Annotated in this window: 229 protein-coding genes, 7 other RNA genes, 2 pseudogenes and 1 riboswitch (2 of these 239 cut by a window edge); of the genes and pseudogenes, 128 read left to right on the forward strand and 110 right to left on the reverse strand. The window is 70.5% G+C overall.

Annotated features, from left to right (window positions below):
• The 3 genes from ACZ7L6_RS05935 to ACZ7L6_RS05945 all read left to right on the forward strand — a co-directional run.
• Positions 1-138, forward strand: partial view of a hypothetical protein gene (locus tag ACZ7L6_RS05935; RefSeq protein WP_471920750.1) — the final stretch only. It extends 618 nt beyond the left edge of the window; the window shows 138 of its 756 coding nt (coding positions 619-756); its start codon lies beyond the left edge, outside the window; it ends in the stop codon at positions 136-138.
• 50 nt (positions 139-188) lie between these two features.
• Positions 189-1,817 carry a peptide-N4-asparagine amidase gene (locus ACZ7L6_RS05940; RefSeq protein ID WP_471920751.1) on the forward strand — a complete coding sequence of 543 codons (1,629 nt, stop codon included), beginning with the start codon at positions 189-191 and terminating at the stop codon, positions 1,815-1,817.
• A 187-nt stretch (positions 1,818-2,004) separates the two neighbouring features.
• Positions 2,005-3,408: a cation:dicarboxylate symporter family transporter gene (locus ACZ7L6_RS05945; RefSeq protein WP_471920752.1), complete on the forward strand. Its 1,404-nt coding sequence runs from the start codon at positions 2,005-2,007 to the stop codon at positions 3,406-3,408.
• Positions 3,409-3,482: 74 nt separating this feature from the next.
• On the opposite strand, the gene ACZ7L6_RS05950 is transcribed toward ACZ7L6_RS05945, so the two are convergent.
• A complete protein-coding gene (locus tag ACZ7L6_RS05950; RefSeq protein ID WP_471920753.1) occupies positions 3,483-3,932 on the reverse strand; it encodes a MarR family winged helix-turn-helix transcriptional regulator in 450 nt (149 codons plus the stop codon).
• Positions 3,933-4,026: 94 nt separating this feature from the next.
• Between ACZ7L6_RS05950 and ACZ7L6_RS05955 the strand changes: the two genes are divergently transcribed.
• Both ACZ7L6_RS05955 and mltG read left to right on the forward strand, forming a co-directional pair.
• Complete coding sequence (locus tag ACZ7L6_RS05955) at positions 4,027-5,829, forward strand: ABC transporter ATP-binding protein (protein WP_471920754.1); 1,803 nt, start codon at positions 4,027-4,029, stop codon at positions 5,827-5,829.
• A 43-nt stretch (positions 5,830-5,872) separates the two neighbouring features.
• Complete coding sequence (mltG, locus tag ACZ7L6_RS05960) at positions 5,873-6,721, forward strand: endolytic transglycosylase MltG (RefSeq protein ID WP_471920755.1); 849 nt, start codon at positions 5,873-5,875, stop codon at positions 6,719-6,721.
• Positions 6,722-6,765: 44 nt separating this feature from the next.
• Here the strand turns inward: mltG and ACZ7L6_RS05965 are convergent, their stop codons facing one another.
• The 6 genes from ACZ7L6_RS05965 to ACZ7L6_RS05990 form a co-directional block, all read right to left on the reverse strand.
• On the reverse strand, positions 6,766-7,836 hold the full coding sequence (locus ACZ7L6_RS05965; RefSeq protein ID WP_471920756.1) for an NAD(P)-binding domain-containing protein: 1,071 nt from the start codon (positions 7,834-7,836) through the stop codon (positions 6,766-6,768).
• A gap of 77 nt (positions 7,837-7,913) precedes the next feature.
• Entirely contained in the window at positions 7,914-9,068 is a 1,155-nt protein-coding gene (locus tag ACZ7L6_RS05970; RefSeq protein ID WP_471920757.1) for an LLM class flavin-dependent oxidoreductase, read from the reverse strand.
• A gap of 1 nt (position 9,069) precedes the next feature.
• Entirely contained in the window at positions 9,070-10,095 is a 1,026-nt protein-coding gene (locus ACZ7L6_RS05975) for an ABC transporter substrate-binding protein (RefSeq protein ID WP_471920758.1), read from the reverse strand.
• Between the two features lie 50 nt (positions 10,096-10,145).
• Positions 10,146-10,937: an ABC transporter ATP-binding protein gene (locus ACZ7L6_RS05980; RefSeq protein ID WP_471920759.1), complete on the reverse strand. Its 792-nt coding sequence runs from the start codon at positions 10,935-10,937 to the stop codon at positions 10,146-10,148.
• Positions 10,910-11,803, reverse strand: a complete 894-nt coding sequence (locus ACZ7L6_RS05985) for an ABC transporter permease (RefSeq protein ID WP_471920760.1) — start codon at positions 11,801-11,803, stop codon at positions 10,910-10,912. Before ACZ7L6_RS05985 ends, ACZ7L6_RS05980 begins: the two co-directional genes overlap by 28 nt.
• Positions 11,804-11,938: 135 nt before the next feature.
• Complete coding sequence (locus ACZ7L6_RS05990; protein ID WP_313884353.1) at positions 11,939-12,022, reverse strand: putative leader peptide; 84 nt, start codon at positions 12,020-12,022, stop codon at positions 11,939-11,941.
• A 135-nt stretch (positions 12,023-12,157) separates the two neighbouring features.
• On the opposite strand from ACZ7L6_RS05990, the gene ACZ7L6_RS05995 reads away from it, so the two are divergent.
• Together ACZ7L6_RS05995 and ACZ7L6_RS06000 are read left to right on the forward strand one after the other, a co-directional pair.
• Positions 12,158-12,580 (forward strand): secondary thiamine-phosphate synthase enzyme YjbQ, encoded by a 423-nt coding sequence (locus ACZ7L6_RS05995; RefSeq protein WP_471920761.1) that lies wholly within the window; start codon positions 12,158-12,160, stop codon positions 12,578-12,580.
• Between the two features lie 458 nt (positions 12,581-13,038).
• Positions 13,039-13,190: pseudogene (locus tag ACZ7L6_RS06000) on the forward strand (substrate-binding domain-containing protein); the annotation flags it as partial.
• An 82-nt stretch (positions 13,191-13,272) separates the two neighbouring features.
• Here the strand turns inward: ACZ7L6_RS06000 and ACZ7L6_RS06005 are convergent.
• The 4 genes from ACZ7L6_RS06005 to ACZ7L6_RS06020 form a co-directional block, all read right to left on the reverse strand.
• Positions 13,273-15,780 carry a SpoIIE family protein phosphatase gene (locus ACZ7L6_RS06005; RefSeq protein WP_471920762.1) on the reverse strand — a complete coding sequence of 836 codons (2,508 nt, stop codon included), beginning with the start codon at positions 15,778-15,780 and terminating at the stop codon, positions 13,273-13,275.
• 222 nt (positions 15,781-16,002) lie between these two features.
• Entirely contained in the window at positions 16,003-16,578 is a 576-nt protein-coding gene (locus tag ACZ7L6_RS06010) for a hypothetical protein (RefSeq protein ID WP_471920763.1), read from the reverse strand.
• A 534-nt stretch (positions 16,579-17,112) separates the two neighbouring features.
• A complete protein-coding gene (locus tag ACZ7L6_RS06015) occupies positions 17,113-17,367 on the reverse strand; it encodes a hypothetical protein (RefSeq protein WP_471920764.1) in 255 nt (84 codons plus the stop codon).
• An 18-nt stretch (positions 17,368-17,385) separates the two neighbouring features.
• Positions 17,386-17,643 carry a hypothetical protein gene (locus tag ACZ7L6_RS06020; RefSeq protein ID WP_471920765.1) on the reverse strand — a complete coding sequence of 86 codons (258 nt, stop codon included), beginning with the start codon at positions 17,641-17,643 and terminating at the stop codon, positions 17,386-17,388.
• 63 nt (positions 17,644-17,706) lie between these two features.
• Here ACZ7L6_RS06020 and ACZ7L6_RS06025 point away from each other — a divergent pair, with 63 nt between their 5' ends.
• Positions 17,707-18,108: a hypothetical protein gene (locus ACZ7L6_RS06025; protein ID WP_471920766.1), complete on the forward strand. Its 402-nt coding sequence runs from the start codon at positions 17,707-17,709 to the stop codon at positions 18,106-18,108.
• Here ACZ7L6_RS06025 and ACZ7L6_RS06030 read toward each other — a convergent pair.
• Entirely contained in the window at positions 18,077-18,565 is a 489-nt protein-coding gene (locus ACZ7L6_RS06030; RefSeq protein ID WP_471920767.1) for a bifunctional DNA primase/polymerase, read from the reverse strand. The genes ACZ7L6_RS06025 and ACZ7L6_RS06030 overlap by 32 nt on opposite strands.
• Positions 18,566-18,826: 261 nt before the next feature.
• Between ACZ7L6_RS06030 and ACZ7L6_RS06035 the strand changes: the two genes are divergently transcribed.
• From ACZ7L6_RS06035 to ACZ7L6_RS06100, 14 genes are all read left to right on the forward strand, one after another.
• Positions 18,827-19,429: a DUF998 domain-containing protein gene (locus tag ACZ7L6_RS06035; protein ID WP_471920768.1), complete on the forward strand. Its 603-nt coding sequence runs from the start codon at positions 18,827-18,829 to the stop codon at positions 19,427-19,429.
• 55 nt (positions 19,430-19,484) lie between these two features.
• On the forward strand, positions 19,485-20,222 hold the full coding sequence (locus ACZ7L6_RS06040; protein WP_471920769.1) for a DUF1775 domain-containing protein: 738 nt from the start codon (positions 19,485-19,487) through the stop codon (positions 20,220-20,222).
• A gap of 70 nt (positions 20,223-20,292) precedes the next feature.
• Positions 20,293-20,508, forward strand: a complete 216-nt coding sequence (locus ACZ7L6_RS06045; RefSeq protein WP_471920770.1) for a hypothetical protein — start codon at positions 20,293-20,295, stop codon at positions 20,506-20,508.
• Positions 20,508-22,844: a heavy metal translocating P-type ATPase gene (locus ACZ7L6_RS06050; RefSeq protein WP_471920771.1), complete on the forward strand. Its 2,337-nt coding sequence runs from the start codon at positions 20,508-20,510 to the stop codon at positions 22,842-22,844. The genes ACZ7L6_RS06045 and ACZ7L6_RS06050 overlap by 1 nt, the downstream gene beginning before the upstream one ends.
• Before the next feature lie 5 nt (positions 22,845-22,849).
• A complete protein-coding gene (locus ACZ7L6_RS06055) occupies positions 22,850-23,389 on the forward strand; it encodes a copper chaperone PCu(A)C (protein ID WP_471921771.1) in 540 nt (179 codons plus the stop codon).
• A 158-nt stretch (positions 23,390-23,547) separates the two neighbouring features.
• Positions 23,548-24,282 (forward strand): hypothetical protein, encoded by a 735-nt coding sequence (locus ACZ7L6_RS06060; protein ID WP_471920772.1) that lies wholly within the window; start codon positions 23,548-23,550, stop codon positions 24,280-24,282.
• A gap of 262 nt (positions 24,283-24,544) precedes the next feature.
• On the forward strand, positions 24,545-25,234 hold the full coding sequence (locus ACZ7L6_RS06065; RefSeq protein WP_471920773.1) for a sigma-70 family RNA polymerase sigma factor: 690 nt from the start codon (positions 24,545-24,547) through the stop codon (positions 25,232-25,234).
• 113 nt (positions 25,235-25,347) lie between these two features.
• The gene (locus ACZ7L6_RS06070) at positions 25,348-26,412 is read left to right on the forward strand and encodes an ABC transporter substrate-binding protein (protein ID WP_471920774.1); all 1,065 of its coding nucleotides are present in this window, start codon (positions 25,348-25,350) and stop codon (positions 26,410-26,412) included.
• Positions 26,413-26,414: 2 nt separating this feature from the next.
• Positions 26,415-27,482 (forward strand): FecCD family ABC transporter permease, encoded by a 1,068-nt coding sequence (locus ACZ7L6_RS06075; RefSeq protein ID WP_471920775.1) that lies wholly within the window; start codon positions 26,415-26,417, stop codon positions 27,480-27,482.
• Between the two features lie 19 nt (positions 27,483-27,501).
• On the forward strand, positions 27,502-28,344 hold the full coding sequence (locus ACZ7L6_RS06080) for an ABC transporter ATP-binding protein (RefSeq protein WP_471920776.1): 843 nt from the start codon (positions 27,502-27,504) through the stop codon (positions 28,342-28,344).
• Between the two features lie 29 nt (positions 28,345-28,373).
• A complete protein-coding gene (locus tag ACZ7L6_RS06085) occupies positions 28,374-28,598 on the forward strand; it encodes a hypothetical protein (protein WP_471920777.1) in 225 nt (74 codons plus the stop codon).
• A gap of 25 nt (positions 28,599-28,623) precedes the next feature.
• Positions 28,624-30,450, forward strand: a complete 1,827-nt coding sequence (asnB, locus tag ACZ7L6_RS06090; protein ID WP_471920778.1) for an asparagine synthase (glutamine-hydrolyzing) — start codon at positions 28,624-28,626, stop codon at positions 30,448-30,450.
• 11 nt (positions 30,451-30,461) lie between these two features.
• The gene (locus ACZ7L6_RS06095) at positions 30,462-31,724 is read left to right on the forward strand and encodes a cytochrome P450 family protein (RefSeq protein ID WP_471920779.1); all 1,263 of its coding nucleotides are present in this window, start codon (positions 30,462-30,464) and stop codon (positions 31,722-31,724) included.
• A gap of 335 nt (positions 31,725-32,059) precedes the next feature.
• Positions 32,060-33,031 (forward strand): L-tyrosine/L-tryptophan isonitrile synthase family protein, encoded by a 972-nt coding sequence (locus tag ACZ7L6_RS06100; RefSeq protein ID WP_471920780.1) that lies wholly within the window; start codon positions 32,060-32,062, stop codon positions 33,029-33,031.
• On the opposite strand, the gene ACZ7L6_RS06105 is transcribed toward ACZ7L6_RS06100, so the two are convergent.
• Genes ACZ7L6_RS06105 through ACZ7L6_RS06115 form a run of 3 tightly spaced genes read right to left on the reverse strand, consistent with a single transcriptional unit; the run spans position 33,001 to position 35,796 of the window.
• Complete coding sequence (locus ACZ7L6_RS06105) at positions 33,001-34,005, reverse strand: ABC transporter substrate-binding protein (protein ID WP_471920781.1); 1,005 nt, start codon at positions 34,003-34,005, stop codon at positions 33,001-33,003. The two genes, ACZ7L6_RS06100 and ACZ7L6_RS06105, sit on opposite strands and share 31 nt — an antisense overlap.
• Entirely contained in the window at positions 33,990-34,772 is a 783-nt protein-coding gene (locus tag ACZ7L6_RS06110) for an ABC transporter ATP-binding protein (protein ID WP_471920782.1), read from the reverse strand. The genes ACZ7L6_RS06105 and ACZ7L6_RS06110 overlap by 16 nt, the downstream gene beginning before the upstream one ends.
• A 1-nt stretch (position 34,773) precedes the next feature.
• Positions 34,774-35,796: a FecCD family ABC transporter permease gene (locus ACZ7L6_RS06115; RefSeq protein WP_471921773.1), complete on the reverse strand. Its 1,023-nt coding sequence runs from the start codon at positions 35,794-35,796 to the stop codon at positions 34,774-34,776.
• A 375-nt stretch (positions 35,797-36,171) separates the two neighbouring features.
• Between ACZ7L6_RS06115 and ACZ7L6_RS06120 the strand changes: the two genes are divergently transcribed.
• The 3 genes from ACZ7L6_RS06120 to ACZ7L6_RS06130 all read left to right on the forward strand — a co-directional run bounded on the left by ACZ7L6_RS06120 (position 36,172) and on the right by ACZ7L6_RS06130 (position 39,934).
• Positions 36,172-36,654: a DUF1877 family protein gene (locus tag ACZ7L6_RS06120; RefSeq protein ID WP_471920783.1), complete on the forward strand. Its 483-nt coding sequence runs from the start codon at positions 36,172-36,174 to the stop codon at positions 36,652-36,654.
• A gap of 156 nt (positions 36,655-36,810) precedes the next feature.
• Positions 36,811-38,268: a cytochrome P450 family protein gene (locus ACZ7L6_RS06125; RefSeq protein ID WP_471920784.1), complete on the forward strand. Its 1,458-nt coding sequence runs from the start codon at positions 36,811-36,813 to the stop codon at positions 38,266-38,268.
• A 187-nt stretch (positions 38,269-38,455) separates the two neighbouring features.
• Complete coding sequence (locus ACZ7L6_RS06130; protein ID WP_471921775.1) at positions 38,456-39,934, forward strand: MFS transporter; 1,479 nt, start codon at positions 38,456-38,458, stop codon at positions 39,932-39,934.
• Positions 39,935-39,983: 49 nt separating this feature from the next.
• Here the strand turns inward: ACZ7L6_RS06130 and ACZ7L6_RS06135 are convergent, their stop codons facing one another.
• Complete coding sequence (locus ACZ7L6_RS06135) at positions 39,984-40,214, reverse strand: SGNH/GDSL hydrolase family protein (RefSeq protein ID WP_471920785.1); 231 nt, start codon at positions 40,212-40,214, stop codon at positions 39,984-39,986.
• Between the two features lie 296 nt (positions 40,215-40,510).
• On the opposite strand from ACZ7L6_RS06135, the gene tgmA reads away from it, so the two are divergent.
• Positions 40,511-40,702 (forward strand): putative ATP-grasp-modified RiPP, encoded by a 192-nt coding sequence (gene tgmA / locus ACZ7L6_RS06140; RefSeq protein WP_471920786.1) that lies wholly within the window; start codon positions 40,511-40,513, stop codon positions 40,700-40,702.
• A 14-nt stretch (positions 40,703-40,716) separates the two neighbouring features.
• On the forward strand, positions 40,717-41,670 hold the full coding sequence (gene tgmB, locus ACZ7L6_RS06145; protein WP_471920787.1) for an ATP-grasp ribosomal peptide maturase: 954 nt from the start codon (positions 40,717-40,719) through the stop codon (positions 41,668-41,670).
• 6 nt (positions 41,671-41,676) lie between these two features.
• Here tgmB and ACZ7L6_RS06150 read toward each other — a convergent pair whose 3' ends face one another.
• From ACZ7L6_RS06150 to ACZ7L6_RS06165, 4 genes are read right to left on the reverse strand one after another with little or no spacing between them, the layout of a single operon-like run.
• Positions 41,677-42,546 (reverse strand): sugar phosphate isomerase/epimerase family protein, encoded by an 870-nt coding sequence (locus tag ACZ7L6_RS06150; RefSeq protein ID WP_471920788.1) that lies wholly within the window; start codon positions 42,544-42,546, stop codon positions 41,677-41,679.
• On the reverse strand, positions 42,543-43,559 hold the full coding sequence (locus ACZ7L6_RS06155; RefSeq protein WP_471920789.1) for a Gfo/Idh/MocA family oxidoreductase: 1,017 nt from the start codon (positions 43,557-43,559) through the stop codon (positions 42,543-42,545). Before ACZ7L6_RS06155 ends, ACZ7L6_RS06150 begins: the two co-directional genes overlap by 4 nt.
• Before the next feature lie 30 nt (positions 43,560-43,589).
• A complete protein-coding gene (locus ACZ7L6_RS06160; RefSeq protein ID WP_471920790.1) occupies positions 43,590-45,014 on the reverse strand; it encodes a sugar porter family MFS transporter in 1,425 nt (474 codons plus the stop codon).
• 11 nt (positions 45,015-45,025) lie between these two features.
• Complete coding sequence (locus tag ACZ7L6_RS06165) at positions 45,026-45,985, reverse strand: TIM barrel protein (protein WP_471920791.1); 960 nt, start codon at positions 45,983-45,985, stop codon at positions 45,026-45,028.
• A 215-nt stretch (positions 45,986-46,200) separates the two neighbouring features.
• On the opposite strand from ACZ7L6_RS06165, the gene ACZ7L6_RS06170 reads away from it, so the two are divergent.
• Positions 46,201-47,193 carry a LacI family DNA-binding transcriptional regulator gene (locus ACZ7L6_RS06170; protein ID WP_471921779.1) on the forward strand — a complete coding sequence of 331 codons (993 nt, stop codon included), beginning with the start codon at positions 46,201-46,203 and terminating at the stop codon, positions 47,191-47,193.
• Between the two features lie 126 nt (positions 47,194-47,319).
• On the opposite strand, the gene ACZ7L6_RS06175 is transcribed toward ACZ7L6_RS06170, so the two are convergent.
• The 4 genes from ACZ7L6_RS06175 to ACZ7L6_RS06190 form a co-directional block, all read right to left on the reverse strand.
• Positions 47,320-48,324, reverse strand: a complete 1,005-nt coding sequence (locus tag ACZ7L6_RS06175) for a sugar ABC transporter substrate-binding protein (RefSeq protein WP_471920792.1) — start codon at positions 48,322-48,324, stop codon at positions 47,320-47,322.
• 269 nt (positions 48,325-48,593) lie between these two features.
• Complete coding sequence (locus tag ACZ7L6_RS06180; protein ID WP_471920793.1) at positions 48,594-50,219, reverse strand: C40 family peptidase; 1,626 nt, start codon at positions 50,217-50,219, stop codon at positions 48,594-48,596.
• A 56-nt stretch (positions 50,220-50,275) separates the two neighbouring features.
• Positions 50,276-50,441, reverse strand: a riboswitch (cyclic di-AMP (ydaO/yuaA leader).
• Positions 50,442-50,582: 141 nt separating this feature from the next.
• The gene (locus tag ACZ7L6_RS06185; protein ID WP_471920794.1) at positions 50,583-51,641 is read right to left on the reverse strand and encodes an NAD-dependent epimerase/dehydratase family protein; all 1,059 of its coding nucleotides are present in this window, start codon (positions 51,639-51,641) and stop codon (positions 50,583-50,585) included.
• A 142-nt stretch (positions 51,642-51,783) separates the two neighbouring features.
• Positions 51,784-55,788: a choice-of-anchor D domain-containing protein gene (locus ACZ7L6_RS06190; RefSeq protein WP_471920795.1), complete on the reverse strand. Its 4,005-nt coding sequence runs from the start codon at positions 55,786-55,788 to the stop codon at positions 51,784-51,786.
• Positions 55,789-56,424: 636 nt separating this feature from the next.
• Here ACZ7L6_RS06190 and ACZ7L6_RS06195 point away from each other — a divergent pair.
• From ACZ7L6_RS06195 to paaE, 25 genes are all read left to right on the forward strand, one after another.
• Positions 56,425-58,290 (forward strand): phage tail sheath subtilisin-like domain-containing protein, encoded by a 1,866-nt coding sequence (locus ACZ7L6_RS06195; protein WP_471920796.1) that lies wholly within the window; start codon positions 56,425-56,427, stop codon positions 58,288-58,290.
• 33 nt (positions 58,291-58,323) lie between these two features.
• Positions 58,324-58,848, forward strand: coding sequence for a phage tail protein (locus ACZ7L6_RS06200; protein ID WP_004003113.1), 525 nt, complete (start codon positions 58,324-58,326; stop codon positions 58,846-58,848).
• A gap of 26 nt (positions 58,849-58,874) precedes the next feature.
• A complete protein-coding gene (locus ACZ7L6_RS06205) occupies positions 58,875-59,654 on the forward strand; it encodes a T4 family baseplate hub assembly chaperone (RefSeq protein ID WP_471920797.1) in 780 nt (259 codons plus the stop codon).
• The gene (locus ACZ7L6_RS06210; RefSeq protein WP_471920798.1) at positions 59,647-60,393 is read left to right on the forward strand and encodes a hypothetical protein; all 747 of its coding nucleotides are present in this window, start codon (positions 59,647-59,649) and stop codon (positions 60,391-60,393) included. The genes ACZ7L6_RS06205 and ACZ7L6_RS06210 overlap by 8 nt, the downstream gene beginning before the upstream one ends.
• A 57-nt stretch (positions 60,394-60,450) precedes the next feature.
• Positions 60,451-61,395, forward strand: coding sequence for a Pvc16 family protein (locus ACZ7L6_RS06215; RefSeq protein ID WP_471920799.1), 945 nt, complete (start codon positions 60,451-60,453; stop codon positions 61,393-61,395).
• A 33-nt stretch (positions 61,396-61,428) separates the two neighbouring features.
• Positions 61,429-63,438, forward strand: a complete 2,010-nt coding sequence (locus ACZ7L6_RS06220; RefSeq protein WP_471920800.1) for an ATP-binding protein — start codon at positions 61,429-61,431, stop codon at positions 63,436-63,438.
• Positions 63,429-63,761, forward strand: a complete 333-nt coding sequence (locus ACZ7L6_RS06225; RefSeq protein WP_471920801.1) for a hypothetical protein — start codon at positions 63,429-63,431, stop codon at positions 63,759-63,761. Before ACZ7L6_RS06220 ends, ACZ7L6_RS06225 begins: the two co-directional genes overlap by 10 nt.
• Entirely contained in the window at positions 63,758-70,630 is a 6,873-nt protein-coding gene (locus ACZ7L6_RS06230) for an eCIS core domain-containing protein (RefSeq protein ID WP_471920802.1), read from the forward strand. Before ACZ7L6_RS06225 ends, ACZ7L6_RS06230 begins: the two co-directional genes overlap by 4 nt.
• On the forward strand, positions 70,627-71,253 hold the full coding sequence (locus tag ACZ7L6_RS06235) for a hypothetical protein (protein WP_471920803.1): 627 nt from the start codon (positions 70,627-70,629) through the stop codon (positions 71,251-71,253). The genes ACZ7L6_RS06230 and ACZ7L6_RS06235 overlap by 4 nt, the downstream gene beginning before the upstream one ends.
• On the forward strand, positions 71,250-71,963 hold the full coding sequence (locus ACZ7L6_RS06240; RefSeq protein WP_471920804.1) for a hypothetical protein: 714 nt from the start codon (positions 71,250-71,252) through the stop codon (positions 71,961-71,963). Before ACZ7L6_RS06235 ends, ACZ7L6_RS06240 begins: the two co-directional genes overlap by 4 nt.
• Positions 71,964-71,973: 10 nt before the next feature.
• Positions 71,974-72,360 (forward strand): LysM peptidoglycan-binding domain-containing protein, encoded by a 387-nt coding sequence (locus ACZ7L6_RS06245; protein ID WP_471920805.1) that lies wholly within the window; start codon positions 71,974-71,976, stop codon positions 72,358-72,360.
• Positions 72,353-73,492, forward strand: a complete 1,140-nt coding sequence (locus ACZ7L6_RS06250; RefSeq protein WP_471920806.1) for a hypothetical protein — start codon at positions 72,353-72,355, stop codon at positions 73,490-73,492. Before ACZ7L6_RS06245 ends, ACZ7L6_RS06250 begins: the two co-directional genes overlap by 8 nt.
• A 43-nt stretch (positions 73,493-73,535) precedes the next feature.
• Positions 73,536-74,072, forward strand: a complete 537-nt coding sequence (locus ACZ7L6_RS06255; RefSeq protein ID WP_398823864.1) for a phage baseplate assembly protein V — start codon at positions 73,536-73,538, stop codon at positions 74,070-74,072.
• Between the two features lie 22 nt (positions 74,073-74,094).
• Positions 74,095-74,430: a hypothetical protein gene (locus ACZ7L6_RS06260; protein ID WP_471920807.1), complete on the forward strand. Its 336-nt coding sequence runs from the start codon at positions 74,095-74,097 to the stop codon at positions 74,428-74,430.
• A complete protein-coding gene (locus ACZ7L6_RS06265) occupies positions 74,427-74,819 on the forward strand; it encodes a GPW/gp25 family protein (RefSeq protein WP_471920808.1) in 393 nt (130 codons plus the stop codon). Before ACZ7L6_RS06260 ends, ACZ7L6_RS06265 begins: the two co-directional genes overlap by 4 nt.
• On the forward strand, positions 74,816-77,920 hold the full coding sequence (locus tag ACZ7L6_RS06270; RefSeq protein WP_471920809.1) for a putative baseplate assembly protein: 3,105 nt from the start codon (positions 74,816-74,818) through the stop codon (positions 77,918-77,920). Before ACZ7L6_RS06265 ends, ACZ7L6_RS06270 begins: the two co-directional genes overlap by 4 nt.
• Complete coding sequence (locus tag ACZ7L6_RS06275; RefSeq protein ID WP_471920810.1) at positions 77,917-81,750, forward strand: putative baseplate assembly protein; 3,834 nt, start codon at positions 77,917-77,919, stop codon at positions 81,748-81,750. The genes ACZ7L6_RS06270 and ACZ7L6_RS06275 overlap by 4 nt, the downstream gene beginning before the upstream one ends.
• Entirely contained in the window at positions 81,750-83,936 is a 2,187-nt protein-coding gene (locus ACZ7L6_RS06280; protein ID WP_471920811.1) for a hypothetical protein, read from the forward strand. Before ACZ7L6_RS06275 ends, ACZ7L6_RS06280 begins: the two co-directional genes overlap by 1 nt.
• A 56-nt stretch (positions 83,937-83,992) precedes the next feature.
• Positions 83,993-85,549 carry a DUF6519 domain-containing protein gene (locus tag ACZ7L6_RS06285; RefSeq protein WP_471920812.1) on the forward strand — a complete coding sequence of 519 codons (1,557 nt, stop codon included), beginning with the start codon at positions 83,993-83,995 and terminating at the stop codon, positions 85,547-85,549.
• Positions 85,549-86,436 (forward strand): peptidoglycan-binding protein, encoded by an 888-nt coding sequence (locus tag ACZ7L6_RS06290; protein WP_471920813.1) that lies wholly within the window; start codon positions 85,549-85,551, stop codon positions 86,434-86,436. The genes ACZ7L6_RS06285 and ACZ7L6_RS06290 overlap by 1 nt, the downstream gene beginning before the upstream one ends.
• Before the next feature lie 162 nt (positions 86,437-86,598).
• The gene (paaA, locus tag ACZ7L6_RS06295) at positions 86,599-87,576 is read left to right on the forward strand and encodes a 1,2-phenylacetyl-CoA epoxidase subunit PaaA (RefSeq protein WP_471920814.1); all 978 of its coding nucleotides are present in this window, start codon (positions 86,599-86,601) and stop codon (positions 87,574-87,576) included.
• Entirely contained in the window at positions 87,573-87,866 is a 294-nt protein-coding gene (paaB, locus tag ACZ7L6_RS06300) for a 1,2-phenylacetyl-CoA epoxidase subunit PaaB (RefSeq protein WP_094051976.1), read from the forward strand. Before paaA ends, paaB begins: the two co-directional genes overlap by 4 nt.
• 10 nt (positions 87,867-87,876) lie before the next feature.
• On the forward strand, positions 87,877-88,704 hold the full coding sequence (gene paaC, locus ACZ7L6_RS06305) for a 1,2-phenylacetyl-CoA epoxidase subunit PaaC (protein ID WP_471920815.1): 828 nt from the start codon (positions 87,877-87,879) through the stop codon (positions 88,702-88,704).
• Positions 88,705-88,706: 2 nt separating this feature from the next.
• Positions 88,707-89,216 (forward strand): 1,2-phenylacetyl-CoA epoxidase subunit PaaD, encoded by a 510-nt coding sequence (paaD, locus tag ACZ7L6_RS06310; protein WP_471921781.1) that lies wholly within the window; start codon positions 88,707-88,709, stop codon positions 89,214-89,216.
• Complete coding sequence (paaE, locus tag ACZ7L6_RS06315) at positions 89,217-90,332, forward strand: 1,2-phenylacetyl-CoA epoxidase subunit PaaE (protein WP_471920816.1); 1,116 nt, start codon at positions 89,217-89,219, stop codon at positions 90,330-90,332.
• 103 nt (positions 90,333-90,435) lie between these two features.
• On the opposite strand, the gene ACZ7L6_RS06320 is transcribed toward paaE, so the two are convergent.
• Positions 90,436-92,607, reverse strand: a complete 2,172-nt coding sequence (locus ACZ7L6_RS06320; RefSeq protein WP_471920817.1) for a TerD family protein — start codon at positions 92,605-92,607, stop codon at positions 90,436-90,438.
• Between the two features lie 169 nt (positions 92,608-92,776).
• A complete protein-coding gene (locus ACZ7L6_RS06325) occupies positions 92,777-93,169 on the reverse strand; it encodes a DUF5997 family protein (protein WP_471920818.1) in 393 nt (130 codons plus the stop codon).
• Between the two features lie 58 nt (positions 93,170-93,227).
• On the opposite strand from ACZ7L6_RS06325, the gene ACZ7L6_RS06330 reads away from it, so the two are divergent.
• Positions 93,228-94,073 carry a LysR family substrate-binding domain-containing protein gene (locus ACZ7L6_RS06330; RefSeq protein ID WP_471920819.1) on the forward strand — a complete coding sequence of 282 codons (846 nt, stop codon included), beginning with the start codon at positions 93,228-93,230 and terminating at the stop codon, positions 94,071-94,073.
• Between the two features lie 38 nt (positions 94,074-94,111).
• Here ACZ7L6_RS06330 and ACZ7L6_RS06335 read toward each other — a convergent pair whose 3' ends face one another.
• From ACZ7L6_RS06335 to ACZ7L6_RS06355, 5 genes are all read right to left on the reverse strand, one after another.
• On the reverse strand, positions 94,112-94,441 hold the full coding sequence (locus ACZ7L6_RS06335) for a TfoX/Sxy family protein (RefSeq protein WP_471920820.1): 330 nt from the start codon (positions 94,439-94,441) through the stop codon (positions 94,112-94,114).
• 9 nt (positions 94,442-94,450) lie between these two features.
• Positions 94,451-94,903 (reverse strand): SRPBCC family protein, encoded by a 453-nt coding sequence (locus ACZ7L6_RS06340; RefSeq protein ID WP_471920821.1) that lies wholly within the window; start codon positions 94,901-94,903, stop codon positions 94,451-94,453.
• 91 nt (positions 94,904-94,994) lie between these two features.
• The gene (locus ACZ7L6_RS06345; RefSeq protein ID WP_471920822.1) at positions 94,995-97,811 is read right to left on the reverse strand and encodes a beta-L-arabinofuranosidase domain-containing protein; all 2,817 of its coding nucleotides are present in this window, start codon (positions 97,809-97,811) and stop codon (positions 94,995-94,997) included.
• Positions 97,812-97,971: 160 nt separating this feature from the next.
• Positions 97,972-98,658: an HAD family hydrolase gene (locus ACZ7L6_RS06350; protein WP_471920823.1), complete on the reverse strand. Its 687-nt coding sequence runs from the start codon at positions 98,656-98,658 to the stop codon at positions 97,972-97,974.
• A gap of 19 nt (positions 98,659-98,677) precedes the next feature.
• Positions 98,678-99,157 (reverse strand): Lrp/AsnC family transcriptional regulator, encoded by a 480-nt coding sequence (locus tag ACZ7L6_RS06355; RefSeq protein ID WP_471920824.1) that lies wholly within the window; start codon positions 99,155-99,157, stop codon positions 98,678-98,680.
• Positions 99,158-99,374: 217 nt separating this feature from the next.
• Between ACZ7L6_RS06355 and ACZ7L6_RS06360 the strand changes: the two genes are divergently transcribed.
• From ACZ7L6_RS06360 to ACZ7L6_RS06370, 3 genes and pseudogenes are all read left to right on the forward strand, one after another.
• Complete coding sequence (locus ACZ7L6_RS06360) at positions 99,375-100,871, forward strand: FUSC family protein (protein ID WP_471920825.1); 1,497 nt, start codon at positions 99,375-99,377, stop codon at positions 100,869-100,871.
• 10 nt (positions 100,872-100,881) lie between these two features.
• Positions 100,882-101,319: pseudogene (locus ACZ7L6_RS06365) on the forward strand (LysR family transcriptional regulator); the annotation flags it as partial.
• Between the two features lie 237 nt (positions 101,320-101,556).
• The gene (locus ACZ7L6_RS06370; RefSeq protein ID WP_471920826.1) at positions 101,557-102,609 is read left to right on the forward strand and encodes a lactonase family protein; all 1,053 of its coding nucleotides are present in this window, start codon (positions 101,557-101,559) and stop codon (positions 102,607-102,609) included.
• Between the two features lie 68 nt (positions 102,610-102,677).
• Here ACZ7L6_RS06370 and ACZ7L6_RS06375 read toward each other — a convergent pair whose 3' ends face one another.
• From ACZ7L6_RS06375 to ACZ7L6_RS06390, 4 genes are all read right to left on the reverse strand, one after another.
• A complete protein-coding gene (locus tag ACZ7L6_RS06375; protein ID WP_471920827.1) occupies positions 102,678-103,601 on the reverse strand; it encodes a sirohydrochlorin chelatase in 924 nt (307 codons plus the stop codon).
• Positions 103,602-103,720: 119 nt separating this feature from the next.
• Positions 103,721-104,698 (reverse strand): N-acetylglucosamine kinase, encoded by a 978-nt coding sequence (locus ACZ7L6_RS06380; protein ID WP_471920828.1) that lies wholly within the window; start codon positions 104,696-104,698, stop codon positions 103,721-103,723.
• On the reverse strand, positions 104,695-105,372 hold the full coding sequence (locus tag ACZ7L6_RS06385) for a uracil-DNA glycosylase (RefSeq protein ID WP_471920829.1): 678 nt from the start codon (positions 105,370-105,372) through the stop codon (positions 104,695-104,697). The genes ACZ7L6_RS06380 and ACZ7L6_RS06385 overlap by 4 nt, the downstream gene beginning before the upstream one ends.
• A gap of 73 nt (positions 105,373-105,445) precedes the next feature.
• Complete coding sequence (locus tag ACZ7L6_RS06390; RefSeq protein WP_471920830.1) at positions 105,446-106,531, reverse strand: WD40/YVTN/BNR-like repeat-containing protein; 1,086 nt, start codon at positions 106,529-106,531, stop codon at positions 105,446-105,448.
• A 276-nt stretch (positions 106,532-106,807) separates the two neighbouring features.
• On the opposite strand from ACZ7L6_RS06390, the gene ACZ7L6_RS06395 reads away from it, so the two are divergent.
• Both ACZ7L6_RS06395 and ACZ7L6_RS06400 read left to right on the forward strand, forming a co-directional pair.
• Complete coding sequence (locus ACZ7L6_RS06395; RefSeq protein WP_471920831.1) at positions 106,808-107,395, forward strand: Rv1733c family protein; 588 nt, start codon at positions 106,808-106,810, stop codon at positions 107,393-107,395.
• 19 nt (positions 107,396-107,414) lie between these two features.
• On the forward strand, positions 107,415-107,894 hold the full coding sequence (locus ACZ7L6_RS06400) for an HIT family protein (protein ID WP_471920832.1): 480 nt from the start codon (positions 107,415-107,417) through the stop codon (positions 107,892-107,894).
• Positions 107,895-107,990: 96 nt separating this feature from the next.
• Here ACZ7L6_RS06400 and ACZ7L6_RS06405 read toward each other — a convergent pair whose 3' ends face one another.
• Entirely contained in the window at positions 107,991-109,706 is a 1,716-nt protein-coding gene (locus ACZ7L6_RS06405; protein ID WP_471920833.1) for an acyl-CoA dehydrogenase family protein, read from the reverse strand.
• Between the two features lie 80 nt (positions 109,707-109,786).
• Here ACZ7L6_RS06405 and ACZ7L6_RS06410 point away from each other — a divergent pair, with 80 nt between their 5' ends.
• Entirely contained in the window at positions 109,787-110,554 is a 768-nt protein-coding gene (locus tag ACZ7L6_RS06410; RefSeq protein WP_471920834.1) for a PaaX family transcriptional regulator C-terminal domain-containing protein, read from the forward strand.
• A gap of 192 nt (positions 110,555-110,746) precedes the next feature.
• On the opposite strand, the gene ACZ7L6_RS06415 is transcribed toward ACZ7L6_RS06410, so the two are convergent.
• Positions 110,747-111,529, reverse strand: coding sequence for a pectate lyase (locus tag ACZ7L6_RS06415; protein ID WP_471920835.1), 783 nt, complete (start codon positions 111,527-111,529; stop codon positions 110,747-110,749).
• Positions 111,530-111,577: 48 nt separating this feature from the next.
• Positions 111,578-112,561 carry a pectate lyase family protein gene (locus ACZ7L6_RS06420; RefSeq protein ID WP_471920836.1) on the reverse strand — a complete coding sequence of 328 codons (984 nt, stop codon included), beginning with the start codon at positions 112,559-112,561 and terminating at the stop codon, positions 111,578-111,580.
• Between the two features lie 360 nt (positions 112,562-112,921).
• On the opposite strand from ACZ7L6_RS06420, the gene ACZ7L6_RS06425 reads away from it, so the two are divergent.
• Together ACZ7L6_RS06425 and ACZ7L6_RS06430 are read left to right on the forward strand one after the other, a co-directional pair.
• Positions 112,922-114,244 carry an extracellular catalytic domain type 1 short-chain-length polyhydroxyalkanoate depolymerase gene (locus ACZ7L6_RS06425; protein ID WP_471920837.1) on the forward strand — a complete coding sequence of 441 codons (1,323 nt, stop codon included), beginning with the start codon at positions 112,922-112,924 and terminating at the stop codon, positions 114,242-114,244.
• Between the two features lie 158 nt (positions 114,245-114,402).
• Entirely contained in the window at positions 114,403-118,770 is a 4,368-nt protein-coding gene (locus tag ACZ7L6_RS06430) for an HAD-IC family P-type ATPase (protein ID WP_471920838.1), read from the forward strand.
• 133 nt (positions 118,771-118,903) lie between these two features.
• Here ACZ7L6_RS06430 and ACZ7L6_RS06435 read toward each other — a convergent pair whose 3' ends face one another.
• Positions 118,904-119,983: an NADH:flavin oxidoreductase/NADH oxidase gene (locus ACZ7L6_RS06435; protein ID WP_471920839.1), complete on the reverse strand. Its 1,080-nt coding sequence runs from the start codon at positions 119,981-119,983 to the stop codon at positions 118,904-118,906.
• A 145-nt stretch (positions 119,984-120,128) separates the two neighbouring features.
• Here ACZ7L6_RS06435 and ACZ7L6_RS06440 point away from each other — a divergent pair, with 145 nt between their 5' ends.
• Entirely contained in the window at positions 120,129-120,482 is a 354-nt protein-coding gene (locus ACZ7L6_RS06440; RefSeq protein ID WP_471920840.1) for an ArsR/SmtB family transcription factor, read from the forward strand.
• A 79-nt stretch (positions 120,483-120,561) separates the two neighbouring features.
• On the opposite strand, the gene ACZ7L6_RS06445 is transcribed toward ACZ7L6_RS06440, so the two are convergent.
• Entirely contained in the window at positions 120,562-121,905 is a 1,344-nt protein-coding gene (locus ACZ7L6_RS06445; RefSeq protein WP_471920841.1) for an FAD-dependent oxidoreductase, read from the reverse strand.
• A gap of 156 nt (positions 121,906-122,061) precedes the next feature.
• Here ACZ7L6_RS06445 and ACZ7L6_RS06450 point away from each other — a divergent pair, with 156 nt between their 5' ends.
• Complete coding sequence (locus ACZ7L6_RS06450) at positions 122,062-122,610, forward strand: DUF6214 family protein (protein WP_471920842.1); 549 nt, start codon at positions 122,062-122,064, stop codon at positions 122,608-122,610.
• A gap of 84 nt (positions 122,611-122,694) precedes the next feature.
• Here the strand turns inward: ACZ7L6_RS06450 and ACZ7L6_RS06455 are convergent, their stop codons facing one another.
• Positions 122,695-123,372, reverse strand: coding sequence for a DUF305 domain-containing protein (locus ACZ7L6_RS06455; RefSeq protein ID WP_471920843.1), 678 nt, complete (start codon positions 123,370-123,372; stop codon positions 122,695-122,697).
• Positions 123,373-123,396: 24 nt separating this feature from the next.
• Between ACZ7L6_RS06455 and ACZ7L6_RS06460 the strand changes: the two genes are divergently transcribed.
• A complete protein-coding gene (locus tag ACZ7L6_RS06460) occupies positions 123,397-124,938 on the forward strand; it encodes an LVIVD repeat-containing protein (protein ID WP_471920844.1) in 1,542 nt (513 codons plus the stop codon).
• On the opposite strand, the gene ACZ7L6_RS06465 is transcribed toward ACZ7L6_RS06460, so the two are convergent.
• The 5 genes from ACZ7L6_RS06465 to ACZ7L6_RS06485 form a co-directional block, all read right to left on the reverse strand.
• A complete protein-coding gene (locus ACZ7L6_RS06465; RefSeq protein WP_471920845.1) occupies positions 124,926-125,612 on the reverse strand; it encodes a TetR/AcrR family transcriptional regulator in 687 nt (228 codons plus the stop codon). The genes ACZ7L6_RS06460 and ACZ7L6_RS06465 overlap by 13 nt on opposite strands.
• A 151-nt stretch (positions 125,613-125,763) precedes the next feature.
• Positions 125,764-126,495 carry an HAD family hydrolase gene (locus ACZ7L6_RS06470; protein ID WP_471920846.1) on the reverse strand — a complete coding sequence of 244 codons (732 nt, stop codon included), beginning with the start codon at positions 126,493-126,495 and terminating at the stop codon, positions 125,764-125,766.
• Positions 126,496-126,505: 10 nt separating this feature from the next.
• Positions 126,506-127,021, reverse strand: coding sequence for a hypothetical protein (locus tag ACZ7L6_RS06475; RefSeq protein WP_471921783.1), 516 nt, complete (start codon positions 127,019-127,021; stop codon positions 126,506-126,508).
• A complete protein-coding gene (locus ACZ7L6_RS06480) occupies positions 127,018-127,689 on the reverse strand; it encodes a phosphatase PAP2 family protein (protein ID WP_471920847.1) in 672 nt (223 codons plus the stop codon). Before ACZ7L6_RS06480 ends, ACZ7L6_RS06475 begins: the two co-directional genes overlap by 4 nt.
• A gap of 176 nt (positions 127,690-127,865) precedes the next feature.
• Positions 127,866-128,405 carry a DUF5134 domain-containing protein gene (locus ACZ7L6_RS06485; protein ID WP_471920848.1) on the reverse strand — a complete coding sequence of 180 codons (540 nt, stop codon included), beginning with the start codon at positions 128,403-128,405 and terminating at the stop codon, positions 127,866-127,868.
• A gap of 168 nt (positions 128,406-128,573) precedes the next feature.
• On the opposite strand from ACZ7L6_RS06485, the gene ACZ7L6_RS06490 reads away from it, so the two are divergent.
• Both ACZ7L6_RS06490 and ACZ7L6_RS06495 read left to right on the forward strand, forming a co-directional pair.
• On the forward strand, positions 128,574-130,082 hold the full coding sequence (locus tag ACZ7L6_RS06490) for an FUSC family protein (protein ID WP_471920849.1): 1,509 nt from the start codon (positions 128,574-128,576) through the stop codon (positions 130,080-130,082).
• Positions 130,079-130,615 carry a MarR family winged helix-turn-helix transcriptional regulator gene (locus ACZ7L6_RS06495; protein WP_471920850.1) on the forward strand — a complete coding sequence of 179 codons (537 nt, stop codon included), beginning with the start codon at positions 130,079-130,081 and terminating at the stop codon, positions 130,613-130,615. Before ACZ7L6_RS06490 ends, ACZ7L6_RS06495 begins: the two co-directional genes overlap by 4 nt.
• Before the next feature lie 26 nt (positions 130,616-130,641).
• Here the strand turns inward: ACZ7L6_RS06495 and ACZ7L6_RS06500 are convergent, their stop codons facing one another.
• On the reverse strand, positions 130,642-131,406 hold the full coding sequence (locus ACZ7L6_RS06500) for a VOC family protein (protein WP_471920851.1): 765 nt from the start codon (positions 131,404-131,406) through the stop codon (positions 130,642-130,644).
• 168 nt (positions 131,407-131,574) lie between these two features.
• On the opposite strand from ACZ7L6_RS06500, the gene ACZ7L6_RS06505 reads away from it, so the two are divergent.
• Positions 131,575-132,489 (forward strand): N-acetyltransferase, encoded by a 915-nt coding sequence (locus ACZ7L6_RS06505; RefSeq protein ID WP_471920852.1) that lies wholly within the window; start codon positions 131,575-131,577, stop codon positions 132,487-132,489.
• A gap of 1 nt (position 132,490) precedes the next feature.
• Here the strand turns inward: ACZ7L6_RS06505 and ACZ7L6_RS06510 are convergent, their stop codons facing one another.
• Positions 132,491-132,883 carry a VOC family protein gene (locus ACZ7L6_RS06510; protein ID WP_471920853.1) on the reverse strand — a complete coding sequence of 131 codons (393 nt, stop codon included), beginning with the start codon at positions 132,881-132,883 and terminating at the stop codon, positions 132,491-132,493.
• Between the two features lie 83 nt (positions 132,884-132,966).
• Here ACZ7L6_RS06510 and ACZ7L6_RS06515 point away from each other — a divergent pair, with 83 nt between their 5' ends.
• Positions 132,967-133,518, forward strand: coding sequence for a GNAT family N-acetyltransferase (locus ACZ7L6_RS06515; RefSeq protein WP_471920854.1), 552 nt, complete (start codon positions 132,967-132,969; stop codon positions 133,516-133,518).
• A 27-nt stretch (positions 133,519-133,545) separates the two neighbouring features.
• On the opposite strand, the gene ACZ7L6_RS06520 is transcribed toward ACZ7L6_RS06515, so the two are convergent.
• Positions 133,546-134,229 (reverse strand): glycerophosphodiester phosphodiesterase, encoded by a 684-nt coding sequence (locus ACZ7L6_RS06520; RefSeq protein ID WP_471920855.1) that lies wholly within the window; start codon positions 134,227-134,229, stop codon positions 133,546-133,548.
• 398 nt (positions 134,230-134,627) lie between these two features.
• Here ACZ7L6_RS06520 and ACZ7L6_RS06525 point away from each other — a divergent pair, with 398 nt between their 5' ends.
• The 6 genes from ACZ7L6_RS06525 (at position 134,628) to ACZ7L6_RS06550 (ending at position 139,337) form a co-directional block, all read left to right on the forward strand.
• Complete coding sequence (locus tag ACZ7L6_RS06525; protein WP_471920856.1) at positions 134,628-136,046, forward strand: DUF6421 family protein; 1,419 nt, start codon at positions 134,628-134,630, stop codon at positions 136,044-136,046.
• Positions 136,047-136,202: 156 nt separating this feature from the next.
• Positions 136,203-137,432: a helix-turn-helix domain-containing protein gene (locus ACZ7L6_RS06530; RefSeq protein WP_471920857.1), complete on the forward strand. Its 1,230-nt coding sequence runs from the start codon at positions 136,203-136,205 to the stop codon at positions 137,430-137,432.
• A 94-nt stretch (positions 137,433-137,526) separates the two neighbouring features.
• Positions 137,527-137,778 (forward strand): hypothetical protein, encoded by a 252-nt coding sequence (locus ACZ7L6_RS06535; RefSeq protein WP_471920858.1) that lies wholly within the window; start codon positions 137,527-137,529, stop codon positions 137,776-137,778.
• On the forward strand, positions 137,775-137,912 hold the full coding sequence (locus ACZ7L6_RS06540; RefSeq protein ID WP_471920859.1) for a hypothetical protein: 138 nt from the start codon (positions 137,775-137,777) through the stop codon (positions 137,910-137,912). The genes ACZ7L6_RS06535 and ACZ7L6_RS06540 overlap by 4 nt, the downstream gene beginning before the upstream one ends.
• An 81-nt stretch (positions 137,913-137,993) precedes the next feature.
• On the forward strand, positions 137,994-138,428 hold the full coding sequence (locus ACZ7L6_RS06545; RefSeq protein ID WP_471920860.1) for a glycine-rich domain-containing protein: 435 nt from the start codon (positions 137,994-137,996) through the stop codon (positions 138,426-138,428).
• A gap of 69 nt (positions 138,429-138,497) precedes the next feature.
• Positions 138,498-139,337, forward strand: a complete 840-nt coding sequence (locus tag ACZ7L6_RS06550; protein ID WP_471920861.1) for a protein kinase family protein — start codon at positions 138,498-138,500, stop codon at positions 139,335-139,337.
• 56 nt (positions 139,338-139,393) lie between these two features.
• On the opposite strand, the gene nrdJ is transcribed toward ACZ7L6_RS06550, so the two are convergent.
• The 20 genes from nrdJ to ACZ7L6_RS06650 form a co-directional block, all read right to left on the reverse strand.
• Complete coding sequence (nrdJ, locus tag ACZ7L6_RS06555; protein WP_471920862.1) at positions 139,394-141,484, reverse strand: ribonucleoside-triphosphate reductase, adenosylcobalamin-dependent; 2,091 nt, start codon at positions 141,482-141,484, stop codon at positions 139,394-139,396.
• Positions 141,485-141,564: 80 nt separating this feature from the next.
• On the reverse strand, positions 141,565-141,930 hold the full coding sequence (locus tag ACZ7L6_RS06560; RefSeq protein ID WP_471920863.1) for a hypothetical protein: 366 nt from the start codon (positions 141,928-141,930) through the stop codon (positions 141,565-141,567).
• Entirely contained in the window at positions 141,927-142,319 is a 393-nt protein-coding gene (locus tag ACZ7L6_RS06565; protein ID WP_471920864.1) for a hypothetical protein, read from the reverse strand. Before ACZ7L6_RS06565 ends, ACZ7L6_RS06560 begins: the two co-directional genes overlap by 4 nt.
• Positions 142,320-142,598: a hypothetical protein gene (locus tag ACZ7L6_RS06570; protein ID WP_471920865.1), complete on the reverse strand. Its 279-nt coding sequence runs from the start codon at positions 142,596-142,598 to the stop codon at positions 142,320-142,322.
• 62 nt (positions 142,599-142,660) lie between these two features.
• Positions 142,661-143,845 carry a hypothetical protein gene (locus ACZ7L6_RS06575; RefSeq protein ID WP_471920866.1) on the reverse strand — a complete coding sequence of 395 codons (1,185 nt, stop codon included), beginning with the start codon at positions 143,843-143,845 and terminating at the stop codon, positions 142,661-142,663.
• Entirely contained in the window at positions 143,829-144,056 is a 228-nt protein-coding gene (locus ACZ7L6_RS06580) for a hypothetical protein (RefSeq protein WP_471920867.1), read from the reverse strand. The genes ACZ7L6_RS06575 and ACZ7L6_RS06580 overlap by 17 nt, the downstream gene beginning before the upstream one ends.
• On the reverse strand, positions 144,049-144,267 hold the full coding sequence (locus ACZ7L6_RS06585; RefSeq protein WP_471920868.1) for a DUF7187 family protein: 219 nt from the start codon (positions 144,265-144,267) through the stop codon (positions 144,049-144,051). Before ACZ7L6_RS06585 ends, ACZ7L6_RS06580 begins: the two co-directional genes overlap by 8 nt.
• A complete protein-coding gene (locus ACZ7L6_RS06590; protein ID WP_471920869.1) occupies positions 144,264-144,587 on the reverse strand; it encodes a hypothetical protein in 324 nt (107 codons plus the stop codon). Before ACZ7L6_RS06590 ends, ACZ7L6_RS06585 begins: the two co-directional genes overlap by 4 nt.
• Positions 144,584-145,252 (reverse strand): toprim domain-containing protein, encoded by a 669-nt coding sequence (locus ACZ7L6_RS06595; protein WP_471920870.1) that lies wholly within the window; start codon positions 145,250-145,252, stop codon positions 144,584-144,586. Before ACZ7L6_RS06595 ends, ACZ7L6_RS06590 begins: the two co-directional genes overlap by 4 nt.
• Before the next feature lie 13 nt (positions 145,253-145,265).
• On the reverse strand, positions 145,266-145,700 hold the full coding sequence (locus tag ACZ7L6_RS06600; protein ID WP_471920871.1) for a CHC2 zinc finger domain-containing protein: 435 nt from the start codon (positions 145,698-145,700) through the stop codon (positions 145,266-145,268).
• Positions 145,697-145,846: a DUF7215 family protein gene (locus ACZ7L6_RS06605; RefSeq protein ID WP_471920872.1), complete on the reverse strand. Its 150-nt coding sequence runs from the start codon at positions 145,844-145,846 to the stop codon at positions 145,697-145,699. Before ACZ7L6_RS06605 ends, ACZ7L6_RS06600 begins: the two co-directional genes overlap by 4 nt.
• Positions 145,843-146,220, reverse strand: a complete 378-nt coding sequence (locus tag ACZ7L6_RS06610; RefSeq protein WP_471920873.1) for a hypothetical protein — start codon at positions 146,218-146,220, stop codon at positions 145,843-145,845. The genes ACZ7L6_RS06605 and ACZ7L6_RS06610 overlap by 4 nt, the downstream gene beginning before the upstream one ends.
• 62 nt (positions 146,221-146,282) lie before the next feature.
• On the reverse strand, positions 146,283-147,080 hold the full coding sequence (locus ACZ7L6_RS06615; protein ID WP_471920874.1) for an AAA family ATPase: 798 nt from the start codon (positions 147,078-147,080) through the stop codon (positions 146,283-146,285).
• Between the two features lie 23 nt (positions 147,081-147,103).
• Positions 147,104-147,565, reverse strand: a complete 462-nt coding sequence (locus ACZ7L6_RS06620) for a deoxycytidylate deaminase (protein ID WP_471920875.1) — start codon at positions 147,563-147,565, stop codon at positions 147,104-147,106.
• 75 nt (positions 147,566-147,640) lie between these two features.
• Entirely contained in the window at positions 147,641-148,084 is a 444-nt protein-coding gene (locus ACZ7L6_RS06625) for a hypothetical protein (protein ID WP_471920876.1), read from the reverse strand.
• Between the two features lie 24 nt (positions 148,085-148,108).
• Positions 148,109-148,267, reverse strand: coding sequence for a hypothetical protein (locus ACZ7L6_RS06630; RefSeq protein ID WP_471920877.1), 159 nt, complete (start codon positions 148,265-148,267; stop codon positions 148,109-148,111).
• Positions 148,267-148,467, reverse strand: a complete 201-nt coding sequence (locus ACZ7L6_RS06635; protein ID WP_471920878.1) for a hypothetical protein — start codon at positions 148,465-148,467, stop codon at positions 148,267-148,269. The genes ACZ7L6_RS06630 and ACZ7L6_RS06635 overlap by 1 nt, the downstream gene beginning before the upstream one ends.
• The gene (locus ACZ7L6_RS06640) at positions 148,464-148,940 is read right to left on the reverse strand and encodes a hypothetical protein (RefSeq protein ID WP_471920879.1); all 477 of its coding nucleotides are present in this window, start codon (positions 148,938-148,940) and stop codon (positions 148,464-148,466) included. The genes ACZ7L6_RS06635 and ACZ7L6_RS06640 overlap by 4 nt, the downstream gene beginning before the upstream one ends.
• A gap of 111 nt (positions 148,941-149,051) precedes the next feature.
• Positions 149,052-150,026, reverse strand: a complete 975-nt coding sequence (locus ACZ7L6_RS06645) for a hypothetical protein (RefSeq protein WP_471920880.1) — start codon at positions 150,024-150,026, stop codon at positions 149,052-149,054.
• Between the two features lie 893 nt (positions 150,027-150,919).
• Positions 150,920-151,381 carry a hypothetical protein gene (locus tag ACZ7L6_RS06650; protein WP_471920881.1) on the reverse strand — a complete coding sequence of 154 codons (462 nt, stop codon included), beginning with the start codon at positions 151,379-151,381 and terminating at the stop codon, positions 150,920-150,922.
• A 118-nt stretch (positions 151,382-151,499) separates the two neighbouring features.
• On the opposite strand from ACZ7L6_RS06650, the gene ACZ7L6_RS06655 reads away from it, so the two are divergent.
• Positions 151,500-151,910, forward strand: a complete 411-nt coding sequence (locus ACZ7L6_RS06655; protein WP_471920882.1) for a hypothetical protein — start codon at positions 151,500-151,502, stop codon at positions 151,908-151,910.
• Between the two features lie 49 nt (positions 151,911-151,959).
• On the opposite strand, the gene ACZ7L6_RS06660 is transcribed toward ACZ7L6_RS06655, so the two are convergent.
• From ACZ7L6_RS06660 to ACZ7L6_RS06790, 27 genes are all read right to left on the reverse strand, one after another.
• Positions 151,960-152,169: a DUF7439 family protein gene (locus ACZ7L6_RS06660; RefSeq protein ID WP_471920883.1), complete on the reverse strand. Its 210-nt coding sequence runs from the start codon at positions 152,167-152,169 to the stop codon at positions 151,960-151,962.
• A complete protein-coding gene (locus ACZ7L6_RS06665; protein ID WP_471920884.1) occupies positions 152,166-152,987 on the reverse strand; it encodes a C40 family peptidase in 822 nt (273 codons plus the stop codon). The genes ACZ7L6_RS06660 and ACZ7L6_RS06665 overlap by 4 nt, the downstream gene beginning before the upstream one ends.
• A gap of 16 nt (positions 152,988-153,003) precedes the next feature.
• Positions 153,004-153,357 carry a DUF2746 domain-containing protein gene (locus tag ACZ7L6_RS06670; protein ID WP_471920885.1) on the reverse strand — a complete coding sequence of 118 codons (354 nt, stop codon included), beginning with the start codon at positions 153,355-153,357 and terminating at the stop codon, positions 153,004-153,006.
• Positions 153,354-154,628, reverse strand: coding sequence for a tail fiber domain-containing protein (locus tag ACZ7L6_RS06675; protein WP_471920886.1), 1,275 nt, complete (start codon positions 154,626-154,628; stop codon positions 153,354-153,356). Before ACZ7L6_RS06675 ends, ACZ7L6_RS06670 begins: the two co-directional genes overlap by 4 nt.
• 74 nt (positions 154,629-154,702) lie before the next feature.
• Entirely contained in the window at positions 154,703-155,086 is a 384-nt protein-coding gene (locus tag ACZ7L6_RS06680) for a hypothetical protein (RefSeq protein WP_471920887.1), read from the reverse strand.
• Between the two features lie 12 nt (positions 155,087-155,098).
• Positions 155,099-156,808: a hypothetical protein gene (locus ACZ7L6_RS06685; protein ID WP_471920888.1), complete on the reverse strand. Its 1,710-nt coding sequence runs from the start codon at positions 156,806-156,808 to the stop codon at positions 155,099-155,101.
• On the reverse strand, positions 156,808-157,113 hold the full coding sequence (locus tag ACZ7L6_RS06690) for a hypothetical protein (protein WP_471920889.1): 306 nt from the start codon (positions 157,111-157,113) through the stop codon (positions 156,808-156,810). The genes ACZ7L6_RS06685 and ACZ7L6_RS06690 overlap by 1 nt, the downstream gene beginning before the upstream one ends.
• 3 nt (positions 157,114-157,116) lie before the next feature.
• A complete protein-coding gene (locus tag ACZ7L6_RS06695; protein WP_471920890.1) occupies positions 157,117-158,331 on the reverse strand; it encodes a siphovirus ReqiPepy6 Gp37-like family protein in 1,215 nt (404 codons plus the stop codon).
• Positions 158,332-159,171: a phage distal tail protein gene (locus tag ACZ7L6_RS06700; RefSeq protein WP_471920891.1), complete on the reverse strand. Its 840-nt coding sequence runs from the start codon at positions 159,169-159,171 to the stop codon at positions 158,332-158,334.
• A 25-nt stretch (positions 159,172-159,196) separates the two neighbouring features.
• Complete coding sequence (locus ACZ7L6_RS06705) at positions 159,197-163,195, reverse strand: phage tail protein (protein ID WP_471920892.1); 3,999 nt, start codon at positions 163,193-163,195, stop codon at positions 159,197-159,199.
• Positions 163,196-163,199: 4 nt separating this feature from the next.
• Positions 163,200-163,520, reverse strand: coding sequence for a hypothetical protein (locus tag ACZ7L6_RS06710; protein WP_471920893.1), 321 nt, complete (start codon positions 163,518-163,520; stop codon positions 163,200-163,202).
• A gap of 65 nt (positions 163,521-163,585) precedes the next feature.
• The gene (locus tag ACZ7L6_RS06715) at positions 163,586-163,927 is read right to left on the reverse strand and encodes a phage tail assembly protein (protein ID WP_471920894.1); all 342 of its coding nucleotides are present in this window, start codon (positions 163,925-163,927) and stop codon (positions 163,586-163,588) included.
• Between the two features lie 150 nt (positions 163,928-164,077).
• Positions 164,078-164,818, reverse strand: coding sequence for a phage tail tube protein (locus tag ACZ7L6_RS06720; protein WP_471920895.1), 741 nt, complete (start codon positions 164,816-164,818; stop codon positions 164,078-164,080).
• A gap of 12 nt (positions 164,819-164,830) precedes the next feature.
• Complete coding sequence (locus ACZ7L6_RS06725; RefSeq protein ID WP_471920896.1) at positions 164,831-165,328, reverse strand: hypothetical protein; 498 nt, start codon at positions 165,326-165,328, stop codon at positions 164,831-164,833.
• Positions 165,328-165,780: a DUF5403 family protein gene (locus ACZ7L6_RS06730; protein WP_471920897.1), complete on the reverse strand. Its 453-nt coding sequence runs from the start codon at positions 165,778-165,780 to the stop codon at positions 165,328-165,330. Before ACZ7L6_RS06730 ends, ACZ7L6_RS06725 begins: the two co-directional genes overlap by 1 nt.
• Positions 165,780-166,112 (reverse strand): phage head-tail adapter protein, encoded by a 333-nt coding sequence (locus ACZ7L6_RS06735; protein ID WP_471921785.1) that lies wholly within the window; start codon positions 166,110-166,112, stop codon positions 165,780-165,782. The genes ACZ7L6_RS06730 and ACZ7L6_RS06735 overlap by 1 nt, the downstream gene beginning before the upstream one ends.
• A gap of 5 nt (positions 166,113-166,117) precedes the next feature.
• Positions 166,118-166,582 carry a hypothetical protein gene (locus tag ACZ7L6_RS06740; RefSeq protein ID WP_471920898.1) on the reverse strand — a complete coding sequence of 155 codons (465 nt, stop codon included), beginning with the start codon at positions 166,580-166,582 and terminating at the stop codon, positions 166,118-166,120.
• Positions 166,583-166,655: 73 nt separating this feature from the next.
• Complete coding sequence (locus ACZ7L6_RS06745) at positions 166,656-167,714, reverse strand: hypothetical protein (RefSeq protein WP_471920899.1); 1,059 nt, start codon at positions 167,712-167,714, stop codon at positions 166,656-166,658.
• A 68-nt stretch (positions 167,715-167,782) separates the two neighbouring features.
• The gene (locus ACZ7L6_RS06750) at positions 167,783-168,295 is read right to left on the reverse strand and encodes a hypothetical protein (RefSeq protein WP_471920900.1); all 513 of its coding nucleotides are present in this window, start codon (positions 168,293-168,295) and stop codon (positions 167,783-167,785) included.
• A gap of 2 nt (positions 168,296-168,297) precedes the next feature.
• Complete coding sequence (locus tag ACZ7L6_RS06755; RefSeq protein WP_471920901.1) at positions 168,298-169,404, reverse strand: VG15 protein; 1,107 nt, start codon at positions 169,402-169,404, stop codon at positions 168,298-168,300.
• Positions 169,401-170,879 (reverse strand): phage portal protein, encoded by a 1,479-nt coding sequence (locus ACZ7L6_RS06760; RefSeq protein ID WP_471920902.1) that lies wholly within the window; start codon positions 170,877-170,879, stop codon positions 169,401-169,403. Before ACZ7L6_RS06760 ends, ACZ7L6_RS06755 begins: the two co-directional genes overlap by 4 nt.
• 34 nt (positions 170,880-170,913) lie before the next feature.
• Complete coding sequence (locus ACZ7L6_RS06765) at positions 170,914-172,560, reverse strand: terminase (RefSeq protein WP_471920903.1); 1,647 nt, start codon at positions 172,558-172,560, stop codon at positions 170,914-170,916.
• Between the two features lie 17 nt (positions 172,561-172,577).
• Positions 172,578-173,009, reverse strand: a complete 432-nt coding sequence (locus ACZ7L6_RS06770) for a phage terminase small subunit (RefSeq protein ID WP_471920904.1) — start codon at positions 173,007-173,009, stop codon at positions 172,578-172,580.
• 13 nt (positions 173,010-173,022) lie between these two features.
• Positions 173,023-173,217, reverse strand: a complete 195-nt coding sequence (locus tag ACZ7L6_RS06775) for a thioredoxin domain-containing protein (RefSeq protein ID WP_471920905.1) — start codon at positions 173,215-173,217, stop codon at positions 173,023-173,025.
• A gap of 62 nt (positions 173,218-173,279) precedes the next feature.
• On the reverse strand, positions 173,280-173,660 hold the full coding sequence (locus ACZ7L6_RS06780; protein WP_471920906.1) for a hypothetical protein: 381 nt from the start codon (positions 173,658-173,660) through the stop codon (positions 173,280-173,282).
• Positions 173,660-173,905, reverse strand: coding sequence for a hypothetical protein (locus ACZ7L6_RS06785; protein WP_471920907.1), 246 nt, complete (start codon positions 173,903-173,905; stop codon positions 173,660-173,662). The genes ACZ7L6_RS06780 and ACZ7L6_RS06785 overlap by 1 nt, the downstream gene beginning before the upstream one ends.
• 131 nt (positions 173,906-174,036) lie before the next feature.
• Positions 174,037-174,174, reverse strand: coding sequence for a hypothetical protein (locus ACZ7L6_RS06790; RefSeq protein ID WP_471920908.1), 138 nt, complete (start codon positions 174,172-174,174; stop codon positions 174,037-174,039).
• A gap of 619 nt (positions 174,175-174,793) precedes the next feature.
• On the opposite strand from ACZ7L6_RS06790, the gene ACZ7L6_RS06795 reads away from it, so the two are divergent.
• The 33 genes from ACZ7L6_RS06795 to ACZ7L6_RS06955 all read left to right on the forward strand — a co-directional run bounded on the left by ACZ7L6_RS06795 (position 174,794) and on the right by ACZ7L6_RS06955 (position 188,973).
• Positions 174,794-174,976: a hypothetical protein gene (locus tag ACZ7L6_RS06795; protein WP_471920909.1), complete on the forward strand. Its 183-nt coding sequence runs from the start codon at positions 174,794-174,796 to the stop codon at positions 174,974-174,976.
• Between the two features lie 1,116 nt (positions 174,977-176,092).
• Positions 176,093-176,473, forward strand: a complete 381-nt coding sequence (locus ACZ7L6_RS06800; protein ID WP_471920910.1) for a hypothetical protein — start codon at positions 176,093-176,095, stop codon at positions 176,471-176,473.
• 20 nt (positions 176,474-176,493) lie between these two features.
• An RNA gene (locus tag ACZ7L6_RS06805) (hammerhead ribozyme type II) lies at positions 176,494-176,557 on the forward strand.
• Between the two features lie 19 nt (positions 176,558-176,576).
• Positions 176,577-176,759: a hypothetical protein gene (locus ACZ7L6_RS06810; protein WP_471920911.1), complete on the forward strand. Its 183-nt coding sequence runs from the start codon at positions 176,577-176,579 to the stop codon at positions 176,757-176,759.
• Positions 176,760-176,761: 2 nt separating this feature from the next.
• On the forward strand, positions 176,762-176,902 hold the full coding sequence (locus ACZ7L6_RS06815) for a hypothetical protein (RefSeq protein ID WP_471920912.1): 141 nt from the start codon (positions 176,762-176,764) through the stop codon (positions 176,900-176,902).
• An 8-nt stretch (positions 176,903-176,910) separates the two neighbouring features.
• Entirely contained in the window at positions 176,911-177,051 is a 141-nt protein-coding gene (locus ACZ7L6_RS06820) for a hypothetical protein (protein ID WP_471920913.1), read from the forward strand.
• A gap of 3 nt (positions 177,052-177,054) precedes the next feature.
• Positions 177,055-177,118, forward strand: an RNA gene (locus tag ACZ7L6_RS06825) — hammerhead ribozyme type II.
• A gap of 15 nt (positions 177,119-177,133) precedes the next feature.
• Positions 177,134-177,352 carry a hypothetical protein gene (locus ACZ7L6_RS06830; RefSeq protein WP_471920914.1) on the forward strand — a complete coding sequence of 73 codons (219 nt, stop codon included), beginning with the start codon at positions 177,134-177,136 and terminating at the stop codon, positions 177,350-177,352.
• Between the two features lie 6 nt (positions 177,353-177,358).
• Positions 177,359-177,421: hammerhead ribozyme type II (locus ACZ7L6_RS06835), an RNA gene on the forward strand.
• A gap of 18 nt (positions 177,422-177,439) precedes the next feature.
• The gene (locus ACZ7L6_RS06840; RefSeq protein WP_471920915.1) at positions 177,440-177,793 is read left to right on the forward strand and encodes a hypothetical protein; all 354 of its coding nucleotides are present in this window, start codon (positions 177,440-177,442) and stop codon (positions 177,791-177,793) included.
• The gene (locus ACZ7L6_RS06845) at positions 177,790-178,065 is read left to right on the forward strand and encodes a hypothetical protein (protein ID WP_471920916.1); all 276 of its coding nucleotides are present in this window, start codon (positions 177,790-177,792) and stop codon (positions 178,063-178,065) included. The genes ACZ7L6_RS06840 and ACZ7L6_RS06845 overlap by 4 nt, the downstream gene beginning before the upstream one ends.
• 6 nt (positions 178,066-178,071) lie before the next feature.
• Positions 178,072-178,137, forward strand: an RNA gene (locus tag ACZ7L6_RS06850) — hammerhead ribozyme type II.
• A gap of 21 nt (positions 178,138-178,158) precedes the next feature.
• Positions 178,159-178,299, forward strand: coding sequence for a hypothetical protein (locus ACZ7L6_RS06855; protein WP_471920917.1), 141 nt, complete (start codon positions 178,159-178,161; stop codon positions 178,297-178,299).
• A 21-nt stretch (positions 178,300-178,320) separates the two neighbouring features.
• Positions 178,321-178,740, forward strand: coding sequence for a hypothetical protein (locus tag ACZ7L6_RS06860; RefSeq protein ID WP_471920918.1), 420 nt, complete (start codon positions 178,321-178,323; stop codon positions 178,738-178,740).
• A gap of 39 nt (positions 178,741-178,779) precedes the next feature.
• An RNA gene (locus ACZ7L6_RS06865) (hammerhead ribozyme type II) lies at positions 178,780-178,846 on the forward strand.
• Positions 178,847-178,862: 16 nt separating this feature from the next.
• Positions 178,863-179,429 (forward strand): hypothetical protein, encoded by a 567-nt coding sequence (locus ACZ7L6_RS06870; RefSeq protein ID WP_471920919.1) that lies wholly within the window; start codon positions 178,863-178,865, stop codon positions 179,427-179,429.
• 81 nt (positions 179,430-179,510) lie between these two features.
• Entirely contained in the window at positions 179,511-179,735 is a 225-nt protein-coding gene (locus ACZ7L6_RS06875) for a DUF7417 domain-containing protein (RefSeq protein WP_471920920.1), read from the forward strand.
• Positions 179,732-180,019 (forward strand): hypothetical protein, encoded by a 288-nt coding sequence (locus tag ACZ7L6_RS06880; RefSeq protein ID WP_471920921.1) that lies wholly within the window; start codon positions 179,732-179,734, stop codon positions 180,017-180,019. Before ACZ7L6_RS06875 ends, ACZ7L6_RS06880 begins: the two co-directional genes overlap by 4 nt.
• 1 nt (position 180,020) lies before the next feature.
• The gene (locus ACZ7L6_RS06885; protein WP_471920922.1) at positions 180,021-180,434 is read left to right on the forward strand and encodes a hypothetical protein; all 414 of its coding nucleotides are present in this window, start codon (positions 180,021-180,023) and stop codon (positions 180,432-180,434) included.
• 28 nt (positions 180,435-180,462) lie between these two features.
• Positions 180,463-180,528, forward strand: an RNA gene (locus tag ACZ7L6_RS06890) — hammerhead ribozyme type II.
• A gap of 16 nt (positions 180,529-180,544) precedes the next feature.
• Positions 180,545-181,279, forward strand: a complete 735-nt coding sequence (locus ACZ7L6_RS06895; protein WP_471920923.1) for a DUF2786 domain-containing protein — start codon at positions 180,545-180,547, stop codon at positions 181,277-181,279.
• A 20-nt stretch (positions 181,280-181,299) separates the two neighbouring features.
• Positions 181,300-181,364, forward strand: an RNA gene (locus tag ACZ7L6_RS06900) — hammerhead ribozyme type II.
• A gap of 16 nt (positions 181,365-181,380) precedes the next feature.
• Entirely contained in the window at positions 181,381-181,707 is a 327-nt protein-coding gene (locus tag ACZ7L6_RS06905) for a hypothetical protein (protein ID WP_471920924.1), read from the forward strand.
• Between the two features lies 1 nt (position 181,708).
• Positions 181,709-182,299, forward strand: coding sequence for a nucleoside/nucleotide kinase family protein (locus tag ACZ7L6_RS06910; protein WP_471920925.1), 591 nt, complete (start codon positions 181,709-181,711; stop codon positions 182,297-182,299).
• Positions 182,300-182,518, forward strand: a complete 219-nt coding sequence (locus ACZ7L6_RS06915) for a hypothetical protein (protein ID WP_471920926.1) — start codon at positions 182,300-182,302, stop codon at positions 182,516-182,518.
• Positions 182,515-182,751: a hypothetical protein gene (locus ACZ7L6_RS06920; RefSeq protein WP_471920927.1), complete on the forward strand. Its 237-nt coding sequence runs from the start codon at positions 182,515-182,517 to the stop codon at positions 182,749-182,751. Before ACZ7L6_RS06915 ends, ACZ7L6_RS06920 begins: the two co-directional genes overlap by 4 nt.
• On the forward strand, positions 182,748-183,251 hold the full coding sequence (locus ACZ7L6_RS06925) for a hypothetical protein (protein WP_471920928.1): 504 nt from the start codon (positions 182,748-182,750) through the stop codon (positions 183,249-183,251). The genes ACZ7L6_RS06920 and ACZ7L6_RS06925 overlap by 4 nt, the downstream gene beginning before the upstream one ends.
• A gap of 14 nt (positions 183,252-183,265) precedes the next feature.
• Complete coding sequence (locus ACZ7L6_RS06930; protein ID WP_471920929.1) at positions 183,266-183,520, forward strand: hypothetical protein; 255 nt, start codon at positions 183,266-183,268, stop codon at positions 183,518-183,520.
• Positions 183,521-183,560: 40 nt separating this feature from the next.
• Entirely contained in the window at positions 183,561-184,013 is a 453-nt protein-coding gene (locus ACZ7L6_RS06935) for a hypothetical protein (protein WP_471920930.1), read from the forward strand.
• A gap of 103 nt (positions 184,014-184,116) precedes the next feature.
• Complete coding sequence (gene thyX, locus ACZ7L6_RS06940; protein ID WP_471920931.1) at positions 184,117-184,866, forward strand: FAD-dependent thymidylate synthase; 750 nt, start codon at positions 184,117-184,119, stop codon at positions 184,864-184,866.
• Positions 184,867-185,120: 254 nt separating this feature from the next.
• Positions 185,121-187,109, forward strand: a complete 1,989-nt coding sequence (locus ACZ7L6_RS06945; RefSeq protein WP_471920932.1) for a recombinase family protein — start codon at positions 185,121-185,123, stop codon at positions 187,107-187,109.
• Between the two features lie 50 nt (positions 187,110-187,159).
• Entirely contained in the window at positions 187,160-187,906 is a 747-nt protein-coding gene (locus ACZ7L6_RS06950; RefSeq protein WP_471920933.1) for an SDR family NAD(P)-dependent oxidoreductase, read from the forward strand.
• Positions 187,903-188,973 (forward strand): threonine aldolase family protein, encoded by a 1,071-nt coding sequence (locus ACZ7L6_RS06955; RefSeq protein WP_471920934.1) that lies wholly within the window; start codon positions 187,903-187,905, stop codon positions 188,971-188,973. Before ACZ7L6_RS06950 ends, ACZ7L6_RS06955 begins: the two co-directional genes overlap by 4 nt.
• Here the strand turns inward: ACZ7L6_RS06955 and ACZ7L6_RS06960 are convergent.
• Entirely contained in the window at positions 188,970-190,340 is a 1,371-nt protein-coding gene (locus ACZ7L6_RS06960) for a hypothetical protein (protein ID WP_471920935.1), read from the reverse strand. The genes ACZ7L6_RS06955 and ACZ7L6_RS06960 overlap by 4 nt on opposite strands.
• Positions 190,341-190,538: 198 nt before the next feature.
• Between ACZ7L6_RS06960 and ACZ7L6_RS06965 the strand changes: the two genes are divergently transcribed.
• The gene (locus ACZ7L6_RS06965) at positions 190,539-191,111 is read left to right on the forward strand and encodes a transglutaminase domain-containing protein (RefSeq protein WP_471920936.1); all 573 of its coding nucleotides are present in this window, start codon (positions 190,539-190,541) and stop codon (positions 191,109-191,111) included.
• 8 nt (positions 191,112-191,119) lie between these two features.
• The gene (locus tag ACZ7L6_RS06970; RefSeq protein WP_471920937.1) at positions 191,120-191,815 is read left to right on the forward strand and encodes a B3/B4 domain-containing protein; all 696 of its coding nucleotides are present in this window, start codon (positions 191,120-191,122) and stop codon (positions 191,813-191,815) included.
• On the opposite strand, the gene ACZ7L6_RS06975 is transcribed toward ACZ7L6_RS06970, so the two are convergent.
• Positions 191,790-192,725 (reverse strand): LysR family transcriptional regulator, encoded by a 936-nt coding sequence (locus ACZ7L6_RS06975; protein ID WP_471920938.1) that lies wholly within the window; start codon positions 192,723-192,725, stop codon positions 191,790-191,792. The genes ACZ7L6_RS06970 and ACZ7L6_RS06975 overlap by 26 nt on opposite strands.
• 169 nt (positions 192,726-192,894) lie before the next feature.
• Between ACZ7L6_RS06975 and ACZ7L6_RS06980 the strand changes: the two genes are divergently transcribed.
• Positions 192,895-193,785, forward strand: coding sequence for an SDR family oxidoreductase (locus ACZ7L6_RS06980; protein ID WP_471920939.1), 891 nt, complete (start codon positions 192,895-192,897; stop codon positions 193,783-193,785).
• Positions 193,786-193,830: 45 nt separating this feature from the next.
• On the opposite strand, the gene ACZ7L6_RS06985 is transcribed toward ACZ7L6_RS06980, so the two are convergent.
• Positions 193,831-194,559 carry a lysophospholipid acyltransferase family protein gene (locus ACZ7L6_RS06985; RefSeq protein WP_471920940.1) on the reverse strand — a complete coding sequence of 243 codons (729 nt, stop codon included), beginning with the start codon at positions 194,557-194,559 and terminating at the stop codon, positions 193,831-193,833.
• 188 nt (positions 194,560-194,747) lie between these two features.
• Positions 194,748-195,164, reverse strand: coding sequence for a DUF4395 domain-containing protein (locus tag ACZ7L6_RS06990; protein ID WP_471920941.1), 417 nt, complete (start codon positions 195,162-195,164; stop codon positions 194,748-194,750).
• A 76-nt stretch (positions 195,165-195,240) separates the two neighbouring features.
• On the opposite strand from ACZ7L6_RS06990, the gene ACZ7L6_RS06995 reads away from it, so the two are divergent.
• The 4 genes from ACZ7L6_RS06995 to ACZ7L6_RS07010 all read left to right on the forward strand — a co-directional run bounded on the left by ACZ7L6_RS06995 (position 195,241) and on the right by ACZ7L6_RS07010 (position 198,440).
• Positions 195,241-195,654, forward strand: a complete 414-nt coding sequence (locus ACZ7L6_RS06995; protein ID WP_471921787.1) for a TlpA family protein disulfide reductase — start codon at positions 195,241-195,243, stop codon at positions 195,652-195,654.
• Between the two features lie 208 nt (positions 195,655-195,862).
• Entirely contained in the window at positions 195,863-196,372 is a 510-nt protein-coding gene (locus tag ACZ7L6_RS07000) for a flavin reductase family protein (protein ID WP_471920942.1), read from the forward strand.
• Positions 196,373-196,614: 242 nt separating this feature from the next.
• On the forward strand, positions 196,615-197,403 hold the full coding sequence (locus ACZ7L6_RS07005; protein ID WP_398829115.1) for an electron transfer flavoprotein subunit beta/FixA family protein: 789 nt from the start codon (positions 196,615-196,617) through the stop codon (positions 197,401-197,403).
• 74 nt (positions 197,404-197,477) lie between these two features.
• On the forward strand, positions 197,478-198,440 hold the full coding sequence (locus ACZ7L6_RS07010) for an electron transfer flavoprotein subunit alpha/FixB family protein (RefSeq protein WP_471920943.1): 963 nt from the start codon (positions 197,478-197,480) through the stop codon (positions 198,438-198,440).
• Between the two features lie 72 nt (positions 198,441-198,512).
• Here ACZ7L6_RS07010 and ACZ7L6_RS07015 read toward each other — a convergent pair whose 3' ends face one another.
• Positions 198,513-199,421: an endonuclease/exonuclease/phosphatase family protein gene (locus tag ACZ7L6_RS07015; protein ID WP_471920944.1), complete on the reverse strand. Its 909-nt coding sequence runs from the start codon at positions 199,419-199,421 to the stop codon at positions 198,513-198,515.
• A 204-nt stretch (positions 199,422-199,625) separates the two neighbouring features.
• Here ACZ7L6_RS07015 and ACZ7L6_RS07020 point away from each other — a divergent pair, with 204 nt between their 5' ends.
• Both ACZ7L6_RS07020 and ACZ7L6_RS07025 read left to right on the forward strand, forming a co-directional pair.
• Positions 199,626-200,930: a DUF6986 family protein gene (locus tag ACZ7L6_RS07020; RefSeq protein WP_471920945.1), complete on the forward strand. Its 1,305-nt coding sequence runs from the start codon at positions 199,626-199,628 to the stop codon at positions 200,928-200,930.
• A gap of 95 nt (positions 200,931-201,025) precedes the next feature.
• On the forward strand, positions 201,026-203,131 hold the full coding sequence (locus tag ACZ7L6_RS07025) for a serine/threonine-protein kinase (RefSeq protein WP_471920946.1): 2,106 nt from the start codon (positions 201,026-201,028) through the stop codon (positions 203,129-203,131).
• Here ACZ7L6_RS07025 and ACZ7L6_RS07030 read toward each other — a convergent pair.
• Both ACZ7L6_RS07030 and ACZ7L6_RS07035 read right to left on the reverse strand, forming a co-directional pair.
• Positions 203,077-203,871, reverse strand: a complete 795-nt coding sequence (locus ACZ7L6_RS07030; RefSeq protein WP_471920947.1) for a hypothetical protein — start codon at positions 203,869-203,871, stop codon at positions 203,077-203,079. The two genes, ACZ7L6_RS07025 and ACZ7L6_RS07030, sit on opposite strands and share 55 nt — an antisense overlap.
• A gap of 7 nt (positions 203,872-203,878) precedes the next feature.
• Positions 203,879-204,973: a LacI family DNA-binding transcriptional regulator gene (locus ACZ7L6_RS07035; RefSeq protein WP_471920948.1), complete on the reverse strand. Its 1,095-nt coding sequence runs from the start codon at positions 204,971-204,973 to the stop codon at positions 203,879-203,881.
• A 169-nt stretch (positions 204,974-205,142) separates the two neighbouring features.
• Here ACZ7L6_RS07035 and ACZ7L6_RS07040 point away from each other — a divergent pair, with 169 nt between their 5' ends.
• Positions 205,143-206,090, forward strand: coding sequence for an ROK family protein (locus ACZ7L6_RS07040; RefSeq protein ID WP_471920949.1), 948 nt, complete (start codon positions 205,143-205,145; stop codon positions 206,088-206,090).
• 180 nt (positions 206,091-206,270) lie between these two features.
• Here the strand turns inward: ACZ7L6_RS07040 and ACZ7L6_RS07045 are convergent, their stop codons facing one another.
• Complete coding sequence (locus ACZ7L6_RS07045) at positions 206,271-208,154, reverse strand: NPCBM/NEW2 domain-containing protein (protein WP_471920950.1); 1,884 nt, start codon at positions 208,152-208,154, stop codon at positions 206,271-206,273.
• A gap of 123 nt (positions 208,155-208,277) precedes the next feature.
• Between ACZ7L6_RS07045 and ACZ7L6_RS07050 the strand changes: the two genes are divergently transcribed.
• From ACZ7L6_RS07050 to ACZ7L6_RS07060, 3 genes are all read left to right on the forward strand, one after another.
• Positions 208,278-209,285 carry a TIGR01777 family oxidoreductase gene (locus ACZ7L6_RS07050; protein WP_471920951.1) on the forward strand — a complete coding sequence of 336 codons (1,008 nt, stop codon included), beginning with the start codon at positions 208,278-208,280 and terminating at the stop codon, positions 209,283-209,285.
• A gap of 31 nt (positions 209,286-209,316) precedes the next feature.
• Positions 209,317-209,583: a hypothetical protein gene (locus ACZ7L6_RS07055; protein ID WP_471920952.1), complete on the forward strand. Its 267-nt coding sequence runs from the start codon at positions 209,317-209,319 to the stop codon at positions 209,581-209,583.
• Positions 209,584-209,737: 154 nt separating this feature from the next.
• Positions 209,738-210,778, forward strand: coding sequence for an NUDIX hydrolase (locus ACZ7L6_RS07060; protein ID WP_471920953.1), 1,041 nt, complete (start codon positions 209,738-209,740; stop codon positions 210,776-210,778).
• Positions 210,779-210,838: 60 nt separating this feature from the next.
• Here ACZ7L6_RS07060 and ACZ7L6_RS07065 read toward each other — a convergent pair whose 3' ends face one another.
• On the reverse strand, positions 210,839-212,194 hold the full coding sequence (locus ACZ7L6_RS07065) for a M20/M25/M40 family metallo-hydrolase (RefSeq protein WP_471920954.1): 1,356 nt from the start codon (positions 212,192-212,194) through the stop codon (positions 210,839-210,841).
• Positions 212,195-212,327: 133 nt separating this feature from the next.
• Between ACZ7L6_RS07065 and ACZ7L6_RS07070 the strand changes: the two genes are divergently transcribed.
• Complete coding sequence (locus tag ACZ7L6_RS07070) at positions 212,328-213,566, forward strand: geranylgeranyl reductase family protein (protein ID WP_471920955.1); 1,239 nt, start codon at positions 212,328-212,330, stop codon at positions 213,564-213,566.
• Between the two features lie 12 nt (positions 213,567-213,578).
• Here the strand turns inward: ACZ7L6_RS07070 and ACZ7L6_RS07075 are convergent, their stop codons facing one another.
• Positions 213,579-214,028 (reverse strand): nitroreductase family deazaflavin-dependent oxidoreductase, encoded by a 450-nt coding sequence (locus ACZ7L6_RS07075; protein ID WP_471920956.1) that lies wholly within the window; start codon positions 214,026-214,028, stop codon positions 213,579-213,581.
• Between the two features lie 148 nt (positions 214,029-214,176).
• Between ACZ7L6_RS07075 and ACZ7L6_RS07080 the strand changes: the two genes are divergently transcribed.
• The 3 genes from ACZ7L6_RS07080 to ACZ7L6_RS07090 all read left to right on the forward strand — a co-directional run bounded on the left by ACZ7L6_RS07080 (position 214,177) and on the right by ACZ7L6_RS07090 (position 216,972).
• Positions 214,177-214,878: a TetR/AcrR family transcriptional regulator gene (locus tag ACZ7L6_RS07080; protein WP_471920957.1), complete on the forward strand. Its 702-nt coding sequence runs from the start codon at positions 214,177-214,179 to the stop codon at positions 214,876-214,878.
• Between the two features lie 187 nt (positions 214,879-215,065).
• Positions 215,066-216,310 carry a sensor histidine kinase gene (locus tag ACZ7L6_RS07085; protein ID WP_471920958.1) on the forward strand — a complete coding sequence of 415 codons (1,245 nt, stop codon included), beginning with the start codon at positions 215,066-215,068 and terminating at the stop codon, positions 216,308-216,310.
• Positions 216,307-216,972, forward strand: a complete 666-nt coding sequence (locus tag ACZ7L6_RS07090) for a response regulator (protein WP_471920959.1) — start codon at positions 216,307-216,309, stop codon at positions 216,970-216,972. Before ACZ7L6_RS07085 ends, ACZ7L6_RS07090 begins: the two co-directional genes overlap by 4 nt.
• On the opposite strand, the gene ACZ7L6_RS07095 is transcribed toward ACZ7L6_RS07090, so the two are convergent.
• Both ACZ7L6_RS07095 and ACZ7L6_RS07100 read right to left on the reverse strand, forming a co-directional pair.
• Positions 216,933-217,217, reverse strand: a complete 285-nt coding sequence (locus ACZ7L6_RS07095) for a DUF6332 family protein (RefSeq protein WP_471920960.1) — start codon at positions 217,215-217,217, stop codon at positions 216,933-216,935. The genes ACZ7L6_RS07090 and ACZ7L6_RS07095 overlap by 40 nt on opposite strands.
• A gap of 74 nt (positions 217,218-217,291) precedes the next feature.
• Positions 217,292-218,773 (reverse strand): MFS transporter, encoded by a 1,482-nt coding sequence (locus tag ACZ7L6_RS07100; protein ID WP_471920961.1) that lies wholly within the window; start codon positions 218,771-218,773, stop codon positions 217,292-217,294.
• 86 nt (positions 218,774-218,859) lie between these two features.
• On the opposite strand from ACZ7L6_RS07100, the gene ACZ7L6_RS07105 reads away from it, so the two are divergent.
• Positions 218,860-219,237 carry a MarR family winged helix-turn-helix transcriptional regulator gene (locus ACZ7L6_RS07105; RefSeq protein WP_471920962.1) on the forward strand — a complete coding sequence of 126 codons (378 nt, stop codon included), beginning with the start codon at positions 218,860-218,862 and terminating at the stop codon, positions 219,235-219,237.
• A gap of 18 nt (positions 219,238-219,255) precedes the next feature.
• Here the strand turns inward: ACZ7L6_RS07105 and ACZ7L6_RS07110 are convergent, their stop codons facing one another.
• Both ACZ7L6_RS07110 and ACZ7L6_RS07115 read right to left on the reverse strand, forming a co-directional pair.
• Positions 219,256-219,996, reverse strand: coding sequence for a maleylpyruvate isomerase family mycothiol-dependent enzyme (locus tag ACZ7L6_RS07110; RefSeq protein WP_471920963.1), 741 nt, complete (start codon positions 219,994-219,996; stop codon positions 219,256-219,258).
• 56 nt (positions 219,997-220,052) lie between these two features.
• Positions 220,053-221,222: an MFS transporter gene (locus ACZ7L6_RS07115; protein WP_471921789.1), complete on the reverse strand. Its 1,170-nt coding sequence runs from the start codon at positions 221,220-221,222 to the stop codon at positions 220,053-220,055.
• A gap of 243 nt (positions 221,223-221,465) precedes the next feature.
• Between ACZ7L6_RS07115 and ACZ7L6_RS07120 the strand changes: the two genes are divergently transcribed.
• A protein-coding gene (locus tag ACZ7L6_RS07120; protein WP_471920964.1) for a glutamate-cysteine ligase family protein crosses the window boundary here: on the forward strand, positions 221,466-222,712 show its 5' portion. It continues 232 nt past the right edge of the window; the window shows 1,247 of its 1,479 coding nt (coding positions 1-1,247); it begins with the start codon at positions 221,466-221,468; its stop codon lies beyond the right edge, outside the window.

A 222,712-nucleotide genomic window follows, 5' to 3' on the forward strand; every position in this document is an offset into this window, starting at 1 on the left:
ATGGACCACGGGAGCGGTACGTCGGCCTGCGTCAGTCTGTCCGGATCCGCGATGGAGTACCTGCTGCGCACGCTCGATCCGGACCGGCATCCTGTGGTGGTGATGGGAGACAGGGCGGAGTTGGAAAGCCCGCACTGACGGCGGAGGCGTCATTGCGAGGGGTGCCCAACTCCCCGTAGAACACGGCCATGAAGAGACGGATGGTCATGTCCATGCTCGCAGGAGCGACCCTCCTGGCGAGCACCCTCCTCGGAGCCACCCCCGCCCAATCCGCCGACGTACCTGCTGAGTTCGGCACCGACTGGCACGACCCCATCACCGCCGCCCCGCCCGTCCCCAAGCCCTCCGGCAAGTCCTGCCAAGTCACCGTCGCAGAAGCGCAGTTCCGCGACTTCACCCCCTACAAGGGCAGTTACACACCGCCCGACGGCTGCGGTGACCGCTGGAGCAAGGTCGTACTGCGCATGGACGGCAAGGTCAAGGGACGTCAGTACGACCGGCTCGGCTATCTGCATGTCGGCGGCGTCGAGATCTTCCGTACGTCGACTCCGGAGCCGTCACCGGACGGCATCGAGTGGTCCGTGGAGAAGGACGTCACGCGCTACAGCGACACCCTCCGCCGCAGCCAGGACGTCGAGATGCTCATCGGGAACGTCGTCGACGACACGTACACCGGCGTCATCGACGTCAAGGTCACGCTGACGTTCTACGCCGCCCGCCCCGCCACGGCCTCCGACCGTGCCACGGCTCCCGACCACCCCGCCACCACCCCCGACCGCGTCCTCACCCTCCACGACGGCACGCTCACCACCCCGCGCAACAGCGAACGCATAGTCGCCGAGGTCTACGCCACCGGCTCCGGCGGCGGCTGCGAGGAGTACTGGTACCTGTCGGTGCCCGACCCCGCGCCCTACTCCTGCAAAGCCGCCGGCGGCCCCTACCGCGAGGTGCAGATCGAGGTCGACGGCCGGCTCGCCGGAATCGCCGCGCCGTTCCCGCACGTGTGGACGGGCGGCTGGTCCAACCCCTTCCTCTGGTACGTCGTCCCGGGGCCGCGCGCCTTCGACGTCAAGCCGATCGAATACGACCTGACACCGTTCGCCGGCATCCTCAACGACGGCCGCCCGCATCGCGTCGAGGTCTCCGTCGCCGGCGTCCCCGAGGGGCAGAGCGGCTGGAGCGCGCCGGTGAACGTCTTCGTCTGGCAGGACGCGAAGAACACACTCGTCACCGGGAAGCTGACCGTGCACAGGGCCGCCGACCTCGCCAACTCCTCGACCTACACGCCCGGTTCGGAGCACCGGGTGGACACGGAGGGTGGTCACCGGCTGACCGTCGCCGGCTACGTCGACACCTCGCACGGCCGGGTGACGACGACCGTCCGACGCGCGCTGACCAACACCTCCGTGCACCGCTGGACCGACGGCGAGAACCTCGACGCGCTCGACGCCACTTGGACGGACGACGAGTTCCTCACCGTCGACGGACCCGGACCGGCCCGCACGACGCGCACGCAGCGGACCTACACGATGGACGGCACGACCACGCTCGGCGCGGACGACCGGCTGCGTACCGTGCTGACCCTCGGTGACCGTGCCGCGGCCGTCACGGCGTACGGCGGCCGGCGCACGGCCTGGTCCCGGCTCGACGACACCTACACGGGCGACGCCACCTGGACGGTGAACGTACCGCGCGACCAGCGCCACGCGGTCGGCACGACGAGCGAGCGCTATCGCCTGTACGGCTCGGGCAGTTGCTACGACCGCTCCCTCACCAGCGTCCAAGGCGTGCTCACCGAGGACCGCGGCGGCTGCTGAAACCAGTGGTGTGCGACGCGTTGTGTGAGGCGTGATTTACACGGATGCAACACGGCGCTCTTGTGCGGGACCAACATCACCCGCAAAGTGATCGGCACGGAATGCGCTTTCCGTATTGCAGAAGTCTTGCAGAAGTCCCCCCGTCGCCCCATGGGCTTCTGTGTGCCGCCGTCCCCAAGGAGTGCCCGTGCCGCCGTCCGTACCGTCCCTGCCGCGACGCGTCGCACGCATGCTGCGTACCTCTCTCTTCGCGCAGGTCGCCTGCGCGCTCGTACTCGGAATCGCCGTCGGGAAGCTGTGGCCCGGCTTCGCCGCGGATCTCCAGCCGCTCGGCGACGGTTTCATCCGGCTCATCAAGACGATCATCTCGCCGCTCGTGTTCTGCGTGGTCGTGGTCGGCATCGCCAAGGCCGGAGACCTGAAGGCGTTCGGCCGGATCGGGCTGAAGGCCCTGATCTGGTTCGAGGTCGCGAGCACCCTCGCCCTGCTGATCGGGCTCCTCGCCGCCAACGTGGTCCAGCCCGGGTCCGGGATGAACGTCGACCCGTCCACGCTCAACGCGTCCGCGGTCGACGCGAAGACGAACGGCGGATCGCTGCCGTCGACGACCGAGTTCGTGCTGAACGCGATCCCCACCTCTTTCCTCGGCGCCTTCGCCGAGAACTCCCTGCTCCAAGTGCTCATCCTGGCCTGTCTGGTCGGTGCCGCGCTGCTGCACCTCGGGCACACCAAGGTGCCGCAGGTGCTGCCCGCCATCGAGCAGGCCCAGGAGATCATCTTCGCGATCGTCGGCTTCGTCATGCGGCTCGCCCCGATCGCGGTGTTCGGCGCCATGGCCGTCCTGATCGGCAACTACGGGCTCGGCGTGATCGAGACGTACGGCAAGCTGATCGTCCTGTGCTACGCGGCGGCGGCTCTTTTCATCGCGCTGCTCGCCGTCGCCCTGAAGGTGGTCACCGGGCTCAGCCTCTGGAAGTTCCTGCGCTACATCCGTGAGGAGATGCTGCTCGCGCTCGGCACCGCGTCCACCGAGTCCGTCCTGCCGCGCGTGATGCAGAAGCTGCGCAAGGCCGGCGCCCGCGACGACGCCGTGGGTCTCGTGCTGCCCACCGGCTACTCCTTCAACCTCGACGGCGCCTCGCTGTACCTGTCCATCGGCACGCTTTTCATCGCCCAGGCCGTGGGCGTGGACCTCAGCTTCAGCCAGCAGATCACCGTGGTCCTGGTGCTGATGCTGACCAGCAAGGGCATGGCGGGCATCCCCGGTTCGGCGTTCCTCGCCCTGTCCGCGACCGCGTCCTCCCTGGGCGCCATCCCCGCCGGAGCCGTCGCTCTCCTGCTCGGCGTGGACCGCATCATGGACTCGATGCGCGTCGTCACCAACCTGCTCGGCAACTGCGTCGCCGTCTTCGCGGTCTCCCGCTGGGAGGGCGCCCTGGACAAGGAGCGGGCGAAGAAGGTCCTGGACGGCGAGAGCGTGGCCGAGGTGGAGGACGCGGAGTCCGAGGGGCCGGTCGTCGCTGTCCCCACCCAGCCGACCAAGGAGACGGCCTCCGAGGCGACCAAGGAGACCGCCACCGAGGCGAGTTGACGCCGAACGCCGCCAACACGGTCGCGGCCACCGCACCGGCACTACGGAGTGGTGGCCGTGACCGTTTCAAGCGTTCAGCACTGCCGGGCGCCGGTCCCGTCGATCAGCGTGTCCAGCAATCCGCCCAGCACCTCGCGCTGTTCGTCCGTCAGCGGCGCCAGGATCTCCTCCGCCGCCGACCGCCGCGCACCATGCAGCTCCCGCAGGGCCCCCCGCCCGTCGTCGGTGAGCTCGATCCGGATCACCCGCCGGTTCGTGGGATCCGGCACCCGTCGCACCTTCCCGCTCGCCTCCAGCCCGTCGACCAGCGACGTCACCGCGCGCGGGACCACCTCCAGGCGCTCGGCGAGGTCGGCCATCCGGGGCGGCGATCCGTAGTGCGCGAGCGTGCGCAGCAGGCGGGACTGGGCCGGGGTGATGCCCAGTCCGCACTCCTGCAGGTGGCGTTTCTGGATGCGGTGGACCCGGCGGGTGAAGCGCAGGAGCTGCTCGGCGAGCGGGCCGTCGGGATCGGGGGTGGTCATGCGGGAACAATATCAGGACGACATTCATTGTGAGCATAGGTAACAATGAGCTAAGGTCCGACAGTCAGCATCACCACACCTCCCGTAGGAGCCCATGCATCCCGACCACGAACCCACCTGGACGCCACCCGCCGCACAGCAGGACCAACCCCGGCAGGTGCGCCGCATCCTGAGACTCTTCCGTCCGTACCGCGGACGCTTGGCCGTCGTCGGCCTCCTGGTCGGCGCCTCGTCACTGGTAGGCGTCGCCACACCCTTCCTCCTGAAGGCGATCCTCGACGTCGCGATCCCCGAGGGCCGCACCGGCCTGCTCAGTCTGCTCGCGCTCGGCATGATCCTCAGTGCCGTCCTCACCAGCGTCTTCGGCGTGCTGCAGACCCTGATCTCCACGACGGTCGGCCAGCGCGTCATGCACGACCTGCGCACCGCCGTCTACGGCCGCCTCCAGCGCATGTCGCTCGCCTTCTTCACCCGCACCCGCACCGGCGAGGTCCAGTCCCGCATCGCCAACGACATCGGCGGGATGCAGGCCACCGTCACCTCCACCGCGACCTCCCTGGTCTCCAACGTGACCAGCGTCGTGGCCACGATCGTCGCGATGATCGCCCTCGACTGGCGCCTGACCGTCGTCTCGCTGCTCCTGCTGCCGGTGTTCGTGTGGATCAGCCGCCGCGTCGGCAACGAACGCAAGAAGATCACCACCCAGCGCCAGAAGCAGATGGCCGCGATGGCCGCCACGGTCACCGAGTCGCTCTCGGTCAGCGGCATCCTGCTCGGCCGCACGATGGGCCGCTCCGACTCGCTCACCAAGGCCTTCGCCGAGGAGTCCGAGCAACTGGTCGACCTCGAAGTGAGGTCGAACATGGCCGGCCGCTGGCGCATGGCCGTCATCACCATCGTCATGGCCGCCATGCCCGCCGTCATCTACTGGACCGCGGGAATCGCCCTCCAACTCGGCGGCCCACAGGTCTCGATCGGTACGATCGTCGCCTTCGTCTCGCTCCAGCAGGGCCTGTTCCGCCCGGCCGTCAGCCTGCTGTCCACCGGCGTCCAGATCCAGGCCTCGCTCGCGCTCTTCCAGCGCATCTTCGAGTACCTGGACCTGCCCATCGACATCACCGAGCGGGAGAACCCCGTCCACCTCGACCACATCAAGGGCGAGGTCCGCTTCGAGAACGTCGAGTTCCGGTACGACGGCAAGGGCAGCCCGATCCTCGACGGCATCGACCTCACCGTCCCGGCCGGCGGGAGCCTCGCGGTCGTCGGCCCGACCGGCGCCGGAAAGTCGACGCTCGGCCATCTCGTGCCGCGGCTGTACGACGTGACCGGCGGCCGCGTCACCCTCGACGGCGTCGACGTGCGCGACCTCGACTTCGACACCCTCGCCCGCGCGGTCGGCGTCGTCTCGCAGGAGACGTACCTCTTCCACGCATCCGTCGCCGACAACCTGCGCTTCGCCAAGCCGGACGCCACCGACGAGGAACTGCACGCGGCGGCGAAGGCGGCCCAGATACACGACCACATCGCCGCCCTGCCCGACGGCTACGACACCGTCGTCGGCGAACGCGGCCACCGCTTCTCCGGCGGCGAGAAGCAGCGCCTCGCCATCGCCCGCACCATCCTGCGCGATCCGCCCGTCCTCATCCTCGACGAGGCGACCAGCGCCCTGGACACCCGCACCGAACACGCCGTCCAGGAGGCCATCGACGCGCTGTCCGCCAACCGCACCACGGTCACCATCGCGCACCGGCTGTCCACCGTCCGGGGCGCCGACCAGATCGTCGTCCTCGACGCGGGGCGCGTGGCCGAACGGGGCACGCACGAGGAGCTGCTGGAGCGGGAGGGGCGGTATGCGGGGCTGGTCCGCCGGGACGCCCAACTGGAGCCGACGGGGTGATGTTATGCCGGGTTTGTGAGCATGTGCGGGTTACCGTTCCCGCATGTACTTCAACACTCCGTCACGGAGCACGATTCGACTGACGCGCCGGGGCCGTATCGCTCTCATCGCCGCCGGCGCCGTCGTGGCCGGCACCGCCGTGGCGGTGCCGCTGCTGAGCACGGGCGAGGAGGAGGCGAAGCCCACCTCGCTGGTGATCCCGGAGGGCTGGCGTGCGAACCAGGTCTACGGCGCCGTCGACAAGGCCCTCGCCCTCCCGCCCGGCAGCACCAAGAAGTCCCTGAACAAGCTCGACCTCAAGCTGCCGAACGAGGCCGAGGGCAACCCCGAGGGCTACCTCTTCCCGGCGACGTATCCACTGGAGCGGGACGGCAAGAGGGCGACGCCGGAAACCCTGCTGTCGGCCATGGTCGACACCGCCAACAAGAGGTTCAGCGCGGCCCCGATCGCCGCCGGCGCGCAGCGCAACGCGCTGAACGTCTATCAGGCGGTCACCATCGCGAGCATCGTCCAGGCCGAGGCCGCCACCAAGGCCGACATGGGCAAGGTGGCGCGGGTCGTCTTCAACCGGCTGGAACGCGGGATGCCGTTGCAGATGGACTCGACCATCAACTACGCCCTCGGCCGCTCCACGATCAGGACGACCGAGGCCGACACCCGGATCGAGAGCCCCTACAACTCGTACCAGCGCATGGGCCTGCCGCCCACCCCGATCGCCAACCCCGGCGAGGAGGCGATGCGTGCCGCGATCAGCCCGCCCGCGGGCGACTGGCTGTACTTCGTCACGGTCAAGCCGGGCGACACCCGCTTCACGGCCGACTACGCGGAACACCAGCGCAATGTGGCCGAGTTCAACGCCCGGCAGAAGGCGAGCCCGAAGCCCACGAAGTGAGCCGACGGGATGTCATACGGTTCCTGACCCTCGAGCTCGGCGCGTCACACAGCCACCCGCTCCTCGGACAGCAAGCGCCTGATGTCCCGTACGGCCGCGCGTCCGGCCCGGTTGGCGCCGATCGTGCTGGCGGACGGGCCGTAGCCGACGAGGTGGACGCGGGGATCGGCGACCGCACGCGTGCCCTCCACCCGGATTCCGCCGCCCGGCTCGCGCAGGCGCAGCGGGGCCAAGTGGTCGATGGCGGCCCGGAAACCGGTCGCCCACAGGATGACGTCGGCGGTCACATGTCGCCCGTCCTGCCACTCCACTCCGTCCGGCGTGATCCGGTCGAACATGGGCTGCCGGTCCAGGACCCCTTCCGCGAGGCCCTGCCGGACGGCGTCGTTCAGGGGTAGCCCCGTGACGGAGACGACGCTCTTCGGCGGCAGGCCCTGCCGGACGCGCTCCTCGACGAGCGCGACGGCCGCCCGGCCCGCGCCCTCGTCGAAGGGCCCCTCGCGGAAGACGGGCGGCCGCCGGGTGACCCACGTCGTCGCGGCCGCGTACCGGGCGATCTCCAGCAGATGCTGGACGCCCGAGATGCCACCGCCCACGACGACGACCCGCTGCCCGGCGAACTCCTCGGGCCCGGCGTACTGGGCGGTGTGCAACTGCCGCCCCCGGAACGTCTCCTGGCCGGGGTAGCGCGGCCAGAACGGCCGGTTCCAGGTGCCGGTGGCGTTGATCAGCGCCCGCGTCGACCAGCTGCCGGACGAGCTCTCGACGAGCAGCCGCCCGTCCGGGCCCTCGCGTACGGCGCGCACGTCGACGGGGCGCCGGACACGCAGGTCGAAGGTCCGCTCGTAGCGGTCGAAGTACTCGGTGATGACCTCGGACGACGGCCGCTCCGGATCGGCGCCGGTCAGCTCCATACCGGGCAGCGAGTGCATCCCGTTCACCTTGCCGTACGTCAACGACGGCCACCGGAACTGCCACGCGCCGCCGGGGCCGGGGGAGTGGTCGAGCACCACGAAGTCGCGGTCCGGCTCGAAACCGGTGCGCCGCAGGTGATAGGCGCTGGACAGACCGGCCTGACCAGCGCCTATGACGACCACGTCGGCTTCCTCGGGCACCTCGATATTGTTCACACTTCTACTAACTGCGCCGAAGTCGCGGATCTTCCCGACGCCCCGGAGCCGAGGCCCGAAGATCAGCGCCCGCCCGCCACGAGCAGCGGAACGCCGGTCTCCGCCTCCGTGGCCGTACCGCCGCCGAGCAGCCCGCGCGCCGCCAGCTCGGGAATCACCCCCTCCCCGAACCAGTACGCCTCCTCCAGATGCGGATACCCGGACAGCACGAAGTGCTCGACGCCCAGCGCGTGGTACTCCTCGATCCGCTCGGCGACCTCGGCATGGCTCCCGACCAGCGCGGTCCCCGCGCCACCCCGGACCAGACCGACGCCCGCCCAGAGGTTCGGATAGATCTCCAGATCGGCGCGGGAGCCGCCGTGCAGGGCGAGCATGCGCTGCTGCCCCACCGACTCGCTGCGCCCGAGCGCCGCCTGCGCGGCCGCGACCGTGTCCGCGTCGAGGTCGTCGAGCAGCCGGTGGGCGGTCGACCAGGCATCGGCGGACGAGTCACGGGAGATGGTGTGCAGCCGGATCCCGAAGCGGACCGTACGGCCCTCCCGCTCGGCCAGCGAGCGGATCCAGTCGATCTTCTCCTTGACCTGCGCGGGAGGTTCGCCCCAGGCCAGATACACGTCCGCGTGCCGCGCCGCGACCGGCCCGGCCGCCGGTGAGGAGCCGCCGAAGAAGAGCCGCGGTACAGGGTCCGGCGGCAGCGCGGTCAGTCCGCCGTCGACCTGGTAGTGGGTGCCGTGGAAGTCGTACGGCTCACCGCGCCACACCCCGCGTACCACGGACAGGAACTCGTCCGTCCGGGCATAGCGCCGATCGTGGTCGAGGCGGTCGCCGAAGCGCCGCTGCTCGGCCGAGTCGCCGCCGGTGACGACGTTGAGCAGCAGCCGCCCGCGCGCGACGCGCTGGTACGTCGCCGCCATCTGCGCGGCGAGCGTCGGCGAGATCAGGCCCGGCCGGAAGGCGACCAGGAACTTGAGACGCTCGGTGTGCTGGGCCAGGGCCACCGTGGTCAGCCAGGCGTCCTCGCACCAGGTGCCGGTCGGGGTGAGGACCGCCTCGAAGCCCAACTGCTCTGCGGCCTTGGCGATCTGGGCGAGGTAGTCGATGTCGGGGGCGCGCACGCCGCTCGGCTTTCCGGTCTGGTTGGACGCGTAGGCGTGCCGGTCCACCAGGGTGCGGCCGTCGCCGCCGGTCGGCAGGAACCAGTGGAGATGGACGGTCATGTCACGAACCCTCCGAAGCGGGGCCCTCAGTGGTCGACGGCGGCAGGTCGCCGTTGTACCGCGTGTCCACGAATTCGCCGAAGTCCACCTCCTTCGGGATGAGCTTCAGCGCGGTGAAGGTGTCGGCGATCTCCTGCTCGGAGGCGACGAGCGGCTTGTCGACCGCGACCGAGATCCGCGTGGCGTTGGTGCGCTTCACCGAGGCCAGCGCGACGTCGTACGGCAGTCCGGTGTCCTTCGCCCACACCTTGGCCCACTCCTCCTGGTGGTCGTGCACCCACGCCGTGGCGCGCCGCAGCCGCTCCAGGTAGTCCTTGATGGCGGCGGCCTTCTTCTTGTCCTGCAGCGCGGAGGGCGCCGCCACCTGGAAGGTGAGGCCGTTGGTGATCCCGTCGCCGGTCGTCAGAACCCGGCCCTGCTTGGACAGGAGTACCTGGGAGGTGTACGGGTCCCACACGGCCCACGCGTCGACCTTGCCGGAGGTGAACGCGGCCAGAGCGTCGGCCGGTTGCAGGTACTTCACGTCGACGTCGCTCAGGCTCAGCCCGGCCGCCTTGAGGGACGCGACGAGCTGGTAGTTGGCGGAGGATCCCTGCGCGACGGCGATGGACCTGCCCTTGAGCTGCTCGGGCTTCGTCAGCTTCGAGTCGTTCGGCACGAGGATCGCGTCGCCCTTGGAGGTGCCGTGGAAGGCGGCAACCACCGTGATCTTCGAGCCCGCGCCCGCCGCGAAGACCGGCGGGGTGTTGCCGACGCCGCCGATGTCGACGGCCTTCGCGTTGACGGCCTCCAGGAGCGGTGGGCCGGAGGTGAAGGTGGACCACTTGATCTTGTAGTCGAGGTTCTTGAGCTCTCCGGCGGCGCGCAGGATGGCCTCCGAACCGCCCTTCTGGTCACCGACGTTCAGGGTGAGGGAGCCCTGGCCGTCGGTGTCCGTCGAGGTCTGGGCGGCCGAGTTCCCGCCGCAGGCGGTGAGCAGGAGCGCGAAGGGGAGGAGGAGAGCGGCGGGGACGAGGCGTCGTCGCATGGGGGATCCGTTCGGTGGTCGTGGCTCGGGGATGGTGCCGGGGGGCGGGTTCAGGCGGCTTCGGCGGCGGTGTCGACGCCGAGGCGCTCCAGGAGGCCGGCGCGCAGTTCCGCGAACCGGGGGTCGGTGATGTCGCGGGGGCGGTCGAGGTCGATGTGCTGCTCGTGCGCGATGACCCCGTCGTCCATCACGAGGACGCGGTCGGCGAGCAGCACCGCCTCCTCGACGTCGTGCGTGACCAGCAGGACCGCGCAGCCGCGCCGCTGCCACAACTCGCCCACCAGGCGCTGGGCCTTGATCCGGGTGAGCGCGTCGAGCGCGCCGAACGGCTCGTCGAGCAGCAGCAGATCGGGCTCACGCACCAACGCCCGTGCGAGTGAGGCGCGTTGAGCCTCGCCGCCGGAGAGGGTCTTGGGCCAGGCGTCCGTACGGTGGTCCAGGCCGACCTCCTTGAGCGCCTGCTCGGCGACGGCGCGGCCGGGTTTGCCCGGCAGGCCGAGCAGCACGTTGCGCCACACCTTCTTCCACGGCATCAGCCGCGGCGCCTGGAAGGCGACGGCCTTGCGGCGCGGGACCAGGACGGTGCCCTCGATGTCGCGGTCGAGACCGGCGAGGATGCGCAGCAGGGTGGACTTGCCGCAGCCGCTGCGGCCGAGGAGGGCCACGAACTCGCCGGGCCGGACGTCGAGTTGGAGCCGGTCGATGACGGCACGTCCGTCGAAGGAGCGGGTCAGCCCCGCCACGTGCACGGCCCGGGTGGCCTGGGCGGTCGGGGAAGCCTGTGCGGCCGGGGAAGCCGGTACCGCTTGGGGGCTCACCGGCCGGTGAACGTCGGTCGCCATTGCAGCAGCAGCCTTTCGAGGGAGCGGACGATGAAGTCGGCGAGCAGGCCGAGGAAGGCGTAGACGATCAGGCAGACCACGATCACGTCGGTCCGCAGGAAGTCCCGCGCCTGCACCATGAGGAACCCGATGCCGGAGTCGGCGTTGACCTGCTCGGCGAAGACGAGGGCCAGCCAGGCGATGCCGAGCGAGTAGCGCAGGCCGGTCAGGGCGCCCGGCAGCGCACCGGGCAGCACGACGTGCCGCACGAGCCCCCACCTGGACAGCCCGAGCGACTCCCCGGCCTCGATCAACTGGGCGTCCACGCCGCGGATACCGGCGTAGACATTCAGGTACAGCGGGAAGGTCACGCCGAGCGTGATGATGGCGACCTTGGGGGCCTCGCCGATGCCGAACCAGATGATGAACAGCGGGATGAGCCCCACGAAGGGCACGGTCCGCAGCATCTGCACAGGCGCGTCCACCAGGTCCTCACCGATCCGGAACAGCCCCGAGAGGAGCGCGAGTCCGGTCCCGACGACGGTGCCCAGCGCCAGCCCGGCGGCGACGCGCTGAAGGGACGTCCCCATCGCCGAGGGCAGCGAGCCGTCGGCGATCAGATCGCCCGCGACCTGGGCGATCCGGCCGGGTGAGGCGAGGACGTCGGACGTCAACACACCTGTGACGCTGAGCAGTTGCCACAGGGCGAGGAGCAGGACGGGGCCGGTGGTGCGGCGCAGCCAGCGGGGGACGCGGGTGCGGCGGGAGGAGGTGGGGACGAGGCGTTCGAGGTCGGGTCGGGGCTGGTCGTCCGCAGTGTCCTTGAGAGCGGATATAAGCGAAATATCGGGTCCGGAGGACTCGGGTGGGGCATGGCTGATGCTCATGGGTGCTCCACGGGAAGGAGAGCGGCCGGTGAAAAGGGGACGGCTGCACGCCGTCACGTCGATCACACGCGAATCAGACGTGCGGGTACGGCGGAGCGCAGGCGAAGGAGGGGAGGGAGAGGAGGGAGAAGGGCGTCAGCGGCCGCGGCGACACGCGGCGGAGGCCACCCGCAGCAGGTCGATGTGACCGCGCGTGGTGAGCAGGGCTGAACGCAACATGCCGCTGAAAGTAGCCAGATGGCGCGGTGACGGTCAACGGCGTCTCGCGAAGTGGACCTTGCGTATCACCGCTCGACCGTCACCCGGACGTGCCCTCGCATGTGGACCCCGGGTGCATGGGCGAGGATGGAGGGCATGTCAGACGCCTTCACCACCCGAGTCCTGAACGTCGCCTCAGGCTCCGCCGAGCGGGTCGTGGACCTCACCCGCGAATGCGAGGCCTTCCTGCGGGAGGCGGCGGGAGACCGCGACGGCCTCCTGAACGTCTTCGTGCCGCACGCCACGGCCGGCATCGCGATCATCGAGACGGGCGCCGGCAGCGACGACGACCTCCTGGCCGCCCTCCACACCCTCCTCCCCGCCGACGACCGCTGGCAGCACCGCCACGGCAGCCCCGGCCACGGCCGCGACCACGTCCTGCCGGCCTTCGTCCCGCCCCACGCCACGCTGCCGGTGCTGGGCGGGCGCCTGGAACTCGGGACGTGGCAGTCGGTGTGCCTCGTCGACACGAACAAGGACAATCCTCGTCGCCAGGTGCGGTTGTCGTTCCTTGCGTGACGAGGGCGCCGACTGCAGGTCTGAAGTCCGGCCGTACCCAACGAGTCCGGCTCGCCAGCCGCTGCCGTTGGCCGCCGGGCCAAAAGCGGATTGTCGATGCCGTCCGTGTCGTTCGGCCGCGTCGGCGCCCCCCGCCGGGGCCGGCCGACAGCGCGGTGGCGGGTCCGGCCACGGCCACGGCTCAGGCGGCGTCTGGGTGGCGCGAGCGGGCTCGGCGCAGATGTGGGGCGGTGTTGCTGGTGGCGGTCGCCGAGAACATCGCCCTGGGCACCGGATAGCCGCGCCGTGCCGGACTGGTCTCCTGGCGGCGCCACCTCGCCAGCCAAGGCTCGTCGACGGACCACCCCGGCCCGCCTGGGGCACGTCAACGGCGAGGAACTGGCTGACCCCGCCCCACCACGGCCCCGGTCGGCAGCCAAGCCGTCCTGGCCCTCGGCGGCGTCCAGTGAGCAGCACCGGCGGCCCCCGTGCCCGAGCCGCTGTCTCTGCAGGGCCGGCAGACCGTCGACGAGTTCAACCGAGCCTTCTCCGGCCGTCTGCCAGCGGATATGTGGCCCCCTTCCACATCGCTACGGCCGCCAACAGCGACAGTGCCAGGACCTGGGTGCCGGAAGATCTGGGGCAGGGGACAGCGGCGTCGGAGAGCTGCTGCCTCACGGTGACGGGCCGGAGCCGGCGTGTGCGGATGCCGGCTATGTCGCCGTCTGCGGTGGCGGGGCGTACTCGGTGAGCAGGAGGGCGATGTCGTCCGCCCTGTCGGTGGACCGGCGGGCGTCCCGCAGCAGCGCGTCGGCCAGATCCTCCAGACGGCACCCGCCCATGCGGGCCAGTGACGCCCGGAGCCGGTCGACGTCGGAATCGATGTCCGAGTCACGCTTCTCGATCAGTCCGTCCGTGTACAGGGCCAGGATCGACCCGGGTACGAGGCGCAGCTCGGACTCCGGAAAGTGTGCCGCTGCGTCGATGCCGAGCAGAGGGCCGCCGGGCACATCCAGGACTTCGGCCTGCCCGTCGGGCAGGCGCAGCAAGGGCGGGGCGTGGCCGGCACGGACGATGCGCAAGACCCCCGAGCGAGGATGGAGCCGGGCGTAGCAGCAGCTTGCGAGGAGCGCCGGGTCGAGGTCCATGTGGAGCCGGTTGGTGTTGGCGACGACGTCGCTCGGCCGGTGGCCGGCAGTGGCGAAGGCCCGCACCGCGCTGCGCAGCTGGCCCATGGCGGCCGCGGCGGCGACGTTGTGCCCCTCGACGTCCCCGACGATCAGCGCGACCTCGTCGCCGGTGGGGATGACGTCGTACCAGTCGCCGCCGATGTCCATCCCTCTGGTGCCCGGAAGATAGCGCCCGGTGACACCGAGGCCCGGCAGTGTGGGCAGCCGGTGCGGCAGCAGCGCGTTCTGCAGGCCGCGGGCGAGGGCGAATTCGGCGTCGTAGAGCCTGGCGCGTTCCAGGGCCTGGGCGATCAGGCCGCCCAGTGCGGTGAGGACTCCGCGCTCCTCGTCGGGAAATCGGTGGACGTCGTCGAAGCCGAGCAGGCAGACGCCGACCGGGCGGTTCGAGGCGATCAAGGGCAGGAACGCCCAGGAGTTGGCCTGACTGACCATGATCCCGGGGTAGGTCTCGAGAAGCTCCTCACGGGACTCGACGAACAGCGGAGCCCCGGAGGTCAGCGCGTCCGTCACGGGCAGCCGGGCATGCAGCGGAGTGCCTTCGAACCGGGCGAGAAAGCGCTTCGAGTAACCGCGCTGATCGAGCAGGCGCAGGCGCCGCTCCTCCACCACGGCGATCGCCAGCTTCTGGCCGCCGAAAGCGGGCAGCAGCTGCTCGGCGACGGCCTCGAACACCTCGTGCGCGGTGACCGCCTCGGTGAGCGCGCTGCCCAGCGTGAGCACCCGGTACAGGGAACCCACGCGGGGGGCCGCGGGCGGAGGCGACCAGGAGACGGGCGGCCTCCCTGCCGTGAGGGTCGCATCGGGTCCGGTGTCGGCCGGGACGGGCTGTCGCGCCGGTGCCACCCACCCCGTCATGCCCTGAGCGCCCGGGTGGAGGGAGAAGACCAGCCATGTGTCCGGTGGGCGGCGGACCAGGAAGGAGACCGGTTGCTGGGAGACCACGGCGGCCCGGTAGCGGTCCTCGTACACGGGATCTGCCAGCCAGGGCAGGACGTCCCAGGGGCGTCGGCCGAGCAGTTCGCCCTGGCGGACCCCCAGCAGGGTCTCCAGGCTGTGGTTGGCGTAGGCGACGCGTCCGTCGGGCGAGAGCGCGAAGAAGCCGTCCGCGAGCCGCTCGATCGCCGCCACGGCGGCCATGCGGCTCCCGGAGTCGAGTACGGCGCCGACCAGATGGGCCGAGGTCTCCACGTCGTCAGGGCTCTCGGGCACCCGGCCCCACAGCTCGACGGTGTGGTGGCCGCCGCGGCCGTCCCGGATGCGCAGGCAGTACGCCAGTACGTGGCGTTCCTGGACGGCGGCACGGGCGGCGGACCGGAAGCCGGGGAGATCCGCGGGCTCGATCATGGCCGCCAGGGTGGCCGCCCGTCCGTCGAACTCGCGGGGCGGCATTCCGAAGATCGCGCACAGATCGTCGTCGGCCGTGAGGGCTCCGGTGTCGAGATTCCAGTCGAACAGGCCCACCCGGATCACCGGGGCGGATGGCAGCGGGACCACTACCGGAGCCATCCGTTCGTCGTACTCACCGAGCGCGCCGCGGGCCCGCAGCCCGGCGAGGGTGGTGCCCAGCCGGTCGGCGGCGGAGCGCAGCTTCCGGCGCTGCGCCCTCGACAGTCCTGTCCCGTCCGGCCTGGCCGTCCACACCACGGCCATGGTGCCGAAGGTCCGCTCGCCCGCCCGTACGGGGACCGATGCAGAGCCGAACGGGTAGGGCAGGGCGACCGAGAGCTGCGGGAAGCGCCGCATCGTCTCCTCCGCGCCGGCCAGATGGACCATCCGCCCGGAGCGGTACGCCTCCGCCACTGGCAGACCGCTGTTCACCGGGATCCGACGCCACCCGCTGAGCAGGGAGAGCGGCGACCCGCACGACGCGGCCACTACGAGCGAGCGGCGGTCGCCGGAGAGCAGAAACACGCTTCCGGTATGCGCTCCGGCCAGCTCCACGGCACCGACGATGGCACTGACCAGCGCGTCGTCGCGCTCGGACGCTTCGCCGACACCTGCGGCGCCGAACGGGTACAAGTTCGATGCCACACCGTTGGCCGACACGTTGCCCTCGATCGTCGGTGGATAATTTGTTCCAGTTTAAGACGGTCTTCAGCTCCCGGGGATCAGGTGCCGGGCCGGGAAGACCGTCCAGCACCCACGGACCGAGCGGCGAGCGCCTACGTTGCCGCTGAAGCAACTCGCCACGGCTCGCGCGATGCAGGCGGATTCTGAGGGCCTGGGCACCCGCCCGAAAGGACCGCGAAAGGCTTACCCCGGTACGGCGCACTGGCGGACCACCTGCGGGCCGTTGGCCTGCTCGCCGACCTGCCCGTCGTACGGTGCCGGGTGGCTGTGCGCGGCGGGTGCCGGGTGGCTGGGCGCCGGGTCGCCCTGGAGGCGGGACAGTTCGCTCGCGCAGCGCTGCAGGGCCACTTCCAGGACCTCGGGCATGGTCAGGGTGCCGCTGCCGTCCGGCGGGACGAGCCAGCGCAGCGCGCCCCAGCGGCAGTGCGGGGCGGGCGCGGTGATCCACGTACCGGCGCCGAGCAGGCGTACGCCGGTGCCGATCCATACGGTCTGCGGCTCCGGCGGCAGTAAGAACCCCACGTGGCGGCGCCGGGCATCCAGCAGACAGGGGCCCGGCTCGAGCAACGGCAGCTCGTCCAGGAGGTCGGCGACGCGCAGCCCGAGCTGTTCCGGCACGATCAGCACGTCCCAGAACCGTCCGGCCGCCAGGAGCGCGACCCCGGTGATGCCGTTCTGCCACTCCTCCTTGCAGGCGCCGGGGTCCTCCGACGCCGCGGCCAGCCACTCCATGGACTTCGTCCACTCCATGAGCGCCATGAAAAGCCTCCCGATGACCGGTGGAGCCTTGGTGCATTGACCGGTGGAGCCTTAGTGCACCCGGTGCCGGGTGATGCGGCCATACGTCCGGAGCCCAATTCCCCGTATGGGGCGAGCGCCCGCGCACCAAACAGGCAGAGAGCAGGACGCGCGCCCCTGAGTCGGCGGAGTACGCCGGGGCGCCCTCCGCGGTCTGGGCAACCCGAGTGGCGGCTGTGAAGGCTGGCACCCGTTTTGGGGTGCTGGCGTGGTGCGCCGGTTTCAGCCGTTTCATGGGCACTGCGCGGAGCTGGTTCGGGAGGCGGTCCGCCAGGTGGACGGTACGGCGGCGGCGCTGCGGGTCGGGAGCGAGGCCGGGGGCGGATTACGACGCCGTCCACGGCGACCCGGCGCTGCTGCCTGGCGCTCAGTGGGCCATAGCCGCCGCGGCACGGCAGACGAGCACCGTCGGGGAGGCCGCCGTACCCATCCCCTCGCCGTCATGCGACAGCGCCCGACCGGCGCTCGGCGTACCACGGCCCTCGCCGGCCGCGGCTACGAGCCGGCCACCTGCCGGCTGGACCCGGCCCAGACGCTGGTGCTGTTCACCGACGGGCGCGTCGAGCACCGCGGCGAGGGCATCGACCAGTCCGTGAACCCTTGGCCGGCGTCGGCTTCGAGGCCGTCGCGGGAGTCGAGCACGTCATCGACACGGTGCCGGCCCGCCTCGATGCCCAGCACGCCGAGGACGACGTCGCCGTGCTCGCCGCCCGGCTGCACCAGCGCGCGCCGCACGGCGACGACGCTCACGCCTGAGCTGTCCCCGCCTCACCAGTCGTCGTACTCGGCGCCTGAGACGTACGGGTCATGCCGGCGCCCCGGCGACGCGGACGGCCGTGCGGTCGGCGGGAGGCTCGCCTCGCGCAGTGCGGCGCACCACGGGCAGTCGGGGGTGTCGTCGGCGTCGTCGCGGATGCCGGAGAAGAAGGGGACGTGCTGTGGTCCGTCGATGGAAGCGGCTCCTGTCTCGATCGTGGGCGGACCGGGAGGCGCAGTCCCACGGCTCCATCCGGGGGATGCGCTCACCCGACTGGGTGGTAGCAACGGCGGTCGGCGTACCACCGGCGCACACCTCCGCGTTGCCCGGGCATGGACAGCTCTGAGACTGCGCGGCGCGTCCTGGGAGGCGATGCCGCACCCGTGACGTACGTCGTACCGGTCACCGGTGTGAGGGGCCAGCCGTCGATCTACGCGGCGCTGGTCGCGGAGTGGCGGGCCCACGGCCGTGCCGTGCCACGGCGCCGCGACACATGGTGGGACTCGGTCACCGCGGCCGACGGCCCCGGGCGGGCCGTCACGTCCTGGGCCGTCGGCCGCTGGACGGGCCTGGCCGCGGCTCTGGAGGCCGCCTCGGCGGACGAGGGGCACGAGGCCACCGAGCGCGTACCGGCCGTCGTCGTCCCCCGGGGCCTTCCCGGGCCGGTGAGTCTGTGGGAGTGGAGCGTCAGCAGCGGGCGCGTCAGCGTCTCCGCTCCGCCGACGACCGACTGACACGCGCCGGGGCGGCAGTGGTGCCGCCCGCCTCGCGCAGCGCCAGCTCCACGACGTCCGGGTTGTACAGCGCGCCGGTACCGTCGGGCGGCAGCAGCCACTCCAGGCGCCATCCGGTGGACCGGTGCGGTGGCGGTACGGCGACCCAGGACCCCCTGCCGACATGGCGTACGCCGGGCCCGACCCACTTGGCGGCCGGATCGGGCGGCAGGAAGAAGCCGACTCTGCGCGCCCCGCAGTTCACCAGGACGGGTCCGGTCGCCCGCAGCCGGGCACGTCTCAGGAGATCCACGGCGCTCAATCCGAGGTGCTCGGGAACACTGAGCACGTCCCAGAGCCGTCCGGCCTCCAGCAGCACCGCGTCCGCGCCCTGATCCCACTGCTGTTTGCACGTCCGAGGATCCACGGCAGCCGCGGCGAGCCACTCGACGGCCTGCTTCCCCATGGTGCGCTGCATGTCCTACCCCCAGCACTCTCGGCCCCGTCCCGTTCGCGGCCATTCATGCTGGTGGATATTTCTATGTCCCGGAAGGGGTGGCGCAGTCTGGCGCGGGCTGGCGATTTCGGCCGAGATGTTCGAAGGTCGCATGGCCGTTCCCGGCTGCCACGCACCGTCATCTCCCTGACACCCAACGGACGTTGTGGCGCCGTGGACACCGTGCCGACGGTGCGGCGTGTGCGTGGCGACCGGACTGGGTGATCGTTTTACGGTGGTCTGATGCGACCTGTCCCAAGATGGGCCTTGCTTTCGTCGGCCTGTGCGCCTGTCGTGCTGATCGGTGGCTGGATGATCGCGGCGCTTCTCGAAGGGCCCGCCTACGACCCCGCCACGCAGACGATCAGCACGCTGGCAGCCAATGGCGCCGCGGGGTCCTGGGTGATGACCGCGGCGCTGGCCGGGCTGGGGATCTGCCACATGGTCACCGCCCTGGGGTTGCGCCCGGCCGCGCTTCCGGGACGTGTCGCGCTGGGGGCGGGGGGAGCGGCCGCGGTGGTGGTGGCTCTGGTTCCGCCGCCGAGCAGCGGAGGTTCGCTGCGCCACGGGTCGGCGGCCGCGGTCGGCTTCGCTCTGCTGGCGGTGTGGCCGGTGCTGGCCGCCGATCGTCGGGGCGCCGCACCCTGGGGACTGAGGCCCGGGCCCTCCCTCGCCGTGACCACCCTGATGGTCGTCAGCGCGGTCTGGTTCGTGCTCGAAATGCAGTACGACGGTGCCGACGGAGCCGCCGAGCGTCTTGTGACGGCCCTTCAGTCCCTCTGGCCCTTCGTCGTCGTCGCCTCCTGCCTCCGCCACCCCGGCCGGCCCGAGGGCCCCTCGCCCTGAGGACGCCCCTGCGCTTGAATGCAGCGACCACATCACCGGTACGAGGGAGTCGCACGTGCCCCGCCCCACCCTGACCCGCAGCCTGCGCCGCACCGGCGCCCTCACCGCGGTCGCGTTCACGGCCGCCGTAGCCTTCGCGGGACCGGCCGCAGCGCACACCGAGGTAGAGGCGGAGGGCGCCCGGGCGCTCGACCGGAACGTCCCGCTGACCTTCACCGCGGAGTCGGAGTCCGGCTCCGCCGGGATCAGCAAGCTGGAGGTGATCCTGCCCGACGGCATCACCCCGGACGACATCACCTACAAGGAAGGCCCCGAGGGCTGGAAGCTCACCCCCACCGGTCGCGGCTACACCGTCTCCGGGCCGACGCTCGCGGTCGGTGAGGACGCCGAGTACGTCGTCACCGTACGGCAGTTGCCCGACGCGAGGACGCTCGTGTTCAAGACCCTGCAGACGTACAGCGACGGGACGGTCGACCGCTGGATCGAGCTGGACGAGGAGGACAAGGGCGACGGCCACGGGCACGGCCACCCCGCGCCGCGGCTGGAGCTGAAGGCAGCCGCACCCGGCGCGAAGGCCGTGAGCCCCACCCCCACCGAGGAGCCGACGACGGCGTCGCCCTCGGACGAGCCGACGACCGGCGCACCGTCGACCCCGCCGGCGCAGGCCACGGCGGACGACACGGAAGGGGACGACGGCATGCCGGTGGCCGTGCCGCTCGGCATCGGCGCGGCCGTCGTCGTCCTCGGTGCCGGCGCCTGGTGGTTGAGGAGCCGTCGAGGCGCGGCTTCCTGAGACGGCGGCCGGGAACTCCCCGCCCTGCGCACCCGACTCCTGAAGCGGTACGTGCGTCAGGAGGCCGTCGATGAAAAGAACCCAACCGGTGCCGCCCGCCCTCTGCGGGTTTCTGGTGCTGCTCGCCCTGATCTTCACGGTGTCGTACGCCGTCGGAGCCGCCACCGGCCCCGTCGCGCCCGGCATGCACCGCTCCGGAACGGGCGGTCACGGTGACGGAGGCGGGGGCGGCATGGACACGGGCGACACCGGGGACATGCCGATGCGGCACGGGAGCGGCGGCTGATGGCCACCGAACCGGCACCCCCGATGACCGTCACCGACCTGATCGTCGGCGGGATGACCTGCGCCGCTTGCGTGCGGCGGGTGGAGAAGAAGCTCGCCAAGCTGGAGGGCGTGACCGCGACGGTCAATCTGGCCACCGGACGCGCCCGGGTGAGCCATCCGCCCGACATCCGCCCCGAAGAACTCGTGGCGACGGTCGAACAGGCCGGATACACCGCCGCGTTGCCCGAGCCACCGAAGGAACGGGGCCACCCCGACGAGGGGAAACGCCGCGGCGAAGGAGCGTCCGAGGACGTCCGCCAGGAGCGCGTCCGGCTGCTCGTCACCGCGCTGCTCGCGCTGCCGGTGCTCGTGCTGTCGATGGTGCCCGCCTGGCAGTTCCGCAACTGGCAGTGGCTGTGCTTCGTGCTGGCCGCGCCGGTCGCCGTCTGGAGTGCCTGGCCGTTCCACGTACGGGCCCTGCGCGGCCTGCGCCACTCGACGGCGACCATGGACACGCTGGTCTCCCTGGGCGTGGTGGCGTCCTTCTCCTGGTCGGCGTACGCCCTGTTCCTCGGCGGCGCGGGCACGCCCGGCATGCGGATGCCGTTCAGTCTGCTGACCTCCGCCTCCGGAGCCCGCGGCGGAGCCGCTGATGGAGGCAGTGCGCACCTGTACCTCGAAGCGGCCGTCGGCGTCCCGCTGTTCGTGCTGGCCGGCCGCTTCCTGGAGGCACGGGCGCGCCACGGCACCGGTGCGGCCCTGCGCTCACTCGCCCGACTCGCCGCCAAGGAGGTGTCGGTACGCGAGGACGACGGCACCGAACGCCTCGTACCGATCGAGGAGTTGGCGGTCGGGCAGCTCTTCGCCGTACGGCCCGGCGAGCGCGTGGCCACCGACGGCACGGTGGCGGAGGGCAACTCCGCGGTGGATCTGTCGCTCGTCACCGGGGAGAGCGAACCGGTCGAGGTCGGGCCGGGCTCGGCGGTCGTGGGCGGCGCCGTCAACGCGGGCGGGCTGCTGCTCGTGCGGGCCACGGCCGTGGGCGCGGACACCCAACTCGCCCGGATCACCCGGCTCGTGACCGAGGCCCAGGCCGGGAAGGCCCGGGCGCAGCGGCTGGCCGACGCAGTGGCAGGTGTGTTCGTGCCCGTGGTGCTGGCGCTGGCCGTCACCGTGCTCGGGTTCTGGCTCGGGGCCGGGGCCGATCCACAGGCGGCGATCACCGCGTGCGTGGCCGTCCTGGTCGTGGCGTGCCCCTGCGCGCTGGGCCTGGCGACCCCGACCGCGCTGATGGCCGCCACCGGACGCGGCGCCCAGCTCGGCGTCCTGGTCCGGGGCCCGCAGGCCCTGGAGGGGCTCCAGCACATCGACACCGTCGTCCTCGACAAGACCGGCACCCTCACCTCCGGGCACATGAGCGTCACCCGGGTCACGGCCGTGCCCGGCGGGCTCGGCAGGGGAGCGGTGCTGCGGCTGGCCGGGGCGGTCGAGCAGGGCTCCGAACACCCGCTGGGCCGCGCGGTCGTCGCGCACGCCCGCCGCATCCTGTCCGAGCAGGGGCAGTTGCCCGAGGTGCGTGACTTCCGCGCCGAAGCGGGCCGGGGTGTGCGCGGCCGGGTCGAGGGCCGACTGGTCGAAGTCCTCGCGCCGGGCGACGAGTTGCCTGCGGCACTGGCGGACGCGCTGCCGGCGGCGGAGGCGGCCGCGCGCACGCCGGTCATCGTCCGCGTCGACGGGGTGACGGAGGCGCTGATCGAGATCGGGGACGTCGTGCGCCCCGGCGCCTACCGGGCCGTGGACCGGTTGCGGCGCCTCGGTGTGCACCCCGTGCTCGCCACCGGCGACCGGGAGGCACCGGCCCGGGCGGTCGCCGCCGCACTCGGCATCGAGGAGGTCCACGCCCGCTGCTCACCGCAGGACAAGGCGGACCTCGTACGGGAGTTGCTCAAGCGCGGCCGTCGGGTCGCGGTCGTCGGCGACGGCGTCAACGACGCGGCGGCGCTGGCCGGTGCCGACCTCGGCATCGCCATGGGCACGGGGACGGACGTCGCGATCGGGGCCGCCGATGTGACCCTCGTGCGCGGCGACATCGAGGCGCTCGGGGACGCGGTACGGCTCGCCCGCCGCACCCTGGGCACGATCCGCGCCAACCTGCTGTGGGCCTTCGGCTACAACGCGGTCACCGTGCCGCTCGCCATGGTCGGCCTGCTCAACCCGATGGTCGCCGCCGTGGCCATGTCGGCGAGCTCACTGCTCGTGGTGGGCAACAGCCTGCGGCTGCGGGCCTGGCAGCCGGCGCCGGCTCGGGGGCGTAGACGCGTCGCCGAGGTGGACCAGGGAGGCCGTACGCGATGACCGCGATGACCACACCTCCTGCCGAGCAGACGGCCGATCGCCGAGCCCGGCGCACGGCCCGCCGCCGGATCGCCGACGGCCTGCTCGCCGCGCTCGCCCCGGTCGCCGCGTGCAGCGTCGCCCTGGGTGGCCTGACCACCTGGGTGAACTCCGGGGCGGCGGGCAGCCCGGCGCGGACCGCGGTCACCGGCGGCCGGGTCTTCCTGCCGTACGGCGACGCCCGCGACACCGCCGCGTTCTTCCGGATCACCAACACCGGGGGCGCGGACGACCGGCTGTTGAAGGTGACGTCCTCCGCCGTCGGCGACGGGACGCTCAGCCGGCATCGCATGACCAGTGGCCGCATGGCGTACGCGCAGACGGTCGACTCGGCCCGGGTGCCGGCCGGCGCCGGCCTCGCGATGTCCCCGTACGGCCTGGACGTGACGCTGCGGGCGAAGCCGGGATGGCGGACGGGCGACCTCGTGCCGTTCACGCTGCACTTCGAGCACGGCGGAAGGATCGACGTGTCGGCGGTGGTGGTCCGCCCCGGCGAGGGCGAGTGAAGGGACAGGCCTCACCTCCAGTTGTCGGTCGGGCCGCGTGCCCGGTTCCCTCGCTTCGGTGTGTCCTGTATCACTCTTCTGGGCTTGAGTGCGGGACGGGGGTGTAGTGCGTACCCACCGGTGACGAGCGGGCCCAGGATGCGAGGATGAGGGCCGTCATGACTGCTGGGTGGTGTGTGCGCACGATACGGGCCGCGGTGTTCGCCGCTGTCTGTGTGCTGCTCGCCGCCCTCGGCCACGTGCTGATGTCGGGCGCGACGGTCCCGTGGTGGACGCTGGCGGTCGGTGTCGTCCTCACGGGCGGCGCGGGCTGGTGCCTGGCGGGCCGGGAGCGTGGGCTCCCGCTGGTCGTGTCCGTCGTGGTCGTCGCCCAGGGCGCGCTGCACGCGGCCTTCGAGTTCGCGCAGTCCTCAGCCGGTGCCGGGCAGGGCATGGGTTCCGTGTCCACGGACACGGGCTCCACGGACGTCATGGGCTCTATGGACGTCATGCGCTCTGTGGGGTCGATGGGCTCCATGGACATGGGGCAGAACATGGCCGTGAGCCACATGGGCATGGGTCACATGGGTGGGGACCACATGGGTGCCGGCCATATGGACATGGCCCACGACATGGCCGGCATGTCCTCCCTCGGTATGTTCGCCGCCCACACCCTCGCCGCTCTGCTGTGCGGCCTGTGGCTGGCCCACGGTGAGCGTGCCGCGTTCCGCATCCTGCGGGCCGTAGCCGGATGGCTGGCGGCCCCGCTGCGGCTGTCGCTCGCCCTGCCCGCACCGCCGCACCGCCCGCGTCTGCGTCCGCGGCGCGGCCGTTCCGACCGGGCGCCGCGGCTGCGGCCGCTCGTTCACACCATCACCTCTCGGGGGCCTCCGACGGGGATCGCTGTCGTCTGAGACAGCTGGTTCCCCGAGGCAGCGCGGACACGGGCGTCGAGTCGTCGACGGCCGCACGGGCGTCGAGTCGTGAGTCGCCGACGCCGACCGTGCCTCGGGCCCGGCCGTACCTGCGGTACGGCCGTATCCCGCATCCCCGGACATTCCGGTACGGCGCGCACCGTACGTCTCGCGTGCCCCGGCACCCTGCGGCGACGCCGTCGTGCCCGCCGCACCGTGCCTCCTGCCGTGCCGGAGTCCGGACTACCCGAGAAGGACTCAGGTGATCACTCCTGCCCTGCCTTCCTCACGCCCGACAGGCGTGAGAGACACGAAGGCGGACACGACCTCCCGTACGGCCCGTACGGCCTCCTGCGACGAGTCGACGACCGCGTGGGCGCTCGCCGCCCGCGGCGGTGACCCGGAGGCCGCCGACCGTTTCGTGCGCTCCCTGCACCGCGACGTCGTGCGGTACGTGGCGCATCTCTCCGCCGATCCACAGGCCGCCGACGACCTGGCGCAGGACACGTTCCTACGGGCGCTCGGCAGCCTGCACCGGTTCGAGGGCCGCTCCTCGGCACGCGCGTGGCTGCTGTCCATCGCGCGCCGCGCGGTGATCGACAGCCACCGGTACGCCGCCGCCCGGCCACGGCTGTCCGACACCGACGACTGGACGCTGCTGGCGGAACGCGCCCAGCCGACCGGGCTGCCCGGCTTCGACGACGGCATCGCCCTGCTCGACCTGCTGGACGCGCTGCCCGACGAGCGTCGCGAGGCGTTCGTCCTGACCCAGCTGGTGGGCCTGCCCTATGCGGAGGCGGCCGAGATGAGCGACTGCCCCGTCGGTACGGTCCGCTCGCGCGTCGCCCGTGCCCGGGCGACCCTCGTCGAGTTGCTGACGCAGGCCGATGCCGAGGCCGGTGGCGTGACCGACGCCACGGCCGTGGCGGAACCGGTCGCTGTGGCGGCCTGACCCGGAACCCGGTGTCGGTTCACCCTGCGGGGAACTGACACCGGGTCCGCCCCGACTACTGGATCGGGCGGCGGCGATCCGTCCGTCCATCCAGTGGATCAAGGGGAGTTCTGATGCTTTCTCGTGTGTGGCGGGCCACGACGGCCGTGGTGCTCGGCGGCCTGTGTGCGGCGGGCTGCGGCAGCGGGAACAGCGACGCGGCGGGCGCCGCCGCCGGGAAGGGCGACTCCGCCGGCCACCCCGTCACCGTCACCGACTGCACGGGTGCGAAGAGCACCTTCACCTCGGCCCCGCAGCGCATCGTCACCAGCAACGCCTCCAGCCTGGAACTCCTGCTGCGGCTGGGCGCGGGGGACAGGGTGATCGGCACCGGTTTCCCGCCCGGCAAGGGCACCCTGCCGGGCGAACTCGACGCGCGGGCGCAGCAGGTGAAGGTGCTCGGCGACACCGTCATCCCCAAGGAGAAGCTCCTCGGCTCCGGCGCCGACCTCTACATCGACACCTTCGCCTCGATGAACATGGGCGGAGGGATGGGGGATGCCCCGACCGAGGAGGAGTTCGAGGCGGCCGGCATCAAGCACACCTACCTGAAGTCGACGGCCTGCGCCGCCCTGGGCAAGACCCCGGTCACCGACCTGTCCGCCGTCGAGGACGACATCCTCTCGCTCGGCGCCGTCACGGGCACGCGTGCGAAGGCGAGGGAACTCGTCGACGGCATGAAGGAGAAGGTCGGCGCCGTCCAGCGGGCCGTGGGTGGCATGCCGGAGGACGAGCGGCCTTCGTACTTCTTCTTCGACTACGACGCCGGCAGCAAGCAACCCACCGCCGTCTGCAACCGGCAGATCGCCAACGCGGTCATCACCCTCGCCGGGGCCCGCAACGTCTTCGCCGGCTGTGACGGCGACTTCAAGCAGGTCGGCTGGGAGGACGTGATCGCCGAGAACCCGGACTGGATCCAGCTCGCCGTACGTGACCGGGGCAGCGAGGCCGCGAACCGGAAGGCGTTCGACGAGGCGGAGAAGTGGCTGAGGTCCAACTCGGCGACCAAGGGCCTGAAGGCGGTCGAGCAGCGACACTTCCTGCGCATCGGCTCCGAGCGGACGACCATCGCCGGGGTCGAGAACGCCGACACGGTCGAGCAGATCGCCAGGACCCTCCACCCCGGCAAGGTCCGCTGACCGTGACCTCCTTGCTGTCGCGGCGCGAGACGCCTCCGCAGCCACGCACGTTGCCCGCCGGACCGCCGGCGTTGGTCCTGGCCGTCGTTCTCCTGGCCGCGCTGACGGCCGCCGTGGCCTGGGGCTCGACGTCCGTGCCACCCGGCGAGGTGTGGAGCGTGGTCTGGCGGCGGCTGTCCGGCGAGCCGCCGCGTCCCGGCACGAACGACCTGATCGTGTGGCAACTGCGCGTCCCACGCGCTCTGTTGGCCGCACTCGTCGGCGCCGGGCTCGGCCTCGTCGGTACGGCGGTGCAGGCATTGGTGCGCAACCCGCTGGCCGACCCGTACCTCCTGGGCATCTCCAACGGCGCCTCCCTGGGCGCGGTCGCCGCGATCGTGCTCGGGCTGGGGGCCGGCGGGGCGCTGGGACTCGGGCTGTCCGGGGCGGCCTTCGCCGGAGCCCTGGCCACCTTCGCGCTCGTGTGGGCCGTGGCCCGGCGGGGCGGCGGATTCGCGCCGCTGCGGCTGGTGCTGGCCGGGGTGGGGATCGGGCAGTTCCTGTCCGGGTTCACCAGCTACCTCGTCCTCCGGGCCGGGGACGAACAGCAGACCCACAGCGTGCTGTTCTGGCTCATGGGCAGCCTCAGCGGCGCGAGCTGGGACCTGCTGGCCGTACCGGCGGTCGCGGTACCAGCCGGGTGGCTGTGCCTTCAGGCACGCGCCCGAGGTCTGAACGCCCTGCTGATGGGCGACGAGACCGCGGCCGGTCTCGGCATCGACGTCACCCGGCTGCGGCGGGAACTGTTCACGGTGACCAGCGTGCTGACCGGTGTCCTGGTGGCCGTCTCGGGTGCGATCGCCTTCGTCGCGCTGATGGTGCCGCACGTCTGCCGACTGGTGGTCGGCGGTGACCACCGGCGTCTGCTGACGGTCTCCGCGTTGTTCGGGGCGCTGCTGCTGGTGGTCGTCGACATCGTCTGCCGCAGCGCGATGGACACCCAGGAACTCCCGGTCGGCGTGGTCACCGCGCTCATCGGGGCTCCGGCGCTGCTGTATCTGCTGGACCGGCGCCTGGGGAGCGGCAGTTGAGTACTTGGGGGAGTGACCGGTGAGGATCGACATCGAGGACCTGCACATCGCGTACGCCGGCCGTACGGTCGTCGCCGACGCCCGGCTGATCGCGGCCGAGGGCGAGATCACCGGCCTCGTCGGTCCGAACGGCAGCGGCAAGTCCACGCTCCTGCGCACCGTCTACCGGCACCTGAAGCCGACCGCCGGCCGCGTTCTGCTGTCCGGCACCGATCTGCGCCGACTGAGCCCCGCCGAGGCGGCCCGGCATGTCGCGGCACTCCCGCAGGAGCGGGGCGGCGACTTCGAGCTGACCGTCCGCGAGGTCGTCGCCATGGGCCGTACGCCCTACAAGCGGGCCTTCGCCGGTGAGGACGCCACCGACCGTGACGTCGTCGCCCGTGCCCTCGCGGACGTAGGCATGGAGCAGCACGCCGGGCGCCGCTTCACCGAACTGTCCGGCGGCGAACGCCAACGCGTCCTGCTGGCCCGGGCCTTCGCCCAGCAGCCGGACGTCCTGGTGCTGGACGAGCCCACCAACCACCTCGACATCCGCCACCAGGTCGAACTGCTCGCCCTGCTCCGGACCCGGCGCCGCACCACCCTGGTGTCGCTGCACGATCTCAACGCCGCCGCCTCCGTCTGCGACCGGCTGCACGTCCTGCACGACGGCCATGTGGTCGCCTCCGGCCCGCCCCGCGAGGTACTGCGACCCGCCTTGCTGGCCCAGGTGTTCGGCGTACGGGCGACGGTGGTGGGCCATCCGCTGACCGGCGACCCGCTGATCGCCTTCGACCACCGTGCCCCTGCGGAGGGGCCGCACATCCCCAATGTCGTCTCCGAGCAGCGCTCGGGGGCTCGTTCCGGGCGGTCACACCAGTGAACGCCCGTGATCACGAAAGGTTCTGAACCATGAGCGACTACAAGGCCCTTGACGGCCTGGACCCGGTGGCGACCTTCTGCGGCAACTGCGACTGCGGCTGTCCGCAACTGTTCGTCGACCCCGCCGCACCGGCCGAGCGCCGGGTGATCCTCACTGATGACTTCGGGCAGCGGGTGCAGATGAGCGCCGACCAGTTCTCGTCGCTGGTCGCGGATGCCAAGTCCGGCAAGTTGGACGGCACCGTCACGGCCTGACCACCGACCGAGGAGTAGTTCCCGCATGTGCGGAATCACCGGCTGGGCGTCCTTCCGTCAGGACGCCCGCACCCGGGCCCCGGTCATCGAGGCCATGACCGCCACCCTCGCCCCCCGCGGCCCCGACGCGGGTGGTGTGTGGCTCGGCGAGCGCGCCGCGGTCGGCCACCGCCGCCTTGCCGTCATCGACCTCGCGGGCGGCGCCCAGCCGATGACCGACCGGCCCGACACACCGACGGCGGTGCTCGGCTACAGCGGGGAGGTCTACAACCACCACGAGCTGCGCGCCGAACTCCGGGGCCGCGGGCACGAGTTCCGCACCCGCAGCGACACCGAGGTCGTGCTGCGCGCCTACGCCGAGTGGGGTGACGGTCTCGCCGAACGCCTGGACGGCATGTTCGCCTTCGCCGTCTGGGACGAGCGCGCCGAGCGGCTGCTCCTCGTCCGCGACCGGCTCGGCGTCAAACCGCTGTTCTGGGCGGCCGTCGACGGAGGCCTCGCCTTCGCCTCCGAGCCCAAGGCACTCTTCCGGCACCCGGAGATACGGCCCCGCGTGGACGCGGACGGCCTCCGGGAGGCGTACGGCCTGCTGTTCAACACCGGGCCGACGATGTGGTCCGGCGTACGGGAGGTGGAGCCGGGCGGCCTGCTCGTCCTGGACCGGGACGGCATCCGCGAGCGCCGCTACTGGCAGCTCGAGGCCGGTGCGCACACGGACGACCGGGACGCCACCGTGGACCGGATCCACAGCCTGGTCAGCACGGCCGCCCGCAGCCGGCTGGAGGCTGACGTCCCCTTGTGCAGCCTGCTCTCCGGCGGCATCGACTCCACCGTCCTGACCGCCCTGCTCGCCGACGAACTCCGCCTGCGTGAGGGCCCGGACGCCCGGATCCGCTCGTACGCCGTCGACTACAGCGACCAGGCCGAGCAGTTCACCGGCGACGTCCTGCGCACCGGCCACGACACCCCGTACGCCACCGAGGCCGGTACCTTCATCGGCACCGACCACAGCACCGTCGTACTGGACCCGCGGACGCTGCTCGACCCCGAGCACCGCAGGGCCGTCGTCGTGGCCCGCGACTCGCCGATCGGCGTCGGCGACATGGACACCTCGCTGTACCTGTTGTTCGGGGAGATACGGCGGCACTCCACCGTCGCCCTGTCGGGGGAGGCCGCCGACGAGGTCTTCGGCGGCTACCCCTGGTTCCACAACCCCAGGGCGCTCGCCGCCGACACCTTCCCCTGGCTGCTGGTCACCGGCGACGAGGCCGCCATGCCCCTCAACCCCGAACTGGACCTGCGCATCGGTGAGTTCCGCGCCGACACCTACCGCAGCGCCCTGGCCGCCGTACCCCACCTCGACGGCGAGACCCCGACCGAACACCGGCAACGCGAGATGCAGCACCTGTCCCTGACCCGCTGGCTGCGCCAACTCCTGCACCGCAAGGACCGGTTGAGCATGGCCCAGGGACTGGAGGTCCGCGTCCCCTACTGCGACCACCGGCTCGTCCAGTACGCCTTCGACACGCCCTGGGCACTGAAGAGCTTCGACGGCCGGGAGAAGAGCCTCCTGCGCGCCGCCGGAACGGGGCTCGCCCCCGACTCGGTCCTGCACCGCCCCAAGAACCACTACCCGGCCACCCACCACCCCGACTACAACCGCGGCCTGCAGGACCTGGCCCGTGACGCGCTGTCCGTCGAGCAGGTCCGGGCGCTGGCCGACGAGACCCGGATCAAGCCCTGCCTCGACACCCCGCCCGAGCGGCTGGAGTGGGGCCACCGGCTGCGGCTCGAGCGCGTCGTCGACCTCGCCCTGTGGCTGGACCACCACCGCCCCGAACTCGCCCTCTAGGAGACCCGCGCATGACCCTCCAGCAACCCCTCCCGCCAGTGGTCCGGGAGACACTCCCGGACCCGGTCCCGCTGATGGGCTGCCCCTACAAGGCTGATCCGTACCCGTTGTACGAGCGGATGCGGGAGGCCGGCCCGGTGCACCGTGTCCTGTTCCCCAGCGGCGTGCAGGCCTGGCTCGTCACCGGCTACGAGGCCGCGCACTCCGCCCTCAACGACGACCGTCTCGGCAAGCACCATGACCGGGGCAACGACCGCTGGCGGGCCCGCGCCTCGATCATGCCCGAGCCGCAGCACTCCCAGCTCCAGGTCCATCTCCTCCACCAGGACCCGCCGCGGCACACCCGCATGCGGAGCCTCGTGACGGATTCCTTCGGCCCTCGCCGAGTCGAACGACTGCTGCCCCGATTCCAGGAGCTGGCCGACTCGCTCGTCGACGCCCTGCCGGCGGCCGGACCCGCCGACCTCGTCTCCGGCTTCGCCGCTCGCTTTCCCTTCCAGGTCCTCGCCGAAGTCATCGGGCTGCCGGGTGAGTTGGCCACGCGCTTCGACCGGGACTGGGGCAAGGTCGTCCAGCCGGTCGGGCCGACGGATCCGGGGCGGCCGCTGTACGAAGTCCGGCTGCACGGGCTGCAGAGCTACATCGCCGAGGTCGTCGCCCACAAGCGGGAGTACGGGGACGACGACCTGCTCGGCCGTCTCGTCGCTGCCCGGGACCGGCGCGAACTGTCCCAGGAGGAGCTGGACTCCATGATCTTCCAGCTGCTGGTCGCGGGCCAGGAACCGGTCACGAACCAGATCACGACGGCCCTGATCGCCCTGCTCCGCCACCCCGACCAGCTCGCCCGGCTGCGCGACGACCCCCGCCTGCTGCCCCGCGCGGTCGAGGAACTCCTGCGCTACGACAGCGCCTTCGAGCTGACCACCTGGCGCTTCTTCGCCCAGGACAGCGACCTGCACGGCACCGAGGTCCCGGCCGGCGACTCCGTGATCGTCTCCCTGTGCGCGGCCAACCGGGACCCGCGCCGCTTCCCCGAGCCCGACACCCTCGACCTCGACCGCAGTCCCAACCCCCATCTCGCCTTCGGCCACGGCATCCACTTCTGCCCCGGCGCCGCGCTCGCCCGCGCCGAACTCCGAATCGCCCTCGGCACCCTGCTCACGCGCCTGCCGGGCCTGCGCCTCGCCATCAGGGACGAGGACATCGAGTGGATCCCGGCCGTCCTGGGCCGCGGCACGAACCAACTGCCCGTCGGCTACGACAGACGACTGTGAGGCAGCGCCTCGACCGGCCCGGGCCTGGGCCTTGTCTGACCCCGGCCCGGTCTTGGTTGGCCCCGGCCCGGTCTCGGTTGATCCCCTCGCTCGGCCTCGTCTGACCCCGGCCTGGGCCCCGGCTGACCCCGGCCCAGTCTTGGTTGACCCCGGCCCGGTCTCGGCTGACCCCGGCTGGTCTCGGTTGACCCCCTCGCCCGGCCGCGGCCGACCCCCGCCCAGCCCCGGCCGACCCTTGCCCCGGCCGCTCAGGCTGATTCCTCCCACCTGACCGACAGCGACTGGCCCCCCAAGGCGCCACGCCGTCCTGCCCACACGCCCCCGGAGAAACCCACATGCTGCTGACCACCGCACCGGACACCCTCCCCGAGACCACCGGCGCGGAGATCCTGAACCTGCTCCTGCCGCACCACCGCACGACCGACCAGGCCCGCGCATCGGCCGAGGCCTTCCCGCATCAGCTGCGCCGGATCAGCGACTTCGTCCGCGAGGGCGCGCCCGTCGTCTTCACCCTGCCCGGCTTCCCCTGCAAGTCACCCAACCCGGCCAAGACCCTGGGCCACCTTCCCGACATGGGCGAACGTCTCTCCCTCGCCTTCCTCGACACGCTGTGCACGCGGATCGAGCGGATCCACCCGCCCGGCGCCCGCGTCGTCATCTGCTCCGACGGCCATGTCTTCGGTGACCTGATCCGCGTCCCCGACCACCACATCGACGCCTACGCGGACGAACTGCGCGCACTGATAGCGGAGTCGGGCAGTGACCGGCTCTCCGTCTTCGACCTGCGTGACGTCCTCGGTGACCTTCCCCACGACACCAAACGCGCCCACGTCCACGACCGCTACGCCCCCACCCTGGACGCCCTGCGCGCCGAGGTCCGCGCCGACGCCCCCGCCCTCGCGCTGTACCGGGGCATCACCCGCTTCCTCGTCGAGGACACCGCCGACTTCCGCGGCACCCGCTCCGCCCTGCAACGCGAGTGCCGCAGACGGGCGTACGGCGTCATCCAGCGCAGCCGGGCCTGGGGCGCCCTGATCGCCGATCACCATCCGCGCGCCGTACGCCTGTCGATCCATCCCCAGTCGGCAGGCGCCCCCAAGTTCGGCATCCGGCTGCTCGACGCCCCGGACGTCTGGACCACCCCCTGGCACTCCGCCGCCCTGCGCGAACCCGACGGCACCTGGACCCTCATGCCCCGCGCCAGGGCGCAGCGGCTCGGCCGCCTGGTCCACCGCGACGGCCGGCCGAGCCACTTCGAGCGCTCACGCGCGGACGGTCACCGCTCCTCGGCCACGGTCCGCAGATAGGCGCCGAGCCGGGTGATCGCGGAAGGGTTGCGGGGGCTCTCGACCAGGTCGACGTAGTCGAGGACGAAGATCCGCCGGTGCTTGACGGCGGAGACGTTCCGCAGGGGCGCGTAGGACAGCAGGAACTTCTTCTTCTGCTCGGCGCTCACGTCGCCGTAGTCGCAGATCACGATGACGTCCGGGTCCCGCTGTACGACGCTTTCCCAGCCCACGGTGGTCCAGGAGTCCTGGACGTCGTGCATGACGTTGATGCCGCCGGCCTCGCTGATGATCTGCTCGGGGGCGGCGTAGCGGCCGGAGGTGAAGGGCTGGTCCTGGCCGCTGTCGTAGAGGAAAACCTTCGGCCGGTCGGAGTCGGTGGGGGCCTTCGCCCGCACGTCGGCGATCTCCTTCTTGAAGCCGGCGATCAGCTCGGCGGCCCGCTGCTCGACCCCGAACAGTTTGCCGAGGTTGGTGAGGTCGGTGTACAGGGCGTCCAGGGGCGGCATGATGCCGCGTGAGGATTCGGTACGGCCGTTGTGGCAGGACTCGGTGAGGACGTACGAGGGGATGCCGAGTTTCTTCAGGGTGTCGGGGGTGAAGCCGCTGTCCTCGCGGAAGCCGTAGTTCCAGCCGGCGAAGACGAGGTCGGCGCGGGCGTCGAGGACGTTCTCCTTGGTGAGCTGGTCCTTCGACAGCCACTTCACCCTGTCGTAGCCGTCCTTCCACGGCACTCCGGTCAGATCGCCCTTGTCGTCGGGCATGGCGAACCCGGCCATGCGGTCCTGCAGACCGAGGGCGAACATCAGCTCGGTGATACCGACGTCGTTGGTGACGACGCGTTCGGGGACCTTGGCGTAGGTGACCTCGCGGCCGCAGTTGGTGAGGGTGACCGCGGTGGACTCGGTGTCCGTCGGCTTCTCCACCGTGGCTCCGCAGCCGGTCGCGGTGACGGTCGCGGCGAGGCAGAGGGCCGTGGCTATGAGCTTGCGCATATGCGTCCTTGGGGGAGGAGGTCGAACAGGAGCTGGACCGCGCCGGTCTCCGGGTGCCGTACCGGATGGGCACGGACTCCGAACACCTCGGCGAGCAGGGCGGGTTGAAGGACCTCGTGCGGGACGCCGGAGGCGACGATCCGGCCGCCCTCGATGACGTACAGGACGTCGCAGTGCGCGGCGGCCAGGTTGAGGTCGTGCAGGGCGGCCAGCACGGTGAGGCCGCTGGCCCGTACCAGGGACAGCACGTCCAACTGGTGGGCGATGTCGAGGTGGTTGGTGGGCTCGTCCAGGACGAGGACCTTCGGCTGCTGGGCGAGCGCGCGGGCGATGAGCACCCGCTGCTTCTCGCCGCCGGACAGGGCGAGGAACCCGCGGTCGGCGAGATGGGCCACGCCGGTGCGGTCCATGGCCGCGGCGCAGATCTCCCGGTCGGAGGCGGCCGTACGGTCCCGGTGCGGCAGCCGCCCCATCGCCACGACCTCGGCGACCGTGAAGTCGAACTCGGCCGACGACTCCTGCGGCAGCGCGGCCAGCACCCGGGCGGCGGCCCGCGGCGCCATGGCGTGCACGTCGTCGCCGTCGAGGCGCACCACGCCACCGGACGGACGCAGCGCCCGGTACACGCAGCGCAGCAGCGTGGACTTGCCGCTGCCGTTCGGGCCGACCAGCCCGACGAACGCTCCGCTTTCCGCCGTGAGTCGGATGTCGTCGACGAGCCGCGCCCCGGCAGCCTCGACCGCGACACCTTCGATGTCGAGCCGCATGTCACCGCCCTCCGAACGCATAGCCGCCGCGCCGCATCAGCAACAGGAACGCGGGCACCCCGACAACGGCGGTGATCACGCCGACCGGCAGTTCGGCGGGGGCCAGGAGGAGCCGGGAGAGCAGGTCCGCCCACACCAGCAGCACGGCCCCGGCGAGCGGAGCCACGGCCAGCACCCGCCGGTGATCGGCACCGATCAGCATCCGTACGACATGCGGAACCATCAGCCCGACGAACCCGATGGCCCCGCTGACGGCGACCACGGTCCCGGTCACGGCGGCGGTGACGAGGAACAACTCCCTGCGCAGCCGGGCGGGTTGGACCCCAAGGGCGGCGGAGGTCTCGTCCCCCATGGCGAGGGCGTTCAGCGCCTCCGCCCGCCACCGCAGCCAGACCCACCCCGCCGCCACGGTCACCGCGGCGAGCGGCACCTGCGCCCAGGTCGCGCCGCCCAGGCTGCCCAGCAGCCACATCATCGCCGACCGGGCCGCCTCGCCGCGGGCCGCGCCGAACACCATGACGGTGGTGACCGCCTCGAAGCCGTACGCCAGTGCCGTCCCGGTCAGGATCAGTCGCAGCGGGGTGAGTCCGTGCGGCGACCGTGCCACGGCGTACACCAGGGCCATGGCCGCGAGCGCCGACCCGAAGGCCGACAGCGACAGCGCCCAGACGCCCAGCCCGGCGAACGCGCCCAGCAGGATCACGGCGTTGGCGCCCACCGCGGCGCCCGAGGAGATGCCCAGCACGAACGGATCGGCGAGCGCGTTGCGCACCATCGCCTGTACGGCCACCCCGACGCTCGCGAGCCCGGCGCCGACGACCGCGCCGAGCACGACGCGCGGCAGCCGGATCTCCCAGACGATGGTGTACGCGGCGACGTCCCGCTCATCGATGGTCCCGCCGGTCAGCCCCGCCCCGAGCAGCCGGAGGACCTCGCCCCACCCGATCCCGGCGGCTCCGAGCCCGACGCCGCACACGAGGGAGACGAGCAGGAGCAGCCCCAGGCCCAGGGCGAGCGGCCGCACGGACAAGCGGGATCGAGGTGTCCGGGTCGGACTTCGGTGCACGGGCGGGCGGTCCTTCGCCTGGGGCCGCCTGTGAACGTAGAGCAGGGAGACAGCCCGTACGACCGTGCCGGCCGCGCGGTCCCCTCTCGCAGTCCACGGCGAGCAGTCAACGGGTCGCACCCTCCACGGGCGATCGGGCTCGCGCGACGGACGATCGGGTCGCCGCGCACACCGTTGCGGGTCAGCGCCGGACTCTCACCGGACTTCCCCCGCGGGAGGCCCGGCGAGCGTAACAGAGGCGACCGAGCCCGATTGTCAGTGCCCTGTGGAACACTCGCCGTCGTTCATCGGCCAGGAGCCGAACAAGCGCTGTGCCAAGGGGGATTGGCTGTCATGGGTGTGAGTGTTTCGTTCATCGGCGCGACGACGGAGGAACTCGACAGGGCGGAGAAGGAGCCGGACTGGGCCGAGGAATACATCGACGAGCTCTACGGCGACGACTTTCCCTCGCCGGACCGGCCCTTCGGCGGCCCGGACAAGGCCTTCGCCGGTCTGCAGTTCCTGTTCGACGAGACCGATGTGCAACTCGAGTTCCTGATGGACGGGTTCCTGATCCAGGAGGACGGCACGCTGTTCGGGTGGACCGCGGAGCAGATCGAGAGCGTGGCACGGCAGCTGCGGGTGACGCCGTGGGAGCGGCTGGCGGCCCACTACGACCCCGAGCGGATGACGAAGGAGGAGGTGTATCCCAACGCCTGGAGGTTCGACCCCGAAGGCGAGCTGGACTGGCTCGAGAACGCCTACCGGAATCTCGTCGAGTTCTTCGGCGACACGGCCGATCGGGGCCTCGGTGCGTTCATGAATTTCAGCTTCTAGGGAGGGAGCTTCCGGAGCGGACGCGGGGCCGGACTCTCCGATCACCTTCACCACCCGTCGTTCACCTCTCAAACACCCCTGGGGTAGGGTCACCGGCATTGTCGGCTACTGACTGGTAGTGCGCCGGTGCGGGGAGTGGCGGAGGGCGGCGGACAGATGGAGTCCCAGCTGGGCGGGAGCGGAAGCGGATCCGTTGGCGTCGACGGCACGAGGCTGGAGGAGCTGGCTCCGCAGCCGCTGCTGACCCGCGACTACGAGACGCGTCCCTCGCTCGTCTACGAGCGGCTGAGGCAGCAGCACGGATCCGTCGCACCGGTCGACCTGCTCGGGGTGCCCGCCTGGCTGGTCCTCGGCTACCGCGAGGCGCTGCAGGTGCTCCAGGACGACGACGGCTGGCCGAAGGGGCTGGAGAACTGGCGGGCCCGCACGGACGGCGAAGTACCCGCCGACTGGCCGCTCGGGCCGTCCCTGGAGGTCAACCACGTACTGATCCAGGGCGGTCCCGGATACGGGCAGCTGCGGACGGCGTGGGACGTGGCGCTCAAGCCGTTCCAGGACCCTGCCCACCCCCAGGCGAAGCGGCTGAAGGCCGCCGTCACCGCCTACGCCGACGAACTGATCACCCTGGTGGGGCAGGGCGGCGGCACCGGTGTGGCGGACCTGTCCGCGCAGTTCTCCCGCCCGCTGCCGCTGATGGTGGCCAGTCATCTGCTCGGCTTCCCCGGCTCCCAGGGCGACGACGCCCTGATGGACATGTGGCGGGTGCTGGACGCGGGTCCGGACGCCGAGCCCGCCCTGGAGCGGCTGCTGGCGACCCTGGCGGAACTGGCGGCCGTCAAGCTCAAAGAGCCGGGGGACGACTTTCCCTCCCATCTGCTGGCCGCGCATCCCGGACTCTCCCTCGACGAGCTGGCCCGTGAGCTGTTCATGCTGCTCGGCATGACCTCCGATCACGTCGGCATCCTCATGTCCAACACCGTGGTCGAGGTCATCTCCGGTGACGGCGACGGCAGCGTCCGCGCCAGCCTGTCCGCCGGGATGATCAGGGAGACCATGAACCGGGTGGTCATGCGCAAGCCCCCGCTGGTCAACTTCGTGCCGCGCTTCGCCGCCAAGGACACTCCGCTCGGCAACTACACGATCCGGGCGGGCGACCCGGTGTGGGTCTCCTCCGCCGCCGCGCACGCCGACCCGCTCTTCGCCGGCCGCGTCGCGGCGGGCAGCACGATCAGCACCCGGGCGCACCTGTCCTGGGGTGCCGGGCGCCGCCAGTGCCCGGCGCGTGAGCTCGCGTCCACGGTCGCGGCGGTCGGCGTGGGCCGGCTCTTCGAGCGGTTCTCCCATCTGGACCTCGCGCTGCCGGCCGATCAACTTCCGTGGCGCTCCTCACCGTTCATGCGTGGCCTGCGTTCACTGCCCGTACGGTACGAACTCGCGCCCGTGACCGTCCGGCCCCCGGCGTCCGCGGGCCCACCGGCACCGCAGTGGGAGTCGGCACCCCGGACGGCCCCCGACACGCCGGAGGCGACCGAGTCCGTGCTGCCGGACCAGGCCGCCCGGCAGCGTTCGTCACTGTGGCGATATCTCACGGGACTGATCCGCTCCGGCCGCTGACCGGGCGACGCAGAACGGCTCCCTGATCGACTGGAGGGCCGCCCGGCTGCGGCGTACGGTCGAATGGTGGCGGGAACCAGCACCGACCCCCCGCCCACGGCACGATGCCATGAGCAATCCGGAGCCGACACCCGAAGCACGGACCACCCCGCAGGATACGGAGCGGGGCGATGGCCGCGGCAGCGGTATGGCGCTGCTGGTCATCGCGTCCTGTCAGCTGATGGTGGTGCTCGACATCACCATCGTGAACATCGCCCTGCCGCACATCCAGCGTGCCCTGGACTTCTCCACGACCAGCCTGTCCTGGGTCGTCAACGCCTACACGCTCACCTTCGGCGGTCTGCTGCTGCTCGGCGGCCGGACCGGCGACATCCTGGGCAGACGGCGCGTCTTCATCTTCGGGGTGCTGCTCTTCGCGCTCGCCTCGCTGCTCGGCGGATTCGCCCAGAACGAGTGGCAGCTTCTCGCCGCGCGCGCCCTGCAGGGCGTCGGCGGCGCCATCGCGTCCCCGACCGCCCTGTCCCTGGTCAGTACGACCTTCCGCGAAGGGCCCGAACGCAACCGGGCGTTCGGGGTGTTCGCCGCGGTCTCGGCGGGGGGCGGCGCGATCGGGCTGCTCGCGGGCGGGGTCATCGTCGAGTGGCTCACCTGGCGCTGGGTGCTGTTCGTCAACGTGCCCATCGGGCTGCTCATCGCGCTCGCCACCCCGCGCTGGATCCGGGAGTCCGAGCGCCACCCCGGGCACTTCGACATCGCCGGCGCGCTGACCTCCACCCTCGGCATGGTGCTGCTGGTGTACGGGTTCATCCGGGCCGCGCAGGACGGTTGGCGGGACCCGCTCACGCTGGCCGCGTTCGGGGCGGCCGTCGTCGTCCTGCTGGTGTTCGTGCTGATCGAGCGGCGCTCCCGGCAGCCGATCACGCCCCTGCACATGTTCGCGGACCGCAACCGTGCGGGCACCTACGGCATGATGCTGAGCCTCGCCGCCGCGATCTTCGGCATGTTCTTCTTCCTGACCCTCTTCGTACAGAACGTCCTGGACTTCAGCCCGCTGCAGGCCGGGCTGGCCTTCCTGCCGGTGAGCGCGGTCATCGCGGTGGGTGCGGGGCTCGCGTCCCAGCTCCTGCCGAAGTTCGGGCCCAAACCCTTCATGGTGACGGGCGCGATCCTGGCCGCCGCGGGCCTTGCCTGGCTGACCCTGACCGACGTCCACTCCACCTACGCGGGCAGCATTCTCGGCCCGCTCCTCGTCTTCAGTCTCGGCATGGGCATGGAGTTCGTGTCCCTGACCCTGATGGCGCTGTCCAACGTGGCCACCCATGAGACAGGCGCCGCCTCCGGCCTGCTCAACGCCACCCAACAGGTGGGCGGCTCCCTCGGACTGTCCATCCTGGTGACGATGTTCGGCACGGCCAGCAACAACGAGGCCGACGAACAGATCCCCGCGTTCATGGCCCAGGCGACCCCCGCCGAGCGGCTGCTCTTCGAACGCACGGGGCAGCTCCCGCCGCCCTACGCCGACGAGATCCTCACCGCGGGAGTCTCCGCCGCCTTCGTCGTCGCCGCGATCTTCACCGCCGTCGCCGCGGTGATCGCCCTCCTCGTCATCCAGGTCCGCCCCTCCGACCTGGAACGGCTGCAGGGCGGCGGGATGCCGACGCCGTGAGGTGGCCGGGCCCTGTCGGCGCACCCACGACCGAAGCGCGCAGCGCCTGTCAGCCACCGATCCTCGCAGCGATGATCGGTGCCAGCCGGTCGGCGATGACGCGGTGGCCCTGGTCGTTGGGGTGGACGGAGTCCGTCAGGTCGCCGGAGCCGAAGATCCACGCGCGGGGGTGAGCGGCACGGACCTTGCGCAGCAGGCTGGTGTACGCCGACTGGAACTGCGTGGAGCTCACCCCGTGACCCACGTCGTTGGTGCTCAGGTTGATGACGACGGCGTCCACCCGGTAGCGGGAGAAGTCCCAGTCGGGCGTGGGGAGTTGGGGTTGAGCCTGCCGAACTGCTGCTCAAGGCCCACGCACCCGTCGGGTGGGAGCGCTCCTTGTGAGGTTGCAGTTACCTTCTGTGGCTCATGTGACAGATGTGACGACACATCCGATGGATGTCCCGTGGGGAAGGTGCATGCAACTCGTGCAGTTGATGTGACGACCTTCACCCCGATGTGGCTCAAAGTGATGAATTCCTTACGCAAGACGCGCGTAAGGGACGGTAATGCAGACAACGTCCGTGGAGGTTTCGAGTGCGACCGTTCACCCTCAACTACACCGTTCCCCGAGGGCTTCCGAGCGCCGTGACGCCCTATCACTTCGACCCGGCCCGTCAGCTGAACATGCTTCCCGACGGTCGCCCCGCGGTCAGTGACCCGGATCTTCTGCTCGCCGCCGGAACGACGACGTCCACCGCCGGTTCCGCGACCCACTTCGACGACTGACGAACCGTGAGCGAATGACCGTACTGATCCTCACGTCCGAGGAGGACGTGACCGCCGACATGGTGGTGGCCCGCCTGCACCGGACGGGGACTCCCGTGATGCGGCTCGACCCCGCCGATCTGCCCGGCAAGGCCGTGCTGTCCGCCGACTTCGCCCATGGCGACTTCGACGGCCACCTGTCGGTCAACGGGCATGTGCTCAGCATGGGAGGCCTGCGCTCCGTATGGGTGCGCAGGCCCGGTGAGCCGGCCGCGCACGCGGCACACCCCTCGCCCTGGCTGACCGCGGAGACCCGTCAGGCGCTGTACGGGATGCTCTACTCCGCCGCCACCCGGTGGATGAACCATCCGCGCAACGCCGACCAGGCCCGGCTCAAGCCCTGGCAGCTGCGGGTCGCCCACCTGAGCGGGTTCGCCGTACCGCCGACGGTCTTCACCACCGCGCCCCGGCTGGCGCAGCAGTTCGCCGAGGAGCACGGGGACGTGGTGGTGAAGTCGGCCTCGGGGCCGCCGCCCGGAGACCCCGGGCTGGCCCTGCCCACCACCCTGATCGGGCCCGACACGGACTTCTCCGCCGTCGCGGCCGGGCCCGCCCTGCTGCAGCGGTACATACCCAAGCGGGCGGACATCCGTCTGACCTGCGTCGGCACCCGGTTGTTCGCCGCACGCAAGACCGCCGAGCCCGGTCAGATCGACGGACGCTACGGCGAGACCGGGCACGCCTGGGAGCCGGTCGAGGTCCCCGACCGCATCGGCAAGTCGGTGCACGAGTACGTCACTCTGGCCGGACTGGCGTACGCCGCCTTCGACTTCGCCGAGGACGAGGACGGCATCTGGTGGTTCCTGGAGTGCAACCAGGGCGGCCAGTTCGGCTTCGTCGAACTGGAGACCGGGCAGCCGATCTCGGAGGCGGTCGCCCTGTGGCTGGCACAGTCGCCGCGCAGGGCGGACCGCCGCCGGTCCGGCTGAACCTCCTTACCCGGCCAGCTCCTTGCGGATGCGGTCCAGCATGAACGCCGAGGACTCCTCGGCCCGCTCCTCCCAGGCGAAGACGCAGGCCGTGGCGACGCCGTCGAAGTTCAGCTCGCGCAGGGTGCCGAAGAAGGCGTCCCAGTCGACCTCGCCCTGCCCGATGTCCAGGTGCTGGTGGATACGGGCCGGGGTGCCGGGCGGGTTGAGGATGTAGCGCAGTCCGGACGAACCCTTGTGGTTGAAGGAGTCCGCGATGTGCACGTGCTGGAGCTTGTCACCGGCGTAGCGCATCATCGCCGCGATGTCCGCACCGACCTGCGCGGGCCCCGAGAGGTGGAAGGAGTGCGGGGCGCAGTAGAGGTAGTTCACCCACGGCTTGTTGATCGCGCGGACCAGGTCGACGGCGGGGGTGTTCTCCTCGCAGAAGTCGTCCGGGTGCGCCTCCAGGTTCAAGGCGATGCCTTCGCGCTCGAAGACCGGGAGGAGCTCCTCCATCGACCGCCAGAAGGCCGCTTCACTCTCGGCGGCACGCTCGGGACGGCCGTTGAACTCCGAGTTCATCAGCGGACATTCCAGGTCTACGGTGATCTCGATCATCCGCTTCCAGTAGCGGACGGCCGCCTGCCGCTCCGTCTCGTCCGGCGATGACCACTTGTACAGCGGCAGCGCGGAGGACAGCTGGACGCCGTGTGTGCGCAGGGCGTTCTTCAGCTCGGCGATCCGCTCGTCGTCGGCGCGCGGGTGCAGGAAGAACGGCATGAAGTCGTCGCGGGGCGACAACTCGATGTACTCGTAGCCGAGTTCGGCGACCGTGCGCACCATCTCGTCGATGGGCAGCGCGCGGAACATGTACGGGTCGAGGGCGATCTTCATGCGGTCCCTCCGTAGAGAGCGGGTCGGGGCTTGAGGTCGGTGGCGACGACACGGCCCGACTCCAGGGCCTCGACGGTCGCGCTGGTGATGACGGTGGCGGCGTAGCCGTCCCACGCCGAGGGGCCGGTGTGCTCGGCGCCGGCGGCGACGCCCGCGATCCACTCGCGGAACTCGGTGTCGAAGGCGTCCACGAAACGGCCCACCCAGTCCGTGAGCACCTCCGTGCTGTGCTGACCGGCGGTGCGCACGCCCACCGCGGCCGGGTCGGGCAGCCGGACCAGGCCCTCCTCGCCGACCGCCTCGCACTGGATGTCGTAGCCGTACTGGCAGTTGACGAAGACCTCCAGGTCGATCCGGACGCCCCTGGCGGTCTCGAAGAGCATGATCTGCGGGTCCTGCAGGTGCGCGAACCGCTTGCTCGTGGCGCGCGGGGTGACCACCTGGGTGGAGACGATCTCGTCGTCGAGCAGCCAGCGCAGTGCGTCCACCTCGTGCACCGCCGTGTCCAGGGCGGCCATGGAGGAGGTGTACGACTCCGGGACGGTCGGGTTGCGGTGGGCGCAGTGCACGATCAGCGGCTCGCCGATCCGGCCGGAGTCGATGACCTGCTTCATCTGCCGGTAGCCGACGTCGTAGCGGCGCATGAAGCCGACCTGGACCAGGCGGCGGCCGAGCGCCGTCTCCGCCTCGACGATCTTCAGGCAGTCCTCGGCGGTCGTGGCCAGCGGCTTCTCGCAGAAGACCGGCTTCCCGGCGGCTATCGCGTTCAGCACGTGCTCGGTGTGGGTCGGGCCCCAGGACGTCACGAGGACGGCGTCGACGTCGTCCGCCGCGATCAGGGCCGCCCCGTCGGGCAGCACCCGGGCCCCGACCGGCGCCGCCGCCTCATCGGCGCGGGCGGCGTCGATGTCGGTCACCGCGGTGACGCGGGCGCCCGTGACGGTCTCGGTGAGGCGCCGGATGTGTTCCTTGCCGATCCAGCCGGCGCCGATGACGCCTACACGTACGGTCATTTTCTTTCCTTATGACGGTGTTTCAGATGGTCAGGAGTAGCGCGCCCGGAGCTCGGCCTCGAGGGTTTCGAGCGAACGGCCCTTCGTCTCGGGGACGTAGAGCTTCACGAAGGTGAGCGAGAAGACTCCCGCCACCACGAAGAGGAAGAAGGTGCTGGAGATCCCGATGCCGGAGACCAGCGACGGGAAGACCAGCCCGATCACGAAGTTGGTCAGCCACAGCACCACGGCCGCGACGCCCATGCCGAAGCCGCGCATCCGCATCGGGAAGATCTCCGACAGCATCAGCCACGTCACCGGCGAGATCGCGCCCTGCTGGAAGGCGAGGAAGGTGACGGTCATGGCGAGCACCGCGTAGGCGCGGCCGTCACCGGACGGCAGGACGAGGGAGAAGATGCCGATCAGCAACAGGGCTGCGGTGGTGCCGATCTGACCGGTCATCAGCATCGGGCGGCGGTTGACGCGGCCCAGCAGCCAGATGCCGACGAAGGTGGCCAGCACGGAGATCACGCCGTTGGCGATGTTGGCCGTGAGAGCGCTGTCGGAGGCGAAGCCGGCGTCGGTGAGGATCTCGGTGCCGTAGTACATGATCGTGTTGACGCCGGTGATCTGCTGCACGATGGCGATGCCGAAGCCGACGAACATCAGCTTGCGGACCCAGGGCGTGGCCTTCATGTCCTGCCAGCCGCCGAGTTTCTCCTGCTCCTCCTTGACGGCGAGCGCGGACACCTCCGCCAGCTCGGCCTCGGCCCGCTGCCGGGACCTGACCTGCCTCAGCACCTCCAGGGCCTCGGCGAAGCGGGTCTGTGAGGCGAGCCAGCGCGGGCTCTCCGGCATCACCAGCATGCCGAACCAGAGCACGACGGCCGGGACGGTGGCGATCACCAGCATCCAGCGCCATACGCCGCCGGACTCGCCGCCTACCTGGGCGATGATCGCGTTGGAGGTGAAAGCGAGCAACTGGCCGCTGACGATCATCAGTTCGTTACGGGTGACCAGCGCGCCGCGCCGCTCGGCGGGCGACACCTCCGCGAGGTAGACCGGCACCGTCACCGAGGCGCCGCCCACCGCGAGACCCAGCACGAACCGGGCGACGACCATGACGGCGGTCGTCGGCGCGAGCGTGCAGCCGAGCGCGCCGATGAAGAACAGCACCGCGAGCGCGAGGATCGTACGGCGCCGCCCGCGCGCGTCCGACAGCCGGCCGCCGGTCACCGCGCCCAGCGCGGCACCGAGCAGGAGCGAGCTGGTGACCATGCCCTCGGTGACCGGGGTGAGACCGAGGTCGTCGGTCATGTAGGGCAGGGCGCCGTTGATGACGCCGGTGTCGTAGCCGAAGAGCAGTCCGCCGAAGGTGGCGATGACCGTGATCAGCCGCAGCCTGCGGGACACCGCCGGGGGCGCGTCGTCCGTGACGGTGGTGGGGGCCTGTGTCGTGTCGTCCCTGACGTCCATGGGCCGCCTCCTTACCGGTGCTCGGTCGTCAGGGTGGGGCGTCGGGTGCCGGTCAGGCCGCAGCCGGCCAGGTGTTCGCGGGTGCTGACCGCGATGGGGAGCGGCACCTCGGGTGCGCAGGGGTACAGGTCCTGCTCGACGATGACGAACAACTCGGCGTCCAGCGTGGCGAGTTCGGCGATGACGTCGGCGGGCCGGGGCACGCCGGCCGGCGGGGAGACGCACACGCCGCGCTTGACGGCCTCGCCGAAGGAGAGGTCCTCGGCGGCGACCTGGGCGAGGATCTCGGGGTCCATCTGCTTGATGTGCACGTACCCGACGCGCTCGCCGAAGCGGCGGATCAGGTCGAGGTTGTCACCGCCGCCGTAGGCGACATGGCCGGTGTCCAGGCACAGGTTGGTGTAGCGGGAGTCGGACTCGTCGAGGAGCCGTTCGATCTCCGGCTGGGTCTGGATGTGGCTGTCGGCGTGCGGGTGGACGACCAGGCGTACGTCGTACTCGTCGAGGAGCAGCCTGCCGAGCCGGTCGGCGGCCTTGCCGAAGCCCGCCCACTGCTCGGCGGTCAGCTCGGGGGACTCGGTGAAGGCGCCGGTCTTCTCGTCCCGGTACATCGGCGGGATGAGCACGAGGTGGTGGGCGCCCGCGGCGGCGGTCAGCGTGGCCACCTGACGGACGTGGGCGAGCATGTCGTCCCAGGCCTCGGGGCGGTGCAGGGCGCCGAAGGCGGTGCCGCCGGAGACCTTGAGGCCGCGCACGGCGAGTTCCTCGGCGAGGACGGCGGGGTCGGTGGGGAGGTAGCCGTACGGGCCGAGCTCCAGCCACTCGTACCCCGCCCGGGCCAGCTCGTCGAGGAAGCGGGTGTACGGGACCTGCTGGTCGTCCTCGGGGAACCAGACGCCCCATGAGTCGGGGGCCGAGCCCAGGCACAGGTTGCCCACGGTGGTGCGGAGAGGGGTTGGCGCCGTTGCCATGGCATGTCCTTCGGGGAGGGGACGGGCGTCGGTGGACGTCTCTTCCGTCGCAAGTGCTGTCGCGCTCTACTAGCGCGCTCTAGTGCGAGTACGATGGCCCTGGTCCAAATGTCATGTCAATAGCTTGTTGCTGGGAGATTTCGCGACCTCGCTAAGGTGAGCGGCGTCGAAGGGTGGGTTCACAGGTGGATGCATCAGGCCGGCAGCGGCCCACGATGGCGGACGTCGCCGAGAAGGCGGGCGTATCCCGAGCGCTCGTCTCGATCGTCTTCCGGGACCTGCCGGGTGCGGGCCGGGAGACCCGTGAGCGGGTGCTGCGCGTCGCCGACGAGCTGGGCTACCGGCCGGACAACGCGGCCCGGCTGCTGGCCCGTGGTCGCAGCCGCACCCTCGGTGTGATGTTCACTGTCCACCAGACCTTCCAGGCCGACCTGGTGGAGGGTATCTACCCCGAGGCCGAACGGCTCGGCTACGAGGTCCTGCTGTCCGCCACCGGCCAGGGCCGCTCCGAGGGCAAGGCCGTCGAGGCGCTGCTCAGCCATCGCTGCGAGGCGGTGATCCTGCTCGGCCCGGATGCGGCGGCCGCGGACCTCGACGCCCTCGGGCGCCGCACGGTCGCCGTCTCGGTCGGCCGCCGGGTGCCCCAGGCCCGCGTCGACAGCGTGCACACCGCCGAGGGCAAGGGCATACGGCAGGCCATGGACCACCTCGTCGAACTGGGCCACCGCCGGATCGTGCACATCGACGGCGGCCGTGGTCCCGGCTCGGCCGAGCGGCGGCGTGCCTACCGGGCCGCGATGCGCCGCCACGGCCTGGAGGCCGAACTGCGGGTCATCCCCGGCGAGCACACCGAGCAGTCCGGCATCGAGACCGGCCGCCTGCTGCTGGCCGAGCGCGACAGCGGACGCCCCCTGCCCACGGCGGTTCTCGCGGGCAACGACCGTTGCGCGATGGGCCTGTTGATGGCCCTGACGCGAGCGGGCGTCGATGTCCCGCGCGACCTGTCCGTGGTCGGCTACGACGACAGCCATCTCTCCCACCTGATGCCGATCGGCCTGACGACCGTGCGCCAGGACGCGGTCCTCATGGCCGAGCACGCGGTCCGCTTCGCCGTGGACCGGCTGGAGGACCAGGACCTGGAGCCGCGCGAGGCGGTTCTCGATCCCAAGCTCGTCGTACGAGGCACGAGCGGGCCGGCCCCGTCGTAGGAGCCCGCCCGAGAGCCGTACGCATCGTGAGGGGGCCGACCCCGCAGGGCCGGCCCCGGAGTTGAGCGGCGGGGTCGGCCGCGCCCCGTCGCGGTCACGGCCGACCCCGCCTGTCCATGTGCGCGCTCAGCGCGTTCCCTTCGCGGCGAACTCGGCGACGGCGTCGACGTTGTCCTTGGTGATGAAGGCGGGGCCGGTGAGGACGGGGGCGGTGCCGCCGCCGCTGAAGTTGCCGTTGGTCTTGTACAGCCACAGGGAGTCGACCGCGAGGTAGCCCTGGAGGTAGGGCTGCTGGTCGACGGCGAATTCGACCTTGCCGTCCTGGACGGCGGTGACGAGTTCCTTGTTGAGGTCGAAGGTGGCGACCTTGGCCTTGCTGCTCGCGTCGGCGGTGGACTGGACGGCGGTGAGGGCGAAGGGGGCGCCGAGGGTGACGACCTGGTCGATGGTGGGGTCCTGCTGGAGTTTGGCGGTGATGGTGGACTTCACCGAGGGCATGTCGGTGCCGTTGACGTAGAGGTTGTCGGTGGTGCCCTTGAAGCCCTTCTTCAGGCCGGCGCAGCGGGCTTCGAGGGCGACGTGGCCTTGTTCCTGGATGACGCACAGGGCGTGCTTGGCGCCGGTGTTGTTGAGTTTTTCGCCGAAGGCCTGGCCGGCGATGTTCTCGTCCTGGCCGAAGTATTCGAGCATGCCGAGGTCTTTCCAGTCGTCGAGGCCGGCGTTGAAGCCGACGACGGGGATGCCTGCGGTCTTGGCCTTGGCGATGACGGCTTTCATGGCGGAGGGCTTGGCGGCGGTCAGGGCGATGCCGTCGACTTTCTGGTCGATGGCGTTCTGGACGAGGTTGGCCTGGTTTCCGGCGCTGGGGTCGGCGGAGTAGACGAGTTTGATGTTGTCCTTGGCGGCGGCGGCTTCGGCGCCCTTGCGGATCAGGTCCCAGAAGGTGTCGCCGGGGGCGGCGTGGGTGATCATGGCCACGGTCATGCGGGGGGTGGTGGCCTTGCCGGCCGCGGCGCCGGTGGTGTCCTCCTCGGACTTCTTGCCGCCGGAGCTGCTGGAGCAGCCGGTGGCGAACAGGGCGCCGGCCAGCACCGTGGCGGTCAGAGCGGCGGCTCGCTGGTGTCTGCGCATGTCCCATGCACCTCACTGTGCTGATCAGGGCGGGTTCTCAGGTGGGGGGAGGTTCACGGGTTACCGCCCGCTGGATACGACTGGAGCGCTCCACTAGCGCGCTCTAGTGGCAGGTACTATGCGGGCCTCGGCAGGTGATGTCAATGGGCTTGTCAGGACGTACCGACAAAGCCGAGGTGGCGGGGTGTCACCGATGGGTGGGCAGCGAAAGCCACCCCGCCTCGTGGAGGCAGGGTGGCGGCGGTGGCGTCTGTGGTGGGGGCGCCGGATCAGGCGGGGCGTATCACGCTGTGGATCGCCGCCTCACCGGCGTAGTGGATCGTCTCCTCGCGTATGGACGCGCCCGGGCCGGGGGCGTGGATCATCATGCCGTTCCCGGAGTAGATGCCGACGTGGCCGGCGTGGAAGAGGACCAGGTCGCCGGGCTCGACGTAGGGGAGGGCGATTCCGCGGCCGGCGGTGGCCTGCTCCTGCGGGGTGCGCGGGAGCGTGATTCCGGCGGCCTTCCAGGCGGCCTGGGTGAGGCCTGCGCCGTCGAACGCGTCCGGGCCCGTCGTGCCCCAGACGCAGGGTTTGCCGAGCTGGGCGCGGGCGAACTCGAGGGCTCGCACGGCTCGGGTTTCCTGGGGCGCGGTGGGCGTCGTGGGGGCGGTGGGTGCGGCGACGGCGCTCGTGCCCAGAGCCGGGCTCGTGTCCAGAGCCGGGGTTGTGCCTGGAGCCGGGCTCGTGCCGAGGGTCGGGCTCGTGTCAGGGGCCTGGGGGTAGAGGGTCTGGCCCGTGCCGAGGGTTTGGCTTGTGGTGGCGGCCGTGGGCGGGTCGGCAGACCAGACTGCGGTGCCTGCCCAGGCCGTTGTGTCGGCCGGGACCGGCGTAAGGTCGGCCGCGCCCAGCTCCTGCAGCGCCTGCCACTGTGTCTCGGCCGCGGGCTGGACCGGGGCCGGTGTGGTGCTCCAGGTGTCGGTGGGCTGGACCGGGGCCGGTGTGGAGCTCCACGTGTCATCGGGCTGGAGCGCGGTCGGCGTGGAACTCCAGGTGTCGGCGGCCGGGGCCTGGCTCGGCGTGGTTTCGATCGGTGTGAGCGCGGTGCCCTGTTGTGCGGTGTAGGCGGACAGCAACTGGCGGGCCCGGTCGAGCTTGAGTCGGCTCTGTTCCTTGGTCGTCCGCAATGAGGACCGCTGTTGCGGATCGGCCGTCGACTCGGCCGCAGGCGCGGTGGTCGGAGCGGGCAGGGCCAGGGCGGTCTGGGTGCCGTGTGTGCTCTGCGTGATCTGGTTGTTCTGTGTGTCCTGGATGGCCCAGGTTGCCGTCTGCGATGCGTCCGGAGCGGCCGGCAGGGCGGCGACGGGGCCGGCAGTCAGCTCGGCCAAGGGAGTCGTTCCGGCGGCCGGACCGGACGTCAGCTCCGCGACCGGGGCGGCGGGCAGCTCCAGTGAGGCACGGCCGGTTGCCTCACGCCCCCGGTCGGTCAGCCCCTCGACCGCACGCTCCGCCGGGCGAGCCGGCCGTGTCCCGGTGGGACGGTCCGGCACCCTGTCGCTCGGCAGCCTCGCCGGGACGGTCGGACCCAGCTTCGAGCGGGCCGCGTCGAACCACTGCCGGGCGACGCTGTCGAGGGCCGGGTCGCTGCGCCTGCTCTCGTCACGCCGGACAGCCGAGGCGGACCCGCGTCCGGCGTCCGTCGGCCGGTCGGCGCGCCCCCGCGGTCCCGTCGCCGCGGCGCGAGTGGCGTTGAAGGTCCCCGTGTCGGACTCGGCCTGGTTGTAGAGGGAGCTGACCCGTCGGCTCACCTCCTCGCGGCTCGGCGTCTCGTCCCCGACGGACGGGGCGGCGTTGGCCGTCTGGCCGAGCAGGGCCACAGAGGTGAGGGCCGCCGACGCGAGTGCGGAATTGCGCATGCCGGGGAGGCTCAAAGCCCCCGGACGCGCGGTGCGTTCCGGCGCCATGGGCGACGTACTCCTTCCGTACTCCGCCTACCGAGTTAGCTGACGGGTTCGGGTTCCGGAAGGTGTGCCCTACGGCCCTTGCCCCGAAGGGCAGTTGGCCGATTCACCCCAAGTTCGGTTGGGTCCCCGGCTCCAGTGGCCGCGTGGGCGCACCGGACTCGGCGGAGGCCGCACGTCCCGGCGGGTTCGCCGGAGGTCGTCGTGCGGCCTGAGGCGTAACCTAACCAACTTGTGTGTCTCGCGTGAAGATTGACGTGTGAAATGTCCGATACGTTTTTGTGACCTTCGACGCTCGGGGCAGGTCGAGGGCCGAATTCACTTCGCGGCGCGCTGGCTCCGCCACGCCGAGTAATGATCGAGGATCGTCTCCTCGATCGGGCGGTAGGTGATGCCCAGTTCGCTCACGCTCCGGCTGTTGTTCACTTCGAAGCGGATGCCGAGGTGCTTGCGGATGTAGTCCTGGGTCAGCCCGAAGGCCGGGCCGAGGAGGCGTACGGGCCAGTGCGGGAGCGCGGTGCGCGGGAGGCGGAGGTCGCGTGGGTGCCGGGTCCGCAGGATGCGGGCCATCTCGTGGAAGGACGTCATGGTCCGGGCGGCGAGGATGTATCGGCCCTTCGCGTCCGGGTTCTCCGCCGCCGCGATGTGCGCGTCGGCCACCTCGCGCACGTCCACCGTGGTGAAGCTGAAGTCCGGTGCGCCGTAGAAGAAGTAGCCCTTGAAGAGCTCCTCCAGCAGGAACAGGCTCCCGGACTCCGAGGCGGGTGTGAGGGAGGGGCCCAGGATCAGGCCGGGGTTGACCGACACCATCCGCCAGCGGTCCTGGGCGGCCTCCGCGTCCCATGCCGCGCGCTCCGCGACGGTCTTGGCGTAGTGGTAGGGGTTGTTCTCCACCGTGCTGGTGGTGTTGAAGTACCGTTCCGAGAGGACCGCGTCGTCCATGTCCAGGACGTCCGCGTAGTCGCCGAAGATCGCGCCCACGGTGGAGGTGAGGACGAGCCGGTCGACCGTGGGCGTCCGTTCGACGGCCGCCAGCACGTTGCGCGTGCCCAGCAGGGCCGGGTCGACCATGTCCCGGCGGCCGTCCTTGATCTTCTCCGGCATGCGGAACGGCGACGCCACATGGAACACCACCCGGCAGCCGCTCATCGCCTCGTCGAAGGCGCCCTCGGTGAGCAAGTCGGCCTCGAACAGCGACAGTCGGCCCGGATGCGCGTCCTGCATCTCCCGCAGCGGCCGTACCTTCGCCGTGTCGGCCGTGCTGCGCACGGTGGCGTGGACCTCGTAGCCGCGCTCCAGGAGCCGGTTGACCAGATGGCTGCCGACGAACCCGCTGCCACCGGTGACCAACACGGCCGCCGACCCGTCTGCGCCCACCCTCACCCCTTCTCCCGCACGGAAGCCGGTCGATCACGGTAGCGGCGATCCCTGTGCACGGCCATGCGTTCGAGGGCACGGGGGACAGCTTCCCCAAGGGTGCAGCCGGGTACCGAACGGACCGTCTTCGGCCCGGCTGCGGTCATGCTCCGTTGCCGCGGAGGCGGATGACGTGCGGGCTGTCCTGGGCGTTGGTGGTGATCCTGAGGGCGCCGAGGAGTTCCCCTCCAGCAGGCGGGGTGAACGTGACGGCGATCGAGCGGGAGTCGCCGCCCCGCAGGACGGCACCGGTACACGTGTCCGCCGTCTTGACGAAGCCGGCTGTACCGTCGGCGATGTCGACACGTTCGACGGTCAGCGCTCCGGAGCCGGTGTTGGTCAGGTGGACCGTCCGGGGGGCGGAGGGGGAGGCGACCGCCTGGTCGCCGAAGTCGAGGGCGGCGGTGCTCAGTGCCGCGTGAGGAGCCACCCCCGTTCCGAGCAGGGCAGCGGTGTGGGTCCGGCCGAGACTGTCGGTGACGCGTACCTCGCCGGCGCGGGCGCCCTCCGCTGTCGGGAGGAAGATCACCCTGATCCGGCAGTAACCGTTCGGCCGCAGCACGCTGCAGGAGTGGTCGTGGCGGAAGTCGCCGCTGACCGCGAGGCTCTGGATGGTCAGCTCGGTGTTCCCGGTGTTGGCCAGCAGCAGGTCCTGTCGTGCGCTGAACGTGCCGACCGGCTGCGCCTCGAAGGTCAGCCCCGGCGGATCGAACGTCACCACCGTGCCCAGACCGGTGCCGGTCAGCGGCACCGAGAGGCCGGGCACGGGAGCCGCGCACCGCACGACGAGGTCGGCGTCCCGCATACCGATCGCCGTCGGCCGGAAGGTCACCCCGACCGCACAGGACCCTCCGGGGGCCAAGGGGCCGCCGCCGCAGCCCTGTTGGATCGCGTAGTCGCCCGCCGCGGCTCCCGTCACCGTCACCGAGGTCACGGTGATCGGATCGGCTCCGTTGTTGGTCAGGGTCACGTGTTGCGGCGTGGCCGTACTGCCCACGCGCTGCGGCGGGAAGCCGACCGCGGTCGGGTCGGCGCCGCACAGAGGCGCGGGGACGCCCGTGCCGGTGAGCGCGACGGTGCGGGGACTGCCGGAAGCGTTGTCGGTGATCCGCAGCTCCGCCCTGCGGGCTCCGAGTGCGCTCGGCGTGAACAGGACGGCGACCGTGCACGACCGCTCGGGCGTGATGGTCTCCCGTCGGCAGCGGTCCTCGGCGACCTGGAAGTCACCCGCGTCGGGTCCCACGAGATCGACGGCGCCGATCTCCAGATCGAGCACCCCCTCGTTGCTCACCGTCACCGTCCTGGGAAGCCCGTGGGTGGTGAGAGGCTGGTCGCCGAAGGCGAGTGCGGCGGGATTCAGCAGCGCGATCGGGGCGGCCACCCCGGTGCCCTCCAGCGCGACGGCGACGGGTCCGTCCAGCGTGTCGCCGTCGAGCGTGACAGTGCCGGCCAGCGGGCCGGCGTGTCCGGGGATGAAGACCACGTCCAGAGTGAGGCTTCCGCCGGGTGGCAGGGCGGTGTCCGGCAGCGGCGTGAGGACACGCCACTCCCGGCTGATCGCGAGGCGAATCCGTGCAGCCGGGCGGGACCCGGTGTTGGTGACCGTGATCTGCTGCGCCGTACTGGCCGTCCGGATCTCCTGCGGGCCGAAGACCAGCCGGGCGGGCGCCGCTTCGAGGCGTGGGCCCACCCCCATGGCGCTGATCGTGAGGGTGCGGCGGTCGGTGAACCTGGCAGGGGCCGACGTATCACTCGTCTCCAGGACCAGCGCCGCCTCCACCGGGCCGACGGTGCGCGGCGAGAACCACACGGGGAAGGAGCGCGACGCGCCCACCGGGACCCGGCGGTCCGACAGCACCATGGGCGCGCCGAAGCCTTTCGCGGCACCGTCGCCGTCGATGAACAGCTCGTCGATGACGGCGTCGATCGAACCCTCGTTGCGAACGAGCACGGTCCGGGGCACCGTGGCTCCCGCCTCGACCTCCCCGAACGGTACGTCCGGCCCGGCCACCGCCGGTACGAGCGCCACGGAGAAACCGCGCACGTTCGCGCTCAGCTTCACATGGAAGCCGCCCAGGTCCGGGGTGTTCGTGTGGACCAGCAGCGTCCCGGCGTGGGGGCCCGTTTCGGTGGGGGTGAACTTCACCTCCAGCACCGCGAAGTCGCCCCGGGGAGCGGGCGAGCCGGTGAGAGTCACGTCCAGGTTCTTCTTCCTGCCACGTGTGCCCCACAGTGGCGAGTCGGGTTCGTCCTCGGTGCGGAAGTCCCCGGAGAATCCCTGCGGGGAGATACGCAGCCCTCCTGTGCCGACGTTCTTGCAGAAGATCCGGGCCGTCCTTGTCCTGCCGATGTCGACGGTCCCGAGGTCCCAGACGGGTTGCGGCACTTCCAGGACCTTGGTGCCCACCGGCAGGTCGGGCAGGTCGGGGGCGGTCACGGGGCGCCCGATGTAGATCTCGGCGAGGGGGTACTCGTCCTGCAGCTGTACGAACCGGCCCACGGACGGGGTGCCCGCCAGGTCGACGAGGAACAACAGGTAGTAACCGGGCGGCGCCACCCGGCCGTTCGGCGGCATCAGGACGGTGATCGCGTCGTCCTCCCGTCGCGTGATGTGCAGGGCGACGAGCCGCTGGTCGGGATTGAAGGCATGGGTGGCCGAGCCGCAGCGGATCAGGTGCACCCGCCGGATCCTGCGTGCCTCGGGCGTCGGGACCCGGAACTCCTGGCCGTGTCCGGCCCCGATCAGCAGCCTGCCGACAGCGGGGCGCCCGGCGGGCACGATCGCCCCCGCCTCGTCGCGAGTGAAGAGGTACGGCGGCGAGTAGATCTCGATCCTCAGCTCCCGCGCATCTCCTTTCGACGGGTCGTCCTTGCGGACTCCGCCCTGGTTGCGGTCGCTGTCGTGGTTGGAGCCCGCGATCCAGACCCGGCCGTCGGGCAGGAGCAGCGCCACCGAGTGATAGACCCGCGCGATCCGGTTCGGCGACTCGGCCAGCTTCTCCCAGGTGTCGGACTCGGGGGTGTAGCGCTCCGCCCAGTGCACCGCGTTCTCGTCCCTGCCGCCGCCGTAGACGGGAAGGCGTTCCGAGGTCGCTCCGCCGACCACCAGGACAGACGCGTCGGGCAGCAGGACGGCGTTCGCGTACGCCCGGTACGGATCGGGCCGTCGCTCCCCTGTGGGGCGCCAGCCGAGATGGGCGTTGTGAGGTTCGAAGAACTGGGGCCGGCGCTGTCCGCAGACGAGGATCCGGGCACCGTAGTGCGGCGGGACCAGAGGGAGCAGTACGGAGGGGAACGCAGCCCGGGCGTAGATGTTGAACGGCCAGAACGGGTCACCGGCCTCCCCCGGGGACTGTCCTGCCGGAGGCGGCGGGCCGAGGTCGGCGGTGGTCAGGCGCGCCGGGTCGATGTTCCTGGTCCGGCGGTGACCGCCGACGCGCAGGGCCGTGGACGAGAAGATCCGCCCGTCGGGCAGCTGGTGCAGCCGTGGGTAGTACACCATGGGGCGGATCTCCTTCCCGAAGTAGTGGGTGACGCCGCCCGTCTCCTCCAGAGGCGGGGCAGTGAGCACGGGGGCCGACCAGGTGCAGTCCGCCGGGTCGAAGATCTCGATGCGCGTGTTCTCGTGCGGCCCCCGGTCGCCGCCGTGGCCGCCGAGGACGAGGGCACGGCCGTCCGCGAGGGTGATGCACGTCGGGTACCAGCGGCCTCCTGCCATGGAGTCGACCGAGCGCCAGCGCTCGCTGCGCCAGTCGAAGATGAGGGCCGTATCGGTCCCGGTGAAGTGGTCGACCTTCGCATGGTCCGGGTGGGCCTTGTCCTCGTAATGCTCGGTTCCGCCCACGACGAGCAGGTTGCCGCTGGGCAGCAGGCAGTGACCGGCGCAGAAGAGGTCGTCCGTCAGGGGCCCGCCGGCCAGGCGCACCTCGTTGGTCACCGGATCCCACAGTCGGGTCGCGTTGATGACGCTCGCCGGGTCCGGTGGGGCCTCGTCGTGCTCGGAACCGCTGAAGTAGAGCACTTTGCCCGACGGCAGTAGCGCGGCATGCACGGCGAGGATCTGCGCATTCGCCGTGACCAGTTCCCAACTTCCCTGTCCGGCAGGCATCTCGGCGCCTCACCCTCCCCCTGGCGGCCCGTCCCCCTGGGCCCTTGTCGACACGCTAGCCGTGGCCTCGGCGCGCCAACCAGGTCCGGCCGGGCGTAAAGCCCCTACGCGCGGGGGGAGTTCCGGTGTCGACCGCACGTACGGGTGCGTTCGCGTCACCCCTGGAAAACCAGCCATGGCACGTTGTGTACGACTCGGGGAGGTCGTATGGGCGTGCGACCTGTCGAACGGCGTGGATCATGGACCTCCGGCGGGACTTGAGGGCCGCACGGGGCCGGAGGGTGGCACCCCCTGTGCAGAATCCGTGAACCAGCTGGCCGGGGCGCGCCGGTGTGATGTGAGGATGCCGCGAGAGGGCCTTCACCAAATCCCCTCCTCGGGTGGCCTGAAGGCGCCTTGCTCGGTCAACTTCGAACAAAGCAAGGTGGGTTGAGCACTTGAGCATCAGGAGTCACAAGCGCGCTGCTTGAGCCGTGCGGCCGACCGCCCACGGTGATGACGGGGGAAAACTGTTGCGGTGCACGTGAGTGGCGTCGCCCGTGTGGGTGGCGTTTTCGTGCCCCGAGTCGGGAATGCCTCCCTCTGCCATCTCTTGGTGCCTTTGTCCGGTACCCGAGACAGGGAGTAGGAGGGGGAATGCCGATGAGCGCGGTCAGCGCCGCCAAGCCGACGTATCCCGGCGTCTACGTCGAAGAACTTCCCAGCAGCACCCGCACGATCTCGACCCTGACCACGTCCGTGACGGCCTTTGTGGGCCACACCCGACGGGGTCCGCTCAACGAGCCGGTACGCGTCACCAGCTTCGCGGAGTTCGAGCGCCGCTTCGGCGGCCTGAGCGCGCAGAGCGCCGTCGGCTACGCGGTCCACCAGTTCTTCGGTAACGGCGGCACCGTCGCGGTGATCGTCCGTGTCGCCAAGGCCGGCAGCGGCAAGGCCGCCTGCGTCACCCTCAAGTCCACCGAGGGCCACAGCGAGGGCCCGGTCCTCGAAGTGCACGCCAAGGAGCCCGGCGTCTGGGGCAACGGCCTGCGCGTCGCCGTCGACCACGACACGCCCTGCCCCGACGAAACCTTCAACCTGCGTGTCTACGACGCCAAGGGCGACGCCCGCGAGAGCTTCACGGGTCTGTCCATGGACCCGGCGAACGGCCGCTACGCGCAGACCGTGATCAATGCGGGCTCCAAGCTGATCCGCGTCGAGGTCGTCGGCGAGGGCCGCCCCGACCCCTCCGGCACCGTCTCCAAGCCCTTCGGCGACGAACTGCCGAACCTGGAAGTCGACCTGACCGTCAAGATCGGCGAGGTGGAGCGCGAGTTCAAGCTCTACGACCCCGACTGCGACGGCGAAGCCCCCTGCTCCGTGGCCGAGTTGGCGCTGTTGCTGGAACGCAAGCTGCGCGCCCTGCCCGACGCGCCCGGCAAGCACGCCTTCGCGGGCGCCGAGGTCACCGCCTTCGGCCGCCGCATCCAGGTCGTCGCCGGCTCCACCGACCCCGAGGACGTCGTCCGCTTCCTCGGCGAGTGCGCCAACGACCTCGGCCTGGAGGCCTCCGTCAACCCGCCGGTCTTCCCGCTGGAAGGCGGCGAGGACGGCGAGGCGCCCGGCCCGCGTGACCTCATCGGCTCCGAGGGCGACAAGACCGGCATCCAGGCGCTGCGCGGCGTCGCCGACGTCAACCTGCTGGCGCTGCCCGAGCTCGCGGCGTACGAGAAGACCGAGGACGCGCTCACGGTGATCTCGGCCGCCCAGCGGCTGTGCGCCGAACGCCGGATCTTCCTCCTCGTCGACGCGCCGAGCACCTGGGTCAGCGTCGACACCGCACGCGCCGGGCTCGCCGCCTTCGACGCCGTGCGCGGCAACCACGCGGGCCTGTACTTCCCGCACCTGCAGCTCACCGACCCGCTCACGGGCCGGCTGCGCTCCTTCCCGCCGTCCGGCGCGGTCGCGGGCGTCATCGCCCGCACCGACTCCGAGCGCGGCGTGTGGAAGGCCCCGGCCGGCACCGAGGCGCGGCTCGCGGGCGTGCACTCGCTCACCGTCAACCTCACCGACCGCGAGACCGGTCTGCTGAACCCGCTCGGCGTCAACGTCCTGCGGACCTTCCCGCTGACCGGCCCGGTGGTCTGGGGCGCACGCACGCTGGAGGGCTCGGACGCGCTCGACAGCGAGTGGAAGTACGTGCCCGTACGGCGGCTCGCCCTCCACGTGGAGGAGAGCCTGCAGCGCGGCCTGCAGTGGGTGGTGTTCGAGCCCAACGACGAGAACCTGTGGCAGCAGATCCGGCTCGCCGCCTCCTCGTACCTGCACACGCTCTTCCGCCAGGGCGCCTTCAAGGGCGGCACCCCGCGCGAGGCGTACTTCGTCAAGTGCGACAGCGACACGACGACCGCCGAGGACATCGAGAACGGCATCGTCAACGTCCTCGTCGGCATCGCACCGGTGCGGCCGGCGGAGTTCGTGATCGTCAAGATCCAGCAGACGTCCGGGCAGTTCGCGCTCTAGGCGCGGGGAATCGTGGAGAACTGAAGGAATCCGATGGCTGAGTTCACGGTCAACGCGCATCGCTTCGACCCCTACAAGAACTTCAAGTTCCTGGTCCTGTGGGACGGTCGTACGGTCGCCGGCATCAGCAAGATCAGTCCGCTGAAGCGGACGACGGAGGTCGTCAAGCACCGGCACGGCGGCGACCCGTCGTCGCCCCGCAAGTCGCCGGGCCGCTCCGAGTTCGAGGGCATCACCCTGGAGCGCGGCGTCACCCACGACCCCGAGTTCGACCGCTGGGCCAACAAGGTCTGGCAGGTCGGCGCGGGGCTCGGCTCCGAGGTGTCCCTCGCCGACTTCCGCAAGGACATAGTGATCCAGGTCCTCAACGAGGCCGGCCAGGTCGCCGTCTCCCACAAGCTCTACCGGACCTGGCCGAGCGAGTACCAGGTCCTCGGTGAGCTGGACGCCAACGCCAACGCGGTGGCCATCCAGTCGCTGAAGCTCGAGTGCGAGGGCTGGGAGCGGGACTACGAGGTGCCCGAGCCGGAGGAGCCCTCCTTCCTCAACCCAGCTTGAGCAGTGGGTAGTCGAGGGGGGACGAGATGGCGATCACGGGGGCGGCCGAGCTGCTGGCCACCTGGGAGGCGGGCCTCGCCGAGGCACCGACGGGCCGCGCCCTGCTCCTGCACCGCACGGCGCGCCCGGACGTCGACGCCGCGAGCCTGCCGGTGCTGCCGGTGGGGGAGCGCGAGGCCGACCTGTTCGCGCTGCGCCGGGCCCTGTTCGGCGAGCGGATGCAGGTGCGGCTGGCGTGCGCCGCGTGCGGGGAGGACATGGAGTTCGACCTGGACGCAGGAGAGTTCGCGCGGTCGCTGGGCGGGAGGGGCGGTTCAGCGGCCGGGCGGCGCGGCGCGGTGGACGGGGGTGACCCGTCCGCCGGGCCCGTCGTGCGGGTCCAGCAGGACGGCTGGGACGTCGAGTTCCGGCTGCCCGGGGTCGCCGACCTGACGGCGGCGGCCCGGGCGGCGGACCCGCGCGCCGCCCTGCTCGCCCGGTGCCTCGTCTCGGCGGTGCGCGACGGCACGGCCGTGGGCGCCGGCGACCTGCCCGTCCCGGTCCAGCGGCGGATCGCCGAGGCCGTCGAGGCCGCCGACCCGGCAGCCGACGTGACGCTCAACGTCGCCTGCCCCGAGTGCGGCGCGAGCACCCGGGCCGAGCTCGACATCGCCTCCTACCTCTGGACCGAACTGGACGCCTGGGCACGGGACCTGCTGCTCGACGTCCATCTGCTCGCCACCTCCTACGGCTGGAGCGAGCCGGAGATCCTGGCGCTCAGCCCGCTGCGGCGCCGTTACTACCTGGAGCTGTGTGCGGATGTCTGACGCCGAAGGGGCGCCGGTTCCCGACTTCCTCGACCGGCTGATCGCCCGGCACGCCCCGGCCGCCGCCGGGCCGCGCCCGGGTGTGGTGCGGGTACGTCCCCGGCTGCCCGGCCCGTTCGAACGGGTGGAGGCGGTACGGGCCACGGCACCGGAACCCGACGACGCAAGCGACCTGCTGTGGCCGTCCAGCACGCCGTCGGACGTACGGCAGGACGCGGCGCCGCGTCCGGTGACGCCCGCCGCCCGGCTGCACACGGAACGCGAGCGGACGGTCGTACGCACCGAACACGCCCCGGCGGACCCGGCGCCGCAGCCCGCACCGAGGGCTCTGCCCGAGGCGCCGCTGCTGCGCCCCGTCGCGCCGGTCACCACGGGCCCGCGCCCGGCGCCCGACGCCGCGCACCGGGCGGCGGGCCGGAGCCGTGCGGACCACGGCTCCGCCCAGAACGTGGCGTCCGTGCCCATCCCCCCGGGCACGGACGCCACCACCCACGCCGCCGTGTCCACCCCACTGCGGCCGAGCGCCGCGGACACGGCGGCGGCCCGGGACGCCGTACGGCAGGCCGCGGCCAGGCGGCCCGGGAAGGCGCCCGAGCAGGTGGTTCAGGTGCAGATCGGGCGGCTGGAGGTGACGGCCGGACCGGCACCGTCCGGCGGCGGCCGGCAGCGCACGCCCGAAAGGAGCCGTACGGGGGCGACCTTGAGCCTCGCGGAGTACCTGGCGCGAGGGCGGGAGTGACATGGAGCTGCTTCGGCAGGACGACGAGACAGACCGAGGAACCGAGGAACTGACTTCATGAGCAACGCACTCGCCATCGCCCATGTCACCCAGGCCCTCGCCCTGCTGCTCGAGAACAACGTGGGTCCGGAGTTCGGCGAGGCCGTCAAGGTCGAACCGCGCAAGCCGCCGGCGGAACCGCCGGACCAGCCCACCATCAACGTGTTCCTGTACCAGGTCACCCCCAACACGTCGATGCGCAACAACGACCTGCCGACCCGGGCCTCCGACGGCACGCTGGTCAAGCGGCCGGCCGCCGCGCTGGACCTGCACTACCTGATCAGCGCGTACGGCGACGACACGGAACTGGTCGGGCAGCGGCTGATCGGCGCCGTCGTGCGCACCCTGCACGAGATCCCGATCCTGCCGAAGGACGTCATCGAGCAGGCCGGCGAACGGCCGTACCTGTCGGGCAGCGACCTCGTGGAGGCGGCGCAGCGCGTGCGGTTCTCGCCGACGGTGATGGACATCGACGAGACGTCGAAGCTGTGGGGGATGCTCTACCAGACGCCGTACTCGCTGTCGGTGGTCTACCAGGCGTCCCTGATCTTCATCGACGGGCGTGAGACACCGGTACCGGCGAAGCCCGTGGAGCGGCCAGAGGTACGGGTGCTGCCGTTCGGGACGCCCGGGGCTCCGGTGCCGCCGATGATCGGTGACGGCACGTCAACTCGCGCTTCGAGCAGTGACGTTGAGGTCGCCGACGGCCCAGAGAAGGCCGAGGCACCTCAGAAGTCCGCCGCCAGGACAACGGCGAAGGCTCCGGCCAAGGTGCCGGCGGAGGCCCCGGCCGAGGTGCCGGTGAAGGCAGCTGCCAAGACGGCGGCGAAAACGCCCGCGAAGGCGCCCGCCAAGGCTCCGGCACGAGCCCGCAAGGCGGCGCAGCCGAGCAAGTCGACACGGCAGGGCGGGACCGCGCGCGGCACGCAGACGGACGGCGGGGCCGAAGGCACCGAGAACTGAGACGGCATGGGAACGACGGGGGCAGGTGAGGACATGGGGACGAACGAGCCGGGCACACCCGGTACGCCGGGTACTTCGGCGACGGCGGACGGACACGACGCCGGCGCGACGCTGACCGCGGAGATCCGGCGTGTCCTGACCCGCATCGATGCCCACGCGGCAGGCGCCGGACAGCCCGACGCCGAGCCCGGCGCCCCGAACGCCACCGGCTCCGCGACTCCGGCTCCCCTGGCCGCCCCGGGCACCGCCCCCCTCGACGCCCTCGTCGGCTGCTTCGGCCTCACCCCCTTCGAACGCGACCTGATCCTCCTCACCGCCGCCGACGAACTCGACCCCACGACAGCGGCCCGGTGCGCTGCCGCCAGCGGTGATCCGCAGCGGGCGTACCCGACCTTCTCCCTCGCCCTGGCCGCCCTCGCCGAACCGCACTGGAGCGCGCTCACCCCCGTGGCCCCGCTGCGGCGCTGGCGGATCGTCGAGCTCGACGACGAGTCCCGGCTCACCACCTCCCGGCTGCGCCTGGACGAGCGCATCCTGCACTTCCTGCTGGGCTCCCCCTACCTGGACGCCCGCCTGCACGGCCGCCTGCGCCGCACCCCGGTGCCGGAGCAGCTGCCGCCGTCGTACGACGTGGCCGCGAGCCGTGCCGCCGAGGGCTGGACGACGGGGGCGAGCCCGGGCGCGCCGCTGCTCGTCGAGGTGACCGGCGGCGACCTGCGCAGCCGCGCCGACATCGCCGCCGCGGCGGCCGCGCGGTCCGGACTGGGGCTGTACGCCATGGGCGCCGAGGACATCCCCACCGACCCCGCCGAGCGCGACCGGCTGGCCCGGCTGTGGCAGCGCGAGGCGATCCTGCTGCCCGCCGCCCTGCTCGTCGAGGTCGGCGAACTGGACCGCGACCAGCGGGCGGCCACGGAGGCGTTCCTGGCCGGGGCCGCCGTGCCCGTCGTCGTGTCCAGCGAGGATCCGCTGCGTACGGACCGGCCGCACGGCGCGCGGGTGGCCGTGCCGCGTCTCGACGACGAGGAGCAGGTCGAGCTGTGGGCGCAGGCCTTCCACCCCGTCGCCGACCTCGACGACGGTGAACTGCGCTCCCTGGTCGCCCAGTTCCAGCTGCCCCCGCACGTCGTACGGTCCGCCGCAGCCACCGTGCGCCGACGGCTGCCGTACGAGGACGAGCTGGACGCCGCCCAACTCGCCTGGCGCGCCGGTCTCGAGGAGGCCCGCGTCGGCATGGACGAGCTGGGCCGCCGTATCGAGCCGGAGGCCGGCTGGGACGATCTGGTGCTGCACGAGCGGCAGTTGAGCGTCCTGCGTGAGATCGTCGCGCATGTACGGCAGCGGGCCACCGTCCACCAGGAGTGGGGCTTCGCCGGCACCCTGCGCCGCGGCCTCGGCGTCACCGCGATGTTCGCGGGCGGCTCCGGCACCGGCAAGACGCTGGCCGCCGAGGTGATGGCGAAGGAGCTCGGCCTCGACCTGTTCGTCATCGACCTCTCCCAGGTCGTCAGCAAGTACATCGGAGAGACGGAGAAGAACCTCCGCAGGGTCTTCGACGCGGCCGAAAGGGGCGGCGCGCTCCTGCTCTTCGACGAGGCCGACGCCCTGTTCGGCAAGCGCAGCGAGGTCAAGGACAGCCACGACCGGTACGCCAACCTCGAGGTCAGCTACCTGCTGATGCGGATGGAGGCATACCGCGGCCTCGCCATCCTCACCACCAACATGAAGAAGGCCCTCGACACCGCCTTCATGCGGCGCATCCGCTTCGTCGTCGACTTCCCCTTCCCGGCCGAGCACGAGCGCGCCGAGATCTGGCGCCGAGTGCTGCCGTCGCGGGCCCCGCTGAAGGACATCGATCCGGACCTCCTCGCCCAGCTCACCGTCGCGGGCGGCTCGATCCGCAACATCGCCCTGTCCGGCGCCTTCCTCGCCGCCGAGGAGGGCGACCGGCTGCAGATGCGGCACATGCTCGCGGCCGCGCGCACGGAGTACCTGAAGCTGGAGCGCTCCTTGACGCCGACGGAGGTCCGCGGATGGGTGTGAACAGGGAACCGGCCGGGACGACCCCGAGCCGGGCGGTGGCGTCCGCTCCGTCGGAGCCCCGCGAGATCCGCGTGGAGATCGGCGAACTCGCCCTTGAGGGTTTCCGCGTGGACCCCGAGCGGGTCACCGCCGCGTTCGAACAGGAGCTGACCCGCCTGGTCCGCGTGCACGGCGTTCCGCTGGCCGCCGACGGCGCCCTGACCGTTGACGCGCTCACCGGCCTCCCGCCCCTGCCCGCCGGACTGTCCGCCCGCCGCCTCGGCCAGGAGCTGGCCCGCGCAGTGCACGAGGGGCTCAGCGGCCACGGGGAGGTGACGCGGTGAGCAACTCGCAGTCCCAGGACTCCCGTTCGGAGCAGTCGGCCGAACAACGCCGCCGCAAGCGCAAGGAACGCGCCGCCAAGTCCCGTACCCCGGAACCCAAGGACATCGTCAGCGGCGCCGGTCAGCCCCTCGACCCCGGCGTTCGCCGCGAACTGGAGGAGCAGCTCGGGCACGACCTCAGCCGCGTCCGCCTGCACACCGACCGCGACGCCGGGCAGCTGACCGAGCTGCTCGGCGCCGACGCGGTCGCCGTCGGCCAGGACATCTTCTTCCGCGAGGGCACCTTCAAGCCCGGCACCGACGAGGGCCGCCGCCTGCTCGCCCACGAGCTCCTGCACACCGTGCAGAACCCGCACGGCCTCGGCACCCTGCGCGCCGGGCGTGAGCTGGGCGCGGTGAGCCTGCCGCAACAGGCGATCGAGCGGCAGGCGGAGTCGGCGGTGCAGGATCTCGTACGTCCGGAGACGGCGCGTACGGAGGACTCCGCCCCGGACGTCGAGGAGGGGCAGGCCACGCCCGGCTGGCTGCGGTACGCCACCGTCGACGCCGACCGCAACCGGGCCGAGGCGATCGACCCGGCGACCCTCGTCGACCGCCTCGCGAACTCCGTCGTACGTTCCCTGCGCGGCGACCCCGAGGACCTCTCCCAGCGCACCCGCAAGCAACTCGCCCGACTGCCCGAGGAGTTGCTCGACGGCGTCCTCGTCCGCCTGGAGAACCGTCTCCTCGCTCCCGAGCACGACCGGGTTCTCGACCTGGTCGACGAGATCGAGGCGTACGACGACTACGCCGAGGACGGCCTCGAGCGGGGCGCGCACGACGCCCCCGAGATCGAGCCGGACACGGCGCAGGAGGTGCGGACCGAGCGCGAGAACGCCCTGCGGACGGTCGAGGAGCGGCGCACCGAGGAGGAGCGGCCGGGCCTGGCGCCCGGGCCGGAGAAGGAGCAGGCCGTCGAGGAGGGCGCGGCCGGCAGCACTCCGCAGAACGGCGGCACTCGCGAGCACGGGACCACTCCGCAGGGCGGGGGTGCGCCGGGCGGGTCGCGGCAGGAGCCGTCGGCGGGGCGGGGTTCCGGGGCCGGGTCGGGGGCGACCGCCGGCTCGAGGTCCGGTACCGGCTCTGCGTCCGGAGGGGGCGACGCGCGCGAGGGGCAGTCCTCGTCCGCCTCGTCGGGGTCGGCCGGCGGCCGGCAGCAGGGGGAGAAGCAGTCGGCCGAAACGGCGTCGGGCAAGGGCTCGGCGGAGGGCGGTAAGGACAAGTCCGGGGCCGCGGACGGCAAGGAGAAGGACAAGGGCGGTCAGGAGCAGACCGCACGTCAGGACGCGGCCGCCGCGAGCAAGGAGGAGTCCGCGGCGAAGAACCGCCCGGGTGCCGCCGAGGCCGCCGTGGCCGGACGGCAGCTGAAGCAGCAGGACAAGCGGGGACAGCAGAAGCCGACCGGTTCGCCGACGGCGGCGGGCAAGGACACGCAGCTGCCCGGCAAGCTCAGCACGCTCGACGGCAAGCGCAACCAGGATCTCGCCGGCCTGGAGGAGGAGGCCGACGAGGACCCGTTCGGTTCCGGCAGTGAGTCGGAGGTCGAGGTCGGGGGAGGGGAGCCGAGCGCCTGGGACGTCAAGCTCCAGCCGGAGGACTTCGTACCGCAGCAGGACCTCGACGTGTCCGCCGTACCCACCGCGGACAAGCTGGACCCGTCCACGCCCGCCACCACGCAGGCGGCCCCGTCGTTCCCCGCTCCGCCGCCGACCAGGGCCGAGCAGGTGCAGGCCGAACGGGAGGCGGAGGACGCCGAGGACGAGGCGGCCGAACCCGAGGAGGAGACGGCCGACGCGGCCGTGGAGCCGGAGTCGTCGGCCCCCGAGACGGAGGGCGGGCCCGACAGCGGTCTCGGAACGGGCGGCTTGGCACTGGAGCGGGCCACCACCGCCCCGCCCGCGCCCGGCACCCGCGACCCCAAGAGCGGCGACGACCCGAAGGCGGGGCCGGTGGCGGCCCAGACCACGGTGCAGGAGGCGCCGGGCAAGCAGGAGGGCAAGTCCGAGGGCGGCACGGCGGCCAAGGAGTCGGCCGACAAGGAGGAGAAGGGCACGGCCGCGGCGGGCGACAAGGGTGGCGCCGCGCCGGAGAAGGAGTCTCAGCAGGCCAAGGGCGGCCAGTCGGCGCAGGGTGACGCCGGGGCCAAGGAAACTGCCGGGGGCAGCGGCGCCGGTGGTGGCTCGGCCGAGGCCGGTGGGCAGGGCGCACAGAGCGAGCAGAGTGCGGGGTCCGCGCAGGACGCCTCCGCTGTCGGGGCCGGAAGCACGGCGCCGGGCGCGTCCGGCGGCGGTACGGCGAACTCGTCGGGGCCGGCCGGGACTTCCGGGGGAGCTGGTGACGAGTCGGCGACCGAGGCGCCGGCGCAGGAGAGCCGTACGCAAGCGCCTGCTCGTACGGAGCCGTCGGCGGCGCCCGCGCGACCCGCATCCGCGCCCGCCGCCAGTGCGAAGTCGGAGCCCGCGTCGGCCAAGGCGGCCCCGGAACCGAAGGCCGAGCCGGAGAGCGCACCGGCGCCGAAGGCGGCGTCGTCCGGTGCTGCGCGTGGCGGTGGCGGCGGCGCGGGTGGCGGCGGTGGCGGCGCGGGCGGCGGTGGGGCCGCACCGGCTCGCGGCAAGGGAAAGAAGGACTCCGCGCCGGTGCCGAACCTCGCCGGGGTGTCCCCGGAGGCGGGGCTGGCGACGGCCTCGAAACTCAAGCCGCACAAGGCACTTCAGGCGATGGGCGGGGTCGGCGGCGCGGTGGACCGTTCCGTCGGTGACGAGCACAAGGAGCTGGCCTCCGCACCGCCCTCGATGCAGCGTCCGGCGGGCGCGCCGCAGACCCTGCAGGGCAAGCCGAGGACGGACGCCCCGGCCGAGTACTCGCAGGACAAGCCGCAGGAAGCCCAGGCACCGGAGCAGGAGAACGCCGAGGTCACGGGCGCCAAGGAGCCCGAGGGCCAGATCGAGGCGGAGAAGGCCGAGGAGCCCGGCGGCTGGGACACCTTCAAGATGGCCCTCGGCTTCGGCATCGGCAAGGTCGCGAGCTGGCTCGGCTTCGAGGTGGACCCGCAGGAACTGGCCGCCAAGTTCGCCGGGTTGCCCACGAAGGACGAGGCGCTCAAGCAGGCACAGGCCGGCAACGCGCCGGGCGTGGAGATGAAGGGCGCGGCCGAGCAGACGGCCGGTGAGCAGGACGGCCATGTCGACGCCAAGGGCCAGGAGACCGTGGCCACGGCCCGCGACGACTCCGGCCGGGCGATGGGCGAGGACCAGGTCTACCCCAACGCCCCCAAGGAGGAGCTGAGCGCTCAGATCCCGGGGGCGCAGGGCGGCGAGGGTGTGGCGGTCGAGGGCGGCGGCGCGACGGGTGCCGTACCGCCGGAGGCGGCCTCGGAGGTGGCCGAGCACGAGCAGGGGCCGCAGTTCCAGGCGGCGTTCAGCGACGGTCAGAAGTCCATGTCCGAGGGCCGGCAGGCCAAGGACCGGGACTTCCGTGACTCGCAGGCCAAGCACAAGCGGCAGGTCGACGCCGAGATCGCGCAGAACACCGAGACGCAGGCCGGTGAGCGCGAGAAGGCGATGGGTGAGGTCACCGCCCAGCGGGAGGACTGGCGCAAGGAGCAGGACGCGGAGCTCAAGAGCCTCGGCGACAAGAAGACCGAACGGCACGACAAGGTCCGCAAGGACGTCGAGGACAAGGAAAAGCAGACCGACGACAACGTCGAGAAGGAGAAGGAGGGCAGCGACAAGAAGATCCAGGACGAGAGCGACAAGGCGGAGCGCGACGCGGAGAAGCAACGCGACGGTGCCGTCCAGGACTCGGGCAACTGGATCACCAAGGCCTTCGACTGGATCAAGCAGAAGGTCATCGAGATCAAGAACGCGATCGTCCGCGTCATCCGGGCGGCGCGGGACGCGGTCGTCGGTTTCATCAAGAACTTCAAGGACACGGTCGAGCGCTGGATCAACGAGGCACGCAAGGGCATCGTCGAGGCGATCAAGAACCTCATCAAGGACCTGATCGAGTTCGCGGTGGCGATGGTGCGGGCGGTGATCGAACTGGCGGCCCGCATCCGCAAGTTCATCACGGACCTGATCGCGGCGGCCATCGCCCTCGTCAACCGCCTGGCCGAGGCGCTGAAGAAGGCGATCAGTGACCTCCTGAACGCCATCGGAAAACTCCTGAGCAGCATCCTGGACGTCCTGAAGAAGGCGCTCCTCGATGTGGTCAAGGCGATCGTCGACGCGGTGAAGGCGGTCCTGCAGTTCGCCTCGCGGATGCTGAGCGCGCTCGGCGAGTTCATGCTCATCGCGGTCGACTTCCTCTCCGACCCCGGTGGCTGGCTGAGCGGTGCCAAGAACTCCGCGGTGGACGGCGCGAAGAACCACCTGTTCCGCGAGGTCAAGGCGGCCGTCAAGGAATGGTTCCAGTCCAAGATCCAGGAGATCATCGGCATCCCGAAGGCCATCCTCGACAAGCTGATCAAGGGCGGCATCGCCCTGGACCAGATCGTCAAGGAGACCTGGGACGCCATCGTCCCCCAACTCCCCCTGATCATCGGCGAGATCGTCATCACCAAGGTCATCGCCAAGCTGATCCCGGGCGCGGGCTGGGTCATGGCGGTCATCGACGCCATCCGCACGGCCATCGGCGCCCTCGGCGAGATCCTGCGCGCGATGGGGGCGGTCCTCGACTGGCTGAAGGCGGTGCGCAGGGGTGGAGCCGGCGTCCTCTTCGCGAAGGCGGTGGCGGCGGGCATCGTGGCTTTGCTCGAACTCGCCTACGAGGCGTTGCTGAGCGGCATCGGCAAGTACGTGGCGAAGGTGGGGCGCCGCTTCAAGGACGTCGCCGCGAAGCTGGGCGGCAAGGGCAAGGGGGACAAGCCGCGCGGGGGCAAGGGGGCGGGGGCCGACGGGGCGGACGACAAGGGTGGGGACAGGAAGCCTCAGGCCGACCCGACGAAGAAGCCCGGGCCCGACGGGAAGACGGCTACGGCTACAACGCCGAAGCCGGGGCAGGGCAAGGACGGCGCGCCTGGGAAGCCCAGGACGCAGGGAGCCGACGCCAAGAAGCCCACACCTCCCACCACGAGCAAGGACAAGAACGGCAAGCCGAAGGACAACGACGAGAAGCCGGACACCAAGCCGACCCCGACGCCGAAGCCGAAGCCGAAGGCAGAACCCCCGGCCCGGCCGAAGCCCGAGCCGGACACGAAGCCGAAGCGCACCGACACCAAGGGCCCGGACAAGCTGAGGGACGACAGGGACGCAAGTACGCCCAAGTCCCAGGACGACAGGGGTACCAGGGGCAAGCCCAAGGACGCCGACGGCAAGTCGCCGGACAAGCCGAAGGACCAGGACCCGACCAAGCCGAGGTCCGAGGACAAGGGCACTCCGGGCAAGCGCAAGCCCGACGCGGATCACGACAAGGGCAAGGACGGAGACAAGTCCGGCAAGCCGAAGAAGAAGGAAGAGGACGGCAAGCAGCCGAAGCCCAAGCACGATGCCAAGGGCACGGAGAAGACGAAGCGTGACGGGCGTGACGGGCGGAGGCCGAAGGACAAGGACCCGGAGAAGGAAAAGCAGGAGCGGAAGGAGAAGAAGGAGCAGCGGAAGAAGAAGGAGGAGTCGACGGAATCGAAGGAGGAACGGCTCCGGAAGATCGTCGCCAAGACGAAACCACGTGCCGACGCCAAACTGCGCAAGGGAGCCGGGTCGCTTCCTCTCAAGGCCATGCTGGCGGCGCAGCGCCTCTGGTACCGATTGACCTCCCACACTGTGGAGGGTGGGGACACCGAGGTCGTCAAGGCGCGGCTGAATCCAGAGAAGGAGGGAAGCGAGAAGCACAGACTGGCCAAGCAGTTCCAACTGGTGCAAAAGGCCCAGGAATTCGCCCGCAAACAGTCTGAAAAGGCGATACCCGCATCCTCGGAGACGCCGGCCCCCAGGGAGGGCACCAACACCTTTACTGCTCAACTCACTGAGCAGCCGCTTCTGCGGCAGTTCCCTGCCATCGATCAGGCCATGACCGCCGCGAAGGTCAATGAAGGCGGCGGAAGCGTTGAAGTGAAGGTGCCCAGCGCTGAACTTCTCCTGCGTTGGAACCGAGGGTTCAAGAATGACCCCGGTGGATTCCTGGCCACGTCGCACGGCTCAGGGCGCTATCAGGACCTGAGGCTGACCGCCAAGAAGCTCAAGAACTACAGGAAGTTCATCGAGGGCGTTGACGCCATTCAGCGTGGAGATTTCGCGGCAGCGGCCAAGACCGGTCACGACATGCAATTGATGATGGAGTTCGCGTTCCTTCGGACCATGGTGGAGTCTCGGAGGGAGCCGTTCATGAAGGTGATGGGTCAATCGGAGATCGGTTGGGCCAAGCGCGCCGACTCGGAGAGCCAGGCCCGCGCTCGCGTGGACGAGATTCTCAGCAGGGGGTTGATGACCCACAACAGGAACGTCGCGCTGGCCCGGGATCTGCGCGCTGCCGCGGAAATTGTGGCCCCCGGAGGTGAGGTCAACATGGACAAGCTCGACGACAAGGCTGTGCGAAAAGTCCTCAAGGACCCCATCCCGAGTGTGACGCGGAGTGTGCACAAGGGAGAGGTGAAGTGGGCCACGAAGCAGGAGCAGCGGGTTCCTGAGAAATCCGAGACCAAGACATCCGCGGAGTCCGGTAAGCAGCTCCTCGACAGAACTACTCTCTGGGTCGCGCGGATGACACCCGATGACGTACATGTCACGTTCGATGGATACGAGGACATGCTCGAGAGGATGCAGAAGATCGTCCGCGAGATAATGGAGCTCGATCCACAAGCCCTCGACCGGGCACCTAGGCTGTGGACTCCATGATCCTGCGCGTAAGGAGAAACACCGTCATGCAGTGGGGTGCGCACCGCGGACGCCGCATCATCCTCGCCGACGGCCTCGATGAGACCGACGTGGACGAGGCTGCGTCGCTCATGAACGCCGAAAAAGTGCGAGAAACGGTTGCTTCGGTGGAGATCGGCCTGTCACGAGAGGTGACGTGGCGAGTCGTCAACGACTATTACCTGCACTACGGCAGGGAGCATCCGTTCGGCGTCCACCTCGTCTTCGCTTCCGGGGCGGAGGAATCACAGGTGGCTGAACTGACGGAGATGCTGTCGGAGTACTTTGAACCGCCGAGCGATGAAGAGATTCTTGCCGCCGTCGACGCCAGCGATTCGGTCGAGCAGAAGCGGAGGTCTCTGGTTCGCCTCGGTATCGGGGCTCCCGCCGAGGAAGACCCGCGGTTCCTTGAGAAAATCATCGAGGCCATGCACTTCGATGACGAGCAGGTACGCGAGGGCGGACTGTGGGCGGCAGCGCACGCGCTGTGGCCAAGACTTCTCCCGGAGATCGAATCAATGAGTCAGGGCGAAGTGAATCCGATTCTTCGGGACCAGGCGAGCGCTCTTGCCGGGTACATGCGACAGGAGGGCATCACGCCGTGACCCGCTACGCCGACATCCCCAAACCCATCCGCTCCGGAATAGTCGTCGTCAACCCCGACACCGGCACCCCCCAGCGGATCATCGTCCTGCAGTTCAACCCGGACACCCTGGAACGCAGTGTCGCCCCCCAGTCCGCCGGCGACAGTGGTGACGCCGGAGGTGGTGGCACAGGTAGCGGGGACCGCAACGAAGCTCTCCGCCTCAAGGGCCCCGCCCAGGAGACCTGGAAGTTCACCGCCGAGATCGACGCCACCGACCAGTTCGAGATCGCCGCGCCCGACGGCATCCACCCGCAGCTCGCGACCCTCGAGATGCTGGTGCAGCCGACCGTCGCTCAGCTCCGCGCCGCGAGCAAGCTGTCGCAGAAGGGCGCCATCGAGATCAGCCCGATCGAGATGCCGCTCACCCTGTTCACCTGGGGGAGCAAGCGGGTCATGCCCGTGCGGCTCACCGAGCTCTCCGTCAACGAGTCCGCCTTCGACGTGAACCTCAACCCGATCCGCGCCTCCCTCAGCATCGGCATGAAGATCCTCACCGTCAGCGATCTCCCGGCAGGGCACCGCGGCGCCGACCTCTACATGGCGCACCTCGCCCAGAAGGAACGCCTCGCCGCGGCCGCACGCGGCGGCGGCCTCGGCTCGCTCGGGCTCGGCGGAGGCGGAGGCATAGGCGGCGGAACCGGAACCAACGTCGTGATCGGAAGGGGCTGAGCAGAGCACCATGGCCGACATCGAGCCGTACGAGAACGCCCTGGACGCCATCCCGGGCGCCCACCCCTACCCGCGCACCAGCCGGTACCACGATGCCGAGATCGGGATCCACCGACAGCCCGACGGCACCGAAGTCCGGTACACCAAGCGCCGCTTGCTCCCCCCGCTCGACGAGACCGCCCCGGACAGCGACGTCACTCAGCCCCACACCGTCGGCGCCGGCGACCGCCCCGATCTCCTCGCCCAGAGCTACTTCGGCGACCCCGGCCAGTGGTGGCAGATCGCCGACGCCAACCCCGTACTCGATCCACGCGAGTTGACCGACGAGGCCGGGCGCGTCATCGACATCCCGCTCGCCGGCGGGTTCCCCGGCGGCAGGGGAGACCGGCGTGTTTGATCTGCCCGTGGGGCAGGGCCCCGTCCACATCACGCTCCACATGGGGCCCAAGCTCGCCCGGCCCGTCCCGGCCGAGGTGACCGAGGCCCTGCTGTCCGCCCAGATCACCGCGACCGCGGGGGAGCGCAGCGGCTTCCAGCTGGCCTTCGACCTCACCAAGAACGGGATCATCAGCCGACGGCTCCTGCCCGAGGGGTTCTTCGACCCCAAGACCCGGATCATCGTCACGGTGACCGTGCGGGGCACCTCGGACGTGCTCTTCGACGGGCTGATCGTCCGCCACGAGGTCGGCGCGAGCAACCAGCCCGGCCACTCCACCCTCACCGTCACCGGGGAGGACCTGACGCTGCTCATGGACCTGGAGGAGCGCACCGCCCGGTATCCCAACCTGCCGCCGTCCGAACGGGTGCTCGCCATCCTGCGCCGGTACTCCGACTACGGCATCCGGCCCGACGTCTACACCGAGAAGGTCGCCCAGCCTCCGCACCAGGACCTGCGGGTGCACTACCAGACGCAGACCGACCTGCAGTACGTCACCGAGCTCGCCCGCGCCAACGGCTACACCTTCTATCTGGAACCCGGCCCCAACCCCGGCCAGTCCTCGGCCCGTTGGGGACCGGAGGTCCGCCTCGGCATCCGCCAGCACGCCCTCAACGTCAACATGGACGCCAACTCGACGGTCGACCAGCTGACGTTCGCGTACGACGGCACCGCGCGAGAAGAGCCGCAGGCCCGCTGGCAGAACCCCGAGACCCGGCAGTCGGCCCTGCTCCCGCAGCCGTCGATCAGCCCGCTGCGCCCGCCCCTCGGCAAGCGGCCCACCCCGGCCCTCAAGCGCAGGACCCTCTCCGGCACGGCCAAGCAGCAACGCGAGCAGGCCGAGGCGGAGTTGCTGGCCCGTGCCGCCGTCTCCGCCGACGTCGTCTCCGGCTCCGGTTCGCTCGACGTGATCCGGCACGGCTACATCCTCCAGCCGCGCCAGCTCGTCGGCGTACGCGGCTCGGGACGGGCGTACGACGGCGACTACTTCGTCAAGTCCGTCACGCACAACCTGCGCCCTGGCTCGTACCAGCAGAACTTCACCCTCTCCAGAGAGGGCTTGGAAGCGCGCAGCGACTACGTCCGGCCCTGACGCCCACGCACCTCACGACCCACCAACCAGGAGCACCTCCACCATGGCGGCACCCAGCAATCGCTACCTCGGCAAGTTCCGCGGCCGGGTCGTCAGCAACGACGACCCGCTGCGCATCGGGCGTATCACCGTCGAGGTCCCGGACGTCCTCGGCGACGAGCCGTCCACCTGGGCGCTGCCCTGCCTGCCGTTCACCGGGCCCGAGTCGGGCCAGTTCGTGGTGCCGCCGCCCGGCGCGGGCGTGTGGGTGGAGTTCGAGCAGGGGGACCCGAGCTTCCCCGTGTGGACCGGCTGCTGGTACGGCGCCGCGGAGGAACTGCCTCCCGACGCGCGGCGGGAGCTGGCGGCCGACGCGCCGAACAAGCCGGTCGTCGTGCAGACGCCGCAGGCGCACAAGCTCGTCATGAACGACACGCCCGGTGCCGAGCAGGGGATCCTCCTGCAGGCCCAGGGCGGCGCGTACATCCGTATCACCAAGGAGGCCGTGGTCATCGCGACCGGCGCGGGAGCGGAGGTCATTCTGCGCGGCCGTGAAGTGACCATCAACGAGGGCCAGTTGACCGTGCTCTCGAAGCGATGAGGAAGACGGGGGAACCAGGAACATGCCCGGGAGTCTGCTCGACGCCGACGCCGTGATCGGCTGCCCGCACGGCGGTCGCGTCACCGCCGCCGGCACACCCTCCGGCGGCGTACGAGCCGGTGGCGCCGCCGTCGCAACGGCCGCCCACGGCTACGTCGTCACCGGCTGCCCGCACACCGTCGACCGGGTGCCCTCGCCGTGCGTGTCGGTCCGCTGGACCGCCGACGGCACCGGCATCACCGTCGACGGCGCGCCCGTGCTGCTGGACACCTCCGCGGCCGAGTGCTTCAGCGCGGCCTTCGTGCCGCAGGGACCGCCTGTCGTCCAGGCCGCGCAGCGAAAGGTCACCGTCCGATGAGCCGTAACGTCAGCCGGCGTCCGCGCAGCGACATCGCCTTCCCCTTCCGCGCCGACCGCCGGGGCCGCACCGCGCACGCCACCCACGGCGAGCACGTCCACGACCTCATCGAGCAGTTGCTGTTCACCAGCCCCGGCGAGCGCGTGATGCGCCCCGACTTCGGCTGCGGGCTCCTGGACCTGGTCTTCGCCCCGACCAGTCCCGAACTCATCAGCACCCTCGAACTCTCGGTCCAGGCCTCGCTGCAGCGCTGGCTCGGCGATCTCATCGACGTGGAGGCCCTCGACGTGGTCAGCGAGGACAACGTCGTCCGCGTGTACCTGTCGTACGTCGTACGCGCCGACGGCGCCCGGCGCGACGACGTCTTCGAAGGGAGGGCCACGGCATGACCGGTACGGCCACCACCTCGCGCCGGGCGAAGGTCCGCGCCGCCCAGCTCAACGGCATCGACGCTGTCGAGGTCAGCGACGACGGGCTGCTGCTCACCGTCACCTTCCTCGGCAAGGCCCCGCACGGCCTGGTCCCCGAGAACGTCCGCATCGACGGCGGCCGCCGCATCACCGGCATCACCGCCGTCGACGTCAGCGTCGAGAGGGAGGAGGACGCCGAGCTCGACGACCGGCTCTACGTCACCCTCGACAAGGCCGGCGACACCTCCCGCTACCGGCTCTCCCTCGTCGAGACCGACCCGTACGGCCGCCCCGGCAGCGAGCCCTTCCGCGGCTTCGACCAGCGCTACCACAGCGCCACCTTCGCCTTCCGGCCCGACTGCCCGACCCCCTTCGACTGCAAGGAAGACGAGCAGGAGCCCGAAGGCTTCCCGTCGGCGCCGGTCATCGACTACACCGCCCGCGACTACGACACCATCCGCAAGCTGCTCCTCGACCGGCTCGCGCTCACCACGCCCGACTGGGTCGAGCGCAACCCCGCCGACCTGGGCATGACCCTTGTCGAGCTGCTCGCGTACACCGGCGACCAGATCAGCTACCAGCAGGACGCGGTCGCCACGGAGGCGTACCTCGACACCGCGCGTCGCCGCGTGTCCGTACGGCGTCATGTCCGGCTCATCGACTACGCGATGCACGACGGCTGCACGGCCCGCGCCTACGTCGCCGTCGAGACCGCCGGCGACCACACCCTCGCCCCGGGCACCTACCGCTTCGCCTCCGTCGACGTCCGCACCCTCGACCCGCACGACCGCCCCGAACCAGGCACCGTCATCGACGAGTCCGACCTCGGCGACCTGGACGAGCGCGGCTCGGTGGAGGTCTTCGAACCCGTCGTCACCGCCGACCCGCTCCAACTGCGCGTCGCGCACAACGCCATCCGCCTGTGGACGTGGGGCGGCGAGGTCTGCACCCTGCCGAAGGGCGCCACCTCCGCCACCCTGCGCGACGAGTGGGTCGACCCGGAGACCTGCCGCGAGCGCCGACTCGACCTGAATCCGGGCGACTTGCTCGTCCTGGAGGAGATCAAGGGCCCGCGCACCGGTACCCCGGGCGACGCCGACCCCAGCCACCGCCAAGCCGTCCGACTGACCTCCGTCACCCCCGCCGTCGACCGCATCGAGGACCAGCCGGTCCTGGAGGTCACCTGGGCCATCGAGGACGCCCTGCGCTTCCCGCTGTGCCTCTCCACCCGCGGCGGCCGCGACTGCCTGCCCGTCGAAGACGTGAGCCTCGCCCGCGGCAACGTCGTCCTCGTCGACCACGGCCGTACGCTGCACGGGCTGCCCGAGACGTTCACCGTCCCGCAGGTACCCGCTGTGGTCGCCCCCTGCGACCCCCCGGCCTTCGGCTGCTACGACCGCGACGAGGGCAACGCGCCCGCACGGCTCATCAACTCCCTCACGGACCAGGCGGAATCCGGCGAGGCGCTGACGCCGGACGACGTCCGTGAGCTGTTCCAGGTGGTCGGCGAGGAGGCGACCGTAAGGGCAGGCATCGGCTTGGAGCGCGCCGGGCAGCGCCACGAGCGCGTCGTCCCCGGCACCGCGTACGCCCAGGCCGGCGCCCTGCGCACGCTGCTCGCCCAGTCCGTCTACCCCGGCATCCAGCCCCGGTTCCGACCCGTCCTCGGCCGTGCGCCCGTGGCGCAGGCGGTGCCGTTCCCGCACGCCGGCACCGTCGCCGCCGGGCAGGCCGAGCGGATCGCCGCGATCCCGGGGCGGGTGCGGCAGCGGCTCGTCGAACTGTGGCGCAGCGCCCGCGACCGGGACGGCCTCGCGGATGCCGAGATCGCCGAACTCACCGTGATCTACGGCCTGAAGATCCTGGAACGCATCGAGCTGCGCCGCCACCCCGTCCGTGCGCTGCGTGAACTCCTGCACCGCAGCGACCAGTTGCTCGACGCGAAGCTGCGCCGCATCGAGGTCCTCACGGCACGCGCCCGCGCGGGTACCGTCCTCGACGGCAACATCGCCTGGGAGATCGCCCACAGCTGGGGCCCGGCGTATGCGGCAGGTCTGCACCCCGAGGAGCCGGTGCTGCGCGGCTCCGCCACCGCCGCGCTCGACCAGGACCCGCGCCGCGCCCTGCCCGCCGTACGTCTCCACGAGGCGGACGACGACACGGCGTGGGAGCCGCGCCGCGACCTGCTCGACAGCGGACCCCGCGACCGGCACTTCGTCGGCGAGCTCGAGGACGACGGCCGCCTCGCCCTGCGCTTCGGCGACGGGCGCCACGGCGCCAAGCCGACCCCGGGATCCCGGCTCGCCCTGCATTACCGGCTCGGCGGCGGCACCGCGGGCAACGTCGGCGCGGAGGCCATCAACCACCTCGTCGTCCAGTCCGACTGCGAGACCCCGCCCGCCGCCGTGGTACGCAACCCGCTGCCCGCCACCGGCGGCACCGAGCCCGAACCCGTCGAGCAGGTACGCCAGCTGGCCCCGCTCGGCCTGCGCCGCACCCGCCTGCGCGCCGTCACCGCCGACGACTACGCGGCCCTCGCCACCGCCCTGCCCGGCGTCCAGCGGGCGGCGGCGGAGCTGCGCTGGACCGGCAGCGTCCAGGAGGCGCACATCGCCGTCGACGCGTACGGCACCGGCGCCCCGTCGGCCGAGCTGCTCGCGTCGGTCGCCCAGGCACTGGAGCCGTACCGGCGCATCGGCCACGACGTCGTCGTCGGCGCCGCGCGTCTCGTACCGCTGGACATCGCGCTCACCGTGTGCGCCAAGCCCGGCCACCAGCACGGTCAGATCCTGGCCGAGCTGTACCGCGTACTCGGCAGCAGTGTGCGGGGCTTCTTCCACCCGGACGCGCTGACCTTCGGCGAACCGGTACGGCTCAGCCGTCTGGTCGCCGTCGCGGCAGCGGTGCCCGGCGTGGAGAGCGTCCAAGTCACACGGCTGCAGCGGCTGTTCGAGCCGGATCGAGGAGAGAGGGAGGACGGCGTGCTGCGGCTCGGACCGCTGGAGATCGCCACCTGTGACAACGACCCGGACCGGCCGGAGAACGGCCGGCTGGCGATTTCCCTGGGAGGTGCCCGATGACGACCGACCCGACGATCGAGGAGTGCACCTGCGGTGGCGCCTGCCGCGCCGGCCACGACGAGCGGCTCGCCCCGGCCCCCGTGCACAACCCGCCCGGCCGCACGGCCCTCGACTACCGCGTCGGGGAGTACGGCTCCTTCCGGGCCGCCCTCCTCGACCGCCTCGCCTCACCGGCGTACCCGGCGCTGGGCGGCCTCACCGTGCGCACCCCGGACGACCCGGCCATCGGCCTGCTCGACGCCACCGCCGTCCTCGGTGACCTGCTCACCTTCCATTCCGAGCGCATCGCCGACGAGGCCTACGTCCGCACGGCCAACGAGCACCGCTCCCTGGTGCTGCTCGGCCGCCTCGTCGGCCACCGCCCGCGCCCCGGCGTCGCCGCCGCCACGCACCTGGCGTACACGCTGGAGCGCGATCCGCGCGCGGAGGCTCTGCCGGTCACCATTCCGCGCGGCGCCCGCAGCCACAGCGTGCCGGCTTCCGCCGACGAGCAGTCCCTCACGTTCGAGACCAGCCGCGACCTTACGGCTCGCTGGGACTGGAACGAGCTGAAGGTTCGTCGTCGGCGGCCCTCTCTTGTCACGCCGGAGGATCTGGAGCGGCGGTCGGAGATCTTCGTCGAGGGCACGGCGAACTCGCTCCAGACCGGGGACCAGTTGCTCTTCGTCTTCGGTGAAAAGGCGGGCGGCGAGCGCAAGCTGTTGCCGGTCGCCAAGGCGCGCGTCGACCGGGACGACGAGATCACGGCGATTTCGCTGCCGAAGTCGGCTCCGCCGACGCTGAAGGAGCTCGTCGACGAGGTACGGCGCTGGACTGCGGCGCCCGCCGTGCCGGGTGAACCCGGCGATGAGCCGCCTACGCCCGAGGTGCCCAACCCGCGGCCGGTCAGCCGGCTGATCGAGGACTTCGAGGACCAGGTGCTCGCGCCTCTGCGGGAGGATCTGGACGGGATCAAGACGCCCGAGCGGCTCGCGGCGCGGCTTGCCGAGCCGGTCGCGCGGCTCGGGGAGGCGCAGGTGCTGGCCGAGCCGTATGAGGATGTGGCGGCTTGGTTCGAGCAGTTGGAGGCGGTGCTGGCGGAACTGGCTGAGCGTGCATTGGAGTTGGCGCCTGCGCAGACAGACAGTGCCACGGAGGGTCGTCGGGCGTCTGCGGCGCCGTCTGGGCTGGTCGCGCCCACGCGGCGGAGCCGCATCTCGACACGGCCCGCGCCCCTGAAGGACGACTCGCGCACCGCGGCCCTTCAAGCCCTGGGCGCTGTCCTCCCCGCCCTGCGCGCCTCCACCCCCGCCCCGCATGGCGGCACCGGTCACCAGCGGCCCGGCGGTGACACCGCGCGCCTGCTCTCCGCCCTGAACCCCGGTCTGGGCACGCTCTACCCGGCATGGCGGACAGCCGCCGCCCCCGGCACCCCCCAGCTCCTGCGCGAACTGCTCGCCATGCGGGTCACCGCCGCCCCCTTCGGCGCCACGGCCCCGCTCAAGCCCGTCCAGGACGACCGCGGCCGGGTCATCCGCACCGCGGACTGGCCGCTCACGGGTGCGGTGCTGGCGAGCATGCGGGTCGTGTACGACACGGCGGGCCGGACGCCGGTCCGGGCCGAGTTCCAGTACGTCGAGGGCAGCAGCTCCGACCAGCGCGCCGAGAACCTGCCGGTCACCCAGCCGGTGAGGTTCCCGCTCGGCACGGGGCAGGTCGAGCTGTCCGTGCGCTCCGGCCAGGACCGCGACCTCAGCTGGCTCAACCGCCGCCCCGCCGACTCCCAGGAGCCCGGTGTCACGGCCCGCTTCGAGTCGGGCCTGCCCGAGCGCACGCTGTTCGTGTCCCGCCCGGACGACGAGGGCCTGGTCCACGTCGGCGTCCACAACGGCACGTCCGAGCAGATCGCGCTGCGGCCGAACACGAGCGAGCAGTTCACGCACGGCGAGTACGAGGTCAGCCTCAAGTACACGGTGGGCACCACCGAGCCCAACGTCGAGGTCGTGATCGCCAGCAAGCCCGAGCCCCTCAACCGCCGCGTCCTCCAGCTGGACACGGTGCACACCGGCATCACGGTCGGCAGCTGGGTCGCGATCCAGCGCCCCGCCAAGGGCGCCCAGGACGGCGTCCCCGGCGATCCCAAGCTCGCGTTCGTCACCACCCAGGTCGTCGCTGCGCGTACGGCGGCGTACACCAACTACGGGATCACCGGCCGCGGCACCGAACTCACCCTGGCCGACCCGTGGCTGGACGAGTTCGACGTGCTGCTCTCGCACATCCGCGACACCACCGTCCACGCGGCCGGCGAACCGCTCCGCCTCGCCGACGAACCGCTCGGCGAGGACGTCCACGGCAACGAGATCGAACTGGCCCAGCTGTACGACGGGTTGCGGCCCGGCCGGACGCTCATCGTCAGCGGCGAGCGCAGTGACATACCGGGGACCGCGGGCGTGCGGGCCACGGAGGTCGTCACGCTCGCCGCCGCTGACCCGGCCGTCGACCGGCAGCTCCCCGGCGATCACATCCACACCCGCCTGACCCTGACCGCCGACCTCGCCCACCGCTACCGCCGCGAGACCGTGAAGATCCTCGGCAACGTCGTCGAGGCCACCCACGGCGAGAGCCGCGAGGAGGCCATCGGCAGCGGTGACTCGGACCGCGTGAACCAGACGTTCGCGCTGTGGCAGTCCCCGCTCACCTGGCTCGCCGACGACAACCCCCTCGGCGCCACACCCGTGCTGGAGATCCGCGTCGACGGAGTGCTCTGGCACGAGGTCGACAGCCTTGCCGGACGCGGTCCGGGCGAACGGATCTACATCACCGGGTCCACCGCGGACGGCCGTACGACGGTGACGTTCGGCGACGGCATCAACGGCGCCCGGCTGCCGAGCGGTCACGAGAACGTCCGCGCCCGCTACCGCTTCGGCACGGGCAAGGCCGCCAACGTCGCCGCGGACCGCGTCACCCAGCCCCTCACCCGCCCCCTCGGCGTCACGCAGGTCACCAACCCGCGTCCGGCCAAGGGCGGCGCCGACGCGGACGGGCCCGGCCTGACCCGCCGTACCATCCCGCTCGCCGTGTCGGCCCTGGACCGCCTGGTCTCCGCGTCCGACTACGAGGACTTCGCCCGCTCCCGCGCCGGCATCGGCCGGGCCGCCGCGCAGGAACTCTTCGACGGGCGGCGGCGCGTGCTGCACGTGACGGTCGCGGGCACGGACGACGTGCCGATCGACGGCGACTCGGACACGCTGAAGGCTCTGCGCGGGGCGCTGACCGAGTACGGGGACATGAACCTCCCCGTCCAGGTGGACGTGCGCGAGCTGGTCCTGTTGCTCGTGGCCGCCAAGGTGAAGGTCGCTCCCGACCACGCCTGGGAGATCGTGGAGCCTCGCCTGCGCCAGGCGCTGCTGCGCCGACTCGGCTACGAGGGACGGGAGTTGGGCCGCCCGGCCCGTCTCTCGGACGTCCTGGCCACGGCCCACTCCGTGCCCGGCGTCGACTACGTGGACGTGGACGTCTTCACCGGTGTCCCCGCGTCCGCCACGCCCGAGGAGCTCACCGGGATCCTCACCGACCCCGGCCCGCCCAAGGCGTCGGTCCCGGCGCATCCGGCGGCGTACGACGAGAAGATCCACACGGTCCGCGCCGCGAACGGCGAAACCCTGTCGGAGATCTGCGCCGAGTACGGCGTCCCGCTCGCCGAACTCCTGCGCCTCAACCCCGACATCACCGACACCCGGCGCCTGGCGAAGGGCCGTTCGGTGTTCGTCTTCCGCGGTATCCGCCCGGCCCAGCTCGCGCTGCTGTCGCCGAAGGCCGCGGACACCCTGATTCTGACGGAGGTCAAGTGATGTCCCCGGACGTCAAGTTGGAGACTTCGGCCCCGGCGACATCGTCCAGGGAACCCGACGGGCTCGCCGCGTTGCTGCCGCGCTGGCACCTGCTGCGCGACGCCGAGGAGGGCGAGCCGCTGCGCGCCCTGCTCGCGGTGATCGCCGAGCAGCTCGACCGGGTCCGTGACGGCGTCCGGCAGGGCTACGAGGACCTGTTCGTGGAGACGGCCGCGCCGTGGGTGCTGCCGTACCTCGGCGACCTGGTCGGCTACCGCACCCTGCCCGGTTACGAGCGCGTCCTCACCACCGGCCTGCACGAGGGTGGCCGTGCGGCCCTGGCCGAGGCCGTCGCCCCGCGCGCCGACGTCGCGGCCACCGTCGCCAACCGCCGCCGCAAGGGCACCCTCCACCTCCTGGAGGAACTCTCCGACCAGGTCACCGGCTGGCCCGCGCGCGCCGTCGAGCTGTCCCGGCAGGTCTCCCACACCCAGCCCGTGAAGCTGTACGGCGACACGGGCGTCCACCGCGGCACGCGCGGCCGGCTCGTCGACCTGCGCGACAACTCCGCGCTCGACCTCGCGGGCGGCCCCTTCGGCGCGACGGCCCGTACGGTCGACGTCCGCCGCGCCGACTCCCGCCACCGGCAGGGCGGTCTGACCCCGGCCGGGGTCGCGCTCTTCGTCTGGCGGCTGAGGGCGCACTCGCTCACGCAGTCCCCGGCGTACTGCATCGACCGCGCCCGCAACCTCTACACCTTCTCGATCCTGGGCAACGACACCCCGCTGGTGACGAAACCGTTCCCGGAGCCGTCGCCCACGCACATCGCGACCATCGACAACGTCCCGGCCTTCATCACCCGCCGCCGGCTGCACGACCGGCTCACCGACTACTACGGCCCCGGCAAGAGCCTCGTCATCCGGCGCGACGGCGAGGACCAGCCCGTACCGCCGTCCGACATCGTGGTCGCCGACCTGTCCGACTGGCGCTACCGGCCCAAGCGCGGTCAGGTCGCGGTGGACCCGGAGCTGGGGCGGATCGCGTTCGGGTCTCGGTCGGCGCCCCGGCAGGGCGTGTGGGTGGACTACCACTACGCGTTCGCGGCCGACATGGGCGGCGGCGAGTACGACCGCCTCGACCGCGAGCCGCGCCCCGACGCCGAGGTCTACCGCGTCGGTCCCGGGCAGCCGTACCGCCAGATCATGGACGCCTACCGGGCCTGGCAGCATGACCGCCGCGCCGACCGGACCGGCCCCGCCGGCATCATCGAGATCACACACAGCGGCGCCTACCAGGAGCAGCTGGACTTCGACCTCGACCCCGGCGACCGCCTCGAAGTCCGGGCCGCCGAGGGCACCCGCCCGGTGATACGCCTGCTCGACTGGTACAGCAACCGCCCCGACGCCCTCAACGTCCGCGCGGTGTCGGAGGACTGCGCCCCGCACGAGCGTCCCCGCATCGTCCTCGACGGCCTGCTGGTCGCCGGACGCGGCATCAACGTCACCGGCCCCGTGGGCGCCGTCGTCGTACGGCACTCCACGCTCGTGCCCGGCTGGTCGCTGGAGCCCGAGTGCGAGCCGCACTCGCCCGAGGAGCCCAGCATCGTCCTGGAGCGCACCACCGCATGCCTCCAGGTCGAGCACAGCATCCTCGGCACCATCGAGGTCATCGGCGACGAGGTGAGCGAGGAACCGCTCGACATCCACCTGCGCGACAGCATCCTCGACGCGACGGGCAGCGACCGCGAGGCCCTGTCCGCGCCGGACTGCCGCCACGCCCACGCGGTGCTGCACCTGCACCGCACCACCGTCATCGGCGAGATCCACACCCACGCCGTGCAGATCGCCGAGAACTCGGTCTTCACCGGCCGGCTCCACGTGGCCCGGCGCGGCATCGGCTGCCTGCGGTATTCGTATGTGCCGGCCGGGTCGCGCACCCCACGCCGGTTCCGCTGCCAGCCCGACCTGGCCGGGCCCGAACAGGCCGGGCGCGTACGGCCGTTGTTCACCTCCGAGCGGTACGGCACGCCCTGGTACGGGCTGCTCGCCGACCGGTGCGCCGAGGAGATCCGGCGCGGCTCGGACGACGGCGCCGAGATGGGCGCCTTCCACGACCTGTACCGGCCGCAGCGCGAGGACGGCCTCCGGGCACGGCTCGCGGAGTACACCCCGGCGGGCACGGACGCCGGGATCTTCTTCGTGACGTGAGCCGCACCCACCGACTTCGCGAACCCGCACTTTCCTGAACCAGGGGGACCCCCTTCATGCACGCTGACCTCTCCCGCCTCACGTTCCGCCCGCAGCGGCGCTACTCGGCGGTCATCGCCCAGCAGGGGCGCGTCCAGCTCGACGCGGACATCAACGAGCAGACCGCGATCCAGCTCCACCAGGCCCGCACCCTCGCCGCCGATCTGATCGGCCGGTACGGCGGCCCCGTGCGGGACGCGGGCTTCAAGATCGACTACGTGGGCGGCAAGCACGACATCGACACGCTCTTCATCCACGGTGGCCGCTACTACGTCGACGGCATCCTGTGCGACGCGACCCGCCCGGCGCCCGGCGTGCCGGTCCCGGACGAGGACGCCGAGGACTCCGCGGAGCAGGACGCCGCCGCCCCGCCCGCGTACTGGACCTACTGGGACCAGCCCGACGGCTTCCGCGACCCGGAGAAGCCCGGCGACCGGCTGCCCTCGCCCGCCCAGTCGCCGTTCGTCGTCTACCTGCAGGTCTGGGAGCGTGCCGTCTCCGCCGCCGAGGACCCGGCGCTGCGCGAGGTCGCGCTCGGCGCGGCGATGCCGGACACCGCGGCCCGGGTGAAGGTCGTCTGGCAGGTGCTGCCGCTCTCCCTGGCCGCGCTGGAGATCGAGGAGAGTAACCCCTCCAAGGAGGTCGTCCGGGCCGCCTTCGACAAGTGGGCGCAGAAGCAGGCCACGCCCACCGCCCGCCTCGCCGCCCGCAGCGAACGGCCTGATCACGCCGACGAGGACCCCTGCCTGGTCAAGCCGGACGCCCGCTACCGGGGCCAGGAGAACCAGCTGTACCGGGTCGAGGTGCACGCGGGGGGCGAGGCGAAGGACGCCACCTTCAAGTGGTCCCGGGAGAACGGCTCGGTGGTGTTCCCCGTCGACGAACTCGACGGCACCTGGGTGCAGTTGGCGTCCCTCGGGCACGACGACAAGCTGGACCTCGACGTCGGCGACCACGTGGAGTTCGTCGACACCGCGTACGCCTCCCGCCTCGAACCCCTGCCCCTGCTGCGGGTCGAGGAACTGGACCTGCCGGGCCGCCGGGTGCGCCTGTCCGCCGAGCCCGCCCCGGGCGTCGGACGGCTGCCCCACCTCAACCCGTACCTGCGCCGCTGGGACCACCACGAGGGACCGAGGCGCAAGGGCCGTACGACCGCGCTGAAGGGCGGCGCGATCCCGGTCGCGGAGGGGGAGTGGCTGCCGCTGGAGGACGGCGTCGAGGTGTACTTCGCCAAGGGCGCCGACTACCGCACCGGCGACCACTGGATCATCCCCGCCCGCACCGCCACCGGCAGCGTCGAGTGGCCCACGGACGCCGCCCGCCGCCCGCTGCTGCAGGGGCCCTCCGGCATCGTGCGCGGCTTCGCGCCGCTGGCCCTGGTCAAGGGCGAGGGCGGCACCGTCGACCTGCGCCTCGCCTTCAACCCGCTGGCCAACAGCATCCCGGCCGCCGACGAGGCGACGCTCGCGGCGGAGGAACAGGCGCGCCGCGAGGAGCAGTTGGCGGAGGACCCGTCGGGCGGGAGGTCGCAGACCACCGCGGAGGCGGAGGCCGCGGCGGAGGGAGACGAGTAATGGCCAAGCCCCTTAGCGCGTCCAAGCTGCTGGAGATCCTCCGCGCGGAGGGCCTGACGGTCCACGAGGTCCGCAGCTGGCGCACCCACAACCGCAACAGCAAGGGCCCCTGGGGCCCGGTGAACGGCGTGATGATCCACCACACCGTCACCAAGGGCACCGAGGCCTCGGTCGACATCTGCTACAACGGCTACTCCGGTCTGCCGGGCCCGCTGTGCCACGGCGTCATCGACAAGAAGGGCCACGTCCACCTCGTCGGCAACGGCCGCGCCAACCACGCCGGCCTCGGCGACAGCGACGTCCTGCGCGCCGTGATCAACGAGTCGAAGCTGCCGCCGGACAACGAGGCCGACACCGACGGCAACGCCCACTTCTACGGCTTCGAGTGCATCAACCTCGGCGACGGGAAGGACCCCTGGCCCGAGGCGCAGAAGGAGGCCATCGAGAAGGTCTCGGCCGCGATCTGCCGCCACCACGGCTGGAGCGAGCGCTCGGTCATCGGCCACAAGGAGTGGCAGCCGGGCAAGCAGGACCCGCGCGGCTTCACCATGGACGGTATGCGGGGGCGCATCGCGCAGCGGCTGAAGGGCGGCGGTGGAGGCGAGCCCACCCCCGACCCCAAGCCCGCGCCCAAGCCGACGTACGAGCCCTTCCCGGGCAGTGGCTTCTTCCACGTCGGCCAGAGGTCGCCGGTCATCACCGCCATGGGCCGCCGCCTGGTCGCCGAGGGCTGCGGACGCTACGAGGAGGGCCCGAGCCCCGAGTGGACCGAGGCCGACCGCCGCTCCTACGCCGCCTGGCAGCACAAGCTCGGCTTCAAGGGCAAGGACGCGGACGGCATTCCCGGCAAGGTCAGCTGGGACAAGCTGAAGGTGCCCAACGTGTGACGCCTTCCGCGAGGCCATGAATTCCGTGAGGCCATGAGGACGGTCCAGGTACCCCGAGGGGGTGTCCTGGGCCGTTTTCGCGTGCGGGAAGGGTCTTGCTCCACCCCGGGAAACACGTCACACTGGTACCGAACGAATGGTCGGTTGGGGAAGCTGGTATCGATGACGACATCACACGCCGCCGAGGCACCCCCCGAGGGGCAGCTCCAGGAGCACTTCGACGCGACGATCTCGCGCGACCAGCGCATCGAGCCGCGCGACTGGATGCCGGACGGCTACCGCAGGACGCTGATCCGGCAGATCGCGCAGCACGCCCACTCGGAGATCATCGGCATGCAGCCCGAGGGGGAGTGGATCACCCGCGCCCCGTCGCTGCGCCGCAAGGCGATCCTCTTCGCGAAGGTGCAGGACGAGGCCGGACACGGGCTCTACCTGTACTCGGCGGCGGAGACACTCGGCGCCGACCGCGCGGACCTGACCGACCGGCTGATCGAGGGCCGCCAGAAGTACTCGTCGATCTTCAACTACCCGACCCTGAGCTTCGCCGACGTCGGCGTGATCGGCTGGTTCGTGGACGGCGCGGCGATCTGCAACCAGGTGCCGCTGTGCCGGTCGTCTTACGGGCCGTACGCGCGCGCCATGGTGCGGATCTGCAAGGAGGAGTCCTTCCACCAGCGCCAGGGCTACGAGCTGCTGATGACGATGATGCGCGGCACCGAGGCCCAGCGCGAGATGGTGCAGGACGCCGTGAACCGCTGGTGGTGGCCGTCGCTGATGATGTTCGGTCCGCCCGACGACGCCTCACCCAACTCCGCCCAGTCGATGGCCTGGAAGATCAAGCGGCACAGCAACGACGAGCTGCGTCAGCGGTTCGTCGACATGACCGTCCCGCAGGCCGAGAAGCTCGGCGTCACCCTGCCCGACCCCGAGCTGCGCTGGAACGCCGAGCGAGGCCACCACGACTTCGGCACCCCCGACTGGGACGAGCTGATGCGGGTCATCAAGGGCGACGGCCCGTGCAACGCCCAGCGGATGGAGCGGCGCAGGAGCGCCCACGAGGAAGGCGCCTGGGTGCGGGAGGCGGCCACCGCCCACGCGGCCAAGCAGGCCGCCCGCACGGAGAAGGGAGCGGTGGCATGACCGCCGGGAAGCAGGACTGGCCGCTGTACGAGGTGTTCGTGCGCGGCAAGCGCGGGCTCAACCACGTCCACGTGGGCTCGCTGCACGCCGCCGACGACCGGATGGCGCTCACCCACGCGCGCGACCTGTACACGCGGCGCAACGAGGGCGTGTCGATCTGGGTGGTGCGCTCCGAGCACATCGCCGCCTCGACCCGCGACGAGAAGGACCCGTTCTTCGAGCCCAGCGCCGACAAGGTCTACCGCCACCCGACCTTCTACGACATCCCCGACGACGTCCCGCACATCTGAAGGAGAGGGCATGAGTGACGACCACGTCTACATGACCCTCGCCGAGGGACACGAGGACGACACCCGCTGGGCCTACGGCACCGGCTTCGAGGACCCCCTGCACGGCGTCGACACCACCGTGCCCGAGGGCATCGACACCGGCGAACTGGCCGCCCTCTGCGTCGCGCTGGCCGACGACGCCCTGATCTCGGCGCAGCGCCTGGCGGAGTGGATCACCCGCGCCCCCGAGCTGGAGGAGGAGGTGGCGCTGGCCAACATCGGCCTCGACCTCCTCGGCCAGGCCCGCCTGCTCTACTCCCGCGCCGGCCAGGCCGACGGCACCGGACGGGACGAGGACGCCTACGCCTACTTCCGGGACGCCGGCGACTTCCGCAACGTACGCCTGGCGGAACTCCCGGGCGGGGACTTCGCGTTCTCGATCGTGCGGCTGCTGGTGCTGTCCAGCTGGCGCCTCGCGCACTTCCAACAACTGACGTCGCACCGGGACCCCGTGCTGGCGGCGATCGCTGCGAAGGGCGTCAAGGAGCTGGCCTACCACCGGCAGTACGCGGCGGAGTGGGCGGTGCGCCTGGGCGACGGCACGGACGAGTCGCACCGCCGGATGCGCCGGGCCCAGGAGCAAGTGGCCCCCTACCTGGGCGAGTTGTTCACGGCGTACGACGTACGGGACGAGGTCGTCGCGGTGCTGAAGCAGGTCACCGAGGCGGCCGGCCTGCCCATGCCCGTCTACCGGCCGCTGCCCGGCACCGGCCGCACGGGCGAGCACACCGAGCATCTCGCGCCCCTGCTGGCCGAGTTGCAGGGCATCGCCCGCGCCCACCCGGAAGCCGCGTGGTGATCATGCCGGCCACCCTGCTCGACGCACGACGCGCCCGGCACATCGCCGCACAGGTGCCGGACCCCGAGCTGCCCATGCTCACGCTGGCCGACCTGGGCGTCCTGCGCGGCGTCGAGCTGACCGAGGACGGCACCGTCGTCGCCAGCCTGACGCCGACCTACTCCGGCTGCCCGGCCATGGCCGAGATGCGCGCGGACGTCGCGGCGCGGCTGCGTGAGGCGGGGTACGCGCGCGTGGAGATCCGCACCGTGCTCGACCCGCCGTGGACCAGTGACTGGATCACCCCGGCCGGCCGCCGCAAGCTCGCCGAACACGGCATCGCCCCGCCCGGACCGGCCCCGCGCGGCGGCCCCGTCCCGCTCGTGCTGTCCCCCACCCGGCGCGCGGTGACCTGCCCACGCTGCGGCTCGGCGGACACCGAGGAGACCTCCCGCTTCGCCGCCACGTCCTGCAAGGCGCTGTGGCGCTGCCGCGCCTGCCACGAGCCGTTCGAGTACGTCAAGGAGATCTGAATGGAAGGCCTGAAGGAAGCACAGACGGCTGCCGCGGCGCGCCCGCGCACCCGCCGCCGTCCGGCCTTCCACCCCCTGACCGTCGCCGCCGTACAGCCCCTGTGCGCGGACGCGGTCGCCGTCAGCTTCGACATCCCGGCCGAGCTGGCCGAGGAGTTCGCCTTCGCGCCCGGTCAGTCGCTGACGCTGCGGCGCGAGATCGACGGGCGGGACGAGCGGCGGTCGTACTCGATCTGCTCGCCGGTCGGGGCGAGCCCGCGCATCGGCGTACGGGTCGTGCCCGGCGGGATCTTCTCGTCCTGGCTCGTGAGCGACGTACGCCCCGGCGACACCGTCGAGGTCATGGCCCCCACCGGCGCCTTCACCCCCGACCTGACGACCCCCGGCCATCACGTGCTGATCGCGGCGGGCTCCGGCATCACGCCCATGATGTCCATCGCCGAGTCAGTCCTGGCCGCCGACTCCCGCTCGACGGTCACCCTCTTCTACGGCAACCGGCGCACCGACACCGTGATGTTCGCCGACGAGCTGGCGGACCTGAAGGACCTGTACCCGACCCGGTTCCAGCTCGCCCATGTCCTGTCCCGCGAGCCCCGCGAGGCGGAGGTGCTCTCCGGCCGGATCGACGCCGACCGGCTGGCCACGCTGATCGACGCGCTGGTCGACGTCACGACCGCCGACCACTGGTGGCTGTGCGGCCCGCACGGGATGGTCCGGGACGCGCAGCGGGTGCTGGCGGACCTCGGCGTCCCGGCGGAGCGTGTGCACCAGGAGCTGTTCTACGCCGACGACGAGCCCGTGCGGGAGGTGCACCACGAGGAGGGCGGCCCGCAGGGGCCCGTCAGCCAGGTCACCATCACCCTCGACGGGCGGTCCACCACCGCGGCCCTGCCGAGGGAGCGGACCATCCTGGACGGCGCCCAACGCACCCGCCCCGACCTGCCGTTCGCCTGCAAGGGCGGCGTCTGCGGCACCTGCCGGGCCCTGGTCACCGACGGCAAGGCGGACATGCGGCGCAACTTCGCGCTGGAACCGGCGGAGGTCGAGGCGGGGTATGTGCTGACCTGCCAGTCGTACGCCGTCTCCGAGAAGCTGACGGTGGACTACGACAGCTGAGCCGGCTGTATGCAGAGGTGGCGAGGAAAGCGAAGGGACTAACTTTAGGAGAGTTTGTGAGAAGGAAGCCCCTTCATGGCCTCGCCACGGCCGACTCTAACAGTCATGCGGGGATCAGGTCGCGCAGATTTTCGAGGGTGAGGATCCGCGACTCCGGATGCAGCCCGTCGGGCCGCTGCAGGCCGATGTAGGTCACGGGACCCGTCGGGACCGTCTCCCCGTCCCACACGGTGACGGCCGTCGCGCTGTCGGCCATCAGGTCGGTGAGGTAGCGGACCGTGAGCTGCTCGCGCTCGACGATGCCGCGCAGCAGCGTCGCGACCGACACCTGGTTGCCCTCGACCCGGTTGGACGTCGGAGTCCCCTTCAGATACAGGTGCAGCCACTTGGCTCGCCACCGACCGTCGGCCCCACGCCGGAACGCCAGCGGCAGCGCCACCCGGCCGGGCCCGCGCAGCTCCGACTTCAAGCGCACCGTGCGTGCCTCGAACGGACGGCCCTTCTGTTCGCCCTCGCGCAGCATGAACCCGAAGAACGACTCCTCGACCTCCTCGAACCCCTCCCCCGAGTACAGGTTGACCTGCGGCACGATGAACGTGCCGCGCACGGCGCCCAGCCGCAGGTCGATGAACTCCGAGGCACCGTCGGGCGCTTCGGTGATGTCACCGGAGTGCTTGCCGTCGACATCGGTGAGGTTGGTGTACGACAGCCACGACACGGTCTGGTAGCCGGCGTCCAGCATCAGTGCCGACAGGTCGTAGTCGGTGTCGTGGCTCTTCTGCTTCCAGTACACGAAGAAGCGCAGCAGCTCGCCGTCGACCGGAGACACCGAGCCGCGCGGCAGCACACCGAGGCCGGAGGAGATCGCCTTGCCGCTGAGCGGCAGCGCGACGTCCATGATGTCCGGGTCGACCAGCAGATGACCCGGCGCCGGGAGACGGCGCCGCAGCTCCGCGTCGCAAGCGGCGATCAGGCGCTGCTGATCGGCGGACGGCACGGGCGGGCGTGTGTCCTCGGTGACCCAGGCCCGGCCGAGGCGATTGACGAAGACCCGGCGCTCGCTGCTGTCCTCCATCCGGTTGTGCAGGTGCTCGCGCACCGACAGCACGACCCGCCCGGCGACCTGCGGAGCGACCTCCTCCGCGGCCGCCACGACCGCCTCCCGCTCCTCCTGCGTGCGGGCCATGCGCAGCAGCCGGTCCAGCGACCGGAACAGCTTTCCGGGCGCGGACTTCAGCAGCTTCGCGGCGCCGATGACGTCGTGCACAGCGAGCAGCTCCTCGACCTGGCTGTCGAAGGAACGCGCCTTCTTCTCACCCCGGGCGACCGCGAACACGTCGGCGGCGTGCGGCCACTGCGGGTACTCGTGCGGGTGCAGCCGCTCGCCCAGCCGCTTGAAGTCCTCGCGGTACGCGTGGACGTCCGCGAGCTTGGCGGGCGAGGCGGCGACCACCGAGTCGAGGCCTGCCAGCAGCGCGCGGCGCACCGGCCGGGAGAGCCCGCGGAAGCGGGTCGGCGCCACAAGGGTCACGTCACCGTCGGACACCGCGCAGGCCAGCCGCAGCACATCGGTGACCGTGTCCAGCAGGAGCTCCGAACCGGCTTGCAGGCGAGCCCGGTTGATCACCGCACGGTTCTCCCGGACCGGGATCTCCGCGGGCTGCGGCCCGTCGGCGCACGCCTCGGCGAGCACCTCGAGATCACGCAGGGCGTCCTCACCGAGGGGCGTGCTGCTGCCCGCCAGCGCCAGGTACAGGGCGGTGACCTCGGCGTCCGCGTCGCCGCCGAGGTGCAGCACCGTCACACGGTCGCCCGCCGCCGCGATCAACTCCTCGTGGTGGCCGAGCATCTCGGCGTACGTGTGCTGGTAGCGGCCGTACGACGGCAGGGTGAGCAGGTTGACGACACCGTCGCTCAACTGCTCCAGAACACTCGCGCGCGTCGAGTCGTCCGCGAGTGCCTCGGCGATGCAGCGCATCCAGAAGTCGTACGTGTCCGGAACGTTGGCCGGGAAGTCGATGAAGTACACGTTGTGCCGCACATGGTCGCCGGCCATCTCACGGACGGTGCGCAGCGTCCGCTCCGCGGTGTCGACGACCGTGCTCTCGGACAGTCCCGACAGTCGGGTCAGCAGCTCCGCCGAGAGCTTGAATCCCACGGACATCAACGCGGCGTCGAACTGCCGTGCCGCGACGGCGCCTTCCCCGGCGGGTCCCATGGGGGAGGGGAGGCGGTGGGTGTGCCGGATGACCAGGGGTTCGAGACGGTGGACCATTCCGGGATGGTCCCAGACCCACACGCGTGTTCGCATGCGGGTTTTCGCGCCTGATGACCTTCCTCACCGAGGCCCACGAAGGCGGCGTCCCTACGCCAAGCAGGCACCGTCCACCAGGTCCGGCACGCACGCCTGCGGGAGCGGCTCGTCTCGACCGGTGAGGGCGAGGTCAGGACTGCCGCGTCGCCCGCTCCGCGTCGCGCTGCTTGATCCGGGCCGTCTCCTTGCGGACCTCGGCCTGGGTGGCGCGCTCCTTCTGCAGCCACTCGGGCTGCTCCTGCTTCAGCGCCTCGATCTGCTCGGTGGTGAGGGGGTCCGTGACGCCGCCGCGGGCCAGACCCGCGATGGACACGCCGAGCTTCTGGGCGACGACCTGGCGGGGGTGCGGGCCGTTGCGCCGCAGGTCCTGAAGCCACTGGGGCGGGTCCGCCTGGAGCGCGTTCAGCTCGGCGCGCGAGACGACACCCTCACGGAATTCGGCGGGGGTGGCCTCGAGGTACACACCCAGCTTCTTCGCCGCGGTGGCGGGCTTCATCGTCTGGGTGTTCTGGTGCGACGTCATGGTGTCCAGGGTATCGACTGGGTGAACCCGCGCCGACCACGGCCGGTAACCTGGCCAGGTGACAGGCTCGGAAGTACCCCCGTCGTCCCCGGAAGCACCTCCTTCCGCCCCGGCAGCAGCGCCGTCCTTCCGGCTCGCGTACGTCCCGGGGGTGACCCCCGCGAAGTGGGTGCGGATCTGGGAGGAGCGCTTCCCCGACATCCCCCTCACCCTGCACGCGGTGCCCGCCGCCGAGGCGCAGGACGTGCTCCGTGCGGGGGACGCCGACGCCGGTTTCGTGCGGCTGCCGGTCGACCGTACGGTCTTCAGCGCCATCCCGCTCTACACCGAGACCACGGTCGTCGTGGTCCCCAAGGACCACCTCGTCGCGGCCGTCGACGAGGTGACCGCCGAGGACCTGGCCGAAGAGGTCGTCTTCCACCCCCTCGACGACGTCCTGGACTGGGACCGGCCCCCGGGACAGCCCGCCTTCGAGCGCCCCGCGACCACCGCGGACGCCGTCGAACTCGTCGCTGCGGGCGTCGGCCTGCTCGTCGTGCCCCAGTCGCTGGCCCGCCTGCACCACCGCAGGGACCTCACCTACCGCACCCTCGTGGACGCCCCCCAGTCGAGCGTCGCCCTGTCCTGGCCGGAGGACGCGACCACCGACCAGGTCGAGGACTTCATCGGCGTCGTCCGCGGCCGCACGGTCAACAGCACCCGCGGCCGTACGACGTCCCAGACACCGCCCGCCACGCAACAGGAACAGCCGAAGCGCAAGCGGGCCGAAGCCGGCGGCGGCACCCGGCGGCAGCCCACAGCCGGCGGCCGCAGCCGACGCGGCGGCTCGGGTGGCTCCGGCGGCGCCAAGGGCGCGAAGGGTGCAAAGAGTCCCGGGCGCGGTAAGCCCCGCCGCCGGTCGTAGCGGCCCGGACTCACTCGCCGGTCGCGACGGACTCGGACTCACTTGGGCGGAAGGCTCGCCGCGAAGGCGCACCCCTCGTCGGTCCACGCCCCGAGCACCTCGTCGTCATCGAGCGCGTTCCCGGCGACCAGGATCCAGCCCCGCATCGGCCGCCCGGTCATGTCGAAGATCCGTGTGCCCGGCCTGGCCAGGGCCGCGTCGGTGCCGTCCGGGCCGACGCGAACCATGAGGTCGTCGCCGCTCACGCCGACGGCCATGTTGCCGTGTACCAGGAAGGCGATGCCGCCGAACATACGCTTCTCGCTGACGCCCGCCTCACCGCCGAGCCGCTCTCTGACCCGCTGAGCGAGCCCTTCGTCGTAGGCCATGAAGACACCTCATTCACCGCGTCCCGCGAGCCTGCGCTCCAGGTCGCGCAGGTCCTTGCCGATGTTCGAGCGGACCTGGCGGGCCATGAGCGGGGCCGCCAGGCGGAAGAAGCCGCCGTTGCCGCCGCGGACTCGGATGCGGGCCAGCGTGCCGTCCGGGTGCGGGTCGAAGGCGTAGGTGACGTGCATCAGCATCGGTCCGGCCACGGACACCATGTCGAGCAGCCGGGGGAAGTCGTACGACGCCACGCGCAGCACGTAGTCGATGCGACGGCCCAGGAAGTACGCGGTCCGCGTCACCTCGGCGCCGACCCCGAACCCGCCCGCGTCGGCCTCGCGGGTCTGCTCCGCGGTACGGATGCCCTGGGTCCACTCGGCGTCGTGGCGCCAGTCCATGGCGTATTCGGCCACCTGCTCGGGAGGGAGCGGGATCACCCGCTCCGCCGACACGTCGATCGCCATGGCCCCACCTCCTCGCGAAGGCATCCGCTGCTGACTCCAGGATCCCCGCCCCGGGCGCCGAGCGCGCGGCGCGGGGATGCCGGTCGGCGGGTCATGGGGCGTACGTGGCCTGCTCCGCCGTACGCACGACCCTCTGCCCCTCGGCCTGGCCGAGCAGACCCGCGGTCACCCAGACGTTCACGGTGGACCGCACGCGGGAGACCAGCGCGCCCTTGCCGCTGAAGGGAGCCCCGGCCCAGATCTCGTCCAGGAGCGTGGTGCCGTCGGACTTCGCCGGATTGGCGACGCCGGAGTCGGTGTTGCCGAAGATCACCCGGGGCTCGGAGCGCCGGAAGCAGGCGTGGGTCGGGTCCTCGGTGCCCTCGAAGAACGGGGCGAACTCGGTGCCGTCCAGGGTGTAGTGGAGGGGCTTGCCGGTCGCCGGGGTGAGCGAGGGCAGCAGATTGCCGGAGAGTCCGGCGTTGCGGTACAGGCCCACCTGAAGGTAGCTCGTCGAGGAGTTGCGGCCGACGAGATTGACCGGGCCGTAGAACAGGGTCTGCAGTGCGGGGTCGTCGATCGCCTTCTCCACCCGGAGCCGGAAGGGCATCGAGATCCGCACCGTGTCCCCACTGCGCCACGTCCGCGACACGGTGAAGTAGCTGCCCGGCGTCGGAGTACCGCTCACCGCACTGCCGTTGACCGTCACCTGGAAACCGGCGGTGGCCCACGACGGCACGCGCAGCCGCAGGGCGAAGGCCGCGCTGCCGCCGCCGACGGTGAGGGTGGTGCCCTGCTCCCGCGGGAAGGCGGTGGACTGAGTTACCGTCACTCCCTTCTCGGCCCATGTCAGTTGGGACGGGCTGTACAGGTTGACGTACAGGGCGCTGCCGTCGGCGGCCTTGAAGTACACCGAGTCCTGGTACTTGGTGGCGCTCTCCATGCCGGTGCCCTCGCAGCAGGTCGTTCCCTGCTTGGGCGTGTAGTCGCGCACATGACCGGGCGTCAGCCCGATGAAGTAGGTGACGAGCGGCTTCTCGGCGTCCGCCTTGTCCTGCTTGGAGCCGAGGACCTGGTTGTAGAGGGCCCGCTCGTAGTAGTCCATGTACTTCGGCTGCTGCTCGTGGAAGAACAGTGTCCGGCTCAGCTTCAGCATGTTGTACGCACAGCACGTCTCGGCGGTGGTGGCACTGATCGTGCCCGCGATGACGTCCCGCGCCTTCCAGAACTCGCCGGTGCTGGTGCCGCCGATGCCGTACATGCGGTGCGGCACGACCATGCCCCAGAAGTTCCGGGCGGCGTCGAGATAGCGGGCCTTGCCGGTCGCGTCGTACAGCCGCAGGTAACCGGTGAAGATCGGTATGTGCTGGTTGGCGTGCAGCCCGTCGAGGATGTCGGTGTTCGCGGCGCAGTTGTCGATGAGCCGGTCGAGGTCGAACAGCTGGGCCAGCGCGAGGTGTTCGGCCTTGCCGCTGATCGTGTGCAGCTCGCAGACCGCCTCGACGATGCCGCCGAACTCACCGCTGGAGAACAGCCCCCACATGCGCTGCAGGGTGGCCTCGGGCAGCTTGGACAGCCTTGAGTACATCCAGTCGCACATGCCGGACGCGAGGTCGAGGGCCCGGGCGTCGTCCGTGGCGAGGTAGGCGTCGAGCAGGCCCTTGAGGATCTTGTGGGCGGTGTAGTACGGCGCCCAGACCTTCGTGTAGTCGCTGGTGGTCCTCGACTCCAGGTCGATGAACTGCGTCTCCGGATACGCCGCCAGGAAGCCGGGGTGGCTGGGCCCGCCCCAGGTGCGGCGCAGGGTGGCGGTGAGGCCGCGGCCGGAGGCGTCGGCGAGCGTCCCGCCGGAGGTCTCGTCGAAGGCGTACGACGCCAGATCGCCGCGGCCGGCGGAGGCGTCGGCCGCGCGGCGGCTCTGCAACTCCGTGATCTCGGCGGCGGTCAGGGCGCGCGACCAGACGTTGAACTCGTCGAAGGCGCCCGCGAAGACGGGGTCGGTGGAGAAGTTGGAGCGGCCGAGCCAGTTGTTGGCGAGGGTGCCGAGCGCGGCAGGGGTGAGGGACATCGCCGGGTTCCGGGCCACCGCGGTGCCGTTGACGTACAGCGTCCCGGTGCCGCCCGCGATGGTGACCGCGAGGTGGCTCCACTGGTTCAGCGCAAGCGCGGCGGTGCCGTCGAGGCCCTGCTCGCCGCCCGGTCCGCCGGTGGTGATGGCGAAGCGCGGCACACCGTTGGCATTCCGGGCGGCCAGATACATGTACCGGGTGGTGTTGTCGCCGAAGTCGAAGACGCGCGCCCAGTTGCCGTCGTGGGTGGGCTTCACCCAGGCCGACAGGGTGATCGCGGAGGCGCCCCCGAGGACGGCGGCGGGCAGGTCGACGTACTGATACGAGCCGCGGACGTTCTCGACGGCGGTGCCGAACCTCCCGCCGACGCTCAGCACGGCCGGATCCTTGCGCAGCGCCTCGCGCACCTCGGTCAGCGCCCCGACCATGGTGCGGATCTTGTCGATGAACACCTGCTCGCCGGTGCCGGCGTAGGCCTGGGACAGCATGGTCAGGAAGTGCCCGGTGTAGTGACCGCGCAGGTTCCCGTTGGCCTCCCCGTCCAGCCCCTCCCAACCACCGGGCGCGACCGCGCCGCCGGTGGCGAGGCCGGCGTTGGCGCGGAAGACCTGCAGCAGCCGGTTGACGTCGTAGCCACGGGCGTGGTCGAGCATCAACTGCCGCTTGTCGGCGAAGAGTCCGGGCCTGAGGGCCACGTCGTCCAGGGCGAAGGGCTGGACGGTCCAGGCAGTCGGGGTCACAGCCTGCGCCTCCTGAACGGCGGCCGCTGCCGGGCCGGTTGCCGTGTAGCTGATCGCGGGGGCCGCCGTGGCGAGGGCGGCGGCCTGGAGAAGGGATCGTCTGGAGAGGGGCGGTGCCATGTGTGCTCCTCCGTGTGTGGGGGGGGGTCGCCTTCGATGTTCGGTATCGCTGTTCGGTATTACGGACGGCGTACGAATGATCGATCAGACGATAGGGAGGGGACGGGTGAGGGTCAACGGGTCTCGAGCGTTTTGGTTCGAGTGGAAGGCTGGCTCGTCCCTACCTCGCCCGGCACAGCCAGTCATACGCCGACCGCGCCGTGAACTCCCCCTGTCCCCCTCGCAGTAGCAGACCGGCCGTCGCGAACTCCGGGGCGTCCGCCTGGGCGGCCACGTACGGGACCGCGATGCACCGCATGCCGGCCGCGTGTGCGGCGGCGGCACCGGGGGCGGCGTCCTCCACGACCACGCAGTCGGCCGGCGCGGCGCCCAGTCGGCGGGCCGCCTCCAGGAAGACGTCGGGGGCGGGCTTGCCCTGCTCGACCTCGTCGGCCGAGACGACGGTGCGCAGGTGGGCGTTCAGGCCCGTGCCGGCCAGGATCGCCGTGATGGCCTCGGGCGACGAACCCGACGCCACGGCCATCGGGACGCCGTCGGTGGCCAGCAGTTCCACGAACTTGCGCATCTCGGGGTACGCGCGCGTGGCGGTGCGGGCGAGGTCCAGATAGCGGCGGTTCTTGGCGGCGAGCAGCTCCTCGACCGAGGCCCGCAGGCCGTACTCGCGCTTCCAGAGCGTGACCGTCTCCAGCGTGCTGATCCCCACGTACCGCTCGTGATCCGCCCAGGTGAAGTCGGGGACGCTGTGCTCGGCGAGAACCTGTCGGCCCGCCTCGTAGTAGTTGGGCTCGCTGTCCACGAGCGTGCCGTCGAGATCGAAGATGACCGAAAGGCCGCTGAGACCGCTCATGGCCCCAGGATGTCAAAGGTCATTTCCGGACCGCCGCCCGCCCGACCGACTCCACCAGCGGCAGCAGCCGGTGCGGGACGCGCTCGCGCAGGGCCACCTCGGTGCGGGTGCGGACGACGCCGGGCAGACTGATCAGCTTCTGGATCACGTCCTCCAGATGGGCGTTGTCGCGGGCCACCACCCGGGTCAGCAGGTCCCCGCCGCCCGTGATCGAGAAGGCCTCGACGATCTCCGGCACGGCCGCGAGGGCGTCGCCCACGTCGTCGAGGTGGCCCTGGGTGACCTCGATGTGTACGAAGGCCAGCACCGGATGGCCGAGGGCGGCGGGGGAGAGGGTCGGCCCGGTGCCGGTGACCACGCCGTCCCGTTCCAGCCGGTCGAGCCGTGCCTGCAAGGTGCCGCGCGCGACGCCGAGGATGCGGGCGTACTCGCGCACGCTCGTGCGGGGCTGCTCCAGCAGCAGTCGCAGGATGCGGGTGTCCAGCTCGTCCACGGCCATGGTGCCCGGCCTCCTCCACGATGGTTCATCGATGGTCCGTTGGCTCGCCGGTGGACGTCCCAGGACCGTTATGTCTGTGCCAATGGCTCAGCATCCTAGGTGACACTTGAGCCAGGCAGCTCATTGGTGCTGCAATGAGTGCGTCGATGGCGCTGCGGACCCCGCGGCGCCTTTTTCATGCCGTGTCGTATGTACGTGTCGAAGGGGGCCGAAAGCAGTGCTGAAGAGGGTGTTCGTGGCGCCGGACCCGGGGCGGGCGCGGCTGCGCTCCGCCGTGCGGGCCGTCCTCGGCATCGGGCTCGCGGTCGTGGTCTGCTCACTGGCCGGACACTCCCTCGTCGGTGCCGTCACCGGCGGGCTCGCCGCGCTGCTCGCCCTGTTCACCGTCACCGACTCCACCGTCCGCGGGCAGGCGGTCACCACCGCGCTGCTGCCGGTCGTCGGCCTGCCCGTCCTCGCCGCGGCGGCCGAGCTGCACGACCACCCGGTCGCCCGCGACTTCACGTTCCTCGCCGTCGTCGGCGCCGGCGTCTATGCCCGCCGCTGGGGGCCGCGCGGGCACAGCCTCGGTGTGTTCGCGTTCATGACCTTCTTCGTGGCGCAGTTCCTGCAGGCGACCCCGCGACAGTTGCCCGAGCTCTACGCCGCCGTCCTGCTGTCCCTGCTCACCGCGGCCGTGGTGCGCTTCGGGCTGTGGTGCTACGAACGCCGTACGCCCCCGGCGCCCGTGCCCGCACCGCCGGGCGGCAGCGGACTGGCCCGGGTGACCACGCGCCAGGCGATCCAGGCCACCGCCGGCGCGGGCTTCGCCCTCGTGGTGGGCCAGTTGGTGTCCGGGCAGCGCTGGTACTGGGCCGTCGGCGCCACCTGGTGGATCTTCGTCAACACCGCCTCGCGCGGCGAGACCCTGGTCCGCGGCTTCCGCCGAGTACTCGGCACGGTGATCGGCATCGGCCTCGGCCTGCTCGTCGCCGTCCCGCTGCAGGGCGCGGCCGTCCCGACGGCCGTGCTCCTCGCCGTCTGCGTCTTCGGCATCTTCTACACGGCCGCCGTCTCCTACACCTGGATGATGCTCTGCGTCACGGTGCTCGCCGAGCTCCTCTACGGCCTCCTGGGCGTCCTCGACCCCGCCCTGCTGGCGCTGCGGCTGGCCGAGACCGGCGTGGGCGCGCTCGGTGCGGTGCTGGCCGTGCTGTTCGTCCTGCCCGTCACCACCCACACCGTCACCGACGCCTGGATCCAGCGGGCCCTGCGCTGCGTCCACGCGGCCACCGCCGAAGCCGCCGCACGCCTCGCCGGTGACGAGAGCGCCGACCCGGCCTCGCGGGTGGCCGAACTGGAGCAGCTGCTCGCCCGGGTCCGGCTCTCGGTCGCCCCCCTCGTGCACCCGCTGAACCCGATGCCGGCCCGCAAGCGGCGTGCCCGGCGCGTGCTGGCCCTGCTCGACGACTGCGCCCGCGAGATCCGCGGCCTGGTCGCCGTTGCCGCCGACCCGGAGGCCTCGCACGACGCCCGCCTGGCCGCCGCGTGCTGGCGCGTCGAGGCCGCGGTCGAGGCGCTCACCGGCGGCACGGACGTCACCGCCCCCACCGCACAGCCGGCGGCGTCACATCCCGCGCTGGCCCATCTCCACGGCCTGGAGCGGGCCCTGGCCGAGCTGGCCCAGCCCCTGCGCGCGCCGTCCGATGCGCGGCTCGTGGCGCAGCAGTCGTAGCTCTGCATGGTTGGACCAGGTGCCTGAGCTGGACTACTACCGGGCCAAGGCGCTGCAGGAGAGCATCCTGGCGGCCGGGCCGATCCCGTACTCGATCGTCCGGGCGACGCAGTTCATGGAGTTCATGGACGCGGTCATGTCCTGGACCGCCGACGGCGACACCGTACGGCTGCCCGCCACGCCGATCCAGCCGATCGCGGCCAAGGACGTGGCCGACGCGGTGGCGAAGGTCGCCGTGGGCAGCCCGCTGAACGGCATCCGCGACATCGGCGGCCCCGAGGTCTTCACCCTGGACGAGCTGGGCCGGATCACCCTGTCCCACAAGAGCGACAAGCGTACGGTCGTCACCGACCCCACCGCCGGAATGTTCGCCGTGATCAAGGGTGACGTCCTCACCGACAAGAACGCCCACCTCGCCCCCACGCGCTACAGCGACTGGCTCTCCTGACCCACCCGCGTGGTCAAATCGCTTTGTCGACCGCCCAGAGGGTGGATCAGCCCGTCCGCCGGGTAACTCCGCACCGTCGGACGCACGGCACCCGCGAGCCGTGCGGGAGCGGCCCGCGGGTGAACCTCCTGTGTGTGCCGTGCGGAACCTCCGTCCCCGCACGGAGTTTTGGTCTAGACCGATAGTCATCCGCTGCTACCGTCGCCCTGGACGGCACCCGACCGGAAGGGGACAACGGTGGCAGACGTCGGCAGACGGGGAGGACGGGCCTACATCGGGTCGTTCACGGCGGCCGGTGGCCAGGGCATCACCGTGGCCGCCGTGGCCGCGGGCACCGGCGCGCTGACCGCGCTGAGCCGGGTGAACGACATGCCCGACCCCGCGTACCTGGCCCTGTCGCCCGGCGGCGACACCCTCTACGCGGTCAGCGAGACGGCCGAGGGCGCGGTGGCCGCGTACCGCGTGACCGGGGATGCTCCGGAGCCGCTCGGACCGCCGGTGCCGGTGGGCGCCAGCGGCCCCGTGCATCTCAGCCTGTTCGCCGGCCACGTCCTGACCGCCAACTACGGCACCGGCAGCGTCACCGCCGTCCCCGTCCGCGCCGACGGCACCCTCGCGGACGCCCCGTCCGGCGCCCTCCGCCACACCGGCTCCGGCCCGCACACGCCCCGCCAGCAGGGCCCGCACGCCCACCAGGTACAGCCCGATCCGAGCGGCCGCTGGGCGGTCAGCGTCGACCTGGGCACGGACTCGGTACGGGTGTGCACCCTGGCCGACGGGACGCCCGACCTGCACCGGGAGATCGCCCTGCGGCCCGGCTCGGGCCCCCGCCACCTGGCCTTCCACCCGCACGGCGGCTACGCGTACGTCCTCAACGAACTCACCCCCACCGTCACCGTCTGCCACTGGGACGCCGAAGACGGCACGCTGAAGCCACTGGCGGAGACACCGGTGCTGCCCGGCGCGCCGGCCGGGGACGCCTATCCCTCGGGGATCGTCGCCTCGCCCGACGGCCGCTTCGTGTGGACCGCCACCCGCGGAGAGGACGTGCTCTCCACGTTCGCCGTCGAGGGCGAGGAACTGCGCCTGGTCGCGACGGTGACCTGCGCCGGGCACTGGCCGCGTGCGATCACCGAGGCGGGCGGCTTCCTGTACGTCGCGAACGAGCGCTCCGGGGACGTGTCCTGGTTCACCGTGGACCCGGACCTGGGGCTCCCGCGCTACGAGGGCTCGATCCAGGTGCCCGCGGCGTCCTGCGTGGTCATCGGCCCGGACCCGGGCAGGGCATGACCGTATGCCGAAGGGCCCGCTCCCCGATGTGGAGCGGGCCCTTCGGCGTTACGGCTGTGTCGCGCGCGTCAGCGGACCGGCGCGCCCTGCGGCTGCGGCGGGACGATGCCCAGCGCCGTCGTGTACTTCGACAGGGCGAGCTTGCCGATCGCCGGGTAGGGGCCGAGCGCCTCGGCGGCGGAGCAGCCCGCCTCGTGCGCGGCCTGAGCGATCAGGCTCGGGTCGATCTCCGGCCCTATCAGGTACGGCGCCAGCGCCAGCTGCTGCGAGCCCGAGGACCGCAGCTGCTCGGCGACGGCCGAGATCGAGCCGTCCTGGTCCAGGGCCGCGGCCATCACCGGCACGGCCAGGCGCGCGGCGAGCAGCATGCCGGTGATCCCGGCCGCCTGCACGGCCTCCTCGCCGCCGACGGAGGCCAGGATGATGCCGTCCGCGGCGGTCGCCACGGTGAACAGGCGGGCACGGTCGGCGCGGGCCAGACCGGCCTCCGACAGACGCACGTGCAGCGCCTCGGCGAGCAGCGGGTGCGGTCCCAGCACGTCGGTGAGGTCGGCCGCGACCCGGCTGTCCATCACGGCCTGGCGGATGACGCGCAGCAGCGCGCTGTCCGGGCCGGCCAGCAGCGGCACGACCACGGCGACGGGGCCATCCGGCTCCTTGACCTCCACACCCGCGGCGAGCGCCTGCTCATAGCGGGCGGTGCGCTCCTCGGCGGCGCGCACGAGCACCGACTGGAGCGTGGGGAACTCCACGTCGTCGCCGTCGACGTACCCGATCCGGGCGTCGAGGCCGGGAAGCTCGGAGCGGGCGATGCTCACGACCTCCTCGGCGAGGCCGCGGGTGGCGGCGCTCGGCGTGCCCGGCACCGCGAGCACGAGCGCGGGCGCGCCCTCGGGAGCCGCCAGGGGCTCGGGTCGGCGGTGCCGCCCGGGCTGACGAGGTCGCGGCATTCGTACTGGCAGGCCGGACGCGGGCCCAGTGGGGGAGCTCATGGCGACGCATGTTACTGGCTTCCTGGGCTCCCCTGTTCGGGGAGGGTGCAGGTGAGCGGTATCCGTCCGCTTTTGTCTGATTGAGTTACCTGCAGAGCGGAACCGAACGGCCCGGGGGATCAGTCCCCCTTTCGGGTCACCACGCAGAGCAGCGCCTCGTCACCCGGCAGAGCGAGCTCTCCCGGGGCCAGATCGGTCGCGATGCGCACGGAGCCCAGCAACGGATCCCCGGCGGCCGGCACGTGCCGTGCGTGCGGCAGTCGCGTCGACAACTCCTCTTCCAGCGGTACGACAAGAGGGTCGCCCATCTTGAGCAGCCCGCCGGTGAGCGCGACTTGGGGCTCGCCGGTCGTGGGGCAGACGGCGGCCGCGGACTCGGCCATGTGCCGTGCGGCGGCCCGCAGGATGTCCGCCGCCACGGGGTCGGAGTCGGCGCAGGCGGCCACCTGGGGAGCGAAGGAGGCGAGGACGGCGGGGCGGTCCGGGCGCGGATACAGCTTGCCGGGCAGCCCGGGCATCGGGCCGAAGGTCTCCTCCGCGCCGGCGAGCAACGCGGCCGACCCGCCGGGCCGCCCGTCGTACGAGCGCAGGGCCGCCTCCAGCCCGGCCCGCCCGATCCACGCACCGCTGCCGCAGTCGCCGAGCAGATGCCCCCAGCCGTCCGCACGGCGCCAGCGCGTCAGATCCGTGCCCATCGCGATCAGCCCGGTACCGGCGGCGACCACGGCACCGGGCCGCTGCCCGAGAGCACCGACATACGCGGTGACGGCATCGGCGGCGAGAGCGAGGCGCCCGATGCCGAACTCCCGCTCCAGCGCCGCCGGCAACTCGGCGCGCAGGGCATCGCCCAGGCCGGCGAGCCCGGCGGCCCCGATCACGGCCGTACCCAGCCGTTCGACTCCGCTCTCGGCGACCAACGCCCGCCCCATGGGCACCAGTTGCTCCATCAGGTGCGCGGGGTCGATGCCCCGGTCCCCGACACGGACCGGCTCGCGGGACTCCCGCCGAGCCAGGACCCCCCGCTCGACGGTGCCGACGACGACTCGCAGGCCCGAGCCTCCGGAGTCGACGGCGAGGAACCCGGAGGGCTCGCTCACGGCAGGCGCCAGTCCACGGGCTGTCCTCCCTGACGGATCAGCAGGTCGTTGGCCCGGCTGAAGGGGCGGGAGCCGAAGAAGCCGCGGTCGGCGGACATGGGGGAGGGGTGGGCCGACTCCACCGAGGGGAGGTTGCCGAGCAGGGGGCGGGCGTTGCGGGCGTCGCGGCCCCACAGGATGGACACCAGCGGCTTGCCGCGCCCGGCCAGCGCACGGATGGCCTGCTCGGTGACCTCCTCCCAGCCCTTGCCGCGATGGGCGCCCGGTTTGCGCGGAGCCGTCGTGAGCGCCCTGTTGAGCAGCAGCACGCCCTGCTGGGTCCACGGTGTCAGATCACCGTTGGACGGCTGCGGCAGCCCCAGGTCCGTGTTCAGCTCCCGGAAGATGTTGATGAGACTGCCGGGCAGCGGACGTACCTCAGGCGCTACCGAGAACGACAGCCCCACGGCATGGCCCGGGGTGGGGTAGGGGTCCTGTCCGACGATCAGGACCCTTACCTCGTCGAAGGGCTGCTGGAAGGCCCGCAGGACGTTCTCTCCGGCCGGCAGATAGGTGCGTCCCGCGGCGATCTCCGCGCGCAGGAAGTCGCCCATCGAGGCGATCCGTTCGGCAACGGGTTCCAGGGCCTTCGCCCAGCCCGGTTCGACGATTTCATGCAAGGGTCGTGGTGCCACGGGCGTCACCCTACTGCCGTAGCGGCAGCGGCGATCAACCAGTGGCCAAGACCGGCCCGTAAGCTCTGACGGCTCATCCGATCACCGCGGCCCGTACACACAGCACGTCCGGCAGATGCGATGCCAGTTGCTTCCAGCTGTCGCCGTCGTCGGCCGACGCGAACACCTCGCCGTTGCGGTTGCCGAAGTACACGCCCGCCGGGTCCGCGTCGTCCGTGCACATCGCGTCGCGCAGCACCGTGCCGTAGTGGTCCTCCTGCGGCAGTCCGGACGACAACGGCTCCCACGTCTTGCCCGCGTCCGCCGTACGGAAGACCCGACATCGATGGTCGGCCGGCACGCGGTCGGAGTCGGCGTTGATCGGGAAGACGTAGGCCGTGTCGCCGCGGTGTGGGTGGGCGGCGGCCGCGAAACCGAACGTCGACGGCAGGCCCTCGCCGATGTCCGTCCAGTGCGCGCCCGCGTCGTCGCTGCGGTAGACGCCCCAGTGGTTCTGCAGATAGAGGCGGTCCGGATTGGCCGCGTCGCGCGCGACCTTGTGCACGCACTGTCCGAACTCCGGGTTCGGGTCCGGCAGGAACACCGCGGAGACACCGGAGTTGGAGGGCACCCAGCTCGCGCCGCCGTCGGTGGTCTTGAACACGCCGGCGGTCGAGACGGCCACCGTCACGGCCTTCGGGTCACGCCTGTCGGTGAGCACGGTGTGCAGGCCCTCACCGCCGCCGCCCGGCACCCACTTGGACCGCGTGGGGTGCTCCCACAGCGGGCGCACGAGCTCGAAGGTCTCGCCGCGGTCGTCCGAGCGGTAGAGCGCGGCCGGTTCCGTGCCCGCGTATACGACGTCCGGCTCCGCGGCTGCCGGGTGCAGCTGCCACACGCGCTCCAGCGAAGCCCCGGTGTCCTTCGGAAACTTGACGGCCGGCTGCGCCGGTTCGGTCCAGGTGCGGCCCAGGTCGTCGGAGTGGAACACGGACGGACCCCAGTGCGCGCTGTCGCCGCCCGCCAGCAGTCGCGGACGCTCGTCCCGGGTGTCGATGGCTACCGAGTACACGGCCTGGGCGTTGAAGTAGGGGCTCTCGTCGAACTCCCAGGTGCCACCTCGCCTCCGCCCGATGAACAAGCCCTTGCGCGTGCCCACGGCGAGCAGTACCTCGGTCATGCCGATCACCTCCGCGACGTCTTTGTCTCAGGTACGGGCCAGTCTGCACCCCGGCACTGACAGTCACCTCTGGAAACGCTGACGTCGCAGGTCAGGGCGGCGATGATAGCCCGCTGCCGGGAGCGCCGGGGTGCTTTCGCGAAGTCGCCCTCATGGGTGCGAGGCGCCGTGCGACGGTCGACTCCGGGTACGTGCCCTGAGCAGGCGGCGGCCGTCCGCCGTATGGGAGGGCGGTCGGTCCGGCATGTTCGTGCGCTCATGAGGAGGAAGCCGCCGATGGCGTTCCGTGGTCCGAAGACGTGGCTGTGGCGTTGGCGGCGCAATCCGCTCAAGCGCCGGGCCGATGCGGTGGAAGCCTGGGTCCTGCTCGCCGCCTGGGCGCTCACCGTCCTCACCGGAGTGCTGGCCGGCCTGACTACGGCCCACACCGTGGAGCGGGGCATGGCCCGGGAGCGCGTCGAGTGGCGGCCCGTCGTCGCCCTGCTCACCGAGCAGGCACCGGGCACCGCGGACTCGCGCTCGGGTACGCCGAGCACCGCAAGCGTGTGGGCGAAGGTCCGCTGGAGCGCGCAGGACGGTTCCGCGCACACCGGTCAGGCCCGTGTCCGGCCCGGCAGCGGCGTCGGCACACCGGTCACCGTCTGGACGGACCCTCAGGGCCGCCTGGTCACCAAGCCCGCCTCCCCCTCCGAGGCCCGCTCACGCGCCACCCTGGTCGGCGGCCTCGCGGGCGTGTGCGCCGCATCCGTACCCTTCGTCGCCGGCCGCGCCCTGCGCAGCCGCCTGGAGAGCCGGCGCATCGACCAGTGGGGCTATGAATGGGCGCGGTTCGGGCCGTTGTGGAGTGGGCGGACGACCGGGTGACGCCGGGTAGGTTCGAGCCATGGTCGCTGACTGGCGCGTGAATCGGATCGAGAGCGCACTGCGAGGGGAGAACCCCACCGTGCTGCGGCGCTTGTCGGCGGGGTTCGCAGTGATCGGCGATGTGCAGTTCCTGCCGGGCTACTCGGTGCTCCTGGTGGATGATCCCGAGGTGGAGCGACTGTCGGACCTGCCGAGGGGCAAGCGGCTGGCGTTTCTGTCCGACATGGACCGACTCGGCGAAGCGGTCGAGCGTGCGTCCCGCCGCATGGATACGGGCTTCCGTCGGGTCAATCTGGAGATCCTCGGCAACACCGACGGCTTCTTGCACGCGCACGTGTGGCCACGGTTCGAGTGGGAGCCGGCGGAATTGGTGCACAAGCCGGTGTGGCTCTACCCCCGCGACAGATGGGCCGACGACCGCTTCGCACTCGGTCCGCAGCACGACCCGCTGCGCAAGGCGATCGGGGACGAGCTGGACCGCCTGCGTGCGGCGAGCTGAGGGCGGCAGATCACCGGCCGCGCCACACTCTCCGGCGACGTCCACCGCCTGACCGACCGGCCCGGGCGGTGGACGTCCGATCATCTCGCCCAAGCCTCACTCCCCGCCCGGCAACGCCCGCCCCAAGATCGCGTCCACATCCGCGCCGTCCGGCAGCGTCCCGAACGCATGCCCCCAGTCGCCCCCCAGCCGGGTCGCGCAGAAGGCGTCGGCCACCGCCGCGGGGGCGTGGCGGACCAGCAGGGAGGCCTGGAGGGTCAGGGCCATCAGCTCGACCAGGCGTCGGGCGCCGGCCTCGGAGCCGCTCGCCAGCAGGGCCTTCAGGCGGGTGACGGACGCGTCCAGCCGGGCGTCCGCACCCTGTGCCAGGGCGAGTTCCGCGAAGAGGGCCTCCGCGGTACCCGGCTCCTTGCCCAACGCCCGCAGGACATCGAGGGCGTTGACGTTCCCCGAGCCCTCCCAGATCGACAGCAGCGGAGCCTCGCGGTAGTGGCGGGGCATGCCCGACTCCTCGACGTAGCCGTTGCCGCCCAGGCACTCGAGGGCCTCCGCGGTGAAGGCCGGACCCCGCTTGGTGACCCAGTACTTGCCGACGGCCGTGGCGATCCGGCGGAACGCCGCCTCCGTGCCGTCCGTGTCGTCCCCGCGCACCGTACGGTCGGCCGCACCGGCCAGCCGTAGCGTGAGCGTCGTGGCGGCCTCGGACTCCAGCGCGAGGTCGGCCAGGACGTTGCGCATCAGCGGCTGGTCGATCAGCCGTGCCCCGAAGGCACTGCGGTGGCGCACATGGTGCCCCGCCTCGACGAGCGTCTTGCGCATCAGCGTCGCGGAGGACATCACGCAGTCCAGCCGGGTGCAGTTGACCATCTCGATGATCGTCTTGACGCCCCGTCCCTCGGGCCCGACCAGCCAGGCGACGGTCCCGTCGAACTCGGGCTCGGAGGAGGCGTTGGAGCGGTTGCCCAGCTTGTCCTTCAGGCGCTGGATGCGGAAGGTGTTGCGGCTGCCGTCGGGCAGGACACGCGGCACGAGGAAGCAGGAGAGGCCGCCCGGCGCCTGGGCCAGCACCAGGAAGACGTCGCACATGGGCGCCGAGGTGAACCACTTGTGCCCGCGCAGCGTGTACACGCCGGGTTCGGCCGTCGGTGTCGCCGTCGTCGTGTTCGTACGGACGTCGGAGCCGCCCTGCTTCTCGGTCATCCCCATGCCCGCGAGCAGACCGCGCTTCTCGGTCGGCACGCGCAGCCCCGGGTCGTACTCCCGGCTGGTCAGCAGGGGTTCGTAGACCTTCGCGAGCTCGGGCTGCCGGCGCAGCACGGGGACGGCCGCGTACGTCATCGACGTCGGACAGCCGTGCCCCGCCTCGGTGTGCCCCCACACCAGCCCGCCGGCGGTCCGGGCGACATGGGCACCGGGCCGCTCGTCCGCCCAGGGCGCCGCCGCAAGGCCTTCGCCGACGGCGACCCGCATCAGGTGATGCCAGCTGGGATGGAACTCGACCTCGTCGACGCGATGCCCGTACCGGTCGTGCGTCCGCAGCTCCGGCTCGTGCCGGTTGGCCTGCTCACCCCACTCCTGCGCCTCGGCGCTCCCGGCCCGCAGGCCGAGCCGCCGGATGTCCTCCTCGGCCCACGCGGCGCCCTCGCGACGCAGCCCCTCGAGCAGGGCCGCGTCCTCGGAGGCGTCGTACGGAGGCAGGGGAGGGGGCTGGTTGGTGACGTCATGGGTGGCGTACTGCCCGGACGGCTCCTGCGCGGTACCGGATCGCTCCTGTGCGGCACCGGACTGCTCCTGCGCGAGTATCGAGACCATGCCGCCAGTGTTGCATCACGGCGACGGTTGCAGCAATCCTGTAATACGTCTGCGTCACCTGCCCCCGTACAGTCGTGGCCATGCCGAACAACCCGTCACCGCAGGCCGACGAGGTGGAGCTGCGTCCGCTGTCCGCCCGGTCGGTCGTCCTGAGCCTGCTGCTGGGTCTGCATCCGCCCGAGTTGCCGGTGAAGGACCTGGTGCGCAGCGTGGAGCCGTTCGGCATCGCGGGGTCCACCCTGCGGGCCGCGCTCAGCCGGATGGTGGCGGCCGGGGACCTGTGGCGCGCGGACACGGTCTACGGGCTCAGCGACCGGCTGCTGGAACGCCAGCGCCGCCAGGACGAGGCGGTCCACCCCGAGACCCTTCCCTGGGACGGGGACTGGGAGATGGTCGTGGTCACCGCCACGGGCCGCGGCCCCGCCGAACGCGCGGAACTGCGCAACGAGTTGACCCGGCTCCGGCTCGCCGAGCTGCGCGAGGGCGTCTGGCTGCGGCCCGCCAATCTGCTCCGTCCCCTGCCGGACCACCTCGGCCAGGTCGCCGAGCGCTGTACGGCCCGCCCCGACCGCCCCGCGCGCGAGCTGGCCGCGAGCCTGTGGCCGCTGGACGCGTGGAGCGGCACGGGACACGCCCTGCTCGCCCATGTCGCGCGTGCGCGGCATCCGTCGGACCGCTTCACCGCCTTCGCGGCGGTCGTACGGCACCTGCTGGCCGACCCGGTGCTGCCACCCGAACTCCTCCCACCCGACTGGCCGGGCCCCCGGCTGCGCGCCGCCTACGCGGACTACCGGCGCGAGGTGGCCGACGCCGCACGCGTGCGTGACCAGGAGGAGCAGACGGCGTGAGGGGCATGCGCGGGTGAGGGGCACGCGCGCGTGGGGGCGGCAAGCCGGCCGAGGAGGCACACGCGCGTGGAGACCGCCCGACGACGCGGGGGTGGCCGTACGAAAACGACACGGCGGCCGTCCGAAGCGCCGTGCGGGGACGCCTCGGACGGCCGCCTTCACCGTGGGGGGACTATCGGTGGGCGCGAGGAATCACCTGTAGGTGATGTCCGAGCTGGAGTACAGGCAGTTCGTGCTGTCGGGGCCCGTACCCACGGCGGTGTTGTTGTTGTACTTCTGGCAGGGGATGACCTTGCGGCTCGCGTCGTTGAGGATCGTGATGCCGCGCAGCGTCGCCACGTCGCCCCGGTTGACGTTGATGCCGACGAGGCGTGCGGTCGACCCCGTGCCGGTCACCTCGATGTTGCTGAGATTGACCTTGCGCGTGTACTGCGTGGAGCAGTCGCCGCACGAGCGGTACAGCGTCTTGAACTCGCTGACGGCGAAGTTGGAGATGTTCACCGTGCCGGGCCCGTTGTGCTGGAAGACCTTGTCGGCGGCCTTCTTGGCGCCACCGCCGATCACGTTGTACGTGGAGCCGCCCCGGAAGGTCGCCGCGTCCTCGCCGACGTCCTCCCACCACACGTTCTGCAGCGTGCAGTTGCCCTCGCAGTGGATGCCGTCGGCGCCGGGCGCGCCGATGATGACGTTCTTCAGTGTCGCGCCGGGCGCGAGCTTGAAGATCGGGTCCTGGCCCTCCTCCTGGCCGTCACCGGCCAGGTCGCCGGTGCCGTAGTACCGCTTCATGCCGTAGTCCTTGGTGCCGGACACGGAGATGGTGGAGGAGGTCCCCTGGCTGCCGTTGGGCGTCGGCCACGTGGCGGCGCTCGCGGGTGGCGCCCCGATTGTTGCGATCATGACAGACGAGAGGCCGAGTGCGGCCAGGCCGCCGGTCAGAGCGCGCCGGCGGGCGCGGGGCTTTCCTGGCGAAGTCATGTCCCGATGCCTTCTTCCAGTTGGGGGTGGTCGGATGGGGTGGGGTGGTCAGATCTTTCCGGCGCCCGCGCCGGACATCACCGAGGCGGCGACCGTGGACGCGGGCTCCGCGGTGTAGCTGTAGGGCGGCGTGGTGAAGGTGCCGACCCGGGAGATCTCGGTCGCGGCCCCGCCGAGATCGTTGCCGCGCAGATTGGCGTAGCCGTCGACGTCACTGCTGCGGTTCGTGGTCACAGCGACCTTCGTGTCACGGAAGACGTTGTTCTCCACGAGCATCTGGGCGCCCATGCGCGAGTGGCAGGCGGTGTCCGCGCCGGCCACGTAGTTGTTGTAGAAGTGCCCGGTGCCGAAGCGCAGGCTGGGGATGCGCGAGTAGACGTTGCTGAAGTGGTTGTGGTGGTACGTCACCTTCAGGTGGCCGGTGTCCTCGCTCGCGTTGTTGTCGCTGTGGCCGACGAGTGAGCCCTTGAAGTGGTCCTTGAAGGTGTTCCAGGACACCGTGACGTTGTCCGAGCCGTGATTGATGTCCAGCAGGCCGTCGTAGTAGTCCTTGTCGTGATCGCGGTCGGCCGAGAAGGAGTTGTGGTCGATCCACACCTTCGTCGACGCCTGGACCGTGATGCCGTCGGACGGCGCCACCGGCTTGCTGATGTTCAGGTTGCGGACGACGACGTTGGTGACGTTCTTCAGCCGCAGCCCGCCCCCGGTGAAGCCGGACGACGAACCCACGCCCAGCACCGTCGTGTTGGAGCCGACGTCGACCTGGCCGCTCAGCGAGATAAGGCCGTTGACCCGGACGACCTTGGCCGAGTTGCCGGTCACCGCCGACTTGAAGGCGGCCAGGCTCGAGACGGTGACCGCCGAGGCGCTGCCGCCACCGGTCGTCCCGGCGCCGAAGCCGATGGCCGAGGTTTCCGCCGCCCCGGCGGTGGGTGGGGGCAGGACGAGGATGGCCGCGGCGGCGAGGGCGACTGTGGCGGCCGACGCCAGTGCGGCTCTTTGCGGGCGTGCATGTGGGGGGAGAGTGCGCATGCGGGTGCGTCCTTTCAGAAGGACTTACTCGATCATGTGTGTGAACGACGTACTTCATGTGGAACGCCTTGCGCGGACAGGGTCACCGTGTGGGGGTGTTGCTGTGCGGCTCGGTCACGCTGTTGAACGGAACGTAGGGTGCAAGCGCTTTCTAGTCAACGCTTTGCGCAGAGGAATTCGGTCAGGACTGCCAGGCGGCAAGGGCTCTCTCACGGATGGCCGTGGGAGCGCTTCCATGACGGACGTGTCCATGTCACGATGCCTCCCGACGCTTTCCCCCTGCTGCCCTGACCTACAGCTCCTGCTGATCCACCCCACCTCGCACCACGTCCACGAGCCGTGACCAGAAGGGACAAGGACGTGCCCACCCCCACCCGCACCACCCCGAGAAGACCGCTGCGCGCGAAACTCGTCGCCCTCCTCGCAGCACTCCTGCCGTTGGTCGCGGCACTGCTCCTCACCGCCCCCGCGGCCTCCGCCCGCACCGAGGCCGACGTCGTCCCCACCGCGACGCTCACCGAGGTCACCGACTTCGGCACCAATCCGAGCAACCTGCGCATGTACCTGTATGTGCCGGACAGCGTCCGGCCCAACCCGGCCGTCCTCGTGGCCGTGCACTGGTGCACCGGCTCCGGCCCGGACATGTACAACGGCACGGAGTACGACACGCTCGCCGACCAGTACGGGTTCGTCGTGGTCTACCCGTCCGTCACCCGCAGCAGCAAGTGCTTCGACGTGTCCTCGCCGCAGGCGCTGAAGCGGGGCGGCGGCAGCGACCCGGTCGGCATCAAGTCAATGGTCGACTGGGTCACCCGCACCTACGACGCCGACACCGGCAGGGTCTTCGCCACCGGCATCTCCTCCGGCGCGATGATGACGAACGTCCTGCTCGGCGACTACCCCGACGTGTTCGCCGCGGGCGCCGCCTTCTCGGGCGTCCCCTTCGGCTGCTTCGCCACCACCGACGGCTCCGAGTGGAACAGCGCCTGCGCGAACGGCACCGTGACCCACACCCCGCAGGAGTGGGGCGACCTGGTGCGCGGCGCCTACCCCGGCTACACCGGGCCCAGGCCCCGTATGCAGCTGTGGCACGGCACCGAGGACGACGTCCTGCGCTACCCCAACTTCGGGGAGATGATCAAGCAGTGGACGAACGTCCAGGGCATCAGCCAGACCCCGGCCGCCACCGACACGCCCCAGTCCGGCTGGACCCGCACCCGCTACGGCGGCACCGGTGACCGGGCCCCCATTGAGGCGATCAGCCTCCAGGGCGTCGGCCACAACCTCTACGGCTACGGCATGGCGGCCCGGGTGCTCACCTTCTTCGGCCTGGACAGCGGCGGCCCCGCCCCCCAGCCACAGCCCGGCGCCTGCAAGGTGACCGCCACCACCAACGCCTGGAACACGGGTCTGACCGCCTCACTGACGATCACCAACACGAGCACGACGGCGATCAGCAGCTGGAAGCTCGGCTTCACCCTGCCCGCAGGCCAGACGATCACGAACGGCTGGGGAGCCACGTACACTCCGGCCTCCGGCGCGGTGACGGCGGCCAACGCCCCGTACAACGCGGCGCTCGCGCCAGGAGCGAGCGTGAGCATCGGCTACCAGGCGATCCACGGCGGGAACAATGCGGCGCCCGGCGCCTTCACGCTGAACGGGACGGCCTGTACGTCCGCCTGACGCGCTGCTCCCACGTCCGCCTGACGCGCCGGTCCATGGCGTGGCCGGACCGTGAGCTTTCGGCCACGACGATCTTCCGTGCGCGGATGACATGCCGTTTTACGGGAACCCGGGCCGCACGGAAGGCGCTGTCGAGTGAGGCGGAGCGAGGGCAAGCGATGGTACTGGGACTGCTCACACGTCCGACGGCCGCCGCGGCCGGGTTGGTCTCGGCCGGGCCGCGGCTGCTCGCCAGGGGTGCGGCTCCCGCGATGGGGGCAGCCGCGGGAGCCGTGGCCGGGACGGCCCGGGCAGGTGTACGCACGATGGACACCGCGGGGCGTGTCGTGCGCGTCGCCCGCAACACCCTGCCCTTCCGCCCGCATCCCTGGCGGTCGGGCACCCGGACCCACCTCGCACTGCGGCCCGCGGCGCCGGACCGGGTCCAGCGGGCGGGCGGGGTGGAGCACGCGGCGCGCCGGGTCGCCGAGGCGCTGGCGGAGCGGCCCGACGTCGCCCTCGCCTACTGGGACGGCGGGCTGCGCCGGCTGGTGGTGACAGCCGTCGAGGAGTCGGTCAGCGACCGGGTGGTGGAGAAGGCGACCGAGATCGCGGCACGGCACGGCCTGGCCCAGACGGACCAGGCGGTGGACGAGATCGTCCACCCGGCCGACCCTGCCGGAGTGCGGGCCGCCGCACTGACGCTGGCCGCGGACGGGCTCGGCATCGCGGCCGCGTTCATCGGCCACGGCCTGCGCCTGCCGGCCTCGCCCCGGGCGGTGACCGCGCTGGTGACGCTGATGCGGGAGAACCCGCGCTTCCGCGGTTGGCTGCGGGCCCGGCTCGGCCGCTCACGCATGGACATGGCACTGGCCTTCGCGAACGCGGCCGCGCACGGTGCCGGCCGGACCCCGACCGCTCTGGTGCTCGACGGTGCGCTGCGCTCGCTGCAGCTGGCGGAGACGGTGGCGCGCGCGGCGGCGTTCGACATGGTCCACGACGAGGTCTGCGTGCCCGGCCGGTGCAGCGTGGCCGGGGACCACTGCCCGCGCCCGCCGCTGCGCACCGCTCCGGCCCAGGAGTACGCCGCGCACGCCGAAACCGGCAGCCTGGTGGGCGCCCTGGCCACGCTGCTGGTCAAGCACGACGGCACCGAGGCGGCGGAGGCCGTGCTCGCGGGCTCTCCCAAGGCGGCGCGCTACGGGCCCGCCGCCTTCCACGCCGTACTCAGTACCGCACTGGCCCGCACGGGCGTCCTCGTACGCGACACAGAACGGCTGCGGCAGCTGGAGATGGCCGACACGGTCGTCCTGCACCCGAGCGCACTGCGCAGCCCCGGCGCGGGCGCGGACCCTTGGGCGGAGGCCGTACTGGACGCGGCGCGGCGCGCGGGGCTGCGCGTCGTGATGGTGGACGACCCGGCCCTGGCCGACTTCACGAGCCTGGCCGACCAAGTGGTGCGCGACGAGCGGCCACTGAGCGAAGTGGTGGACGCCTTGCGGGGCGAGGAAGGCGTCGTCGTCACGGTCGCCCGGCCGGGCCCGGACGACGAGGACGTCGTCACCGGGCTGCTCGCCGGCGACGTGGCCGTCGCCCTCACCGACCGGGACGGGGCCCTGGTCTGGGGCGCGGACGTGCTCGCCCCGCACGGTCCGGCAGACCTGTGGCGGCTGCTGCGGGCTGTCCCGGTCGCGCGCGGGGTCGGGCGCAGGTCGCAGACCCTGGCCCGGTCCGGCGCCGCCCTGTCCGGGATCCTGGTGGCCATCGGCCAGTCCCGGCGCGGCCGTCCCACGCCGTGGCCCGGACTGCGCCACACGCCGGTCGACGTGAGCGCGGCCTGGGCCCTGCTGTCCGGGGCACGTGCGGCGCTCGGCGTGGCGGTGGCCCGCGCCCCGCACCCCCGCCCGCGCGTGGCCTGGCACGAACTGGAGCCCACCGAGGTCCGCGACCGGCTGGAGCACGAGGAGGGCCCGGAGCCGACCCTGTCCGAGCAGGTCGCGGATCGCGCGCGGAACGCGGTTCGCACGATGGGCCGCAAGCGTGTGTTCGCACCGCTGAGCGGGCCGCTGCAGCTTGCCCGGGCCGTGCGCGGCGAACTCGACGACCCCCTCACCCCGGTGCTGGCCGTGGGCTCGGCCGCCGAAGCCATCCTCGGCTCCGTCGTGGACGCCCTGCTGGTCGTCGGTGCGCTCGATCTGAACGCCCTGGTCGGCGGCGTCCAGCGGATGCGGGCCGAGCGGGCGCTGTCCGGGCTGCTGGCCAAGCAGAAGCAGAAGGCGCGCGTGACGACCGAGGAACCCGCGTCCCGGCCGCACCTCGTGGACGCCACCAAACTCCGTCCCGGCGACGTGATCGAGCTCCGCGCGGACGACGTGGTCCCCGCCGACGCCCGTCTGCTGTGGGAGGACGGCCTGGAAGTGGACGAGTCCGCGCTCACCGGCGAGTCCCTGCCCGCCGCCAAGGCGACCGACCCGACACCGGACGCCGCGGTGCCCGACCGCCGCTGCATGGTGTTCGAGGGCACGACCGTGGTGGCCGGCGAGGCCCGGGCCGTCGTCGTCGACACCGGGGAGCGGACGGAGGCCGCGCGGGCCGTGTCTCTCGCCGCCCGCAAGCCACCGTCCGCCGGCGTACAGGCCAGGCTGCGGGAACTCACCGACAAGGCCCTGCCGTTGACCCTGGCGGGCGGCGCCGGGGTGACGGCCCTGTCGCTGCTGCGCGGCGCGCCGATCCGCCGCGCCGTGAGCGGCGGGGTCGCGGTGGCCGTGGCCGCGGTGCCCGAGGGGCTGCCGCTGGTGGCGACCGTGGCGCAGCTGGCGGCCGCCCGCCGGCTGAGCCGCAGGGGAGTCCTCGTCCGGGCTCCGCGCACCCTGGAGGCGCTCGGGCGGATGGACACCGTCTGCTTCGACAAGACCGGCACCCTCACCGAGAACCGGCTGCGTCTGGTGCGCGTGACCGACGCGGACGGCACGGTCCACACGCCGGCCGAGGCGGCGGCCGACGCCACGTTGCGGACCGCGGCCCGCGCCTGCCCGCAGCTCAACGGCGGCTCGGACAAGCCCGTCCACGCCACCGACGAGGCAGTCCTGGACGCGGCCGCTCCGGACCCCGAGTGGTCCCAGATCGAGGGACTGCCCTTCGAGGCCGGCCGCGGTTACGCCGCCGCCGTCGGCCGGGCCGAGGACGGCACCCCGGTGCTCGTGGTCAAGGGAGCCCCCGAGACGGTGCTGCCCGCCTGCGTCGGCCTGCCCTCGTCGGCGACGGAGGCGGCCCAGGCGCTCGCCGGCGACGGACTGCGCGTCCTCGCGGTGGCCCGGCGCCCGTTGGACCCGTCGGACGACGCGGCGGACGCTCTCGAACAGCCCCTGGAGAAGCTGGAGTTCACCGGCCTGCTCGCCCTCGCCGACATGCCGCGCGACACCTCCACGGCCCTCGTCGAGGGGCTGCGGAAAGCGGGCGTACGGCCCGTCATGCTGACCGGCGACCACCCGCAGACCGCCCGGGCGATCGCCGCGGAACTGGGCTGGCCCGAGGACACCGGCGTGGTCACCGGCGACGAGCTGGCGTCCGCGGACCGGGAGGAACGCGCGCGGATGCTGGCCGACATGGGCGTGGTGGCCCGGGTCGCGCCCGAGCAGAAGCTCCAGGTCGTCGAGGCGCTGCGGGACGCCGGCCGGGTGGTCGGCATGGTCGGCGACGGAGCCAACGACGCGGCGGCCATCCGCGCCGCCGACATCGGCGTCGGCATCAGCGCCCGCGGCTCGGCGGCCGCCCGCAACGCGGCCGACCTGGTCCTCACCGACGGCGACATGACGGTCCTGATCGAGGCCGTCACCGAGGGCCGGGCCCTGTGGCACAGCGTCGCCGACGCCATCGCCATCCTGATCGGCGGCAACGCCGGCGAGGTGGGCTTCGGCCTGCTCGGCACGCTGCTGTCGGGCGCGGCACCGTTGTCGACCCGCCAGATGCTGCTGGTGAACCTGTTCACGGACCTGTTCCCCGCCATGGCGGTCGCCGTGACGCCGAAGGAGCCGGAGGGGGCGCAGGCGGAATCGGCGGGGGATCGCACGGGCACGGGATCCGAGGTGGCGGAGGTGGGGGAGCCGGGCCAGGGCGACCACGGCACCCCCGAAGGCACCGAACCGCTGGGCACCTCGCTCCTGGGCGCCCCGCTGATCCGCAAGATCCGGCACCGCGCCCTGACCACCACGCTGGGCGCCACGTCCGCCTGGCTGATCGGCCGCTTCACCCCGGGCACCGCCCGCCGCTCCACCACGATGGCCCTGTGCGCGGTGGTCGGCACGCAGCTCGCCCAGACCCTGGCCGACCGCCGGGGCAGCCCGCTGGTCCGCGCCACCGCCCTCGGCTCGGCGGCCGCCCTCTTCGTCCTGGTCGAGACCCCCGGCCTCAGCCACCTCTTCGGCTGCACCCCGCTCGGTCCCCTCGCCTGGGCGGGCGTCGCAGCGTCGATCGCACTCGCGGTGACGGGGCAGCGGGCGGTGCCGTACCTGGAGCGGGCCGTCATGCAGCGTGTGTCGACTGGGTGATCTCGGCCGAGGTGACTGTGCCGACGAAAGCGGCGCGGGGCTGTATCGATGTGCGGCTCCGCCGCGTGGGCGCGACCAGCCACGACGAACCCGCAGCCGCCCCACCACACAAGCCACCCCTACGAGTAGGCGATCAAACAGACCGGTGGTACTGCTCGGGCACGTGCACATCGCCCCCGAGCTCCCGAGCAGCCTGCCGCGCCCAAGACGGGGTGCGCAGCAACTCCCGGCCGAGCAACACCGCATCCGCCTCCCCGTTCGCGACGATCTTCTCGGCCTGTTCGACGTCGGTGATCAACCCCACCGCGGCAACCGGCATGGCCGTCGCGGCCTTCACCCGCGCCGCGAACGGCACCTGATAACCCGGCCCGACGGGGATACGCACGGCGGACGCGTTGCCCCCGGTGGACACGTCGAGCAGATCGACGCCGTGGGCCCGGAGCTCGGCGGCGAAGCGGACCGTGTCGTCGGCGGTCCAGCCGTCCTCCTCCAGCCAGTCCGTCGCCGAGATACGGAAGAACAGCGGCTTGTCGTCCGGCCACACCTCCCGTACGGCGTCCACGACTTCGAGGGCGAAACGGGTGCGGTTCTCGTACGAGCCGCCGTACGCGTCGGTGCGGTGGTTGGAGTACGGCGAGAGGAACTCGTTGATCAGATAGCCGTGGGCGCCATGGATCTCGGCCACCTCGAAGCCGGCGGCGAGCGCCCGGCGCGCGGCGGCCGCGAACTGCCCCACGATCTCCCGGATCTCGGCGACCGTCAGCTCCCTCGGCACCGGGTGCCCCTCGGCGAACGCGACCGCGCTCGGCGCCACCGGCTGCCACCCGTACGCGTCCGGCCCCACCGGCGCACCGCCCTTCCAGGGCCGGTCGGTCGACGCCTTGCGGCCGGCGTGGGCCAGCTGGATGCCCGGAACCGTGCCCTGCGACACCAGGAACCGTGTGATCCGGCGGAACGCCTCGGTCTGGGTGTCGTTCCAGATACCCAGGTCGTACGGGGAGATCCGGCCCTCGGGGCTGACTGCCGTTGCCTCGACGATGATCAGCCCCGTGCCGCCGGCCGCGCGGGCCGCGTAGTGCGCGAAGTGCCAGTCGGCGGGGGCGCCCGTGTCGGGGCCCTCCGGGGCGGCCGAGTACTGGCACATCGGCGGCATCCACACCCGGTTCGGGATCGTCACATCGCGCAGGGTGTAGGGCTGGAAGAGCGCACTCACGGCGGACTCCATTCGTCACGGGACCTGTGGTCGTCGTACGATAGGCATCGTAGTACGGCAACTGTCAAACTACGAGAAGTCTCGTACAATGGGGAAGTCCGAGAGAGGGTCCCGAGCGAGGGAGCCCGAGCGAAGTGGAGCCGCCGTGACCAGCCCCGCCGTCAGCAGCCGAGACCTCCCGCACCCGACGCGCGAGGAGATCCGTCTGGAAGGCGTGCTGCACGCGCTGTCCGACCCGATGCGGCTGCAGATCGTGCGGGAGCTCGCCGCCGTCGGCGACGAGCTCACCTGTTCGCAGTTCGACCTGCCCGTCACCAAGTCCACCACCACGCACCACTTCCGGGTGCTGCGCGAGAGCGGTGTGATCCAGCAGATCTACCGGGGCACGGCCAAGATGAACGGGCTGCGCAAGGACGACCTGGACGACCTCTTCCCGGGACTCCTCGACGCCCTCCTCGGCGCCGCCACCCGCCAGGCCGGCCGCCTCGGCGGCGTCTGAACTCGCTTTCGCGTGCGGGTTGTGCGTGGCTGGTCACGCCCACGCGGCGGAGCCGCAAAATCGATACAGCCCCGCGCCCCTAAAGGACGTTGCCGTGAGCGGCGGTCATTAGCGACTGCCAGTCGGGGAGTTTCACCACACCCCGCCCCAGCGACGCCCCGAGTTCCGCTTCGGCACGTTCGATCGACTGCCAGCCGGACCACTCGACGGGCTCGATCCCCTCGGCTCGCAGAGCCGTGAGCGGATCCTCCGGCAGTTGCCTTTGTACGAGCATGGCGGCGTCCTCCAGCAGGGACGTCACCGTCTCCTTCGCACACGGACGGTTCGTGCCGATGACGCCGGTCGGGCCACGCTTGATCCAGCCCGCCACGTACTCGCCCGGCGCGACGAGGCCCTCGCGCAGGACGCGGCCGGCGAGGTTCGGCACCGTGCCGGTCGCCGGGTCGAAGGGCAGTCCCTCCAGGGGCACTCCGCGGTAACCCACCGAACGCAGCACCAGCTGGGCCTCGATGTCCTCGTAGTGACCCGTGCCCCGCACCCCGCCCTGACCGTCGGGTGCCGTCCGCTCGAAGCGCACCGCGCCCACGCGGCCCGCTTCGGCGAGGAGTTCGACGGGGCGCAGGAAGAAGCGCAGGCGGATGTGGTGGCGGGCGTCCTGCGGCGGGGTCTCGGCCCAGCCGCGCAGCACCTCCACGTTGCGGCGCTGCGGTGCGGGCAGGCCGGAGGGGTCGGTGTAGGCCGGGTCCATCGCCAGCTCTGCCGGATCCACGGTCACGTCCGTGTCGGGCAGCGTGCCGAGCTCACGCAGCTCCTTGGTCGTGAAGCGGGCCTGCGAGGGGCCGCGCCGCCCCACCATGCTGATGTCGGTGACCCGGCTCGCGGCGAGGGCGGTGAGGGCCGCGTGCGGCATGTCCGTGGGGGTGAGCTCCGCCGGGCCCCGCGCGAGCATCCGCGTGACGTCCACCGCGACGTTCCCGACGCCGATGACCACCGCGGAGCGCGCGTCGCGTACGAAACCGTCGTCGACGGCGTCCGGGTGGGCGCTGTACCAGGACACGAACTCGGTCGCCGACCAGCTGCCCGGCAGGTCCTCACCGGGGATCCCGAGGTGCCGGTCGGTGGCGGCGCCCACGCAGTACACGACCGCGTGGTACAGCTCCCGCAGCCGGGCGGCCGGCACCCCGCCCGGGCCGACCTGGACGCCGCCGAGGAACCGCACACGCTCGTGCTCCAGGACCGTGCGCAGGTTGTTCTGGAGGGATTTGATCTTCTCGTGGTCCGGCGCCACCCCGTACCGCACCAGGCCGTACGGGCACGGCAGCCGGTCCAGGACGTCGACGACCACGTCGGGGTCCTGCTGTACCAGGCTCTGGGCGGTGTAGCACCCGCTCGGCCCCGAGCCGATGACGGCGACATGCAGCACGGCGGAACTCCTTGTCCGAGGGCTCTTCGGGGATCTTCAGGAGTCGCTCTCGAGTCCAGCATCGCACCGCGGCCGCTCCGCTGACAGGGTGCTGTGCGCCGTACGGGACGCGTGTTCGTTCAGTATGGAATGTGATCATGCGGTTACGTTGCGTGTGTGCTGGAAGCATCCTTTCTTAATCTTTCCGATCGTCGTCCGGCGGAGGGCACCGTCTCCGTGTGGCCCGCGTGGGAAGTGCGGGACGGTGCCGGTGCCACGACGTGGTTCGGTGTCCGGCTGGAGTTCGGCGACGGCGCCCGGGTCGACGCGCATGCCGTGGTGACCGGGGAGTGCGTCTCCATCGAGGACGTACGGGCCGAGCCGGCGCTGTCCCTCGACGACCTCGCGGCGCTCGCCGACTGGATCGAGGATCCGCTCTTCGACGCGTGCGGGATCGGGGCCGTACCGGACGGCACCGAACCGGACACCGGCGAACCGGGCGATGCGGACGCCGCGCCGAGCGGGGCAGGGGCCGGGTCGGCCTGGCCGCGGGGTGTCGAGGGACGCTGGCTGATCGCGCAGCAGTACCGGGCGGCCCAGGAGCAGGGCATCGACCCCGTCCTCGCGGTGATGAGCGCCACGGGGCACGGCCGCCGGAAGTCGCTCAGGCTGATCGGGCAGGCACGCGACGCCGGCTTCCTGACGCGGCGCCGGGCCCGCCGCTGAGCGCGATCTCGGAGGCGGGGGCCGTGGCGAGCGGGTCGGCGGCGGAAGCCGTACGGGCGGCGGAGTCCCTGCCGTGCGGGTCCGTCAGAGCATGTCCCGCATCCGGGTGATCTCGCTCGTCTGCTGGGCGACCACCTCGTCGGCCATCTCCTCGATCTGGATGTTGTTGCCCTGCCCCTTCACCTCCGTGGCCATGGTGATCGCCCCCTCGTGATGGGTGATCATCAACGTGAGGAACAGCTGGTCGAACGCCTTGCCCTGCGCGGCGCGCAGCTTCCCGAGCTGTGCCTCGGTCGCCATGCCGGGCATCGCGGCATGCTCGTGGCCGTCGCTCTTCTCGGCCTTCTCGGTCTTGCCGTGGTTCTTCAGCCAGCCCTTCATGGCCGTGATCTCCGGACCCTGCGCGGCGGCGATCCGCTCCGCGAGGGCCTTCACCTTCGCCGACTCGGCGCGGTCCGGGGCCAGTTCGGTCATCCCCAGGGCCTGTTGATGATGCTCGATCATCATCCGGGCATAGGAGACGTCCGCCGAGTTGGGGGAGTCGTCCTCGGCACGCTGCCGCGCGGCCTCCTCGGCGGACAGTTTCCGGTTCTCCTCACCGGGCTTGCCGGGCACGATCACCGAAGGTCCGCTCTCCTCCGCCGACTTGGGATCGGAGTCGCAGCCGCCGAGCGCGAGCACGGTCAGTGCGGCAGCGAAGACGGGTGCCCGGCGAAAGGCCGTCCTCGTTACATGTTCATTGCCCCCTGTTGATATGTGCATGGCGCAGACGATACTCGGGCTTGCATGAACCGTTCCAGTGCGAACGGACAAGGGAGGAAAACAGTGATCCTGTTCAGCAATCCCCGAACGCGCCGCAGACGCTTGGGAGTTGCCGCCGCTGCCGCCGGACTCCTCGGCGCGCTGCTCACCGCGCAGCCGGCTGCCGCGACCCCCGACCCCGGGGACGGCCCCGCCAAGGAGCAGAAGGTCTCCGAGAGCACCCGGGCCGAAGTGCGGGAGGCTCTCGCGGACGGCGAGATACCCGGCCAGGACGAAATCGTCCACTCCGACAACATCGAGCACGTGACCAACGTCCCCAAGGACGTGCTGCCGGGCACCAATTCGGACCTCGCCTTCCAGGGCAGGTACGCCTTCGCGGGCAACTACGACGGCTTCCGCATCTTCGACATCAGCGACCCGAAGTCACCGAAGACGGTCGCTCAGGTGCTGTGCCCGGGCTCGCAGAACGACGTCTCCGTCTCCGGCAACCTGCTGTTCCTGTCCACCGACTCCTCGCGCAGCGACAGCAGTTGCAACAGCACCACGCAGCCCGCGACCGAGAAGTCGTCGTGGGAGGGCATGAAGGTCTTCGACATCAGCGACAAGGCCAACCCGAAGTACGTCGCCGCCGTGGAGACCGCCTGCGGCTCGCACACCCACACGCTGGTGCCCGAGCGCCGGAACGTCTACGTCTACGTCTCCTCGTACTCGCCGAACGCCACCTACCCCGACTGCCAGCCGCCGCACGACGGCATCTCCGTCATCAAGGTGCCGCGCAGCGCCCCCGAGAAGGCGGCAGTCGTGGGCTTCCCGGTGCTGTTCCCCGGTGAGGGCCCGGACGGCGGCGGCAACCCGGGCGCGCCCACCAACCCGGGTGTCTCCAAGACCACCGGCTGCCACGACATCACGGTGCTGCCCTCGAAGGACCTGGCGGCCGGTGCCTGCATGGGCGACGGCATCCTGTTCTCCATCGCGGACCCGGAGCACCCGAAGGTCATCGACCAGGTCCAGGACAACGTCAACTTCGCGTTCTGGCACTCGGCGACCTTCAACCAGAAGGCCAACAAGGTCGTCTTCACCGACGAGTTGGGCGGCGGCAGCGCGGCCACCTGCAACGCGGCCATCGGCCCGGACCGCGGCGCCGACGGCATCTACGACATCGTCGGCAAGGGCGACAAGCGCAAGCTCGTCTTCCGCAGCTACTTCAAGATCCCGCGCCACCAGGCGGACACCGAGAACTGCGTCGCCCACAACGGCTCGCTGATCCCGGTCAAGGGCCGCGACCTCATGGTCCAGGCTTGGTACCAGGGCGGCATCTCCGTCTGGGACTTCACCGACTCGGCCAACCCGAAGGAGATCGCCTACTTCGACCGGGGCCCGCTCACCACCGACACCATCAGGACTGCCGGTTCGTGGTCGGCGTACTACTACAACGGCTACATCTACTCGAACGAGATGGCCAGGGGCTTCGACGTCCTGAAGATCAACGACCGGCGCACCGACCCGGCCCGCTGGGTCAAGCTGCGCGAACTCAACGTCCAGACGCAGCCGGACTACTTCGACTGACCGTCCGGGCAGCCGGGTGCTGACCCGGTAGCGAAGAACCGCGACAGATCCGTGTCGCACGTCCCGCCGGGCTCGGCCTCCGGGTCCGGCGGGACGCCCAGCTCCCACTCCAGCCGGTAGCGCTGGAACAGCTCGGCCCGCAGCACCGGAACGGACATCGGCACTCCGGGCACCAGCGCCGCGAACACCGCGCCCATGAGCAGGGCGCGCAGCATCGGGTAGTCGGCGTCGGCGTCCGGCGATCCGTAGCGTACGCAGGTGTCCCGCAGGAGTTCGGCCAGCCGCCGCTGCTCCGGGCACTGCACGAAGCCCTCGCCCTCCAGGATCCCCGCCATGTGCTGGCGCATCAGCACGGGCCGGTCCCGGGCCAGGCCCAGGATCGCGTCGATGGCGCGGGCCATCCGCTCCCGGCCGTCCTCGGTGCGCGGCTCGCGCTCCAGAGCCTCCTCCAGCGTGCGGTGCATCAGGCGGTGTACGGCGGACTGCACCAGGCGGCGTTTGCCGGGGAAGTAGTACGACACCAGACCGCGCGCCGAGCCCGCCCGGTCCGCGATGTCACCCAGCGTCGTGGCCTCGTAACCCCGCTCGCTCACCAGCTCGACCGCCGCCTGCAGAAGCCGCTCCCGCGAACGCCGCCGCAACTCTTCATTGACCGAGGCGCTTCGCGGGGACATGCTGTAACTCCTGCGTTGACTGGCTGCCAGCCAACTATACTCAGTGCTTCCGGTCCGGCCTCGATATGGCCTGGTCGGAGTCGCCGTCTGCCCTGGGCGACGCGGGGGATCGTCCAGGGTGGGCGCGGCCTCCCGGGAGTGTGGCCGACGGCTACTTGTTCCTCGGGAGGCCGGTGCCGTTCACCCGTGGGGCGGCGGCCACGAGATCCAGCACCGGCCGCAGCGCGTCCGGTCGCTGTGCCGCCGGCAGATGGTCCACGAAGTGCACCGCACAGCCCAGGGCCGCCGCACCGCCGTCCGCCCGGCGGTTGTCGCCGACCATGACGACGTCCCGCGGATCGGCGCCGAGCGCCGCGCAGGCGACGGTGAAGAGCCGGGGGTCGGGCTTCTGGATGCCGTGCTCGTACGACAGCACGTAGGTGTCCACGTACGGGTCGAGTCCGTGCTCCCGGAACACCGGCCGCAGATCCCAGCCGATGTTGCTGACCACCCCGACGCCGACGCCCCGTTCGCGCAGGGTCCGCAGCACCTCGGCGGCATCCGGGTACGGCAGCCACGCGGCCGGGGCCATGTGGCGGTCGTAGAGCAGGTCGTGCAACCGGTCGTCGGGCAGCTGTACCTGCCGGGAGAGCCCGGTGTAGGCGGCCCGGTGCAGCTCCGCGCTCTTGTCCCGCACTCCCCAGACGCTGGCCACGTCCTCGGGCAGCCAGGCGGGCTCGGCCCCGCCCGGCAGCGCCCCCATCGCCTCCAGCGCCTGCGCCGCCTCGGTCAACTCGGCGTCGTCGAGCTCCAGCTGGGCCTCGGCGAGCGCCCCGCGCAGCCAGGACTCGGTGGACTCGACACGGAAGAGGGTGCCGGAGAAATCGAACAGGACTGCGGTCATGCTGCGGATCCTACGGGGCGATGTTCCACCGCGCGGGAAGATCGCTGCCACAGAAGACGCAGACGAAGTCGCCCTCGCGCACGATGGCGCACTCGGCGCAGTCCTCACAACGCCGGAACACCACCTCGTGCGTGAAACGGCCCGGGTGCGCGACCCCGGCCCGGTCGAGGGCGCGTGCGACCGCGGGCCACGAACCGAGGTCGGGGCAGTAACCGGTCGACTGGTTGCTGACCTCCACGGCCGACCAGCACCCCGAGGCCTGCTCGAACCGCATCTCACCCGCGGCCAGGACGTCACCACCCCCGGCGCACGCCACGTGCTCGCTCCGGCGGGCGGCGAGCCGAAGCCATCCGTCGGTGCCGACGACGTACGTGAACGGCTCGTCCCGTTCGGCCCCCGCCCACTCCGCCGCCCACGTGCCGAGGTCGTCGGCCGTTCGTACGACGCGGCCCTCGGTGTCCGGGCCGGCGACGGCGCTCAACCCGGCCGGCCCCACATAGCGGTAGCGGCGCTCGGGCGCGGTCAGGTCCGCCACCGGGCGTGCACCCCCACCGCCAGGGCCACGACCAGCGCGCCCAGCAGCCAGCCGCCGACGACGTCCGTGGCCCAGTGGACGCCCAGCCACACCCGGGTCAGACCGACGCCCGCCACGGAGACCACGGCCACGGCGACGGCCGTGCGCCACACGGCGCGTGCGGCGCCGTGCTGGTGCAGGAGCCACAGCAGGAGGCCGCAGACCACCGTGGCCGTCATGGCGTGGCCCGAGGGGAAGGCGGAGTAGTGGGCGGAGTCGACGGGGTCGGGCCACACGGGGCGCGGGCGATCGACCAGGGCCTTGAGGGTCTGCTGGATCAGTGTGGCGAGCGCACATGTGGCCGCCAGCCATACGGCCGTCCAGCGTGCCGCTCTGCGCCACACCAGCCAGATCGCGACCGCGGCGGCCAGGATGCGCATCGTCCACGGATCCCAGACCCAGTCCGTCAGGATGCGGAACGTATGCGTGACGCCGGTCTCCTCGACCGCCCAGCGGTGCGTGGTCTCGGCGATGTCGCCGTCGAAGGTCATCAGCGGATACCACCGGACCGCGACCAGGGCGAGCAGCAGCGCGGAGCACAGCGCCAGGGCAGCGGCCCAGCGGGCGTTGCCGCGCTCGGCCGGCGGGCGGGGCGGGGACTCGACGGACTGGGTGTGCATACTGCGATCCTCGCCGACCGATGGGGCGACAGGCCAATGCCGGGGCCGGTTTGCGACGCCCGCCACAGGAAGCCCCGGCTGTCGGAGGGAGCGGGCACCACCTACGGGAGTCGGGTGCCCACAGGAAGCCCCGGCTATCCCGGCGCCCGCACCGCACGGCCTCGTCGACCGGCGTTTCAGAGGGCCAGCAGCATCGCCACCATGGCGATCCCCATCGACAGCCGGCAGGCCCGCGCCAACTCGGGACGGTCGCCCCATGCGACGCCGGCGCCGGCCCCGGCGACGGGCACCAGCCGGACGCCGGACAGCAGCACGTACCCCGTGAAGTACAAGAGCAGAACGCCCGTCACCAGTGGGACGCCGGAGGTGCCGTGACCGCCCTCGTGCCCGGGCGAGGCGGCCATCGCGACCGCCATGTAGACCATGGCCGACGCTCCCACCAGGTGGTGCAGGTGGTGGGCACCCGTCCGGGCCGACCACAGGGCGTGCAGGGCGGCCGCGCCGAACACGGCCGCGTAGACGGGCCACGCCCACGACGGAGGCGTGAACACCGCGGCGGGCACCGCCATCGCCGCCATGCCGAAGCCCATCAGCGCCTCGCCGCCCGCCGCCCGGCGCTGCTCCTCCACGTGGCTGCGCATCCGCAGCAGACAGTAGGCGCCGGTCGCCGCACACACCGCGACCAGCAGCCAGCCGTGCGATGCCGGTCCGTGCACACGCACCCTCCCCGCTCGACGGTCCCGGACAGTCCGTCGATGCCCTGACCGTGCGGCGCGCACGCGAGCGCAAGGGTGTACACGGGGAGCATTCGGCGGAGCACTGCACGTCACCGGGCCCGTCGATGCATATCCTTCACGAGTAAAACACTTGCTAAGGTGTGGGGTATGAGCAGTCGTCTTTCGCTCGCCGCGGTGCTGCGCCTCGGCCGGCCCTCGGACATCTGGTTCAAGCCCGCCTTGAGCGTGGTCGCCGCCGTGGCCCCGCCCAACCTCGCCCTGTCGGCGCTCGGCCGGCTTGATCTGGCGATGTACACGATGGCCGGATCCCTGTGCGCGCTCTACGCCCACAACCGCCCCTACGCCGCCCGGGCCCGCGCCCTGGCGTGGGTGGTGCTCGGCATGCTCGGCGGTCTCGCCGCCGCACTGGTCGCGGCCTCGCTCACGACCAGTGCCGTCGTGCTGGTCACCGTGGGTGCGTTGCTGGCCGCCGCGCAGAAGGCGCTGTGCGACGCCACTCGCATCGGCCCGCCCGGCAACGTGGTCCTCACCTTCGTCAGCTCCGCAGCGCTGTTCGCCCCGCAGTCCCTGGCTCAGGTCCCCGGACACCTCGCCCTCGCCACCGCGGCCGGCGCCTGGGCCTGGCTCGTCGGCATGGCACCCGGCCTGCTGCGCCCCCACGGCCCGGAACGCCGGGCCACCGCGGGCGCCTTGAACGCGGCCGCTGGGTACGCCGAGGCGAGCGGCATCACCGGCACCGGCGGCGCGCCCGAGGCGCCCGGCACGAACGGCGCGCGCGGCACCGGAGGCGAGGGTGGCCCGCGCGACGATCGCACCCGTGCCCACGCCACGGCCACCACCGCAGTGCAGGCCGCCCGGCACGCCCTCCTCTCCACAGGCCGCCCCTCAGAGACGCACCGCGCCCTCGAACGCCTCCTCGTCCGCGCCGAGGTCGCCATCGCCGCCCCGGCCGACGCCGACCCCGGCCTGCTGCGCGCCTGGGCCCGGCAGGTACGCGGCAACCGCCCTGTACCGGAGGTCGACGACCTCGCGGACCTCGGCACCGAACCGACCTCGCCCCCCGGCCCGTTGCGGAGCCGCCTCGGCGCCCTGGCCCCGCTCGCCGTGCGCACCGCCCTCGGCTGCGCCCTCGCCGGCTACGCCTCCCTCGCCCTGGGCATCGGCCGCCCCTGCTGGGCCCTGGTCACCGCGGCCTCCCTGTACCAGGCCGGCCTCACACTCACCTGGGGCCGGGGCGTCCAGCGCGTCGTCGGCAACCTGCTCGGCGTCCTCCTCTTCGCCGCGGTGGTTCCCCTGGCCCACACCGGCCAGGTCGCCCTGGTCCTGTGCTGCCTCGCCCTCAACTTCGGCGCCGAAGCGCTGATCAGCCGCAACTACTGGCTCGGCAGCGTCTGCGTGACCCCGCTGGCGCTGCTCGTCACCGAGTTCGCCGGGTTCCAGGAACCCGGGCGGCTGATCACCGAGCGGGTCGTGGACACCCTGCTCGGGGCCCTGGTCGGTCTCGTCGCCGCGGTGGCCGTACCCGAGCGGCGCCGGCAGCGGGTCGTGCGCACCGAGCGGACCACACCCCGTACGCTCGCGGCGACGGGGCGGAACCATGGGCCGCACCCGGACCAGCGCACGGGCAGCGACGCAACGGAGGGCATACGGCCATGACGGCGACGAACGGCGGGCCGACCGGGACGAGACAGGACACGGTCGCCTCGGTGGTCCGGCAGTGGCAGGCCGTCCACCCGGATCTCGACACCGGCCCGATGGAGATCATCGGCCGCATCAACCGCTGCGCCGCCCTCCTCCAGCAGGCCGAGGACGCCCCCCTGCGCCGCGCGGGCCTCAGCCGTCCCGAGTTCGACCTGCTCGGCGCGCTGCGCCGCACCGGCCACGAGCTGACCCCCAGTGAACTCGCCCGCGAGACCTTCTCCTCGGGCGCCGCCGTCACCAAACGCCTCAAGCAGCTGACCGAACGCGGCCTGGTGGAGCGCCGCGGCGACAGCCGGGACCGCCGTGTCGCCCACGTCCGCCTCACGGACGCCGGCCGGGAGCTCGTCGACGGCACCCTGCCCGAGCAACTCGCCTACGAGACGGCCGTACTGTCCGGCCTGGACCCGCAGGGGCAGCACGAACTGGCCTCCCTGCTCGGCGACTTGCTGGGCCAGCTGGAGGGGCGGCTGGGCGCGCTGCGCGCCTGAGCCCGACGGGAGCCCAGGAAACAGCCTCAGTCCTCGTCGGCCGCGCGGTAGACGCCGAACACCGCTCCTTGCGGGTCCCGCAGGACGGCGATGCGCGGGCCGTCGGGGACGGAGGTGGGCTCCATGAGGACGGTGCCGCCTCCCTCCATCGCGTCCGCCGCCGTCATGTCCACGTCCAGCACGGCGAAGTACGGCAGCCAGTGCGCCGGCACCTCGTGCGGGAACTTGTCGTCCATCGTCACCATGCCGCCGAAGTCGGCGCCGTCGATGCCCCACTGCGTGTAGTGCTCCGAGGCGTTGACGCTCCAGCCGAACACCGTCGTGTAGAACTCCACGGCCCGCTCGGGCGCCCGGGTCATGAGCTCCACCCAGCCCAGCGAGCCGGGCGCGTTGAGCAGCCCGGCGCCCGGGAACGCCCGCGCCTGCCAGAGCTGGAAGGCCGCGCCCGTGGGGTCCACGGCCACCGCGAAGCGGCCCACGTCGAACACGTCCATCGGACCGACCAGCACCGTGCCGCCGGCCTCGGTCACCTGCGCGACGGCGGCGTCCGCGTCCGGCACCGCGAACGAGACGTTCCAGGCCACCGGCTGCCCCTCCTGGTACAGCGGCGTCAGCGCGGCCACCGGCGCGTCCCGCAGGTGCGCGATCGTGTAGCCGCCGGCCTCCTGACGCGGATCGGTCTCGGCGCGCCAGCCGAACAACCCCTCGTAGAACCGCTTGGCCGCGGCCAGGTCGCTGGTCCCGAGCTCGGTCCAGCAGGGACCGCCGGTCACCGGCTTGTCGAGCTTCATGGCGCTCCTTCCGTACGGAAAGCCCCCTCCAGCACGCTAAGCCCCGCCCCGGGCCCCGGCCATCCGGCGAAACCCGCTGGAGCCCGGCGCCGCCACCGCCGTACCCTCGACCTCGTACCGCACCGCGTGGCGGCCTCCCGGCACCGTTCTCCGACCGGAGGTTTCCGTATGCCCGCGCTCGAAGTGCGCACCTTCCGCCGCGCCGACCGCGACCAGCTCACCGAACTGATCAACCAGCACGTCGCCGCCGTCGTCCCCGGCGTCTCCGTCTCCGTCAACGCGGTGCTCAGTGATCTGGAGCGGCAGCCGGGCGAGTTCATCACCGACCCGTGGGTGAGTGAGCGCGTGACCCTCGTCGCCGAGCAGCGCGACTACGTCGTGGCCGCAGCCCATCTGCTGCGCTACCGGGCGGACGACGAGGTCGGCCCGCAGTACCGGGACATCGGCGAGATCGACTGGTTCGTCTGCCGTCCGCCGGCCTCCTTCTGGCCGGACTCCGACGAGGCCGCGGACCTGCTGATGAGCGCCTGCCTGGCCCAGCTGGCCCGCTGGCACGTCCGCGCCCGGTACGCGAGCGGCGAGATCCCCGCCCCGGCCGTCTACGGCCTGCCCCGCACCTGGCCGCACATCCGCGCCCTCTACGAACGCTCCGGCTTCCGGCACGTCGGCGACACCGAGGTGCTCCTCATCGCGCGCGTGGCCGACCTGCCGCCCCACGAGCCACGCCCCGGCGTCACCCTCGACCGCACGCTGGGGGAGTGCGGCACACGCCTCACGGCGCACACCGACGGTCGCGCCCTCGGCTTCATCGAGGTCGACACGGCCCTGTCCCGCCCCGAACGCCACACACGGGGCGCGGGCCTCGCCGACATCGGCAACTTGCACATAGACCCTTCGGCATACGGCACGGGCCTGGAGCACTGGCTCCTGGGGCAGGCCGCCGACTGGCTGCGCCTGTGCGGCGTCGACCGCCTCCTCGCCTACGAAGCGGCCACCGACCGCACGATGACCGGCCACCTGACCTCGGCCGGCTTCCGCGAACTGACCCGCACCGACCGCCGCTGGGAACACCGCCCGGGGTGACTCAGATCCCCGGCCGGTACCGCAGCGGGTGCTCCGCCGGGACCTCCACCAGCACGATCCGCGTCCCGTCCGGATCCGCGATCCACATCTCGATCAGCCCCCACGGCTCCTTCACCGGCGGCCGCACGATCTCGACGCCCTTGTCCCGCAGCTCGTCGTGCGCGGCCGCCACGTCCTCGACCTGCAGCCACAGCCGGACGGCCGGCGACTGCGGGGTCTCGGAACGGCCGGAGACCTCCAGGAACCCGCCGCCGAGGAAGTACACGGTGCCGCGCTCCGGGCCCGTTCCGAACTCGCGGTAGACGGCCAGGCCCAGTTGCTCGCCGTAGAAGAGTCGGGAGCGCTCGGGGTCGGTGGGCTGGAGGAGGGTCCGTCCGCTCAGTACGTGCACCATGCGGCCGGAGCCTAGTGGCGGGTTACGCTCAGCGGTGCCCGAGCCGCGCCCGAGAACGCGCCCGAGAAGTGGAGAACCGCACCATGGACACCGCCGCGACCACCGCCGCCACCGGACTCACCTTCCGCGACGCCACCGACGCCGACGTGGACGCGCTGGTCGCGCTGATCGAGTCCGCCTACCGCGGCGACTCCAGCCGGGTCGGGTGGACGACGGAGGCGGACATCCTCGAAGGACAACGGACCGATCCCGAAGGCGTGCTGGCGGTCGTCAAGTCGCCCGACAGCCGGTTGCTGACGGTCGAGCGGGACGGCCAGATGGTCGCCTGCTGCCAGCTCGAACACCGCGGCGCCCACGCCTACTTCGGGATGTTCGCGGTCAGCCCCGCACTCCAGGGCGCCGGCCTCGGCAAGGTGATCATCGCGGAGGCTGAGCGGCAGGCCCGCGAGACATGGGACGCCACCGAGATGCACATGACCGTGATCTCCGTACGGAACGACCTCATCGCCTGGTACGAGCGGCGCGGCTACCGCCGTACGGGAAGGATGACCCCGTTCCCGTACGGCGACGAGCGCTTCGGCATCCCGCAGCGCGACGACCTGCAGTTCGAGCTGCTGGTCAAGCAGCTGGTGTGACGTTCATGCGAGGAGCCACACGGCTGGTCATGCTGTGAAGCGGCCGGTGCGCTTGATCTCGGGATAGTCGGTGGTCGCGCCGTCCAGGCCCAGGGCCCGTACCAGACGCAGGTGGTCCTGCGTGTTGACCACCCAGCCGATGATCCTCAGGTCCGCCTTGCGGGCGTGCTCCACGACTTCCAGGGTGAGCCGGCGGATGTTCAGGCAGACGGTCGCCGCGCCGGCCGCCACGGCGCGGTCCACGATGTCGGTGCCGTAGCGGCTGGCGATCAGCGCGGTCCGTACGCCGGGGACCAGGCGGGCGATCTCGGCGATCGCGTCGTCGTGGAACGAGGACACCTCGACCCGGGAGACCAGATCGCGGTCGTTCATCACCTCGGCGAGCGCCCGTGCCGCCGCGACGTCCTTGATCTCGGCCTGGAGCGGCGACCGCACGGCGTCCAGGACCTCTTCGAAGACGGGGACGCGCTCGCCGCGGCCCGCGTCCAGGGCGCGCAGTTCGGCGAGGGTCTTGTCGGCGATCGGGCCGGTGCCGTCGGTGGTGCGGTCCACGTCGGTGTCGTGCATGACGACGAGGGCGCCGTCCTTGCTCAGATGGAGATCGAGTTCGAGGACGTCGAGGCCGGCCTGCTGGGCTGCGACGAAGGAACGGAGGGTGTTCTCGGGTTCGACACCCATGACTCCGCGGTGACCGATGGTAAGGAAGTTCAAGATTCAACTCGCTTCCGTCGACGGCGGCTCGGCTCGCGCGCAAACCGGAGCGGACTGTTCGCGCGGCAGCCGCAGCCTAGTGGCCTGCGGGCGTGATGAACCCCACGTGTGCCCCGCGTTTGCGGCGATGGACATGCCGTGTCTGGTTCCCCTGCCCCCGGGTCGTCACCCTCGCGTGGGCGAGTCCCGCGGGGATTGACCGGCCGCCGTGGATCGCGTTGTCCGGTTCCCGCGTATGCCCACGCAGAGCCGGAGTATGCGCCGTCCCGGCATCCGACAGGAAAAAGTTCGGTGACCAAGGGGGTCGGGCAGGATAATTTCCCGGGCCTCCTCTTGCTGGGAGAAACCTCGTATGTATACGGTCTGCTTACGCGAGGTTCTCCCGTGGAGGATGGGACATGACGGAAATTCTTGTGCAGGCGGCTTCGGAGGGGCGGATTCCTCCCGCGACCAGGGTGGTCGAGCACCCGGCGTGGCCGGTGCTCAAGGATGCCGTGGAGCAGATCCGGCCATGGCAGTCCAAGGACGGCTCGATCGACTTCGAGGCCGAGGGCGCGCCGAAGCCCGCCGACGCCGAGGCCGCCGTACGGCGTGTCGCCGAGGCCGTCGAGGAGCTGTCCCCGCTGCTCCCGCACGACGCCGACTACCACGCGGCCCTGGTGAAGGACCTGACCCGCTGGGCCGAGGGCGGCTTCGAGGTGCCGGACTTCCTCGACTCGCTGCTGGCCTTCCAGCCCGCCGCGAACCGCGCGGACGGCCTGCAGCACCTGGTCGTCTTCCCGATGTACACGCAGAACGGCAACCCCGACCGCAACCTCGAGGCGGTCGTGCTGCGCATGGTCTGGCCGGACTGGCTGGCCGAGCTGGAGCGCACCCGCTACGACAACCCGCTGTTCTGCGGCATCAAGTTCGAGGACTTCACGGCCGGGTACGACACCAACTCCGCCGTCCTCTTCCCGGAGACCATCGCCGTGCGCGAGGCCCCGGAGCGCTTCAGCTGGGGCGGCATCTTCTGCGACCGCGAGGCCGCTCGCTTCCGCCGCGTCACCGACGCCGCCGTCGACATCCTGGGCCTCGACCTGCCCGAGGACATCGCCGCGATGGTCCACGACCAGAAGCGCTGCGAAGAGGCGTTCGTGCTGTGGGACATGGTCCACGACCGCACCCACAGCCACGGCGACCTGCCGTTCGACCCGTTCATGATCAAGCAGCGCCAGCCGTTCTGGATGTACGGCCTGGAGGAGCTGCGCTGCGACCTCACCGCCTTCAAGGAGGCCGTGAAGCTGGAGGGCGACGGCGTCCCACAGGCCCGTGACGTGCAGTACGCGGTGCTGTTCGACCGCATGTTCCGCTTCCCGGTCACCGGTGAGCGCGTGCGCAACTACGACGGCCTCGGCGGGCAGCTGCTCTTCGCCTACCTGCACAAGCACGACGTGGTGCGCTGGACCGACAACAAGCTCTTCATCGACTGGCAGCGTGCCCCGCAGGTCACCAACGAGCTGTGCGCCGAGATCGAGAAGCTGTACCGCGACGGCATCGACCGTCCCAAGCTCGTCCACTGGTTCGCCGGCTACGAGCTGGTCTCCACCTATCTCGCCCCGCACCCGGGATCCAAGTGGGCCAAGGGCCCCGACGCCCTCGACCTGACGCAGCCGCCGCGCAAACTCGTCGATGACGTGCTTCCGGACGAGTTTCCGCTGAGCATGTTCTATGAGGCCCTCTCCAAGAAGCTGAAGACCGTGATCGCCTCCACCAAGGGAATTCGCGGGGACGCTTCAGGTTTCGAGTTCGAGATCGCGAGCTCGAAGGCGTCCTGACCTGGGCAAACGACAGGCCCCTGCCACACGGCGGGGGCCTTCGTCATGCCTGGAGATCCTTCCCTGGTCTGGGCGACGTACCCGACCCAGACTCGTAGCGCAACATTCCTCCCGCGTCTACTACTGGGGGCCGTACTCTGGACGGGAGGTGATTCGATGTCGCTCCAAGAGAACGTCCGTAGCCATCGGCGAACCAAGGGATGGACCCAGGAACGGCTCGCCGAGGAAGCCGACCTCTCCCTCGGGACCGTCCGCAAGGTCGAGCAGGGCGGAAGCGTCTCCGTCGAGACGATCCACGCGCTGGCCCGAGCTCTCGGCACGACGACGTCCAGCCTGTTCGCCTCGGAAGCGCCGGCCCCTGTCCATGAGGCAGAGGGCGACGGTCCCAAGCTCACCGAGCTGCGCCGTGCACTCATGCCGCCGGTCGGACTGTCCAGCGTGCTCACGGAGCCGACCGACGTCCGCGATCTCACCTCGATCCAGCGAGACATCGACGACTCGCACAGCCTGTACCACGCCGACCGCTACGACTCGGTGGCAAGGGCGCTGCCCGGCATTCTGCGTGCCGCCGAGACAGCCGTCGCCCTGAGCGAGGGTGAGGCGCGTCAGCGCGCCGTCATCACGCGCGCTGGTGCCTTCCTGCTGGCCGGGAAGTACCTGACCCAGGTGCGGCGCTACGACATGGCGTATCACGCCCTCTCGCGAGCCATCGTGGATGCTCGGGAAGCCGGGCAGGTGCAGCTCGCTGCTACAGGTGTCGTCGGCATGGGGTGGCTGCTCCTGCGCCAGGACCGCTTCGACGAGGCCGAGCATCTTGCCGCCACCACGGCCGAGGAAGTCGAGCCGCGGATGTCCAGCGCCACGCCGGGTGAGCTGGCCGTGTGGGGGGAGCTGCATCAGCGCGTAGCCTCTGCCGCCATACGGAACAACCGGCCGGACGTCGCCAAGCAGGCCCGCCGCATGGCTGCACAGGCCGCCAGCGGGCTCGACGCCGAGCACACCGACTTCCGGCAGCATTGGTCTTCGTTCGGGCCCGTGACGGCCGAGACGAAGAGGATTGAAGACCTGTCCCTGGTCGGGGATGCCCGCGGCGTGCTCAGCCGGGCCGACGATGGCCCGCTGGCAGCGAAGGCGCTGAAGAAGCTCGGTCGCCCGAGCCCGAACAACTGGGCCAGGCACCGGCTCGACGTAGCACGGGCTCACGTGCTGCTCGGCTCTCACCAGGACGCGATGGACGTGCTGACGGGCGTGAAGTCCGAGGCATCGGAGTGGCTGACGCACCAGTCGATGGCTCGTCACGTCATGCGGGACATCCTGAGCCACCGGAAGCGGACCCTGACTCAGGACATGCGCGACATGGCCTCTCACCTGGGCGTCGCGGGGTAACTACCATGCCCCGTAGTAGTTCCTGGCGATCAGTCAGAGAACTACCACACTCCGTGTCTGGATGGTCTCTGCAAGCGACCGTAGCGTCTTGCGCATGGCCACGACGGAGAGAAAAAAGCAGGCGACCGTGGCGCCGAAGGACTGTGCGCTCGGCTCGCTGATGGTGGACGTCGCCCAGGACAAGGTCGGCGTAGTGATGGGGCACGCGGGCGGGGACCGTGTGCAGCTCCGCCCCTTCAATGGGGGCCGAGAGTGGGACGCCTTCGAGCTGCGCCGCCCTTCGGCGCGCGAGGAGTTGACCGCTCGCAACTCGGCCCGCAACGCGGCTTCGAGGACGGGCCTGTGAGGGCCCGACTTGGACGCGGCAAGGTCGCGGTCGTGCGATTACTCGGCCGGTACGCCGGCCCCCTCTTCGTCGCCGCGATTGCCGGTTCGGTGGGGTTCACGCTCGCCGCCGGGTACGTCATGGCCAACCCGTGAGACCGGCCCTGCTCCAGCGTCGTTCCCCCGTGGCGCTGGTGCAGGGTCTTCCAACCCCCGACACACGCATGGAGGTTCAGCATGTCCGCAACCAAGGTGGAGCTGCGTACGGGTCGCGAGCTGGTCGACGAGGAGCTGTTCGACAGCATCGTCCGGATGGTCATGCACGAGAAGGGGCGCGACCGCGAGTTCGCCGAGCAGGTCACGGACCAGGCCATCGGCTTCGTGTACGTGGCCGCGACGTCCACCGTCCCCATGGTGCCCAGCGACGACGTGGACGAGGGCCTGCACGCCTTCATCCTGCACACCCCGGACCACCACGCCTTCTGCCAGCAGCACGCCGGCCGCTTCCTGCACCACAACGCCCGGCCCGGCGTCCCGCGGACGGTCGAGGACGTGACCAGGTCGGCGCAGGCCATGAAGGCGGCCGGGTTCCAGGTCATCGACGCGCGATGGAGCGTGGGCGACACCGCGTTCCAGTGCGACTCGGACTGCGGTCGCCCGTACGGTCAGTAAGGTTCGTTCCCGGACGCGGCCGGCCCTCGCGCAAGGGGGTCGGCCGCGCCCCTCTGAGAAGGAGACGAAGTGTCCAACCCGGCCGCCTCGGAGCTGCCCATCGTGGTCCTGGATGCCATCGCGCCCACCGAGAGCCGCTGTCACCTGAACCGGCGCGGCTCCGCAGTCTGGGACGTCGAAAGCGATGGACGCAGATACGCCGTCAAGCTCGGATACCCCATCGAAGCGACCGACGAGTGGTCTGCCCAGCCGTGGACGGCCCTCGCGCCGGCCCGTGAGGGGCACATCCTGTTCAAGCTCGGCGCCAAGGGTGTCCTGTATGGCGAGTGGGAGCACGGCACCTGGAACATCCAACCCTGGCGCGAGGGCCCCGACTTGTACGACCTGTGGGCGCCCGTCCGCAAGGAGGGGTCGAAGGTCGAGCCCCACATGGACGTCGCCCGGTCGTGCGCTCAGGCTCTCGCCGACCTTCACGGAGCGGGGTGGGCGCACGGCGACGTACAGCCGGCCCACTTCATCGTCGGCCTGGACACCACGTACCTGATCGACCTCGCCCTGGCTCACGGCAAGTGGGTGCCGGACGGCTACGACTTCACGTACCGCGGCTGCCTGGTCCACTACGAGGCTCCGGAGATCAGCAAGGCCATCCTGGAGACCAGCGAGGCTGTGCCGACCTTCGAGGCGGACGTCTACGCGCTCGGCGCGTCCCTGCTCATCGCTTCGACGGGATGGCGGGCTGTCGAGTACCCCGACGACGCTCCTCGGTCCGTTCAGCGCCAGGCCGTCGCGAACGGGGAACGCCGGCAGGTGAGTGCGCCCGGCAAGCTCGGTCCCTTGGTGGATGCGATGCTCAGCTACAACCCGGCGGACCGTCCCACGATCGGCGAAGTCGTCGCGGCGCTGAGCTGAGCACGAAACGGCGAAAGACCCCCCGGCCGTGAGGCCAGGGGGTCTTCGTCATGCGGTCAGCGCACCGGGCACGCGCCGGTCGTGCAGTCCTCGTCGGTGGAGTCCTCGATCGAGGTCACCAGGTACTGGGAGAACTCTTCCGCGGAGATCCGCTCGTAGGGAGCCTGTGCACGGGTGCCGTCCGGCATCAGGGTGGTGCCCTTGAGGTCCGGCAGCCACATGCGGATGATCTTCGCGGCCTCGTCGACCGTGTACGCGCCCTCGGGGAAGTTCACGGTGAAGCTCACCGCGTTGTCGGCGTACTCGGTCTGGTACATGGCCTGGAAGGCGAGCATCGCGTCCAGTGGGATCTCGTCCGCGGACTCGACGATGGCCGGGTCGTACCCCATGGCCTCGACCTCGGCGACCAGCTTCTCCTTGGTCGGGTAGGCCACGACCATGGTGTTGCCGGACTGGTCGTAGATGCACTTCTCGACCAAGTGGCCGGCGAGGACGGCATCGTTGACCGTCTTCACCTGTGCCGGGTCGGTCATCGAGAACCGGACGCGACGGAGGAAGTGCCTGGCGTAGATCGGGTGGATTCCCTCGCTCACGCCGGGCAGTTTCGCGATCGAGCCGGTCGGTGCGACGGTCGTGACCTTGACCGGCTCGGGTATGCGGAGCTGGAAGGCGTACTCGCGGGCCTCCTCGCGGACGACGTCGTACAGGTCGGCCAGGAGGGAGCGGAAGCGCTCGCTGTAGGAGGCGGTGGAGTACCGGAGCCCCTGCTTGGCGAGGAAGCCCTGCACTCCGAGGTGGCCGACGCCGATGCGGCGGTTGGTTGCGAGCTTGGCGGCCTGCTCGGAGTCCGTCACGTCGCCGTAGGTCGCGCGCATGAGGAACCGGGTCATCAGCCGGTGCGCTCGGGCCAGGCCCACCCTGTCGAAGCGCCGGCCGGGGGCCTGCTGGGCGAAGTAGTCGAGGTTGACGTGCCCGAGGTTGCAGTTCTCGGCGGGCTCCAGCGCGATCTCGCCGCACGGGTTGGTCGCGATGACCTCCCCGACCTCGCCCTCGTTGGAGTACGAGCTGTTCCACAGGCCGGGCTCCCCGTTGCGCAGCATCCCCTCGACGACGCGGTTGAGGACGCGCTGCGCCTCCAAGAAGGTGGCCGTGTCGAGGCTGTTGAGCGCGGTGATGAAGCGGTTGTCGATCTCGACGGAAATGTTCGTGGTCCAGTGCCGGGACCCGTCCAACTTACACACCAGGAACTCGTCGATGAACGGGTCGTCCCACGCGCAGATCGCCATGCGGGCCGAGCGGCGCACGCCACCGGAGACGACGCACTCAGCGATGGCGTGGTCGATCTCCATCGCCTCCGTGGGGGTGAGGTGCGGGTGCGGGCCGTCCCAACGTTCGGCGGAAGCGGCTGCCGAGAGGATGCGGCCGACCTCGATCATCATGCGGGCGAACGGGCCGGGGCCCGAGGCAGTACCGCCGAAGGTCTTCAGGCGGCTGCCCTTGCAGCGCACGCGGGACACGTCGTAGACGCGGGCTCGGTGCTTGACCGGGCTGTCGGTCATGAAGGTGTCGATCAGGTCGACGAGCGCACCGGCCCAGCCCTCGCGGGAGTCCTCGACCTCGAAGGCCCCGGCCCAATCGGAGTCGTACTCCTCGGAGAGCAGGCCGGCGGCCTTCATCTCCTCGTAGTCCTGGTGCATCGGGTCGCACACGACGTGCACTTCGAGCTCGCGGGGCGGGGCGCCGTACGGTCGGAGGTACTTCGAGCTGTAGTTGCCGCCGACACCGCCGCCCTCCATCAGGCGCATGAAGGTGAACTCGAAGTGGCGGGACAGCTTCTCGCCCCAGGGGGCGACGTGGCAGTTGAACAGATACTGGCGGCCCTTCACTCCCGTGGCCCACAGGTGGCGGCCGGCCGGGATGATGGCGAACACGTCCATGAAGGCCACGAGTTCGTCGTGCTCGTCCTTGGCTTCCTGCGGCCAGCTCTCCATGTCGGGGCCGTGGACAAGGGCGAGGTTGCCGCGGGCCACGCGGCGGACCGTGTCCGGCCAGGTCTCCTTCGAGCCATCGGCCAGGGTCCGGGAGTAGGTCCGCTCGTAAACGAGCTGCCCGGTCGGGCCGAAAGGAACCTGGGTCTCGGTCGTCACTGTGTAAGTCCTCCTTGGAAGTTCGTGCTCTTTCACCGCCCCGAGGGGACAGCCCGAATGGACTGCCCCCTGCGAAACTTTCACACCTGGCGGCCGGTGAGTTCGGCCAGTACCTTGATCACGCGCTTGGCGGTGCCTGCCTGGTAGCTCGCCTGTTCGGTGAGCGAGCGCATCTGGATCAGTAGCTCCTCGGGCGTGGGCGCCTCGACCAGGAGGAAGGCGTCGTTGGCGTCGATCCAGGCGTCGTTCAGGACGATCGCCTCCTTCGCCTCCTCGCCGAGCTGGTCGAGCATCTGCCGCTTGGCGACGCCGGCCAGCTCCTCCTCGTTGAAGGGGCGCGAGTAGATCTGCCCGTCGTCGAGGTTGCGCCAGTAGTACATGAGGCCGGTGGTGTCCCAGTACTCGCGCATGTAGTCCGCCATGCCGGCCGGCGCTTCGCTGCTCACTGCTCGTCCTCCTTGGTCGGTTGGTCGTATCCGTCGATGTAGCGCTCGCCGTTCAGGTGGGCGGTGAGCTTGCCGACTGCACGTTCGGTGGCTTCCTGCGCGGACTGCTTGCGCACGCCCCGCGTGGTGCCGATCTCGTCGTATTCCAGGTCCAGGCCGTAACGAAGGACGAGGGACTGCCGCTCGATGGTCGTCAGCTCGGCGGTGCGGTAGCCGTGCCGGACGTCGGCGAGGTGGACGAGGAAGTTGCTGCCCTTCTTCTTGTCGACGTGGCCCTTGGGCATGTCGGCGTCCGGGGCGAGCTCGTTCTTCATGCCGTAGGCGGCGTCGGGGTCCCAGATGGCCGTCAGCATCCGCTCGACAAGGGCCCGGTTGTACCCACCTGCCACTCAGAAGCCCTGCGCTTCGAGCTGGGCCTGGTTGACCTCCCAGGACTTCGCTTTGGAGCGGTGCTTGGCCTCGGTCAGGTGCTCGTCTCGCAGCCTCTGAGACAGCCACCGGTACAGGGCGCCCGGACCGGCCTGGTAGGCGCTCCTGGCCCTGGTGGGGCGCGTTGCGAGCAGGATCAGCGCCTCTTGGTAGGCGTCCTCGTACTCCAGCGTCATGCCGTACTGCTCGCCGGCCTTGCGGGCGACGCGCTGGGCGATCCCGTCGACCTCCTCGGTCACGATGGACCAGTCCGCGCCCGCCTGCTCGGCGGTCTCGTAGGCGTTGGTGATCTCGATGATGTTCAGCTCACTACCTCCTTCACGGGCACACGCCCGTCCTTGGTCACGGCGACGATCAGTCCGGGGGCGCCGGTCGTGCCCTTGGCGTGGCGCCACCAGGTGGATTCCGACTCCATGGCCGGCGGCTGGATGAACGTCCTCGGCCCGTCCGTGTCGACGTGCTCGTGGTGCAGGTGGCCGGCGAGCAGGAGGTCCGCCTGGTGCAGCGCGGAGTGTTTGTTGAACGCCTGACCCTTCCACCAGTCGAAGTGCCGGCCGGGCCGCCACTGGTGGCCGTGGGCGTGGGCGACGACGGTGCCCGAGCAGTTGACGACGACGGTCAGTTCGTCCGTGTCGGGCACGTAGAACTCGACGTGACCGAATCGGTCGGGCGACAGGTCCGCGGCGTCCTTGACGGCGATCAGGGACTCGGTGTCGTGGCTGTCGTCGTAGCGCGTGACCCCCTTGCCGTTCACCCGGACCGCTTCACCGTGGTTGCCGGGCACCGCGGCCACCGTCAGGCGGGAAACGCGCGGGGCGAACAGCAGGAGGGCGTGCAGCATCACGCGGCGAGTGAGGCGGATCTGCTCGTTGAGGGTGAGCTGCGTACGCCAGGTGTTCGCCCCGCCCTGGGAGACGAATCCCTCGACGTGGTCACCGAGCCAGGCGATGTGCACGTGGTCGATGTCGAAGCGGGCCTTGTAGGCGTACAGCAGATCGGCCGCGCGGTTCAGGCAGTCGATCGTGCGCTTCAGCGTGCCCTCGACGCCGTCGCCGTCGATCTTCCCGAACTGCATGTCGCCGAGGGCGACGATGAAGGTGTGGTCGCCCTCCTCTTCCAGCGGCTCGATCGGCGTGTACGACTCGATGGCGGCCAGAAGATCGTCGACCGGCGGACGCTCTGTGAAAGTTACACACCTGCGGCTGAAGGAGAACCGGGTGGACACCCCGACGTCCCCATTCGCCATGGTCCACTCCGAGGAGCGCAGACCGGTGACGGTCCACTCGGCCGGGTCCAGGCCCTGGCCCTGAAGCACCGCGGTGGCCGCGGACTCGTTGCCCTCGAAGGTCGCACCGCGGACCGTGACCGCGGCCTCGTCGCCGCTCACCTCGATCTGCTTGGTGAAGTCGCGCTCGGGGTCAGTCGGCCGGGCCGGGACGGCAGGGCCGGTCGGCTTGGCCAGGAGCTCGTCAAGCAGCTCGCTCACTGGAGCCTCCTTCCTGCCGGATCGCCCGGCGGTACGTGCGGATGGTGGTGGCGGACACGTCGTGCCCGAAGCGGCGGAGCGTCGTCGACAGCCAGTCGGCGGATGTCTCGCCGAGCAGATGAAGCGAGAGCGCGTAGCGCTCGCCCTCGGTCAGGCGGTCCCAGATGGCGGTCAGCGTGGGGCCCGGTTCACCGGGCAGGGCGCTACTCAAGGAGGCCCATCTCAGCGGCCCAGTACATCCGGACCAACTCGAAGGTCTCGTCCTTGCAGAAGCCCTCGCGGCGCAGTTCCTTGCGCAGGTCGCCGACGATCGAGGCGGCCCGCTTCACTCCCGCGTAGGAGTCGATGACGGGCTGGACGTCCACGATCTCGATGTCCTCCCACGCCTCGGGGTCGATGAACTCCTCGGGCTCGTCGTTCACTTGGCACCGTCCAGGTTGTCGACCTGGCCCAGGGCCACGGCGGCGAGCTGCACCAGGGCCTCGCGCTCCCCGGTCGCGGCGGCCTTGAAGGCGTGCGTCAGGAGCAAGGAGTCGAAGGTGCCCTCGGCGTCGTGCTGCCGGGACCAGGCGACCGAGCGGCCGAGGTGGTGCTGCGTGCGGTGCTGGGGGGTGGTCAGCGCGGAGAACTCGCCGAGCCTCCTCATGGCCGCACGCACGTCGTTGATGATGCGGGCCAGCGGGTCGGCCTTGCGGGCGGTCTTCTTCGGGGCGTCGGTGGTGGTCTCGATGATGTCGGTCACTTCGGTGCGTTCTCCTTCGCGATGAGGCTGAGCAGCGCGTCCGCGCCGCCGGCCAGGTAGGTGTCGGTTACGTCGGCCTTCAGTCGCACCGCCTTGGCGGAGCGCAAGGCCCTGGTGATCTTGCCGAGGAGTTCGGCGCCCGCGTCGTCCGGGTCGGACCAGACCCACACCCGGTTGAAGCCGGCGAGCATCCGGCGGTGCCGGCCGAACCACATGTTGGCGCCGGGGATGGCGACCGCGTGGAGGCCCAGCTTGCGCAAGACGATCCGGTCCAGCTCGCCTTCGGTGACGTGGATCTCGTCTTCGGCCTGATGGATCGAGTCGACCCCGTACATCCGGGGCGGGTCGTCCTTGATCGTGTTGTACTTGCCGTGGAAGTAGTCGCGGTGGTTGTGCTCCTGGAGGCACCGGAAGCGCACCGTGAGCGGCTGCCCGTCGCGGCCCAGGTAGGGGATGGCGAGCATCCCGCGGTACTTCTCATGTCCCGGCGCCGGATCGGCGACGAGTCCGAGCCGGTTGGCCACGGCCTCCTCGCGCCCGATGCCGCGGTCGAGGAGGTACTTCGCTACCTCGGGCGTGATGTGCGCCTGGTAGGTGCTGACCGCCTCTTCCAGCATCTCCTTCTGGGTCGTCGAGAGCGGCTGTAGTGGCTCATGCTCGGCCAAGCTGCTGTCCTCCTTACTTCCTCTTCCAGGCGGGCACGTAGCCGTCGCCTGTCTTGCGTCCCGGCTTCTTGCTGGCTGGCCGGCGCCCGCCCCCGTACCGGCTGGTGTAGTTCTCCTCGCGGATCGAGGCCGCGCCCTCTTTGAGGCCGTTGTCCTTGGCGTATTGCTTCACCTCGGGGAAGGTGAGCGTCTTGCCCTCCTGCATCTCGCTGTACTTCGCGATCAGCGAGAAGCTGTCCCCGCCGTTCGAGCAGGAGTGGCAGTTCCACAGGCCCTCGTCGAGGCGGTAGGAGAAGGACGGCGTCCGGTCGTCGTGGAGCGGGCACTGCGCCATGCCCGTGTTGCGGCTGGAGTTGAACTTCACGCCGAAGTGCTCCATCGCCGCTTCGAGCGTGGGCTTCACGTCCTCGCCGCCGGCCGCGCGCTCCTCGACTCGGCGCCACCTCACACGCTCACCCCCAGCCACTCCTCGACGGCGAGGACCATGGTCAGGTCGGCGTCGGGGTCCTCGATGTAGGCGAAGAACGCCTCCGTCTCGTCGTACAGCTCGTCGAGCTCGGCCTGGGTCATGTCCCAGCCCATGAACCCGATCACTGCGGCTCCAAGCCGAAGTAGTCCTCGACAGTGGTGAGCACGAACGCCTTGCGCCAGTTCTTTCCGCGCCGCTTCACGACCACGATCGACTCGACGGATTCGAGGTCCAAGCCGCGGTGCTTGGCGAAGTTCTCTCGCTCGACCAGGGCCTCGCCGAGGAACACGCCCGGCTCGAACTTCGCGTTCTTCGCCTCGATCACCAGGTACGTGCCGTCGCCCTCGCGGATGACCATGTCGCCCTCGTCCTCGGCGCCGGCCAGGCGCAGGGACTCGATGTCGAACCCGTCACCGCGCAGGCCGTCCCGCAGCTCGGTCTCCCACTCTGCGCCCTTGCGCTTGTTGCGCCGGTTCCGCGCCGCCACGCTGTTGCTCAACTTACACACCTCCCTCTCAAAAAGCCGAGCGCAGCGCTCGGCGGGCTGTCCAACTTACACACTCAGGACCCCATGGTCAACGCGACCTTCATCGGAGACCACTCCTCGGCCGGCTTCTCCTTGGCGGCCTGGACGATCGCCCGCGGCTCGGCCTTCTTGAAGCGGGTGTATTCGGGCTCGCAGATCATCGTCGCGTAGCGCTGGGCGGTCGGGTCGCACGGGCCCATGCGCTGCTTGATGCACGCCACGTGGTAGGCGAGCGACGTCGGGTCGAGGGCTACGGACAGCGCCAGCTCGGGTTTCTCTGACAGGCCGCCCTTGACCTGGTCGCGCGAGGGCGGGTTCCAGGGGGACGTCTTCGCCTCCCATGCCTTGTCGCTCGCGTGGTGCAGGATGATGACGGTCGCGCCGGTCGCGCGGGCCAGCTCGGTGCAGCCCTGCATGACGGCCATCTGCTCGGTGTAGTCGCTCTCGGCGTTCTCGAAGTCCATCAGGTTGTCGAAGACCAGCACCTCGGGATACGCGTCCCACAGCTCGACGTACGCCTCCAGCTCCTCGTCGATCGCGCGCCAGGTGATGGGCGAGCCGAACGAGAAGGTGATGCGCGAGTCGGCGAGCGCGTCGATGTACGCCTGGCGGTACTTCCCGCCCTCCGCCATGCCGGCCTCGACCATGGCCGTGGTGTCCCTCGTCGCCATGGACGCGAGCCGGGAGCTCGCAGTGAAGGCGGACATGTCCGCGGAGAAGTACAAGGTGGGAAGGTTCATCTGCGCCACCCAGAACAAGGCGAAGCCACTCTTCTGCGTACCGGAACGGCCGGCGATCATGATGACCTCACCGTGGCGAGGACGCACGCCCATGGCGTACAGGTCGTCGAAGGCTTCTACGCGCGGGAGTTCACGGCCTGATTCAGCATGAAGCGCCAGGGAGCGTCCAGGGGTGAGCACTCGGTGATCTCCTCTCCGTCGACTACGACGCGGCTGATACCGGCCGCCTCGATCAGGGTTGTGCAGGCCGGGCACGGCTTGCGGGTCACGTACAACGTGGCGCCGGGCAGCTCGTACGGGTCTGCGTGGTAGATGGCGTTCGCCTCGGCGTGCACCGCCGGGCAGTTGGCGTAGTCGCTGTCGTGTGCGCACTCCTCGGTCGACAGCTTTCCGCGCGGGCAGTTGCCCGCAGTTGCACAGCCGGGGATGCCGGCCGGCAGGCCGTTGTAGCCAACGGCGAGGACGCGATGCGTCCGGCTGAGCAGTACGGCCCCCACCTGGGATCTCGTACAGTCGGCCCGCGTGGACACCGTGTGGGCAAGCTCAGCAGCCCAGGCGTCCCAGCTCGGTCTCGTCACCAAGACCTCCTCTCTCGGGGCATCCGCCCCGCCATGCACCTCCCTCCCGCTCGCCGCGAAACTTACACACTCAGGTCAGTCGAAGTCGGGGGCGTCCGCCAGGGCCGCCTCCGCCTGCTTCTCGCGCTTCTCCGCGTAGGCGATGACGGCGTCACGCACGCCCGCGTCGGTCACCGGACGCCAGACCCACGCCGGGTGCGCGCCCGGCTTCTTCGGGGGAACCTGCTCCAGGCGCACGATGGTGGCGCCGCCGACGATGCTCTCCAGGTCGCGGGCGAGGATCGTCTGCTCGATCCGCTGGCCCTTGGTCACCTGCGGGGTGCCGGCCTGGAGCGAGGCGGCGTCCTGGAAGACCGTCACGTCCGCGAGGACGGAGTCCTTCGGGCCGTTGCTGGTCGGACGCTGACGCTCGAACGAGTGGACCTCCACGAGGATGGCCGGCGCGTTGACGTTGTCCTTCGGCTTGAACCAGCCGCCACCCTGGACCGGGATTTCCTTGAGGTTGAGAGCGAAGGTCACTGTGTGGGTTCTCCTTTGTTCGGGTTACTTGGTGTCGAGGCAGCGGGACGGCATGTCGCCGGCCTTTGCCAGGGACCACAGACCGCACGGGGCGGACGTCCAGGTCCAGAAGCTCGCGATCAGCGCGACCACGAGCAAGATGATGGTGGCGATGTCCTCGCCCTTGCTGGGCTTGCGGTGCATCACCAGCGGGGGCCGGCCACGACAACGTGGCTCGCCTGTACGTCCACGAGCTTCATGCCCGCAGTCGCGCTGGCCCGAAGGCTGGCCTTCAGCTCCCTCGTCTGCTGGCGGGCCAGCTCGCGTTCGTCCACCAGGAAGCCGAGGGGGACGTCGACCTCGACCGCGTACGTCACGGAGCCGACGATGGTCACCTTGCTCACGCGGCCACCCCCTGTAGGGACTTGCCCTTGGCCTTCCATGCGGCCATGACCGTGACGTCACTGAAGAACGACTGGTTGTCGGCCCACAGCTTCTTCAGCCCCGGAACGGTGGTCTGCTTCTCGATCTCCCCGAGAATCCACGCGTTCGGGTCGGCCGGCGCCTGGTCGGCGACGGTGTGGACCGGGGTCGAGCTGGCCGCAGCCGCCCACGGGTCACCCGCGGGAGCGGCCGGCGCCGCGGTGGTCTCCTCAACGACCGTCGCCCCAAGGGATGTTGCGATGAGGGCCTTGCCGTGCGCAACCTGCGTCGCGTTCGTCACGATGCTGCTCAGGCTGAGCCCGGCCTGCGTCGTGGGGTCCATCCCGAAGTAGTCCATGATGTCGGCCCGAAGCTGGGTCGGCATTCCTCGGAAGACGACCCAGGTCGCATCCTTGTCGCCCGAGTACTTGATCGTGACCGTCGTTTCGCTCACTCTGTGCGGTGCTCCTCTCTCGCCGTCACCGTCCAACTTACACACCTGGTGTAAAGTGAACGGCAGTCGCCTGCCGTGTCTTCGGGGCGTTCCCCGTTGACTCTGTCCAACTTACACACCCGCGGCGTCGAAAGCAACCTCGGCTTGTGTGGCCTGGCTCACGAACGGAACGAGCGCGTTCTTCACCGAGCGCTCCTGCCTGATCGTGAGGGCGAGCTGCGCCAGCCGCCATCCGATGTTCAGGTTCGCCCAGTACAGCTCACACGTCCCCGTACCCGCGGGAAGGTGGACGATGATGCCCCAGTCCTGATTGACCGGAGGTAGGTCCGAGTACGCCTGAGCAGCCTGCTCGGCGGAGAACTCGGTCTTCTTCCAGGCGGCGAACGCCTTCTTGTCCGAAGCGTCTACCGGGAACCTGGTGTGGTCATACAGCTTGCCGCGTGAGTACACCGCGAGCTGGCTCGCCATCTTGAGCCGGCCGTACTGCACGTTGCCGGTCTTGGTGTCCGTGATGAAGTTGCCGGCGATCGGCTTGCCGTCAGGGCCGGGGCCCTCGTAGTACGACAGCCGGTCGAACGTGCCGCCGACGCCCAGCTCGGGCACGACGACGAACTGTTCGACGGCGATGACCTTGAGCACGGCGGTGGTGGCCATGTATGCGGCCATGTCGTCGAGGTCGTCACCGGAGATCGTGTTCGGCAGAGGTTCGCCGCGGTCGACGTACTCCGTCAGGTCGTGCAGATACGTGCCGCGCCGGCTCTTGTCATTCGCGCCCGAGGAGTCCGTCAACTGTGTCACCAAGGAGTCCAAGGACGCCTTGTCCTCCCGCGTCTCCGGATTCAGGCGACGGGCTTGCTGCACCAGCTCCGGGCGCCGGGCCGCTCCCACCAGCACCATGCGCATCTTCCAGTCCACGAGACTGGTCTTGTCCTCCACGCAGTCGATGAACGTCGTCGTCCGGGTGTGCCCCTTGGGCCGGCCGCCCTGCGGCGGGACGACCAGGGGTCGGCTCCACCCGTCGCGCGGGACCGAAAGATTCGGGTGTACCGGTCGGGTCTGCGGAAGGTCGATGAGATTCAGCGCCACTCAGTGCTCCTTTGCTCGGGGACGGGGATTCAGGGGTCGAGATGGGGGCAGTCGGGGTATCGGGGTCAGTTGCGCTCTCACCCACGAGCGACGAAGGAATCTCGGAGTAAAGGGGGCTCGGCAGTACGAGCGCGCTCAGGAGGCAGGCCGCCAGGGCGAAACCGATGGAGACGCGGCGCTTGGGCTTGCCGGCCTTGGCCGGCGCCTCTTCGGCCGGCACGATGCCGTACGCCTCGATGGGCGCCAGGTAGATACGGACGGTGCCGTCCTCAAGCAGCTCGGGCTCGCACTCGTCCTCGTCCAGGAGCTCAAGGCCCCGGCTCTTTGCGACGTCCAGCACGGCGGCCATGTCCGCGGCCCTGTATCCGTCCTTGGCGTCGATGTGGAAGTCGTAGTCTTCCTCGTCCACCCAGAGGGTGATCATTCCGTCAGTAGTGGTGTAGCGCCCTTGCCACCCTCCTGGCGCGGCGCCGTTCTTCAGTCCGTACAGGTCCGCGAGCGCACCTTCGTGGGGCACGTCCTCGTCGGCCGGCACAAACGGCCCCTCGCCGTTCCTGCCTTTGCCGGACAGCAGAGTCATCTACAGGCCCCCTCTCATGTGTAAGTTTCACTTACCTCGATCATCCTTGTTGAACACGAGATGAATGTCAACACAGGACCGTCACATCTCAGTAACCGAACACGCGTACGAACGGTTACTCACGGAAACTGTGGAGTGACAGCTTCCGCTTACCTCTACGACTCGCCGAGATGGCCGATGGTTGTACGAGAGATGCGACCAAAAAGAGCGCAATTTGAAGGTGAAGCGCCCGATACGTACCATCGAACAAAGACGGGGACCCCCGTGTTACGAGCGCGGGGGTCCCTGTCTGCCTGCTTTTTCAGTTGTTGAGCTACATGTTCTCCTTGCGCTGCTTTTTCCGCTTGGTCGACTGGGTGGGCTGGTGGATGTACTCATGGTCTCCCTCTTGGCGGCGCACGTAGTGGAACCCGTCCTCTGTATCTGGGTCGTAGTGCACCACCGCGTCCTCTTCCGCCAGCATCTCCTTCCATGAGGCGAGCCTGCTCTGCTCGTCATCCGTGATGCTGTAGCCGGCCTTCTCGCGGGCCACGAGCCTGAGCATCGCCACCGGGTACTTCCAGCGGTGCTCGGGGTTGATGTCCCAGGGCACGAGCTCGGCGTCCCGGATGATCCTCGCGTCGAGCCCTCGGCGTCGCCGGAAGTTGCCCCACATGGAAGGCTTGGTGTCGATGTTGTACTTGCGCTTGTACTCCTCGACCATCCACTGGTAGGTCTTCCCTTCCTCGAACCAGCGGATGACCTCCTGCTCATTTACGATCTTGCTCGCAGGCATGTAACTCCTCTTCGTTGATGATCTTGGTCGACTCGATACACTTCCACACTACGGCAGCAAACGTCAACTTGCACACCCCATTGCGAAAGTCACAGACCAACAAACACACGGATGGCCCATGAAGATCCAGGTCACTGCTTGCGACAAGGACCAAGAGGTACCGGCCCTCACTTACGAGATCAAGGTCAGTGACGGCCGCGAGGTATCCGCGGACCTGTGCGCGAAGCACGGAAGGAAGATCGAGCAACTGATCGAGGAGTTGCTGGAGGGGAACGGGGAGCAGGCAGGGGAGGAGCCTGCCCCCAGCGAACCCGAAGCCGAGCCCGAGCCGGCCACGATTGCGGCTCCCGCCGTGATTCCGGCCGCCGCCCCCGCACGGAAGGCGGCAGCAAGGAAGGCGCCAGCCAAGACGGCGACGGCCAAGAAGACCACGGCCAAGAAGGCCACGGCCAAGAGGACAACGGGTGGTCGGCGTCGCCCGAAGATCACCACCGTCGAGGAGATCGAAGCCGAGAAGCAGCAGGGCTGAGACGCAACAAGCGCCCCCGCCGGCCATCTGGCCAGCGGGGGCGTTGCTGTTACTTGGACTTCTCGACGAAGCCCAGGGCGGTCAGGGCCTGCACGGCGACCGCGACCTCGGGGTGGTCGGTCGCCAGCACGGCGGCCAGCGAAACAATCACACCGAGGGCTGCGGTAACGAGCCCGGTCTTCGAGCGGTAGCGGGTCGGCAGGTGGCTCACGACGAGCGAGACCGCCTTCGCGCTCGGCTTGCTGTGCTTACCGGTCACTTGCGACCAGCCTCCTTCTGGAGCTCCTTGAAGCCGGACGGGCCGATCACCGGGTCGTAGGTCTTGCCGGCCGTCTTCAGCTTGGGGTTCTTGTTGTGGAACCGGGCGACCGCCTTCTGGGTCTCCAGGCCGTAGTAGGTGGTGTACGCCCCCTTGATCGGGCCGTAGCCGGCCTTCACGAGGAGTTGCTGGAGCTCCTTCACCTGGGCGTGCGTGGCGCCCGGCTTCACCGCCTTGTTCAGGGCGACGATCGTCGACTTCGGCGCGGCCGGCTTCGGGGCCGGGGCGGGCTTGACCTCGGCCTTCGGCGCCTCGTCCTTGAACTTCGGGTCGGCGGACCTGATGCCCTCGGCGTACTTCGGGTAGCCGTAGCCGTAGGTGTAGGCGTCCCGGCGGGCCCGCTTCTTGCGGTAGACGCCGTCGCCCTCCGCGCTCCCGTTGTCGTTGGTGTTGCCCTCGATCGTGTAGATGAAGTCGGCGTCGTAGTCGTAGACGATTCCCGTGTGGGTGCCGCCGTTCTTGCCGAAGAACACTTGCGCCCCGATGGCGGGGTACTCGCTGAACCGGCCACGCTGCTTGAACCAGTTCACGCCGGTGAGGCAGGACGCGGTGCGCGGGAACAGCTCCGAGACGCCGGACTTGTAGGCGAGCCAGCTCACGAACGTGGCGCACCACGCCTGGTAGTCGCTCCACTCAAGGCCGGGGACCTCGTCCGAGTACCGCTGGTTGTTGTTCCAGTGGCCGGCGCTGTTCTTGCCCTCGTGCACACCGACCTGCGTCTCGGCGAGCGCGAGGATCTTCTGTACCTGGGTCGTCACTGCTGGGGATCTCCTTTCAGGCCGCGGTCGCGGCCACGTGGTCGTCGAGGCGTTCGGCAACGGCCAGGCGCTCGCGGCGCTCATGGGCGATGTCGGAGCGGAGCGCGGCGATGTCCGCGCTGTGCGCCTCCTGGAGCGCGAGGACGCGGTCGAGGCGGTAGGCCACCGCGTCGAGGTCGTCGCGCAAGTTCGTGCTGTGGGTGTTGGCCACCTGGTCGCGGGCTTCCTGCGCGTGGCCGGCGACCTCGCTGATTGCCTTGGCCTGGCGGCGCATGAACTCTGCGCCGATGCCGAGCAGGGCAACCAGGACGGTGCCGCCGGCCGTAACCAGGGCGACTTGCACGCTCGGTTCGAGGGCGAGAGTCGTCACGACAGGCGTGCCTCCAGCGCCGCGAGCCGGCCTTCGAGGTCCGAGATCTGCGCGGCCTGGCGCTGCACCACGGGGAGCAGGGCGACGCCGAGGAGGTCGTAGCGAAGGGCGTCGACCTCGCCGTCCATGTACTGGACGAGCCACTTCAGGCCGAGCTCGTCGACCTCGTCAGCGATCAGGCCGACCTCGCCCTTGCGGCCCGGCTTCAGCTCGCCGGTCTCCTCGTCGACCTGATCCTTGCGGTCGTAGATGACCGGGCGGATCTTCAGGACGTCGTCCGGGTTGATCTCGAAGTCCTGGATGTTCTGCTTGAACTTCCGCGCCGAGGTGTTGCGGCAGAACGTGCCGGACCCCTCGACCCAGACCGCGTACCAGGTGCCATCGGTTGCCGTGTTCGAGTACGGCTTCTTCGAGCCGTTCGCCCACGAGATGGTGTCGCCGGCCTCCAGGTAGGAGGAGTGGGTGTGCGAGCTGGGCGGGAACGTGGTCGGCTTCGAGGTGATGGAAGTCCACGTGTGCGAGTGAGTCGACGGCGCGAACGTGCTCGGCTTGCCGGTGACCGAGTCCCAGTCGTGCGAGTGGGCGGCCGGTGCGAACGTGCTCGGCTTGTCGGTGATGTCGGCCCACAGGTGCGTGTGCGCGGCCGGCACGAACGACGAGGGCTTGTTGGTGAGCGTGCTCCAGTCGACTGCCTGAGTGAGGTTGGCCCAGGCCGAGCCGTTCCAGAACTCCCAGGTGCTCGTCGACTGGTTGAAGCCCAGTCGTCCGGTCCGGGGCGAGTCGGGCCGGGTGTCCGTGGTCCAGGCGCCGACCGTGTTGCCGAGGAACTTCCGCTCGCCCTGCACCGAGGCCGCGGAGATCGAGGTGACGTTGGCGCCGACAGTGACGCGGGCCAGCGAGATCTCGTACACGCCCGTGTCCGTCTGCGTGAGGGTCGGCGGCGTGGACGATCCCGCGGTGCCCGCCTTTACGGCCAGCGTGATCGAGTTGGCGGCCGGGTCCAGGCGCAGAACGACGCGGTCCACACGGGTGGAGGTGTTGGCCGCGCCGATGGTCAGCACCTCTGTCGCGGTCGAGTAGATGGCGTGACCGCGCACGATCGCGAAGCCGCCGTTGACCTTGACGGTCATGCCGGTGCCGTCCGCGTACGCGTAGAAGGAGTTGCTGCCCAGGCTGTCGGCAATGCCGGTGGACTGGAACTCGCGGAACAGGCGCGAGTAGTCGGTCTCTGTGACCGCCTGGCTGTCGAAGGGGTAGGACGTGATCGCCACTCGGGGGGCCTCCTTGGGGAACGCGAAGACCCCCCGAGCCAGGGAGGCCCGAGGGGTCGGAAGTGGAAGGGGGGTTACAGCACCCAGGAACCGGAGATCCGCACGGTGTGCCCGGCGGTGAGGTCGAACGAGTTCGTACTGCGGAGCGTGATCGTTCCGGCCGACGTGACGTCGGCCTCGCCGTCCGCGTAGCCGGTGCCGTAGATCGCGGTGTACGTCCGCGGCGGAGTGAAGCCGGCGGGCAGGGTGCCGATCACTGTGTCCGGCAGGTTCCAGGGCTGTGAGCCCGCGCTGATGGTGGTAACGACGTTCAGGTCCAGGCCGAACGAGCAGACGCCGTTGATCTTCCTCGCCTCGAAGTTGTTGACGGTGAAGCCGGACGTCGGCGTGAAGCCGGACGTCACCACGGTCGCCGTAGGCGTCGGAGCCTGCGGAGGCGGGTACAGGGAAGCTCCCACTGGCTCACCTCCTTACGCGAGTGCGGCCCAGAAGCGATTGGCTCCGGGCAGGATGTTGGCGACGGTCAAACTGGTGAAAGACGTCGTTTGACTGGTGGCATCGAGCACGCCGAACCGCTTCACGGGGGTCAGGCCGAAGACGTTCGGCGGGGCCCCGGCGCTGTTCTCGTACTGGAGGCACATCGGCCCGTCAGCGGGCGAGGTCGTGTAGTTGAAGCGCCACACGATGTAGTACAGGCCCGCGGGCAGGGTGGTCGTCGTCACCGGGACGTATGACGTGCCGCCACCGAGGCCGTGCTGCTCGGCTGGCTCGTTGGTGCCGGTGTGGATCGCATCGTTGTACGCCACGCGCGTGCCGGCCGCGTTGTAGACCGCGGCCCAGGAACCGGCGAGCAGGCCGCCTGCATACCCCGTGAAGTGCCACACGATCTTCGACACCGACTGCGGCTCGCGCAGCGTCACCGCCGAGACTCGGGCGTTCGTGATGCCGGTGTAGGCACCGGTCGAGATGCAGTCCGAGGGATCGGACGTCCAGGCCACCAGGCCCAGGTCTTCCGGCAGGAACTCGCTGGGGCGGGGCCTGATCTCGAAGGTCGAGGAGGCGGCGCCACCCGTCGCGGCCGAGCTGCGCTTCGCCCACGGCCGGCCAGCCTTGGAGTAGACGTGCGCGCCGAGCGAGGAGGACGTGGGGTCGGCCGCCTGGTCGACGATGCCGATCGCCCCGCCGTCCACCGCGAGGCGGGCGCCGTTCATGACGTTGAACGAACCGATCGTCGTCGACCCGGATGCCCGGTCGGCGAAGAAGTGGTAGGTCTTCTCGGCTTCCGCGTCCGTGTAGGACTGGATGATGAAGTTCGACCCGGTGTCATTCGTGCCTGTCTCGGTCGCGCCAGTCACCGCGAACGACCAACGCTTCTTGTTCAGCTTGCGAAGGGCGACGGTGCCGTAGTTCCCGGCAGCCGTAGCGTTGATGATCATGAAGTCGTTGAACGTCGGCGACGTCGTGAGCTGCGAGCTGGGCAGCTTGCCGTTCGAGTCCAGCGTGGCGACGCCGCTTACCGCGCCCTTCTCTGTCGAGGCGACAGCGCCGACATCGGAGGCGGCCAGCGTGACCGCACCGGTCTTGCCGTTGACCGAGGAGACCGCGCCGCCCGAGCCGCCAGCCCCGACCTGAAAGACCGTGCCGTCCGCCTGCTTGATGTACGGCACCCCGCCCTTGGAGTACAGGAACACGCCACCGCTGAAGGTCGACGGGTCCGCGGTCACGTCCTTCAGGCCGACGGAGCCGTTGACCGTGGCCACGGCCGAGCCATGGGGGGAGGTCGTCAAGAAGGCGATCTGTCCGCTGTCGCGCCGGGCGTAGACGACGGTCTTGTTGAAGGACCCGTCGTCGTTGCGGGCCGACAGGCGGAAGTTCGAGCCCAGGTTGCTGCCCGTCTCGGCGAGGTCGTCGACCTGAAAGAGCCACCGGTCCACGCCGGCCGTCCGGTAGCCGAAGGCCCGGTAGGTGCCGGCCGCCGTGTCCAACCACAAGTACTGACCGTTGAGCGATGCGTTGCCCGTGTTGGGCAGGGCGTTCAAGTCGGTGGCGGACAGCGTCACACTGGCTGCGCTCTTGCCGTTGATCGACTGTATGACGCCGGGATCACCCTTGGCGCCGGCTGCACCAGTCGGGCCGGTGAAGCCCGAGATGGCCGGCTCCGGGATCACTGCGAATCCCATCAGGCGGTCACCTCCACTCCGCTGATGTGCACGCCCACGGTGGTGGAGCTGGCCTGGACGTCGATGGTCGTGCCCGCGTCCAACACCTGTGTGACGTCGAGCGTGAAGATGCCGTTCGCGGGGAGCGGGGTGTTCGGCACGATCGCGATGCCGCCGATGCGGATCAACAGCGTGGCCGAGGAGGCGCCGGAATTGGCTGCGACCAGGTTGGTGACGATCGTGCTCGTGCTCGTCGGCACGGTGTAGACGGTGGTCTGCGAGGTGGAGGTGGCCCCCCGGTACAGCTTCTTCGGCGTGTTCGCCACGGGTTACCACACCCCCATGATTTGAAGGATCTGATCGTCTGCGCTGAGACCTCCGGTGGAGGTGTTCGCTTCGAGCGCGGACAGCCGCGTCTCGGTGTTGGTCACCCGCTTGTTCAGCGCGGCGTTTGCGTCGAAGCCGGTCGCGTCGCCCATCAGGGCGCCGACCTTGAAGCCGTCCGAGTTGGCCTTGATCACGATGCCCGTCACGACGGAGACGAGCTCCTGGTCATCGACGATGACAGTGAGCTGATCGCCCAGGCCCCAGTCAACGCCGAAGCGGACGGGGCTGTCTTCGAGCGGAACGATCTGGACGTTGACGGCGGTGAAGCCCTCGTCGGCCATGACCTCGTCGCCGGCCTGCTGAAGTTCGGTCCAGTCGTCCGTGTTGCGCTGGTCGACGAACCGCTCGATGCGCCGGCCCCACTCGGTTTCGGCAGCAATGGACTCGGCGGTGTCGACCTGGAGGAACTGGCGCTTCTCAAGCTCGCCCTGGCCGGCGACGATCGCTCGCGTCGCGCCGGGCGGAGAGATGGCCACACGCTGACCGGAGAGCGTGCCGTTCCGCACGTCGAGCCGGACCAGCTTGGTGCGGTCGGTGATGACGTACGTCTCGAAGACCAGGCTCGAGCCGCGCTGCACCACGCGGAAGCCGAGGCTGCCCAGCAAGGCGATCTCAGCCAGCAGGTTGCCCAACACAGGGAAGCGGGCCGACTGGTTCACGATCGGGCCACGCGCCCCGTCCGCACCCATGATGAGGCCGGCCCTGCGGCGGGCCGCCGGGGCGGCGGGGCCGATGTTGGCGTTGACGTACGCGTGCATGACGGTCTCGGCGCGGCCTGTTCGCACGTCGTGTGACAGCGTCTGGCTCGCGCCGTTGGGGTTGGACGGCTCGGGGAACGCCAGGGCATCGGCCAGACAAACGGTGTCTGACACGCCCTCGAAGCTGACCGATCCACCCACGTCCGTGGGGGTCGAGGCGAACTCCGACTTCACCATGGGCCCGGACAACAGGACGTCGTCCGGGCCGGTGACGATGATGCCCGCGCCGGGCGTCCGCAGCGTGTCACACAGCGGATGCTCGGCCGCGAGCGTCAGTGCCCAGGAGCCCACGTTGTTGAAGTTGTCGGTCAGTTCCAGGTCCAACTCCTCGGGCCTGATCTGTCCAACGCGCTTCAACGTCTTGTCTCGCACCTCGACGGTGATGTCTTGCAGGCGCACTCACACCACCATCCACTTGCGCGGATACCAGGAGCAGGTGATCCGTGAGGCCGTCGTCGTGTTCAACAGAGAGGCCACCGCGGTGGACGTGCCAGGCTGCACGGTCCAGAACCGCGGGGCGGTATCGAGAAGGTCGTAGCGGTTGGCGCCTGTGCCATCGACGACCGTGCCCTTGCGGGTGTCGACGATGAGCTTCTGGCCGGCGGTCAGGGTGCCGTTCCAGCGCAGCGTCTCGCCCGCGGGGGAGGTCGCCACGAAGGTGTCGCCCGGACCGGTCACTTCCCACACGGGGTACGCCGGGGCGTCCCCGGTGTTGTTCAAGGTGATCTCGCCGATCGCCTGCGAGGGAGCCACGGGCATGGCTGCGAGGGTCGACAGGAACGCTGTCGACGCAGTGTTGCCACCCACGTACCGGATCTGTTGCTCGGACGAGGTGAAGTAGGGGTCGCCGGCCGTGAGGGTGAGGACGGTGGAGAACTCGCGCTCGCCGATGGTGTCGACGCCGTACGTGTACTCGCCGCCCCCGGTCCGGTGGACCTCCGTCGACCAGGTGACCCCAGTTCCCTCGTCGAGAACCAGGGTGCAGCCCCCGGCCAGCATGAGTGCCAGCCGGGAGAGCTGCGCCTGGAGCTCCGCGCGGTCGTTCGCCAGGATCTCGATGGCGAGGTCGATGGTTCTCGACTGGACGCGCGTGGCCCGGTAGGTGGCGCCGTCCCCGGCGCCTTCGAGCCACTGGACGGACACGGGGGGCAGGCCGAAACCGGTCGCGCCGGTCTTGCCCTGGAAGCCCACCCCCTTGTCGTCGATCTCGTTGAGGTCGATCACGTCTGCGCCGCTCACGAGCAGGAGCTTTGGCACTACTGCATCACCATCCCATCCGTGCTCGGTTGGCCGCGGCGAACAGATCCTCTTCGGCGTCGATGGACGAGCCGGGGGCCGCGTAGTAGTTGAGAACCTTGGTCACGCCCCCGCTCGACGAGGTGTCGCCGAGGGCGCTGGTCACCGCCGAGGCGATGTTCTGGCCGGCGCCGACCGAGCCGGTGTTCAGGAGCAAGCTCTGTTCCACCGCGCTCATCACGCCGTGCGCCTGGGAGAGCAGGCCCTTGCTGAAGCCCTGGCCCACGAAGGCGCCGAGCCGGGCGAAGACTCGCGAGGGGCTGTGGATGCCGAGCGCCTTCTTGATGGACTTGACCATCGAGTCGGCGATCTTGAGCATCTGCTTCTCGATCGCCTTCGCCTGCGACTCCAGGCCCTTGACCAGGCCCTCGGCCATGTGGATGCCGTTGTCGTACATCACCTGGGAGGCGGTCTTGCCGACCTTGGCCGCAGCGTCCTGGAGCTGCTTCTCCAGCTCGTTGACCTGGTCGACGCCCGCCTGGCCGGCGGCCAGGATTGCCTCGGCCGCAGCCATGCCCGCTTCGGGGCCGGCCTGCGCGAGCTGGTCGAAGGTCTCGGTGTTGAGGCCGAGCTTCTTCAGCTTTCCGAGGACGTCGGCGTACTTCCTTGCCTGATCACGAGCCTGCGTAAGCTGCTCGATGATCCCGGAGAAGCCGCCCTCCATGTTCGTGACGTTGGCGTCGTCGACGATCTTCTGCGCGATGCGTGCCGCGTAGTCCGCCTTCGCTTCCTTCAGATCCGCGAGCGACTTCTTGGCGTTGTCGATCTTGGTTCGAAGGGTGCCGTAGGACTTGAGCAGCGAGTTGAGCTTGGCCTGGTCCGCCTTGAGCTTGGCCGTGACGGACTTGCTCAGCTTGGCCTTACCGATCTGGGCGGTGAGTCCTTCGAGCGACTTCTTGACGTTGTCGTACTGGGACTCAAGGCCCTTGATCAGGCCCTTGATGATCACCTGACCGGCGTTGTAGAGAAGGACCTTGTCCTTGGGGAGCGGGCCCTTCCAGTCGGTCAGCTTGCTGGTGAGGTCGCCGAGGGTGGACTTCACGGAGCCGAACATGTTCTTGACGCCGTTGATGAAGCCCTCGATCAGCTTCTTACCAGCGTTGATCAGCGTCGAACCGAGGTCGCCCAGGGCTTCCTTGGCCTTGCCGGGCAGGCCACCGATCACGGTGACGGCCTTGGCGAGCCACGTACCTACGGAGGTGACGAGGCCAGTCAGGGCGGAGACCGCCTTGTCCTTGATCGCCGTCCAGCCCTGGGAGAAGAACCGGCCGACCGCCGAGATGGCGGACGACGCCTTGGTGCCCAACCAGCTCGTGAAGGTGCCGAAGCTGGAAGTGATCGCGGACCAGGCGGACTTGCCGAAGTTCACGACCGCTTGCCAACCGGCCTTGAAGGCTGCGCCGATCCCCTTCAACACCTTGGTTGCGGTGCCGAGGATGCCGACCGACAGGAACGTGCGGAACAGGCCGAGGATCGTGTCCCAGATGCCCTTGACGAGCGTGCACAGGCCGTTCCAGAACTGGTCCCAGCCCTCCTCCAGCATGTCCGTGTTGCCCGTGAAGAGGGCGACGATCAGACCCCAGGCCATCTTGAGGACGCCGACGATCATGTCCCAGACGCCCGTCACGATCTCGACCAGGCCCTCGAAGACCAGAGCCACGCCGTTGACGGCGGCGACCAGGGAGTCAGCGAGGATCGCGATGATGAACTGGAGGACCGGTACGAGGATCGGCATCAGGAAGTTCACGACCGCGAGCAGCGCATCGAGTACCGGCTGGATCGCTTCGGCCAGTCGCTGGAGGGCGTCAGCCAGGGGCGGGAGTACCGCCTGGATGATCTCGCTCAGCATCGGCAGAAGCGGAGCGATGACGGCCGAGATGATCTGAAGCGCGGTTGCGATCAGCGGCTGAAGCGCGGCCAGCACCTGGCTCAGCGCCTCAGCGAGGATCGGCAGGATCGGGGCCAGGGCGTTGATGAAAGCCTCGGCCAGCGGCATGGCTGCCGCGAGGATCTGCTGGAAGATCGCCGCGATCGGCGGGAGGATCGTCGCGAGGAAGCTGAACGCTGCGCCGAGCAGTTCCCCGACGAGCGGAACCATCTGCGCGATGATCGGCGCGAGCATCTGGAACGCCGACGTCAGTGCGCCGCCGAGCAGCGTGATGATCGGGATCAGTTGCGGGGCCAGCTCCGAAAACGCGTTGGCCAAGGGGATGACCGCCGCCGAGACGAGCTGGGCGAAGACCGGGAGCATCGCCGCAACGACCTGCATGATCGCGCCGAGCGCCTGGCCGAGCGGGGCCATCGCGGGGGCGAGCAACTGCACCGCCTGGTAGAGCGCGGTGAACATGCTCTTGATGCCCTCGGTCACGGCCGGCTGAGCCAGCGCGTCAGCGATGGCACCCATGGCTACGCCGATGATCGAACCGGCCTGCGGGAGGACGGTCGTCAGCAGCTCTGAGAGCTCGATGAACAGGTTCTTCACGGCCGGACCGGCACCGTTGGCGAGGTTGCTCATCGCCCGGTGTGCGGCCTCGAAGACGCCGACGAGCCCGTTCTGGAATCCGTCGGAGTCGACGACCGTGTGGATGCTCGCGAGGGTGTCGCGGAGCATTCCCAGGGACGAGCCGCCAGCCTCGTTCGCCGCGCGGGAGATGCCGGCGAGGATGCCGCCGGTCTCCTTCAGGACGCCGCCGAGATCCTTCAGGGCCTGGATGCCCTGGTCGATCTCCTGCTGGAGCCCGAGCTGGCCCTTCTTCTGGAGCCAGCCGTCGAACTCCTTGGAGATGTTGACGAACCAGCCCGCCAGGTTCGGCAGGTAGGAGGCGCCCACCTCGCCGAGCTGGGCGATGATCGAGGAGAAGGTCTTGGTGCCGCCGGTCGCGGTGTTGATCGACTCGTTGAGGTAGCCGAACATCTTGTCGACCAGCGCGGGGTTCATCGCGGCCGTCAGGTCGGTGGCGAACGAACCGAAGAACTTGCCGATCTCGGTCGAGGAGGACCGGAAGCCCGCGGCGAACCGCGGCAGAAGCGTGTCGACGAGGTCACGGATCGGCTCGCGTGCCTGGTCCCAGAAGTTCGAGCTGATCTGGTTCTGGAGCTCGGCGAGCTGCGACTTGACCTGCGGGACTTCCTTGTTGAAGTCCTTCAGGGCCGCCACGGTGACGCCGATGCCGACCGCGAAGCCGCCCAGGATGCCGGGCAGCGTGAGCGCGGTGGCGCCGATCTGTGCGAGGGACGCCGACAGGGCGAAGAGGTTGCTCGTGGCTGCGATGCCCCACGCGGCGATGCCCGCGATGGCGGTGGCGATCGAGCCGATGATCGGCACGCTCTTGTCGAGGTTCTTCAGGATGTTCCCGAACTTCTCGAACAGGCTGTTCACCACGCGGATGCCGGACAGTGCGGCGAGGCCGGCGGCCACCTTCGCGACCGCGGCATCGTTCAGCGTCGGGATGATCGAGACGGTGCGCGGCCGGGTCAGCACGCCGAGCCGGGCGGAGACCGTCAGGCTGGCGCCGGATGCGACGTCCGGCTCGATTTGGATCTTGAGCGGAGAGTTCTGGTCGCGCCAGTCCTTGAGCTGGTCGGTCATGTCGCGGAGCGACTGGTCGCTGATCTTCAGCTTGATGTCGCCCGCGCTGAGCTCCGATTGGAGCTGGACCTTGCTGCCCGACTTGGCCTTGTCGTTGTAGCGCCGGATCGCCTTGGCCAGTTCACCGGACATGGTGGACGTGTCGATCCGCGTGTAGAGCTTGACCTTGCGAGCGTTCGACTGGCGGTTGCGCTGGTTGATCTTGCCGACTTCGGTCAGCAACGCACGCTCGAAGCCGGCCATGTTCGGCATGACCTGGACCTTGACTTCGAGCTTGTCTTCGATCCGGTCGAGATCGTTCTGCGCCTTGCGTCGGAAGTCGCTGGTGTCTGGCAGGACGCGGACGCTGACGCGTCCGATTACCTGGCCCTGGGGCATACGCCTACCTCCGGGTGGTGAACTTCTTGTAGATGTCCGCCACCGAGATCCGGCGGGCGGGTTTGCCCTTCGAGCCGTCCTTCTTCGAGGAGGGCTTCGGGCGCGGCCACGGCTTGAACTTGGGCGCCTTGCCCTTGCCCCACTGGCCGGTGGCGCGCGTGTTCTGGTTGAGCGCGTCGAAGATGTCGGCGCGCATGTGGCGGTCGACGCCCCAGCCGAAGAACTCTCGACCGCCTGTCGCCAGGGCGACGGTGAGGGAGGTGTCGGGAAGCCTCTGCACGAGCAGATTGACGAGGGCCGGCGAGGGCCCCCGGCCTGCGATCACGTCGGCGAGGTCAACGCCGTAGTGAAAGAGAAGGTCGGGGTAGATGCCCTCGCCGTATTCATCAATCAGCCCTGCGAGGCCGAGGCTTCCCCCACCTGCGTGCCCTCGCCGTAGGTGGCGAAGATCTGGGCGAGGACGGCGAGGTCACTACCCACCTCGTCGAGCAGCCGCTTGGCCGCGGTCTCGTTCTCGGCGACCAGCTCGATCGCCTCGGACAGCACGGCCTCCTGGTCGGCGTCCTCGCCGTCGAGCTTGTTCTGGATGGACAGCAGCTCGGCGCGAGCGGCCTTGGACAGGCGGAGAGGGTTCAGCAGGCGAACGACGAAACCGTCCGCCAGCTCGATGTCGGTCGAGCCGTACTTGGCCTCGGCGGCGGCGCGGATGTTGTCGAGAGAGAAAACGGCCATGGGGTTGCGGACCTCCAAGAGAGTGATGGTTGGGCTGGACGCGGACCTCGAAGGGGAGCCCCGAAGGGCCCCCGGCGCGCGAGGAGGTCCGCACCACTCGCGCGCCAGGGAAGGGGGTGAGTTCCGCACTTGCGAAACTTACACACTGGGTCAGGAAGCCTGGCCGGCAACCCATGCAGTGCCGTTCCAGTACGCCTTCGAGGCGTCGCCGAGAACGACGTGCTGACCCGTGGTCCACGCGCTGGTCGGCGTGGCGATGACGTCAGCCAGGCCCGCCAGGTTGGCGGGAGCCGTCGAGCCCTCCGGAGTGAAGGAGCCCGGCGAGCCGGCGGTCGCGCCCGTGGCGACGGAGCCGCCGAGCGGGGTGATGGCGTACGTCCAGTTGTTGGAGCCGAAGGCCATCGGCTTCACGCCGATCGGCAGGCCGGCCAGGGACTCGGTGTCGCCGAACGAGATGTCGTCCGCGCGGTAGATCTCGGCCTTGGGGGCGTAGAACGCGAAGTGGTTCTCGCCGTCCACGAACACGACCATGAACGCGGCGGTGGTCGGAACCGGGTCGACCGGCACACCGACCGACCCGTCCGGCAGGATCGGGGCGTTCGAGCCGTAGTAGAGCTTCAGGCCCTCCACGTCGAACTGCTGGAGCGTGAACGTCATGGTCTCGGTGCGCGCCGAGTACTTGGTGCGAAGGCTCTTGTTCTGGAGCGAGCCGATGACGGTGGCCTCGCCGCCCTCGGAGGAGATCGAGAAGATGTCCTCCAGGCTGGTGTGACCAACGTTCGACCAGGGCGAGGTCGGCACGAGCAGGTCGGCGGGGATGTCGGTACCCGTGGGAGCGGTGAGGTAGTTACCGCTTCCGATGACAAGGGTGGCGTTGTCGTTCAGTGCCACGAACAGTTCTCCTTACTGAAGGGGGAAGGGGCGGGTCCGCGGCTTGCGGATCTCGATGTCGTAGGTCGCCTCGTAGCGCCAGACACCAGTCGGGAGGTCCGCGTACTGGACGGGTCCGGTGGCTGTGGCCCAGTCGGTGACCCGCCGCGGGGCGGAGGAGAGGTCGGCGCGCGTGATGTGTCCGCGACCGGGGATGACCTTCTGCTTGAGCCAGGCGTCCCGGATGACGACGCGCACGGCCTCAGAGAGGATTGCGGCGTCCTCGTCGCCGTTGGGGTCCTGGCAGAAGGTGTGCACCGCGACGCGCGCCGCGTCGAGGAAGCGGGTGTCGCCCGACCAGTTCCCGAAGGATGGGTCGCGGCGGACCAGGACGAGGGGGAACGTCTGACCCTTGGCGATCAGTGACTTGACCTGGATGCCGGGTAGGCCGTCCCGGAGGACAGCGAGCATCAGGTCTTCGACAGGGGAGAGTTCGGCGAGCGCCTTGATCTCCGCGGGTAGGCCGGCCATCAGCCTCGCCCCCCGCCGCGCTTGCGTCTGTTCGCCTTGATACGGACGGCCTTGGAGCGGACGCGCGGGCCCTGCTTCTTGGGCAGGTGCGCGGCCTTTTCGAGGATGTGCAGGCCCTCCATCGGGCCGACCTCGTAGGTGTCGACGACCTTGCCGGTCTCGTCGACTACCTCGACTTTGTATCCGCTGCGACCGAACTCGATCGAGGCGGCCGAGTTGGCGTTGGACTTCCGGTTGGTGGCGTTGGTGTCGGCCAGCACCACGTACGAGTCGATGTCGCCCTTGGCGATCTCGATCTGTGCGATGCCCTCGGCGCGGTGTTGAAGCAGAAGCTCCTCGGCCCGCACGCCGATCTGGAAGGCGCGCTCATCGACCTCGGCCTGCACTTCGGGCAGGGTGGCGATGACCTCCGCCATGTTCTTGCCGTTGAGACCCTTGTAGACGTAGGCCATCAGCTTGGCCTCTCGCGAATGTCGATCGACCAGTGCCGCGTCTTGCGGTCCCCGTGGTGGTAGGCCGGCGGCGAGACGACGTCCCAGACCGAGCCGAGCACTTCCACGCGCGACCAGAGGGTGACGCCTTCGAGGTCGGCGTCCACGATCATGCGCGTGATGTTGATCTGCTGCTGGCCGGGAACCTCGGCTCGGGCCGAGCGCTGCGGGATCAGCGCGCACCTGACGGTGTGCGGCCCGTCTGCGTCGGCGACCAGGAGCTCGTTCCCGCGATTGTCGGTGTGCACGGCGGTCTTCCAGACCTTGGCGACTACGCCGCGCCTGCGCTGCATCGAGCTCACCAGGGCTCCACCTCGTCAGCGAAGAGGGGGAACGGCTTCGAGCTGCCGGCCGCCGGGACGAAACCGGGGCCGCGCTGAATGCGCCCGTTCCAGGCGGTGACCTGCACGGAGACCAGGCCGGCCTTACGGCCGCCGAGCTCGGCGAGCATCCGCTGTTCGTCCCCGGTGAAGTAGACGGTGCCGGCGTTCTCGCCCGAGCTGTCGTTCCAGCCCAGCGTCTCGTCGCCTGCACGGGACTGCGTGTAGCCCGCGGGGTTGGTCATGTACCGCTTGCACGCCTTCAGGACCAGGGTCCTGACCAGGCGGGGCGGGGAAGAGGGGGGCTCCCAGTCGCGGCCGGCGTACCCGCGGGCCAGGTCGGATGCGTCCTCAAGGGCTGAGGTAGCGATGCGCTCCTCGTCAGCGTCGAGCGTCCAGTCCAGGCGGGCCTTCAGCTCGTCGAGTGTGGCGAAGTCCGCCAAGATGGTTCTCCCTCACTCACGAGGAGGGGCAGGGTGCGAAACTTTCACACCCTGCCCTGCTCACTCAGTCGGATCAGGCGGAGGGGCCGTCAGCCGGGCCGGCAACGCCGGTGATCGCGGCGAGCTCCTGGGCCTTGGCGTCCGGACCGTCCGGGTCGGGCAGGCTGTCCGCGGTCGCGTCGAGGTCGAGCTTGATCGCGCGAACGAAGTGCTCGTACGTGGAGACGAAGCCCTGGTTCGGGGTCGAGTCGTCGCGGCCCACGAGGAAGTCGGACACGGTCCGGAAGCCCTTGTAGGTGTTCACGATGGAGCGGTCCATCAGGCGCGTGGAGTCGTAGTCGCGAATCCAGCGCAGCGCAACGCCGTTGTAGCTGGCCGAGGCGCCGAAGGGGACGGACTGCGGGACCGAGGGGGCGCCGGTCGCGAAGATGAACGCGCTGGGCACCATGGCCACGGCGAAGTCGGCCGGCAGCTCGTCGGAGGTGACGATGTTGAAGCCGTACCGGCGGCCGAGAGTGGCTTCCTTCAGGGCGGACGCGGCCTCCGCCTCACCCACGTTGGAGGCGAGGTTCAGGTCCGGGTCGGCCAGCAGCTCGGTCTCCCAGCCGGAACCGACCAGAAGGGTGCGGGACTCCTTGGGGACGCGCAGCTTGTTCATGACCTCGCGCGCCCGGATCAGGGTCTTGCGCAGAGAGCGGCCACCGACCGCGCCGCCGAGGGTGATCTCGTACGGAGCGTTCAGCAGGTAGTCCACGGCCTGGTACTCCAGGCCCTTGCCGACCGCTTCGGTCTGCTTGGCCATGAGCTTGGCCCAGCCCTGGAGGTCCATCTCGTTCTGCTCGTCGGTGAGCTGGACACCGGAGTACACGTCGCCGCCGAAGCTGACGGACACGGTGCGCTCGTGGTAGGTGTCGAACTGGATCTCCGTCGAGCGGTTGTTGCGCCACCCGTACGTGCGGTAGGGAAGGACTCCCTCGACCTTGACGTTGATCGAGTCGTCGCGGGCGCCCTTGAACTGGTCGATGCCCTCACGCTGGAAGACCGCGGGGACGACCAGAGACTCTTCGAGAGCGACCGCCGCGGTTGCGGCGATCTTCTCCGGCTTGATGACGTCGTGCTCGGTGTAGGCCACCGGTTGGTTCTCCTGTCAGTAGGGGGAGGGGAGGCTCGGCGTGCGAAACTTACACACCGGGGTCTGGATCAGTAGCCGCGCCTTCGCGCAGCCCGAGCGGCCTTGACGGGGTCGAAGTCGTCCGTCCCGCTGTCGGGGTTCAGGCCGCCGCCGAGCGTGTCGGGAGCAGCCGGCGCGACGAGCTTCTGGAGCTCCTTGGCGTCGGCCTCCAACTCGGCCGGGGTGTTGCCCGTCAGGCGCTTGGCCAGTGCCGGCGGCAGCTCGTACTTCGCTGCCACGTCGTTGAGCAGGATCTGCCGCTCCAGCGCCTCGACCTGTCCGCGCAGCTCCGTGGTGGCCGCCTCGAACTCCTCCAGGGTCTTGGCCTTGGAGAGCTTGGCTTCCGTCTCGCGCAGCTTGGTGCGGTAGTTCGCGGCCTCAGCGTTCGCCGCGGTGAGCTCCTTGCGAAGCACCTCCGGGGGAACGGTCTCCTCGGCCGGCTTCTCCTCGGTCGACTCCGCCTCGGTCTCCTCCTTGGGAGTCTCGACGGTCTCTTCCGTGGTGGTCTCGGTGCTGGTCTCGGGGGTTTCCTGCTCGGGCACTGTCACGCCTCCTGGACGCTCGTGGTGGATTGCCGAGCCTCCTGGGCTGCGGCCTTCTGTTCCTGCCGGATGAACCGGCGCCAGGCGGACACAGCCGCCTTACCGGAGAGGCCGCGTGTGACCTTGGGCCACAGCTCCTCGTACCGGCGGTTGAGCTCGTACAGAGACGAGCCCTGGTACTGCTCGCGCGAGAAGACAGGCTCCGCGTAGCAGTGGCAGTTGTCGTGGTAGCGGTCGCCGTCCGCGTACTCCGCGGAGCTCTGCGATCGGTAGACCGGACCACGAGAGATGAGCATTGCGCACCACCCGCAAGGGGTCCCGGTGCGCGAAAGTCTGATGTAGCCGACAACGCGGCGGTCGCGCTGCATGTGGTTCCAGACCGTCGAGCGGGCGCCGTTCAGGGCGACACGCTCAGCGGCTGCCGCCTGCCGGGCACCGGCCTGCTGGTGCACCTCGTCACGAAGGTCGTCGACCTCGTCAGCGCTCCTGGCGCCGTCGATCGCGTCGACCTTCTTCTGGAGGTTGTTGGTGCCCAGGGCTTCGAGGACCGTTCGCAACTCCTGCTCGGCCTCGCGCTCGATCCGCTCCTCGGCGTCCCGAAGGCCGGCGATCTCCTCGACCAGAATGCGGTCGAGGTCGTCTTCGAGGGCCTGGTCGGGATCGGCCGTAGCCTCCTCGTCGGCTTCCCCAGCTTGGCCGGTCGCGGCCGACGAGGAGGAGTCCGGGGGGCTGGCCGGCGTGTCGCTTTCGCGCCCCTCCTGGGGGCTCTCAGCGTTTCCGGTCAGCTCGGCGAACTCGCGCCGAAGTACGTCGATGGTGATGTACGTCGGCTCGGGGTGGTACGGATCGGCCACCGTCGTCCCGGTCCGCAGCGCGCGGGCCAGGCGGTAGTAGGCGCGGGCCAGGTCGCGGCTCTGTCGGCGCCGGCCCATCACCAGCGTGATGGCTCGACGCAGCCATGACGTGGCGGTGGACGCCCGGCTCGTGACCGGGACGTCCTGCCACAGTGCAAGCGCGTCCGTGACGGTGCCGGCACCGATCTCGATGAGCGCCGTCTGGAACGCGATGGCAGCGCGATCGGCCTCGGCTTGTCGAGCCGGGGTCGTCACGCCGCGATCACCTCACTGTCCGGGGTTGCCGGCACGGTGGTGCTCGGCGTCGCCCGCGTCAGGGCGGTAGCGAGCTGGCCAACGGAGTCGTCCTCCTCGGCCATCTCCTCCCAGTCCTCGTACTCGGTCTGAGTCACGCCAGGCACCCGCTTCCACAGACCGCGCTTCGGGATACCGAGCTGGTCAGCCAGCTTGCCCAGGGCGTCAGCCGCCTGCGCGAGGCTGCGCGACTCCATGTCGCGCCACTGCACTTCGCCGTGGAAGTCGTCGGCGGAGGAGGTGTTGCCCTCCAGCTCGGCGGCGAGACGGAATACCCGCTCCCACGCCTCGCCGAAGATGGACTGGAACTCAGTGATCTTCCGGCTCAAAGCGGTCTCCGCAGCCAGAAGGGCTTCGGCCGACAGGTTGGCGATCTGGCCGAGCAAATGGTGCGGCGGGGTCTGGCTGATCGCCGCCAGGTGCCTGATGCTCATGTCGATCGAGTCGATGAGCGAGCCGATCGGCCCGGCCGGCAGCGACCCGAACTTCACATCGGGGTCCTCGGAGAACAAAAATCGCCTGGCGTTGTGGTTGATCGGCGCCGGGATCGGGTTACCGTCCGGGCCGAGCTTGGGCCGGCTGTCGACCGCCTCGCTCGGATCGGTGGTGACGTTGCCGTTCTCGTCCAGGAGCTCCATCTGCATGGGCGGAGCCATGCCGGTGGCGTACCGCACCTCGTGCGAGGTGTACGTCTGCGCCACCAAGGTGTCGAACACCGTCTGGTTGATGCGGTCCTGGAGCGCGATCATCGGCTCGATCACGCCGGTCGTGCGGCCTTCGAGGTCGACCGAGGCGGCGAACCGGGTGACCGGACACTCGGACGAGCCGTGCGCCTTCAGGCGCTGGACCCGTACGGACTCCGCGTCGGACTTCGCCCCGTACGTCACCGCGTACTCGTACTTGCTGTCCCACATGCGGGCCTTGCCGCGGGTCTCGCCCTTCGGGCTGGCCGTGATGGTGAGCGCCGCGTACGGCGTCTCGTCGTTGGCCGGGTCCTCGTACAGGGCCGCGGTCTTCAGGGCCGACAGGCCCTTGGAGATGACGCCCCGCTTGGTCTTCTCCGTCAAGACGAAGGAGTGACCGAACTTCAGGGCGCCGCGGTAGATGGCGGCCTGCCGTGCGTCCAGGCGCGAGCGCTGCCAGTGCGACCATTCGACGCTCGTCGAGGCCGGCTCTGTCGGCAGGCCGCTGGACGGCTTGCCCGAGCGGAAGCCGTCCACATACAGCGCCTGGGCGGGCGTGCCCACAAGCAGGGGCATCCAGTTGGAGACCGCACGCCTGGCGAGCAGCTTGTACTCGTCGTCGGCCTGCGGCGGCATGTACGGATCGTCATGCTTGCCACGGTCGTACCGGTCGATCTTGCGCAGAAGCGGCTCGTCCCGGTCGAGGATGGCGAGGAGTTCCCTCGCCAGCGAAAGCGGGCTGGCGTCGGCCATGCCTCACCACCTTTCGTGAAACTTACACACTGGGTCAGAGGAAGTAGCCCCGGCCCGAGCGCTTCCGCACCTTCTTGCCGCGCACGCGCAGCTCGTACAGCGCCTCATGCGCCAGCATCAGGGCGGCGTAGGCGTCGATCTTGCGGGGGCTGTCCTTGCTCTCCTTACCGAAGGAGATGCCGTAGTTGTTCGTGCGGCGCCGTGCGCTCAGCACGTGCCGGCGGAGCGTGAGGTCCCCGTCGTGGCTCAGCTTCTTGTCGAAGATCGTGCGCATCAGGCGCTCATGCGCCAGCGTTACGGTCTTCTGCGAGCCACGCATGTCCCACCCGATCGCGTCCTTGCCGACCGGCGACTTCACGGCCAGGCGCTCGCCGTACGTCTCGGCCCAGTCGGAGATGTAGCTTTCCCACAAGGCGACGTCCGCGAAGAACGCCCGCACCTCGAAGAGGCGGAACGCCTCGTGGACCTGACTGTCGACCTCGTGACGAGGGACCGTCCAGTCCTTGCCGGCCTCGCCTTCCGGGTGCTCCCAGATGGCGAGCAGGGACACATGCATGTCCCGCACGCGGATGGCGACCAGGGCCGTGGAGTCCGACGTCTTGCCACCGTCGAAGCCCAACACGACCTCGTCGCCCGGCTTCAGGCTCTTGCCCTCGTCGAGCAGCGGGTCCCACTCGGCCGGCCCGTAGATCGCATCCTCTTCGGCGACGACCTGGTTCAGCCACATGCGCCGAGAGCGCGAGGCCGAGATGGTCGTGTCGAGGATGGACTGGATGATCGTGGCCGGCACCAGCCAGACCGCGTCACCGCGGATCTTCGGGATGACGATGTGCAGGGCCTCGGGCGTCAGCGGAGTCTCCGGGTGCGCCTCGATCGAGTCGTACATGAAGCCGACGTCGACCGCGCGCCCCTCGCGGATCTTCTCGAAGGACTCGCGCATCCGCTCGGCGACGGAATCCTCACCGGGCAGGTAGGCGTTCGTGATCGCCAGGTACCGCGAGTCCTGCTTGGTCGCGTTACCGTCGATCGTCTCGTACATCTTGTGGCCGTTGTTGCCGCTCACCCAGTGGTGCGTCTCGTTGAGCAGGGTGAACGTCGTCCGCTTGCCTTCGAGGGCACGGTACGACGACGTCACGGCTTCGAGCCGGGCCTTGCCGCCGTTGGCGCGGATGAGGACCGCGCCGTCCTTGACGCCGTACTTCGCCTTGAAGGCGTCCGACATCAGGGAGGGGATGAGCGACATGGTGTTCGTCGTCTGTGACTGGTTCACCGCGGTGACCTGAACCCATGCGCGAGGGTGGGCCACGCCTACCGGATCGCCGGCCTCGTCCCAGTGGGAGAAGCGGCTCGGGCCGACCAGCTCGACCAGGCACAAGACGGCCAACAAGGGGTCCTTGCCCCAGCCCTTCATGCGCTGGAGGACGCCCTTGCGATTGGTGAAGCGGCCGTTGTCGTCAACGGCGTACCAGTGCAGGACGAAGCGGAGCTGTTCCCTGGTGAACTTCCAGGGCCCGCCGTCTTCGGCCCGCAGCCACTCCGAGCACCAGCCGGCGATTTGCCAGCCGAGCGTCTTGTGCGGCAGGACCCAACGCCCGAAGGCGTCCCTGTGCCAGGTGGGGCCAATGAAGGTCGGCTCCAGGAGGTCGATCTCCTCGGGGGTGAGGACGGCTTGTTTCGCCATGGATCACCCCCTGGGGATCAGTCCACCCCGAGCTCCTTCTTGTAGTCGGCGATGGCGAGAACGGATGCCGAGGTTGTCTCCTCCTCGGGCTCTTGCAGTTCGATGCGCACACGGCGCCGATCGCCTTCGGTCACCAGCAGGTTTCCGAGGGCGGAGTAGAGGGTCTGCGCCATCTGTGCCGACCGCTTGCCCGACTTCTTGTAGTGGGACAGGTCATCGCACAGTGCGTAGGCCAGGGCCCAGTCGGAGTTCTGGTAGAAGTCCGACTGGCCGGAAGTCTTCAGCGAGTTGTAGAGCTTCTTTGCGATCGGATGCCATTCGGAATCCGCGCGAGGAATGGTGACCTCGCGCATTTGTCCGCGCTTGGTCTCCTGCTCGTCCGAACCCTTACGCGACCGGGGGCGCGCGAGGTCTTCTTCACGGTTCGGGACGGGGCCTCGAACGCCCACCGGTCACCTCCTTTCATCGCAGGATGCTGAGCGCATCCTGGAGTGAAGAACCGAGCAGTACGCCGAAGCGCTTTACCTGCTCGCCATCCCGCTCAATCACGACGGTGGGCGTGCCCACAACGTCGTAGAGGTCGGCCTGCTCCAGGCCGGCGGTAGTACTGACGTCGATCTTCTCCGCCTCGACACCGAGATCAGCGAGCTCGGCCAAGAGGAGAGGCCCGAACGACCGGCACGGCCGGCAGCTCGAGGAAGTGAAGTAGAGGACTCGGGTCACGCGACCTTCGCTCCGATCCCGTGGCCGTAGCCCTTGCTGCGGATGAAGGCGTTCACGTCGTCGTTGAGGCAACTGAACCCGTCCCACGCGGTGAGCGTGCCGACGTACCGACCGAGGGTGCTCACCTCATGGCTGTTGGCCTTCACGCGCAGCGTGGTCACCACGTAGGGCCACTCGTCGCCGTCCGGATCGTGCTCGTCCAGCCACGTCTCGACGAACTCGCGGACCTCATGGCCGCCGGCCTCGTCACTCTCGGGAGCGAACACGGCCAGGAGGCGCAGGTCGATGGTCTTCGTGTCGCCGAAGCCCTGGTCGAGGGTCACGCGCAGCGTGTCCCCGTCCTTGACGGTGAGCACCTTGGCTCTGCGGTCCCACATCAGACGAGCCCGCCCGTCATGAAGTGCACGGTCAGCCAGGCCAGGAACGCGAGGAGGGTGAAGCGCCGCAGGCGAAGCAGCCCGCTCGGCTGGCCCTTCGGGTACTCGACGTCGCGCCGGGTCCCGAAGATCCGCCAGACCTGCTCGGACAGAGTGTCGCCCGGCTGCTTGCGATGCAGCGCGATGCCCTCGATCACAACGAAGGCCCCTGCCCAGGCGGCCCATGCGATTTCGAAACCGGTCACCGGTCACCTCCTGGGAAGGGGTAGGAAGTCTCGGCCCCCTGGGGTAGCGACCAGGGGGCGGGCGCCGCGCCAGGGGAGAGGAGGCCCTGGGGCGCCTCACGCTCGACAGGCGGGAGTACCTGGAGCGCGGGTCAGAGGAGGCCGGGGTGGGCCTCGTCTCGCCGGAAGCGTTTCTGGATCGCGCGCCGCTTGGCGGACTGCGCGGCAGCTCCCTCGCGGGAGGACTTCTGGCGGTGGTGCCAGGTGCACAGCGAGCGAAGGTTCTCCATGCTGTGGTCGTCACCTGGTCGGATGTGGTCCACGTCGGTTGCGGTCGAGTCGCAGCGTGTCCCCGCTTCAGTCAGCGCGGTGCACTGCCCTCCGTCTCGCCGCAGGACACGGAGCCGGATCTTGGGCCAGTCCTTCGGTAGGCGCGAGCGCCTGTCGGACCCTTCCCATCGCGGCATCGTTCACCCCCGACGTGGAAGTTGAACCCCTCGGTGACGTCCTACCTGAAGAGGTAGCTGCTCGAAGCGGTCAACCCGAGGGGAAGTAGAACTTGCACTTACGTAAGGGGTAAGGAGCTTCACCAAGCGAGGCCCGACAGGGCCTCCAGCCTGCTACTTCGTCTTACGCCTTACTACTTCACTTACTGATACGGAGCTCGACGCCTCCCAGTCAGGATGCCTCTTGAGTGACGGCTGTCACACTTACACATACGGTTTCGGGAGGGGCCGCCTGGCGGCGGCCACCTGGTCAAGCTGCAACGGCGAGGTGATGATGGCAGGTGGCGAAGCGCAGGGGCGCCCCAGCGGGGCGCCACGGAGCAGTGCCGGCCTACGTCACGGGGCCGCGGAGCGGCCCGTGAAGCCGAAGACAAGAAGCCGCTTTGGCGCTACGCTGGTGATCATGTCCAACGATCACACCGATACCGATCTTGCGTTCGCCCTCCAGGTCACCGGGTTCGAGCTGGCCACCGAGCCGCCGGCACCGGACACTCCGCTCGCGCGCATCCTGCGCCTCGCCGACGAGATCGGGTACGAGAACCTGACCGACGAGCACTTCGACATGGCCAAGCTGGGCCTGCTCTGACCTGCATGTTTACTGCGCCGGCGCCCCGTGGCGCTGGCTCTGATCGACCCTGAAACCGTGGCGCGATCTTGGCCGGTAAGACGTGGCGGTCAGCGAGCTCGCGCACAGGGGGTCACCCCCCACCCCATCCGGGCCCGTGCTACCCTCGCGCGCCCCTCTGCGTCGCGCTCTCGCGGCTTCCCTCCCTCGCCCCGACCGATCGCCCCAGGGACCGGCCGAAAGGCCCGGAGAACGGCTCTCAGCGCCCCCGGAAACAGCCTCTGACCTGCACGGCTTGACATCCGGTGTGTAAGTTGGGCAATGTTCTGCCTGTCGCCAACGACGAACGAACGGCCGGGCAACCGGGCGAACGGGAAGCGCCAGCGAAACTTGCACACCGGCTCGGCTTCGGCTACAGTCGGACTCGCAAGGCCAAAGCGGGACGTGAGCAGGGACGACGAACCACCTGCGAGCGAACTGGGATGTCGGGTAACGGCGGACCGCACAGGCCAGCGAATGTGGAAGTTGCACAACCCGAAGCGAGTGTGATACTTGCGCTTCAGCGCAAGGCCGAGAGGCCAAGCGCACACGAACTTCAGCTTGACCCCGGAGCCTCGGCTCACGGGTAGACGGTGACTTACGGCACCGAGGAACGGAAGCGTGAGGGATCGGGTATCCGGTCGCAGTCCGAGCGTGAGTAGGGAATCGGTCATCGGAGCGAACGTCAGGGTACAGCCAAAGGAAGGCCCCGAAGAGGCGCAGTCCTGGTGAGTGGGATGCCACACGATCCAGGGTGTCGGAGGGGAGATACGGAGGCCAGGGCTCACTGTCTCACCCCCTGGTGGACAGCCGGAAACGGAACGGACGGGCAACCGGACGGGAAACGGAAAGCGGGCCAGGGGGCGACAGTGAGAGCGGCAAGCGCACCGCTCCTGAAGAACGCGCATCAGCAAGGCCCGCCCGTAAGGGCGGGGGACGGGCCCGCAAGGGCGCATCCGCAAAGCCTCCGGATTCCGGCCCCCTCGGGGGATGCGGGAACACGGGCGTCATGGCCCCCCGGAGGTACCGAGTCCCCAGATCCCTGGGTTGACTCTTTCGACCACGGTGTGTAAGTTTCACACCAGATCGGAGTAGGGAATGTCCCTCGCAGTACACCCCGTGCACCGCGTCCTCTACACCGGTGCGCTGCGCCAGGCCCGGCGGATCTCCGACCGGATCGCCGACGCGACCAGCAAGCCCGAGGAGATGCCGCAGGACGCGCGGTACTTCATCACCCCGGACTTCCGGTCCGGCTTCGGCATCGACGCCGAGGGTACGTTCATCGGCCTCTTCTCCCTGGAGAAGGGTCGGGGCCAGGAGCTCGTCAAGGCCGCCCTTCGACAGGGAGCGAGCAAGCTCGACTGCTTCGACGGCTTCCTGCCCGAGTACTACAAGCAGTTCGGCTTCGTCGAGACGGAGCGGGTGCCGAACTGGACGCCGGGGGAGCCTGACGTGGTCTTCATGGCCCTGTCTCACTGACCAGGTGTGTAAGTTTCACAAGGCGAAACCTCCGGAAGGAGGTCGAGTCGGGTGGTTCCCGGCTCCTGACGATGCCAGCCAGCACGTATCCGGAAGGAATCCCATGGTCACCCTCGACAAGACCCCGCAGTCCATCTCGTACGGCCAAGTCCGTGCCCAGATCGGCCGCGAGCTGCGCAAGAACAACCTCGTCGCCCTCTTCCTGGAGTTCGGCGAGCGCGCCTACCTCTCCGACGTCGCCCGCTTCGAGACCCACAAGACGGCCGTCCTCGACGGGGTGAAGTGATCATGCGCCTGGTCTACGTCTTCGACGTCCACGACGACGACCCCGAGTCGTACGTCGCCCGCCTCCCCGAGCTGCTGGCACGAGTCTTCGTGAAGCTGTCGCGCCGCCCGCTCGACTACTGGACCAGCCCGGCCGGCATCTGAGGAGAGCCATGTCTGAAGAACCGAAGCGCTGCGAGAACGGCTGCCATGCCCCGATCCGCTCCTACGAGGACTTCTGCTCGGAGGGGTGCTGGGAGGAGTGGCACGCGAAGCACGACCCAGAGACGTTGGCGCGAGCCACGCCCAGGTGATCAAGGCGAAACCCCTGGAAGGGGGTCGGATCGGGTGGCTCCCGGTCCCTGATGATGCCAGCCATTCACGAGAGGCAGACCCATGACGAACAAGCTCAGCATCGGTCCCCGCACGGACGTCGAGGAGTACCGGATGCGCAGCGTCCCCGGTGGCTACAAGGGCGACCTGGTCCACCACCACACCCGAGAGATCGGGCGCCGCCGGTACGACTTCAGCCGCGTCGAGTGGGGCGACGGCACGGTGACCGTGACGGCCTGGCTCGGCGGCACTACGACCGCGGTTCACCAGTGGGGAGTGTGAAAGTTTCGCCGAAACCCCTTCGGGGGTCGGGGTGGGGTGGCGCCCGCCTCCTGATGATGGCAGCCATGAGTGTGAAAGTTGGACTCGATGTTCCGCAACCTGTTCAAGCGCAAGACCGAGACGACCTCCCCCGCGGTGGTGATCCAGCACGACGAGCTGACCGATGCCCTCGGCGAGCTGGCGGGCGTGTTCGGAGACGGCTACGTCGCCTACGACAACGGCTCGAAGTTCACCTGCTCCGAGGCGGACAGCGTCGCTCGCCTGCTGGTGGTGGCCGGGCACGAGGACGCAGCGGTGACGTGGCTGCGTGGCCACGCCGAGGGCGACGAGGGCGGCGACTCCCACCACGTCTACAAGGACGACGAGGACCAGGACGGCCACCAGATGGACGAGGACGAGGTCCGTGAGTACGTCGCGAGCTGGGCGACGGTGAGCGCGTGATGCAGGACGTCACCGAGAAGATCCGCGAGCTCCTGGCGCTCACCCGCGAGGTCGACGAGTGGCGCGAGGAGCACGACCCCGGCACGCAGGAGTGGCACACCCTGTGCGACCTGAGTGACAAGGCCGCGAGCCTGATCTTCAGCCTGCCGACCGAGCTCCTGCCCGAGGAGGAGATCCGGACCGGGGTACCGACCCCGGAGCCCGCTCCTGCCTGGTCGCCCGACGACCCGGCCCCCACGGTCGACGAGCTGATCGAGCTGCTGGGCCTGTAACTGCCAAGGCGAAACCCCTGGAAGGGGGTCGGCGTGGGATGGCTGCCCACGCCCTGACGAGCCAAGCCAGACGACCGACCGGAGGTACCCCCAGTGACTCCCAAGTTCCGCACCCTCGACACCAACGTCCGCGACTCCAAGCGCAAGGACAAGGCCCTGACCCTGGCCCGGAAGCAGATCCGGACCCAGAAGTACGAGGCCCCCGTGGATGCCCGTCTAGCCCAGGCCGCCTGACCCACCCCGAGAGGACACGACATGCCCGACACCGCGCAGATCAAGACGTACCTGACCGACGCTGTCGCCCAGGACATCATCGACACCGCTGCCTACGGAGGGATCACCTACTGGGCGATCGAGCCGACCGAGGAGGAGTTCGCCGGCCGACCCGAGGGGAAGCGGTGGACCATCGTCGAGGGTGAGGGCGTCTGCCACTTCTTCGGCGGCAAGCGCGAGGTGCACGGCGTGCACTACCTCGACGCCGACCAGATACGCGAGGCGTACGCCAAGCTGCTCGACCTCGACCAGCAGTACGTCAACCAGGAGTACCACGGCTACATCGTGGACTCGTGGATGGACCGCACCGAGAAGGACGGCATCGACGCCGGACACATCGACGCGGGCACGGCCGACATCATCGTGCAGCTCGCCGCGCTGGGCGAGATCCGGTACGGCTGACCAGTTGTGTAAGTTGGACAGCGTGTGATACTTTCACGAAGTCGAAACCCCCCAGGCCGGGGGGTCGGGCGGAGCGGATCTCCGTCCCTGACGATGGCAACCAGTGTGAAAGTTGGGCAGACATGAAGGTCGAACGCGAAGTGCACCCCTACGAAGTCGAGGGCGGCACGATGTACGTCCTGATCTACCAGGCCAAGCGGAGCATCGAAACGGACTGGGAGAACGGCAACCGCAAGGTCGAGAAGATCACGCCCCGCGTGCTGATCGCGACCGACACCGACTTCCAGGCCCAGGTCGACAAGGGGTACGTGAAGATCCGCGGCCGGAAGTACGCGACCGAGCACACCTACGAGCGCCTGGACGACAACCACGGCAAGCTCGACCGGCACGGCATCGTGATGCGCTGGACGGCGGACTACACCCACTACAACCGGGGCTACCGCAACGAGGCGGGCAAGCAGGTCGACTACGAGGCCAAGGCGTACGCCACCCTGCGGGGCCTGGAGATCGACGCGCTCAAGCGCTTCGAGCAGGAGCACCCCGACTGGAAGACCGAGAGCATCCGCCTGCTGTTCGAGTCCGAGCGCGACAGCCACACCTCGAAGGCGCGGGAACTGCGCAAGCAGGCCGGTGAGCACGAGGTGGACGCCGCGAAGTGGCAGGCCCGCATCGACGAGCTGACCGCCTGACCCAGCACCTGACGCGAGGCGGGGCCGAGGTGAGATCGGCCCCGTCCCGCTCCTCCAACCCTACGAGAGGACCCCCTGGAGATGGGACGCATGAAGGACATCGCGATCGACCTGATCAGCTACGAGATCGGCGAGCTCGACGACAGCGAGACGCTGGAGCTGTTCGCCACCCTGATCAAGAGCGGAATGGCGTGGACCCTGCAAGGCGCGTACGGCAGGACCGCCGAGCGCCTGATCGAGGCCGGCCTGATCACCCCCGCGGGCGAGATCGTGCCCGAGGTGATCGAGGAGGTGCTGGCCGCGTGAGCACCGAGACCAAGATGCCCCGCCAGTTGGCCGCCCGCATGGATGCCGAGCTTGCCCGGAACGTGGCCGAGCTGGCGCCGACCGGCCTGAGCTACAGCGAGATCGTCAAGCGCTCGGTCGCTCTGTTCACCACGGTGTACCGGGTCGCCGTCCAGAACGGAGTCGCCAAGCCGGAAGAGATCCCGACCCTGACCGCCTACCGCTACCAGCTCCCGCCCCTCCCGCAGCCGCCCCGCACCGGGCAGCTCCAGCTTCCCCGCCTGAACCTCACGAAGGAGAACTGACATGAAGAAGTCCACCAAGATCGTCCTCGCCCTGGTCGCCGTCGTCACCTTCGGTGGCCTGGTCTCCGACCCCTCGGCCTCCGCCACCCCGTCCGCCCCGCAGACGACCCAGACCGCGCCGACCCTGCCGACCCGAGCCTGCCCCGAGGACGGCATCGCCTCCCGGAACTGCTACTGGGACGCGGGCCAGCGCGGCAACGGCAAGGGCTACTCCTACTTCGTGGACCGCGGGGGCAAGGTGACGTACCTGAACCCCAAGCTGAACGACGAGGCCAAGCGCAAGCTGTTCGCCGCCAAGAAGAAGAAGGCCGGCTGGGAGTACTGGGGCGTGGTCTGGGGTCACCAGTTCTGCTGGGCCAAGGTCGGCGACACCTCGTACATCGAGTGCTTCGACGGGTTCCGCGAGACCTCCTGACCCCTGGCCCCAGTGTGTAACTTTCGCAAGGCGAAACCTCCGGAAGGAGGTCGGCGTGGGATGGCTGCCCACGTCCTGACGAGCCAAGCCATGACACATGAGGTGACGACATGACCGAGACCAACCCGAAGATCGCGAAGATCCGTGCTCTCCTGGCCAAGGCCGAGGACCCGGCGACCTCGCCCGAGGAGGCGGAGGCGTACTTCGGTAAGGCTGCCGACCTGATGGCGAAGTACGGGATCGAGAAGGCCCTGCTCTCCGAGGCCACGCCGGGCAGCGACAAGATCACCGGCCGCCAGATCGAGATCAAGGGCAAGTACATCGCCGACCGGTCCGCCCTGCTGTTCTCGATCAGCCACGCGCTCGGTGCACAGAACGTGTACTGGCGGGTGTACGACCGTGAGTCCGGCAAGTACTACCGCCTCGTGAAGATCTACGCCCACGAGTCGACGCTGGAGCGGATCGAGATGCTGTTCGCTTCCCTTCAGCTCCAGGCGTTCAACGGCCTGAAGCAGGGGCGCCCCCGCTACGGCGAGTCGACGGTCTCGTACCGCAAGAGCTGGCTGGCCGGCTTCGCCAGCGCTGTGCGTAAGCGCCTGGACCAGGCCGAGGAGGCGGCGCTTCGGGAGGCGAGCCAGGAGATCGGGGGCGCGAGCACCGAGCTGGTGCTTGTGAAGCGAGAGGCGGCGGTCGAGCAGTTCTTCAAGCGGGCGCACCCGAAGCTGAAGGTCGCCCCGCGGCGCCGGCTGACCGGCTCGGGGTGGCTGGACGGCAAGGCCGCGGGGGAGCGGGCCGACCTGGGTCAGAAGCGCATGGGCGGTGCGCGACTGGCGGTTACTGCCTGACACGGTGTGTAACTTTCACGAGCCGAAACCTCCGAAGGGAGGTCGGGGTGCGGTGGCGCGCACCTCCTGATGATGGCAGCCGTGACGAGAGGGGCACGACAGTGAGCGAGAAGCGTTACCGCCTGGGCAAGTCCGAGGTCAGCGGACTCGGCAAGCTGTACCTCGCGGGTGGACAGGGCCTGAAGCGTGAAGAGATCGGCCTCACGAACCCGGAGTATGCGGTCTTCGCGAAGCTGGCCTGGTTCGGGCTGGCCAAGCGCGAGCAGGAGCAGCGCTGGTCGATCACCCAGCAGGGCATCGACTTCGTCGAGGGCCGGGTGCGTGTCCCCTCCGTCGCGATCACTGCCGACCGAGAGTTCAAGGGCCTGGCCGGCGAGCTCGTCAGGGCGGGCGACGTGAACACCGAGTTCTACTTCGAGGCGGCCTGACATGACCGACCTGATCATCGGACTCAGCGGTTACTCGCGGGCCGGCAAGGACACCGCAGCCCAGGCCCTCGTCGACCAGGGCTGGCGGCGTGCGGCGTACGCAGACAAGCTGCGCGACTTCCTGTACGCGCTCGATCCCCTGATCCCTGGCGCCTACGGTGCGGGCACGCTGCGACTGCGCAAGCTGGTCGACGCCACCGGATGGGAGTACGCGAAGGTGACGTACCCCGAGGTGCGAGCCCTGCTTCAGCGCGCCGGCACGGAGGCCGGCCGCCGGGTCCTGGGTGCGAACGTGTGGGTGGATGCCCTGTTCCGTGAGCACGAAGACGCCCCGGCCCTGGTCGTCTCGGATGTGCGGTTCCCGAACGAGGCCCAGGCGGTCGCCGACCGGGGCGGTGTGCTGATCCGGGTGGATCGGCCGGGCGTCGGACCGAAGCGCAGCGCGAACGGCCAGGTGCACGAGTCGGAGGTGGCGCTGGACGACTGGCCGTTCGACCACCGCCTCACCAACGACGGCTCGGCCGCTGACCTGCACGAGAAGCTGCACGGCGTGGCCAACCTGGTCGCGCACAAGTTGCACATCGCAGCGTGAGTGTGTAAGTTGGACAACGTCACGACGATCCGCGAGCTCGACGCGCTACCGGATGGATCGGTGATCGAGCTCCTGGACAAGCGGAGCACCCGGCGCGCGAAGCGCGAGGGCCACTGGCGGGACCTTACCAAGGCGCCAGACACCACCTGGAACGTGAACACCTACGTCAACACCCGACGCTACGGAGCGCGGGTCATCGAGAGGGGACCACAGCAGTGAGCGACAAGCCCGAGACCAACAAGCCCGAGACCCTGGAGGAAGTGGTCGCCCGGTACGTGGAGGCGTACGAGAAGCGCGAGGCCGGCATCCTCTCCTTCCTCGACGACGAGGGGGAGCTGAAGGAAGGCCAGACGTACGAGGAGTACGACGAACACTGCTACGACGCATGGAACGACTCGCACGGTGACCTCGGCGTCCTCCTCGAAGAACTGAAGCCGTTCCTCGCCGGATGAGAATCACCCCCAGGGCTCATGAGATACAGCGGGTCGTCGACATTCTCGAAGACCCCACCTTCGAGGGCCCGGATCAGATGGCGAAAGCCCTGATCAAGGAGATCGCCGACATTGTCCAGATGCGAGACCTGTTCGTCATGGTCCACACCTGGGAGTGCGGCACCAAGGGTCTGAACTTCGGGCCCTTCGGCTCCACCGCGGAGGCGGAAGCCTTCGCCAAGAAGATGTCCTTCGGAGGCACCGGCAGGCTCGTGCCGCTGACGTCCTCCGGAATCATGCTCGCGAACCATGACGGCAAGGCCGGCTGGCCCGGCTACTGCTACCACCCCGAGTGTGGACACGCCCCCTGGATGCACGCCATTGAAGGCTCCAGCCGCGGGAAGTGCCACGACACCCAGTGCCCGTGCGGCAAGTTCGTGAAGGACGACCCCTCGAAGAAGAAGACCACACGCAAGAAGGCGGCACCCAAGGGTGCGTCCGCCGGCATCAACGAACTGTAAGGAGGCGCCCACCGATGACCTGCAACAAGGTGGTGGACTGGAGATCGTGCGAGTGCGGAGTGAAGCGAGGCTTCACCAGCCGGACCGAGGCGGACAAGGCGATGGGCAGGGCCCAGGCCAAGCGCACTCGGCGAGCTGACGCCACCGGCACTCGTCGCGGGTTGAGAGTGGAGCGCCGCACGTACCAGTGCGAGTTCGGCATGTGGCACCTGACGTCCGAGAACCGCAGCACCTACGAGAATCGCGCACCCTCACGCTACGGTGTGTAACTTTCACGACAAGTCCAGGCAGTGGGAAGGGAGTTCAGAAGTGACGAACGAGTGGAGCGGGACGGACCTGGAGCAGATCAAGTCGGAGTCCCTGGTCTTCCGGGACCAGCCGACCATGACGCTCAAGGTCGTCGAGACCGAGCCGGCCCCTGCGGTCGGCGGCTTCGCGGGAGAGTTCGCGGAGCTGGTCAAGGAGGTCGAGCTGTGTCGAGCAGGCCACTGCCCGGCGGCCTACAACCAGAACAGCATCGGCGGCCAGGCCCGGTACGTAGTGCAGAAGATCGCCCAGATTGTCGGCCTCCCCCTCGGTGACGCCATCCTCGGCGGGAACATCTGGAGTCCGCAGAACATGGCGCGCGTGATCGCCGCCGTCCAGGAGATGGCGAACGAGGCGGACGTCCACCGCCAGGAGCTCGCCGCCCGAGACGCCAAGGACGCCACGACGGTGGCCTCCCTGCGTGAGCTGATGGTCCGTGTAGGCGAGGCCGTGTGAAAGTTTCGCAGCGTAGGCGGGACAACCGCCCCGTGATCGTGACGTTCATGCTCGGCGTCTTCATCCTCGGGATGCTGAGCGGCGCCCTGATCACCGACCACACATGGAAGGCCAAGACGAACGAGACCCAGGAGGTACGAACCCCGTGATCACCACCCGCACTGACGTCACCGTCGAGCTGGTCAAGGCTTCGGCCACTGACTCCGACGTCGCCACCGCGGCCCGCGTCTCCACCATCGGAGGCTCCCACGAGAGGGTCGTCGACCTGGCCAGCGACTCCGGTCTGATCAACTACCTGATGCGGGACCGACACGGCAGCCCCTTCGAGCACACCTCGCTCACCTTCTACATCGAAGCGCCGCTGTTCGTGGCGCGCGAGCACTTCCGACACCGCGCCGGCTGGTCGTACAACGAGGAGTCGGGCAGGTACAAGGAACTCCAGCCCGTCTTCTACGTGCCCGGCCCGGACCGCAACCTCGTACAGGTGGGCAAGCCCGGCCGCTACACCTTCGAGCCCGGCGACGCCAAGCTCCGGTCCCAGACCACCACCGCCCTGACGACCGCCTACGAAGACGCGTACCAGGCATACAGCGGACTGCTCAAGGCCGGCGTCGCCCGCGAGGTAGCGCGCATGACGCTCCCGGTCGGCATCTTCACCAGCTACTACGCCACCTGCAACGCCCGCTCCCTGATGCACTTCCTTGGACTGCGCACCATCAGCCAGGTCAGCAAGTTCCCCAGCTTCCCCCAGCGCGAGATCGAGATGGTCGCCGAGCGGATGGAAGACCACCTCGCCGAGCAGATGCCGACCACCTTCGCCGCCTTCAACCGCAACGGTCGGGTGGCCCCGTGAGCGACAACCCCATCGTGAGCGTCGAGTGGCGCAGAACCCGGTGGACCCCGGCCGAGCGAGCCGACCTCGCGCGCATCCTCTTCGGACCCACAGTCAAGGACGACGAGCGAAAGTGACACACCCCCCTGTGTCAGTGTGACACTGGCCCAAGAGGGGGCGTAAAGGTAAAGTTACACACGGCGCACAACGCCCCCCGAGCCGACAGGCCGGGGGGTTTTGCGTACCCGCACCATCCCGATCAGGAGGGGGAAATCATGAGGAGCAAGACCCTGCCGCGCCAGCGCAAGACGCTGCGAGTCGCCATCTACCTGCGAGTTTCTACATCCAAGCAGCTCGACGGCTACGGCCTCGACGTGCAGGAGGAGCGGTGCAGAGCATGGGTCGACTACGGACTCAGAGGCGTACCGCACACCATCGTGGACGTGTACTGCGACGGAGGCGTGTCGGGCAAACTTGCACACCGTGAAGACCTGGACCGCCTCACCTCCGACATTGAGGCCGGCCTGATCGACGTCGTGGTCTTCGCCAAGCTGGACCGCATCGGCCGCACCATGCGCAACATCCACCGCTGGGTGTACGACGCGACCGACATCGTGGTCGACGAGGCCACCGGCCGGAAGGTGCGCATCGCCACCGCCGACGGACGTATCGACTCCGACGACGACATGTTCGGCATCCAGCTCTCCCTCCTCGCGTACATGGCAGAGGTCGAGCACGCCCTGATCCTGGAGCGCACGATGGGCGGCCGGATCAAGAAGATCTCCGGGGGAGGCTGGGCCAGCGGCACCCCGCCCTACGGCTACATGCTCGACGAAGAGGGCGAGCCCGTCGTCAACCCCGCCGAACTTGACGTGATCCTCAAGGCGGCCGAGTTCCTGGTCGACAAGAGGATGAAGCGGGGTGAGGCCGCTGACGCGCTGAACGACCTCGGCTACCGCACCCGCACCGGCAAGCTGTGGGAGGGCAACAACCTGATCCTCCGCCTGAAGCTGGCCGTGCGCGGATACGTCGACTTCACCTTCTCGGGCATGAACGAGGACGGCGAGGAGATCACCACCTCCTACCGCCTGGAACTGCCTCCCCTCTTCGCGGAGGAGAGCCGGCGCAGGGCCCTGGAGGCCGCCCTGGAGGACATGAAGGGCACCCCACGGACCTCCTACAGCAACCACCTGCTTTCCGGCCACCTGATCAGCCAGTGCGGCCACAGCCGCTACGGCTCAGCCCGCGCCGACCAGGGCGACGTCGTCTACCGCTGCTCGAACCAGGAAACCCTCGCCGAGGGCCACACCTGCAAGCAGATACCCGCCGCGGACACCGAGAAGTGGGTCTGGGACGAGGTCTCCAAGCTCCTCACCAACCCCGACGAGATCAAGGGGCTGATCGACGACTGGCTGGGCAGCGTCCCCGAGCGGGCGGACTCCTACCGGACCCGCATGGAAGAGATCGACGCCACGCTGCACAAGCTGCGCAACACCCGGCGAAAGAAGATTGCGATGCTGGTCGCCTCCCTCGACGAGGACGACGAGAACGACCTGAAGTTGATCGGGGAGCTGAAGGAGGAGATCGCAGCCAAGGAGAAGGAGCTGCGCGCGGAGCAGGACCGCATCGCCGAGTGGCTGGAGGATGCCGAGCAGAAGGAGGGGAAGGCCGACAGTATGCGCGCACTGATCGACCGGGTCGGCACCAACGTCAAGGATCTTGGGCACGTCGACAAGAAGCGGATCTTGGAACTCCTCCGGGTGCGGGTCGAGATCGTCGGCGAGAGCACGTCCGGGCAGAAGGGCGGAACCAAGGACCCGATGCTTGAGTGGCACCGCAAGAACGGGGTCACGATTCCCCTCGCGGTCTCCGACGAGCAATGGGCGAGAGTCAAGGGCATCCTGGCAGGAGGACGCCGGCCCAAGCCGGAGGACCGGCCGTGCTTCGAGATGCTGCTGGAGAAGCTGCGAGAGATCAAGGGGTGGCACGACTACGACCGAGATGAGCGCATGGGCGGGAAGGGTTGGGGGTTCCTCTACCGCCTCGGTCGCCGCTGGTTCTCGGAGGGCATGTATGAGGCCGCGCTGGAAGCCCTCGCCCCGTACGAAGGGGTCCAAGCTCCTTCTGGTTACACTCTGCCTCCCATGAAGATTTACGGCGTGATCGACGATTCACCGGAGGATGTTGTGGAAACTGAAGTGCGTGGGCGAACTGCTTCCACGAAGGGCATCACGGCGGAGAGCGCCGAGCGAGTCGCCGCGTGAGCGACGGCAAGCACGGGGAAAACGCGCACGCTGCTCAGGAGGCGAAGAACATGGCGAACGGGGCTCTCAGCGGTGCGGTGATCGCGGTGGCCGGTGCGGGCGGACCCGCCGGCCGGGCGGCGCTGCTGCGACTGGCCGAGGCGGGCGCGACGGTCGCCGCGGCGGACAACGATCCCGAGCGGCTCGCGGAGGCCGTGGACGCGGCACGCTACGCGTCGGGCGGCGCGACCGTCACCGGCGAACCGGTCGACCTGCTGGACCTGCAGTCCACCCGCGACTGGGCCGCTCACATCGAGAAGGACTTCGGCCGCATCGACGGCCTGGTCCACCTGGTCGGCGGCTGGCGGGGCAGCGAGACCTTCATCAAGACCAGCCTCGACGACTGGGACTTCCTGGAGCTGCTGCTGATCCGCACCGTGCAGCACACCTCGCTGGCCTTCTACGAGGCCCTGCAGCGCAGCGAGCGCGGCCGCTACGTGCTGATCAGCGCCGCCGGCGCCACGAAGCCGACCGCGGGCAACGCCTCGTACGCCGCCGCCAAGGCCGCCGCCGAGGCGTGGACGCTCGCGCTGGCCGACGCCTTCCGCAAGGCCGGGGGTCCCGAGGGCCCGACGTCCGCGGCTGCCATCCTGGTGGTGAAGGCGCTGGTGCACGACGCGATGCGCGCCGAGCGACCCAACGCGAAGTTCGCGGGCTTCACGGACGTCAAGGACCTGGCCGAGGCCATCGTCGGCGTCTGGGACAAGCCCGCCGCCGAAGTGAACGGAAACCGCCTGTGGCTGACCGAGAAGCCGTGAACCCTCCGAAGACCGACGCCCGGCGTCACCACGACCCGGACGTCCGCGGCTTCGCCAGTGACAACTACGCCGGCGCCCACCCGGAGGTGCTCGCCGCCCTGGCCCTGGCCAACGGCGGGCACCAGGTCGCCTACGGCGAGGACGCGTACACCGAGAACCTCCAGCGGATCATCCGCAGCCACTTCGGCGCCACGGCGGAGGCCTTCCCGGTCTTCAACGGCACCGGCGCGAACGTCGTCGCGCTCCAGGCGGTCACCGACCGCTGGGGCGCGGTGATCTGCGCCGAGAGCGCGCACATCCACGTCGACGAGTGCGGGGCGCCGGAGCGGGTCGGCGGGCTGAAGCTGCTCACCGTACCCACGCCCGACGGCAAGCTCACCCCCGAGCTGATCGACCGGCAGGCGTACGGCTGGGACGACGAGCACCGGGCGATGCCGCAGGTCGTCTCGATCACCCAGAGCACCGAACTCGGCACCCTCTACACGGCCGACGAGATCCGCGCCATCTGCGAGCACGCCCACGCGCACGGCATGAAGGTGCACCTGGACGGCTCCCGGATAGCCAACGCCGCCGCCTCCCTGAACGTGCCCATGCGGACGTTCACCGACGCGGTCGGCGTCGACATCCTCTCCCTCGGCGGCACCAAGAACGGCGCGCTGTTCGGCGAGGCGGTCGTCGTCCTCAACCAGGACGCCGTCCGCCACATGAAGCACCTGCGCAAGCTGTCCATGCAGCTCGCCTCCAAGATGCGCTTCGTGTCCGTGCAGTTGGAGGCCCTGCTCGCCAAGGACCTGTGGCTGCGCAACGCCCGCCACGCCAACGAGATGGCCCAGCGCCTCGCCGAGGGCGTACGCGCCGTGCACGGGGTCGAGATCCTCTACCCCGTGCAGGCCAACGGCGTCTTCGCCAAGCTCCCGCACGACGTGAGCGAGCGTCTGCAGAAGCGGTTCCGGTTCTACTTCTGGGACGAGGCGGCGGGCGTCGTGCGCTGGATGTGCGCCTTCGACACGACCGAGGAGGACGTGGACGCGTTCGTCGCGGCGCTGAAGGAAGAGATGGCGCGCTAGCCGTTCACGACGATCTCCGTCCTGTTGTTGCGCAGGTTCGGGTCGAACTTCCTGATGGGCAGCTCGGGGTCGTCGTTGAGGCTTTCGACGGTGGTACGTGCCCCGCGTACCACCTCGTCGATCCGCAACCGTATGCCGAAGGTGTGGGACGCCTTGTCGTGCAGGTAGTGCGGGGTCCGGCAGTAGTACGTCGTGACGGACGGGCCTTCCTCGGACGGCCGCTCGGCCCCGCACTCCTCCTCCGGCAGGCCGATCACCGCGGTGCCCGACGGCGCCTGGAATCGTACGGTGGCCACGGCCGCGCCCGCGCCGAGCGAGGCCACCCATGCCGGGCCGCGGTTGTGGACGGTGACGTGGGCGGTCACGGTGTCGCCGACGGCCCCGCGCACCCTGCTGCCGGTGAGCTTGAGGTCGGCGGTGTTCCTGGCGTCGAGGAGTACGGACCGGTGGTTGTCCGAAAGGTCGAGGTCCTCCTCGCCGGCCGCGGCCTGCCGCGCCGCCACAGGACGCAGGTTCAGCCCGGGACCCGTTCCCCGGGTCCACGTCGCGTCACCGCGGGCCTCCTCCATCGCCTTGTCCGAGTAGGGCAGGACCGAGTGGTCGAACCTCTCGTGCAGCGCCTTGCGCCCGACGCCGAGCGCGGTGACCAACTCGTATCGCTCGCCCGGAGCCACCGCCTGGTCCAGCACGCACAGCGCGGATGTGCCGGTGGCGCGTTGGCTGTACTCGCAGTTGGAGTGCCGCTCCTTGAACCGCAGCCCGTACGACGCGTCCACCCACAGCAGCGTGCGGTCCGCCGCGCGGTTGCCGCTGTTGGCCACCGTCGCCCGTACCTGGGTGCTCGTGCCGGGCGTGAGGTCCCGCTGGTCGTCGGCCTGACTGAGCCCGAGGTCGGGGCCGTTGCCCAAGGTGATCCGGGTCTCCGCCGGGAACGCGGTCAGTTCCCCGGCGGCGGCCGTGTAGCGGACGTGCCCGGACGCGGTGAGGTCCGCGTCCGGCAGTGCGCGGAGTCCGAGCAGGGCGGCCGCCACGCCGTCCGTCCCGGCCGGCATGTCCCCGAAGTCGCAGACGGCCTTGAGCGCCGATTCGGGCGTGCAGTTGGCGGGCCACGACACCTGCGCGAAGGAGGCGATCTCACTCGCGTCCACGGTCAGTCGGCCGGCGGGGACCCCGTGTTCGGTGTTGTCGTGGCCGACCCGCACCGCGAGGGTGCGCTCGGGCGCGTCACCGTCCGCGTCCGCCCCCGGCAGCACCGTGTCGGACGGAGCGCTGATCCACAACTGGTCGGACACGGCGTGCGCGGGCCCGAACCCGACCGCGGTCAGGGCACAGCCGGCGAGCGTGGCTGCGAGCAGGCGATGCTTCATGAGTTCCCCCTTCTCGATGAACCGGTCCGTGGCCGAGACCCGCGGCAGGCGGGAGAGGTTGTGGCCGGGCGTCTGGTTGCGGCGATGTTCAGCCGTTCTCCCGACGATCAGCGGGCCAGCCCCTCCATGATGCATACATATGCAGTGATCGGAAAATTGATTGACGCGCGCCTGGGATGGCACCTACGCTCTGCGGGCATGCAGATGATCCAGCAAACCGCTGACCTGTCCGCCTACTTGGCCACTGACGACGTGATCGACCATCACCATCCGCTCGTCCGTGAGACGGCTGCCAAGCTCGCCGACGGAGTGGCTGACTCGTATGAATATGCGCGGTCGGCGTTCGAGTTCGTGCGGGACGCCGTTCCGCACTCGCAGGATTCCGGCGATCCCCGGGTCACCTGGCGCGCCTCCGACGTCTTGGAACAGGGAACCGGCATCTGCTACGCCAAGGCCCACGCGCTGGCCGCACTGCTGCGCGCCGAGGACATCCCGACCGCGCTGTGCTACCAGAAGTTCGACGTGGTGCACGGCCTGGTCGCCGTGCGGTTCAACGGCGCCTGGCATCGGCAGGACCCGCGGGGCAACAAACCGGGCGTGGACGCCCAGTTCTCGCTGGACGGCGAGCGGCTGGCCTTCACGCCCGACCTGGAGTCCAACGAGTTGGACTACCCGGTCCTGTATGCTGAACCGCACCCGGCCGTCCTCAGCGCTCTCAAGGCCGCCCCCGACCGGCCGTACCTGTGGAAGACGCTCCCCACCGCACTCTGAGGCAGGCGATGACCCTCTCCCTGACCGTGTCCGACGAGGTGCACACCCTCGCGCCCGGTTTCACGCACATCGCCGTCGAGGCGCACGGGCTGACCAACGGCCCGAGCACCGAGGCCAGTTCCGCGCTGCTCGACGACGCGGCCCACCGGCTCGCCGTACGCCTGGACGGCCGCGCCCCGCACGAGGACCCGCACATGGCCGCCTGGCGTGAGGTCTACACGGCGTTCGGCTCCAAGCCCTCCCGCACCCGCAACTCGGCGGAGGCGCTGGCCAAGCGGGCCCTGGCGGAGGCCGGGTTGCCGCGCATCAACCTTCTCGTCGACGTCTACAACGCCATCAGCGTCGCCCACCTCATCCCTGTCGGCGGCGAGGACATCGACCGCATCCAGGGCGGGATGCGGCTGGTGCGCGCCACCGGGGACGAGGACTTCGTGACCGTGGCCGGCGGCGAGGAGGTCGTGGAACACCCCGACCCCGGCGAGGTGGTCTGGCGCGACGACGCGGGCGTGACCTGCCGCCGCTGGAACTGGCGCCAGGGGCCGCGCACCCGGCTCACCGAGCAGACCACCTCCGGCATCTTCCTGCTGGAGAGCCTGGCCCCGATGCCGGTCGCCGAGGTGGAGGCCGCGGCGGGCGAACTCGCCGAACTGCTCGAGAAGTTCAGCCCCGGCGCCCGGATCACGGTGCGTCCTGCGGCGTCCTGACTGCTGTCGTGCGGTCCGGGCGCCCGAGCGTGTCCCGGGCGCACCTGCGGAAGTCCGCGACCAGCCGGCCGCGGTCCCCGGCGCGCGTCACCAGCACCACATGGCTCGGCTCGACGCCTTCCAGGGGGATCGTGGTCAGGTCGGGGCGGATGGTGTGCACGCGCGGGGTGGCCGGGACGATCGCCACGGCCTGACCGTCGGCGATCAGCTCGTACTTGTCCTCCATGGCGTCCACCAGCGGACCGTCCGGAGCGCGGCGCCCGTCGGGCCGCGGATCGATGCGCCAGTAGGCGTTCCACACCGGGTTGTCCCGCACCCGCGGCATGGGCTCGTCGGCGATGTCGTCCAGGGTCACCGACTCCTTGCCGGCCAGCCGGTGGTCCAGCGGCACCATCAGCACCCGCGGCTCGTCATGGAGAACCGTCACCTCCAGGCCGTCGGTCACCAGCGGCAGCCGCGTCACCACCGCGTCCACCCGGTGGTCGAGCAGGGCCGCATGCGCCTCGTCCCAGGGCAGATGCACAGCGTGCACCTCGGCGTCGGGACGGCGGCGGCGCAGGGCCCGTACGGCCGGGGTGACGATGAGGGTCGTGGTGTAGCCGACCGTGAACCTGCCGGGCCGGGCCGCAGCCCGGGTGCGTGCCGTGGCCTCGGCGGCCGACCGCAGCAGCGCCCGCGCGCGGGGCAGGAAGACCTCGCCGGCCTCGGTCAGCCGGGTGCCGCGCGGGGTGCGGTCGAGCAGACGGGCGCCCAGCTCCTGCTCCAGCCGGCGGATCTGCCGGCTCAGCGACGGCTGGGCCACGCGCAAGGCCTCGGCGGCACGGCCGAAGTGGCCGTGTTCGGCGACGACCGTGAAGTAGCGCACGAGGCGCAGATCGAGGTCCGGCGAGGGCTGCGGCGACTGGGACATTTCTCCAACGTACGCCTCATCACCGGCCGTGGGCTGCGGTGATGCCTGAAACGTATGGCCCGCTGCGAAAGGGGACTTGGACCCGGAGCGGCTCGGGCTCGCAAGGTGGAGTCACCGGCCCGGAAACGTCCGGGCCTTCCGACTTCCCTTGCTGAAGGAGTGCTCTCCTGTGCGTGTCTTCGTCACCGGCGCGACCGGGTTCATCGGGTCCGCGGTCGTCCGCGACCTGCTGGAGGCCGGACATCAGGTCCTGGGTCTGGCGCGATCGGACCGTTCCGCCACGGCGCTGAAGGAGGCCGGGGCCGAGGTGCACCGGGGCAGCCTCGACGACCTCGACGGCCTTCGGGAGGCGGCGGCCGCGGTGGACGGTGTCGCCCACCTGGCGTTCATCCACGACTTCTCGAACTACCCGGCCGCCGCAGCGGCCGATCAGCGGGCCATCGAGGCGATGGGCGAGGCGCTCGTGGGCAGCGACCGCCCTCTCGTCGTCACCGCCGGTGCCATGTTCCTCGCGTCGGGCCGCCCCGCCACGGAGGAGGACGTGGTCGACCCGGGGGCGCACGCCGTGCCCCGGAAGTCGGAGCAGGCCGCCTTGGCGTTCACCGAGCGGGGCGTGCGTGTCTCGGTGGTGCGGCTCCCGCCGTCGGTGCACGGCGAGGGCGACCACGGCTTCGTCCCGCGTCTGATGGAGATCGCCCGCGAGAAGGGCGTCTCTGCTTACCCCGGCGACGGCTCCAACCGGTGGCCCGCCGTGCACCGCGTCGATGCCGCCCGTCTCTTCCGGCTGGCACTGGAGAAGGCTCCCGCCGGCAGCAGGCTGCACGGCATCGACGACGAGGGCGTCCCGGTGCGCGACATCGCCCAGGTCATCGGGCGGCACCTGAACCTGCCGGTGACCTCGATCCCTCGCGAGGAGGCGGCGGGCCACTTCGGCTGGCTCGGCACCTTCTTCGCGGCGGACGCCCCGGCCTCCAGCGCACTCACCCGCGAACTACTGGGCTGGCAGCCCACGCGGCAGGGGCTCCTGGCGGATCTCGAAGCAGGCCACTACTTCAACTGACGTCGGCGGAAACGGAGTTCGGCCGACGCCGGCCGGTCCCCGCGCTCAGCGCGCCTCGGCCTCGCGGACCTGCTCCGGCGTCGGTGCCGTACCGCCGAGGTGGGCCGGCATCCACCAGGTGTCGTTGGCGTCCTTCGGACGGACCGGGTAGGCACGCTGGGCGGCCTCCAGGAGTTCCTGGACACGCTCGCGCAACTGACGCGTTATGGCGCCCGCGTACTTGTCCCTGGACGCCTCGATCGCCTCGCCTACCCGGATCGTGATCGGGATGTGGCTCCGCTTGAAGTTGCGCGGCTGGCCCTTGGTCCACAGCCGCTGCGTCCCCCACACGGCCATCGGGATCAGCGGCACACCGGCCTCCTGGGCCAGCCGCGCGGCCCCCGACTTGAAGCTCTTCAGGGTGAACGACTGCGAGATCGTGGCCTCCGGGAAGACCCCCACGATCTCGCCGGACTTCAGCGAGTCCAGCGCGTGGGCGTAGGCTGCCTCACCCTGCTTGCGGTCCACCGGGATGTGCTTCATGCCGCGCATCAGCGGACCGGAGATCTTGTGCCGGAAGACGGATTCCTTCGCCATGAAGCGAACGAGACGTTTCTGCGGGAGCGCCGCCAGCCCGTTGAAGACGAAGTCCAGATAGCTGATGTGGTTGCTCACCAGCACGGCGCCGCCCGAGCGCGGAATGTTCTCCGACCCCTTGCAGTCGATCTTGAGGTCCCACACCTTGAACAGTGTCTGGGCGAAACCGACGACGGGGCGGTAGACAAGCTCTGCCATGGACGGGTTGGACCCTTCCTTCTCTGCCTGGGAAGGAGGCTCCCAGTGGGAAAGTTACGCAGCCGTAGGTTTACGGCATGTCGCAGATCGTGCCCCAAGAACGGCTGACGGCCAAGCCCAAGTGCCGGTGAAGGGCGAGATCCTCGTCACGTCCACCCCTTGATCCACCTCGGACTTTGGCCCCGCCTTTACTCGGCGCGCACCGCCACCCGCCGTACGAGCAGGTACATCTCGCACCCCAGGCAGTACCCGAAGACGGCGTTCAGAAAGGCTGCCGCGAGCGCGGCCCCGGTGGCGGCGAGCCCCAACCAGACCGGCCCGAGCGTGTACCCGGCCAGCCCGACGCCGGCGAACACCAGCCCCACCGCCTGCGCGAACCGCGGGGGTTCCGGCGCCTCGAACTCGGTCGGCGGCCCGATCCGGGGCCGTACGGCCTTGCGGAACAGCCAGCCGTACGGTGAACGGCCCACCCCGCCCGCCGCGCCCAGTGCGAACGCCAGCGTCTGCCAGGCCAGCAGCCAGGCGCTCCCGGTGACCAGCACGACCGCGAGCACCACGGTCGTCACGGCCGCCCCGAAGCGCGGTCCCCTCGCATCGATGTCCATGAATCAAGCATTCCGCAATGGAAAGGCTTCCGGGAAGTCGGGAATCTTTGCAGTCTCGTGAATGCTTGAGCAGGTGATGACCGGACTGGTGGTGTGCGTGGTGGTGCTCGCGGCGGCGAGCGCCTACGGAGTGCTGCAGCGGCGGCGGAGCGGGAGAGTACGGGTGCGCGGGCGCGACGACGGAAAGCGGCTCGGGGCGGCCGAGTTGGGCGAGGAGTTGGGCGAGCGGGCCACGCTCGTGCAGTTCTCCAGCGCCTTCTGCGCGCCCTGCCGGGCCACCCGGCGCGTGCTCGGCGAGGTGGCCGGCCTGGTCCCGGGCGTGACCCACGTCGAGATCGACGCCGAGGACCATCTGGACCTCGTCCGCCGGCTCGACATCCTCAAGACGCCGACCGTGCTGGTCCTCGACGCCGACGGCAACGTCGTACGCCGGGCCACCGGTCAGCCGCGCAAGGCGGACGTGATCGCCGCGCTGGGGGAGGCCGTCTGAGCTGCTGTGACCAGAGGGTGAGTCATCTCCCACATGGTGGGACCTACTTGACTGTGCGCACCACCTATCGTCAGCCTGACCGTATGCCTGAGGAACTCCTTCTCTTCGGACGGGCCCACGTCGACCTGGCCCGCACCGCGAGCGCGCGCTGTCCGGGCTGTTGAACAGCCCCCGGTCCGTACGCCTCCCCTCGCAGAAGGACAACTCCATGACGGCCACGTCCGGCCTCGACACCACCCAGCTCGCCTCTCCCGACCTGCTCCGCTCCCTCTTCCGGCGGCATGCCGCCGGAGTGGCCGTGATCACCGCCCGCGGTGAGGCGGGACCGGTCGGCTTCACCGCCACCTCCCTCACCTCCGTCTCCGCCGAGCCCCCGATGCTGTCCTTCGGCATCGGCACCGGTGCCTCCAGCTGGCCGGCGATTGCCGGGACGGACCATGTGGGCGTCCACATACTCGGCGAGCACCAGCAGGAGCTGGCCGCCACCTTCGCCCGCAGCGGGGCCGACCGTTTCGGCCCGCCCACCGCCTGGCGCGAGGGCCCCGAAGGCGTCCCCCTGCTCGACGACGTCCTGGCCTGGATGGTGTGCCGGATCGTGGCCCGCGTGCCGGCGGGCGATCACCGCATCGTGCTGGCCGAGGTCCTCCTCGGTGACCCCACCGGCCCCGGACGTCCGCTCCTTTATCACCAGGGCCGGTTTCACGGCCTGCGTGACTGACCTCACCATGCCGATGTGACCGATCAGCCGCTCCGCCGTTCTGCGAAGCCGTCGAATTCCGATTACGCTGCGTTGCAAAGGTCACAGTTCAAAGCGCTTGCTTAGCGGGAACGAACTGGGTGTACTGACGAGTAATATTTCGCTCGGAGCGCGGGTCGCCCCGAGCGGGAACGGCCACTTGGGGCGCCTATGCTGCCTGCAAGTAGGCAGCAGAGAAATGTCGACGCAGTAGGAGAGCCGGCGTGAGCTTGAGGATCGTTGTCACCGTGAAGTACGTGCCCGACGCCACTGGCGACCGGCACTTCGCCGATGACCTGACCGTCGACCGGGACGACGTGGACGGTCTGCTCTCCGAGCTCGACGAGTACGCGGTCGAGCAGGCGCTGCAGATCTCCGAGAACTCCGACGACGACGTGGAGATCACCGTCCTGACGGTGGGCCCCGAGGACGCCAAGGACGCCCTGCGCAAGGCGCTGTCCATGGGTGCCGACAAGGCCGTCCACGTCGAGGACGACGACCTGCACGGCACCGACGCCATCGGCACCTCCCTGGTGCTGGCCAAGGCGATCGAGAAGGCCGGCTACGACCTGGTCATCTCCGGCATGGCCTCCACCGACGGCACCATGGGCGTCGTACCGGCCCTGCTCGCCGAGCGCCTGGGCGTCCCGCAGGTCACCCTGCTGTCCGAGGTCTCCGTCGAGGACGGCACCGTCAAGGGCCGCCGGGACGGCGACGCCGCCTCCGAGCAGCTCGAGGCCTCCCTGCCGGCCGTCGTGTCGGTCACCGACCAGTCGGGCGAGGCGCGCTACCCGTCCTTCAAGGGCATCATGGCCGCCAAGAAGAAGCCGGTGGAGTCCTGGGACCTGTCCGACCTGGACATCGAGGCCGAGGAGGTCGGTCTCGAGGGTGCCTACACCGTCGTGGACGCCGCGGCCGAGCGCCCGGCCCGCACCGCCGGCACGATCGTCAAGGACGAGGGCGAGGGCGGCAAGCAGCTCGCTGAGTTCCTCGCGAGCCAGAAGTTCATCTAAGGGGCCGGCCCGCTCGAGGCTCAACACCCCTTCCGCCCCTTAAGACTTCGCAATTTCCGCAGGAGAGCATTCCCATGGCTGAAGTTCTCGTCTACGTCGACCACGTGGACGGTGCCGTCCGCAAGCCCACCCTGGAGCTGCTGACCCTGGCCCGCCGCGTCGGCGAGCCCGTGGCCGTCGCGCTGGGCAACGGCGCCGCCGACACCGCCGCCACCCTCGCCGAGCACGGCGCGGTCAAGGTCCTCACCCACGAGGCGTCCGAGTACGCCGACTACCTGGTCGTGCCGAAGGTCGACGCCCTCCAGGCCGCCGTCGAGGCCGTCTCCCCGGCCGCCGTGCTGGTGCCGTCCTCCGCCGAGGGCAAGGAGATCGCCGCCCGTCTGGCGCTGCGCATCGGCTCCGGCATCATCACCGACGCCGTCGACCTGGAGGCCGGCGACGAGGGCCCGGTGGCCACCCAGTCGGTGTTCGCCGCGTCCTTCACGACCAAGTCCCGTGTCTCCAAGGGCACCCCGGTCATCACGGTCAAGCCGAACTCGGCCGCCGTGGAGGCCGCCCCGGCCGCCGGCGCGGTCGAGGCCCTGTCCGTCACCTTCTCGGCCGCGGCGACCGGCACCAAGGTCACCGGCCGCACGCCGCGTGAGTCGACGGGCCGTCCGGAGCTGACCGAGGCCGCGATCGTGGTCTCCGGTGGCCGTGGCGTCAACGGCGCGGAGAACTTCTCGATCATCGAGGCCCTCGCCGACTCCCTCGGCGCGGCCGTCGGTGCCTCGCGTGCCGCGGTGGACGCGGGCTGGTACCCGCACACCAACCAGGTCGGCCAGACCGGTAAGAGCGTGTCCCCGCAGCTGTACATCGCCTCCGGCATCTCCGGCGCGATCCAGCACCGCGCGGGCATGCAGACCTCGAAGACGATCGTGGCGATCAACAAGGACGCCGAGGCCCCGATCTTCGAGCTGGTCGACTTCGGCGTGGTCGGCGACCTCTTCGACGTCGTCCCGCAGCTGACCGAGGAGATCAAGACCCGTAAGGGCTGATCCCGAACCGGCGCATCGAGGCCCCCGTGACCGTCCCGACGGTCACGGGGGCCTCGGCTCATGCCGGGGTCCTCATCCCAGGCTCAGCGACGCCTGCACGGGCAGATGGTCGCTCGGGAACTGGCCGTCGTCCGAGAACGTGTTGATCGTCGCGCGGTGCGCGCTGACACCGGGCGTGGTCAGGACCCAGTCGATGCGGTCGCCGTTCGGCGTCAGCGGCTTGTAGCCGTGGAAGGTCGCGTACAGCGCGCTGCGCTCGCGTGCGGTGTCCCAGGTGTCGACGAGACCGGCGCCGAGCAGCGTGTCGTACACCGTGTTCCGGTGGGCGGCGACATTGAAGTCCCCGGTCACCACGACCGGTAACGAGCGGTCGAAGCCGGCGATCCGGTCGGCGACGAGCAAGGCGCTCAGCTCGCGCGCGTACTGGCTCGCATGGTCGAAGTGGGTGTTGAGGACGTAGAACTCCCGCCCGCCGTCGGCCAGATCGCGGAAGCGGACCCAGGTGACCATGCGGGGGAAGGCCGCGCCCCAGGTGTTGGAGCCGATCACGCCCGGGGTGTCGGAGAGCCAGAAGTGGTCGTACTCGGTCGGGCGCAGGCGGCGGGAGTCGTAGAAGACCGCCATGGACTCGTCGCGGCTGCCGTGCAGCCGGCCGGTGCCCACCCAGTCGTAACGCGGTCCGAGGTCGGAGTCGATGTCGAGCAGCTGCGCGAAGACGCCCTCCTGGGTTCCGATGACGTGCGGGGCCTCGCGGCGCAGCAGCTCGCGCATCACCGGTCTGCGCACGGTCCAGCTGTTGGGCTCCGTGGTACTCGCGAAGCGCAGGTTGAAGGACATCACCTGGAGGTGGCGGCGGGACGGACGCTCGCCCGCCGAGGCGGCGGACGTGGGCAGTGCTGTACTGGAGAGGGGCGCGGTGACCGCCGCGGCCAACGCGGCCTTCAGGCCCAGACGGCGCGTGACTCGGCTGTGGTGCGGCACTGAGGCTCCTTCGCTGGGAACTGCCGGACGAGTCGTGCGGGGCGTGCGTATGGAAGTGTGATACCGCGTCCTGAGATGGGCGTGAACATGGCGAGATCGGGGAGTGGCTCCCCGTGGACACGGTGTTGACCAGGAGGAAGGTCCCCGGATAACTTCGTTCTACGAAATGTTGATTTCGTATAGCGGAAATCAGGAGGATGTGGGATGGGTCAGGGCCAGCAGGAGAAGGTGGCGACGAGCCTCGCGGGCGCCGTCAGCGAGGAGATCAGCGCCTCCCTCGCGCCGGTCGACGCCGAGCTGGAGCGTCGCTACCCCGGAGACCCCGGCACCCGCCAGCCCGTCCACACCGTCTACGTCCCCGGCGACGTCTTCGCCGCCGACACCATCCGCTCCTGGGGCGAGCAGGCCCTCGCGCTCCTCGACGAACACGCCCCGGACGCCGCCTCCTTCGCCGCCGTCCTCGGTCTGTCCGACGAGCTCGCCGAGCCCGTCCACGCGCGCGTGCGCGCCAAGCTGGTGCGCGAGCCCATCGAGGACCTGCGCGTCGACTTCGAGGACGGCTACGGCCCCCGCCCGGACGCCGAGGAGGACGAGGCGGCCGCCCGCGCGGCACGGCTGATCGCCGAGGCGTACGAGAACGGCACGGCGGCGCCGTACATGGGCATCCGCATGAAGTGCATGGAGGCGCCGGTACGCGACCGGGGCATCCGCACCCTCGACATCTTCCTCACCGGCCTGATGGAGGCCGGCGGACTGCCCGACGGGCTGGTGCTCACCCTGCCCAAGGTGACGTACCCCGAGCAGGTCACCGCCATGGTGCGGCTCCTGGAGGCCTTCGAGAAGGCGCACGGGCTCGAACCCGGCCGGATCGGCTTCGAGATCCAGATCGAGACCAGCCAGTCCATCCTCGCCACCGACGGCACCGCCACCGTTGCCCGCATGATCCAGGCCGCCGAGGGGCGCGCCACGGGCCTGCACTACGGCACCTTCGACTACAGCGCCTGCCTCGGCGTCTCCGCCGCCTACCAGGCCAGCGACCACCCGGCCGCCGACCACGCCAAGGCGATCATGCAGGTCGCGGCGGCCGGCACCGGCGTACGAGTCTCGGACGGCTCGACGAACGTCCTGCCGGTCGGCCCGACCGAGAAGGTCCACGACGCCTGGCGCCTGCACTACGGCCTCACCCGCCGGGCCCTGGCCCGCGCCTACTACCAGGGCTGGGACATGCACCCCGGCCACATCCCGACCCGGTACGCGGCCGTCTTCGCCTTTTACCGTGAAGGTTTCGAGCAGGCTGCCGCCCGCCTCGCGCGGTACGCCAACCGGGCCGGCGGCGACGTCATGGACGAGCCCGCCACCGCCAAGGCTCTCAGCGGCTACCTGCTGCGCGGCCTGGACTGCGGCGCCCTCGACATCGCCGAGGTCGCCCGGCTGACCGGACTGACCCGTGCCGATCTGGAGGGCTTCGCGGCGCCCCGGCGCGGTGATCTGACGGTCTCGGCCAAGTAGCGGGCCGGTCACGGCCGTCACCACCGGCCGACGCTGTCACAGCTGCCCCGTAGTCTGTACGCCACGCATTGACGTGTCACAGGAACGGGGCAGCGGTGTCTTCGGGGGAGTACGGACAGGCGGACGAGGCCGGCCGGCTGCTGGCCGGGCGCTATCGGGTCGTGGCCCAGCTCGGGCGGGGCGGCATGGGTGTCGTCTGGAGAGCTGTCGACGAGGTCCTCGGCCGTGAGGTCGCCGTCAAGGAACTGCGCACCTACAGCGACGCCGACGGTCCCGAACTCGCGGACCTGCGGCTGCGGATGCAGCGCGAGGCCCGCGCGGCGGCCCGGGTCCGGCACACCGGCGTGGTGGCCATTCACGACGTCGCCGAGGTCGACGGACGCCCGCTCATCGTCATGGAGCTGGTCGACGGCCCCTCCCTGGAAGCCGTGCTGCGCGAGCGCGGCACCCTCGATCCGCGTGAGGCGGCCGGGATCGGCGCCAAGGTCATGGACGCGCTGGCCGCCGCCCACCGGGCCGGCGTCCTGCACCGTGACGTCAAGCCCGGCAACATCCTGCTCGAGACCTCCGGCCGCGTCGTGCTCACCGACTTCGGCATCGCGACGATGGACGACCCCGGCGACGGCTCGGCCACCCACCTGACCCGCACCGGCCATCTCGTCGGCTCCCTGGACTACATGGCCCCCGAGCGCGCCCAAGGCGCCGACCCGGGCCCGTCCTCGGACGTCTGGGCCCTGGGCGCCACCCTGTACGCGGCGGTGGAGGGCTCCGCGCCCTTCCGCCGTACGTCGACCTTCTCCACGCTCACCGCGATCGTCTCCGAGCCTCTGCCGGAGCCCCGTAACGCCGGGCCGCTCGGCCCGGTGCTCGAGCGACTCATGGACAAGAGGCCCGAGTCCCGTCCCGAGGCCGAAGAGGCGCGCGAACTCCTCCGGGCGGTGGCGGATTCGGACGGCTCGGACGCGCCGACGGCGGCGCTGCGGGGGCCGGAGGGCGCCGTGCCCGCCCGGGACGAGACGGAGCGCAGCGTCCCCCCGGTGCCGCCTGCGCCCGGGCCCACGACGGCGCCGGATGCCGGCGGGCAGGGGTTCGGGGCGGCCGGGCCCACCGAGCCCGTCGGGCAGGCGTACGGCGGCCAGGGGCAGGGAGCGCCGAGTGCTCGGGGCATGGACACACCGGGGCAGGGCGTGCCCGCGTCGGACCTGCCGGGAGCACCGCGCTTCGGGACCGCGGGGCAGGGCTCGAACGGCCCGGCGGCTCCTGAACCGGGCACGCCGCCGGCACAAGGGTTCGGCGCCGTCGGCCATCCCGGCCCGGCCGGACCCGGACAGGGCGCCCCGGGCACGCCGGACGTGCCGCCGTACGGCAGTGCGCCGGGGCCGTACGGCGGGCCCGCGCAGGGTTTCGGCAGCCCGGCCCCGCAGCCGCACGACCTGGGCGCCACCGGCCCGATGGCCACGTCCTCCGGTACCTCCTCCGGCACCCCCTCCCGACGCAAGGGACGCGCCCTGCTCGCCGCCGCGGCCGTGACCGTCGTCCTCGCGGCGAGCGGGGTCACCGTCGCCCTGCTGAACACCACGGACGACAGCAAGGACAAGGCGCAGGACACCTCTGCCGTCACCTCCACGGACACCTCCGCCCCGGCGACCGGCAGCCCCGACGCCGACCGCTCGGGCGACGCCGGCCTGACCGAGAAGGACGACGACGGCAAGTCCCCCGGCGCGACCAAGTCCCCGAGCAGCACGGCGGGCGAACCCACGGACCGGCCCCCCACCTCGTCCCCGACCAAGACCTCGGGCGGGGGCGGTACCAACGGGGGTACCACGGGCGGCGGTTCCGGCGACGGCGGTACGACGGGCGGCGGCGGAACCACCGGTGGGGGCGGAACCACGGGCGGCGGCGGAAGCACCACACCCGGCGCGTCCTGCTCCTCCATCGGCGGCGGCAAGTACAACTGCCAGGTCTGGAAGACAGCCACGTCCTACACCGCCTCCGGCACCGAGGTCGGTGTCCTCAACGCGGGCACCAACTACTTCTATTGCCAGCAGGACCTGGGCCGCCGCGAGACCTACGGCGAGTGGACCAACGTCTGGTGGGCCAAGACGGACGACGACCGCGGCAACACGAACGTCTTCGTCAGCGACGTCTACATCGAGGGCGGCAACAACGACGAGCCGGTGCCCGGGCTCCCGGTCTGCTGAACCAGTACGTACTTCTCCAGGCCGGAGGCCGTCACCAGCTTCTCCTCCGCCAGCAGCCGGGTGCCGCGCTCGCACAGCAGCGCGTCGGCACGCGCCCGTGCGACGAACTCCTCGGGTGTGACGCCGAACAGCTCCCGTAAGCGGGCGGATGTCCCGAGGAGTTCGGTGAGCAGGGCCCGCTGACCAGGGTGGGTGCGGGGCCCGCCGTCCCCGTTGTGCAGCACTCCGTGGCGGTTGACGTACGCGAACGCACCTGGAAGCGCCGTGCCGTCCGCCAGAACGACCTGGACCTCGGGCGCGGCCAGCCAGGCCCGGCGGTAGTTGCCGTTCGGCAGCGGCACCCCCTCGCTCGCGTCGATGACCGCCAACTGCTCGGCATCGAGCCAGGTCAGGAACAACTCCCGTACGGCAGCAGGTGCGTTGAAGGGGGAGGCCGACACGTATCCCATACGGCTCACATGCGCGGAGACGCCGACCTCGATGCCCGTGACCCGCGCCTTCACCATCGGGATGGGAGTGGTGATCCCGAACCCGGCCATCTTGTGCCGGAGCTGGCCCGGACAGGCGTTGGAGCCGACCGCGAGAACCGGAACCCGGTCGTCGTACACCAGCTGGTCGAGGGGGAGCAGTCGGTTCCCGTCGAGGAGGCCGGAGTCCTCGGGCCACGCGCCGGGGTAGAGCAGGGGATGCTCGCGCGGCGCCTCGGCCAGGCCCTGCGCCTCCAGTGTGCGGTCCTCCACGGGCCGCTCAGTCCGCCGGCGGCAGCTCGCCCGAGCCCCGGGTGATGAGCCGTGTCGGCAGTTCGATGCGCTCCGGGGTGACCAGCGTGCCGTCCAGCTGGCGGAACAGGCGCTCGGCGGCGGTACGGCCGATCGCCGCCGCATCCTGCGCGACGACGGTGACGCCGGGCTGCAGCAGGTCGGCGAGCTCGATGTCGTCGAAGCCGACGAGGGCGACACGGCGGGCCTGCTCGGCGAGGACACGGATCACGGTGACCGTCACCCGGTTGTTGCCCGCGAAGATCGCGGTGACGGGGGAGGGGCCGGAGAGCATCTCCTCGGCCGCCCGGCGCACCCGCTCGGGGTCGGTGACGCCCAGGGACATCCAGGAGTCCGCCACCGGTATGTCCGCGTCCTCCATCGCGGCCCGGTAGCCGCGCAGTCGCTCGGCCGCCGTGTGGATGCGGGGCATGTCGCCGATGAAGCCGATCCGGCGGTGACCGTGGGCGATGAGGTGTGCGACGCCGTCCCGGGCACCGCCGTAGTTGTCGGAAAGGACGCAGTCGGCGTCGATCCTGCCCGCCGGACGGTCGACGAAGACGGTGGCGACGCCCGCCTTGAGCTCAGGCTCCAGGTACCGGTGGTCGTCACCGGCCGGAATGATCACCAGCCCGTCCACCCGCCGCGCGCACAGCGCCAGCGCCAGCTCCTGCTCACGGTCCGGGTCCTCGGCGCTGGAGCCGTTGATGAGCAGCGCGCCGTGCGCCCGGGCGACCTCCTCGACGGCCCGGCTCAGCGGGCCGTAGAACGGGTCCGCGAGATCCTCCAGGACCAGGCCGATGCTCGCCGTACGGCCCTTGCGCAGCACCCGCGCGCTGTCGTTGCGGCGAAAACCCAGCGCTTCGATGGCCTCCTGGACGCGGCGCTCCGTCTCCGGGGTGACCCCCGGCTCCCCGTTGACCACGCGCGAGACGGTCTTCAGACCGACTCCGGCACGCGCCGCGACGTCCTTCATGGTCGGACGGTTGCCGTAGCGGTTCTCGTGAAGGCGGTCGGCTCGGCGGATGGTCTCGGGCACGATGCGGTGTCCTGTCCTGTCGTCCACGGGGATGCGTCGGTCCATGGGTTTGTATGAGGATGTGGCGTCGACAATAGACCCTGGACAACGTTGTCAGATCCAGGGGACACTGTCCACCGCAATCTCCGGCCTGCGCCCCCACCGCGAGACCGGCTCGCCCATTTCCCGTGGTTGACGGGGAGATCCGAATGGTTGACGGGGAGAACTGACACTGATGCACACCGACCTCGTGGCTGCGCTCGACATCGGCGGTACGAAGATCGCCGGAGCGCTGGTGGACGGCCACGGCCAGATCGTGGTCCGGGCTCAGCGCGCGACGCCGGCGCGGGAGGACGGCGAGACGGTGATGCGGGCCGTCGAGGAGGTCGTCGGCGAGCTGACCGCGTCGCCGCTGTGGGAGCGTGCCTCGGCCCTCGGCATCGGCAGCGCGGGCCCGGTGGACGCCTCGGCGGGCACGGTGAGTCCGGTGAACGTGCCCGGCTGGCGCGACTATCCGCTGGTCCGGCGGGTCCGGGAGGCGGCGGGCGGGCTGCCCGTCGAGCTGATCGGCGACGGCGTGGCCATCACGGCGGCCGAGCACTGGCAGGGAGCGGCCCGAGGTCATGACAACGCCCTCTGCATGGTCGTCTCCACGGGCGTCGGCGGCGGTCTGGTCCTGAACGGCCGCCTGCACCCCGGACCGACCGGCAACGCCGGTCACATCGGTCACATCAGCGTCGACCTGGACGGCGACGTGTGCCCGTGCGGTTCGCGCGGCTGCGTGGAGCGCATCGCCAGCGGGCCCAACATCGCCCGGCGGGCGCTGGAGAACGGCTGGCGGCCCGGCCCGGACGGGGACACGTCCGCCGCCGCGGTGGCCGCCGCCGCGCGTGACGGCGACCCGGTCGCCGTGGCCTCCTTCGAGCGGGCCGCGCAGGCCCTGGCGGCCGGGATCGCGGCCACCGCGACCCTCGTCGAGATCGACATCGCCGTGATCGGCGGGGGAGTGGGCAAGGCGGGCGACGTGCTCTTCACGCCGTTGCGCAAGGCGCTCCACGACTACGCGACCCTGTCCTTCGTGCAGCGCCTGACGATCACGCCGGCTCAGATGGGCACGGATGCCGGGCTGGTCGGGGCGGCGGCGGCCGCGCTGGCCGGGAGGACGGACGCGGCGGTGGTCTGAGACGCGGGGCACCTGGGGGCTGGGCAGGAACGTTCCCGCGGCGACTGGGGGGCGGATCTCGGCCCCGCCGCCCCTGCCCGTCCCATCCCGGGGGCTGCGCCCCCGGACCCCACCATCGGCCCTGAACGGGCCTCGTCCTCAAACGCCGGACGGGCTGATCGTTGGCGCAGGCCCCGTCCCTCAGCAACTCACCCGTACGTCCGCCCAGTCCGCGTGGTCCGAGTCGATGCCGTCGCCGCCGTCGGTCACCACGAGGCGGACGGTCCCGGCGCCGGTGACGTCGGCCGTGATCGGCTGGGCCGGCATCGCGTTGGTGAGGGTGCCGGTCGAGGCGGCCTTCGTGCCGTCGGCCCAGATCTCGAAGGCGACGGTGCCGTCGGCGCCCTTCTCGTCGTCGACGCCGACGTCGGCCGTGACCGTCTCACAGGCGCCGCCCGTGTAGTACTCCACGGCACTCTCCGCATGGACTCCCAGCCCCTTGCCGTACACCACCCCGCCGAGGGTGATCGGATGTCCGTCACCCGCGGTGCTCTCCCCGTTGCTCGTGTTGCGCTCGACGGGTCCCCAGCCGTTGGTGGCCGAGAGCCACGGCAGGTCGCCGAGCCCGGACGTCCCCGAGGGTGGCGGCACGACCACTGAGACGGTCAGCGGCACCACACTCTCGACACGGACGCCGGTCGGTGAGCGGTAACCGGCCTTGAGTGTCAGGCCGTACGACCCCGTCGGCGTCCCCTGTGGCGCGGTGACCGTCCACCTGGTGCGCAGGGAGCGGCCCGTCGGGAGTGCCGGTGAGGTGGTCGGCGACGTCGCCTTGACGGCCCACCCCTCGGGCCCGGACAGGCTGACGGAGACGCGCACGAGGACCGTGCCGTGGGCCGGGACGGTCGCCGAGATGGTGCCCGCGGTGTTGTAGCTGCGGTGCTGCCACAGGTCGCGCAGCGTGTACGCGTCGGCGGCGGGCAGGCCGACCGCGTCGGCGCTCGTGGTGATGCGCTGCGCGGTGCCGGACTCGTTGAAGAGGGCCACCGCGCGGCTGCCGTCCCGCATCTCCTTGGCGACGACCCACCGCCCGCCCTCGGAGGAGATCACCGTGCCCTGCTTGCCCAGCGGGTCCTGGTCGACCGCGATGACCTCGCGGTTGCCGAGGATCTCGAAGGTTTCCGGGGAAGCCGACCGCAGGTCGGAGCCGATGAGCAGCGGCGCGGCCATGATCGCCCACATCGAGAAGTGCGAGCGGTACTCGGTGCCGGTCATGCCGCCGTTGCCGACCTCCAGCATGTCGGGGTCGTTCCAGTGCCCGGGGCCGGCGTACGGCGCGAGCGGCAGGTTCTTCTTGAGGATCGCCAGCATCGAGCCCCAGGTGTCGCTGATGTCGCCGGTCGTGCGCCACAGATGGCCGACGTCGGCCGCCCATTCCCAGGGCTTGTTCTCCCCCCACTCGCAGATGCTGTAGACGATGGGCCGGCCGGTCGCCCTGAGGGCGTCGCGCATGGTCGTGTAGCGCAGCTTGGCGTCCACGCCCTGGTTGTTGCAGTTGTCGTACTTGAGGTAGTCCACGCCCCAGTCCGCGAACTGCTGGGCGTCGCTGTACTCATGGCCCAGTGCGCCCGGGAAGCCGGCGCTGTTGCAGGTCTTGGTGCCCGCGCTGGTGTAGATGCCGAATTTCAGCCCTTTGGAGTGGACGTAGTCCGCGACGGCCTTGATGCCGCTCGGGAAGCGGACCGGGTCGGGCACGAGCTTTCCGTTCGCGTCCCTGGAGGGCAGGGCCCAGCAGTCGTCGAGGTTGACGTACTGGTACCCGGCGTCCTTGAGGCCCTTCTCGACGAAGATGTCGGCGACCGCCTTGACCATGGACTCGTTGAACTCGGCCCGGCAGTGCGTGGAGTTCCAGTTGTTGAAGCCCATGGGAGGCGTGAGGGCGAGGCCGTCGGCCGGCGCGGACGCGACGGGGGCCGCGGTGGCCGCGGGCGCCGCGAGTCCCGCCGCGCACAGCAGACCTGCGGCGAGTACGCCGACCGCTCTCGTGCCGATCATGCGGGTTGTGCGGGTGTGAAGGTGACGCATCGTTACGTTCCTCCGAACCTGCAAAGGTGGGATGACTGCATGTACGCGTCATACTACGCCTCGCCTTTTTGAACATGTTCAATATCTGCGCTAGGGTCCTCCTCACACGAGATGGGGGAGTCGATGAAGATAGTGATCCCCGGGGGAACCGGGCAGGTGGGAACCATCCTGAACCGCGCGCTGACCGCCGCGGGCCACGACGTGGTCGTCCTGACCAGACGGCCCGCGGGTGGGCGGGAAGTCCGCTGGGACGGTGAGACATTGGATCGGTGGGCCACGGTGATCGACGGCAGCGACATCGTGATCAACCTGGCGGGCCGCAGCGTCAGCTGCCGCTACACCCCGTCCAATCTCCAGGCCATGATGGATTCACGGGTGCACTCCACCCGGGTCGTCGGCGAGGCGATCGCGCAGGCCGCCCGGCCGCCCCGGATCTGGCTGCAGATGAGCACGGCCACCATCTACGCCCACCGCTTCGACGCACCCAACGACGAGGCGACGGGCGTCATCGGCGGCGACGAGCCCGGTGTACCGGACTACTGGGCGTACAGCATCGAGATCGCCAAGGAGTGGGAGCGGGCGCAGGAGGAGGCCGACACCCCGCACACCCGGAAGGTCGCCCTGCGCTCCGCCATGGTGATGAGCCCCGATCGCGGCGGCGTGTTCGACGTTCTGCTCGGCCTCGCCCGCCTGGGCCTCGGCGGCCCCGTCGCGGGTGGCGCGCAGTACGTCTCCTGGATCCACGACCGCGACTTCGTCCGCGCGGTCGACTTCCTGATCGACCGGGACGATCTCACCGGGCCGGTGAACCTCGCCGCCCCTGAACCCCTGCCGCAGCGTGCGTTCATGCGGGCGCTGCGCTCCGCGTGGGGCGTCCCCGTCGGCCTGCCGGCCACGAAGTGGATGGCCGAGATCGGCGCGTTCGCGCTGCGCTCCGACACCGAGCTGCTGCTCAAGAGCCGACGTGTCGTGCCCGGTCGGCTGCTCGACGAGGGATTCACCTTCGACTACGACCGGTGGCCGGCGGCGGCCGATGATCTCGCGCAGCGGGTGCGGCTGCGCCGGCCCGACCGGAGCCGGTCCGGGGCGGTACGTCCGGCGCTGTCCCGATCGTCCGGAGGTCGGGCGTGACTCTCGGCCGCGTTTCTCAGTTGAGTCGGTCATGAAGAAGCGCAGCATGCTCGCCATCGCCTCCCTGGCCACCGGATTCGTCGTCGCGGCCGTCACCCCGTCGCACGCCAACACGGCTCCCGCCGTCGGTCTCCCCGGCGCCGGCCTCCCTGGCGCGGGCGCGGAGACCAAGCTGGCCGGCGGTGAGACCAAGCTCGCCGGCGTCAGCGTGGACCAGGCCCTGAACACCGTGGGCCGGGCCATCAACCGTGAAACGGACAAGGCCGTGAACAACGCGCCCCACGGCAAGAAGCGCTGACGAGCCCCATCGACCGATCACGCGGCGCCGGTATCCCCGTACCCGAGGGGATCCGGCGCCGTATTCATGCGATTCATGCGCCCTCTACTGGAGCTGGTTTCCGTGGCAGGGTGGAGCGGGCAAGCCACAGGGGGCCAACAGAAGAGGGGGAAACGTGATCGTTTGGATCAACGGCGCGTTCGGTGCGGGGAAGACCACCACCGCACGGGAACTGATCGAGCTGATCCCGAACAGCACGCTCTTCGACCCCGAGGTCATCGGCGGAGCACTCACCCACCTGCTTCCGCCCAAACACCTCACCGAGGTCGGTGACTTCCAGGACCTGCCGATCTGGCGACGTCTCGTGATCGACACGGCGGCCGCGCTGCTCGCCGAGCTCGGCGGGACCCTCGTGGTCCCGATGACGCTGCTGCGTCAGGAGTACCGCGACGAGATCTTCGGCGGCCTCGCCGCCCGCCGCATCACCGTCCAGCATGTCCTCCTCGCCCCGGCGGAAACGATCCTGCGGGAGCGAATAGCGGGGCGGGAGGTCCCACCCGACCTGCCCGACGGCGAGATGCGGGTCCGGCAGTGGTCGTACGACCACATAGAGCCGTACCGCGCCGCACTCGCCTCCTGGCTCACCGCGGACGCGTATCCCGTCGACAACGGTGGCCTGACCCCGTACGAGACGGCTGTCCGGATCGCCGAGGCCGTCGGCAGCGGTACGGTCCCCGTCTGCGACATCGTCCAGACGCCCGAGCCCACTGCCGAGACCGTCGCCTCGGGCGTCCTGCTCTTCGACGAACTGGACCGGGTGCTGCTCGTCGACCCCACCTACAAGCCCGGCTGGGAGTTCCCCGGCGGCGTGGTCGAACCCGGCGAAGCGCCCGCGCGCGCGGGGATGCGTGAGGTCGCCGAGGAGACGGGGATACGGCTGGCCGACGTACCGCGACTTCTCGTAGTCGACTGGGAACGCCCCTCGCCCCCCGGTTACGGCGGCCTGCGCCTCCTCTTCGACGGCGGCCGGCTCGACTCCACGGAGGCCGAACGCCTCCTGCTGCCCGGCCCCGAGCTGCGCGACTGGCGCTTCGTCACCGAGGAGGAAGCCGCCGACCTGCTGCCGCCGGTGCGCTACGAGCGACTGCGCTGGGCGCTGCGGGCGCGGGAGCGCGGGGCCGCGCTGTATCTGGAGGCCGGGATCCCGACGTCCTGACGCAGGTCGTCCAGGACTTGCCGGCGGCGGCCCCAGGGGATCCCTCGGGCCGCCCCTGTCTCAACTCGCCGCGTAATTGCGCAGGAACAGCGCCTCGGTGACCGAGAGCCGCTCCAGTTCCTGCGGGGACACGCTCTCGTTCACCGCGTGGATCTGGGCCTCCGGCTCGCTCAGGCCGATGAGGAGGATCTCCGCGTGGGGGTAGAGGGCAGCGAGGGTGTTGCACAACGGGATGGAGCCGCCCTGGCCGGCGTACTGCATCTCCTGGCCGGGGTAGGCCACCGCCATCGCGTCGGCCATCGCCTGGTATGCCGGGCTGCTGGTGTCGGCGCGGAACGCCTGGCCCTGGCCTATCTGCTCGGTGCGCACCCGGGCGCCCCACGGCGTGTGCGTCTCAAGGTGGGCCTGCAGCAGCTTGGTCGCCTCGGCGGCGTCCACGCCCGGCGGTACGCGCAGGCTGATCAGCGCGCGGGCGCTCGCCTGCACGGACGGGGTGGCGCCGACGACCGGTGGGCAGTCGATGCCGAGGACCGTGACGGCGGGGCGCGCCCAGATGCGGTCGGCGACCGTGCCGGAGCCGATCAGCTGGACGCCGTCGAGGACCTTGGCGTCCGTGCGGAACTGCTCCTCGTCGTACTGCAGGCCCTCCCACGACGACTCGCCGGTCAGCCCGTCGACCGTCGTCGAGCCGTCCTCCGCGCGCAGCGAGTCCAGTACGCGGATCAGCGCGCCGAGCGCGTCGGGCGCGGCGCCACCGAACTGGCCGGAGTGGAGGTTGCCTTCGAGGGTGTCGATCTGCACGCGGACCATGGTCATGCCGCGCAGGGTCGAGGTGACGGTCGGCAGGCCGACGCGGAAGTTGCCCGCGTCGCCGATCACGATGGTGTCGGCCTCCAGGAGGTCGGGGTGCTGCTCGGCGTACCGCTCCAGGCCGCCCGTGCCCATCTCCTCCGAGCCCTCGGCGATCACCTTGACGTGGACCGGTATGCCGCCGTTCGCCTTGAGTGCACGCAGGGCGAGCAGGTGCATGATCACGCCGCCCTTGCAGTCGGCGGCGCCGCGCCCGTACCAGCGGCCGTCGCGCTCGGTCAGCTCGAAGGGAGGGGTGCTCCAGGCGGCCTCGTCCAGCGGGGGCTGCACGTCGTAGTGGGCGTAGAGAAGGACGGTCTTCGCGCCCGCCGGGCCGGGCAGGTAGCCGTACACCGACTGCGTGCCGTCGGGGGTGTCGAGCAGGGCCACGTCCTCGAAGCCCTCCGCGCGCAGCGCGTCGGCGACCCAGCGGGCGGCGCCCTCGCTCTCGCTCTTGGGGAACTGGTCGAAGTCCGCCACCGACTTGAAGGCCACCAGCTCGGTGAGCTCCGCCTTCGCCCGCGGCATCAGCGAGGCGACGGTCTCGGCGACCGGATTCGACGACATGGGCACGCTCCTTGTGGGTGCGACGTTGTACGTATGAGTGCTGTGATCCTCCCACAGCGGGCTGCGACGATGCCCGCCGTAGGATGCCGGAGACAGCAGCAGGCGGCGGCTTGATCGGGAGCAGTAGACCATCGTGAGCAGCGAGAACTCTTCGGCGGACGACGTGCAGCGGGTGTGGGACGTCGTCGTGGTGGGCGCGGGGCCCGCGGGAGCCTCGGCCGCGTATGCGGCGGCGGTCGCCGGGCGGCGCGTGCTGTTGCTGGAGAAGGCCGAGCTGCCGCGCTACAAGACCTGCGGCGGCGGCATCATCGGCCCGTCGCGCGACGCGCTCCCGCCCGGTTTCGACGTGCCCTTCCGGGACCGGGTGCACGCGGTGACCTTCTCGAACAACGGCCGCTTCACCCGGACCCGCCGCTCCAAGCAGATGCTGTTCGGGCTGATCAACCGGCCCGAGTTCGACCAGCAGCTGGTCGAGCACGCGCAGAAGGCGGGCGCCGAGCTGCGGACGGGCGTCACCGTGCAGCGCGTCGAGCAGCACGGCTCGGCGGTGCCGGACCGGCGCAGCGTCGCCGTGGTCCTGCAGGGCGGCGAGACGCTGCTCGCGCGGGCCGTGGTCGGCGCGGACGGCAGCGCGAGCCGCATAGGAGCACACGTCGGGGTGAAACTCGACCAGGTGGATCTCGGCCTGGAAGCGGAGATCCCGGTGCCGGACACGGTCGCCGAGGACTGGAAGGGACGGGTCCTCATCGACTGGGGGCCGATTCCCGGCAGTTACGGCTGGGTGTTCCCGAAGGGGGACACGCTCACGGTCGGGGTGATCTCGGCGCGCGGTGAAGGGGCCGCCACCAAGCGGTACTTGGAGGAGTTCATCGGGCGGCTCGGGCTCGCCGGGTTCGAACCGAGCATCTCCTCAGGCCACTTGACGCGCTGCCGCGCCGACGACTCGCCGCTGTCGCGCGGGCGCGTGCTGGTGTGCGGTGACGCGGCGGGCCTGCTGGAGCCGTGGACGCGCGAGGGGATCTCGTTCGCGCTGCGGTCGGGGCGGCTCGCGGGGGAGTGGGCGGTGCGGATCGCCGAGGCGCACGACGCCGTGGACACCCGGCGCCAGGCCCTGAACTACGCCTTCGCGGTCAAGGCGGGCCTCGGCGTCGAGATGAGCGTCGGCAAGCGGCTGCTGATGGTGTTCGAGCGCCGTCCCGGTCTCTTCCACGCGGCGATCACCGGTTTCCGGCCGGCCTGGAAGGCGTTCATGGACATCACCCGCGGTTCGACCTCGCTGGGCGAGATCGTGCGCACCCATCCCATGGCCCAGCGCGCCCTGACCGCGCTGGACCGCCGCCAGGCGCCGACCGGCGACGAGGCCACTTCCTGACGGCGACGCGAGTCACCTCTGGGTGGTGATCCGGAAGACCGGGTGGTCCTGGGCGGCCGCGATGATCTCCTCGTCGGACGACTTCGCGGTGACCCCCTGGAAGTACTGGTTGACCTCCCAGCCCCACTTCTCCAGGTAGGTCCGCAGGATCGGGAGCTTCTCCTCGTCGGGAAGCTCCACCGCGGTGAACTCCCGGACCTTGCGCCCGACGCGCAGCTCCCCGCCGCCGGCGGCGCGCATGTTGCGCACCCACTGGGAGTGGCCGCGGGCCGACACGAGGTACTGCGTGCCGTCGTAGGTGTGCGGGTTGACCGGGATGCGCTGCATCTTGCCGCTCTTGCGCCCCCGCACGGACATCTCCGCCGTGCCCGCGATGCTGAGCCCATGCCGGGCCAGCCAGCCGACGACGCTGTTGAGGCGGACGTTCAGCGGGTTGCCCTTGAGGTAGTACGGCGACGTCATGGTGACCCCCAGAGTGTGAGAGAGCGGTGCTCTCGCTCGAGAGCAGTGTGCACGAGATTGCCGATCCAAAGCAAGAGCAGTGCTCTCGAAAATGTGCGCCGCTCCGGAATGTGTGCACTGCTCCGTTCTCCGTGGGAGACTGCCTCACATGAGCAGCACCGCACAGGGCGCCCGCGCCCGCGCCCGGATGGAAGTCACCGCGGCCATCAAGGACGAGGCCCGCAGACAGCTCGCGGCCGAGGGCGCCGCCAAGCTGTCGCTGCGCGCCGTGGCCCGCGAGCTCGGTATGGTCTCCTCCGCGCTCTACCGCTACTTCCCCAGCCGTGACGACCTGCTGACCGCGCTCATCATCGACGCCTACAACTCCCTCGGCGAGGCCGCCGAGGCCGCGCACCACGAGGTCGCCGACGCCGGGCCGGTGCGGCGCTGGATCACGGTGTGCGAGGCCGTGCGGGGCTGGGCGCTGGCGCACCCGCACGAGTACGCGCTGATCTACGGCTCGCCGGTGCCCGGCTACACCGCCCCCGACACCACCGTCCCGGCCGCTTCCCGCGTCGGCCTCCTCCTGATCGGCGTCGCGCGCGACGCCCACCAGGGCCCCGGACTCACCGAGCCCCCGCTGCCCGCCGACCTGCGCCCCGAGGCCGAGCGGATGGCCGCCGACCTCGCGCCCGACCTGCCGCCCGAGACCGTGACGGCCCTGGTTTCGTCCTGGGCCCAGCTGTACGGGCTGGTCGGGTTCGAGCTGTTCGGGCAGTTCAACCGGACCGTGGAGGACCGGGAAACGTTCTTCCGGCACGCGGCGGCCCAACTCGCCCACGGGGTGGGGCTGGTGGGCGAACCGCAGTAGGCCGCCGCCGGGTCACCGGTATCGGCGGCGATGACAGTGGCTCCGATGCGATCTGGTGGGTGCCGCGGCCGCCGCGTCGGCTGTGGACCAGGGAGGCCGAGACGGCGGACGTACTTCGCGGGGAGTACGTGTGATCACCACGCGCGGGTGACGCCGCCCGGCGGCCATCGCGTCTAGCGTGGCGGACATGGACGAGCAGCAGGAACGCCGGGCCGGCGGACCGCCGATGTGGTGGCGGCACGGGCCGCCGTGGTGGAACCGGTGGGAGGAGGGCCAGGAGCGCGCCCCTCGCCGGCCCTGGCGCTCCACCGTACTGATCACGGTCTTCGTCCTGGCCGGCTCGAACTTCGCCGCCCAGAGCCAGGACGACCGGGCGGATCTCGACCCCTTCGCCCGTGTGCTGCTGCTCGTGGCGGCGGGACTGCTGCTGTGGCGCAAGCGGTATCCGGTGGTCGTCGTGTTCGGTACGGCGGTGGCCGCCACGGTCTATCTGGGCGCCGGCTACCCGTACGGGCCGGTCTTCGTGGCCCTGGCCGTGGCCTGCTTCAACGCCATCGTCACCGGGCATCGCAGAGCGGCCTGGGCAGCCGTCGGCGTCTTCTGGGTCGGGCACGCCCTCGTGGCCCACTGGCTCTACCAGTGGCTGCCGCCGTCCGGCGACCCGGCCGCCTCCTGGGGGACGGAGGGTGTGATCGCCGCCTGGGTCGCGGCGATCGTGGCGGTGTCGGAGCTGGCCAAGATCCGGCGCGAGCAGTGGGCGCGGGAGCGGGCCGAGCGGGCGCAGGCGGCGCGGCGGCGGGCCGACGAGGAACGGCTGCGGATCGCCCGCGAGCTGCACGACGTCCTCGCGCACAGCATCTCCGTGATCAATGTGCAGGCGGGTGTCGGCCTCGCCCTCCTCGACAGCGACCCCGAGCAGGCGCGTACGGCCCTCACCACCATCAAGGCCAAGAGCAAGGAGGCGCTCGGCGAGGTCCGCCAGGTACTCGACACGCTGCGTACCCCCGGCGACGCGCCCCGCACCCCGGCACCCGGCCTCGACCGGCTGCCCGAACTGGTGCAGCAGGCGGCGAGCGCGGGCCTCACCGTCGAGGTCGAGGGCGAGCCTCCCCGCCTCGCGCCCGGCACGGACCTCGCCGCCTTCCGCATCGTCCAGGAGGCCCTCACCAACGTCGTACGCCACTCGGGCTCACGGCACGCACGCGTGCACCTCGAACACGAGGACGCGACGACACTACGGCTGCGTATCGACGACGACGGTCCCGCGACCGGGGCCGACGCGGGCGGCAGCGGCAACGGGTTGGCCGGAATGCGGGAGCGGGCGGCCGCGCTGGGTGGCACGATCGAGGCGGGCCCGCGGGCCGACGGCGGGTTCCGGGTGCTTGCCGTCCTGCCGCTGAAGGGGCCTGCCGAGACCAAGGAGGACCGGTGATCCGCGTACTGCTCGCCGACGATCAGTCACTGGTGCGGGCCGGCTTCCGGGCGCTGCTCGACGCACAGCCCGACATCGAGGTGGCGGGGGAGGCCGCGGACGGCGAGGAGGCGCTGCGCAAGGTGCGCGAACTGCGGCCCGACGTCGTCCTGATGGACATCCGCATGCCGCTCCTGGACGGCCTCGCCGTGACCCGCCGGATCACCGAGGACGACGCCCTGGAGGGCGTGAAGGTGGTCATGCTGACCACTTTCGAACTCGACGAGTACGTCTTCGAGGCCATCCGCTCGGGCGCCTCCGGGTTCCTGGTCAAGGACACCGAGCCCGAGGAACTCCTGCGCGCCGTCCGGGCGGTGGTCGAGGGCGACGCGCTGCTGTCGCCGGGGGTGACCCGGCGGCTGATCGCCGAGTTCGCCGCCCGCTCCAAGGAACCCGCGGCCGCCGACTCCCTGGCCCAACTCACCGAGCGGGAGCGGGAGGTGATGGCGCTGGTCGGCATCGGACTGTCCAACGAGGAGATCGCCCGCCGCCTGGTGGTAAGCCCCCTCACCGCGAAGACCCACGTCAGCCGCACGATGGTGAAGCTCGGCGCCCGGGACCGGGCCCAACTCGTCGTGCTGGCCTATGAGTCGGGGTTGGTACGGCCGGGCTGGCTGGGCTGAGACTCCGCCTGGAAGCGGACCAGGACGCTGACGACCCGGGCGACGAACAGTACGGCCGCGAGCGTGCCGCCCGTGCCGACGAGCGTGCTGCGCGTACCGCCCGAGAGGTCGAAGACGAACGCAGGTCCGGCCACCGCTGCGAACAGCAGAGCCGCCGCGAACGCCGCACTGCACAGCGCGTATCCGATCTCGACGGTGATGGCGTCCCGCCGCGCCTGATCGCGCCGTCCCCCGTGTCCAGTCATACGGCGAGTCTCACAGGTGTGTGCCCGGCGAGGCAAGCAGACCCCGCCGGGCACACCGCGTGGAGGCGTTCCCCCTAGTCACGGACGGGCACGCGGTCCGCTTCCGCCTCCTTCAGGGTGGACCTTGCGACGACGACGGACTGCTGCCGGCGCCGCGGGCGCAGCCCCGTCAAGGTGATCAGGAGCCCGATGACGGCGATGCCGGTCACGACGGTCAGTCCGGGCCGGTAGCTGTCCAGGACGGCCTGCGGGGTGGCGTTCTCCGGGGAGTTGGCGGTGACCACCGCCGTCACGACGGCCAGGAAGATCGCGCCGCCCACCTGCACGGAGGTGTTGAGCAGACCGGAGACCATGCCCTGCTCGTGGTCGTCGACCCCGTTGGTGGCCTGGATGTTGAGCGAGGGGAAGACCAACGCGCAGGCCGCGCCGATGAGCAGCATGCTCGGCAGGATCACCGCCGCGTACACCGGGTCGAGGTCGACGCGCAGGAACAGGGCGTAGCCGACCACCATCAGGGCGAAGCCCGCCGGGATCAGACGCGGTGTGCCGAACCGGTCGACGATCGCGCCCATCTTGGTCGCGGACACCGCCACCAGCACGCCCGCGGGCAGGAAGGCGAGCGCCGTCTCCAGCGCCGACCAGCCGAGCAGCGACTGGAGGTACAGCGTGGCCAGGAACTGGAAGCCGATGTACGAGCCGAAGAAGGTCATGGCGCCGAGCTGGGCCCGGATCTGGTTGCCGGAGCGCAGTACGCCGAGCCGGATCAGCGGGCCCGGCGAGCGCCGTTCGACCAGGACGAACACGGTCAGGAGCGCGGCGACGGCGAGGAAGGACAGCAGTGTGCGGGCGGAGGCCCAGCCGACTTCGGGGGCCTGTACGACGGTGAAGACCAGCAGCAGCATCGAGGCGGTGCCGATGACGGCGCCGGGGATGTCGTAGCCCCTGTGGTCCTTCTCGCGCTCGCTGCGCGGCAGCAGCTTCAGGCCGGCGACGAGCGCGAGCACGGCGATGGGCGCGGGCAGCAGCATGGTGAGGCGCCAACTGGCCTCGGTGAGCAGGCCGGAGAGCACCAGGCCCATGGAGAAGCCGGTGGCCGCGCAGGTGGTGTAGATGGACAGCGCCCGGTTGCGCAGCGGGCCCTCCGGGAACGTCGTGGTGATGATCGACAGTCCGGCCGGGGCGGTGAAGGCCGCGCTCAGGCCCTTGATGAAGCGGCTGGCGATCAGCAGCGGACCCGAGTCGACGAGCCCGCCGAGCAGTGAGGCGAGCGCGAAGACGGCCAGGGCCACCAGGAAGACCTGGCGCCGGCCCAGCAGGTCGGCGGTCCGTCCGCCGAGGAGCAGCAGGCCGCCGTAGCCCAGGATGTAGCCGCTGACGATCCACTGCAGGGTCGAGGTGGACAGGTCCAGATCGGCGCCGATGGACGGCAGGGCGACACCGACCATCGACACGTCCAGCGCGTCCAGGAACATGGCGGCGCACAGCACCAGCAGGGTGCCCCACAGCCGGGGAGTCCAACGCTCCTCGGACGAGGGCTTGGTGAGCGGAGAGGTCATGACCCAGAACACTACATGCGCATGCATGAAATGCAAGCGCATTTAATTCCGGCGCAATAATCGCGCTTCTCTGCTACGGTGCGCCCATGGCGGCGAAGAAGGCCGAACAGGCGCTCGTGGACCAGTGGCGGGACATCCTGGCGTTGCACGCGCGCACGCAGTGCGAACTCGACCGCGCACTCAACCGACACGGCCTGTGCGCCAGCGACTTCGAGGTCCTGGACGTGCTGGCGGACGGCTCATGCGCCTACCGTGTCCAGGAGATCTCCGAGCGCGTCCATCTCAGTCAGAGCGCGCTGTCGCGGCTGATCGCCAGACTGGAGAAGGACGGGCTGGTCGAGCGCGGCATGTGCCCGGAGGACCGGCGCGGCGTGAAGGTGGCGCTCACGGCGAAGGGGCGCACGCTGCACGGTGAGGTGCTGCCGGTGCAGCGTGCGGTGCTGACGAGGATGCTCACGAACTGAGCGGCGTACGGGCCGGGTTCAGCTCCAGGTGACGGCGGAGTTCTCCCGCCACAGCGCGGCGACCGAGTCGTCGCCGGTCACCTGCGGGAACGGCAGCCGGTTCCACAGCGACAGGTACAGCTGCCAGGCCGGCCCGGCGATCTCGCAGTCGGCCTCTCCCTTGTCGTCCCGTTCGGTCACGGGCGGCTCCTGCGACAGCCGTACGGTCCATACGGCACCGTCCGCATCCGTCGCCCGCACCCGCAGTACCCGTGGTTCGGCGCTGCGCACGCGGCTCTTGGGGCGGGCGTGGAAGGCGCACAGCAACTCGTCGATGCCGTCCGCCGCGAAGCCCGGGTCGATCGCGCTCGGCGTTCCGCCGCGTGCCGCCTCCGCGTCGTAGCGGTGCACGGTCGTCTCGTGGGCCTGCCTGCGGGCCCAGAAGGCGAGCGGCGAGGGGGCGGGCAGGAAGTGCCAGCACTCCACGTCGGCGGGGGCTCCCGCGAGTGTGTCGACCAGGCGGCGGTGCCCCTCCCGGAACCAGGCGAGCAACTCGGCGCCGTCCAGGTCGGGCAGTCCGCCGTCGGGGTGGTACGAGCGGTGCCCCTCGGCGACGTACGCCGTCGCCCAGCGGTGCACCATGCCCGTGTGCCGCAGCAGATCCCGCACCTGCCAGTCGGGGCAGGTCGGCACCTTGGCGCCGGGTCCGGCCTCCTCGGCGGCCGCGGCGAGCAACAGACCCTCGCGGTCCAGGGTTCGAACGAAGTCGGCTGTCTTCATGGGGTGAGTGTGTCGGATGAAGTGCGGTCGAAGGGAAGTCGGCCTGCGGCGCCTGCTCAGTTCGGCACCGTCCGTCGCGTCGCGATCCCGATGAGCGTGGCGATCGCCGCCAGGACGGCGACGCTGGTGAGGGCGACGGGCAGGGAGAGCCAGTCGGCCATGAAACCGATGGCGGGCGGGCCGAGGAGCATGCCGCCGTAGCCGAGGGTGGACGCGGTGGCGACGCCGCTCGGGCCGGCGAGGGTTCCGGCGCGTTCGACGGCCACGGGGAAGAGGTTGGCGAGACCAAGCCCGGTGACCGCGAAGCCCAGCAGCGCCGCCCAGAGGGAGGGCGCGAGTGAGCCGAGCAGCATCCCGCACGCCGCGGTGGCGCCGCCCGCGACGACGGTACGGCCGTGACCGAGCCGTTCGAGGAGGGCCGTACCTGTGAGGCGGCCGACGGTCATGGCCAGCGCGAAGCAGGAGTAGCCGACGGCGGCGACGCCGGGCGAGGCGTGGAGGTCCTGTTCCAGGTGCAGGGCGCCCCAGTCGGCCATGGCGCCCTCGCCGTAGGCCGTGCACAGGGCGATCAGGCCGAAGACGAGCACCAGTCCACGGGTTCTGCCGTCCGGGCGGCGCGGGGTGCCGGGCTCCGGGCGTGCCGGGCTCGCGGCCGTCGGCGGTTCGTGGCGCAGCAGCGTACGGCCCGCCACGACCGTCACCAGGAGCCCGATCACGGCGAGGCCCAGCAGATGCCGGGTGGGGGAGAGGGCCCCCGCGACCAGCCCGCCGAGGCCCGCGCCGACCATGCCGCCAAGGCTGAAGGCCGCGTGGAAGCTGGGCATGACGGGGCGGCGCAGGGCGGCGACCAGGTCCACGGCGGCGCTGTTGAAGGCGACGTTGATGCTGCCGTAGGCGGCGCCGAAGAGGAGGAGCACGGCGCCCAGGGCGAGCGCGGAGTGGGTGAGCGGGGGCAGGGCGACGCTCAGGGAGAGGAGGACCGCGCAGACGACGGTGACCTGATGGGTGCCGTAGCGGCGGCAGAGCCGGCCGGTGAGCGTCATGGTGAGCACCGCGCCCGCGGAGACACCGAGCAGGGCGAGGCCGAGCGTGCTGGCGGAGGCGCCGGTCTGTTCCTTGATGGCGGGGATGCGGACGACCCAGCCGGCGAAGAGGAAGCCGTCGAGGGCGAAGAAGGCGGTGAGGGCGATGCGGAGACGGGTGAGGGTGCTGCGGTTGCCCGGCACGGCGTTGTGCGTTCGGGGTTTGTTTATTAGCGGCACAAAGTCAGGGTAGGTGGGTGGTGCAAGCGAGGCAAGACGGCCGCGCCCGCCGGGCGTCCGGTTCCCTGTCGGCCGGGGACTCACCTGCCGTGAGCGCGCCGTGGGCGGCCCCGGAGGTGCGCGTTGTGCGCCCTGACTGTCCGCGTGCCGTCCGAAGTGCCACCCTGGGACGAAGAGGTATCCGCCGAGGCAACTCGGGAGGGCACGATGGGACGTGACGTGCCGGCCCTGGTGTTCACGCGGGAGGATCGCCGCCGGTACCGGGACAAGATGCACACCTGCCTCGATGTGCTGGCGCAGATGCTGCGTGAATCGGCGTTCGAGAGCGAGCGCCCCCGGGTCGGGCTGGAGATCGAGCTCAATCTCGTGGACGACGACGGGCTGCCGGCGATGCGGAACACCGAGGTGCTCCAGGCGATCGCCGACCCTGCCTGGGCCAGCGAGCTCGGCCGCTTCAACCTGGAGATCAACATTCCGCCCCGCGAGCTGACCACCGGCGGCCCCGGCGCCTGGGAGCAGGCGATCCGGGACGCGCTCAACCACGCCGACGAACGTGCCGCGGCCGTGGGCGCCCACCTCATCATGATCGGCATCCTGCCGACCCTGGGGGAGACCCACGTCGACGAATCCGCCCTGTCCGGCGATCCCCGGTACCGGCTGCTCAACGAGCAGATCTTCGCGGCCCGCGGCGAGGACCTGCGGATCTCGGTGGACGGCGTGGAGCGCCTGTCGACGTACGCCGACACCATCACCCCCGAGGCCGCCTGCACCAGCACCCAGTTCCACCTCCAGGTCTCGCCGAAGGACTTCGCGGACTACTGGAACGCCGCCCAGGCCGTCGCCGCCGTGCAGATCGCCCTGGCGGCGAACTCGCCTTACCTGTTCGGCAGGGAGCTGTGGCGCGAGACCCGTATCCCGTTGTTCGAACAGGCCACCGACACCCGCCCCCAGGAGATCAAGGCCCAGGGCGTACGGCCCCGGGTGTGGTTCGGCGAGCGGTGGATCACCAGCGTCTTCGACCTGTTCGAGGAGAACGTGCGCTACTACCCGGCGCTGCTGCCGCTGTGCGACGACGAGGACCCGCAGGAGGCCCTCGACCGGGGCGACGTGCCGCAGCTCGGCGAACTGACGCTGCACAACGGCACGATCTACCGCTGGAACCGGCCCGTCTACGCCGTCACCGACAGCGGCCCCCATCTGCGCATCGAGAACCGGGTCCTGCCCGCCGGCCCCACCGTCGCCGACACCATCGCCAACGGCGCCCTCTACTACGGCCTCACCCGGGCGCTGGTCGACGAGGACCGGCCGATCTGGACCCGGATGTCCTTCTCGGTGGCCGAGGAGAACCTCCACACCGCCGCCCGCGACGGCATCGAGGCCCGCCTGTACTGGCCCGGCATGGGCGAAGTTCCGGTCACGGAGCTGGTGTTGCGGCGCCTGCTGCCGCTGGCCCA

The sequence above is a fragment of the Streptomyces sp. NPDC107522 genome, assembly GCF_055657525.1.

Bases quoted from the DNA above. Each gene is read 5' to 3' on its own strand.
- ACZ7L6_RS06335 (WP_471920820.1), bottom strand. From the start codon at position 94,441: ATGGCCTACGACGAAGGGCTCGCTCAGCGGGTCAGAGAGCGGCTCGGC.
- ACZ7L6_RS06945 (WP_471920932.1), top strand. From the start codon at position 185,121: ATGAGGAGCAAGACCCTGCCGCGCCAGCGCAAGACGCTGCGAGTCGCC.
- ACZ7L6_RS06055 (WP_471921771.1), top strand. From the start codon at position 22,850: ATGACCACACCTCCTGCCGAGCAGACGGCCGATCGCCGAGCCCGGCGC.
- ACZ7L6_RS06525 (WP_471920856.1), top strand. From the start codon at position 134,628: ATGACGGAAATTCTTGTGCAGGCGGCTTCGGAGGGGCGGATTCCTCCC.
- ACZ7L6_RS06260 (WP_471920807.1), top strand. From the start codon at position 74,095: ATGCCCGGGAGTCTGCTCGACGCCGACGCCGTGATCGGCTGCCCGCAC.
- ACZ7L6_RS06455 (WP_471920843.1), bottom strand. From the start codon at position 123,372: ATGCACATATCAACAGGGGGCAATGAACATGTAACGAGGACGGCCTTT.
- ACZ7L6_RS06505 (WP_471920852.1), top strand. From the start codon at position 131,575: ATGCCCGCGCTCGAAGTGCGCACCTTCCGCCGCGCCGACCGCGACCAG.
- ACZ7L6_RS06420 (WP_471920836.1), bottom strand. From the start codon at position 112,561: ATGCGCACTCTCCCCCCACATGCACGCCCGCAAAGAGCCGCACTGGCG.
- ACZ7L6_RS06180 (WP_471920793.1), bottom strand. From the start codon at position 50,219: ATGCGCAATTCCGCACTCGCGTCGGCGGCCCTCACCTCTGTGGCCCTG.
- ACZ7L6_RS06030 (WP_471920767.1), bottom strand. From the start codon at position 18,565: ATGCAGCGCACCATGGGGAAGCAGGCCGTCGAGTGGCTCGCCGCGGCT.
- paaB (WP_094051976.1), top strand. From the start codon at position 87,573: ATGACCGCCGGGAAGCAGGACTGGCCGCTGTACGAGGTGTTCGTGCGC.
- ACZ7L6_RS06715 (WP_471920894.1), bottom strand. From the start codon at position 163,927: ATGGCCGTTTTCTCTCTCGACAACATCCGCGCCGCCGCCGAGGCCAAG.
- ACZ7L6_RS06780 (WP_471920906.1), bottom strand. From the start codon at position 173,660: ATGTGGGACCGCAGAGCCAAGGTGCTCACCGTCAAGGACGGGGACACG.
- ACZ7L6_RS06830 (WP_471920914.1), top strand. From the start codon at position 177,134: ATGACGAACAAGCTCAGCATCGGTCCCCGCACGGACGTCGAGGAGTAC.
- ACZ7L6_RS05990 (WP_313884353.1), bottom strand. From the start codon at position 12,022: ATGTTGCGTTCAGCCCTGCTCACCACGCGCGGTCACATCGACCTGCTG.
- tgmB (WP_471920787.1), top strand. From the start codon at position 40,717: ATGACCGTACTGATCCTCACGTCCGAGGAGGACGTGACCGCCGACATG.
- ACZ7L6_RS06160 (WP_471920790.1), bottom strand. From the start codon at position 45,014: ATGGACGTCAGGGACGACACGACACAGGCCCCCACCACCGTCACGGAC.
- ACZ7L6_RS06130 (WP_471921775.1), top strand. From the start codon at position 38,456: ATGGCGCTGCTGGTCATCGCGTCCTGTCAGCTGATGGTGGTGCTCGAC.
- ACZ7L6_RS05975 (WP_471920758.1), bottom strand. From the start codon at position 10,095: ATGCGACGACGCCTCGTCCCCGCCGCTCTCCTCCTCCCCTTCGCGCTC.
- ACZ7L6_RS06500 (WP_471920851.1), bottom strand. From the start codon at position 131,406: ATGAAGCTCGACAAGCCGGTGACCGGCGGTCCCTGCTGGACCGAGCTC.
- ACZ7L6_RS06875 (WP_471920920.1), top strand. From the start codon at position 179,511: ATGGGACGCATGAAGGACATCGCGATCGACCTGATCAGCTACGAGATC.
- ACZ7L6_RS07000 (WP_471920942.1), top strand. From the start codon at position 195,863: ATGACGGCCACGTCCGGCCTCGACACCACCCAGCTCGCCTCTCCCGAC.
- ACZ7L6_RS06800 (WP_471920910.1), top strand. From the start codon at position 176,093: ATGTCCCTCGCAGTACACCCCGTGCACCGCGTCCTCTACACCGGTGCG.
- ACZ7L6_RS06215 (WP_471920799.1), top strand. From the start codon at position 60,451: ATGAGCAACGCACTCGCCATCGCCCATGTCACCCAGGCCCTCGCCCTG.
- ACZ7L6_RS06340 (WP_471920821.1), bottom strand. From the start codon at position 94,903: ATGGCGATCGACGTGTCGGCGGAGCGGGTGATCCCGCTCCCTCCCGAG.
- ACZ7L6_RS05995 (WP_471920761.1), top strand. From the start codon at position 12,158: ATGTCAGACGCCTTCACCACCCGAGTCCTGAACGTCGCCTCAGGCTCC.
- ACZ7L6_RS07075 (WP_471920956.1), bottom strand. From the start codon at position 214,028: ATGACGTCGCCGTACTACCTCAAGGGCAACCCGCTGAACGTCCGCCTC.
- ACZ7L6_RS06965 (WP_471920936.1), top strand. From the start codon at position 190,539: ATGCAGATGATCCAGCAAACCGCTGACCTGTCCGCCTACTTGGCCACT.
- ACZ7L6_RS06895 (WP_471920923.1), top strand. From the start codon at position 180,545: ATGACCGAGACCAACCCGAAGATCGCGAAGATCCGTGCTCTCCTGGCC.
- ACZ7L6_RS05985 (WP_471920760.1), bottom strand. From the start codon at position 11,803: ATGAGCATCAGCCATGCCCCACCCGAGTCCTCCGGACCCGATATTTCG.
- ACZ7L6_RS07065 (WP_471920954.1), bottom strand. From the start codon at position 212,194: ATGTCGTCGAATCCGGTCGCCGAGACCGTCGCCTCGCTGATGCCGCGG.
- ACZ7L6_RS06630 (WP_471920877.1), bottom strand. From the start codon at position 148,267: ATGCACCGCAAGCCCAGCAAGGGCGAGGACATCGCCACCATCATCTTG.
- ACZ7L6_RS06655 (WP_471920882.1), top strand. From the start codon at position 151,500: ATGAAGATCCAGGTCACTGCTTGCGACAAGGACCAAGAGGTACCGGCC.
- ACZ7L6_RS06840 (WP_471920915.1), top strand. From the start codon at position 177,440: ATGTTCCGCAACCTGTTCAAGCGCAAGACCGAGACGACCTCCCCCGCG.
- paaE (WP_471920816.1), top strand. From the start codon at position 89,217: ATGGAAGGCCTGAAGGAAGCACAGACGGCTGCCGCGGCGCGCCCGCGC.
- ACZ7L6_RS06795 (WP_471920909.1), top strand. From the start codon at position 174,794: ATGTCCAACGATCACACCGATACCGATCTTGCGTTCGCCCTCCAGGTC.
- thyX (WP_471920931.1), top strand. From the start codon at position 184,117: ATGGAAGGCCAAGACGAACGAGACCCAGGAGGTACGAACCCCGTGATC.
- ACZ7L6_RS06270 (WP_471920809.1), top strand. From the start codon at position 74,816: ATGACCGGTACGGCCACCACCTCGCGCCGGGCGAAGGTCCGCGCCGCC.
- ACZ7L6_RS07105 (WP_471920962.1), top strand. From the start codon at position 218,860: ATGGCGGCGAAGAAGGCCGAACAGGCGCTCGTGGACCAGTGGCGGGAC.
- ACZ7L6_RS06405 (WP_471920833.1), bottom strand. From the start codon at position 109,706: ATGGTCTCGATACTCGCGCAGGAGCAGTCCGGTGCCGCACAGGAGCGA.
- ACZ7L6_RS06815 (WP_471920912.1), top strand. From the start codon at position 176,762: ATGCGCCTGGTCTACGTCTTCGACGTCCACGACGACGACCCCGAGTCG.
- ACZ7L6_RS06705 (WP_471920892.1), bottom strand. From the start codon at position 163,195: ATGCCCCAGGGCCAGGTAATCGGACGCGTCAGCGTCCGCGTCCTGCCA.
- ACZ7L6_RS06460 (WP_471920844.1), top strand. From the start codon at position 123,397: ATGAACCGTTCCAGTGCGAACGGACAAGGGAGGAAAACAGTGATCCTG.
- ACZ7L6_RS06430 (WP_471920838.1), top strand. From the start codon at position 114,403: ATGGTACTGGGACTGCTCACACGTCCGACGGCCGCCGCGGCCGGGTTG.
- ACZ7L6_RS06975 (WP_471920938.1), bottom strand. From the start codon at position 192,725: ATGTCCCAGTCGCCGCAGCCCTCGCCGGACCTCGATCTGCGCCTCGTG.
- ACZ7L6_RS06220 (WP_471920800.1), top strand. From the start codon at position 61,429: ATGGGGACGAACGAGCCGGGCACACCCGGTACGCCGGGTACTTCGGCG.
- ACZ7L6_RS06810 (WP_471920911.1), top strand. From the start codon at position 176,577: ATGGTCACCCTCGACAAGACCCCGCAGTCCATCTCGTACGGCCAAGTC.
- ACZ7L6_RS06085 (WP_471920777.1), top strand. From the start codon at position 28,374: ATGAGCGACTACAAGGCCCTTGACGGCCTGGACCCGGTGGCGACCTTC.
- ACZ7L6_RS07055 (WP_471920952.1), top strand. From the start codon at position 209,317: ATGAAGAAGCGCAGCATGCTCGCCATCGCCTCCCTGGCCACCGGATTC.
- ACZ7L6_RS06235 (WP_471920803.1), top strand. From the start codon at position 70,627: ATGATCCTGCGCGTAAGGAGAAACACCGTCATGCAGTGGGGTGCGCAC.
- ACZ7L6_RS06035 (WP_471920768.1), top strand. From the start codon at position 18,827: ATGCGACCTGTCCCAAGATGGGCCTTGCTTTCGTCGGCCTGTGCGCCT.
- ACZ7L6_RS06170 (WP_471921779.1), top strand. From the start codon at position 46,201: ATGGCGGACGTCGCCGAGAAGGCGGGCGTATCCCGAGCGCTCGTCTCG.
- ACZ7L6_RS06470 (WP_471920846.1), bottom strand. From the start codon at position 126,495: ATGACCGCAGTCCTGTTCGATTTCTCCGGCACCCTCTTCCGTGTCGAG.
- ACZ7L6_RS06415 (WP_471920835.1), bottom strand. From the start codon at position 111,529: ATGACTTCGCCAGGAAAGCCCCGCGCCCGCCGGCGCGCTCTGACCGGC.
- ACZ7L6_RS06860 (WP_471920918.1), top strand. From the start codon at position 178,321: ATGCCCGACACCGCGCAGATCAAGACGTACCTGACCGACGCTGTCGCC.
- ACZ7L6_RS06175 (WP_471920792.1), bottom strand. From the start codon at position 48,324: ATGCGCAGACACCAGCGAGCCGCCGCTCTGACCGCCACGGTGCTGGCC.
- ACZ7L6_RS06190 (WP_471920795.1), bottom strand. From the start codon at position 55,788: ATGCCTGCCGGACAGGGAAGTTGGGAACTGGTCACGGCGAATGCGCAG.
- ACZ7L6_RS06070 (WP_471920774.1), top strand. From the start codon at position 25,348: ATGCTTTCTCGTGTGTGGCGGGCCACGACGGCCGTGGTGCTCGGCGGC.
- ACZ7L6_RS06285 (WP_471920812.1), top strand. From the start codon at position 83,993: ATGCACGCTGACCTCTCCCGCCTCACGTTCCGCCCGCAGCGGCGCTAC.
- ACZ7L6_RS06925 (WP_471920928.1), top strand. From the start codon at position 182,748: ATGAGAATCACCCCCAGGGCTCATGAGATACAGCGGGTCGTCGACATT.
- ACZ7L6_RS06765 (WP_471920903.1), bottom strand. From the start codon at position 172,560: ATGGCGAAACAAGCCGTCCTCACCCCCGAGGAGATCGACCTCCTGGAG.
- ACZ7L6_RS06545 (WP_471920860.1), top strand. From the start codon at position 137,994: ATGTCCGCAACCAAGGTGGAGCTGCGTACGGGTCGCGAGCTGGTCGAC.
- ACZ7L6_RS06490 (WP_471920849.1), top strand. From the start codon at position 128,574: ATGAGCAGTCGTCTTTCGCTCGCCGCGGTGCTGCGCCTCGGCCGGCCC.
- ACZ7L6_RS06200 (WP_004003113.1), top strand. From the start codon at position 58,324: ATGGCTGAGTTCACGGTCAACGCGCATCGCTTCGACCCCTACAAGAAC.
- ACZ7L6_RS05940 (WP_471920751.1), top strand. From the start codon at position 189: ATGAAGAGACGGATGGTCATGTCCATGCTCGCAGGAGCGACCCTCCTG.
- ACZ7L6_RS06045 (WP_471920770.1), top strand. From the start codon at position 20,293: ATGAAAAGAACCCAACCGGTGCCGCCCGCCCTCTGCGGGTTTCTGGTG.
- ACZ7L6_RS05980 (WP_471920759.1), bottom strand. From the start codon at position 10,937: ATGGCGACCGACGTTCACCGGCCGGTGAGCCCCCAAGCGGTACCGGCT.
- ACZ7L6_RS06165 (WP_471920791.1), bottom strand. From the start codon at position 45,985: ATGGCAACGGCGCCAACCCCTCTCCGCACCACCGTGGGCAACCTGTGC.
- ACZ7L6_RS06290 (WP_471920813.1), top strand. From the start codon at position 85,549: ATGGCCAAGCCCCTTAGCGCGTCCAAGCTGCTGGAGATCCTCCGCGCG.
- ACZ7L6_RS06885 (WP_471920922.1), top strand. From the start codon at position 180,021: ATGAAGAAGTCCACCAAGATCGTCCTCGCCCTGGTCGCCGTCGTCACC.
- ACZ7L6_RS06225 (WP_471920801.1), top strand. From the start codon at position 63,429: ATGGGTGTGAACAGGGAACCGGCCGGGACGACCCCGAGCCGGGCGGTG.
- ACZ7L6_RS06985 (WP_471920940.1), bottom strand. From the start codon at position 194,559: ATGGCAGAGCTTGTCTACCGCCCCGTCGTCGGTTTCGCCCAGACACTG.
- ACZ7L6_RS06195 (WP_471920796.1), top strand. From the start codon at position 56,425: ATGCCGATGAGCGCGGTCAGCGCCGCCAAGCCGACGTATCCCGGCGTC.
- ACZ7L6_RS06990 (WP_471920941.1), bottom strand. From the start codon at position 195,164: ATGGACATCGATGCGAGGGGACCGCGCTTCGGGGCGGCCGTGACGACC.
- ACZ7L6_RS06050 (WP_471920771.1), top strand. From the start codon at position 20,508: ATGGCCACCGAACCGGCACCCCCGATGACCGTCACCGACCTGATCGTC.
- ACZ7L6_RS06970 (WP_471920937.1), top strand. From the start codon at position 191,120: ATGACCCTCTCCCTGACCGTGTCCGACGAGGTGCACACCCTCGCGCCC.
- ACZ7L6_RS06355 (WP_471920824.1), bottom strand. From the start codon at position 99,157: ATGGCCGTGGACGAGCTGGACACCCGCATCCTGCGACTGCTGCTGGAG.
- ACZ7L6_RS06735 (WP_471921785.1), bottom strand. From the start codon at position 166,112: ATGCAGCGCAGGCGCGGCGTAGTCGCCAAGGTCTGGAAGACCGCCGTG.
- ACZ7L6_RS06120 (WP_471920783.1), top strand. From the start codon at position 36,172: ATGGGTGTGAGTGTTTCGTTCATCGGCGCGACGACGGAGGAACTCGAC.
- ACZ7L6_RS06995 (WP_471921787.1), top strand. From the start codon at position 195,241: ATGACCGGACTGGTGGTGTGCGTGGTGGTGCTCGCGGCGGCGAGCGCC.
- ACZ7L6_RS06150 (WP_471920788.1), bottom strand. From the start codon at position 42,546: ATGAAGATCGCCCTCGACCCGTACATGTTCCGCGCGCTGCCCATCGAC.
- ACZ7L6_RS06095 (WP_471920779.1), top strand. From the start codon at position 30,462: ATGACCCTCCAGCAACCCCTCCCGCCAGTGGTCCGGGAGACACTCCCG.
- ACZ7L6_RS06325 (WP_471920818.1), bottom strand. From the start codon at position 93,169: ATGACGTCGCACCAGAACACCCAGACGATGAAGCCCGCCACCGCGGCG.
- paaC (WP_471920815.1), top strand. From the start codon at position 87,877: ATGAGTGACGACCACGTCTACATGACCCTCGCCGAGGGACACGAGGAC.
- ACZ7L6_RS06910 (WP_471920925.1), top strand. From the start codon at position 181,709: ATGACCGACCTGATCATCGGACTCAGCGGTTACTCGCGGGCCGGCAAG.
- ACZ7L6_RS06390 (WP_471920830.1), bottom strand. From the start codon at position 106,531: ATGACCGAGGTACTGCTCGCCGTGGGCACGCGCAAGGGCTTGTTCATC.
- ACZ7L6_RS06280 (WP_471920811.1), top strand. From the start codon at position 81,750: ATGTCCCCGGACGTCAAGTTGGAGACTTCGGCCCCGGCGACATCGTCC.
- ACZ7L6_RS06210 (WP_471920798.1), top strand. From the start codon at position 59,647: ATGTCTGACGCCGAAGGGGCGCCGGTTCCCGACTTCCTCGACCGGCTG.
- ACZ7L6_RS06480 (WP_471920847.1), bottom strand. From the start codon at position 127,689: ATGCACACCCAGTCCGTCGAGTCCCCGCCCCGCCCGCCGGCCGAGCGC.
- ACZ7L6_RS07010 (WP_471920943.1), top strand. From the start codon at position 197,478: ATGGCTGAAGTTCTCGTCTACGTCGACCACGTGGACGGTGCCGTCCGC.
- ACZ7L6_RS06100 (WP_471920780.1), top strand. From the start codon at position 32,060: ATGCTGCTGACCACCGCACCGGACACCCTCCCCGAGACCACCGGCGCG.
- ACZ7L6_RS06025 (WP_471920766.1), top strand. From the start codon at position 17,707: ATGGACAGCTCTGAGACTGCGCGGCGCGTCCTGGGAGGCGATGCCGCA.
- ACZ7L6_RS06275 (WP_471920810.1), top strand. From the start codon at position 77,917: ATGACGACCGACCCGACGATCGAGGAGTGCACCTGCGGTGGCGCCTGC.
- ACZ7L6_RS06265 (WP_471920808.1), top strand. From the start codon at position 74,427: ATGAGCCGTAACGTCAGCCGGCGTCCGCGCAGCGACATCGCCTTCCCC.
- ACZ7L6_RS06400 (WP_471920832.1), top strand. From the start codon at position 107,415: ATGGTCGCTGACTGGCGCGTGAATCGGATCGAGAGCGCACTGCGAGGG.
- paaA (WP_471920814.1), top strand. From the start codon at position 86,599: ATGACGACATCACACGCCGCCGAGGCACCCCCCGAGGGGCAGCTCCAG.
- ACZ7L6_RS06820 (WP_471920913.1), top strand. From the start codon at position 176,911: ATGTCTGAAGAACCGAAGCGCTGCGAGAACGGCTGCCATGCCCCGATC.
- ACZ7L6_RS07080 (WP_471920957.1), top strand. From the start codon at position 214,177: ATGAGCAGCACCGCACAGGGCGCCCGCGCCCGCGCCCGGATGGAAGTC.
- ACZ7L6_RS06125 (WP_471920784.1), top strand. From the start codon at position 36,811: ATGGAGTCCCAGCTGGGCGGGAGCGGAAGCGGATCCGTTGGCGTCGAC.
- ACZ7L6_RS06870 (WP_471920919.1), top strand. From the start codon at position 178,863: ATGAAGGTCGAACGCGAAGTGCACCCCTACGAAGTCGAGGGCGGCACG.
- ACZ7L6_RS07100 (WP_471920961.1), bottom strand. From the start codon at position 218,773: ATGACCTCTCCGCTCACCAAGCCCTCGTCCGAGGAGCGTTGGACTCCC.
- ACZ7L6_RS05970 (WP_471920757.1), bottom strand. From the start codon at position 9,068: ATGACCGTCCATCTCCACTGGTTCCTGCCGACCGGCGGCGACGGCCGC.
- ACZ7L6_RS06345 (WP_471920822.1), bottom strand. From the start codon at position 97,811: ATGGCACCGCCCCTCTCCAGACGATCCCTTCTCCAGGCCGCCGCCCTC.
- ACZ7L6_RS06535 (WP_471920858.1), top strand. From the start codon at position 137,527: ATGGCCACGACGGAGAGAAAAAAGCAGGCGACCGTGGCGCCGAAGGAC.
- ACZ7L6_RS06650 (WP_471920881.1), bottom strand. From the start codon at position 151,381: ATGCCTGCGAGCAAGATCGTAAATGAGCAGGAGGTCATCCGCTGGTTC.
- ACZ7L6_RS07035 (WP_471920948.1), bottom strand. From the start codon at position 204,973: ATGGACCGACGCATCCCCGTGGACGACAGGACAGGACACCGCATCGTG.
- ACZ7L6_RS07110 (WP_471920963.1), bottom strand. From the start codon at position 219,996: ATGAAGACAGCCGACTTCGTTCGAACCCTGGACCGCGAGGGTCTGTTG.
- mltG (WP_471920755.1), top strand. From the start codon at position 5,873: ATGTACTTCAACACTCCGTCACGGAGCACGATTCGACTGACGCGCCGG.
- ACZ7L6_RS06615 (WP_471920874.1), bottom strand. From the start codon at position 147,080: ATGGGCGTGCGTCCTCGCCACGGTGAGGTCATCATGATCGCCGGCCGT.
- ACZ7L6_RS06105 (WP_471920781.1), bottom strand. From the start codon at position 34,005: ATGCGCAAGCTCATAGCCACGGCCCTCTGCCTCGCCGCGACCGTCACC.
- ACZ7L6_RS06375 (WP_471920827.1), bottom strand. From the start codon at position 103,601: ATGAGCTCCCCCACTGGGCCCGCGTCCGGCCTGCCAGTACGAATGCCG.
- ACZ7L6_RS06410 (WP_471920834.1), top strand. From the start codon at position 109,787: ATGCCGAACAACCCGTCACCGCAGGCCGACGAGGTGGAGCTGCGTCCG.
- ACZ7L6_RS06515 (WP_471920854.1), top strand. From the start codon at position 132,967: ATGGACACCGCCGCGACCACCGCCGCCACCGGACTCACCTTCCGCGAC.
- ACZ7L6_RS07040 (WP_471920949.1), top strand. From the start codon at position 205,143: ATGCACACCGACCTCGTGGCTGCGCTCGACATCGGCGGTACGAAGATC.
- ACZ7L6_RS06760 (WP_471920902.1), bottom strand. From the start codon at position 170,879: ATGGCCGACGCCAGCCCGCTTTCGCTGGCGAGGGAACTCCTCGCCATC.
- ACZ7L6_RS06950 (WP_471920933.1), top strand. From the start codon at position 187,160: ATGGCGAACGGGGCTCTCAGCGGTGCGGTGATCGCGGTGGCCGGTGCG.
- ACZ7L6_RS06730 (WP_471920897.1), bottom strand. From the start codon at position 165,780: ATGGCCTACGTCTACAAGGGTCTCAACGGCAAGAACATGGCGGAGGTC.
- ACZ7L6_RS06320 (WP_471920817.1), bottom strand. From the start codon at position 92,607: ATGGTCCACCGTCTCGAACCCCTGGTCATCCGGCACACCCACCGCCTC.
- ACZ7L6_RS06205 (WP_471920797.1), top strand. From the start codon at position 58,875: ATGGCGATCACGGGGGCGGCCGAGCTGCTGGCCACCTGGGAGGCGGGC.
- ACZ7L6_RS07085 (WP_471920958.1), top strand. From the start codon at position 215,066: ATGGACGAGCAGCAGGAACGCCGGGCCGGCGGACCGCCGATGTGGTGG.
- ACZ7L6_RS06790 (WP_471920908.1), bottom strand. From the start codon at position 174,174: ATGGAGAACCTTCGCTCGCTGTGCACCTGGCACCACCGCCAGAAGTCC.
- ACZ7L6_RS06930 (WP_471920929.1), top strand. From the start codon at position 183,266: ATGACCTGCAACAAGGTGGTGGACTGGAGATCGTGCGAGTGCGGAGTG.
- ACZ7L6_RS06685 (WP_471920888.1), bottom strand. From the start codon at position 156,808: ATGGGATTCGCAGTGATCCCGGAGCCGGCCATCTCGGGCTTCACCGGC.
- ACZ7L6_RS06510 (WP_471920853.1), bottom strand. From the start codon at position 132,883: ATGGTGCACGTACTGAGCGGACGGACCCTCCTCCAGCCCACCGACCCC.
- ACZ7L6_RS06465 (WP_471920845.1), bottom strand. From the start codon at position 125,612: ATGTCCCCGCGAAGCGCCTCGGTCAATGAAGAGTTGCGGCGGCGTTCG.
- ACZ7L6_RS06255 (WP_398823864.1), top strand. From the start codon at position 73,536: ATGGCGGCACCCAGCAATCGCTACCTCGGCAAGTTCCGCGGCCGGGTC.
- ACZ7L6_RS07045 (WP_471920950.1), bottom strand. From the start codon at position 208,154: ATGCGTCACCTTCACACCCGCACAACCCGCATGATCGGCACGAGAGCG.
- ACZ7L6_RS07020 (WP_471920945.1), top strand. From the start codon at position 199,626: ATGGGTCAGGGCCAGCAGGAGAAGGTGGCGACGAGCCTCGCGGGCGCC.
- ACZ7L6_RS06495 (WP_471920850.1), top strand. From the start codon at position 130,079: ATGACGGCGACGAACGGCGGGCCGACCGGGACGAGACAGGACACGGTC.
- ACZ7L6_RS06010 (WP_471920763.1), bottom strand. From the start codon at position 16,578: ATGGCGCTCATGGAGTGGACGAAGTCCATGGAGTGGCTGGCCGCGGCG.
- ACZ7L6_RS06530 (WP_471920857.1), top strand. From the start codon at position 136,203: ATGTCGCTCCAAGAGAACGTCCGTAGCCATCGGCGAACCAAGGGATGG.
- ACZ7L6_RS07050 (WP_471920951.1), top strand. From the start codon at position 208,278: ATGAAGATAGTGATCCCCGGGGGAACCGGGCAGGTGGGAACCATCCTG.
- ACZ7L6_RS06155 (WP_471920789.1), bottom strand. From the start codon at position 43,559: ATGACCGTACGTGTAGGCGTCATCGGCGCCGGCTGGATCGGCAAGGAA.
- ACZ7L6_RS05950 (WP_471920753.1), bottom strand. From the start codon at position 3,932: ATGACCACCCCCGATCCCGACGGCCCGCTCGCCGAGCAGCTCCTGCGC.
- ACZ7L6_RS06960 (WP_471920935.1), bottom strand. From the start codon at position 190,340: ATGAAGCATCGCCTGCTCGCAGCCACGCTCGCCGGCTGTGCCCTGACC.
- asnB (WP_471920778.1), top strand. From the start codon at position 28,624: ATGTGCGGAATCACCGGCTGGGCGTCCTTCCGTCAGGACGCCCGCACC.
- ACZ7L6_RS06725 (WP_471920896.1), bottom strand. From the start codon at position 165,328: ATGGCCGGCCTACCCGCGGAGATCAAGGCGCTCGCCGAACTCTCCCCT.
- paaD (WP_471921781.1), top strand. From the start codon at position 88,707: ATGCCGGCCACCCTGCTCGACGCACGACGCGCCCGGCACATCGCCGCA.
- ACZ7L6_RS06060 (WP_471920772.1), top strand. From the start codon at position 23,548: ATGACTGCTGGGTGGTGTGTGCGCACGATACGGGCCGCGGTGTTCGCC.
- ACZ7L6_RS05955 (WP_471920754.1), top strand. From the start codon at position 4,027: ATGCATCCCGACCACGAACCCACCTGGACGCCACCCGCCGCACAGCAG.
- ACZ7L6_RS06350 (WP_471920823.1), bottom strand. From the start codon at position 98,658: ATGAGCGGTCTCAGCGGCCTTTCGGTCATCTTCGATCTCGACGGCACG.
- ACZ7L6_RS06395 (WP_471920831.1), top strand. From the start codon at position 106,808: ATGGCGTTCCGTGGTCCGAAGACGTGGCTGTGGCGTTGGCGGCGCAAT.
- ACZ7L6_RS07095 (WP_471920960.1), bottom strand. From the start codon at position 217,217: ATGACTGGACACGGGGGACGGCGCGATCAGGCGCGGCGGGACGCCATC.
- ACZ7L6_RS06245 (WP_471920805.1), top strand. From the start codon at position 71,974: ATGGCCGACATCGAGCCGTACGAGAACGCCCTGGACGCCATCCCGGGC.
- ACZ7L6_RS06110 (WP_471920782.1), bottom strand. From the start codon at position 34,772: ATGCGGCTCGACATCGAAGGTGTCGCGGTCGAGGCTGCCGGGGCGCGG.